This is a genomic window from Leptospira mtsangambouensis (assembly GCF_004770475.1).
Lineage (GTDB): Bacteria > Spirochaetota > Leptospiria > Leptospirales > Leptospiraceae > Leptospira_A > Leptospira_A mtsangambouensis.
Genome location: NZ_RQHK01000017.1, coordinates 634,387 through 865,072, shown reverse-complemented (window position 1 = coordinate 865,072; position 230,686 = coordinate 634,387). Strand labels below are relative to the sequence as shown.

Sequence of the window (230,686 nt, the reverse complement as noted above, 5' to 3'; positions counted from 1 at the left end):
TTGCTGTTTCGGAAACAGAAAGAAACAAAGGGATCGCAAAAAAACTAATCGAGTTTATGATCACGAACAATCAAAAATATAAAACCATATCTTTGGACGTCTCAGCAGAAAACAAACCTGCAATTTCCTTGTATCAAAACTTAGGTTTTGAAACCAAAGAAACAAGACATCCGTTGGGTTGGGAAGGAATCATTCCTTCTCATCATTATATGGAAAAACAAATTTAAGTTTTTACCAATGAACAATATTGATGCAAAGGCAAAAAGCCAATTGGAATCTTTGGGTTATCATTTGTTTCCCAATTACTTTCCAATGGATCAGATTAGATTATTAAAAGATATCCTGCTTCGTTCCAATGCAGAATGGTCGAAAGAACTGAATCATCCGAAAAATGTAAACAGTGCTTATCTTACTTCCACAAAATTTACAAAAGACAAAAAGGATAGAGAGACACTTTTTCAATTCATTGCATCTGATGCCTTATTAGAAATTGGTAAGATAGTTTTCGATGGCCCAATGTATTTTCTCAACACTCAAATCTTTTTTAATCCGGAAGATCCAAAGAAACTTCCTTATTGGCATAGGGACATCCAGTACATGGGCATTCCGGAAGAAAAACAATTCGAAAGAATACAAAAGGATTTTGTTTGGCACTTTCGGATTCCCTTAGAAAAAGATCCTGGAATTTGGATGGTTCCAGGAACACAGAAACGTTGGGACAACGAAGAAGAACGAAACACTCGTTTGGAATTAGAGGGGAAAAAAAATCACGAAGACCTTTCTAACCAAATCTTAATCCCACATAATCCGGGTGACCTACTTGTGTTTTCTGCTCATCTTATCCACAAAGGAAACTACGATATAAACCGATTTTCCTTTGATATCTTATACACAAATTTTCCAGAAAAAAAAGAAACCGCCGACCACTGGAATCATTTTCCAAACCAAGATGAACTCCTGAACCAAAAAACAGAATCCCTCTTTCAGTTGGTCTAGATATCTTTTCGAACATAAACATTCTTTTACGCCAGCGATTTTAGCGGAAATCCTTCCCCGAAAAAAACCATTCTCAATTGAGAATTCGGAATATCTATTTGACTATCTAATTTCGATATCGTAATCTGATTTTGAATGCGTATTAATGAATTTTTTTCCAGTTTTATTAAAATTCATATTTTACATCACTGTGAAAAGGAAGAAATTTACGGTGTTTGGATGATTAAAGAACTAAACGAACATGGATATAAAATTAGCCCAGGTTCTCTGTATCCAATGCTAAAAAATTTAGAAGAAAAAAAACTTATCCGTTCTCGAGTCGAACAAATAGGAAAAGTAAAACGCAAATTTTACCGCATCACTCCCAAAGGGAAAAATGAACTGTCCTCAGCAAAAGTAAAATTAAAGGAATTAATTGGTGAGATACTTTATCAATAATACAATTCGATAAACGAAAAAAACGTTTTAACCAGGAGAAACAAAATTGAAAAATCATTTAGAAGTTTTTTTTACTGCACTCAAACTCGGCTGTACTTCGTTTGGTGGTCCGATTGCACACTTAAGTTATTTTCATGACGAGTATGTTACCAAAAAAAAATGGATCAGTTCCCATGCCTATGCTGACTTAGTGGCCCTTTGCCAATTTTTACCTGGTCCTGCCAGTAGCCAAGTGGGGATGGCCATTGGACTTTCCCGAGCTGGGATTTTTGGTGCCATTCTTTCCTGGATTGGATTTACTTTACCATCTGCCATCATCCTTATATTCTTTGGACTTGGAATCACAACGATGGATGTTACAACTCACAACCATTGGCTACATGGATTAAAAGTGGTGGCTGTGGCTGTGGTAGCACAAGCCATCCTCGGTATGGGTAAAAAACTTTGCCCAGATAAAGAACGAATCACAATTGCCGTACTCACAAGCGTTATTCTTCTTTTTCTTAACTCTGCTTTCCTACAAGTAGCGATTTTAGTTTTTTCAGGAATTTTTGGGATTTTTTTTCTAAAATCTGCATCCGACCTTCCTCATGAACCTTTTCACAAAGGAAATAAAACACTCGGCTCTGTTTTTATATTTTTATTTTTTGGATTGTTAATCTTCCTTCCATTCCTAAGAGAACTGTATCAAAACCAAACAATCAAACTATTTGATAGTTTTTATCGCGCAGGTGCACTCGTGTTTGGTGGTGGACATGTTGTTCTTCCATTGTTACAAGCAGAAGTGGTTCCCTCCGGTTGGGTCAGTAATGATCTATTCCTTGCAGGTTATGGAATCTCGAATGCAATCCCAGGTCCTTTGTTTGCATTTAGTAGTTATTTAGGCGCTGTTTCTAGTGTAGAACCAAATGGCTGGGAGGGAGCTATCATTTGTTTGGTGGCTGCCTTTTTACCTTCTTTTCTTTTGGTGATTGGAGTTTTGCCATTCTGGGAAAAACTAAGAAAGAATCCAAACATTCGTAAGTCTATGTTAGGAATCAATGCCTCTGTTGTGGGAATACTACTTGCTGCACTTTACCAACCAGTTTGGACGAACGCAATTTTTTCCGGTAAAGATTTTGCCTTGGCAATAACAGGATTTTTATTTTTGGAATTCTGGAAACTTCCTTCTTGGATCGTTGTCGTTGCGACTGTTTTAATTAGTTTTTATATTTATTAAAAAATCTATAGAACAAAAGGTAAAAGAGTAGATTCTAAATTAGTCATTGATTTCTCAGATCATTCGGAAAAATCTTTCTCTATGAAAGATTTTTTCCTTAGAAACAATGCTTATCATATTTGGGCCACAAATCTTTTGTATGACTCGATAGGTACTTTATCAGATGAAGATTACAAAAAAGACGTAGGTTTATTTTTTAAATCCATTCATGGGACCCTCAACCATTTGTTGCTTGTCGAAAAAGTATGGTATTCACGACTGATAGGTGAAGTCTACATCCCATCTTCTTTAGCAGAAGAACTTGAGTCCAATCGCCAAACATTAAAAATTCGAATGAGCGAAAGTTTAGAATTATGGAATTCTTGGCTCAGAGGCCTTGACAATTCAATTTGGGAAACTCTCTTTCGTTATAAAACAATGAGAGGGTTTGAAGCAGAACTTATTTTTTGTGATGTGGTCCAACATAATTTTAACCACAGGACACACCACCGAGGACAAATCACTGCCGCCATCACCCAGCTAGGTGGCAAATCTCCAGAAATTGATTATGTATTTTATCTCCAAACGAAAGGAAAATAGTATGTGGAATCCATCAAAAAAAACAAGGACCTTAACAAGCAGAATCTTAATCGTTTTATTTTCAATGACAATGGTCTTTCATATCTTGGCTCTTTTGCAAGTGATTCCGTTCCAATACCTTTGGGGAGGAAGACTCAGCAGTGTAGAAGAAATGTATGTCATGGAATCGGTTTCTCTTTTGGTAAATACTTTCTTTTTATGGTCAAGTTTTCAGTATGTTCGTTACTTAAACCAAGGTTTGGTGCCGATCTGGATCAGAATTGTTTTTGGATTCATTGGAACAATATTTTTACTGAATACTTTAGGGAATCTAGTTGCCGTCACCGATTTAGAAACTTTACTGGCAACACCGGTCACAGCATTTTTATCGGTAATTTGTTTCTCATTGGTACCAAAATATGAAAATCAGACAAGCGAACTATAAAGACGTATCCAAAATTTCCCCTGTTTTCGATGAATACAGACAATTCTATGGACAACCAACTAACATAACTGGTGCAAATCGATTTTTGCAAGACAGAATGGAACATGCACAATCCATTATCTTTCTAGCAGAAGATCCAGATAGTGGAGAGATCGCAGGATTTACACAACTTTATCCAGTATTCTCTTCTATTTCCATGCAAAGATCTTATCTCTTAAATGACCTCTTTGTAAAAAATAAATTCCGTAAACAAGGAATCGCCAAACAACTGATTGCGGAAGCCAAATCTTTTACCAAATCAAATTCAGGAAAAGGATTGGAACTTTCCACTTCTACCCACAACAAAGAAGCTCGAGCATTGTATACAAAAGAAGGTTTTGAACAAGAAACAGAATTTTTGACATATTTCTGGAAGTCTGTTTAATTTTTTAGGAGATCGTCACTATGTACATTCCCGAACATTTTCAAATGGAAACCGAATTCATTTACCAATCCATTGAGGAAAACCCTTTTTCGGTATTAGTATCTGATTCAGAGAATGGGCTGGTGGCGACACATTTACCTCTCCTACTTTCGGACGACAAACAAAAATTAGTTGGTCATTTTGCAAAACCAAACCCACAGAAAGGAAGTGTTGGCAAAGAAGTTCTTTGTATTTTTTCTGGCCCACATTGTTACATCTCCCCTTCTTGGTATGAAACTGAAAGAGCAGTTCCCACATGGAATTTCACCGCTGTCCATGTGAAAGGAATCTTAAATATCGTGGATGATCCAGAAAAAATCCAAAAAAGTTTGTTTGCTATTGTCCAACGTTTCGAACCAAAAGATTCTAAATACCAGATCGAATCAGTAGATACCAATTACATCGAAGGATTAAAAAAAGGAATTGTTCCTTTTGAAATCCAAATCACTCATATTGAAGGCAAACAAAAACTCAGCCAAAATCATTCGGTAGAACGCCGGAATCTGGTGATATCAAATTTAGATTTGTTGCCCGGAGAAAATGAAAAAGCGATTGCATCTTTAATGAGAAAAAACCTAATTCAATAATCTTACAGTCCATTCATTGTAAGTTGTCGCCTCATTTTCTATTGTTGTTTTAATTTAGAAATTTAGATTACGAATTTAACCTTGAAACTAGAATTAAATGTAAGAGTCACACCTGAGATTGCATCCAATCCAGACCATTTGTTGCAGTTTGTATCCAAACAAAACAAAATTCCAAAATCCGATATCAAACATATTGAATGTACTTCTCGTTCCATAGATGCCAGACAAAAAAATGTAGTTTTCCAATTAAGATTGGATGTATATATAAATGAAGACTTCATTCCTCTCGAATATCCAACTCCTCACTTTCCTAACGTAAGTTTAGAAGAACCCGTGATTATCATTGGCGCAGGACCTGCTGGACTCTTTGCCGCCTTACGTGTCTTAGAGTTAGGAAAAAAACCAATCATCTTAGAACGTGGGAAAAATGTGAAAGAACGAGTGGAAGACCTGAGAGGGATCAACGTACATCACATTGTCAACGAAGATTCCAATTATTGTTTTGGAGAAGGAGGAGCCGGAACCTATTCGGATGGTAAACTCTATACACGATCGAAAAAACGTGGGAACATCCGAAAAGTTTTAGAATATCTAGTCACCTTCGGTGCCACAAAACAAATATTAGTTGACGCACATCCTCATATCGGGACAAACAAACTCCCTCGTATCATCCAAAACATCAGAGAGTGCATTCTAGCAGCTGGTGGAGAAATTCATTTTAAAACTCGGATTACAGATTTAATTCTCTCAGGAAGTTTTATTACTGGAGTAAAATCTAACTCTGGAGAAAAGTGGATGGCCAAAAACGTAATCATCGCCACTGGCCATTCTGGTAGAGAGATGTTCCAACTTCTTTATGAAAAAGGAATACAAATCCAAACAAAACCACTTGCCATTGGAGTAAGAGTCGAACATCCACAAAGTTTAATTGATTCCATCCAATACCATTGTGATGTCAAAAATCCACTTCTTCCCGCTTCCGAGTATTCTCTTGTCAAACAAATCAATGGTAGAGGTGTATATAGCTTTTGTATGTGTCCTGGCGGTGTGATTGCCCCTTGTGCCACAAAACCAGGCGAAGTAGTCACCAATGGTTGGTCAAGTGCTGAACGTTCTAGGCCCACAGCAAACTCTGGAATCGTCGTAGAACTTCGATTTGACGATTTTAAACCATTCGAATCCTATGGAGTATTTTCAGCACTGCAGTACCAAGCCTCAATCGAACAAAGAGCTTTTGTTATGAATGGGGGAACACAAAAAGCACCTGCACAAAGAATGGTTGATTTTACACAAAACAAAATATCAAGCGACCTTCCCAAAACATCTTATACACCGGGACTCGTTTCTGTTTCCTTATCAGAATTACTTCCTCCACTCATTGCAGATTCCTTAAAAAAAGGATTTCAAGAATTTGAATCATCAATGAAAGGATACTTCACAAATGAAGCCATTATTCATGCGCCAGAAACTCGAACATCATCACCCATTCAAGTTCCAAGAAATCCCGATACATTAGAACACATACAAATCAAGGGTTTGTTTCCTTGCGGAGAAGGCGCAGGATATGCAGGAGGAATTGTCTCAGCAGCCATTGATGGAATGAAATGTGCTGAAGCTGCAATTACCGGTAGTTTTACAAAATAAAAATGAAATTCATACGTCACCACCTGCCTTCATTGATTTTATGGTTGGTGGTATTTTATTTTTTATCGGAAAGATCCATCTTTCGTTACCGACATATGGGTGCGGGTGTGGATATCGGACTTTTTGAAAATTTATTCTACAATATCATTCATCACGCAAAGGCTGTTACTTCCCTCGGTGTTGATGGCAAAATTCACCATTACTTTGCAGACCATATCAATTGGTACATTTACCCTTTATCATTGTTATATTTATTTTTTCCCTTTGTTGAAAGTTTACTCATATTCCAAGCCTTTGTTTTGAGTGTTCCGATATTAATTCTTCCCTTTTTTAAGGGAGAAGGTATATTTCAATGGATTTATCCTTTGTTATATGCCTTATTCCTTCCGATTTATTGGATTCAAATTTTTGACTTTCATCCCGAAGTGATATGGATTCCTCTCTTCTTTTTATTTTACTATTTTTGGAAACAAAAATCAAAATATTGGGTTCTATTTTTTGTATTAAGTCTTCTTGTAAAAGAAGAATGCGCCTTGGTTTGGATTGTGTTTGCTTTAACAGAATGGCGCTCCAATCAAAAACAAAGTTTAAAGATTGGAATTTTATCCTTAGTTTATTTTGTAATTGCTATCGTCCTTCTAAGCGGTATACAAAACTCCACAACAAACATTCCAATGCCTGCTCATTGGGAACGTTACCAAAATCCAATTTTAGCGTTACAAAATTTACATTTGTTTCCTTATTTATTTTTATTCTTAAACATACCGTTTTTATTTTTACATTTCAAAAACAAACTAATCCTTTGTTTGTTACCTTATCTTTTGTATTCTATTACCTCTTCCTTTGAAGTAAACAAAACCCCATTCACCCATCATAGCTTTATTGCAATTCCCATCATTATGATTGGCTTTATGGAAAGTGTAGAAAATATTCATTCCAAAAACAAACGATTGTTTGTTTATTTATCCTTAACCGTTTCCATTTTTCTGTTCCTTTTCCTCGGACCATTGACTAAGTCCTATTCGTACAGAAAGGAATTTATGAACCCGGATCATTCAGGAACAGACTACAAAACTCTGCGTGGCCTATTTGTCGATAAAACCATTGTTTCCAATATACCCCAATACCTTTCTAACCGAACGACCGTTACTTTATTTTTAGCTAATCAAAAACCTACAGAGGATTATTTTGTATATTACCATTTCCCCGCAGACCCAAAAATCTTCCCAATCCCCTCTGGATACGAATGGAAAGAAACAATAACAGACCGAATACAAATCTTTAAACGTAAGAAAATTGATTGATTCATCGAACAAAACAATTATTCTAAATACCTGAAAAATGAAATCAATCGCTTCCATTATTTTATTCTTTATCTTCATCAATTGTTCCGTTGACTTACGACAGGTCCCACCCCCATCACCAAATGGAAATACAAATCGATTACAAACCAACTTACCCTTAGTCATCGGCAAATTTGAAATCCTTTCTGCAGATCGTGGCGTATATACCGATGCATGGAGAATGGCTTGGAAAGGTCACTTAACATCTTCAGGTTTGTTCCCAAATGTAGTCACAGACCTTGGCACCGAAACGATAACCGAATATTATACGATTGATGTGGAAATGAAATCCAACTTTCAAGATAAATACAATTGGTGGTATAGTTGGCCTGTTTTGTGGCCCTTTACAGGAATATGGCCTATCCAATTTCGAGAAGGAGAATATACTGTAGAATTCAAATACAAATTATTCAAAAACAAATCCATCATCAAAGAAGAAACAATTACAAAGAATGGAAATACTTCTCAATTTTTATTTGGACTTTATAAAGTCAGAAACTTCCACCGTATGATTGAGGAAACAAACTTAGAAGCTGTTAGAACATGTATCCAAAATTTATCCGAATCATTATAGTTTTAAATCTTTTTAGCTTTGTAGGATGTGTAAGTATTCCATTCAATCCTGCAAATCATACTGAAGAATGTTTGGCATATTATTACCAAACCAAACGGCAGGTCACAGAAGTGTTTGATGAAAACACTTTATCGCTAGGGCTTGTAATCACCTTATCCCTACTCAACTCTGCATTTTCACCTATCTTTCTTCTACCAATACTTAGCACACCTTACATTCATTATAAAAACAAAGTGAAATCAGATGAAATACTGACCCAATGGAAAACAGAAAGGTGCGGAATTCGAACAATGAATTCAGAAGGTAATAAACCTCGACCAACGGATCTTTAAAAATTCAAAAATTTCATTGTATCACCCAATAGAAGACCAATCTGTAATCTAAGTTGGATCAAATCATAACGATTTTGAATTTCATTTCGCATAACATCTCGAAGACGTCTATCTACCGTTTGTAGTTCAATGATGGAAGCAGATCCAGTTTTATATGCCTTTTCCATAATCTGATAGTTTTCCTCCGCAATTCGTTTACTTTCACGGGAAATATCATATAACTCAACTAGATTGTTATGTTGTTGTATTAGCTCAAAGAGATACAAACCAGTATTCTCTTTTAAAAATTGAGATTGAGACTTTGCTAACTTGATTTCAACTTTTGATTTATCAAATTCATTTTTTGATAACCAGCGATTGAATAAAGGAAATCTAAAACCAAAATTTCCGCCTACGTTAAAATCCGCATCTGAAGACCTAGCATAACGGCTAAAATCGTTCCTACTATAATCGTAAACTTCCATAGAATTTGCCCAGGTCCCACTCAAACCTGAAAAGGATTCACGACTGGATTGATTATAAACGTTTACAAAAAAATCAGGGACCCATAGTTCATTAAACCGAACCAATTTCTGTATCTCTAAAATTTTTACCTGATTGATAGTTAAAATAATATCAAAGTTTAATTCAGAAAGATTCTTTTCGTATTCCGAAAGAGTTTCTTCCAAAGGTAGAATTTTATATTCACGTTCAGGAATTTGTTTTAAAGCAACGTCTTTTAATAAAAACTTTCTTCGAAAAATTGACTGACTTTTTTGTTGGTCTAATCTAGATTTAATAGCATTGTATTTGTAAAAGAAATAATCCACCTTCGAGTTTTGTGTGACTAAATAAGATTCAATTCCTTGTTTATAGAGTTTTTGAACCGTCTGGAATTGTTTGTCTGCATCCGTTTCATTAGAAAAATCATAATTATAAAAAGCCAATAGTTTTAACGTTTCTGCATATTGGAAAGCCTGGTCGAATAATTCTTTTTGGTATAAGGCTCGGTATTCCAATAAAAGACGTTCATATTCCAATTCCAAGATCATATTGGTTAAAACCGTATTTCCTTGGTCCTGAAAATTCCAATTTAAATTTAAGGTTGTGCTCCAACCTTTTCGATTGTATCCATCGCCCCTCAAAGCTTCGTAAAAAGGAGAATGTTCTAAATTAACAGAAGGTAAATAGCGTAAATTTTTTGAATCGATATCGACTTTTTTACGTTCGATTTCCATTTCCTTTAATTTTAATTCATAGGATTTTTCACCAACTAACTTTGGTAAGTCATAAAAATCTACGGTCTCGGACCATAAATAAATCCCAGGAGCAAAAAAAAGAAAAAATAAAAAGATATGTCGATTGATACGAAGCACTATCTCAATTATCGGATGGCTTCCTGTTTGGAATGAAGTAATTGGTAAATTCCACTCTTAGAAAGTAACTCTTTGTGTGTCCCTTTTCCTTCTAATTTTCCACGTTCTAAGACAAAAATTTGGTCATAATTGCGGATTGTATCCAATCGATGGGCAACAGTAATAATGGTAGAATCGGTGAAGACAGAATTGATATGAGACAGAATTCTTGCTTCTGTTTCTTTATCCAACGAAGAGGTTGGTTCATCCAATAATAATAAACTGGGTTTTTGTAAAAACAATCGAGCAAGCGAAACTCTTTGTTTTTGACCACCGGAAAAAATAAAACCTCGTTCCGAAATTTCCGTATCATAACCAAGCGGTAGTTTGACGATATCATCATGTATGCAAGCAAGTTTCGCCGCATCCACTACTTCGCTGAGAGTTGCCTCTGGTTTTGTGATTGAAATGTTTTCTCGAACTGTACCTGCAATCAGAGGATTTTCCTGAAATAAAACACCTATCTTTGTTCGCAAACTAGGCAACCAAACTTCATCCAAAGAAACATCATCAATGATGATCTCACCTTCTTGTGGTTTGTATAACCCAAGAATCAATTTTAGTATAGTCGATTTTCCACTACCACTTCGTCCCACAAAGGCGACTTTTTTACCAGCTTGGATTTTGATATTTAAATTTCGAATTCCAGATTCAGGTTTCAGGGTATCATACGAAAAACTTAGATTATTAAATTCGATATTACCTTTCACTTCGGGTAAATCAACTTTAAACAAATTATCACGATCTGTAATTTCGCTATCCAAAGATTCAAAACTGCGCAACCTGTTCCAAGACACGTTGGCTTTTTGAAATTTCAAAAAATCGCTATATAAGGATACAAGAGGATTTCGAATATAGGCAACTAGTCCAATGATTGCATAAAGAGTTCCCAATGTCAATTTGTCATTTAGAATGAGAATACTACCAACTAACATAACAATAACTACTGTGATTTGTTTAAAAAATTCAGTATTTGTAAAAAGTAAGTTAGAGTAAAACAATTTCTTACCTTCCGAATTTAATTGAGCCGTCAGCCGCTTTTCAAAGTCCCAACGATGAGAATAAGTAGCACCCAAATTTTTAATTGTCTCAAATCCGTTGATTGTTTCGATGAAGTAACTTAGGGTTTCTGATTTTTTCAATGATTCTTTTTTAGTTTCTTCAATGACTTTCGGTGTCAGCGCACGAAGAATTAACATCTCTGGTAAAATCAAAAATCCAATGATAATCAATAACACCGGTGAAAGGAAAAGAAAAATAAAAAATACAAGTGAGCTGAAAATCAAATCAAAAAATTTCATTGCTCCTTGATCTGAAAAAAACAAAATTACCGATTCAATTTCTTCCCAACGATTTAAAATTTCTCCCTTACGATTTCTTTCAAAAAATGAAATAGGTAATGAAATCAATTTAACCAAAAACCGAATTGCAATTGTTTGATTAACACGATTGCTAGTAAAAAAAATTACATTTGATCTAAAATACGAAAGAAAGGATTGAGAAAAACTAAGTAAAACAACTGCGATGATGACAGGAAAAAAAAACTCTTTATTCTCTTGTAACAAAACTGCATCTATCAAATACAAATTGACCAATGGAATAAAAACTTCTAAACCCTTAATCACAAAACTAGCAACAATTCCTGCTTTTAAATATTTAATTGCCGGCAAAAAGTATTCTGCCAACCCAGAAAAAAATTTATTCTTCCATTCCCACTTTTGATCTGGTTTTTGTTTAGGGATAAAATAGATAACTACATTAGAAGACTTCTGCTCCCAATCTTCCCTTGAAAGGTTTACTTCCCCAAACTCAGGATCCAAAATCTGAACTCTTTTTTTCTCAATCGCTTTTACGATAACATATTTAGAATTTTCGATAAATCCAATCGTTGGAATATTCGTTAATTCTAATTCATGTTCTTTCCAATTTACAAAATAACAATCCCCCTTCTCTTCCCCAAAACTATTTTTCCAATGGTTTGGCCTGATGTCAGGATCAAAGTCAGGAAATGTAGGATCAGCATCATAATCTGCAAATGAAAATCCCCAATAACGGAAAATCATTTTTCGACATGCATCGCCTGATTGTGACTTTCCATCTTGTAATATAAAAGGAAAACTGATTTGGTTTCTGAGTGGTGGCGAAAATTTTAACTTTGGTAAAAAATGAAATTTGTCTTCTTCATAAATGTTCGAAGCTTCATAGATATCCTCTTCCGAACCGTCACCTAAGTTTAATTTTCTTTCGCTCATAATGGAGCGAATTGTAATTAATAAACTTTCTGATTTTTTAAAAAACTGACTCGCATCTTTTGATGAAAGTTCATAAACAAAACTATCCTCTACTGCAGTAACGGTTGCATTCCGTGCTTTTTTTTCCAAAACCCCCATTTCACCTAACACAGAACCTGCTTCGACAAATGAAAAATAATCTTTCTGCCAAGTGGATTTAGTAACTTTGAATCGACCCGATCGAATAAAAAACAAGGAAGAACTTTTACTTCCCTCTTTGATTAAAATTTGCCCAGAACTAACTTTTCGTTTAATCAGTACTTTGGCCAAATCTTGAATTTCAAGATTTGATAATTTTCTAAAATATGGATGTATTCTTAGTTCATCTCGAAGTTGAATGTTTTCTTTATATTCAACCCATAACTGTTTTCTCTTTTTGTCGGATTCAATAAATTTTAAAAACTGAATTGGGGATAATGCTCTAACCTTTGAATTTTCTTCTATTTGAAAAAGTTGTTTTTTCAATGAATCAGAAGTGAATTCTGCAATGCCATAAAAAGAACCTTCCGTTAAGGTTTTTATTAATAGTTCTTTTTCATTGATTTTTAATTTAACCTGAATTCTTCCTGTTTCTACGATGAGCATAGGAGTTAGTTCATATTCACTTCCCCCTACTCGGTCATTTGCTACGAAAGACCTAAATTCAAATAATCCAAGAAACTTTTTAAAATCCTCCGCAGATAGTTTGGATAAAAACTCATCCTCAGCAACTAACTTAGAAATTTCTTTTGTATTTTTCTTCAAAATTAATTCCTAGGATCCGCATAACGAAATAAAATTTGATAAATACTCTTCCGATCAATGATAATGTCGGCCATAACTTTCAAACCAGGAAACAATTGAAATTCTTTACCATCTTGGTTCAAATCTTGTGTTCCCAAAATCAATACTACTGAAAATGAATCCTTTTCTTTTGTATTGGGGATAATTTGAGAAACAGTCCCTTCCACTACACCAAAATCATTCTGATGAAAGGCTTTAACTTTAATTACAGATGATAAACCAATCCGAACTGCTCCAATATCTTTGCTACTGACCTCAACAATGGCCTCTAATGGTTGACCTTCTTCCATTAACGAAGCGACCGTTTGACCTCTGATTATATTCTGCCCAACGTTATTTACAGAAAGTTCGCCAATAATTCCAGAAAAAGGCATTCGAATAATAGCATTAGCTACTCGTTCTCTTTTTAACTTTGTGTCCCCTCTAAGACTTGAAATAATATTCTCTTCTCTTTGGATCTCATCTTTTAAATTTCCAAATTCCTCATTAAACTCTAACAAACTTTGATCATAAATAAATTTTGCTCCAACACCATTCTGAAAATCCATATGAGCTTTTTTTAAGCTTACAAATTTATTTAAAACTCCACCAGATAAAGCAGAACCGGAATTGTTTTCCAAATTATAGGCTAAGTTTTTTAAAATTTTCTCTGCTTCTCGTTTGTTTCGTACAAGCCTTTGTAATTTTTTTTCTTCATAGTCTAAGTTATTGGCATCTTTCGATAATTCAATTTGTTGTTCGGAAAATTCTAACTCCATAATGGGATCTCCTTTTTTAAGAAAGTCCCCTGATTTTACATATAAATTTGTAAGAGTTCCAGTTTCTAAAGCTTCCACTACATGGTAGTTCCCTTTTGGCCGAATCGACCCTGATGCTTGAACAATAACATCTACTTTCCCAAATACTAAGAACAAAACAAAACATAGAAAAAATATTGTGAGTAGATAAATTCCTTTTCTTTCCCAATTTGGTGCAGGGTGTTTTAATAACTCATCATAATAGGATGCAGAATGTCTTGATTCCCAATTAGAATCAGTTTCTTTTATGTTTTTAAATTTTTTAAACATCATTATCCCCTTCGCTTAATGTTGGGAACAAATGATAATAAAATCCTTTTGTTGTAATTAACTCCGCATGAGTTCCCATCTCAACAATACGCCCTTCATCTAACACAATGATCTTATCAGCACTTACCGTACTATGGAGTCTATGCGAAATTTGAATGACAGTTCTATCTTGGAATACAGTTTCCCATTGTGATTGGATATGCGATTCTGTTTCGGAATCTAAAGCAGAAGTGGGCTCATCCAAAAACAAAATACTCGGATTTGTAACAAGTGCCCTTGCGATTGCCAATCGTTGCCTTTGTCCACCTGAGAGTCCAATTCCCGATTCTCCAATTTTTGTTTCATACTTCATTGGAAATCGATCTACAAAGTGATCTACCGAAGCTAACTTTGCACCAGCGAGTAATGATTCTTGATTCAATGATGGATTTTTTTTAGATAAATTCTCGGCAATTGTACCCGAAAATAATATGGGATTCTGTTCGACGGCACCAAATTGTATTCTTACTTCTTCCGGATCTAGGGTGGAAAGATCAAAGGAATCAACAAAAACCTTTCCTTTCGTGGGCGATAATGTACCCATCATGATTCGCATTAAAGTTGATTTTCCACAACCACTCCTCCCTACGATCGCAATCTTTTCACCTGCTTCAATTTCCAAATTGATATCAGAAAGTATATTAGGGCTTGTTTCCGTATAACGAAAACTAATATGGTCTAAGGTAATTTTTCCTGTCAATCTTGGTAATTCACCAAACGGACGTTGGCTGACGATTTCTCCAGGTAACGAATAAATCTCCGTAAGGCGCATTCTCGACTCTCTCAGTTCACTTAAATCTTCATATACATGACAAAGCCGAACAATAGGCTCCATAAGAAGGGAATACAAAACAAGGAAAGCTAAAAAACTTCCCAGTGTAAGTGTTTCAGCTAACACATCACTGACACCAAAGGCAATCACAGAAATTAAACCAATTTGTTCAAAAAACTTACTCATCAACTCCAATATATGTACTCGTTTTCCAACTCGTAGGTTGGTGAGAATGGTTCTTGCAATTTCATTTAACCCCTTAGAAAGATACCGACTTTCCATAGCAGCTGCTTTGATCAATGGCATCCCAGCAAATAAGGAAAGAAAAAAGGAAGTTGTTTTCTTTTTGGATTCAAAACTATGTTTTTGTAATTTTTTAATTTTTGCACTCGATCGAACTACAAATAAGGAATAAATGACTAAAAAGAAAAGACCAACAAAAGTAAGACTTATATCTAATCGAAATAAAATAAAAAGATAAATTGGTAATGTCACCAAATCCAATATCAAAAATAATCCAGATCTTTGAGTAATCTCGAGTATTCTTTGATTTTCTTTTAACCTTTGAGTAAAGTCTCCAGTTTCAAATTTTCTAAATTCAGGTAAGGTTAAATTCAATATATGTTGAAAAAATCGAACAAAATAATTGTATTCCAAACTTTGCATAAGACCAATTGCGATCAAATTGCGGAATAGAGAAAATAATGTTTGGAAAAATATTGCAAGTGCAACACCAAATACTATGGTAAACAAAAAGTTTCTGTCTGAAAAAACCAATACCTGATCTACCACCTGACGGATCAAATACGGTAATGATAAAGTCAATAAAGCTGAAAAAACAGTTGCTACCAAAATCCAACGGATTTCTCTTTTTTGAGGGCTGAACAACAATCTAAGTTCTTTGAAAAAACTAATCAAACTCACATCGGCTGACATAGCCGCAGGTGCTGGAGAAAACTGAAGAACCACCCCATCCCAGATATTCAAAAATTGAGAAATAGAAAGTTCATACACACCTTTGATAGGATGAGAGATCAGAACTGCATCTAAATCTTTATCATATAAATACAAAAGACAAGGTACACTTTCATCATCAGTAATAAAAACTGGATTTTCTAATTCAGAAAGTTGATCTGTGATTAGGTGTTGTTGTTTTGTTAAAAAACCTAATTTTTCTAATTCGATTGCTAATTCAAAAATACCGGGAACAATATTTCTGCTTAATTCGTTTTTAATTCTGATTTTCCAGTTGGCCGGCAAAGGTTTATCAAAGGTTCTTAATGCCAATTCTGAACAAACCAAACCTGCTAAAGTCATTTGGTCTGTTGTAACCTGTTCTATAAAAATCTTTTTGGTGGCCTTTCTAAATTCAAAACGTTTTGAAACAAAAGGCCGTATCGTGTTTTCTTCTTTTTCTTTTGCCTTGTATGTCGAATAACGAAGTAAACGCGATTGAACAATTTCTTCTAACTTGTTTCCTTTTTCAACTCCAATGACCTTACGAAAAATAGATCCAGGAATTTTATATAAATCGGAATCTTCTGAAGCAACGGCACTCGCCAATCGTTTCTGTTGTTTGAAGATAGCAATTTCACCTAAGATATCTCCTGAACGCATAATCGAGATAATTTTCCTTGGATTTTCTGTCCGAATCTGAATTTTTCCTGATCGAACAATGTATGCGGCATCTCCGTCTTCGCCTTCGGCAAAAATAAAATCCCCTTGCCCAACTTTTACCAACTGGATGGACTTTAGAATGAGTTTGATCTCTTCTGGAGATAATTCATCAAAGAAACTAAGTTTACGTACGTAATGAAATTTTTCTTGTTCTTCTTCTCTGTGTTTTGCTTTCTCAGCAATTTCAGGATGCGATTCAACTAACTTTAAAAAACGAGATGTAGGTAGGAGTAAAACAATCGAAGGTTCTAAAGCATAATAATCATGTTTTGATGGGGTTTTAGTCAGCGTGATTCTTTCCCCTATCGACTCACCAACTTCGACAAAAGCATATCTTCCTAAACTTAGATCCTGTTTGTTTTGTTTCATTCCAAATCTGCCTGTTAAGACAAAATGGATGTGATCGGGCATTTGGTTGGCTTTGATTAAATGTTGCCCTAAGCGAACAAAACGTACTTCGATATAAGGGAGCAGGTTTTCCCGTTCGACTTCGTCGAGCTCCGCAAGTAAATAATTACTGCGAAACACAGTGCGGATTTTTTCAAGATTTCGCCTAACTTCCGATTGCATTTAATGATCCGCTAAATGTGGATTTGAGGCTCTAGGAAACACCATTCCAAAGAGGATTCCAAATCCATGCATTACTACTAACATCGACGAAAATCGACTGAGTCCTAAGCAGATATTGGTATTTTACATCCGAGAAGTCCTCCTTCCACCTGGCAGAAATCACTGCCGGGGAAAGGTCCAAGCTGACAACTCGGAAGTTTTCTAAACTAGAAGGTTATGCTTTGGGATTTTCTAAAACGATGGCAATCCCTTGTCCACCACCAATACAAAGTGAGGCAACTCCGTATTTGACTCCTCGTCTTTGCATCTCTAATGCCAATGTCAAAGTCACACGGTTTCCAGAAGCTCCGAGTGGATGTCCAATCGCAACGGCACCACCATTCACATTGGTAATTTTAGGATCAAGTCCTAGTTCTTTTTGGACTGCTAAGTACTGTGCGGCAAACGCTTCGTTTACTTCTACAAGACCAACATCCTTCAAACTAATTCCGGCTTTTTGTAAAGCAGCAGGGATGGCAACAGCAGGACCAATTCCCATCTTAGCGGGATCACAACCAGCATGTCCCCATGACTTCACAATGGCCAAAGGTTCTTTACCTAATTTTTTTGCTTGGGAAGCAGAAGCCACAATCAATGCGGATGCTCCATCATTGATTCCGGATGCGTTTCCAGCAGTGACGGTTCCATCTTTTTTGAAAGCAGGTTTCAATGTTGCTAATTTTGTAGCACCGGCTTTTCCTTTGATGAACTCATCTTTATCAAACACAATTGGATTTTTTCCATTAATCGTAATGGGATGAATTTCTTCTTTTAAGATACCTTTGTTTGTTGCTTCTTCTGCTCTTTCTTGTGAAGTCGCAGCCCAAAGATCTTGTTCTTCTCTAGAGATTTTATATTGGTCAGATAAATTTTCTGCAGTCATTCCCATCGGAAGTTCAACATAAATATCTGTTAAACCAGTTGCCAATGAATCTTCAAATTCAGAATTTCCATAACGAACTCCAAATCTTGCATTACGTACCACATAAGGTGCGTTACTCATGGATTCAACACCGCCAGCAAGAACTGTATGTGCCTCACCTAACATAATTTTTTTTGCCGCTTGGATGACTGCTTCCATTCCCGAACCACAAAGTCTGTTGAGGGTGAGTGCAGGGCTTGCAATCGGAACACCAGATTTCAAACCAATGTGTCGTGCTAAATAGATTCCGTCTTTTCCTGTGGGAATGACATTCCCAAAAATACTTTCTTCAATGAGAGAAGGATCCACACCGGTTTTTTGAAGTGCGGCTTTGGAGACTTCCACTCCAAGGTCTACGGCACTCATATCTTTGAGAGTTCCGCCAAAACTACCGAATGCGGATCTGAGTCCGCCCAAAATATAAACTTGTTCCATAGATACCAGGAATGGTCAAATTTAGTCACCTGTCAGCTAAGAATTGAAATTTCACTTGAAAGGGAACCGGAGATGGATAGACTTCCTGCATGAATCGAGAACCCATGTTCGGCCTGGAAACCGGCTTTTTATCCAAACAAACCGCAGGTCTGATTCGCGGAATCCTCCAAAAACGTTATTCAATCGGCAATACGACTGTTCCTTTGTTCTCTTCCCCTTCTCCGCTCTATCCGGGTTTGGACCTTATCTCAGACAAGGGAAACCAAACTCTCCAAAAACGATTGGTTGTGGGAAGCATTCGTATGGGTTACGGCCACCACCGCATGGCGCTCTCTGTTTATTCTCATTCTTTAAAAAAACAAATTCCCACATACTTACATGACCTTCTTGCCATCCAATCCCCAGAAGCCACTGCGATCGCCGACATCGATTCCGGTTATAGTTATTTTTCAAGATTGAGTGCAGAGATTGGGGGACCGGTGGAATGGCTTTGGGGTGGGCTTATGTCCCAAGGAAATCTCACTTCTCTGGAACTTTCATGCCAACTGGCAGAATTATATAAGGGGCTTATGAATGGTATTCCGACAGACTCGCCAGTCATCACCACATATCCGTTAAATGGTCAAATTGCAGCTGCCTCTGGATTTCAAAAAATAATCCATCTCGTTTGTGATAACTTTCCGCAGTATTATTTATTGGTACCGAAAGCACTCAACCTAGTCCAATCTCCTTCCTCCTATTCCAAGTTTATCCAGATGGGTGTTCCCAAAGAAAACATAGCTGTGGCTGGACATTGGGTTTCTGAAGAGATTGTATCAAACGCAGTGACTGATAGTGAAAATCGAGTTCGTAGGATTGATGCGAATAAATGTCGAAGGTTTCTCATCCCCATTGGAGGAGCCGGTGCCCAAAAAGGTTATGTATTAGATTTAATACGACTCTCAAAAAAACACCTACTGAACAAAAAGGCTGTTTTTTGGATCAATACAGGAGATCATACAAAAGTTTTAAAAGCGATTGAAGAATTTCTGATTGTCCAAAAGATTCCTTATCTTTCGATCAATGTTTGGGAAGATTTGATTCAGTTTATTGGACGACATCCATTACGTTCTGAAGATAACGAAAACAATCCACCGGTTGTATTATTTCATTTTCCTTCACATACAGAAGCTTTTTCTGCCACTGACAGATTGATTCGTGTTTCTGATGTTCTTGTGACAAAACCATCGGAACTTGCCTTTTATCCAGTTCCCAAACTTTTTATTCGCAGAGTGGGTGATCATGAAGCTGCCTCAGTGGTTCGTTCCTTAGAACTTGGGGAAGGTACTGTGGAATGTAGAGAGGCCAGTCATGCAAAAGAACTCATTCACATATTTACCGAATCGGATGATTTGTTACTGCGGATGAACGAGTCTGTAATCAGAAATACTTTGGAAGGAATCTATAACGGAAGCAAGGCGGCTGTCGAAATGGCAACCGCAAATTAAGTTAGTTTAAGTAGAAAACTTTTTTTCTAGTTCTTGTCTGGTTGATTCCCATATCGCCGCAATTTTTTTTCCTTCTTCCACAGAGGCGTCAATCTCACCGGTTTTTGCAAAGGCTTCTGCTTTGACCACAACCTCTGAAAGAGCTGCCAAACCAAAATTGGCTGCAACACCTTTGATTTGGTGTAACTCTGCTTGTAAGTCCTTCGGTTCTTTGGAGACCAAAAGACGGTTTAGATTTTCTATCCGAGTTGCCATGTTTTCCAAAAGAGAGGTGATCATCTCTTTTAACCAGGCCCGGTCCTCAGGATCATTCATGTCCACTAAAGATTCTATACGCAACCAATCGATTAGCAAGTTACACCACCCTACCAAAAGAAAACAGACGCACAAAAGCGTGTAAATTACATTTTAAAAAATCATTTGCATGCCTTCCGAATCGGTTTTTTTTGTAAAACACTATGAAAATTCACCCCACTGCCATCATCGATCCAAAGGCGGAACTCCATGAGTCCGTAGAAGTTGGACCGTTTTGTATCATTGAGAAAGATGTCAAAATCGGAGAAGGAACCGTCATCGAATCCCATGTCAAAATCCTATCAGGAACAAGGATCGGTAAGTTCAACAAACTATCTTCGGGGGGAAGTTACGGCGGATTGCCTCAAGATTTAGCCTTCAAACCGGAAACAAAGACCTATTTGGAAATTGGAGACCATAATCATTTTCGGGAAAATGTCATTTTGCACCGAGGAACCGTAGAAGGAAAAGCTACAACCATTGGAAATCATAACTATCTTATGGGAAATGTCCACCTTGCTCACGATGTGATCGTTGGTGACCATAACATTATGGTCCAAAACACAATGCTTGCAGGCCATGTTGTCATTGGTCATAAAGTTTTTATATCTGGTTCCGTTGGTGTCCACCAATTTGTGCGAGTATCTGATTATGCAATGTTAGCTGGTCTAACAAAGGTAGTAAAAGATGTTCCTCCTTATGCAACAGTAGATGGACACCCTGGTTCCGTTGTGAGTTTAAATGTTGTCGGTATGAAACGTGCCGGTATTTCTGCAGATGTTCGTTTGGCAATCAAACGTGTTTACAAAGTAATTTATCACAGTGGCCTTAATACCAAACAAGCTCTTACAGAACTCAAAAAAGATACAAACCCAGCACCTGAAGTTCAAAAGATCATTGAATTCTTTGAAACAAGCAAACGTGGAGTAGTCGATCACCGTTTTGTATCTGGTGGATCTGACGAAGAATGAGAGTGCTCGTTACCGGGGGAGCCGGTTACATTGGAAGCCATATTGTTTTAGAACTGATGGAACTTGGCCATGAAATCCTCGTTGTGGACGATATGGAGAAAGGTAACGAAGCAAATTTGTTTCCTGGAAATGAGTTCATTAAAGGGGAAATCCAAAACCCCGAAATTTTAAAACAAACTTTCGCAAAAAAGATTGATGCTGTGTTTCACTTTGCGGCATGGAAGGCCGCCGGTGAATCCATGACAGATCCACTTAAGTATACAATGAACAACTTAAATGGAACCTTCACCTTGTTAGATGCAATGGTAAAGTATGGATGTAAGTATTTTGTTTTTTCTTCTTCTGCAGCTGTTTATGGAGCACCAAAATATCTTCCGATCGATGAAAAACATCCTTTGAATCCAGAAAATTACTATGGATATACAAAGTTATGTATCGAAGAAAACTTAGAGTGGTTTGATAAATTAAAAGGTTTAAAATCGGCTCGATTGCGTTATTTCAATGCTGCTGGTTACGATCCAAAAGGTAGAATCAAAGGAATCGAAAAAACTCCTGCTAATTTATTACCCATCATCATGGAAGCTGCCTCCGGAATTCGCAACGGTTATGAAATTTTTGGAACCGATTATGATACTGAGGATGGAACCTGTGTTCGTGACTACATCCATGTTTCTGATTTAGCAAAGGCCCATGTTTTGGCACTAAACTACATCATGTCGAAAAACGAAAGTTTAACGGTTAATTTAGGTTCGGAATCTGGATATTCGGTGAAAGAAATGGCTGACCTTTCGGAAAAAGTAGTAGGAAAAACCATTTCTCACAAAACAGGCCCTAGGCGAGCAGGAGACCCTGCAAAACTTTTAGCATCTTCTGCAAAAGCAAGAGAACTCCTCAATTGGAAACCAGAACACAGCGATGCTAAAACTCTGCTTTCTAGTATGTGGAATCTTTATAAAAACTTATAAAGAAGGACTCTGAATTTTTTCACAATCCGGGTTTATGGAACGAACATAATCCAAAGCCCGGTCTCCAAGAACTTCAGCCCCTAAAAAACTTCCGTTCAATTGAATCTCACCTGAAGAGAATCCCTTAATCCATTCTTTTGCTAATTGATTGGAGATAGGAGCATAAGACCAATGCCATTTTTCTTCTTGGTATCCTTTATTGTTCCTTGTCGATAAACTACTGTAAGGTTGGCAAAACCCATATTTGGATGCATTTTGTTTTAGCCAATCATAAAGGATTTTTCCTTTTCCCTTATCTTCAAAATAAGCATTATCTAATGCATTGATATCAAAATCGGTTCCCCAGTGATGACGAGAAGTTCCTGGAGCACTGGAAAATTCCAAAATCAAACCGATGATCTCTTCTTGCGATTTTCCATTGATGGGAAGACGCATTGCCTTTTTACCAGTGAACTTTGATTCCCAAATTCCTTTTTGGTGGCTAAAATTGCGAAACGAAGATACCAAAAAGATATGTTGTTTGTAAGAAGTTGGTTTAGAATCTTCAAAATCATTTACCATTTGATGGAGAGCTTTTTTGACTTCTGGACGAAGGAAATGTTCTTTTTCATTTTCCTCTAAGATAACGGGTGCTAGTGGGCCTGGTGAATTAAACTTACCTGTCAGATAAACTGTTTTTTCAATTCCTAAATACAAATCTGTTTTGGAAGGTTTGACAGGTTTTTCTCCGCAGACCAAAAAGAAAGAAACAAACAAAAGGGAAATATACTTAGTTCGCAACATAGTTAAGTTCATTAAAAATTTTAGGATTAATTCGCAAATAAAAATTTGCCTTCACTGAATCTTGTACTCAATTCAGTCAGTTCAGTAGGATCATCCAATGGAAAAGAAGAAGCATCCTCTTTGGCTTCATCGAGTAAACTCCGATCTGTCACTAAATCGGCAATTTTAAATTCAGGTAACCCACTTTGTTTGACACCAAGAAGTTCTCCCGGCCCCCGGATCGCCAAATCCTTTTCAGCCAAAAAATATCCATCATTGGAAGTAACAAGTGCTTCTAAACGATCTTTTCCTTCATCACTGATAAAATCACCCGTCATCAAAATACAAAAACTTTCGATATCACTTCGACCAACACGACCACGTAACTGGTGTAATTGGGAGATTCCAAACCGGTCAGCATGTTCTACAACCAAAATGGTTGCATTGGGTACATCAACCCCCACTTCTACCACAGTGGTAGTGACAAGGATTTGGATTTCTCCCGATTTGAATTTTTCCATCACTGATTCTTTTTCGGCACTTTTCATTTTCCCATGTAACAAACCAATTTTTAGATCAGGGAAAACATTTGTTCTTAAGTTTTCATAAGCGACTGTACAGGATTCTAAATCTACCTTTTCCGATTCTTCCACTAAAGGATAAACAATATAACATTGTCTACCTGAACCAACATATTTACGAATCGAATTATAAACTCCTGTCCTTCGATCTTCCTTGTACCAACGAGTGTCAATGGGTTTACGGCCTTTGGGTTTTGTTTTGATATTAACTAAAGTTAAATCACCATATAAAGTTAGGCAAAGAGTTCGAGGAATCGGTGTGGCCGTCATTGCCAAAATATCGGGATTTTTTCCTTTGGAACGTATGGTTTCTCTTTGGTCCACACCAAACTTATGTTGTTCATCAATCACAACAAGCCCAAGGTCAGAAAAAACTACATCTTCTTGCAGTAGGGAATGTGTTCCTATGATGATATTGGATTCACCAGTTTTGATCCTTGCCAATTTTTCCAAACGTGTTTTTTTATTTTCACCACCAAGCAGAAGTTCAATGCCAAGAAAAGGCATGTTTCCCATAAATTTATAAATGGTTTGGTAATGTTGGCGTGCCAAAATTTCTGTAGGTGCTAAAAAAACCACTTGGATATGATTATCGATATAATGAAGACCAATGAGTAAGGCTGTTATGGTTTTTCCAGAGCCCACATCCCCTTGGAGTAAAAAGGCTGCCGGGGAATCGGAACCTGTCTGTGACAAAATCGTATTGACTGCTATTTTTTGGTCTTCCGTCAACTCGAAGGGAAGATTTTTTTCCAAATTTTCCCTGGAAGGAGATTTGGGAAGTGGCCAAAGCATACGTTTTACTTTTTGCCTTTCTCTTTGTTTATAAAGAAGGAGTCTTTGAAAATAAAAAAATTCTTCGTAAGCAAATCTTTTCCGTGCAATTTGTACGGCTTCCATCGTTTCCGGAAAATGGATTTCATGAAAAGCTTTATCACGACCAAGTAACTCTCGTTTTTTGACAAGTTTCTGTGGAAGATTTTCAGCGATACTTCCTCCTTCCAAAACTTGAAACATCAATTTTCGTAGCCCCTTAGAATCAAGACCTTCTTCTTTGAGCGCTTCTGTCGACGGATAAAGAGGAATGATGCGACCTGCATGGATGGAATCTTCTGGATCATCTTTGTCAGATAAAAATTCATATTCAGGATGTAGAATCTGATAACCTTTGAAATATTCTAGTTTTCCAGAAACCACAACCTTTCTATCCACGGTAAAGATCTTATGAAAAAAATTCACACCACGAAAAAAAACCAAATTGATACGTTCATTGTTTAGGGTTCTAAATCCAACGAGTAACCTACTTTTTTTTCCATGAACAATATAACTATCAGCGATGGTTCCAAGGAGAGTGACCACATCCCCTTGTTTTAAAATAATATCTTTTGTAAAGTTACGATCCAAATAACGACGTGGAAAATACGTAAGCAGTTCAAAATAAGTTGAGATTCCATGTTCTAAAAGAACTGACTTTCGTTTTGGTCCTATTCCTTTTAGCGAAGATAAACTTTGTGATAAATCAAGTCCCTGTTTCATAGTTCATCCGTAGGTTTAGGAGGTCCAAATCCATTGTCACTTGTTTCAGAAGAATTCGTTGTATTCTTTTCGGAATCCAAAATCAAATAACAGTATTTACATCCGTAAATTTGGGCCTGTTTTTTCCCTTCACTGTTTGTATAAGCAGAAATGGCAGCATATAAAAATTCGTTTTTGTTTAATACCGTCCCACAAACAGGGCATAGGCGAAGCCTGGGAAGATTCGGATCTTTTTCTTTTCCGTATACTTTTCTTGGATCCCCAACTCGTAAGTTGCCTTCCTTTGCGAGTCGTTCCTTTTCTTTTTTGTCTAAACTTTGGTTGTCAACGGCTGACAGTGCATACAGAAAGAAAGCCACTGTAAATAGGACACCACAAATCGTTAGAAAGGTGACCATCTAATTGCCTCGGATATAATCTTCGGAACTCACTGTGGAAATCGGGTTTTGTGAAATTAACTTCAATTCTTTTTCTGAACAATCCACTTCAATCAAAGTATGCCAATCCTCTCCTCGCAATTGGCAAAGATTAGATTGAACTACTTTTTTCCCTTCCATAAGAATTTCGGCATAATATCCGCCTTCTTGAAATCCATGTAAAGAGTCCACAGCACCAAAGTTAGATGGATTGATAAAAACAGTATTTCTAGTTTTTTTGATTCCCTGGTCTTCGTGTACATGACCAGAAACCACAAGAGAAGGAGATTCATCATCTAAATAACGACGAATTCCTTGGCTTCCACATTTTCCAACTCCGGGGATATTGTCAAAATAACCATAGGCTGGATTATGAATCCAACAAATGTCGGGGAGTTCTTCTCGGAAAAAATCTTCTGGTTCACTATAGTTTTTTCCGTTCTTTGTGTACTCATGGAAAACAACCGTTAGTTTCTCAGGGATTCCAGAAGTCCAGATGGGTGCGCCGCCATATCCAGAAACTTTTAAGTTATTAAAATCAAAACTTTTTCTATGAACTTCGCGTTGGTATAATTCGGTATACTGTAAATCCAAATCATAATTTCCCGGCAAACAATAAACAGGTGATTTTGCATATTTGATAATTAGCTTTTCGATGATCTCATATTTTTCTTTCATCGTTTTGGCAGCAAGTTTATACAAGTCACGATATTTTTGTGATTTTTCTACAATGGCAGTAGAATATTTTTCTGGAAAACGAATGGCATGAGTTGTAAAATCAAAAGGAGTGGAATCATCTTTTCTTTCCGTTAACAAATAATATAACTCTTCTTGGACTCCACAAAAATCGATGATACGATCAAATGAAAAAAAAGCCTTATATATAATATCTCCGGAAAACAAATATAAATCTGCAGCAGTGGATTGCAGAATTCGTTTTAGACCATGAAGTCCATCATGGATATCCGTTAGATAAATGATTTTCATTTATTCATTTTCCCATAGTAACATCTGAATGTCTCGATCTTCTTCGATATAATCGATCTTTAAATATTCAGGTCCAAAAAAATCAACAAGAGGTTTTAGAATGGTGGATGATCTTACAAATATATACAATTCGTTGTTGTCACCAATGATGTATTGGATATCAATTTTTCCCGCAATGGAAGGAACTAAATTAAGAAAATAATTCAAATCAAAAAGAATTTCCCATTGTAGGCCTGTGATTGATAAAATATGAGGGGCAGCATTTAAGATGGATTCAAATACCTTTTTTTTGTGAAAAGGATCTACCTTACCAAACCACCTAACAAAGTCAAAACGTCTTGGTTTCGTATCCCAAACCCGATACCCAACAATCTTTAACCGTGCTTTGTTGTCTTTGACCGATACCGGTTTCAAACGTACCCGGTAGTGAATGGATTCTACGTTCAAAAAACGGGCAATCCAGAGCCATCCCATTCGGTAAACTCCGGTCAATATGACTTCACCCTTGGCAGAAGAGACATCCAAACTCTCTAAATCAGGATCTTCGGCAATGATCTCAGTTGCTATGACCTTTCGTAAGCTACCTAAAAGTAAGGTAACTTTATAATTACTCTTTGGGACCACTTTGGGTGGTAAAAAGAGATTTAGAGGATTGAAACGGAGAAGATCCGTTAAAAGCATATTTTAATTTTTATTTTCTATTGCCTTTTTGGAAAGCAGATTTAGAATACTGAACTCATGAAGATTGGTATCATTGGCGCCGGAAGTTTTGGCACTGCACTAGGTAGTATTTTAGCGGACAAGGGTTACGACGTGACCCTTTGGACTCGAAGTGAGGATCAGGCAAGGTCCATCAACGAAAAACATATGAATACCAAACATATGCCTGATTTGGTACTCCCTGAAAAATTAAAAGCGGATACCAATCTCATCCATGTCGTCAAAGACAAAGATATGATTGTTTCGGCTCCCCCAAGCCACGCCCTTTCGGGGATTTTAAAAGAAATTAAAGACCATATTCCATCCAAAGTGCCCATTGTTTCTGCATCCAAAGGGATCGAAAACGAAAGCCTTCGGCTTGTTTCCGAAATTTTTGAATCCGAACTTCCGGGACAATTTCATTCGCAGCTTTCTTATCTCTCTGGACCTAGTTTTGCCAAAGAAATGGTGAGGCGAGTTCCAACCATTGTTTCCATCGCTTCCAAAAATGAAGCCACCGCCAAACGAGTGCAAGAGATCTTTAGTTTTACTTACTTCCGAACTTATTGGACTCCCGATGTGGTTGGGGTCGAAGTGGGTGGTGCTTTAAAAAACGTCATCGCGATTGCAGCAGGTGTTGCCGACGGTCTTGGTTTTGGCCAAAATACAAGAGCTGCTCTCATTACACGCGGGTTAAACGAGATCACAAGGATGGGAATCAAAATGGGAGCTGATCCCATGACCTTCCTTGGGCCATCGGGAATGGGAGATTTGGTTCTTACCTGTTGTGGGGAAGGATCAAGAAATCGAACGGTTGGCTTTCGTTTGGGTAAAGGTGAAAAACTAAAAGATATTTTAGCTTCTATGAACGAAGTTGCGGAAGGTGTCAAAACCACACTTTCTGCAAAAAATCTTTCTGACAAACTGGGTGTGGAAATGGCCATCACCCAAGAAGTCTATCGAATGTTATACGAAGATAAAGATCCGAAAGAAGTAGTCAAAGCTTTAATGAGCCGAGATTTAAAACGAGAAGGTGTCTAAACAAGACGGACCAAAAGAACAATATAGGTTACAATTTGAATCATATAAAATGTAAACCGAATGTTCACCGCCAGGACATTAGTAGATGTTAGATGAGTGAGGGATTGTAAAACCCTTGCTCCTAAAATCACAAGGCCTGCTTGGTTCACAAAATGATCAATCATACCTAAATTGGAGGTTAAAAAAACCACTGTCATAAATAAGGGAAGGTTTTCCAAACTGTTGAGATGGGCACGGTTCAATCTCCAATTAAAATCCGAACCATGTTGGATCCCGGCAGGGAATTCATTCGATTTCTTTTTTCCAAGTAACACTAAAATACTTCGATACGTAGTCAAAAAGACACCAAGTCCCAAAGTCCAAAGTGTAAATCCAATGAGTGTCAGATAAATAGTTTCCACAAATCCTCCTTTTGTATCAGAACCAAATCATTTAAGCTCTGAAGATACAGGTGGAGATTCTAAATGACTCTAATTCATTTGTAAACGAATTAAATGAATTTCTTGGTTGGATCTGAATGCTTTCTTTTAAAAACCAATCTTTTGGATTTGTTTCCAGACGGTAAGCCAGGAAGTAGAAAAAAAATGGTCGGGAGCTTCTGGAATTTCGAAACAGTTTAGTTCGTTCTCTTTTGCAAAACGAGTTGTGTATTCTTTGGGGAACCACTTGTCCTCTCTTGGTAAGAAGATATTGTAGTTAGTTCGTTTTTGGAGAAGGGTTGGATCTACCACAAATCCAGGTAAAAAAAGATTCTTTAAAAATAGAGATAAATCATCTAATCGGATTCGAGAGTTTTGAATGGGAACTTTCAGATGGCCTACCTTTCCCGTATCTAACCAATTTGAGTTCGATAGAGTCTCTAAGATTTGTTTGTTGGGAGGCAAATCATCCGCTAGTTCAGGCAAAAGAAGGAGACGACTAAACTCTTCGATAGAACCTGATTCATACAAATACCGAAGGCTAAGAACACTATCCAAAATGGGAGATAGTAAAAATAATTTTCGAAAGGAAACTTCTTTGGCATACATCATCAGGGCTGCCCCTCCCCCACTATGCCCAATCCCATATAATTCTTTGTTTTTGTATTCAGATTTTGTTAAATAGGCATCTAACAATTGTATGGCTGTTTTGGGATCATAATTCCCTTTGGAATTTCCATGTGAAGGAGGATTGAACTTGATCAGTCTAAGGCCCAATATCTCCAATTCGCCATCACGAATCCGAAAGGATCTTGCATTACCGCCAGTACTCGGCCAAAGGACAATGACACCTCTAATATTTTCCTCAGAGGCACCTGATTCGATGATTTCTAAAGTCAAAGTGTGGCGATGATGGGTTTTCCATTTTGGACAATGACTGTATGTTCACATTGTGCCACATAACTGAGTTCCCCGCGACGGTTACTTGCCACGAGTGTCCAACCATCTTCTTCTTCGTAAGCGGTTTGGCTTCCTGTAGATATAAAAGATTCGATGGCAAGGACAAGGCCGTTTCCCAATTTTCTTTGGTCACGTTTTTCTTCATAAACCAACACCTGTGGTTCTTCATGAAGCTTTTTTCCTGTACCGTGACCTGCTAAATTTTTAATGACAGTAAATCCGTTTTCCACAGCGGTAGAATGAATTTCTCTTCCAATGTTTCGCAAATAATTTCCAGTAAACGCTTGTTTTGTGGCTCTCATCGTACCTTCAATAGCTGTTTCACACAACTTATGAAGTGTTTCGTTTGCATTACCTACAACAAAAGAAATTCCTGTGTCTGCATAATAACCATCAAGTTTTGCAGAAACGTCAATATTGACTAAATCTCCATTTTTTAAGATGGTATCTTTTTTAGGAATTCCATGTGCAATTTCAAAATTGGTACTGATACAGGTAAATCCGGGAAATTTGTAATCAAACTTGGGAGCCGAAAAAGCACCGGCTTTTTCAAATTCCAGTTTGGCAACGTTGTCTAGTTCCAAAGTGGAGACTCCTGGTTTAGCAAGTAGTTTTAAAAGTTCACGAACCTTTGCCACAAACTTTCCTGCTTTTAAAATTCCCTGAAGGTCTTTTTCATTTTGAATCGACATCTAAACAATCTCCCCACCACAACTAGATCCTGCACCAGCAGTACATCCGTAACAATGATTTGCTACTACGATTTCTCGACTCAGGTAAGTTGGCAAATCGAAATCCTTGATATGTTTTACTTCTCTCGATTTCAAATCCAACATTTGATTGAAGTCACAATCATAAACAGAACCATCATATCCTACTGATATTTGGTCCAAACACATAAGCCCTGCCACCGTGGCTGGATTGTATGCATTGACTAGAGTTTCCATATACATTTCAAATTTTCCGGCTCTTACCAAAGAAGAAAGAAATCGATTGATGGGAAGATTATTGATACAAAACAGCTGGTTAAAAACAATTCCGTATTTTTTGAAAAGAGTATCCTTATATTCTTTTTCCAACTGCACTTGTCCCGAACTTAAGAAAAGGCCATTGGGATTGTAAACTAAGTTGATTGGAAGTGTAGTTCCATAACCAAGTGCATTTAACTTCTTTAAGGCAGTGATAGACTTTTGAAATACACCTTTTCCTCTTTGGTTGTCAGTGGTACTTTCCATAACAGAAGGAAGAGAGGAGACAATTTCTACTTTATGAGCCACTAAAAAATCATACAACCATTCATAACCAGGCTCTTCTAAAATCGTTAAATTACAACGATCCATCACCCGTTTTCCTAACTTACTAACCTCTTCGACTAGGTACTTAAAATTAGGATTTCCTTCGGGAGCACCACCGGTAATATCAACCGTTTCTATTTCTGGAATTTTGGATATTAAATCCAAACAAAGATCTACTGTGGCCCGGTCCATCACCTCGGTTCGGATGGGAGAAGCATCCACGTGGCAATGCCGACAGGCCTGGTTACACCAACGTCCTAGATTGATTTGGAAAACCTTTAGGGACCTTGCGGGAATGGTTTTCCCAATTGTTTCTTGAAATGATTTCCCACTGAATGAACGTAAGGTGGAATGTTGTTCGGATACATTCATAAATTAAAAAGAAAGTTCATCAATTTTGTTTTGCATTTGGACACTATGAACCAAATTGATTCCAGCAGCCATCGCAGCGGCTACATGAACGGCTTCGTTCATTTGTGCTTCATCCGCACCTTTTTGAAGTGAGGTGGTCGTATAGGCATCAATACAATACGGGCATTTTAATGCATGAGCAACTGCCAAAGCAATCAGGGCTTTTTCTCTTTCAGAGAGAGCACCTTCCGCCATCACGGCGTTGTAATATCCGAAAAATTTATCAGCGAGAGCGGGATTAGTTCTTCCAATTTCTCCAAACTTTCCTAGATCTTTTGCGTTGTAATAATGATTTTCTGCCATAAATGACTCCTTATCGTTAGACTTTTAAAAGTGACGGCGGAGTCAATGGGCTAGTCTTAGGAAACTTACATCCAACACAGAATTTTACTCAAAATGTCGAAACAATCGGACAATGTGAGGACCTAAATTCAAGTACTGAACTTAGGTCTACGTTTCTCAATTAATGATAAAAATCCTTCCTGTCCATCAGGAGACAAAATGACTTTTGTGAATAGGTCAGCATCAATTTGGAATAAGGATTCCATCTTTTTTCTGTACGGTTCGCGTAAGGCAGTTTTCATCCCACGGCTGGAATTGTTTGTGAGTTTGGAAAGGGATTCAGCAAATTTTAATGATTCACCAAACAAAGAATCAGCACTGAATAATTCATCCACAAGCCCGATTTCTTTGGCTTCAGGACCTTTGATTTGTTTTCCGGTGAATAAAAGATCACGTGTGACTTTGACACCCACCAAGTCTTGTAAAACAATCGTAGGAATGGATGGAAAGTTAAGGCCAACGATGGCTTCGGAAAATCCAATCCTTGCCCCTTTGTCCACCATGTACCGGTAATCTGAGAACAATGCAAACACTGCTCCCGCTGCCATACAATGTCCATTCACAACTGCAATGGTGGGAACTGGAAATTGGAAATATGTTTGTGCAGTTCGTAACAACTGTTCAACGGATTTTCGAACATCAGATTCTGTTTTTCCATACATAAGAGTGGGTTCTATCCCATTGGAAAAAAACTGTGTTTGTGCGGATGTAAAAAGTAAAACACGCAAATTTGGATTGTTTGCGTGTTTGTTTAAGATTTGTTCGAATAATACAAAAGCTTCGAAATCGAAAGTATTCTTTTCATTGGATTGCATCTTGATTTCCAAGATGCGTTCTCCATGAAAGATCTCTGCAAAAGGAGTCATATTAACTGTTTTTGTAGAGTTCCAAAATTCTGTCTTTGTATTTTTCTGTAATCACGTGTCGTTTCATCTTCATTAAGTTAGTAAGTTCATCACCCACTTCAAATGGTTTTGTGATGAGTGTTACATACTGTACTTGTTCAAAGTTTTTGAATCCAGTTTTAACACTGTTAAAATTACGAACTTCCTTTTTATAGAAATCGACAACCTTTGGATTGGTGATTAGTTTTTCAGGATTTTTTTCTGAAATTCCATTTTCTTCCGCCCAGGGGATGAGTGCATCAAAGTCGGGAACAATGATGGCACCGAGAACCTTTTGGTCTTGGCCCACAATCATCGACTGTTTGATGTAAGTTGATTCATCAATTTTATTTTCGATAGGAACCGGCTCTACGTTTTCTCCACCAAGTAGAACGATTGTATCCTTCGCACGACCTGTAAGAGTCAGTGTTTTTTTGAAGTTGATCATACCGATATCACCGGTATTCATCCAATTGTCTACGATGGTTTTTTTGGTAGTTTCTGGATTTTTGTAATAGCCTTTCATTACCTGTGGTCCTTTGATATGAACCACACCTTTCACACCTAACTTACCGAAGATGATATTTTTTTTATCGTCAATATGGCAAAGGACATTTCCTGCATCATCGCGAATTTGCACTTGGCTAAGCGGAACAATGTCACCCACAGATCCCATAATGGGACGATCAAAAGTTCGTGCAGAAATGACCGGTCCCGTTTCTGTCATACCGTATCCTTCAAGAACGGTAATCCCAATGTCCATAAAGAAAGCATCCACATGTTTTTGGAGTGCTCCACCACCAGAAAGAGTAGCACGTAAATGTCCACCTGTTGCTTGGCGAATTTTTGCGAGTACAATGCGATCCAATGTAAAGGAATTAAATAAAACCCCTAATCCAGCAATCACATACAATGGAGTTTTCAGAGGACTTTCCTCTGGTAATCCAAACTGTGCCGCAAGGATGGTAAGGATCGTTACCGTAAATGGACCCGTTAACAAAAGCTTTATGATGGAAACCACAGACAAAGCTAGGGATTGAATGATGTTTCTTCCTTCATAATCCACTTCCCAACCTTTTAGAAAACGAATTGCCGCATGGTAATGTTTGGAAAAAAAGTATGCAACCTTAAACAATAATCTTCTCACAGGAGGAGTTTGTTTTGGATCATTGATACGAGTATAAATCCCGTTATATATACTTTCCCAAACACGTGGGGCAGAAGCCATAAAGGTAGGTCTTGCTTTTTGGATGTCGTTACGAAGTTCGGTTACTTTTGTATAGTAAGTAGATCCACCATTGATGATGGCAAAGTATTCCACAACTCGTTCAAAGATATGCCATACTGGAAGGATGGACAACATACGATCGTCAGGTGAAACCTTAGCAACTCGAGGAACTACATAATGCATTTGGTGAATCATATTGGAATGCATGAGCATCACACCTTTTGGCATTCCCGTGGTTCCTGATGTGTAAATAAGAGTGTACAAATCGTCCGGTTTGATTCCGGCCATTCGTTTTTCGGCTTCCCGTTTCCCTTTGGCACGCATATCTCTCCCTTGTTCCAGGAGATCGTAAAAATGTAGGATTCCAGCACCTGACTTCAATTTGGTGTCTTTGTCCATTATGATAACGGTTTTCACCGACTTTACTTGGGATTTGTTGTTTTTATATTTTTCATAAACTTTATCATTTTCTACGAAAACAACTTTCGCTTCAGAATGATTTAAAATATAAACGATTTCCGAATCAGTAATATCAGAACCCCGTGGAACGTTGGCAGCACCAGCAGTTAACACTGCACAATCGGCAATGATCCATTCCATACGGTTGTCAGCAAGAACTCCGACGTGTTCTCTTGCCTTAACCCCTAATTCAATGAGGGCTTCTGCCAGTGCGAGCCCGTCTTCGTAAAGTTCCTTGTAAGTGAGGGCTTGGTAATCCTTTTGGGCATTCTTATACCAGAATGCGGGTCTTGGACCGAATTTTTCTGCGGATTCCTTATAAACTTCTGCTAGGTTATTTGCCATATCTCTCCATCTAAAAGCGGTCTTTATGATAGGCCCTACTTTCAGATGGTCAAGAGAAATTTAGGCATTAATCCCAGTGGAATCCTTCGCGTTGGTGTCCTTTTTTCAAATGGCGTTTGCGAATTTCGCGGAGTTTGGTCATTTGTTCGAGATTGAGTAGGTTACGAGCCGCAAGCCCCATTTGGGGAAGTAGGGTTTCGTCTTGTGTGTTGGCTAAAAACTGGTTGGTCTTCACAAAGGAGCTTTTAAACTCCAAATTCATATCGGGATAGAAATCCATACAAGCCTCCGTGCTTTCCGGTTTCCGGGGTATTTATCTTTTAAGGGTCCCAACCATCCGTGGTAAGTAGCCTTTCCCCAATATATGTATCGCCGGAAAATGAATATCCTTAAGCAAAAAATTTTGCTTGTACTATTTTTTTTTATCTGATTATTGGTATTCGTTCATGACGATTCGATTGGAAAATTCTACTGGCAGACGAAACGGGCGTTTCGTTGCTTACGAGTACGGGGAAGACCTATTTGGCACTCTGTATTTGAATAAGTTTTCCGGTCGCGAAAGAGGTCGTCTCATCGACAAATGGAGATTAAATGATTTAGGAAGTCTCATCCGTGTTCTCGACACTGAGATTTCTCGTAGGGAAGAAGAAAATTACGAACGACCCATTTTCCACTAATCCAACCTATCTGTTCCTTACCAAAAGGAACAAACGTTACCAAAACAAAATCCATTTCCTTTCTAAAAAACTAAAAAGGGTTTCTGTATTTAGATTTATTACGTTTTCTCTTTTTTTCGTTGCCCTTCTTTTTTCTTATCTAGGCAAAACATCTTGGAAAGAATATTTATATTCTCTACTTTTCCTTTTTCCCTTTGTGTATTTGGTACGACTGTATTCCAAACGAAAGATACAAATCCAGTATGCCAAAAGAACAGAAAACTTTCTTCAGGAAGAAATTTATAGGCTAACAGGTGAATTTAAAAAAATCAAAACAAGAGAAGTTTGGGAATATCCTGAAAATGTACGAAACCACCCTCTTTCAATCGATTTAGATCTTTGCACCAAACAAGGGTTTTTGGGGATTTATGATACTACGATCACAGAGATTGGATTTGAGGCCTATCTCAAACGTTTTTTACAGGAACCAATAGAAGATAGAAATCTCCATTCAGATCCCTTAGAAATTCAAAATACTCTGAAAAAAAATTCCTCTTATGCCTATCATCTCCTCCGTAAGTTTTTAGTCCCAGATGCGGAAACAAATGAAAAGTTTTCTTTACCACAAGTAAATGCGGAAGACTCCTTTTGGAAAAAAAGAAGGTTTTTAAAGGGTTTTTATCCTATTTGGGGATTTTTTTCTCCTGTTTATATTGTTTTAGGGTTGTTATTTGACCTTCCGCTCATTCCTCTACTTCTTCTTTTGAACGGCTTATTATTTGTGAGTTATCGTCGTGACTCTATAAAACAATGGAAAGAGATCAAAACTTTATCCTCCGGTGCTTCACGATTTCAAAAGACATTTGTGTATTTGGCAAAAGAAAGAAAGACCACCAAACAAATGATTGGTCAAATTTCTTCTCTCGGTGATTCCTCTGAATTGCTCATATCTCCCTTACCCCATCTTATATTGAATCTTTTATGTTTATGGGATCTTTGGAAAATTAAATCCCTCGAAAATTGGAAACGTAAGTTTGGAAACCTATGGAATGAACTCCAAATTCAAATTTTAAAAACAGATTCTTTACTTCCTTTTGCGAATTTTGGTTTTTTATTTCCTGAATCAAATTTTGCTCATCTCTCTCCATCAGGATCTCTCAGTGCCGAAAGTTTAGTCCACCCTCTCCTTCCTAAATCCAGTCGTGTGTTTAATCCTCTCACCAAAATGGAGCCCGGGGATTTAATGATTGTGACTGGGTCCAATATGAGTGGGAAAACGACATACCTCAGATCTATTGCTATGTCTCTCTTACTTGCTGGATCTGGTGCTCCCATCTTAGGTAAAAATTTTGAATATCCAGAGTTTCAAATCCACACTCTCATCCGATCTCAAGATTCGATGGAAGATGGAGTTTCCTTTTTTTATAGTGAAGTGAGGAGGCTCTCTGCAATCATACAAAATGCTGATAGTTCTATAAAAATTCCGATCTTGTTTTTAGATGAAATTCTAAAAGGAACCAATTCAAAAGAACGTTTTATCGCAACACGAGAGATTCTTTCTGTCCTTAGAGAAAAACGGACCATCGTATTTCTGACAACGCACGATTTGAAACTAGCAGAAATTCCTTGGGCCAAACGATTCCATTTCACTGAATTAGAAAAAGATGGCCAAATGGATTTTGATTATACAATCCGAGATGGAGTTTCCGGTTCTACGAATGCATTAAAGATTCTAAAGAAAGAAGGGATTCCAATTCGTAACGAAGAGGAATGAAGGTTTAGGTTTAAGAACCATTGTCCAATCAATCAAATAGGTTTATTCGCCCGTTTTTTCTTCCTCTTCCTTTCCACCAAACAACGACTTAATTCCTTTCCAACCTTTTTGTACTCCGCCGGTCACATTGTCTACGGCTTTGTTTACATACTCAGACATGGCTGATCCGGCAATTCCACCAACAGCAGCACCCGCTGGACTTGCTAAAAAAATTGTTCCTGCATATACAGAACCAAGCCAAATCGGATCAATGAATGGGGCGGAGATTCCATAGGTTCCGCGATAGATAATGGGGAGTTTTAAGGCTCTCCCAGCTACACCCGGAAAGGCGATCGTAAATCGCATATCGATGTTTTTATTAAATCCAATTTTGCCACCACCGGAACCAACAATGCCATCCGCTTTTAATGCAAAGTTTCGTACTTCAATGGATTCTTTTGCATATTGAAAATCAAACTTTAACTCACGGTAGGGAGTGGCCCTACTAAAGTCCACCTTCTTCAAATTGATAACACTACCAATCGAACTAATTGGTTTTAAGATATTTGTATAACTTAACAATTCACCGTTATTGGCATTGATATTTCCAATGATATGTAAATTTGAAAGTAAACCTTCTTCTGTATCAGATGGAGAACCTAAAACAAATTCAGAATCTAATTTTCCGGTAATTGGAGAAATTTTAAAAAGATCAGAAAGGATTGGCGTTATGTTTAAATTTTTTATATTTCCTTTGACCACAAGCCCAGGGTTGTTTCCCCAAACATAATGGCCTGTTCCATCAACTGTTCCTTCGTAGGCTCTCATTTGATATTTAGTGATATTCAATTTACGTTTTGCATAATGAAGATTTAATTTTAAGACATCAGCGTGAAAATCGCCTGCATTGAGATTCCTTAAATTAAAATTTAAATAGACATTCATCCGATTTACATAACCGGTACTAGGAATGCCCCTTGTTAAAATTGATTTTTCAAAATCAGGATCAATCCAAATCTTAATTACTTTGATGATACTTGGTACATCTAAATAATCTGACGTACCTTCAAATGAGATGGTTGGTGATAGAGGTGGCTTTAAAAAGTTTACATAGCCTGATCCATTTAATTTGGATTTACCTTTCCAATCGACGAGAATGTTTGCAAAAGACAATTTGTCTTCTTGTATATCATAATTGATGATGGTTGAGACATGTCCATCAGCAAAAGTTTTACCATCCCTTAGTGCCAAGTCACGAATATGCAAACGATCGACAACGGCATAAATTTTTGTTTCGTCTCGTTTATAAAATGGAATGTTCCCTGTTGTTTTTAAAAATCTCAAATCTCCATACGTAAAAATGATTAAAATGTCATGTAGGTCGATCCCTTTTAGATTTTGAAAAGAAAAATCACCTTCGAACCTAGCCGATTCGTAATTCATTTCATCTTTTACAAATACAAAATTTGAACTTAATGAAATTGGTTCATCATTTAACTTACCATATATATAAACATCCAGGTCTCGCAGATCACGGTCTAATTGGAAAGTGGTCTCCCAAAGATATAATTTTATATTTCGTGAATATAGTTTATCTTCAAAGAGAATGGTGATGTTTTTAATTTCGATTTGATTGACAAAGTTAGCAAAAACTTTTGAAAAATAATATTTTTTTTCTGCAGCAACAGTAGGTTCAGTTTCTTTTGTTAATTCATTCGTATTGGATTCTGATTTAGATAGGATTCTTTCAAACATAGGGAAGGATTCATTTTTTTCTCGAGTGATTTCCACGGTTCCCGTATTCAAATATATTTTTCTAATTTCTAATGGTTGCCCAACAAAAACTCCATAATACACTTCGATTCTAAGTTTATGTAACTGAATCAACTCATCATCATTTTTTGAAACCGATACCTCAGCCAACTCAATTCCAGGAAAGGGAAAAAACACAGGTTCGGAAACTTGATAGTTCACCTCTAGTCCTGTTAGCTGGTATGTAGTATCGAGGATTAGTTTTTTATAATAGTCCGGATCTGCAAGAAGAGGATACAGAATAAAAAACATAGTCATGGAAACGACAAAAATCCCTGTGAGTAGAATCTTCCCGACAACTCCTTTGATTTTATCTCGGATACTCAGCTTCATATGTTTTTACTTTAATGGAAAATGACATTTCACTCGGTGTGTCGCCGAAGGAAAACTTTCCATGGGTTCTTCTGTTTTACAGATTTCTTTTGCTATAGGACATCTTGTATGAAATCTACATCCGAGCGGTTTGTTCATCAAACTGGGAATTTCCCCTGTTAATGGTTGAGATACCTTCGTGCGATCCTTTAAATCGAAACTCGCAGAAAATAATGCTTTTGTATAGGGGTGGAATGGAGAGTTACTGATCTCATCCCTACTACCTTCTTCAACAATTTGTCCTAAATACATGACAGCAATTCGATCGGATACGTGTTTTACAATGTTCAAGTCATGAGATATAAACAAATAAGATAAGCTATATTTCTCACGTAATAACAAAATATTATTAATTACTTGTGCTTGTGTGGAAATATCCAAAGCAGAAACGGCTTCGTCACAAACAACAAGGTTTGGTTCCAAAATTAAAGCTCGGGCAATCGCAATTCTTTGTCTTTGCCCCCCACTAAATTCATGTGGATACCGATGTAAAATATCTGAAGGTAAATTTACTTCTGCAAGTGCCTTTATTGCTTTTTCTTTTTTTTCAGAGGAACTCAAATTAGGAAAATGGATTTGTAGTCCTTCGGTAATAATTTCTTCAATTGTAAAACGTGGGTTTAATGAAGAATATGGATCTTGGAATACAACTTGGATTTTACGTCGAAGGGCTTTTTGTTCTTCTTTGGGAATATCTTTAATTTCTTTATTTTCGAATTGAATTGATCCAGAATCAAACGGTAATAAGGACAATATGGCTCGGCCAATGGTTGATTTACCACAACCGGACTCACCTACAAGACCTAAAATTTTTCCTTGGGGAATTGAAAAACTAACTCCTTCAACGGCCACAAGTCGTTTGGAAGAGAAAGATAATGTTTGTGATTGTTTATAAGAAACAACTAAATCTTTTACATTAAGCACTTTCTTTTCCTCCGTATAAAAAACATTCTACAGATTGGTATTCAGTAATTGGAATCAATTTGGGAACGGACTTGTCACAAAGATCGATTTTTTCGCTACAACGAGTGTGAAAACGACAACCTTTTGGATAAGATTTTGGTGATGGTACAATTCCTTCGATTGTCACTAATTTTTTACCAATGTTTTCGTGTGTCGGATAGGCAGCGATTAAAGCTTGAGTATAAGGATGTTTAGGTGTATCAATGATCTCGCCAACTGTTCCTTGTTCAATGATCTTTCCCGCATACATGACTGCAATTCGATCTGCAATATGGCTCACAAGTCCGATATCATGAGAAATAAATAACACTGACATTCCATTTTCTTTTCGAAGTTCTTTCAAAAGTTCGATCAATTGCAATTGAATCGTGACATCAATGGCACTGGTTGGTTCGTCTGCGATTAGAATCTTAGGATCGCACATCAAAGCCATAGCAATACAAACTCTTTGTAACATACCACCTGAAAACTGATTTGGATATTGATTTAATCGTAGTTTGGCGTCAGTTATCCCAACACGTTCTAGTAAATAGATAGCCTTTTCTTCTGCTTCTTCTTTAGATCCGAGCCCATGTAACAAAAATCCTTCTGTCAATTGGTTGCCGATTTTATGGAGTGGGTTCAAAGCAGAAAAAGGTTCTTGAAAAACGTAAGATATTTCTCTTCCACGAACTGATCTTAGGTGGTTTGGATCCGATTTTAATAAATCATTTTCTCCAAACAAAATCGATCCAGTAGGATACACTGTTGTGTTGGAAGGAAGAAGTTTGGTCAATGCTAAACTGGTGATTGACTTTCCACAACCTGACTCTCCAACAAGAGCCAAAGTTTCCCCAGAAACCAAATCAAAATTAACATGATCCACAATGGACAAAATTCCATCGTCAGTTTTGATTTGAATGGAAAGATCTTTGACTTGGATGGCTTTTTTGATATTTGTCATTCGTAAACCACCTTGTCTTTCGGATCGAATGCATCCCGCAATCCTTCACCCACAAAAGCAGAAAACAAAATAGTAAGGAACAAGGCAACTGATGGGAAAGTGATGAGCCACCATGCTGTGAGCCTTTCTCTTCCCTGCCCAATCAACTCTCCCCATGAAGGATTGGGAGCAGGAATTCCATATCCTAAAAAGTCAAGTGCAGATAACACGGAAATTGCGGAGATTAAAATAAAAGGTAAAAAAGTAACCAGAGGAGTTAATGAGTTTGGCAACAAATGACGCATGATGATGGAAAAAGAAGATGCACCTAAAGTTTTTGCTGCATCAACAAACTGTTGTTTGCGGAGCTTCAAAAATTCCCCACGCATATAATAACTTAACCCAATCCAACTAAGAGAGCCATAGGTAACAATCAAAACAAGAAATCCCCTTCCAAAAAAAGAACCCATAATCAAAATTAAATATAAAAATGGAATGGCTGAAAGAATTTCTATGATTCGTTGCAAAAACAAATCGAGCCGCCCTACAAAATAACCTTGGATCCCTCCAATAAAAGATGCCAAAAAAATCTCAACAATGATGAGGATTAAACTGAAGGTCATCGCCAAACGATAACCGTAAATAATACGAGTAAATACATCGCGTCCCCTGTCATCAGTTCCCATCCAGTGGCGAACGTTTGGTTTAGAAGGAGGGTTGGTTCCTTCTTCCAAACTGTCTAGGTTGTCTTCATTGACTCCAAAAGGAATTGGAGGAAACAACATATAATTTGATGAGTTGGTGAATCTTTCTTCTCTGCTCAACTTTTTGTAATTAGGTTCTGTTAAATTATTTCCCCCAAATGTTGTTTCTGGATAAAAACTAAAAATAGGAAAGGAAACACTTCCTTCATAAAAAACAATAAGTGGTTTGTTATTAATTAACAGAGGGGAAAACAAAGACAATACATAAGTATATAACAAAATCAATAAAGAGTAGTAAGCTCTTTTGTTTTTTTTAAACTTTTCCCACTTACGTATGTTTGCCGGGTTTGAAATAAAATTCATTCGAAATCAATCCTCGGGTCAATGAGAATATAACAAAAATCAGAGACAATTTTTCCGATTAGTCCTAAAAAACTCTGCGCAAGGAGTAGTCCCATCATTAGATCAGTATCTCTTTCTCTTACTGCTTCAAAACTTAAAAGCCCCATTCCATCAATATTAAATACTAGTTCAATAAACAAAGAACCGGAGAAAATCAGAGTTAGATTACTTCCAAAACCAGTCGCTATGGGAATGAGAGAGTTTCGAAAAGCATGATGAAAAATCGAATCAGAAAAACTAAGTCCTTTTGAAACAGCAGTTCGAACAGATTCCTTTGCAATTTGATCGAGTAGACTGTTTTTCATTAACAAAGTAAGAACAGCAAAACTACCTACCACATAACAGATGACAGGTAGGAACATATGAGCAAGGCGATCGTTCACCTTTCCCCAAAAACTCAAATCTTCATAAAAGTCTGAGACTTCGTGTCCCAAAGGAAAAAAGGAAAATACTTCGCCAGAAGCAAACAAATACAAAAGTAACATTGCAAAGGCAAATACCGGAAGTGAATAAGTAAAAAAGATAATGAAACTAGAAATAAAATCAAATCTGCTTCCTTCTTTTAATGCCTTCTGGATTCCCAAAGGAATACAGATCAAATAAGTTAAGAAAAAACCAGAGAGTCCAAAAAAAAGCGATACAGGAAGTTTTTCAACAATGAGGTCTGAAACTTTTCTGGAATGCAAACGAGATTCTCCCAAATCAAACTGTACAATTTGTTTCAACCAAAGTAAATAAGCAACAGGTGCCGGTTTGTCTAAGTGGAGTCTTTGTTTGATTAATTCAATTTCTTCCTGCGAAATTTGTTTGGTGGAAGCACCTGCTAAGTTTCCCGCACCTTTTATTTTTGCAATCTCGCTATTGAGTGGTCCACCGGGGGCAAAATGAGAAATCAAAAAAACAAGAAAAGTGATTCCAAGTAGGGTTGGAAAAATGAGTAAAAAACGTTTTAAAAAATATTTCCACATATCCTAGAACTCCCACCACTCTTTCGGTTTTTTATAACCTTTCAATTCTAAATATCCTTTAGCAGACTTTTTTTGAATTGGGTCTTTGGCTTCTACGCCACCTTCCCAATAAATTGTTGCCGTTGTCTTTGTTCCATCAAACTCTTGTTCATTGAAAATGGGAGAAACCAACCATTCCCCATCCGGGTATCGGATTTTCCAGTGGAGTGGGTATTCAATTTTTGTATTTGGACTTTTCCAAATAGACCCGGTGCTCTCCATCTGGATTTGGCCTGGTTTCATCCAAGAGGTCACTTTTCCTTTAGGATCACGATAGGTTCCAAAAACTTCTGGAGACATTGTGGGAGATTCGCGAAACCGAAAGAACACATAATCACCACCTGAAATATCTGACAAACAAATCCAATCCCAACCTGTTTCTCCCGTGGCCAAACTTGGAATTGATTTTGCGTTCCGTTCACTCCATTCATGATCCATCCAAGAATCTCCCGAAATGATGGTTTCTATTTTTTCATCAAATTTTAGAGTTCCTTTTGTGTAAAGCCTCGGATAACTATAGTAATACGAAAATATACTAGGGTTTCGATTGGATTTAATCGATAGGCCATCTTTTCCATGTACTAGAATCTTTCCATTTCCTTCTAAGTCCAAATCCAAACTCAAATTTTTGGATTTGGAACTTGCTTTGATATGAAATTTATCTTTAGAAATAATTTCCAGATGATAATCGCCACTATAAATGGTTTTATCAGAATATCCGGAAAGATCACCTATTGTTCGTTTCATGGTCTGAGATGTTTTGTGTTTTTTACCCGTAAAATCAGAAATTGCAAAATGGACTGGAAAAACTTCTGGGTTCCAATCTTGATCGTTTGAAATTTTTAAACGAAAAAAAGACAATTCATATCCATATCGATTTCCGGATGCGGATTCCAGATGCCCAACAAAATAACACCATTCCAATCCAAAATCAGAATGAAAAGAATGATCCTTTGGAAAACTAAAATGAAAAAAACAAAACGATAGAATTAAGATTTTTATTTTATTCATCAGGTAAAGACTCCCACTTTTTTTCAAGTGGAAGGATATGAAGGTAGGATTCCTCAATTCGTTTCATCTTCTCAATCACATCTTTCATTTTTTTCTTTTGGTTTATTTTACGATACAATTGTGCTAAGTTATATAAATTGGATAGGTTCGAATCGTTAATGGAATGAGCTTTTTTCCATTCGATTTCCGCTTTATCAAACATTTCCATTTGGTAATAACAATAACCTAAAACGGAATGGGACTTGTAATGATTTGTTTTAAATTTATTATAAGACTCTAATAATGAAATTGCTTCTTCATAATTTCCATTATAAGCAAGTGCCTTCCCGTAAAAAAGTTGAGTATCAAGTTCACGTGGTAATATTTGATGGGCTTGTTCGTAAAAAAACAAAGCATCTTTATATTCTTTTTTTCGATAAACCTCATCTGCCTTTGCTTTAATGATATTAAACTCAGCAAGTCTTGGAGATAATTGAAGACCCAAAAGAGTGATGTCATCCATTGGGTCTGTCCCCATCGTAAACTCTTTGTGGTTTGATAAAATGAATTCCACTGTTTCCTGGATTGATTTTTCAGCACATGATTCAATGATTTGGATTAATTTTGTTTCCCCATATTGAACCCCTTTGTCGTTTTCTGCTTCCGTGAGTCCATCGGTGTACAAAAATAATTTATCACCCGGCTCCAATTGAATTTGAAAGTCCTGGAAAGTATCGCCTGCGTCAGGAAACATTCCAAGGAAAGTTCCATCCCCTTCACAAATTTCAGCCCGTTTGGTATTAGCACGATAAAGTATAGGTCTTGGATGTCCAGCCACAGAATAAATGACTTTATAATCGTCATGAATCAAAACATAAACACAGGTTGTGTATCCTTGTTGTTTTACTAAATCCAATAATTCTCTGTTAATCAGTTTGAAAGTTTCAGAAGGTTTTGTTTTTTTAAAATTAGAAAATAATAACTTCGATAAGGCGGTAATAAAAGCAGCCGGAACACCATGGCCGGATACATCACAAACAGCCACTCCTAACTTATTCGTATGATATGGAAAATAATCGTAATAATCCCCACTGACTTCCTGCATCGGAGTAAATCCTGTCCAAAATTGGATACCGTTCCAATCGGGGATGATTTCTGGAATTAAACCTTTCTGGATGTTTTTTGCAAGCCGTAAGTCTTTTGCCATGGAGAGTTGTTTTTTTTCCAACTCTTGTTTGAAAGATTTTAATACTTCAACAGCCGCTTCCAAATCCCTGTTTTCAATGGCTAGTTCTCTTGACCTTCGAACCACATCTTTGACATCCACAATTGATATTTCTTCTAACTGTGAATCGATTCGAGAAGTGACCATCACTCGATGCCTGTTACTGACATCATCTTTTGTTAAACGAGATCGCGACAAAAATAAATTATCTTCCGACCACTCCAATTCATATTCATTGGAATCTGCGCCAAACTGAATGTCCTCACCCAACTCCTTATGAGAAACATGGATTCCAAAAAGTTTGGTTTTTGTCATTCGAATCGCAAAGGTTTTTAGTTCAAAAAGTACGGCAAGGCCATTGAGCATTCCTTGAAAAAAGACGGCATCATACCACTTCTCTTGGTACTCAGGCAAATATTTAAATACAAACAAAACCTTTTGATCGGAAATTGTTTTTACATTCAAATATACGACTCGTGTTAGTCGACCAATCAAAATGGGGAGGCGACAAATCATCTCTTCTAAATCAATCCGAGAATCGTCTAGGGGCAATAAATCATATGCATTTGTAATGAGACTTTCAGTTCCTAGATGGTATAAAATTCCTGAAATATCTAGAGATTGAGAAACAATTTGGATGATTTTATCTTCCAGGTCTTGTGAAATCCAATAGTTAGGATCTTTTAAAATTCGATTATAGACAATATCATCTAAAATTTCAGGAAACGGATTGGCGTGGCGGGATAGGTGATTTTCACGTTGGTACACCTGCACCAGTCCCGAGACACGTTTTGATGATATTTCTCTTCCAGCGTGCAGTGGCAAAACCCTCACCTCAAGTTTCCCTTCGGTAGGAGAAAAATAAATTTCAATCGATCCCTAGGCAATAGATTTTTCAATGGAGATATGATTTGGTATCTTCGTGTCTTTGGTGTTTTTGTTTTGGTTTTTGCGGTAGCTGTATTTCGACAAAGTACAACAAAAGTAGAAAGAACCTGGGAAGTTACAAACAAACCAGAACAAGTGCAAAAAGTACTTTATGACTCGTTTCAGCCCAAATCCTTTCGTGCACCTGTGGTCGGAGAAACTTGGGAATCCAAGGTCATGGGAGAGGTTGTCAAATGTACAACAACCGTTGCAAATTCACAAGGAAATTCCGAATTCCAAATCGCAACTGAAGGTTTTAAACATTACCAAGTACTAAAAGAAACCTACCGTTTGGAATCCACCCAGAACGGCGTTCGCATTCATGGAACCTGGGATGTAGAAACCAAACCAAACACGATATCAAAACTTCTTTTTTTATTTTTTAGCGATGCAGACCTAAACTACATCGCTGACGGAAAACAAAAACTATTCTAAGATTTTGCCTTTGTACTTTCGAGTAAAACAGTAGCCATTACCATCACACCTTCGCTACGACCGAGTGATCCCATTCCTTCAGAGGTAGTGGCTTTAATCGAAACGCAGTCTAACGGCAATTTGGTGATGCTTGCCAAAGAAGCATTAAGTTCTGCACGAATCGGATTGATCTTTGGATGGTCACCAACATATGTACAATCAATATTCACTAGTTTAAACTTTTTCTCAATCATCAAATCCAAACACTTTTCAATGATCCGAGAAGATTTCATATTTTTATACTGAGGGTCTGTATCCGGAAAATGAACTCCAATATCTCCTAAAGCCAAAGCTCCCAAAATGGCATCTGCCACTGCATGCAAAATCACGTCGGCATCACTATGACCAAGAAATGCAAATTCTGATTTTACCTCAACACCGGCAAGCACCAGTGGACGAAAGGGTTCATGGATTAATTTATGAAAATCGATTCCGTTTCCAACTCTAAACATAGATCCTACTTTTTATAACTCAATTCTAACATACGATTGACTGACTTTTGGGCAAGGCGAATGACTTCTTCATCTAAAAAGATTTCAAACTGTTCTTTCAAAAGAGCATCTCTTACTTTTTCCAGAGTAATTTTTTTCATATGAGGACAAGTCTGGCAAGTGGATACAAATTCCTTTTCAGGAAATTCAGCACGCAGATTATCACCCATAGAACATTCTGTTACTAACATAATTTTGTTTGTTTTGCTTTGGCGAATGAAATCAACCATCTGTGATGTAGATCCTGAAAAATCCGCTTCTTTCACAACATCTTCATGACACTCTGGATGAGTGATGACAGTCAAGTTACCAGAAAACAATCGTTTTGCGGAACGGATATCTTCTGGAGTGTATATTTCGTGCACCATACAACGACCTGGATGAGAAATAATGGTTTTGGAAGTTTGGTTTCTGACATTCCCAGCTAAATATTCATCTGGAAGAAAAATGACAGTATCCCCTTCAATTGCATTTACGATTTGTAAAGCATTTGCCGAAGTACAACAAACATCTGTTTCTGCTTTTACCTCCGCCGAACAGTTGACATACGTAACTACAGGAACACCTGGATATTTTGCTTTGAGTGCCTTAACATCATCTCTTGTAATGGCTTCCGCTAGAGAACATCCTGCTTTCATATCAGCGATGAGAACTTTTTTTTCTGGAGATAAAATTTTGGCAGTTTCTGCCATAAAATGAACCCCATTAAAAAGAATCATAGAGGCAGTGGTTTCCTTTGCCATTTTAGAAAGGTATAAAGAATCTCCAATGATATCGGACACTCCCCAAAAAACATCAGGAGTCATATAATTATGACCGAGGATCACTGCATTTTTTTCTTTTTTGAGACGGTTGATTTCTTCCGCTAAGGGAAGAATTCGTTCTTCAATTTCATGCGGAAGATAAATCGGATTTAGTTTTTGGACCAGTTGGTCTTTTGTGACAAGTGACATATAACACTCCTTATGTGGATATTAAAACGGATCGGAACGGAGAACCGTGTCGGTTTCTCGAAGTCCAGAGTCAGCAGGAGGAACTGCGTTCTCTAGTGAAGCACATTGGTTAAAAGCCTCTCGAAAAGAAAGTTCCGCTTGAGAGGTCCCTGTTCTTTGGACTCTTCGATAATCGGAATTGGAATTAAAAGAATTTTGATTGCATGCTTTGGCTAGATTATAAGCCAAATTGACTCTAGTAAAACAATCGAAATATAAAATGGCAACAGCATCTGTACTTAATTCTTGCGGGAGAATTTCTCCTTTTAATCGAGAAGAAAGATTGGAACAAACTGACAAACTAGAATCTGCTGCTGCCACACAATTTGCTTCTGACAAAATAAATCTTTGACAAGCCGAATTAATGGCGTTCCCCTGCGAAAGGATCGAACTTAGAAGTTCTGTATCAGATTCTTCGTCCGATTGTTTTTTACAACCATTCGCCAAAAAGACAATGCCTGTTAATAAAAAGAAAACTATCATCTTCCTTTTCATACTGATTCTACTTTCCCTCCTTTTGGGTGGTCTTGTCTATTTCCTTTTTCAGAAAAAAGCGAACTCGGATCCTAAACAGTCCTCCTTCGATTCTCGTTCTGAGGTCTATTGGCAGAGGTTACAAAATCGACCAGAGGTTCTACAAGGACCTGGTTATCCTTCCGATTTACGCGATTTTTTAGAAACCCTTCGAGGAAAAGAATCCTATCTCTGGAAAGGGGACCGGGATAAAACGTATGTTTATTTGTTGGAGAACTTTCCAGACGAAAGAGGCCATGTTCTTTATGCCGTGTACGTTGCCTTTATGAATTGGAAAGAAAAAGTAAAGGAAGTCGAAGAAAGGGAAGGAATTTCTACATATGAAAAACTAACAGCCGTGAATCGTTTGTCAGAAGAAATTTTTCCTCTTATGATTCGCAATCTCATTTTTCCCAATCACCCCACCACTCCTCCTGTTTGGCTTCTGTTCTATCTGGAAGATTATGTTCAGAAAAATCCCTACAGTTATGCCAGGGAACGCAAACGTATCTTCCTTAAAAAAAAGCAGGAACTCTACAAAACAGAAAAATGGGAAATCCAATCCTGGGAAAGTCCTATGTTTTTCCAGAAGGTAGTCGACCTAATCTACGCAAGAGAATTATTAGAAATGTCCGAAGAGGAAAGAACTTCTTACCGCAGTGCAAAACAAGAAGAACTGAAAGTCGATTTTTGGAATTGACAAGTCCCTTGTTAACCCCCATATAAATGGGGTTATGAAACAAATTCTTTTCTCCTTTCTCTTAGTAGGATTCTTATTCCAATGCAGTAGCAGTCCCAAACGACTCGACAACGCTGATGATTATATCTCCGACTCAGGTGGGCTTACCAGCCAGGAATTGGTGAAAGCTGCCGATAAACTCGCAGGCCAAATCGGGGAATACTTCAAAGAAAACCCACATGAAGAAGGCGTATTTGTTGCCCATTTCCCTACCCGTAACGATACTTCAGAACAAATCCAAACAGAACTTTTTGACAATGCCTTTGTTTCTAAACTCATCAAAAGCAAAATTTATACAGTTCGTACAAAAACCAGAGAACAATCACTCAATGAAATTCAGTTCAGTTTGTCCGGTCTTACTTCCAATCGTCTTTCCATTGGAAAATTAAAATCTCCCAATTTCTTTGTTCGTTGTGATATCAATGAAAATATGTTCACATCTAACGGTGAAAAAATTGTAGAGCAGTCCATCAACATTGAACTTGTGGAAGTAGAAACTACGATTGCTGTTTGGTCTGAAAAAGTTTCCTATCGAAAATTAGCAGTTCGAGGAAATAAAGGGGTTAGCTGGTAATCTCTACCCATCAATCCATGAAAAAAACGATTCTCTTTCTTTCTCTTTTCATTCTCGGTTGCGCAAGTGATTACAACAAAATCATCCAAGCAACTGAATCGGCGTACTACGGACAGAACTATGACTCTGCCATTCCAAAAATTAGAGAACTTTACGAAGGTTCCTCTAATAAAGATAAACTTCTTTTTTTAATGGAAGCAGGTATGATTTTTCATACCAAAGGGGATTACGTTACCTCTAACAAAGTTTTCAAAGAAGCAGAAGATTTAGCAGACAATATCAAAGTCAGTATGACAAGGTCTGGACTTTCGTTTGTTCTTTCCGACAACGAATCCAACTATACCGGGGAAGATTTTGAAAGGGTAATGATTAAGTTCTATATTGCGAACAATTATCTACTCCAAGGTGATACCAATAACGCAAAAATTTATTTCCGAAGACTCGACTTTGAATTAAAGGAAATGCGTTTTTTGGCTCCCGATTACAGGCAAAACAATGCGGCTCGCCTCATTGATGCCTATGTTTCGGAAAAGTTGGGCCGCTACAATGATGCAAGGGTCCAATACAAAAACATGGAACAACTCATCGGGAAAAGCCAAAACCTAGTAGCCGACAGATATCTGTTAGCTGTTAGGGAAGGAGATTCCGGTGACCAGGCAAAATATGCAGCAGGTCGTTCTAGTTTACAAGCTTACAATCGTTCGATGCAAAGAACATCTCCAGAAAATGAAAAACTTTCTGAGGTCATCATCATTCACGAGGCCGGAAAGTCGGCGATCAAAATGTCCAGGGGAAAACTCATGGACGATGAGTATTTTGCTGTGGCACTTCGAGGCGCTGTGGAAATTGGCTTACGTGCCAAAGGTGCTGGTGCTTCTCTCGCAGGAGCCGTTGCGGCACTATCGGTAGCCGAAAATCCAATCCCTATTTACAAAGAAAGAGATCCTAAGGGTTCTCTACCCAAAAAGTATTACATTAACGGAGTGGATGTTGGATATTCCGATATCATGAACAACTATTCCGAAACCGCAATGAACAACTTCAATGAAAATTACAAAACAATGATCACAAAGAATTTAACTTCTTTGTCGTTGAAGGTTGTGGCAGCAGTGATCGCATCGGAGGCCATGGCCCGCGCCATCGAATCAGGCGGTAGAAACAAAAACAATGACTTGGTTTCATCTTTGATTCGGGTAGCCGCTGGTGCTGCGGCAGGACTTGCTGTTTCACAAACCATTGCCCCTGATTTACGTTGTTGGAGGACCATTCCTGCCAACTTCCAAGTGAAACGTATCCTTCTCGCACCTGGAGAATACGATTTCAAAGTTGAATCACCAGGATCGGTAGTGACTGCTGCACCGAAAAAACTTCTCGTTGAAGCAGACAAACCTTTGTTTGTTTCCGTTCGTTCTTATTCCAACTAATAACCAATTTGACTGATTCACTCACAAAAATCGAGTGAGTCAGTCGAACCGTTTACTTCTAATCGTTCTTTCGTCTTAAAAAAGCAGGGATGTCGTAATCCTCTCCGTAATTTTGAAACGGGGAAGATTGTTTCTGAGAAGAAAATCCTCGATTGGATTGGCGGATACTTCGAACTGAATCTTGTTCCTTTCCAAATCCAGAATCCTTTTCTTCCGACTTTCTAATATAAACCATAGGAGAAACAGATTCTTCCGAACCCACAACCTTTTGTTCTCTTTGGTATTGTTTTCCTTTTTTGTTAAATCCAGTTGCAATCACTGTGACTCGAATCTGCTCATTCAGTGAAGAGTCTTCATTGAGTCCAATGATGATATTGGCATCGGGGTCTGCTTGTGCTGTGATGATTTGTGAAACTTCATTCCATTCATGGATGGTCAAATCATTTCCACCAGTGACGTTGATGAGGAGAGACTTTGCTCCTTGAATGCTCGAGTCTTCTAACAATGTGTTGTTGATGGCTTGTTCTACCGCTTCACTCACACGTGTTTCTCCCCGACCTTCTCCAACACCTAAAATTGCATCCCCTGTGTCTTTCATGATGGTTTTTACATCAGCAAAGTCTACGTTAATGATTCCCGGATGGTTGATGATATCACTGATCCCACGAACACCATTTAACAGAATATCGTCGATCACTCGAAATGCCATATCCACAGGAGTATTTTTATCTACTACCTGAAAGATAGAGTCGTTACGAATGGTAATGAGTGTGTCTACATTGGCACGGAGTTGGTCAATACCAAGTTTCGCAAGTTCAGCTCTGCGTTTCCCTTCAAAAGAAAAAGGAACCGTTACCACACCTACTACCAAACATTTTAATTCTTTGGCAATGGCTGCAATGATAGGCGCTGCCCCAGTTCCTGTTCCTCCACCCATTCCCGCTGTAACAAAAACCATATCAGCACCTTTTAATGCAGATATAATTCGTTCTTTGTCTTCGAGTGCGGCCTTTTCACCTAGTTCCGGATCTCCACCGGCTCCCATTCCACGAGTGACTTTGTTACCCAATTGGATTTTTACTTCGACAGGAGATTTTAATAATACTTGTTCGTCGGTGTTCATAACAATGAAGTCAACACCTGTCATTTTAGAGTGAACCATTCTTGTGACGGCATTCATTCCGCCTCCACCTACTCCAATGACTTTGATAATAGCAGGGCTTGTTTTTTCTTCTTCTAGGTACAACATTCACTTATCCTTAGAGATTATTCTCCATCCAACGACGAACCTTCTTCATCCATCCATCGGAATCAGATCCGGAATGCATATTTCTTTGTTCTAAATTTTGTATTTTGGAACTGTATTTAATCAGACCAACAGCAGTGGCATATTCAGGGCTAGAAATTTTATCCACAAGACCGCTGAGCCCTGCCGGTTTTGCACGACCCACTGACAAACGTAATACTTCCTCGGCAGTGGCTTCAATCCCTTGTAATAATGATGTCCCACCTGTAAGGATCACACCGCCCGCCAAACTCGACTTAAATCCTGAACGAACAAGCTCATGATCAATCATTTCTAAAATTTCACGAACCCTTGGTTCTAAAATCTCAACGAGTTCTTGGCGAAAAACGGAACGAGCTGGTCTTCCCGATATGGATGGGATTTCAAATTTCTCTGTAGGGTCCACCATATCAATTCTTGTATGGCCGTATCTTTTTTTAATGACTTCTGCCGTTTCCACAGTGGTTTTTAAACCAATAGATATATCGCTTGTGATATGGAATCCACCGAAAGGGACAACTGAAGAAAACGCAATTCCCCCATCCACATAGATAATGATGTCACAGATTCCTGCACCAATGTCGATGACAGCAGTTCCCAAATCTTTTTCGCCTGAAGTAAGGATGGCTTCAGAAGAAGCAAGGCTTGATAACACTCGGTCCATCTGCAAAAGGCCAGCCTGTTCTACACAACGATCAATGTTGTTAAGTGCAGTATTTCCACACGATACAATATGTACTTCCGCTTCTAAACGAACCCCAGTCATCCCAATCGGATCTTTGATATTGACTTGGTCATCTACTTTGAATTCTTTTGTGAGAACATGGATGACTTGTTGGTCACCTGGAACATGTACTGCTTGTGCAGCTTCTACAACTCGCATTATATCCGTTTCAGATACAATCCGTTCTCTGTTTGTAACAGCGATGATTCCTTTTTCATTGAACCCATGTACGGACTTTCCTGATACATTGACTACAACCGTATTCACTTCTTGCCCAGCCATTAGTTCTGCATCACCAAATGCTTCTATGATGGACTTTGTTGTTGTTTCTATATTGACAATGGAACCATTTTTGATACCGGCAGAAGGATAAACTCCAGTTCCAATAATTTCGATTTCATGTTCCCCTATTAGTCGCCCAATGACAACTTTAACAAGAGAGGATCCCAAATCCAAGGCCGTTATGATAGGTGCATCATCATAAGTCATATCAGTGATAAACGGCGTCTTCTCCCCTCAAATCGATAGAAACGGCTTTAACAGATTCAGCTTCCATATAAGCCAAAGATGCATATAATTTACGAAATACATTGAGTTCTAATTTATCACCTAAATATACTTTCATAGAATTTGGTGACTTTAAATACATAGTATAATTTCCGTCACGTTCAGAGACGAGTTCGGAGATTCTGGATTTTAGTGCAGGATAAGAGGAAAGAGCGTGTCGCATTTCTTTTGTGATATCAAAAATTTGTCTGCCTTCTAGTTTTTTTTCCCCAACAGTGAATTGCCCACTAATCACAATTAGGTGATTAGCTAACACCCGATCTCTGGAAAGTATCTCCAGATCCTCATCCACCTCATACAAGGAACTTCCTACATGTATGACAAATTCGGCGACTTTCTCCTGTACATTGATCTTCAAAAATCCATCAGGGTCTCTCGTGATCCGAACCTTCCGAATCCTTGGATGGCCAGAAAGTAGTTTCTCCCAATCCTTCCAATCCCCAATCTTTGGGTTTTCCGGATCCACTCCCAAATAGCGAAATACCTCGGGAGGGCTGAGAGCCACAAGTCCTTCCCATTCCACACGGGCCACAGGTTTCACGTGTCTTCCCCAACGGAAGACAAGCCCTAAGGCCAAGAGACCCAAAACAACCAATAGGATGGGAACCACGCGCCCAAATCGTTTTTCTTTGATTTCTTGGGGGGTGTCAACCATATATTGATTATGTCACATAGTTAGGCTGTTTGGAAAGCATTTATCAAGAGGGCACAAAAAAAGGCCAGGCGAACCTGACCTTTCTCGCAATTCTCAAACGTGAGGTTTGAGGTGCTTAGTTTTGTGCTACCTGCATGGACGCTGCATGAAGGTCCATAGAGACAGTTTGGTATTTTTTGGCTTCTTTTTCAAGAGCTTCTGCACGGCGAAGAAGTTCTTTCTTCTCGTTCATTTGGCTAAGAGCCTTACCACCGCGAGTAGATCCTGCTCTGTCACGAAGTGCTTGAGCCATTTCTACTTTTTCTTTTGCAACATTCGCAAGATACTCAGAAACGGCAGATTTTTGCGCTGGAGTTGTTGCTTGTTCAATCATAGCAGACTCCAAAAGCTCCAATCTTTCGTTTGTATCTAAAGCTTGGAGATTTGCTGTTGCAAGCCCCATTGCCAAGATCCCTGTTGCGATAATCTTTGTTGTTTTCATGTGATCCTCTCTAGAGTGGGAACCTCTTTTTCCGATTCCCTATTTGTATTCTATGACTCTAAGAATCTTCTCATAAGGATTAAATTCAATCGGAAATTACGAAGAATTTCCCCTCTTGAAGCTCAAAATGGGAAAAAATGAAAAATCTGGATTAATATTAATCAAAACCGGATTAAATTTAATCATTCCGAATGATAATAGGACCCAAAACCTAAAGGAAGAGTTCTCGACCCGATAAAAAAAGCCCTCCGAAGAGGGCTTTCATCAAAACCTAACAAACCTTGTAGAGGTCAGATCAGTATTTTGTCTTTGTATAGCTCAATTTTTTATTGAGGATGATGTCCACATTGGTCACTTCCCCTGGTTGTACATGGATCTCGGAGTTTTCGAGTTTCATTTCTTCCATAAAGCTAGCTCGGATTTCATATTTTCCCGGTTTTAGGTTGGTGAACCAAAAGTATCCATCTTTGTCAGTGGTGACCTTGAAGATCTGGTTTGTCGAAACCACTGTTGGCATATAGATTGGGTGCTTTTCAATCGGATTGTCCAAGGTTTTATAGAACACTCGTCCTCGAATGGCACCAAATCCATCCATGGAGTTGATTGCATCCACAGTCACAGTTTGTTTCGGAAGGACAGCGGTTGCCGTTTTGTAAATCGGATATTTGTCCGCACGGATCTCGATTTGGTGAACCCCAGCAGGAAGGTTATCAATTTTTACATTGTAAATATCTCCCTGGATCAGAGTTCCATTTTTGGTGACAGATCCCCAAATTTTTGATTTCTCTGTTGTAATTTGAGAAGTGTATTCCTGGTCATCCACAAGGACTTTGATAGACCTTACTTTGTCTTCCGCAGGAGACGATTTTAGTTTTCCCTGTTTATTGAGAAGGTCATAAGGCGATTTTGTAGCCGCTCCCCCATAGGATTTGTCTTTGATGATGGAAGTGCGAATGAGGATACTTCCTGTGGTGACTGAAGGTGGTGCTGGTGGTTCCACCTCAACAATCGGCGGGATGACCACTGTTGTATCATTGGCAGGAGTTGGTTCCGGCTCTGGTGCAACAGGAGGAGTTGTTGTGTTATTGTTTGGTGATGTAGTTGTTTCTACTGGAGTGATGGGAACGTTGATCACAACATTCGGTGGTTTTGGTGGAGGGGTTTGTGGTTTCGGGGAACCCGATAAAAAGATCCCAGCGGCATTTCCAGAAACTTGCGGAGTTTGTTCATGGTTGAACTGGCGTGCCATTTTTACAGTTTCTTCTTTGGCAACAAAGAAGGCTTCGAGGGCAGTGACCACACTGTCTTTGTTTAAATCCCCTTTTTCCAAAGCATTTCCAAAGTTGTAAGTAAAGATCCCATGGTTGATGGTTCCTCCCACTTCAATAGAAGTTTGGTCATCGTCTGAAGAAGAAATGACTGCTTTGTCTTGGAAAAAGTAATCCTCTGCGTTTTGTCGGACCACCCCATCATTCCCTTGTGCAATCGGGATTTCTGCAGCACCACGGGTGTTTTTTCCTTTTTTGGCAATCCCACCTGAATAACAACAGTCCATCACAAGAACCGTTTTTTGGGATTTGATTTCCGTTAAAAATTCGTTTAGTTCTTCATCCGAAATATGCGGGCGATCGTAACAAATGAGATAGTTACGCATTCCATTTTTTGCTTTCGCATCTTTCATATACATTCCATGGCCGGAGAAGTATAAAAAAACAGAATCCTCTTTGCCGACAACTTTCCCCAATTGGGTGATGGCATTTTTTACATTGTCTCGAGTGACCATGGAACCTAACAGGACTTTGATATCCTTAAAGTTCCCTTTCTTTTGGATTTTTTCTTTTAAGAATGTTGCGTCTGCTTCACAGAGATTCAACTCAGGGATTTTTGCTGTGTTCCCTTTGTAGTTAGTTCCAATGAACAACGCATAACGGTTCTGGCCAAACACCGGTAATCCGATGAGATAGGCTGATAGAATGCAAACAAATATGTTTCGAAACGAAAACATGATTGGGTTTCCTCTTATCCGGATGGAGTGCTTCATTCTCCAACACCGGAAATCGGAAATCAATTGGATTTTTGTTTGGAATTTAAAAAACGAAACACTTGAGGAAGAACAAAATTACGGAATTCTTCGTTTACCCGTTTTTCTCCTCGGCAATCGTAATGGATATTATCTACAAATCTCTCACTTGGGTATGAAGAATCGGGAAAGAAAAAGAGTCCGACATCTGGATTCTCTCTAAAAAAAACTTTTAGATCGGCAAGAAGGTCTTTGGACTCCCTAGATTCTTGTTTTTCCTGAATCCACGGCATGTAGATCATTCCAAATTGGATCCCTTGGGAACGAGTGTATTCGATCAGTTCTTTTAAAACAATGAAGTCAGGTTTGCGGTATACATAAGGAATTGGATTTTTTAGTTCTGCATCCAATTCCTTGCGAATCAACTCTTTCGAAAACAAAACAAGTTCTGGTTTCAATCGGTTAGAAATATTATACTTTCCGAAATGGCGTGTGATTTGGTCTTCGATGGTGCGATTGTCTTCTAATTGGGAAGAGGCAGGTTTACAAAGTCCAGCTTCTACATTTTCACAAGCTTCACAAAAAAGAGATCGTTCTTTATAATTTTTGTCCACTTTCCAATTGGTTCCACTAAGTGCATTGCGAATGGCACCATGGAACCGATATGATTCATATAAAAGCGGCATGGCTTTTGATAGAATGTACAAACGTTCTACACCAGAATACTGATTGGATAATTCGGAAAATGTAAATTGGTGAAGATAACGATGCCCAAAAAACTCCCAAAGGATTTGGTTTGCATCTTCTTGTTTTCCGCTGTAACTGATGATATTTGTAGGAGTGGCAGTTCGAAAAAAATTCTTTTTTATGCCTTCATTCCATCTTCGATTGAGATATTCAGGAACTGATTCATTTTCTTTGACGGCCTTTGCATCTGGATCGTAAAGTGGCGGGCCATATCCCGTCGAATAGAGTTTAGGTGATGCAGCAAACAAAATCATTTTTGGTTTGGCATTTCCCTTTTTTACGTACTTATCCAAAAAGAAACGATAGTATTTGGGTCCCATGGCCGGTAAACTATGATTATAAACCGAATACTCGATGCCTGGTTCTTTTGAGTATCCCGCAAGTGCCATTGAGCGAGAATCACCTAACACAATAATGTCGGCGTCACCTTTGCCGGATTCTACAAAGTTTTTCTTTAAATTGACAAAGAAAATTTCCGGTTGTTCCAAATAGTGGATTCCAGTAAATCGAACCACAATTTCCAATACCAAAAAAAATAAGAGGGTAATCCCAATTCCTAAAAATTTAGAACGCAAAATAAATTACCTCCTTTCCAAAAACTCCCCGAGTGAGAATGAGAAATCCCATAAAAGATAAAACAAATGCTTGTACGATTGGATGAGTCAAAAACACCCAATATCTTTCTTTTTTAAAATAGGAGATTCCGTCGATGATGAGAAGTGGCAAAAAGATTTTAAAATATTCTCCAAAGAGGCCAACCATGTCTTTGATATTATTATTTGGATTTAAGTCCCAATCCCAAACAAACAAAATCTTTTTCATATATAAAAACATCATGTGAGCATCATAGGAACGAAAACCTACTCCACTAAAAGCAACGAGAGAATAAATTAATACTCTGGAAAAAGTTCCAGAAAGTATACTTTGGATTTTTTCAAATAACGAAGGTTTTGTGATTTCTGCAACATCGGTTTTTTCATCTTTCTTTTTTGCAAAAGCCACAAGGTAAATGATCGTATATACACCTTGCAAACAACCCCAAGTGATAAAAGTCCAATTTGCCCCATGCCAAAGCCCTGATAAAAAGAAAATGATGAATAAGTTTCTGTATTGAGCAAACTTTCCATATTTACTTCCACCGAGTGAAATATAAATATAATCGCGAAACCACCTGTTCAGCGTTACATGCCAACGATTCCAGAACTCAGTTGGTGTTTTGGAAAATTCTGGAGTTTCAAAATTAACGGTAAGAGTAACTCCGAGAAGTCTTGATACACCGAGAGCAATAAAAGAATAACCAGCAAAGTCACAATAAATTTGTGTTAAAAATAAAAACCCACCAGCAAACACTTGGGATCCATCCATGGCTTGGATGATGTCTGGATTTTGAGTATAAAGAGATTTTCCGGCAAGGAAAACTTGGTCGACGTAAGTGGCTAAGTTATCGGCCACATAGACCTTCATAAAATAACCAAGAAGGATATCATACAAGCCCTTCTGCACTCCATCCCAAGTTGGGAATTTTGGTTTTTTCAATTGGGGAAGAAGGTCTTGGGCACGTTCGATGGGACCTGCCACAAGTTGTGGAAAATAATTCACAAACAAAGCAAAATCAAAAAAATCACGTTCCGCTTTGATTTGTTTTCGGAACACATCGATTGTATAAGACATGGTTTGGAAGGTATAAAAACTAATCCCCACAGGAAGGATGATGTTTCTTAACAAATAAGTATGGGAATCAGTTGCCGCAGTAGAACCCATCCACAATGCCAATTGGTTCCAGGAATCGATAAGATTCACTGCGAAAAAATCATAGTACTTCATTGTAAAAAGAAGGCCCAAGTTGGCAAAAATGGAAACTGATAGGTAAAGGCGACGACGGATTTGGTTTTCCGTACCTTCAATCAATAGGGCAGCGCAATAGTCAATGATGGTACTGACAAGGATGAGAGTGAGAAAAAACCACTCCCACCACCCGTAAAAAAAGTAAGATGCAAGGAGTAACCAAAGGTTTTGTGCGCGGTAGGCCCATTTTTGTTTTCCGGCAAACCAACCGAATCCCAAAAAGACCGCATACACGATAAGAAAGAATAACAAAAAGACAAAGGTATTAAAAAGCATCGGTCTTCGTTACAATTTCCGGGTCACTCGATTCTGTAAAATTGAAAAAATGAGGACAAAATGGAGAATCTTATCGTTGACCCTTTCGGATTTGCAGAAATCTTGAGAGTTACCTTGGATCTACGTTCGGAACTCAAAACCAAATTCGGTTTTTCGGAATTTCGCCCGGGCCAAGAAGAGGCCATTCGTTCTGTGTTAACAGGACAAGATACCTTAGCCATTTTACCAACTGGTGCGGGAAAGTCCCTCATCTACCAACTCCCGGCAGCCATCCAGAAAGATAAACTAACCCTTGTTATCTCCCCTCTCATTGCGCTGATGAAAGACCAAACCGAGAGTTTACTTGCCAAAGGAATTTCTGCTGCTTTTTGTAATTCCACACAAGATGAAGTCGAACAAATGACCATCCTTGCCAAATCCGTAAAAGGAGAAATTCGAGTCCTTTTGGTTTCACCAGAAAGAGCACTCTCCAATGGATTCCTTCGTATCTTTCGGGAACTCGACTTATTTGCACTTGTTGTAGATGAAGCGCATTGTGTATCCCAATGGGGACATGACTTTCGTCCCGAATACCGCCAAATCCATATTTTGCGGGAACGCCACCCTCGTCCCAATTTTCCGATTCTTGCCCTGACGGCAACTGCTACGACAAAAGTCCAAACAGATGTCCAAGACGCACTGGGAATGAAATCACCAAAAGTGGTTCTTTCCACTTTTTATAGACCTAATTTAAAATTCAGTGTAGAATATCCGGCTGCCGAAAGGGACAAAGTCGACAGACTCATTGAACTTTTGGAACCTTGGAAAGATGGAAGAAAATTTCCGGGTCGGGCCATTGTTTACTGTGCCACAAGAAAAAAAACCGACGAAGTGTATGATCTTTTAAAAGACTTTGGATTCTCTGTGGGAAAATACCATGCCGGCAGAACCGATGGAATCCGCGAACGAACTCAGAATGCTTATACTTCCGGAAAAGTTCCTATTCTTGTGGCTACCAATGCTTTTGGAATGGGCATGGACCAACCTGATGTTCGTTTGGTGGTGCATTACCAAGTGCCAGCTTCTCTCGAAGCTTATTACCAAGAAGCAGGCCGTGCGGGACGAGATGGGCATGGTTCGGAATGTGTTTTGTTTTTTAAAGCAGGTGATGTGGCAACACAAGCTTTTATGTTATCGAAAGAAACCAACTTCAAAGGTGGTGACACTCTTCTCAAATACATTAAAGAGTATGCAGGCAAAGAGGAATGTAGGCAAGTCCAACTTTGTTCTTATTTTGGTGAAACCATTTCTCCTTGTGGAAATTGCGATATTTGTACTGAAGTTGGCTCCAACCTCCATCGATCCCATTTTTTAAAAACAGAAGCCGCCAAAGTCCAAAAGAAAAATGAAAAAAGGGAATACCCACTTTCGGAATGGGAAGAAGAAACCATTCAAAATTTTTTAAAAGAACATCCTGCTGTATTTGGAAAAACCATCATTGCCAAAACTCTTGTTGGCAAACGCACAAAAGATGTGCTTCGGTATCGAATGGAACGCAATCCTTTCCATGGAAAATTGGATGGAATTCCGGAAGAAGCAGTTGTTGCAAAACTCGAAACCTGGGTGGAAGAAAAAAAAGTTTTAGTAGCAGGGGCCAAATACCCAAAACTTTATTTACCCAATTTTGTTAAAACAAAATCAAGAACCTCACCATCTAACTCTGACAATACGAATTCTTCTCAGTCAAAACTAAAAAAACCACCCACTCTCAATTCACAAATTTTAAAAGAACTGATGAATTACCGCGATCGGAAAGCAAGACAACTCAAGTGGAAAAAGTTTATGGTATTTCAAAATCCTGTTCTCAAACGAATTGCGGAAAGAAAACCAAAAAACCTTTCGGAGCTCGAAGCCACAAAGGGTGTGGGCCCGGCCAAGGTGGAACGATTTGGAAATGATATCATTGAAATCCTTTCCAAATGGGACTAAGTCAAATTTTTTTTTCCTTTCATTTGGGAACTGTTTGGGAGTTGGGAACAGGGTTCTAGACTCTCCGATTCAAAGTAAATTCCCTTGAAACTTTCCATGTCTCTTAGAATCTGCAGATTCATAGGGGCAAAATGGAAAAAATTGCAGGGAAGATCGTAACTCACGAAAGAGAATGGGAAGGTACAATTGAATTCGATTCAAATACCGGACTCATCACAAAAGTGAAAGATGGAATTGATCCAGAAGCTCGCCAATTTCCCGAAGGTACAGTGATTTTTCCTGGTTTTGGAGATATCCACATTCATGCGAGAGAAGATGTTAGTGGAAAACATACTTACAAAGAAGATTTTATTTCTGCGGGGAATGCAGCCATCAATGGTGGAGTGATCCATGTGGCAGATATGCCAAACAATCCAGTTCCTCCCATTGACGATGAATCTTATACCGCCAAACAAGCGCTCACCAAAAAAGCACCCATTCAGATCACATTGTATGCAGGGATTGGACCTCATACCAAACCTCTAACAAAAAAAGTTCCCTATAAAGTGTTTATGGGACCATCCATTGGCGAATTGTTTTTTCATGACAATGCTTCATTAGAAGAAGTGATCAAACATTACGTAGGCCAAGACATTAGTTTTCACTGTGAAGACCCAGAGATTCTAGTAGCCAACCAATCACAACCGACACACGAAAAAAGACGTCCCAAGGAAGCAGAAACAGTCGCGACGGATTTTGCTTTGTATTTAATCGAAAAATACAATCTCAAAGGAAAACTCTGTCACTATTCCACAAAAGATGGTCTTTCAAAAATCATCGCAGCCAAAAAAAGAGGAGTGAACGTGACTTGTGAAGTCACTCCGACACATTTGATGTTTGATACGGATATGTTAACAGAAACCAATCACAAATGGTTTCAAATGAACCCACCTCTTCGTGGCAAAGAAGACCGCGAAGCGATGGTCAAAGGGATTTTAGATGGACATATCGATTATTTAGCGACAGACCACGCACCCCACTCCATAGAAGAAAAACAAAAAGGGACAAGTGGGATCTCACAACTGGATACTTATGGGTTATTTGTCACCTATATGATACTCAAACTAAACATTCCAATGACTACCATTGCAAAAATCTGCTCTAAAAACCCTGGAGAGTTTGTAGCACCCTATTTACCGGAAGCATTTGGAAAAGGGGTTGGAATTCTTAATCAAGGTTATGCGGCAAATTTTTCTGTCTTAAATTTAAAAAAACCAGTTGAATTTAAAAAATCAATGGTTAAAAGTAAGTCCGGCTGGTCACCCTTTGAGGGATTCCAATTTCCTGGATCCATCGAAGCAGTTTACTTTTTAGGCAAAGAAATACATGCAAAATGAGCCATTAGGCAGTAAAATTCTCTCTGGTCTCACCGTTAAGTCACTCCTTGCGGAATATCCGAATAGTTTTCAAGTTTTAGATTGGGAAGGAAATTTTATTTCTGTTACCGAACGATTTGCTAGGTTTTTAGAATTTGAACCGAAAGAGATTGTTGGTAAATCCATTGTTGATTTTGCCCACGAAGACGACAAAGAGAACACAAAGTACACCTTTGATAGTTTAGGTGAAAATCCAAATATTGTAAATTTCGAAAACCGCTTAGTCACCCACTCAAACGAAGAAGTGTGGATCATTTGGTTACTCATTCCTTTACGTGAATCAAAAATTATTCTTGGATTCGATAGAGACGTTACCATCCAAAAGGACATTTCGTTCGAATTCCTCCTCCAACAACAGAAGTATAAATCTATTTTTGACAACCTTCCCATGGGAATTGCCATCACCGATGAAAAAGGGAAAATTGTTGAGACAAATAAAACAGCAAGAACCTATTTCAATATCCAAGATGGTGAACTTTTAAATCGTACTTTAAACATACGTAAATACACTCTCATTCAGCCGAATGGAAATAAAATTTATCCAAGAAATTCCAGTTTGATGCGTGCGTTGCGACACAAAGAAGTGATTCGTAATATGGAGATTGGTCTAATCAAAGAAGAAAAAATTACTTGGTTTGATATTTTAGCAACACCGATTCCTCTCGAAAACTTTGGCCTTGCCGTTGCATTTCTTGACATCACCCAAAGAAGACATGCAGAAGAAAAAATTGCATACTTAGCTTTTTTTGACCAACTCACCAATCTTCCCAACAGAAACTCTTTGATTGATAAACTTTTTCCAATCTTTGAAGAAGCAAGAAGGCATGGAAATCTTGTAGGTATCCTTGCCATTGATTTAGATAATTTTAAAATCATCAATGATTCTCGTGGCCATGAATTTGGTGATAAAATTATAAAACTCGTTGCGTATCGAATCAGAGAAAGTATCAGAGTATATGATTTGATCAGTAGACAAGGTGGCGATGAATTCACAGTTGTCTTGCCCGACTTATCTAACGAAAGAGATGCAGCAGTTATTTCCGAATCCATTTTAGATGCTATGACTCATCCTTTTGTCATCGATGGGGAAAGAATTTTTGTAAACATATCGATTGGGATCGCACTTTATCCTACAGATGGAAAAGATTCCAACACACTTCTAAAAAATGCAGACAGTGCTCTCAACCTAGCAAAATCCCAAGGGAAAAACTGTTATGTATTTTTTACAGAAGAACTACAAACTGTTGTGGCAGAAAGATTGGAAATCGAAAACAGGATGCGGATTGCCATCATCGAAAATCAATTCACTTTGATGTACCAACCCAAAATCGATCTTTATACAAAAAAACCTGTGGGTGTTGAAGCCCTCATCCGTTGGCGTCATCCTGAACGTGGCCTTATTTCTCCCAATGTATTCATTCCCATCTCTGAAGAAACAGGAATGATTTTTGCGATTGGCGAATGGGTCATTAAATCAGCAATCCAAACCATGAGATATTGGAAAGACCAAGGGATTAATGATGTTTCGATGGCGGTCAATATTTCCACCAAACAGTTCAAACACGAAAGATTAATTTCTACCATTGCCGAAAACCTAAAACTATTCAAAGTGGATCCGCATGATTTGGAAGTGGAACTCACGGAAAGTTCAGTTATGGAAAATGCAGATGCTGCCGTCCGTACCATGCAAGAGATTCGAAAACTAGGGGCAAAAATTGCCATTGATGATTTTGGAACCGGATATAGTAGTTTGGGATATTTGAAAAAACTTCCAATCTCCTCTTTAAAAATTGATCGTTCTTTTGTATCTGAAATCACATCTGACAAAGATTCCAAAACTATCATCCATGCAGTTTCCAATCTAGCACATAACCTTGGTTTGAGTGTTGTGGCAGAAGGAGCAGAAACCGAGGAACAAGTCAGGTTACTTGCCGAAAGTGGAGTTGATCTCATCCAAGGTTTTTATTTCGCCAAACCGCTGAGTTCTGAGGAATGCCTTCATTTTCTGAAGACAGAACTTGGAATTTCGGATTGACCCGGTCGCTTTCCCGCCGTTTTTATCAATTAAGGATTTCACTTGAAACTTTCAGTTGATTGGTTAAACGAATTTACCCCTCTCTCCCAAATCCCTTTCGAAAAGGTTTTGGAAAAAATTAATACATCCATTTGCGAAATTGATGATGTGGAGGAATTTAAAGTTCACCTATCATCGGTTATCACTGTCAAAATCAAATCACTTGAAAAACATCCCAACGCGGAAAAACTATCCACTACTGTCGCCACAGACGGTTCCAAAGATTACCAGATTGTGACTGCCGCCACCAATGTAAAGGTAGGTGATATTGTTCCATTGGCCCTTCCTGGAACCAAACTGGATGGAAAAGAAATTTTAGATTCGGAACTTCGGGGTGTTCGTTCCCAAGGGATGTATTGTTCCGAAAAAGAACTAGGACTTGCTTTAGAATCTTCTGGAGTATTGATTTTTCCAAACGACATTCCACTTGGAATTTCGGTTCGTAAATTTTATTTATGGGAAGATACGATTCTCACAATTGATAACAAATCCATCACACATAGACCTGACCTTTGGAATCATTTTGGATTTGCACGTGAACTTGCAAGCCAACTCCAGTTGCCTTTGAATGAATTCCCTTTCCAAACAGATACAAAATGGGAATCAGGAAATGAGGGACTGGTTGTGGAAAAAACAGAACATGCACATGCTTACTATGTTTGTTCCATCAAAGATGTAAACATAGCCCCTTCAAATACCAAAATCAAATCTCGGCTTGAAAAATGTGGAATTCGTTCCATCAACAATGTTGTAGATGTTTCCAACTATCTTTTGTTAGAACTTGGTCAGCCTACACATTTTTTTGATAGAGAAAGATTAAATTCCACAACCTTCTCTGTCTCAAAGTCAAAAGAGGGTGACTCCTTCCCTTTGTTAGATGACACAAGTCCTAAATTACAAAAAGATCTGCTTCTCATTCAAAATGGAAAAGATCCAGTTGCCCTCGCAGGTGTGATGGGAGGAAAAGATTCAGCAGTCATCGATTCCACAAAAAATATTGTGATGGAATCAGCAGTTTTTAAAAGAGAGGATGTTCGTTATACAATTCGTAAAACCAATATCCGTACCGAGTCTGCAGTTCGATACGAAAAAGGTTTAGATAGTTACACTTGTTTGCCGGTAATTCGCAGAGCCGTTCAATTACTAAAAGAAAATGGAAACCCAAAGATAAAAGTTTATGAACCGCAAGGATTCAATCATACAGAACCTAAGTCTGTGACCATTCAAACGAATCTTTCTTTCCTTCGCCATAAATTAGGTAAAAATATTTCGCAAAATGAAGTCACAGAAATATTAAACCGACTTGGTTTCAAAGTTACAAACCAAGGGGAAGAATTATCTGTTTTAGTTCCTAAATTCAGACAAAATTACGATGTTACCATTCCCGAAGACCTTGTGGAAGAAATTGGAAGGACCATTGGTTATGCCTCCATCAAAACAGAAGCACTTTCTATGGCAGTGGAAACTCCAATTCGTAACCCATTACGCGAACTGGAAAGAAGAGTCAAAAACTTCCTCGCATTAGAAGTCGGATTTAATGAAGTTTATAATTACTCCTTTGCATCACAAGCAGATTCCAAATTAGAAGCAAAAGAAGAACATTCTTCATTAAAAATTGCAAACGAAATGCCCGACGAACATTCGTTATTACGGAATAGTTTATTTCCTGGTATCATCAAACAAGCCAAACTCAACCAAGACCGATTTGAATCTGTAAATTTATTTGAACTTGGAAGAACCTATCATAAAGAAGGGAATGGATCGGAACTAGCAGAAGAAAGACGTTGGATGGCCATCCTTTCTCTTTCGAAAAATAAACCGAATGACCTAACGGCTGTTGAATTAGAATTTTTACAAGTTAGAGAAACAATCTCCGATCTTTTCCAATATTTGAACCTACCAAATTACAAATGGGAAAAAACAAATCGAAACTACTTCCATCCCAATGCTGGACTTGTTCTTTCTTATGATGGAATTGAGATTGCCGAATTGGGAATCCTCCACACACGTTTTGCGGATGATTATGACTTAAAACGAAGAGCCATTCTTTCTAAAATCAATATGGAAAAGTTAGTGGATGTTTGGGAGAAACAAGGAAGAAACTCACATTTTGTTCCTCCATCCAATTTCCCTCAAGGCCAATTAGATCTTTCTTTGCTGATGAACGAAAAAGATACAACAGAATCTTTTGTAGGTCTAGTACAAGAAATGAAAATTCCTGAACTAGAATCTGTGTTTGTTCAAACCATCTTCAAAGGGGAAACAGTCGGTGAAGGAAAAAAATCTGTGACGTATCGATTTAGACTTATGTCCTATGATAAAACGTTTACACAGGAAAGGTTCAAAGAACTTTCTGATTCTCTTGTAGATATCGCAAAGAAGAACGGATATAACTTACGATAAATTTGCTTTGACAAATCCCGATTTTTATCGGGAAATCATCCGAGTTTATGCGGACACTCCTAACAGTCATTTTGTCGGGTTTAGTATTCTCATGTTCCCGATTGGAAATCCAAAAATCCATCACAGATGATAGTTTTGTTCCGCAAAAAATCGATTATGCGATCTCTTCGGGTTCCGATGTCAATTTCCAAAAACTTCGATGGACTCCTATCTTTAAAAATAACTTAAGTTTGGGTTTTCAATCGGATCATGTTTTCCTTAGATTGAAAGCAACCAACCAAACTTCTGCAAACAAACTAATTTTAGATTTAGGAAATCCACATTTAGATTTTGTTCGAGTTTATGAAGAAGGAAATCCGGAACCTATCAAAGAAGGTGGAGATTTTATTGCACACTCTCATTGGGATGCATTTTCAAAATCCATTGCTTTTGAATTGGATTGGAAAGAAAACGAAGCCAAAACTTTAATTTTAGAAACCAAATCTTCATCAAACGTCAGTTACCTGATTCGGTTCTACTCCAAAGACACATTTTATTTAAAAGAAAATTTAGAAAATACCATTCTCGGTTTCTTTTACGGAACCATATTGATCATGGTAATTTACAATTTATTTATATATTTTATCTTAAAAGAAAAAGCATATATTACTTATTCCATATCCATTTTTTTTAACCTAGCCCTTCAAATGTATTTGAATGGAATATTAAACCAAGTCATTACACTTGACCATCCAGAAATTCACAACCGAATCGGAAGTATTATCGTCACCTGCTCCGCAGTTTCCGGTTGGACATTTTCCCAACAAACTTTGAATTTGCGAGAATTAAACCCTTGGTCACACAGACTCATCCAATCTTTAAAATTTGTAGTTCTATTTTATATTTTAATTCCATATTCTTACCTACCAATTGCCATTGCAGTTCGATTGGGAAATCTAATTGCTCAAGTTTTTGTAGTTTCTGTTCTTCTTGTTGCTTTGGTTAATTATAGCACCGGAAATAAACAAGCAAGGTTGTTTCTATTTGGATGGAGTACCTTACTTTTTGGGATTTTGATGTACACTTTGATGCAAAACGGAGTTTTGCCTGTAAATCTATTAACTATTTATGGAAACCAAATTGGTTCCACTTTAGAAGCGGGAATTTTATCACTTGCTCTGGCCAATAAAATCAACGAACTAAAAGAAGAAAAAGCAAACACCCAAGCCTTAGCACTTGTCACTCTTGAAGAAAAGGTAAGAGAACGTACAAAAACTTTGGATGAATCGTTAAACTTAATCAAAAAGGATTTGAATGTTGCTAAAAAAATTCAAAAAACTTTGTTCTCAGATATTAAAACTAGTGATCCAAGAATCCACTTTCACTCCTACTATCAGTCGATGTCCGAAGTAGGAGGTGATTTTTACGACCTAACACAGGTAAAACCAGATTACTATCGAATTTTTGTAGCGGATGCTACAGGCCATGGAATTCAAGCCGCACTCATCACAATGGCGATCAAAGCGGAATACGAATCACTCAAAATGATTTACGATCATCCCGATGATTTGGTATTTCATATGAACCAAATCTTTATTAACAAATATAGCAATATTCAAACAATATTTACCTGCTCTGTTTGCGATATTGACTTAAAAAACAAATTACTCTTCTATTCTTCAGCAGGTCACCCTGATCAAATTCACCAAAGAATTGATGATATAAAACTTTTACCAAGAACTGGGAAAATCATAGGACTTATGGATCATACCCAGTACCGAATCATCGAACACCAAATCGAAGAAGGCGATCGTATTTTTCTCTTTACCGATGGAATTTTTGAACAGTTCAATCCTGAAAAAGAACTATTCGGTGAAGAACGTTTGTATGATATTTTAAAAGAGAACATGAAGATGAGTTTGGATCATACGATGGCAAAGGTACTCAGTGAACTATCTTCTTTTACTGAAGGTGATGTAAAACAAGACGATATTACATTTATCGGTTGCGAAATTCAAAGTCTAAGTTGATTTTGATATCCATGTCCTATTCAGAAATTCCCGTTTTTACCAATCCCTTCATCCACCCATCCGCAACTGCCTTTGGTATGATCGAATATGGAACTTCCGTTTCATTATGGCCCGGTGCCGTGGTGCGAGCTGATATGAACTCCATCAAATTAGGAAATTATGTGAACATCCAAGATAATTCCACTTTACATACTGACAGCACAAGCCCCATTAGTATCGGCGAATGGACATTAGTTGGTCATAATGTAATGATCCACGGCTGTAAAATTGGAAGAGGAGTTCTTGTTGGTATCGGTTCTATTGTTCTGGATAATGCTGAAATTGGTGATGGCTCTCAAATTGCTGCCGGTTGTATGATTCGAGGAGGAAAAAAAATTCCACCTAGATCTCTTGTCGTACCTGACGGTTCAGATATCAAAGTATTTGCAGGAAAAGCTAAGCCAGAACTGACAGTTGCGGGATGTATTGAATACGCCCATCTTTCTGTTCGGTTTCAACAAAACATCTTTGTTCCTTTTCAAAAAGAAGAAGAAGTACATTTTGTAAACCAAGCAAAAGAAATCATTGGAAAGTTAGGCATCTAACCAACAAAATAAGAATTCTTTCTGTCTAAACCATATCTCTTTTATGAAAAAAATTATAGATAAACTGCAAATCCTGGGAATTTTTTCTATCACACAGACTGTATTTCAAATTGGGACTGTCATGATTATGGCAGTTTCTGCACTTGCTGGACAAAGCATTGCTCCATCGCCTGAATCAGCTTCACTTCCAATTTCATTTGTGATTTTAGGAACTCTTCTTGGTTTGGTTCCTGCCTCAAGGTTTATGAAATGGAAAGGTAGCAAAGTGGGTTTACTCACAGGAACAGTGATTGGTATCGTTGGTGCGATCCTTGCATCTTATTCCATGTATGAGAAGAATTTTATCTTATTTTCCATATCACACTTGTTATATGGTTTTCATCAATCATTTGTACAGTATTTACGATTTGTTGCAATGGAATCAGTACCAACACATGATAGATCCAGTGCCCTTTCTTGGATTTTAATCGCAGGAATTCCAGCAGCCTTTCTTGGCCCATTGGCTGGACTCCAAGGGAAAGAACTTTTTCCAAACTCATTATATTTGGGATGTTATTTAATTTTAATTTCCAGTTTGTGTTTACAATTTTTCTTTATTTTATTTTTACCAAAACCAAATAAAGAATTATCTAATACTCCTTCACAATCCAATGATCCTTCCCCAAGATCAACGATTCGCCCACTTTCTTATCATATAAAAAATTTAGGGTTATGGGTTTCGATTTTGGCAACAGCATTTAGTTTTGGACTGATGGCAATGCTGATGTCTGCAGTGCCAGTGGCAATGAAATCCCATGGACACGAAATGCATGCATCCACTTTGGTACTACAATGGCATGTATTAGGAATGTACATTCCTTCTTTTTTCTCAGGACAATTGGTACGGAAAATGACAGCACCGTATCTGATACTTTTAGGAATTTTTGTGATGGGGCTTGAAAGTTTTGCTGCTCTGCAAGGTACAGAATTTTTGCCATTTGCTGTGGCACTCATACTACTTGGCATTGGTTGGAATTTTATGTATGTCGGTGGCACCAACTTACTTGTCGAACAATACCATCCTTCAGAAAAAAACTCGATTCAAGCTACAAATGATACAATTGTATACTCTTTTGCAATTCTATCTACATATAGCGCTGGTTACCTCGAAAATAAAATTGGCTGGCTTAACCTAAATTTAGTCAGCATTCCATTTTTGTTATTTGTGAGTATCTTCACAATGTATTATATTCATTCACAACGAAGGAAGGTATAGTCAAATGGAAAATCTATCTCATTGGGAAACTATCGTTGGTCTCCAAGTAAAAGATGATGAACTGTATACACAGTATAGAGCAGAAATGAAAGAACTCTTAGAAAAATACGAAGGGGGATTTCGATATGATTTCAAAATTAAAGAAACATTAAAGTCGGAAACAAAAAATCCAATCAATCGTGTGTTTTTAATCTATTTTAAAAACAAAGAAAGGAAACTCAGCTTTTTCGCAGATCCAGATTACAAAAAAGTCAGAGAAAAATATTTTGTCCCTTCTGTCGAAAGCACAACCCAAATCGCAGAATACGAAAGATTTTTCGAATCATAATTATGAATTATAATTGCCAAATCATCACCTAACTATAAATAATTATTTGTATGTTTAAAAACAAAATTCTCCCCATATTTTCCGCTACAATTGTGATCAGTTTGTCGGAATTCTTTAGAAACGAAATACTTTTTAAATCAATTTGGTTAAATCATTACAACCAATTAGGAATTACATTTCCATCTGAACCAATCAATGGCGCAGTGTGGGGAATATGGTCTCTTGGATTAGCGTTTGCAATTTTCTATTTATCTAACCATTTAAAATTCAAACAAACGTTTCTTTTTAGTTGGTTTATAGGTTTTGTATTGATGTGGATCGTAATTTGGAACTTATCAATTCTACCGATTGGAATTCTTTTATACGCAATCCCACTCAGTATCTTAGAAACTTTTTTAGCTACTTGGGTTGTATATAAATTGAAATAATAAAAACCAATCAACTATTTGTTAAATGGTTTTTCTTCCAGCTTTAATTTTGGCAGAAAACTCTTTTGCCATTTCAATTCGAAGTTTTCCTTCAGCAAAACGCCGTTTTTCTAGATCTGTTTCTAAACGCAAGGGAGGAACAGCACAGGGCTTCTTGTTCTCATCCAAAGCAACAAACGATAGATAGGCGGTTGTTGCTCGAACCATCTCTCCCGTATAGGGATTTTCACGGTTTACTTGAACCCCCACTTCCATCGAAGTAGTTCCAACATAATTCACCATAGCCTTTAAATTTACATGATCTCCAATTTGAATTGGAGTTATAAAATTAATTCGGTCGATACTAACAGTTACTGCCTCATGACCGGAGTGCCTTTGGGCAGACATAGCAGCAATCAAATCGATCCAACTCATAATGGCTCCACCAAATGCAGTTCCATAATGGTTGGCATCATTTGGTAGAACAATATGCCTTGTTTCTACTGCAGATTCTTGGGGTGACTTGGCAGGTAAATCGTTAGGATTCGTCACAATGAGGATAACTTCCTCTTGACCAATCCCAAAGGAAAGGCTTTTTTAAGAATTCATCCAATCAGTTTCATTCGTCCAATGAGAATCATATGCTAAAAGATAAAAATAAATATGTCTATTGGACCAAATTTCAAAAGGATACAAGTCCGCTGCTTCGTCGTTTCCTTTTGGCCGCATCCGGTTTGTTTCTCATCGCTGCAGGCTTACACATTGTTCCTTTTTTTACAAAACAAGGTGAAGTAGATTATTTATTTTTTACGGTTGATTTCAGTTTTGCGATCATTCTATTTTTAGAATTTTTATTAAAGAACAAAGTACCTTTAATAGTTCGTGTTTTAAGTTTAATTTGTACAACCATTTTTATCTCTGTCTTATCGTATGTCCGAAGTGGTTTGTTGGGTAGTGCAGAAATATCATTAACATTTATGATTGTTTCTTTTTATGTTTTCCTTCCACCTATCATAAGTTTAATTTCTTCAATCATCATATCTTTATTACCAGCATTATTTGGTGGTTTAATTTACTTTTCCTGGGTTCGGTTTCCTGAATCCTTAGGACTCAGAAATAATAATCCAAGAGAATGGATTTTTAATTCTGTAAGTTTAATTTTATTTTCTGTTTTAACTGGATTTTTAATCCAAAGATTGAGAGGGAAACTGATAAAAAATATTGTTTATCTTAAGGAATCAAGAAGCAAAATATTAAAATCTCAAAAACACATCGACAAACTTGCATTTTATGATTCACTAACACACCTCCCGAATCGATATTTGTTTGAAAAATTAATCCAAAATAGAATCAGTTCAGGAGTATCAGAATCTTTTCTACTTTTAATCAATCTAAAAGGTTTAAAAGTAATTAACGCGCTACACGGCATTGGATTTGGAGACCAAATTTTAACCTTAACTGGATGTGTATTAAAATTATATACAGACGAAAGACCCGACGTCCTTGTTGCCAGTTTAGGCGGTGATGAATTTATATTTTGGATAGAAAATTCTACAAAATCTAAAATCGAAGAAGCAATCGTAAACTTTGACTTCAATAATAATGAGTTACTTTCTCCTGACCAATTAGGACATAGACTTCAATACCGAGTTTCAGGCGTTCAATACCCTCAGGATACAAATCATTTGGATGAAGCGATCCGGAAACTTTCCATCGCCATGAATGTAGCAAAAGAAGGTGTCCTAACAAAGTTAGTATGGTTCCAAACTGGTATGGAATCTAAAATAGAAAGGGAACAAAAACTAAAAAATTATTTAGAGAAAGCAATCAATCAAAAAAATTTCAAAATAGCATACCAGGAAAAAGTTGATATTAGTTCTAAACAAACCGTAGGTTTGGAAGCACTTGCACGTTGGAGTTTGCCAGAATTCGGGAATATTTCTCCTGAAGAGTTTATACCGATTATCACCAAATCAGAGTTAATTGTACCATTCGGAAAATGCATATTTGAAAAAGCCATTTCCCATATTCCCAAACTACTGGAGTTGTACGGAAAAGAGATACAAATTTCTATCAACATCTCTCCAATTTTCTTTTTATATCCGAATTTTAACGACTATATTATTCAATATTTAACTTACCATAAAATTAATCCAAAAAACATAATATTTGAAATTACAGAAGATGTTTTTATAGATGAAATCGAAACCATCCAAAAGATTGTTTCAGATCTTAGATCCAATGGAATTTCAGTTTCATTGGATGATTTTGGAAAAGGATATTCATCACTTCATTATATGCAAAAAATTCAATTTGATGAATTAAAAATCGATAAATCATTTTTAGAGGATATTGCAAACTCAGATCGAAACTTTTTACTTTTGGAATCTATTTGTCATTTAGCCGATTCTTTAGGGCTTAAAACCATTGCAGAAGGGATTGAAAACGAAGAACAACTCCATCGTTTAAAACAAACATCCTGCCATGTAGTCCAAGGTTACCTTTATTCAAGACCTCAAATACTTTTTGATTAGTTAAGAATAAACAAAAGGAATCTCTAATTATTTTTCCTCTCATTCTTTAGTTGCAGAGAAAAAACGAATCTGAAATTCTATCCTCTATGGGACAAGGTCATAATCATTCTAAACAAGACCACCACTCACACAATCATAGCCACCACCATACCTCAACTTCTACAAAAAATTTGGCATGGGCCTTTGTTCTTAACTTAAGTTTTTCTTTGTTAGAGCTAATCGGTGGTATTTTTTCCAATAGCATTGCCATTATTTCTGACGCTTTCCATGACTTTGGAGATGCCTTGTCTCTTGCCCTTGTCTGGTATTTACAAAAAATTTCCACAAAACCAAAAGACAATTATTTTGATTATGGTTATAAACGATTTTCCATACTTGGAGCACTTATCATTTCAGTTATTTTATCAGTTGGTTCCATCTTTATGATCATTGAATCTATCAAAAGATTCATCACTCCCGAAGAAACTAAAGCTGATGTTATGTTTGCGCTTGCTATCATTGGAGTCATAGTCAATGGAGCAGCAATGATACGACTCAACCATGGTAAATCATTAACCGAAAAAGCAGTGTTTCTCCATTTTTTAGAAGATATACTTGGGTGGATCGCAGTCCTTATCGGTAGTGTTGTCATGATGTATTTCTCAGTTCCTTGGTTTGATCCATTACTATCACTGGCGATTGCATTATGGATTTTATGGAATGCATATGGCAATATCAAACAGGTGATGATCGTTATGTTGCAGGCAGTGCCTGAATCAGTTGATCGTCATGAACTAATTGAACATTGGGAAAAAATCAAAGGAATCCATTCGGTCCATGATATCAAAATTTGGAGTTTAGACGGGAACCACCATGTTGCTTCCTTACATGTGCTGATAGACAAAACTGTTAAACTAAATGAATTTCAAAAGATTAAAGAAAAAATTAGGAAGGTTGCATTAGAATTTGAAATCATCCATACAACCATTGAACTAGAAACTGACGCCGAACAATGCAAACTTCACTCAGATTGATTTCATTGGTTTAAATCTATCCAATGATTCAATTCGTTTGATCCATTCTAGAACTTTTGGATATGATGATAAATCAAATCCACCTTCATGTGCCACATGTGTGTAAGCAAACAAAGATATATCTGCTGTAGTTAAAGAATCACCAACCAAAAATTTATTCTTTGTTAGCTGGGTTTCCATAACTCGTAAAGCTTTATGCCCACCTTCTTGTTTAGATTCGTATTCTGCTCGTCTCTCCTCGGGAATCCCCAAATAATGCTTAATAAATCTTGCTACTGCAATATAAGGTTCATGACTGTATTGTTCAAAAAACTGCCACTGTAAGACCTTGGCTTTTTCAAAATGGTCTTTTGGAATCAGATCACTCCCCTCCGCCAAAAAATTCAAAATAGCATTGGACTCTGATAAAATTCTGCCATCATCCAAAATTAAAATAGGAATTTTCCCATTCGGATTCATTTTCAGAAATGAATCTGTTTTGGTTTCTCCTTTTTTTATATCAATATCTTGCCATTCGTATGGAATCTCTAGAAAGGAAGTTACGAGTAATAGTTTATAACTATTTCCTGATTGTCTGTCACCGTAAATTTTCATTTTCCTTCCTATAAAGATCTGGTAAAAAACTTTCGAACTGACCCACCTCTTCAATGTTATGTTTAATCCAATAAAAACCATGTTGATTGTCAAAAAACAAAAACTCAAAGATGGGTCGTAACAACTTAAAACTAAATCCTTTCCATCCGACAATCAAACAATTTTCATAACGAGTTCCCTCTGCACTTTCCTTAAAACTATATTCCATTCTTGCAATCGGTAAAAATCCATACAGTTTTGGATTATGAATAAAACCTTCCTCATCTAATTTTTCGATGGGACTGACAACATTCACTAAATAATTCTTTTTCCTACCAAGGTATTCTACAATTCTTAAAACTGCTCCAGGCCCAACACTACCATCTGGTTTTCTTTTTTCATAACTAACATGAACATGGTCTTCGGGATGCCAAACATGATAACGATTATAGATCTTTCCTTCATATTCGATATCACCTTCTAAATGTTGGAACCACCAAACCAACATTTTTGGAAAAACTCCTTTGATTGTATCATGCCGAATCCAATATTTAACTCGTCCATCGGCAAGCACTTCTCTTCCGGATTCTGCCGATTTCACAGACTTCCTGTTCCAACGTATATCCAACTTTGCTAACAACCCTAATTGAACCTTTTTCATTACAATTCTCCAAAGTATAGTAAACGCTATACTCTCACAAATTCATTGTAAAGTAAATACTATACAAAAAATCAATCGAAAAATTCTGGTACAATTAAAAAATGATACAAAACGGAGACTGGTAAACTCATGAAACTAACCCTAAAGTCACTACAAAACGAATTTAATGCTTACCAAAATCCCGAGTCAGAAAAGGAAAAAGACATCGTAAAGGCTGCTGAGGATGTTTTTGCTGAGTTAGGATTTTCAGGTGCAACAACTGCAGAATTAGCAAAAAGGGCTGGTGTAACAGAACGTACGCTCTTTAAATATTTTCCCTCTAAGATTGATTTATATAGACGGGTTCTTTCAGGTTTACTTCTTTCAACGATTTTACCCGGCCATATGTCTGACCTCAAAGAAAGATTACAATCGTTGAAACCAAATTTCAAAGAATGGTATGTTACTATTTTAAAGGCAAGATATACTGCCGTAGCAAAAGAACCTCAAAAACTAAAACTACTTCTCGGTGCCCTACTGTTCTCAAAAGAATTTGCAGAGATCTTTGGGAATCTTTGGAAAATAAATTTGTATGATACTTCCGTAGAAGCTATCAAGTATTTTCAGCAAATAGGTGAGATCAGAAAGGATTTAGATCCGAATCAAATTGTAAGAGCTTCTTTTAGTTTGGCCGCTAGTTTTTTAATTACAAAATTTGTATTAGCACCCAAATATCCAATTGATCCAGAAAAAGAAATGGAAACTATTTTTATCATTTTTTACCAAGGAATCAAAAACGAAATGTAAATGTGAGGGACCTTTCAAAGAACATTGAAATTTCGAATCTCGAACTAATTTAAACTTATATAAATTAGCATATATTTATCTAATTTTTTTTTCTTTCCTTGGGAGTAACAAAACTACTTTTCCTTTTGTTAACAAATTGTTTGCTTCCTCTTCCACTCCGTTCTCACTCCCTAAAAAATAATCCAACCTACCAAGACCGGTGATAGCATTTCCCCTATCATGAACAAAAACCAAACGGTTATTCACCAATTCTTTATTTGATTGAAAAGAAAGAAGGACAGGAAGTCCTAAAGGAATTTTTATATCCATTGCCACCGATCGGTAAGCTACCAATCGAATGCCACCGCTACCTTTTGGACCCAAATGATATTGGCTCATGTCACCATCTAACAATGATTCTTTGTGAAAGAATATATATCTAGGATTCTTTAAAATTGCTTCAGTTACTTCCTTAGGTTTAGATTGGATACAATTTGATAAATGATATGGTTTAAGACTTGGACAAATACCATGTAGATGAACAGAAGGACTAATATAATCTTTCCCATTGTCTTCAGCATAATTGATCCGAAATCTCTCATTGGTTTCCATTTCAACTAGGGCCGACCCTTCTAACTGTGCTAAATGTAAGTCCGTCAATCTTAAGAAAACAATAGGTTTCGAATATTTTTCCCAAATTGATTTTTGAATCCATTTATCTCGATGAAAGTGTTTAGGATTCTCCGAAAAACTTGAGTCAGAGATAGGAGGAGTTAATGCAGGATACTGAAATTCTCCTTCTTGTTTGTTTTTTCCACGAATTCGTACTTCATAATATCCTGTAATCGTTGGTAAATCAGTGGAAGGTCTCAACTCAATATATTGAAAATATTTTTCGATTTCACTTTTTATCTGATCATCGGGTGTATTGTGGATGATTGACTGAAGATTTGAAAATGACCGAAGGATTTCTTCATTTGTGAATTCTTCCTCCCCAAAACGAAATTTATTATCTTTAGGCAATCTTTTATAGTGTTGTATCGATTCTCTTAACGCGGATTCCAAATTTGAATCTCGCACAAAATCCATCTGATTGAATGGTTTTACTGTTTCAGGGATATGAAATGCGGAGGACTGGTTTTTGCTATTTTGATTGTGTCGACGGTTGTGGATCTTATTTGACTCTGCAAATAAATCAACAATCGAAAGTAAACCAATCAATAAAGAAACTGAGATCATTTGGTTCGTGAGACGAAAAGGAAAGTGACTTTCTTTTTCCAGCGGATTCCCATTTCCCATCATGATCTTGTTTCATCTGGCATTGGAATTCTGAAAACCATTAAAACAGTTGGTTGGAAGCTAGTTGAAAACTGGGAAGGAATTCATAGGAGAAAAGGTTGCTAAGTTTCCAAGGAAAGAGATACAAAAAAGAAACTCACTTTCTAAAGTGAACAATGCGAAAATGTAACCCACTTTCTAAAGTGAACAATGCGAAAATGTAACCCACTTTCTAAAGTAAACGATGCGAAAAAGAAACTCACTTTCCAAAGTGACCCATACACAAAAACCACTCGTTTTCTTGGTCCTTCTCTGAAACAAATTCAGCCGATCACCAACGATAGGGAGTAGAAAAGGAAAGTCACTCACCCGCACCTCGCAGAGTCCTGATCCTGATTCAAATTTTACCTTATGTCTCATAAGAAAGGCACTGTCCAATCATTTTTCCCAATTCCCCTTGACTTCCATGGGGGTACCAAAAACCTTTCAAAAGACCTCATATTTTTGCGATCATATATAGATTAATTAGGTGTTTCATGAAACGTACATTCCAACCGAGTAAAATTAAACGCGTGAGAACTCACGGATTCCGAGCCAGAATGGCTACCCCAGGCGGACGAAATGTGATAGCCAACAGAAGAAGAAAAGGCCGTGCTAAATTGACTGTTTCCGACGAAAAAATCGGGAGAAAGTTCTAATTTAGGAGCTTCCTTCGGAGACCCTTCGCGACCAAACCAGGATCCAGGAACTCTTTCGTCAGAATCGTAAAATGGGCAGGCCACCGATGCGATGGCTTGTTCGAAAAAACGGCCTTCCGTTTGCCAGTTTTTTATTTTGCCCCGATAAAACTCACAAAACAGCCGTTGAACGCAACCGTTCCAAACGAATTCTCCGAGAACTGGTTAGGAAACATATTTCTTTGTTACCTGTTGGATACGATTGTGCCCTACTCGTTCAAAAAGAATTTGCGAAGTTATCCAAGGAAGACCGAGAGGTTTTGTTCCTTTCGGTTCTAAAACAATTCCCATGAATCGGCTGTTTTTGGTTCTCATTTTTCTCTACAAAAAACTGCTGTCCCCTCTATTGCCACCGGCTTGCCGGTTTTCCCCCAGTTGTTCTGAATATGCCAAACAAGCGTTTGAAACTTATCCTTGGTATAAGGCGCTTGTTCTTAGTGTAGTTAGAATTTCAAAATGCCATCCTTACCACGAAGGCGGGCATGATCCTTTACCGAAATCCTTTAACAAGAGTTAACTTATGCAAAATGATTCCACCAACAGACAAGGTCGTTTATTCCTCGCGCTATTCCTCAGTTTAGCGGTATGGATGGGGATTAACTATTTCTTCTTTCCACCACAACCACCGAAACCAAAAACCGCGGACGAAGTTTCCAAAAAAAATGATTCTGAAAAAGAGAAACCTAACGGAAATGCAACGGATTCAAAATCAGAAATTAAAAAGCCAACAGCAGAAACAACTAAGTTAAATCCAGTAAAACCAGAAGACGTAAAAACCTTTTCTTTAAAGACAGATTCATTTTTAGTTCATTTTTCTAGTTTAGGCGGAAGAATCACAGAATACTATATTAAAGATCATAAAGAACCAGATGGTTCTGAATTTGCGATTGCAAAAGATCCTAAATTCGAAATTGAATTTGATGGGAAAAAAGAAAAAGCTGTAGAACTCACTAGAGGACAAGGTTTTGACTTCAACATCATTGAAGACAAAGACACCATTCCTTTTTCTGCATACAACTTAGTAAACTTTAGTTCCAGTTACAATGCCGAAACAAAAACAGTAATCTTCGAAGCACCTTCGTTAGATGGAAAATATACGATCCAAAAGAAATTTCAGTTTTTCCCATCTGAAAACTATTTCAAATTTCATTTAACACTTAAAAACAGATCCACAGAAACCATCAATATCTCCCCTTCAAAATCTGATGTTTACTTTAGATCTTTTAGTTCCCTTGGACCAGTACTTAAGAAAAAAGAAGACTTTAATGATCGTGATAACGCTCACTACTTTCGTTATTACTACTTAGATGGAAGTTTTAAAGACCACGTAGATGGAACCAGCACACAAGGTTTTTTTGATAACCTATTTGGTTCAAATGATGGAAAAGACACACGTTACGAAATCAAAAAAGGTTCGAACGAAAAAGTAGACTTCGTGGGAACAGGAAGCCGTTACTTCATCGGCGTCATCGACCCATTGGATGATAAACCAGCTGGAGTCCTCCTTGATAACCGCAAAGGGAACGAAACAGGTGTTCTTTTAGTTTATGACAATTTGAAACTTGGACCAGGTGAAGAAGTAAACTTAGATTATGCGGCTTATGTCGGTGTTAGAGAACTTGACGGAACTGCTTTCCGCGATAGCAACCTTGATCCAAAAATCAACAAAGACTCCGTGTTTGCAGGCCTTAGTGAATCTCTCGACAAATCCTTTAACCAAGGGATAACAACACCTCTTCGCAATGGAATTGTTTGGATCTTAAAAAAGATCTATCTCGTCATTCCTAACTACGGTTGGGCAATCGTGATTTTTGCGATCCTCTTTAAATTAGCATTCTATCCGCTGAACAAAAAACAGGCGGAATCGATGAAAAAGATGCAGGAGTTATCTCCACAAATCAAACTCATCAATGAAAAATATGCGGATGATCCAAAACTCAAACAAGAAAAGACAGTAGAGTTATATAAAAAGAACGGAACCAATCCAATGGCAGGTTGCCTTCCGATGCTCATCCAAATTCCTATCTTTATCGCATTGTATACTGCATTTTCCGATACAGTTGATCTTTGGAATTCTCCATTTTTATGGATCAAAGATTTAAGTGAACCAGATACTGTTTATACTACTCCAAAGTTAGCGTTTATTGGAGCCCTTGCGATCAACATCCTTCCACTCATCATGGTAGCAACGCAAGTAGTTCAGTCTAGAATGACAACGGTTTCCACTGATCCAAACCAAAAGATGATGATGTACATGATGCCAGTCATCATGTTATATTTTTTCTGGTCAATGCCTGCTGGTGTGACAATGTATTGGACAATGCAAAATATTCTATCGATCGCACAACAAGTGTATACGAACAAATTTGGTAAATCAGAAGATAAAAAACCAACAAATAATGGGCCAGAGCCAGCAAACAAAGCTTCTGCGGTTGCAAGACCTGGGTTTAGAAACCAAAACAAAAAGAAAAAATGAAATCATTGTTTAACAAGGAAGATCACAGATGAATAATTACATTTTCGAAGCCGAAGGAAAAACGAAAAGTGAGGCAGAAGAATACTCTCTCGAAACACTTCGTCTCCAACCAGGCGATTTACGATTCGAAGTAGTTGATTCCGGAAAATCCGGATTTTTAGGAATCACACAAAAAAAACCAGCCGTTGTACGCGCGTTTGTTGCAAACAACGACATCCCATCCGAAAAAATCATTCATGGAGTGATCATCACCATTTTGAAAAAAATGGGAATTCCTGCTGAAGTGGTAGGAATGGGTGATGTAGATGGAAAAATCTATGTCGAACTTACAAGTAAAGAATCAGGACTCATTATTGGTAAAAGAGGAGGAACTTTAGATTCTCTTCAATTCCTTCTCAACCTAATGGTTGATCCAAAAATTCGTCACAACCGAAAAATAGTTTTGGATATCGAATCTTATCGCGACAAACGCGAGTTATCTCTTATTCGATTGGCAAAATCCGTTGCCGCATCCGTAATTAAATCTGGAAGATCCAAACTACTCGATCCAATGAATCCTTTCGAAAGAAGAATTGTTCATATGGCAATTCAAGAAGATGAAAGAGTTTTCACAAGATCAGAAGGAAACGGAACTTTTAAAAGAGTTCGTGTCATCTCGGCAAAAGAAAAACATAAATACAAAGATTTGGAAGATCCATCTAAAAAAGGACTTCCTGTTGAAGATTTTGCTGATGGAGTAGATCAAGAAGATCTTGATTGATACCATTGCGGCATTGTCCACTGCCCAAGGACCCGGAGCGATTGGCATCCTTCGGGTATCGGGCACTGCCGTATTGCCCATTGCACTTGCCGTTTTACATAAAAACGGATCTCCCCTCGCTGAAGAATTCATTTTAAACCAAAAACGCACTGCTATTTTTTGTGATTTTGTCGATGCACAAAAACCGTTAGACCAGATTGTATTTTTTTATTTTCCCGCACCTAACTCATACACAGGTGAAGATTTAGCCGAGTTCCATTTACATGGAAATCCAATTCTACTCAAACGTGCCTTACAAATTCTTTTTGATAAAGGGGCAAGGCCTGCACAAAAGGGTGAATTTACAAAACGAGCTTACTTAAATGGAAAAATCAATTTATCGGGAGCGGAAGCCATCGGGCGACTCATTGAAGCACGCTCTCGCTATGAACTAGAATTAGCTCAAAAAAACGTATTTGGTGAGATCACAAAACTAAGTTCGAAAATCAGAAGTGATTTGATTTCACTAAAAGCAGAATGTGAAGCAGAAATTGATTTTTCAACCGAAGACTTAACCTTCGAAAGTTTAGAAGAAAGAAAAAATCGAATGATTTCTCTAAAAAATCTTTGTTCCAAATTAATCAAAGATTCTGAACGAGCAGAAACATTAATTTTACAATCCACTGTTGTTTTATTTGGAGAGCCAAACACGGGTAAGTCGAGCCTAATGAACTTACTGATTGGAAAAGATCGCTCGATTATATCGGACATTCCCGGTACCACCAGAGATTATATCGCTGAGGAATTGAGTTTGGATGGAATTCCAATTCGATTGGTAGACACTGCTGGAATTCGTGAAACTTCTGATAACATAGAACAAATGGGGATTGAAAGAAGCAAACGAGAGGCCGATAGTGCCAACGTAAAACTACTTTTGATTGATACCTCAGTACCATTCGACAAAAGTTCGTTTTTATCAAAACATAAAGAAAGACTTCATGGCTCTATCCTTGTTGCCAATAAAATTGATGAAAAACATAAAGATTGGAACCGAAACCAATTGGATGAAATGCAAAATGAATTCGAATTGGAAATTACTGAAATCTCTTGTAAAACAAAAATTGGAATTCCTCATTTATTAGAACTTTTAAAAACAAAAATCACCTCAAAAGATAATTCAGAAGATGTGGTTTTATTAGAAGACAGACAAAGATATCATATTCAAAAAATTGAATCTAATTTATCAGAAGCGATTCGATTGATGGAAGAAGAAACACCTGCTGAAATTTATATCCAGGAAATCAATTCCTCACTCAAAGAAATTGGTGAAGTCAATGGTCATGTGGAAAACGAAGAGATCCTTGGTAGGATTTTTAGTAAATTTTGTGTGGGTAAATAATTCACAAAAATTCCAAAATTTACGATTGTCTATTCGTCGAAATAGTATCTAATTGGTGCACATTCCATACGAGGTAAAAAATGAAAAAATTTCTTGTGATTCTCTCTATTTTCTCTTTCAGTACTTTCGGCGTTTTTGCTCAAACAGAAGCAGACGAAGAACCTACTATGCAAGCTGACGAAGCTTCCGAAACCGTTAAACCTAAAAAAGAAAAAATGAACAACAAAGACGGTGAGAAGAAAGAGAAAAAGAATAATAAAAATGGCGAGAAAAAGGCTAAAAAAGCTAAGAAAGCCAAAAAAGAGAAAAAAGCAAAGAAAGACGCTGAGTAATCTTAGCCCTTTTGATTTGAAAAACCCCTGGATTCAGGGGTTTTTTTATGCCCCAACAAACCAAATGAAACCTATTAATAAAACCTCCACCTACCTCTCGTTAGCTGTATTTATACTTTCTGTTACTTCCTGTTCTAGTTCGAATGGAAAAGAACTGGAAATTACAAATATAAATCCAATTCCCATTCGTTTCCAATTCAAACTCAATTCAATTCCCAAGGAACTAAAAGGAGAAAGAATTTCTTACACTCTCCAATTTTATTTTTGTCCTGATACAAAAGCAAAAGACTGTTATACTCCGGTTTCCACTAAAACTCAAAAAAGTGCAAAACCACTTCAATCATCCATAGACCAAATCACATTCCAGGAAGTGATTCCAAACCAATGGACTCATCTTTCCATTCGTTTAGAGGGAATCGAAAAAATCCAAGGGAAATATTCACCAGGGCACAATCCTTTTTGGATTCAAAATACAGATTCAGTTTTAAAAAAACAAAACATCACTCATGATTTTACTTTTGTAAGCCAAGAGAACCTGATCCCCAATCGCAAACAAGAAGAGTTGGCTGCAAAATTTGCACCCATCCTTGTCTTTCACAAAGATAAAAAATATTTACCAACCAATATGGAAAAGTATGTAAACTTCTTTCATCCGAAAGAATACACACTTCCGAATAAAGACATTCGTCGCAAATCTCTCGGCCAAACCACTTGGAACTATGTGGAATTTCCAGACCTACGAGATAGAGAAACACAAACTCATCTGTACTATCATGTGCGTTATGCCAAAACGACTGTATCGGGAACAACAAAAGAGACTCTCCCTGGATTTCGAGACGATGGCAACTATTGGTATGAAGTGGGGAATGGAGATATGGTCGTCTCTTATTGGATTTGGTATGATTGGAACGAAGGTCCAACCAAATTCGGGAATATCCACCAAGGCGATTTAGAATCTTATGCCCTACTCGTTTCAAGAGATGGAAAACCAAAACGGATTTTACTCACGGGACATGATCATATCCTACTTGATACCGATTTTCGAAATATCAATTCCTTAAAAAACCACCCGATTCTTTATGTGGCGAAAGGGAATATGGGTTCAGATGGTGGAAACCCAACATCAGCGTATGGTGGTTATACGGTCAAACTACATGCAGGAAATGCTCTCTTTAATTATATTTCTGATCCTTGGGATGTGTTCCCAAGTTTCGATCCAGAAAAATCAATTCTCATCGTTCCCAAAGATTTATCTGAAAAAGATTTAACGAGTGTTAAAATTGGTTCAGGGATCAAAGATAAATCTATCCAAACGAAGGAAGATTCGGAATCTGACAACTTACCCGAATCCACTCGTTACATCGATGCGAGTAAGATGATCAAACAAAAAATCGAAAGATTAGTCGCTTGGGAAGAACCGGGTTGGGTGGATCAAACAGCTGACAAAGATCCCGACGGCCATCACAAAGTAGATCCGAAGTTATCATCCTTTTTCAAGTTTCGAGGAAGACTTGGTAAACATCCAAGATCTGATTTAAGGATTCGAGAGTTACACCAATACGGCGAATCTCCGGAGAACGCTCCATTCAAAACCAATATCGAACAACATTATACTTTTGAAAGTCCCAAGTCAGAAAGGTCTTATACGGATAGGGAAGGAAACTATGGGCCTAAATTTTTAGGAGACGATTCTACTCCGCAAAAGTAATTCGATCCAACTGAACCTAATCAGATCAGATCAGATCAACTAACTTTGCTTTGGCTAACTCTTCTGGTTTGAAAGGTTTTTCTTTTCGAAGAAATTCGATCATTTCCTCTCGGCGTACATACCCTGCGCCGAGGATTGCTTTTTGGATTACAAAATCTTTCCATGTTTTGAATGAATGACCAAATTTTTCGCGGTCGAGTAATCTTGTGATCGATTCCTCATTTTCACCCCAAACAAAAGGATTGGCACCAACATGAAGAAGGTCAGTCAAACATTCAACGGCATCAGCGGAAGCAGATAAAAACAAAGCAGTGTTTCCCAATTCGTCTCTTGCTTCTAATGAAACATTTCCTTCTTCTAAAAGATAAGAACCTATCTCATGTAAATTTCTCTCGGAAACCAAATGGAGGGCTGTTTTCCCTTCTCGGTCCTTGTGATGGATCACTTCCGGAAACTTTGACAGAAGCTTTGCCACAATCTCCATCCGGTCTTCTACTATTGCTTCTAAAAAAATCGATCTCCCTTCTTCATTTCGTAGAGAAACTATCTCTTCGGTTAATGAATCAAAAAGAACTTCCCAAAGTGATTCAGCAGACTCAAGGACTGCCAAATGAAAGAGGGTATTTCCATTTTTATCCCTAGTGAGAAGATGGTTTGAGTGTTTCCAAACAGAAACGGTATCCACTAAAATTTGTAAAAAGGATTCTTTATTTTGGCTCAACACATCAAAGATGACATTGCCTGGAATGGAATAAGGAGATAAAGGATCGGCTCCTTTAAGGATGGCATGGCGAAAGAGTTCTGCACTCTCCATCTTTAACATCCAGGAGAGGGCATTGGTTCCATAAGAATCTAATTCATTCGGATCAGCTCCGGCACTGACCTCTGTTTCCCAGTCTTCAATACTTCCTGATTTGGCTACGTCTATCAAACTCATTTAGGTTATGATACACGTGTCCTCACAGAAGTCGATTTTTTAACGGCCGATTTTTTCGGATGGGAACTAAGGATTTTATCAAAACCTTTTTTGATTTCAAAAGATAAAAATTGGGTAGCAGTTTTATCTTTGGTGGGAACAAAACTCATGGCTCTTTCGGAAAGAGCAGTGATGGTCAAACTCGGATTCACACCTAAGTTTACTGTAAGCATGGAGGCATCACAGACACGAAGATTCTCATACCCAAATACTTTGTTTTCCATATCGATCACACCACGTTCTGCTGAGTCAGCGACAATACAACCACCCATAATATGACCTGTCAAAGGAGCGCTGAGGAGAGTGTCATTGAAGGAACTGCGAGGAATTCCGCCCACGATCTCAGCCAATTTTCTTGTGAAGGCATTGGCAATTGGAATATAAGTTGGAGTGGGTTCACCTGTTGACAGAGCTGAGGTGATGGTTCTTTGGAAAGGCCAAATGATTCGTCTTTTTCGTACAAGTCGTACGCTATTATCAACAGTTTGCATCACAAGTAAGATGATAGAATTTTTTGCAAACCCAACTGGATTGTGAGCTTTTAAAAAATAGATGGGATGGCGTAACATTGTCCAAAAGAATTTGAGTGGTCTTGGAAACTTTCCACCTCCATCAGTCATCACACTGGCAAGGAGAGCAAAAAAATCAGAACCTTTGGAGTACCGAACCGGTTCAATATGTGTGTTTTCATCAGGGTGAACTGAGGAAGTAATCGCAATCCCACGAGAATAATCCACATTTTTACTGGCAGGAACTGTTACAGGTAGTACGGTTTCACTATTGGTTCGAACAGTATCACCTAACTTTTCTGACAAACGAATCATTTTGTTTTCAAATTGCATTTTGAGTAAAAGGCCGACAGTGCCCATCACTCCAGCAGAAAGAACAACTTGTTTCGAACGAAATTTTCTTTTCGGATAACCAAACCAACCTGTTGTACTATTGGATTCTAATTCATATCCAAATTCTCCACTGGCTTCTGGATCAGGTATTCCTTTTTCATTCAGTGGAACAAGGGAAGTGACTTTGGTTTCAGGAAGAATTTCAGCTCCGAGTTTCTCTGCTAAATATAAATAGTTTTTATCGAGAGTGTTTTTTGCGTTATGACGACAACCGACCATACAACCACCACAAAAATTACAAGGGTCTCGATCGGGACCATCTCCGCCAAAAAAAGGATCCTTGGGATCTTTTTTGTTTCCAAAATAAATTCCCACAGGAGTTCTTCGGAATGTATCTTCTTTACCAAAGGTTTTAGCAGTTTCTAATAAAATTTGATCTGGTTCCCAGAGTTGTGGGTTCTCTGTAACTCCAAGCATATGTTTAGCAACATCATAATATGGTAATAAACTTTTTTCCCCACCCATTTTGGAATACAAAGGAGAATTTAATACTTTAGAAGAAGGGACATATAATGTACAAGCATACACTAAAGATCCCCCTCCCACACCGGCCCCACTCACTAATAAAAAATCATTGAGTAAGTTGATTCTTTGGATTCCATAAAAACCTAACTTTGGCATCCATAAGTATTTACGAAGGCTCCAATTTGTTTTTGGAAAGTCGGTTGATTTCCATCTTTTACCTGATTCAATCACTAAAACTTTATAACCTTTTTGGGATAATCGGTAAGCAGAAACGGAACCTCCAAAACCAGATCCTACAATAATAAAGTCATAATCATAATTTTGTTCTTTTGGAATGGATTGACTCATGGTTCGTTTTTCCTTGTTTGTGGTGCGTGAGCGAAACCGAGTCTGCAAAGGAATTCGATTCCTGTCAATTCGCTCTTATCGAATCTAACAAAAACTTCTCGCCTAAAGTTATAAATCCTTTTAAATCGGTTCATGCCTGAGATTAAAAAACAAATTCCTCTACTCAAAAATGACGGAACCCTGACAGAAGAAGGTTGGGCCAGGTCACCTTTTTGGACTTACAACAGAGAAAGTATCGCTGCCTCTGCATTGAAAATTAAAGAATGGGATTATTACTCCATTTTATCCCCGACAAAAGATTTTGGAATTACTATCACGGCATCTGATTTAGGTTATGCGGGACTATTTGCGATTTGTTTTTTGGACTTCAAACGAGGAATATTCAAACAAATTGATACACTTTCCGTTTTGCCTTTAGGTAAAACTGGATTTCCAAGAGTGAATAACAGTGGAGTCGTTCAGTTTGAGGATAAAAAACTAAAAATCCGATTTGAAGTCAAAAGCGGAAAACGAATTTTAGAATTTGAATCAAAATCATTTGAAGCCCCCGATGGAGGCAAAGGGGTCCAAGGAAAAATCGAACTTTCCGAACCAAAAATGGATTCGATGAATATCGCAACCTCTTGGAAAGAAAATAGAAAAGCATTCTACTATAATACCAAAATCAATTGTATGCCGGCAGCAGGCCAAGTGCAAGTAGGGAATACTAGTTATCAATTCGATTCTCAAAAAGATTTTGGTGCTTTGGATTGGGGACGCGGAGTTTGGACTTACAAAAATAGATGGTATTGGGGTTCCGTCTCATCATGGATAGGTGGAAAACCATTTGGTCTCAATTTAGGATACGGATTTACCGATAGAACTCCCGCATCTGAAAATGTTATTTTTTATGATGGAAAAATTCATAAACTGGATGAAGTGAATTTCATCATCGATACCAAAAATTATATGGCGCCTTGGAAGTTTACTTCAAATAACAACCGTTTGGATTTGGATTTTACACCGATTGTAGATAGAAATTCTTATATGAATTTTTTAGTCATCAAAACTGTGCAACACCAAGTATTTGGAATGTTCAATGGGACAGTAGTTTTGGATGACGGAAAAACTCTAAAACTTCAGAACATCCTCGGTTTTGCCGAAGACGTTCTAAATCATTATTAAAACGAATTCTTATTTTCGTTTTTTTAATTTGTAATAAGCGGAAAAACTAGCGGGGATAAAGATAAGGGATCCAAAAGTTCCAAATCCAAGTCCCCAGGCCAATGAAAGTGTCATTGGTATGAGAAGTGGATCCGAACCACCAATGGCATACGCTGTGGGAATCATTCCGGCCATCGTTGTGAGTGTTGTCACCAAAATCGGACGAAATCTTTCAGAAGATGCAGTGATGAGAGATTCATACAACCCATGACCTTTTGCTTGGAATTCTTGGATGGTATCCACAAGAACGATGGATGCGTTCACAATCACCCCTGCAAGACCAATGATACCTATCATTGCAAGAAAACTTAAAGCCTTTCCTGAAATTAAAAATCCAAACACCACTCCCACAAAACCTAATGGAATGGAAAGTAAGATGAGAATTGGTTTTTTAATGCTATTGAAGATGATCGCAAGGATAGCGAAAATTCCAAAGAAGGCAAGAACACCAGCGGTGAGAAGTGACACCATCGACTTGGCAGTTTCTTCTTGTTCTCCTCTAAACTTAATTTTATAACCGGGATACTTTTTACCAATATTTCCAAACTCATCCACGATTTTACCATTTACTATCGAAGAACTAGTGATCGCTTCGTTTACATCTGCAAGGACAGTAATTGCTTTTTCATAATCGTTATGGTACAAAGCCTCGATCCCTTGAACGGTGGTTTTTGTAGTGACCGCAGTAATGGGCGTTAGGAGACCAAATTTATTCGAAATTTGAATGGAATCCAAATCTTCCATTCCATCCCGGAATTTATCATCGTTTTGAATGACAATTTTTACTTCATCTTTACCTTTACGTAAGTTAGATGCTTCTAATCCTTCCATCGCAGTTCGAACATAATAAGCAGTAATTTCCGTATCAATTCCGGTAATGGCAGAAGCAGTATCTTTCATTCGAATCTGAATTTCTTCTCTACCAGGTTTGTAATCATCATTGATATTGATGACACCTTCTTGTTTCTTTAAAAAACTTTGCATTTCATTTGAAATTTGTTTTAAAATTTTATAGTCACGACCTTCAATCGCAACCGTGACCGCAGCACCGATAGGAGGACCATTAACTACTAAATCCACCATCACAGAAACTGCACCTGGAAGTTTTTTTAGATCAGGTTCTAGTTCACCAAAGATTTCTTGTGCTGTTCGTTTTCGTTCTGTTTCTGGAACAAGAATGATCTGTGCCATTCCAAGTTGTTCCCCAATCCGAGTGAGTGGATCGGTTGGATCTGTTTGTTGGATTCCAATTTTTAAAATGATACTTTGAACTTCTTCTTTTGGAATTTTGTTCAAAATTGGTTGGAAATATTGCAACTGTTTGGTGGTTTCTTGAGCAGAGAAGTCAGGTGGAAATTCTGCACGAACCATAACATAATCAATTCCTTCCTTAGGAAATAAATTGAAGTTCATGAGTCCGACAAGTCCACAGGAAGATAAAAAAACAATGAGAATGGATCCAAGTGCTAGGAAAGGGCGGTTCACCACCTTGGTAATAAAATTTGTAAATCCAGATTTTAAAGACTCAAATCCGTTTTCTAGAACAGAACGAAATTTTTCTCTATGTTTCGAACGTTTTTTTATTTCATGAGATGTGAACTGAGCATACCGAACGGGAAGTAACAAAAAGGATTCAAACAAGGATAAAGTCAAAGCAACAATCACCATAAATGGAATCTGCCAAATGAATTTACCCATAATTCCGGACATAAAAGCCATTGGCAAAAATGCAGCAACAGTGGTGAGATAAGAACCAATGATAGGAACAAACAATTCACTCGCACCAAGAACCGCAGCTTCTCTCGAATCGATTTTTCTAGATCTATGTTTGTAAATATTTTCGGAAATGATGATACTATTATCTACAAGCATCCCCAAAGAAATGATGATCCCGAGCATAGAAACTAAGTTGAAGGATACATCAAAAATAGGGAATGCTATGGTTGTTGCAAATAAGGTTAGTGGCAAAGAAAGACTTGTGAGCAGTGAATCTTTAAAACTAAAAAAGAGAATGAGAACCACCACAACCAAAAACAAACCTTGCAATGAATTGGTAATCACCACATCCAAACGTTTGATGGCACGCGCCCCTTCATTATTCAATTCCGTAAACTGAATGTTAGCTGGAAGTTGTTTCTTTAATTCATCAATTCGTTCTTGAACCGCTTGCACCGTACGAATGATATCCGCGCTGTCTTTTTTAATGATCTGAAGAACGTAAGCTGGTTCTCCATTGACAACGGCGATCACACGTGGTCTTTCATAAGTATCTTTTACATTCGCAACTTGTGATAAAAGAATTGTATTTCCTGTTTCATTGGAACGAACCGGAATATTTTTTATATCGTTGATTTCGTTAATTTCACCGGTTACTCGGATGTCTTGGGTGATGGGTCGTAAAAAAGATCCAGCTGGAACACTGATATTACGTTTCGAAATTGCATTGATGATATCGGAAAAACCAAGTGTATACCTTTTCTTTAATTCTGGATCAACACGAATGCGCCATTCTTCTTTTCGTTTACCAAATGCATCCACACGAGAAACACCAGAAACTTTTCGCATTTCATCTTCGATGAATCGACCCATTTCTTGAAGTTCCATTTCATCCATAGCGCCATGAATGGCTAACTCTAATACGGGGAAGTTGGAACTTTTTTGTTCAGTGACGATGGGACGATCTTTTACCTGTGTTGGTAAATTGGTGACACGATCTACTGCGCGCCTGATGTCATTCACAACACCATCTGGATTTGCATGTTCTAAATCAATTTTGATACTGATATCTGATTCGGAGTTACGAGAAATAGAACGAACAGAATCCAAACCTTCTACTTCACGTAACTTTTCTTCAATGGGAATGGTTACTTTTTTTTCCACATCCACTGGGCTTGCACCAGGATAGACAGTCAGAACTCGCACCTGGCGAAAATTCACCCGAGGGAATGCTTCTCGTTTCATAGAAAGGACAGAGATCATTCCCGCAAGGAACAAAAAGATAAAAACCAAATTGGCAACTAATGGTTTATAGACGAAGAAATGTATGATTTTTTTCATAAATATAGTACGTTTAGAATCAATCTAAAAATATTGAATGTTGGGTCAAGGTGAAACGAAATTTATTGACTTTGTTTTTCTGATTTGCGTTCTTTTAAAACAGTCTCAATCACTTCCACAAATACAGAGGGATCTTGTGCCCCACTCACTGCATACTTTCCACCAATTATAAAATAAGGAACACCGCTAATTCCATTTTGATGGTAATATAAAATTTCTTGTCGTATGTTTTCTTTGAGTTCTGGATCTGAAAAAATGGCATCAAACTTATCACGATCTTTGTACAAAGGTTCTGCTACTTTCCAAATGGTTTCTTTGTCGGTGAGATCTTTTCCCTCGGTAAAGTTAGCAGAAAAAAACAGATCCACAAGTTTTGCTTGTTCTTCTAAAGTAGAAAGTCCAGCTACAAGAGCATGTAAGACCAATGTGTTCGTAGCTTTGGGTATGTCTTCAAATCGAAAAGGTATTCCAACCGATTTTCCGATATCTGTCAACCGTTGCCAAGCTCCATCCAATCGATCCAAACTACCAAATTTTTGTGTTAGGTGCTCTTTGTAATCGATTCCTTCTTCTGGAATTTCTGGAGAAAGTTGGAATGGTCTCCATCGAACCTGGGGGAGAATTTGATCGCCGACTGTTTGGAGTGCCAACTCCAGTTTCTTTTTTCCTACATAACACCAGGGACAAGCTACATCGGACACGATATCAATAGAAAAAGGTTCAGAGTTGGTTGACATTTTATGTTAGACTCCTATTCAATTAAGGTCTAGAACCATAAACGGAAAAATAATGAAGCTCACAAGAAAAAGTTTTCTAATGAATAGTTTTGCCACCGGTGCCTTGGTTTCGCTCTCTACACTGCAAAAAAACTTATATGCATACAGTGGAAACGATTCGAATTTTCACAGAAAGGATCCCTTAGGATTTGCAGAATCTTTAGGGTTTACCAAACCACTGGACCAAATCCTTATAACAGCTCTCCTAGCCCCGAATTCCCACAATTCCCAACCTTGGAAAATTAGGAGGGTGTCCGATTCTGAATTTTTACTTTTTGGTGACAAAGAAAAACAACTTCCAGAAATCGATTCCCTCAATCGGCAATTTTTCCATACACATGGTTGTTTTCTGGAACTTGCTCATTTAACAGCCGATAAACTAATGTTTGATACAAAAATCTCATACTTCCCCAAAGGAAAACCTGGACCAAAAACCTTTTCTAATTTGCCAGTTGCAAAATTCGAAATTTTCCCAAAAACAAAATGTGTTCATGATTTTTTATTTGCTGGTGTCCCCAATCGAAGAATGAACCGTTCCGTTTATTCTGGAGATATCATTACAAAAGAAGAAATGAATGACTTACAAATGTTAATGGGCCCGACTAAACATAAACTCCTCTTTGTGAATGACCCAAAACAATTAGAATCTATCTTACCCATTCTAGATGCAGCTTTTACTATGGAAACCAATCGTACGGAATCCAACGAACTGAATCGGAAATGGTTTCGTGTTTCGAAAGAAGATATTTATACAAAACGAGATGGGCTCACTTTAGAAGGGAATGGACTTTCAGGAATCAAACTTTGGTTTGCCAAAACCTTCTTTGTGGATTTATCAAAAGAAACATGGCATTCCACATCATCCAAAGAAGCAGGAATCCAAATGTTCCAAAAACAAGTGTATTCTTCTAAGGCTCTTGTTTTATTCGTCACAGAAAGTTCTGATGAGGAACGAAGTTGGTTGGAAACAGGTAGGGATTTTATGCGTTTCACCTTGGCTTGTGCAGTCAGAGGAATTGCCTTTCACACCATGAACCAAGCAGTCGAAGATTACCCAGAAAGTCGCGAGTTCACCAAACAACTGAAAACGATCCTTGGCTTAAAACCAAAAGAACAAATCCAACTAATCGCAAGGATGGGAAGGAGTTCTTATGAATTTGATTCTCCAAGAAGAGAATTGAGTAGTTTTCTAATTTAAAGAGTGGGAAAGATCACTTCACCAGCAGATTCAAATGCTGGTTTGGAAAACAAATATCCTTGGTAGAAAGAGATTCCCATATCCACCAAAACTTTTAATTCCTCATTTGTCTCTACACCTTCAGCAATCACTGCAATTCCTATTTCCTGACAAACATTCGCAATGGCTTTTGTTAATTTTTGAGCCACAGAATTCAGATGAATGTTTCGGATGAGTTCCATATCTAACTTAATCAAATCAGGTTGGAATTTGGCGAGTAAATTGAGTCCAGAGTATCCCGAACCGAAATCATCAATCGCAGTCAAAAATCCATATTGTTGGTAAGTTTTAAAAATATTAATGATATGATCATGATCCTGAACTTCTTCTCCTTCCGTTAACTCAAATACCAATCGATCCAAAGGAAACCGATACTCTTTACTAGCTTCAAGAGTTGCACGAATACAAGTCTCCGGTTGGTAAACCGCATTTGGCAAAAAGTTAATATTCAAATAAGAAGGAATACGAATCTGACTTGCAAGTTGGATCGCCTTGATCCGGCACGATTGATCAAACTGGTACCTGTTGTTGGAATTTACTTTGGAAAGAATGGAATAGGCAGACTCCCCTTTGGTTCCACGGACAAGAGCTTCATGGGAATAGATGGTTTTTTTGTTCCAATCAACAATGGGTTGGAACGCCATTGTAAATGAAAAATCCAATCCAGCACCGTTGCGGCACTCTGCACAACTGTATAATTTGGGAACTTTTCCTTCCTTCGTTGTCACTAGTTGGTCTTCGGGAAATTCTAATTTCATAACGCCGTTATATGACTTAGACGAATTCTAAATTTGGAAACAAAAAATGGCAATTAGAATTTGGGAAGTTTTCCCAGCACATACCATACCACTACCAAAAATTGAAAGATAGCAGTAACAAGAAGAATGCTATATGGTTTTGCATTCACAGCTTTTAAAGAACCAATCCTTGCCCCAAAAATCCCACCGAAACTTCCAATGAGAGCAAGTTCCAAATGTAATTTCCCTTGGAAAAAGAACATAAGACTTGTTCCAAAAGATGTGAGAAAAATTCCGAGAAAAGAAGTGGCCACGGCTTCTACAGGACTCATACGAAAGTAATACACAAATAAAGGAACTGCAAGAAAACCACCTCCAATCCCAAATAAAGAGGAAAACAAACCAAAAAAAATCCCAGTAAATAGAACAATCAAAATCGATTTTGGTGAATAGAAAAAAGAATCAGCATCACTTTTGTTAGTCGAATTATTTTTGGTAAGATTTGTATCTAGATTTGATTTTGTACCAGAAGAAAAAGAACTAGAAGATGGCACAGGATTGAATGTTTGTGACTGAACCTCTAGAGACTGATAGTATTTTTTTCTCCTCTTCAGAGCCGTGATCAAATTGTAAATTGCTAAGATTCCTAAAAAAAATGTAAATACAATGAGATAAATAAACTCTGACAATGGAACCCCATAGTACAACTGTTTGCCGAGTTCTGTATCTTCAAACCTTCCAAATTTATAGGCAGTATACTGAGCCGAAGGAATCGATGTACAAAGTAAAAGTAGGCCCTGTTTCCAACGAATTTTATTGTTTTGGTAGTATACGAATAGCCCAGAAAGAGAGGATACAGGCATCTGTGCGAGAGAAACGGCAACTGCCTGAACGGCAGTGAGGTGAAAAAAACTATGGAAGAAGGGAGTGTAAATAAATCCACCCCCAAGTCCTAAAAAGGAAGCTAAGTATCCAACAAAGAACCCAACTCCAAAAACAACAATGATTCCGGGCCAAAAACCCCAGACAAAATCATTGTATATTTGAAAGTTAAAATCCAATGGTATTAGAAATGTTCCTTTGCATCCTCAAAAAATTTCAGAGTGGTTCTTTCGAACACTTCTCGTTCTGTTGCCGTTTCAAAATTGTACCATGAAATCGGGATGAAGAGAAGCCACTGCGCATAATTTCGAAAGATATGATACTCATAGGTTCCCACTTTTTTTCCATCTTTGTAAAGAAGGTATTGTACATCATATCCATCTTGTGTGGACCAAGCAGGAAGGAGTGTTGCAGTCAAAGTGGAAATTCCAAGAAATACTGTGGCTTCTGGAGACGGTGAACGGTAGTTAACCTTTACATTCACTAAAAAACCAGATTTAGGAACATCCACTCCTTCCACTGTGTTTTTAAAACGAGTTTTGTTTTGAAAATAGTTTTTTAAAGCTTCTCTTCCCCCTAAATTCATTTGGGGAAATGTTGGCAGAGCATAAACAAAGTTGGCATCGTTCGATTTTTCTTCTGCAGGCAAAGGAAGAATTTTGGGATGATCTTTATAGCTGATCAAACAATTGGTGAATATAAAAAATATTGAGATAAAAAATCCAAATTTAAAAATTTTAGTTCTGGCTGTGGTCATGTAACCCTTCCTCATCGTGTCTTCTTTCTAATTCTTCGTACAATTCTTCTTGGTCTTCACTAAAAAATAATTCAAATCCAATGCGCAAACAAACAGGATCATCTTCTATGGAAACATTACTTGGTAAAATTAAATTCATTACATAAAATGTATTGGATTCTGCTTCTTCTAAAAACAATTCTGTAGCATCCCACTCATCAAATTCTTCTACATCGGGTTTACGAAATTCTTTTAAAATTTCATCAAAAGGTTCTGTGATGTAGTTGAATTCGCCAGATTCGCTATCGATGATAAACTGAATGTGGTGGCAACCGGGCCCTTCTTCTTCCAATGGACTAAGAACAAGACTTCCGCAAGCAGGGCAATGGATGACGGGATCGATGGCACCGCTTGGCCAATTGATATTGATGGTTTCGATCATGTTGAAAACCTCAGGTCCCCATCCTAATGGAACTCCTTCATAGGGAAACCGGAATTTGTTTTTCTTTTTCAAAAAAACATTTTAAATCTTTCGTAGAAAAAACGAGATAAAATTTGCCTTAAAACCAGGGTTCTATTTCTATCAAAAAAGAAATGGGGATCACTGCCGAATACCAATCTGCTTTTACATCCAGCTTTCAAGAGTTTTTTGGAAATGCCAAAGATGAAGGTTGGGAACTCTACCACTTGAGTTCAGAACCAGAAAATGATTTCCCCACATGGCTTACCTTCACCATCAGAAATCCGTTAGGTGGAAGAGCATTGGTATTTCGTTATCATAGTCTAGAAAATAAATTTTATGCCCATCTCAAAGTCCAAGTGATTCCTGGAGAAGAGAATTGGAGTTTGGACCAATTGTTTCACAAAAAAGGATACACCGATCTAGATGCGGATGATATCCTTTCTTCTGGTGGGGAGTGGCTCTTTTTTTCTCTCGCGCGCCACTACTTCGGAATCATCATTTCTTTTTGCCCAAGGATTTTAGAACCAGATTATCTTTTGGATTGAGACTTCTTGTTACGATCATCCGCAAGGACTTGGTTCCATAAAAATCCCCAAATAAAAAACGTTGAGTTGATATATGTATACAACATCAAAACTACCATTTTAGAAATCAAATCATAAGCTAAGGAATAATTTACACCTACGTTTTTCATTTTTAAATAAAACTGAAATCCAAAACTCATTGTTAAAACGAGTAAGGAAGCAAAAATGGCACCCGGTAAATTCTCTTTTAAAGTGGTTTTTGCTTTGGTAATATAAGCATAATAGAATGTAAAAAGCCCAATGCAATATGGCAAAATGATCAGAGAGACCGAAAGATAAGGATTTGTTCGAAAAAATCCAAATCGAAACTTTTGAAATATAAACCGTTCTGTTTGCACCATTCCATAAGTTAAATAAAAATACAAAACTAGTAGAACAAGAGAGATCACAAGCAAACGAAAGTTGATCCACTGAGAGGCGATAAAACCAACCTTAGTCTCATCCCGAGAGATAAACCGAAGGGCTTTGGATATAGTTCCAAAAATCGTTAAACTCGAAAAAAAGGAAATCGCAATGCTAAGTGCGATTACATTATAGCTTTTAACTCTCGTTAGGTTTTCCACACTTTTGTCTATGGGTTGGAAAATAGGGGCTGGTAAAAATTTTCCCATTTGGTCTGTCATCAAATTGATAGTCCTTGGATCTTGCAAAAGCCCAAGAAGAGTCACAAAAACTACCAAAAGGGGAAAGAGAGTGAGGAGGAAAGTAAACGAAAGTTCCGAAGCCAGACCATGGACATCGTACAAGTACACTTCACTGAAAAATCGTCGGAGTCGTTTCATCCGGCCAGTTTGCAACTTGTCAGTATTTTTGTCTTATTTTTCTTGCAGTCTCGATTCGTGAGGAAACCCTGGAAGAATCTCAGTGACGTACCTAAAAGGGGAAAACTTCCATGTCAGAAGAAAAAGAAAAGAAGAACAAAAAAATCGCGAAAATGACTGTAGCCGAAATTGATGCGGCCATCAAAAAGTCTGTCGAAACCATGAATGGCGAATCTAGCCTTTATGTGAAACACCTTCGCGAAAGAAAAGAGGAACTTCTAGCCAAAAAATAAGGTTAGTCCCTCCTAAATCCCCCGCCTCATCGGCGGGTTTTCCCAAAGCGCTTTGATCCAATTCATCCAAATCCACCAACACTTCGGCCCCAAGGTTCTCTTTGAGGGTTTTAGCTGGCATATCAAACCTGGTTGCCGGGTTGCCATCGTCGGGCCCAACGGTTCGGGCAAAACCACTCTTTTCCAAATGGCGGCCGGAAAGATGAAACCCGAATCTGGGGAAGTCATTCGCTCCAAAAATACCGTCCTTTCCCTTTTCCAACAGATTCCCGAATTTAGTCCCGAGACTTCTGTCATCGACACTGTCCTTGATGAAAACAAACTCTATGCCGAGTATGATGGAAAACGAAAAATCATAGAATCCAAATTCGAAACGATTGATCATGAAGACCCGGCTTTTGAGGAACTCCTTCATGAACAAAGTGATTTAGAAGAATTTGCCCACTTACACGACTTACACGGTCTCGAAGCTCGCGCAAAAAAAATTCTTTCTGGCCTTGGATTTTCAACGGCCGACTTCATTCGAAAAACCAAAGAATTTTCTCCGGGTTACCACCACCGCATTGGTCTAGCCATAGCTCTACTCAACCCACATAATTTATTACTTCTCGATGAGCCGACAAACCATTTGGATGACAAAACCAAATCTTGGTTAGCTGACTTTCTTGTCTCACAGAACCAGGCCTTTGTTCTCGTGACTCACGATCCTGAATTTTTAAACCAAACGGTTGATACCATCATTGAAATCAATCCTCATGGAACTTTTGAATTCCAAGGAAGTTTGGAAGAATTTTTTGAAGCCAAAAATGAAATCCAAGAACAACTAAGAGCCCAATTCGAAAAAGAAGAAACCTATCTAAAGAGCCGAATGGAATGGGTGGAACGATTTCGTGCCCAAGCGACGAAAGCTAGGCAAGTCCAATCGGTCATCAAACGATTGGAAAAAAGAGACAAACTAGAAAATCCAGAAGAATCTTTTTGGAACCAAAAACCAGACTACCAATTCCAATTTGTTCCTTCGAGTAATATCATCCTTCGATTGGAACATGCTTCTTTTTCTTATCCTGATAAAAACACAGGTGTGAAAAAAACGATTTTTGAAAATGCCGAAATCGAAATTTCCGCAGGCGATAAAGTAGCACTCGTTGGCCCGAATGGGGCCGGAAAATCAACACTCATGCGTTGTCTTTTAGAAAGGCATAAGTTGGATTCTGGATCTCTCTATTATGGACCTAAAACCAAACTTGGATACTTTTCCCAAACTCACGGGGAAGACTTGGACGAAAGCCTGAACCTCGTTGAAACCGTAATCAAAAAATACCCAGAACTCAGTGAAGAAAGAGCAAGAACCCTACTCGGACATTTTGCCTTTCCAGGGGATGGAGTTTTTAAATCCGTAAAACACTTATCAGGTGGAGAACAGAGTAGACTTCGGTTGGCCCTTCTTGTGAACCATCCGACCAATTGCCTATTTTTGGATGAACCCACAAACCACTTGGACATTGTGATCCGGGAAGCGGTCAAAAGGGCCCTCATTGATTTTCCAGGAAGCCTCCTTATCATCAGCCACGATCCCGACTTTATGAAGGGACTCTGTAACCGCACCTTCCAACTTTCCGGAGGTGTCTTACAAAATCTAAATTGTAGTTTTGATGATTACCTCAAGTTCCATAAGGAAGATGAAACGGAATCTCCGGCCCAAAATACTTCTGGCAAATCTAAATTTGAAGAAAAAAAGGCCAATCCGCAAGCCAGTAAAAACAAACGAAAAAAATTAGAGAAAGAAATTTCAGATTTGGAAGTCCAAATAGAGAGACTGGAAAAAAATAAAAAGGACAAAGAGGAACTTTTACAGGATCCAGAGTTCTTTAAAAACAGAAGTTTTCAGTTGGAAATGGACACTTATAACGATATTAAAAGAGAGATAAGCCTCCTCACGAAACGTTGGGAGGATGTAACGATAGAACTAGAGGAAATGGGCGGAGTCACATAATGGTACCGGAAATCGATGTAGTTAGTTTTAAAAAACGTCTGGATGCACGTGCAGAAGGAAAAGATGATTTTTTTGTATTGGATGTAAGAAACCCAAATGAACAACAAATTGCTCTGGTTCCTGGCACAGACAAACTCATCCCCGTGAGCGAACTCGCTGCGAGAATTGAGGAAATCAAAAACCAAATCGATAAAGAAATTTTAGTGTACTGTCGTTCTGGTGGAAGGTCTGGAATGGCATGTGGAATTTTAGCCCAAGCAGGATTTAAGTCCTATAAAAACGTAGCCGGAGGAACCTTAGCCTATTCCGATTTAGTCGATCCTTCTATGCAAAAGTATTAATTATGAAACCTACAGCCAATTTAAGAATTTTAGAACAACATAGTCTTATCCCACCTTCGGTCATCATGGAAGAACTTCCATTAACGGATGCAGCTTCCGATGTAGTTCTCCGTACTAGAAGTGAAATTTCCGATATCATCCACGGAAAAGACAACAAGCGTATGTTAGTTGTCGTTGGTCCATGTTCTGTCCACGACATTGGTGCCGTAATGGAATATGCATCCAAACTCAAACCAAAAATTGAAGAGTTCAAAAATGAACTCCTCATTGTAATGAGAGTGTATTTTGAAAAACCGAGAACCACTGTCGGTTGGAAAGGACTCATCAATGATCCCGATTTAGATGGATCGTTTCATATCAACAAAGGACTCCAACTAGCTCGTAAACTTCTGTTAGATCTTAATAACATGGGAATCCCCTGCGGAACCGAATTTTTAGATGTCATCTCTCCCCAGTACATTGCTGACTTAGTGGCATGGGGTGCCATTGGTGCAAGAACCACAGAAAGCCAAGTCCACCGGGAACTAGCATCTGGTCTTTCGGCACCGATTGGTTTCAAAAATGGTACTGATGGCAATGTACAAATCGCAGTGGATGCCATTCGTTCCGCAAGTTCCAGCCATCATTTTTTATCAGTCACTAACCAAGGAAGTAGTGCCATCTTTCGCACAGCCGGGAACAAAGACACTCACGTGATTTTACGCGGTGGAAACAAAGGACCTAACTTTGATGAGGCGTCAGTCAATGAAGTGGGTGCACAAATTGAAAAAGCCGGCCTTCCTCCGAAAGTCATGGTCGATTGTTCTCATGGCAATAGCCAAAAGGATTTTCGCAAACAACCAGCAGTGATTGATGTTGTAGCAGAACAATTTGCCAAAGGCAGCAAACATATCTTAGGTGTGATGATTGAAAGCCATCTCAAAGAAGGAAACCAGTCCATTGATGCGAAACCTCTGACCTATGGCCAGTCCATCACAGATGCTTGTGTCTCTTGGGAAACAACAGTTCCGATGTTAGAAAGATTGGCAGAAGCCGCTAGAAAGAGAAAATAAAGTTTACGTATCTAAAAACGCGTGGGCTTCCGAAGGATACTCACGTTTCGAAACTTCGCGGTGGTATAAATTCACCGCATCCTTTACAGACCCCGCAAGATTCCCAAACTTCTTTAAAAACTTAGGATGAAAGTCTTCATTGAGGCCGAGTAAATCCTGCATCACAAGTACTTGGCCTGATGTGTATTTACCGGCTCCAATCCCAATGGTAGGAATGCGAATGGATTCCGTGATTTCTTTTCCGAGAGATTCAGGAACCATCTCGAGTAACAAAGCAAAGGCGCCTGCTTCGGCTAGTTCTCTAGCTTTACGAACCATTTTGGAGCGGGCAGCTTCGGTTTTTCCTTGGACACGGTGTCCTCCGAGGGTATGGACCGATTGTGGTGTGAGACCTAAATGGGCAAAAACAGGAATTCCTGATTCCGTCATTCTTTTTGTCAGTTCGATGATAAATTCAGAATCCCCTTCTAGTTTCACACAAGATGCATTTGTCTCTTTTAAGACACGTCCTGCAGAACGAATTCCTTCTTCGATCGATGTTTGGTAAGATAAAAATGGTAAGTCGGCAACAATGGTTTTGTCGGGAGCGCCTTTACAAACTGCCTTTGTATGATAGATGATTTCATCTAAAGTCACAGGAAGTGTAGACTGGTTTCCTTGGATCACCATTCCCAGAGAATCTCCGACAAGGATACAATCTACTTCCGTTCGGTTGAATAGAGTCGCAAAGGTATAATCGTAGCAGGTGATGACAGAGATTGGTTCTCCCGCATCGTATTTTTTTTTATACTGTAGAATAATGTTTTTCATGGTTTAGTTCCAAAAAGAGTGCATACACTCCGATTTCTCCCATATCGGTTAACAGTTGTTTTATGAATGGTCTTGAATAAAGCGAATGGTGAGGCAGGTGTAAAAAATCTGTTTTCATCACGACTGCTTCGTAAGTTAGGATATCGATATCAATTTCTCTTGGGCCTTTCCAAGACCTACGTTTCCTCCCCAATTTATCTTCAATGGCTTGGAGAGAATCCAACAAACATGGTAGAGTAAAAGCAGAAGAAACCATCACCTTCAAAATTTGATTGAGAAAGTAAGGTTGGTTTGTGTTTTCGAGTGGGGCAGTTTCCAATCGTTCGGATTGTTTTAAAATTTGAACTTCTGGTAAGGTTGAAATTTCCCAAATTGCCTGGTCCATAAAATGGTGTCTGTCACCGATGTTGGAACCCAGAGACAAAAAGGCAATATTGGAATATTTCATAATCTTACCTCTTTACAAACTTAGTGCGGTAATCCGGACACTTAAGTTCAATCTCCTTTGTCATTTCCATAAGACGGGAATAAATGCGGCCTTGGCCTCGGTCTCTCCATTCGATGAGTGAATGGTTCGAAGTAAGAAGGGTCAGTTTTTCTTGTTCATAACGACTATCAATGAGATCGTATAACTTTCGATTGTTGAATTCTGATTCTTTTTGGACTCCAAAATCATCAATCACGAGGACATCCACGTTTGCAAATTCCTTTTCAATGGAACGTTCTTGCCCATGAGTTTCGCTATCGGATTGGTAAGTATCGCGAATGGCAGATAAAAAGTCTTTATTCACCTTAGCATACTTACATGTAATCCCATAACGAAAGATCAGTTCATTCAAAATGACGCAGGCGAGTAAGGTTTTCCCAGATCCAGTCCCACCCCAAAGGTAAAATCCTTGTGGGGAAAAATCAGGGTTCTTAAACTTATGAACAAGTTCATTGGCCCAGTCATGAGCAATGATAAAGGACATATCAGGGTCGTTTGCGGTATCTCCAATGTCGATGTTGGACAAAAATTGGAAACGATACCTCGCGGGAACGTTGGCCTTTTCGACTAAATTCTCTAGGTTGCGAAGGGAAAACCTTGCATTATGGCAAACACAAGGGAGCATTTTGTCCAACTTCCTGTCAAAAGTCATAAAAGGGGCCTGCCCCTTCGACTCACAAGTGTTACAGTCGCTACCGATACAATGGCAAAGGACTAGGGCACCAGAACGAGAGCCGCGAACATGTTCGGCTAAGGTAATTCCGACCCCACCACAGGTTTTGCACTGTGGATTTCCGTCCCGGATGGCAGTAATTTCGGATAAATTCATCTCCAAGGAGCAATCTTCTCGAATTCTCTAAGCTGTCAAGGAATGAGATTTTTTAGGTGTTTCAGGACTTATGTCCCTTTAAATCAAAGAGAATCGGAAGAAAAAGTTCATGATTAGGTTTTTTTCCTCATTAATTCGTTATTATTGACTCTTGCCATTCCGATACTTTCATTGAAGAAATAGATAAACCTATTCCTTCAAAATATTGAAAGAGACAAAAGGGTCACACGACTATGAAGATTATTAAGTATCTCCTTATTCTCCAACTGGTGTCCGGCTTCAGTGTGCTTTTCGCACAAACTCAGCCTGCGAACGCTCAAGATAGCCAAGCGGCTAAAGACCAAGTCGACGAACTTCTCAAAGGCGAACTCGTTCCTGAGAATGACGATGCGGAACTTACCGAAGACCAAAAAAAGAGAAAGAAAGAAATTATGGAACAGGAATCTCTTTGGAAGAATCCTGATTTTAAAGGGTATAACAAAACTTTCCAAGAGTTACACCAACTTTCTAAAACTTTCGCAAACAACCAATTCCGATTGGCTCTTTCCAACTACCAATCCGGTGTTAACACCATTATGAAAAATAGAGATTGGGTAGAACAATTCCGCAAAGAAGAAGCGGAAAAGAAACGCTTAGATGAAAAATGGTACTGGCAAAAAGTAGATCGTAAATCTAGAGAAGAACGTATTGTTTACCGTGAAAAAATGAAAGCGAAACAAGATGCGCTCAACTACTTCTCTAAAGCGATCAATCACCTTGACGAAATTAAAAACCCTGATTTAAGAGAAAGACCTGAGTTCAAAAGACTTCTTTCTGATGTTTATCGTTCTTGGGTAATGGCTGAGTATGACCTACAAAATCTTCCTCAAACCATCCCAATTCTTGAACTTTACATCGAAATTGATGATAACGAGAAAGAATATCCTGCTCACAAGTATCTTGCTAGCGCATATAGCTTCGAAGAAAACATGATCAAAAAGACAAAAGGTCCAGATGATATGCTCTTCAAGTATCGTTACAAAAAGAACGTTCACTTATTACGTGCCACTGAGTTAAAATATGGAAAAGATTCTCCTGAATACAAACATATTGTTAACGTAATCAACCGAGATGAGGTTATTTCGGTAGCACAATAATCCCGAAAACATCTCTTTCAATGAGAAAGCCCGGCAAACAAACCGGGCTTTTTTGTTTTTAACGAGATAGAAATAACTTTCTTAATTTAAATTCTCATCTTTGTATTACAAAAGAACTCATACAAATAAGATCTGATTCATACACCGAATCTTCTCTTTATTTAATTTCCTTAAGAACCGTCTTCGTTGGCATGCGAAAGAAACTAAATAGTCCTAACGTATACAAACTCACCGTAACAAAACAAATTCCTAAAAACACAAACACCAATTGTCCGTAAGGATAGACACTTCTTAGTTGTAATACCGAACGGTTTAAAACCTCGTTGGAAACAATGGAATAAACAAGTCCCAGTAGAAAGGAAATTATAGAAACCAGCAATGCTTCTCGTAGAAAATGTTTTACCATAAAGCGGCTGTTCGCACCAATCACTCGTAACAAAGCAAATTCCCGTTTTCTTTCCGATTGGCTCGCATATAAGGTTGTAAATACGAGAACAAAGGATGCTGCTAAGATAAAAGCAGTCATAAGAGCCATCATCTGTGTCACCTTTTCCAAAATTCCCATAAAGGCTTGGATTGTTTTTTCCGTATCAATCACGGTGATATTGGGAAATCGGTTCACTATGACCTTCTGCAATTGGTATCTGTTTTCACTAGAATCAATGAGTAAGGAAACGATATAAAACCGAGGAGCCTTCTCCAAAATCCCTTTGGAAAATAGAACCACAAAGTTTGGTTTCATATCGGCCCAGTTCACTGAACGAAGGTTAGAAATTTTTCCCGAAACTTCACGGCCTTGGACATTGAAAGTAAGTTCATCCCCCACTCCCGCCTGCAAATACCCAGCAAAATCTCGTTCTACGGAGATTTCATTGCGCCCCGATTCGTCCCACCACGATCCTTTGGTCACCTCTTCGGTATCATACAAATCATCCCGGTAAGATAAAAAATATTCCCGGGTTCTTGCAGTAGCCCGCCAGTTGCGATCCATTGCGTTTTTGATGGTATCTTCTTTTTTGATGGGTTCCCCATTCACTTTGGAAAGTCTTGCTCCAATCACAGGAGCCAAATATTGTTTTTCTACAGGAAAGATTTTAATGGCCGTTAGAAGATCATCTTTCTGAGTTTCTCGGATGTCCAATAGAAACATATTGGGTCTACGTTCGATCTCGCGGGCCCCACTCAGTTCGAGTAAACTCTCTTGTAAGATGAGTGATAAGGTGAGGATGAAGAGTGCCGATCCAAGTCCAATGATGGAAAGCCGTAAAGCTCCCGATTTACGAGTGACTTTTTTTGTCACAAGGCTCCATTCTTTGGATAACCATCCCAATTTAGAAATTTTTGTGATGAGTAGCCCAAACAAAATGTACAATCCGTACACAAGAATAGGTAAGGTTAATAAAACCAATGTAAACAAAATTCCTTTAAAGATACTTTCTGTTTCGAGCACGGCAAGACTGGTAAACAAAAGATAAATCAAAAGGAAAGATCCAAATTGCCATTTGGATGTGGAAAGTTTTCCACTGGTTTGTGATTCCACTTCTTTTAATGCTGCCAAAGGTTTGACAGATCTTGTTTCTAATACAAGGGGAATAGAGATAAGAAGTGGTAACACCACACCAAGCACCATACTCCATAAAAGAGAAGAAAAAGAAAGGCCAAAGGCAATGCCAGTTTCTACTGACATCAGACCACTGATATCAGGTAATACCGATTGGATCCCATACCCAAGGACAAGACCAAGAGTGGTTCCTAGTATTGATAAAATGAATATTTCAGCAAAAACCAAAAGTAAAATTACATTCGGTTTGGCACCAAGACACATTAAGATCGCAATTTCATTTCGTTTTTCGAGTAACCGAGTGCGAACGGCTGTATAAACAGAAATGGCTCCTAAAAAAAAGCCCGCAAGAGCTAGGAGTGCCATATAATCAAAAGTGTTTTTGATAAACTGTTGGGATCCCGAATTGACTTCTGTATTGTGATAGATGGTTAAATCTTCTTTGATGAGAGCTTCAAACTCTTTGTCCTTCCAACCCAAACTATCAACAGTTTCCGGAAATTTTGCATAAATGGTATAACGAATGCGACTTCCTCGTTGGACAAGCCCTGTCCTGTTTGCCGTATCTCTCAAAATGATAGAACCTGGAGCCGATCCCACAAAGGAACCCACAGCACCCGGTTCTTTTACCACAACACCAGCTAACACGAGTAAACTATCACCCAAACGAACACGGTCCCCCAGTTTCAGCTTGAGATTTTCCACGAGAGATTTATCGAGTAGAACTTGGTTTGGTTTTAAATTGCGATACGCTGATTCCGGTTCGGTTTTCATTTCCCCATAGAAAGGGTAATTGGTTTCGACCGCTTTGATGAAACTAAGGGAGTTTTCTTCCCCCGATTCATTGGAAATCATGGATAAAAACTGGATGGAAGCACTGGTTTCTGAGCCCTTGGGTAGGCTTGTTTCGACCAATTTTTCTGCTGTTTTTGTGATTTCTTGGGGGGATTGCAGGGCGATATCGGCCCCCATTATCGATTTTGCCTCTTTTTTAATGGCATTTGCCGTATTGTCTTTGTAGGAATGGATTCCAATTACAGAACCCACACCAAGGGTGATAGACACAACAATGAGTAAAGAATACCGAAACCGAGAGAAAAGCTCACGTTTTAAGTAAAAACGAAAAAGGGAAACTTTCATCTACTAACCTTCTTAACAAGGCCTGTCGTTTTCTTTTGTTTGGTGGTCTTTTTTGCGATCAATTTTTGGGAAGAACTCTTCTTTGAATTATTTTTATTGCGAGAATCCGAAATAATTTCCCCATCTTTCATCTCCAAAACACGGTCTGCCAGCTTTGCCACATCGGGATCATGAGTGACCACAACAAGAGTGGTTCCTTGTTCTTTGTTTCTATATAGCAAAAGATCTAAAACAGTTTTACTATTTTTAAAATCTAAATTGGCAGTTGGTTCATCTGCAAAAATTACTTTTGGATCGTTTACAAAACTTCTTGCAATGGCAATTCTTTGTTCTTCACCACCTGACAACTGTTTTGGGAAATGTGTCGCTCTGTGAGACATAGCAACTGATTCTAAAATTTTTTCTGATTTTTTTAAAATCTCTGCTTCAGTCAGTGAAGATTTTAAGTACAACGGAATCCCTACATTCTCAATGGCATTGAGACCAGGGAGTAATTGGAAGTTTTGAAAGATAAAACCAATTTTGTCTGCACGTAAATCAGCAAGATTTGATTCATTTTCCTTTGTGAGATCGGTTCCATCTAGTGCCACAACCCCTGTATCTGGTTTATCTAGACCGGCCGCTACACCAAGAAGAGTTGATTTACCAGATCCTGATGGGCCTATAATCGCTACAAATTCACCCGTTTCAATGCGAAATGAAATATTTTTCAACACATCAATCGTTTCCGATTCATTGTGAAATGATTTGAACACATTTTTAAATTCCAACACTAGGTTTTTCCCCCAAAGATTTTATCGCCTAACACATAAGACATGACTAATAACGGGCATTTATCAGAAAAAATACCGCCTAACAACGATTTTTTAATTTTTTCCGTAACAGTTATAATTTTTTTAATTTTCATTTTCGTTCCAACTATATTGCACCGATTCGAAAAAATTCTGACAAATTTTTACTTATCTTTTTGAGCGTACATCCTAATTTTTTTTGACCCCAAAGGGCGGGTTTCATATAAAGTAACTTCATCGTAGTGTTTCCCCGACCCCTATTTTTAGGAATTTTGGGAAGTTATGAACAGCACTGTCGATAAGCGGACTCATACAGGTAAATATAGAATGCTCGAATGCAATACAAAGATAAATACTGCAGACTTTATGAATGTGAAAATCAACAATCTTAAACCTTGTGCGGAATGTGGATCCGTCACGAACCTTTATCAATACAATCTCTGTAAAGTTTGTCTGTCCAAGAGTTTCAAAAAGCTTGTAAAAATCATCGACTCCGTGAGAAAGTAGAATTACTACACTTTCTCTACGTTAGTCGATGAATTATCCATTCCAAGATATTGAACAAAAATGGCAAAAACACTGGGACGACCACCAGACCTTTCGCACAAACGCACACTCAACCAAACCTAAATACTATTGTTTAGACATGTTTCCCTACCCAAGTGGTGCTGGCCTTCACGTAGGCCACCCTGAGGGATACACAGCCACCGACATCATTTCTAGACTCAAACGAATGGAAGGATTTGAAGTCCTCCATCCGATGGGTTGGGACGCCTTTGGTCTACCCGCAGAACGATATGCGATGACGACTGGTGTCCACCCTCGCACCACTACAAAGAACAATATTGATACTTTCCGCCGCCAAATCAAAAGCCTTGGGCTTTCGTATGACTGGGAAAGAGAAATCTCCACCACTCATCCCGACTATTACCGTTGGACCCAGTGGATTTTCTTGCAAATCTACAATTCCTACTTTGACAGAAAGTTAAACAAAGCCGTCCCCATTGTTGAACTGATCCAAACCTTCGAAAGAGAAGGATCTAGTTTTTTTGAAGGAAAAGAACTCCCGAAAGGAGTGCAGTTTTCTGCTTCTGATTGGAAATCAAAGTCCCGCAAAGAAAAAGAAGACATTCTATCTCACTTCCGATTGGTGTATGAAGCCAATATCCCTGTCAACTGGTGTGAGGCACTTGGAACCGTTCTTGCCAATGAAGAAGTGGAAGAATGGACCTCCAAAGGGTATTCTGTGGAAAGAAAACCCATGCGCCAATACATGATGCGCATCACAGCTTACGCCGAACGCCTATTAAACGATCTTTCTCTTTGTGAATGGCCGACTTCTACTTTGGAAATGCAAAGAAACTGGATTGGAAAATCCGAAGGATTGGAACTGAGTTTCCCTGTTCCTCACTTATCCAAAGACATCACCGTTTATACAACAAGACCTGATACCATTTTTGGTGCTACTTACCTTGTCCTTGCTCCAGAACATCCTTTGGTAAAAGAACTCACCACGGCAGAGCAAAAATCAGCAGTCGAAAAATACCAAAAAGATTGTTCTTTAAAAAGTGATTTGGAAAGAACTGAACTGAATAAAGATAAAACCGGAGTTTTTACAGGATCTTATGCAAGTTTGCCTACGGATCCATCTATAAAAGTTCCTATTTATATTTCCGATTATGTTTTAATCTCTTATGGAACTGGTGCCATTATGGCCGTTCCTGCTCACGACCAAAGAGACTATGACTTTGCCGTGAAGTTCCAACTTCCGATCAAACAAGTCATCGATGGAAAAATGGAACCAAACCTTGCTTTTGATTCGAAAGACTCTGTTTGTATCAACTCTTCTTCCGCAGAAGTTAAGTTAGATGGTAAATCTTACAAAGATGCCTTCCAAACAATGACGACTTGGGCCGAAGGAAAAGGAATTGGTCGCAAAAAAATCCAATTCAAACTCAGAGATTGGTTATTTGCCAGACAAAGGTATTGGGGTGAACCCATTCCTCTTGTTCACTTTGCCGATGGAACTCCGAAAGCTCTTTCTGATTCTGAACTTCCTTTAGTTTTGCCAGACCTAGAAGAATTCAAACCTTCGGGAACTGGTGAATCTCCTCTTGCCTTAGCAAAAGATTGGCTTGTGTATACTGATCCAGTCACAGGCGAAGTGGGAAAAAGAGAAACCAATACCATGCCGCAGTGGGCAGGCTCTTGTTATTATTATCTTCGTTATATCGATCCAAGAAACAACGAGAAACTCATTGATCCAGAACTCGAAAAAGCTTGGATGCCAGTCGAAGTGTATGTGGGTGGGGCAGAACATGCCGTACTACACTTGTTATACTCTAGATTCTGGCATAAAATTCTTTTTGATTTGGGTCACGTTTCTTCTCCAGAACCTTTCCAAAAATTGGTCCACCAAGGCCTCATTCTTGGAGAAGACAAAGGGAAAATGTCCAAGTCGCGTGGAAACGTAGTCAATCCGGATGATGTGGTTTCTGAATTTGGTGCCGACACACTTCGCCTTTTTGAAATGTTTATGGGTCCGTTTGAGATGTCCAAACCTTGGAGTAAAAACGGAGTGGATGGGGTCTTTCGATTCTTAAATCGAGTTTGGAGACTCTTTCATTCTGGTGAAAACGAATCCTTCTTTGTAGAAGATATCGAACCAAACGAAGCAGAACTCAAAACCCTTCATCGTACAATCAAAAAAGTAAAAGACGATATCGATCACTTCTCATTCAACACAGCTGTATCGCAAATGATGATCTTCATCAATGAGTTCACAAGTAATCCAAGAAAACCAAAAAAAGTATTGGAACCTTTTGTTCTCGCACTCTCCCCTTTTGCACCTCATTTAGCAGAGGAACTTTGGGCCAAACTTGGTTATAAAGAATCCCTAGCTTACCATCCATATCCAAAATGGGATGATAAGTATTTGGTGGATGCCAATATTACGATTGTAGTGCAGGTGAATGGAAAGATGCGAGGAGAGTTTCTTGCCCCTCGTGACATAGAGGAAAAAGAAGTTTTGACTCTTGCCAAAGCCGTGGAAAAAGCAAAACCATTCTGGGAAGGCAAAGAAATCAAAAAAGAAATCTATGTAAAAGGAAAACTCGTCAATATCGTTGTGGCTGGGTGATCTTTTACAAGATCACCATCACAAAAATCAACACTCCAAAAAGAACAATCGTTACAAAAGCCCCCATTAACATAAACAAGTTGGCCCCAGAAGACTTTGAATCTTGGGCTGGGGCATTTCCTGTTTTTTTCTTAGCACCTTGTGCCGCCGATCCTTTGTTAGCTCCACTGGTCATACCGGCTGGTTTTGGAATGGCAACTTTTACAGGATGTTCCTCCACAGAATGAAGCAAATATTGGTTTGGACCTTCCGCAAATATATGGTATTCTGTTTTACTCCCTGCAATTCCTAAAAACCTTCCAACCACTGGTTCCTTCGAAATTTTTCCTTCTTCATCAATGAGTCCAAGGATTTGGGCATTGGTTAATCCTTCTGGTGTTTCTGTGGGAACTCGAAATAAAATTTCCATACCTTCAACCAAGTTATCAAACTCCACACCGTTGATAGGAGATATCACCGTCTTCATATTCAATTCTTTAGGAAAAGATGATCTGTATTGTGCAATCTGGCGTTCAAGGGAAGAAAGTTCACCTTTCGCTGGTTCGGTGGAGACACCAGGAATAGAAGCATCTTTAGCAGCTGCGGCTTCATCATCAGGTTTTGGAATTGGTAAAATCACACCCTTCATTGGGTTTTCATATCGAAACTTTGCGGTGGATAGTTTGTCCACTTCTGCCTGGAGTTTTATATTTCTCCCTTTGGTTGCCATAAGAATTGGATTTTCCAAAATTTCAGAAATATGAGAAGGATCTTTTTTTTGCCAAAGTGGTAGCAGTTCTTCTAACTTCTCTTTGGTGAACGCTCGGTGAACGGCACGACCAATGTTTTCAGAAATTGCAGGATCGTAACCACCCGTTTTTCCAATATCACCCAAGTCGGTTGAAATTTGTACGTGATCGGCAAAAGTTCGAATCCTTCGAAACGTTGGAGAGGTTCCTACAACGGCATATAGTTCCATGATATGTTTTCGAATGGAGGACACTAGAATGAGAACCATTCCGTTCAAACTGTCCAAGTCGATTTTTACTTTTACAAGATAACCATCTGTAATTTTACCTTGTAAAACTTCTTTGGCTTGTTCATCCGTAAACACGGCTTCTCTGGTCAGGCCAATAAGGTCTGCTTGTCGTTTGAGTTGGTCTGCTTTTGAGTTTAATTCGGACATTATTCTACAAACAATTGTTCATGTGTATCGGCAGATTTTGGCAATCCACTTAAATGTACTTCCACACGCGCTACTGTTTCCTTTTTCCTTTCTGATGAATATATAGAGAGCAATCGACGATCAAAACCAGACTGAGACAACAGTATTTCTACCATCGTGATTCCCATTCCCGCTCCTTCCGTACTATCACCGTGTTCCATAAAGAACTCGAATAGATTATCATACTTTTTCGCATTAATAAACTTTTCTTTTACGCGTTCGGCCTCAATGGGCAATAATGGGAAATTATTTCTAATTTCTAAATCAATTTTATCCTTTCGGTAGATACAAGTGATCTTTACAAAGAGTCCAGATTCCCTCATTTTCTTTTTATAAGTGGGAAACTTTCTTTCATTCAGACTAGATTTAAAGAGTTTCATTCCTTCTTCATAGTCTTGTAAGTTTTGAATGTTGAGTTTGAGTTCTTCGAAGATGATTCGTTTGATTGCTGCTTTGGTTGAATTGACAATGAGTTCCTTTGCAGCAGTATAAAAGAGTTCCATCAAGTCTTCACGACCAACAGAACCCAAAATACGAAACAGAATGTACTTCAGTTTGGTCTCACCGACATCCCCCATCACATAAGTAATCATGGAGATTTTTTTTCCAAGTTCCACGGCACGATCCACAGAGGTGCAAAACTGGGAAGTTAGTTGGATCTCTTGGGACATACCGGTAAACTGAAAAAATTTGCCAACATGTAGGGGATTTGTCTAGCGAATTATCATTTCTTCAGTTGTTTACCTAAGATTTCCATCACTCCATTTAGATTCGGTTTGCATGTTTGGATTCTGTTTTTGAGCCTCTCATCTATGTTAGGGATTTTCCCTTCATGAAATGCAAGTTTGAATTCAGTGAACTTGAGTCCATTCGCTGTGGAGATCACAACCACCGACTCACCTTTCCCCACCACACCTGATTCTACCGATTTCAAAAGTGCTGCAAGTGCCACACCTGTGTGTGGATCATTATACAATCCGTACAAATCACCACGCGCGGCTGCATTGGCTAATTCTTCTTCCGTAGCAACTTCCACAACTCCATTGAATTTCTTTAAAATACGAATGGCTTTTTTCACTGAAACAGGATCTCCGATTTGGATTGCAGAGGCTAAGGTTTTTTCAGCTGTTACCGGAGAAAAGTCCGCAAAACCTTTCTTAAACGATTCATACAGTGGACTCGCATTTTTTGCTTGGGCTAAAATGATTCTCGGTAATTTATTGATGAGTCCAAGTTCCAACATCATCTCAAATCCCATTCCAAGAGCCGAAACATTTCCTAAATTTCCACCGGGGATCACAATCCAATCCGGAACCGTCCAACCTAACTGTTGTGTGATCTCAATCGAAATGGTTTTTTGCCCTTCGATTCGCAGTGAATTCATTGAGTTTGCAAGATAAATAGATTTTTCTTTGGTGAGTTCTTTCACTACCGCCATACAACCATCAAAGTCAGTTTCGAGTGCCAATACAAGAGCCCCATTCGAAACGGGTTGGATGAGCTGTGCCGTTGATACTTTGTTAGCTGGAAGTAAAATAATAGAAGGAATTCCTGCTTTGGCCGCATAAGATGCAAGGGCTGCTGAGGTATCTCCTGTGGATGCGCAGGCGACCGCTTGGATGGGAACTCCGTCCGCAATCATTTGTTTGACCTGGCTTACAAGAACCGTCATTCCTAAATCTTTAAAAGAGCCGGTATGCGAAACTCCGCATTGTTTGACGTGAAGGCTTTTTAGTCCCAAATCTTTGGCAAACCGGGATGCGTCATACAAATGAGTGGTTCCTTCTCCCGATGTGATGATGTTTTCGTCCTGAATTCCTGGAAGGACCCATTCCTTTTTCCCCCAAACTCCCGAAGCATTCGGGAATTGGCTAGAACGGAACCGAGTTTCAAATTTCGACTTCCATTCTTTTGCCGAAACTTGTTTGAGGCTGTCTATATCATGTTCGACATTCAAAAGTTCCCCGCAAGACTCGCAGGAATAAATCACTTGGTGGAGAGGATAGGTTTTGCGACAAGATTCGTTGGTGCATCGAAACTGTGCTCGGAATTGATATTTTGTAAGTGACATAGACTTCTCTAGGCTTCAGATTTACGGAAAGTTCCTTTTCCATTCTGGAGAAAGGGGAAAAATGCACGAATGATTTTTATCGTTTTTTGATGGATATGGAAACAGAAACACATTCTCCCCGCTGGTGGGTCAAATTCAAACGTTACGCCCGTCGCAGCATTCTCATCTTTTTCTTCCTCTGTTTCCTCTTATTTGTGCGCATCTTTTTATTCCAAATTTATTCCATCCAAGGAAATTCCATGTATCCAACCTTAGAACATGGGTCCGTGGTTTTTGTTTGGAAAGGTGGATTTGCCATTTCTGCCAAATTTTTTGGAACACCACTCCTTTATACAGATCCAAAAATTGAAAAGTTGGATTTGGTATTATTTGTAAGCCAAGAGGATGAACTTGTCGTCAAACGAGTGATAGGTTTGCCTGGAGAATTTTATTCCATCGAATCTGGACGAGTTCTCATCGACTCAACGGAGTTATTGGAAAATTATCTTCCGCAAGGGACCTACACAAGCGAACCGAGTACATCTATATTTCTCAATCGTCACAACTCACCTTTTCTTGCTATGGAAAAACAAGGAAGGATTCCTCCTGGTTATTATCTACTTTTGGGTGACAACAGACAATATTCAACAGACTCCCGTTCGTTTGGGCTTGTCCCTGTCGAAAAAATCAAAGGCAAAGTAATTTTTTATTTCTAACGATGACAGAATACAAACAACGTTTTAAGTATATTATTCTTTTTATCCTCTCCCTTTTTGTGATTTTACTCTTTCGGGTAATTTATCTTACTTATTTTAACGATAATATCATCAATTTAAAATCGAGTAAGTATGTCCAACGAGGAACCATTTACGACAGACGAGGGATTGAACTTGCAATTTCTCGCGAGTCGGCAACTGTTGGAATTGATCCAACCAACATTTATGATCCTGACCTCACCGCACAAGAGTTAGGTCCTATTCTTGGAATTCCTCCAAACAAACTCATCGAAACCATAAGGGAAAAACAAAATTATTTTTTATTAAAAAGAGAAATTGAACTCTCAAAAGCAGAAAAAATCAAAGCCTTGTCTCTTCCCGGTGTTCGAGTCGAAAAAGAATACAAACGCATTTATCCACAAGGAAGTTTAGCCGCAAGTTTACTTGGCTTCACTGGTTATGATGATGACAAAGCACTTTCAGGCCTTGAGATGTTATTCAATTTGGAATTATTATCCACCCCCGATGCAGAATCGAGTAAGGGAAACAATGTCCATCTAACAATCGATAGTATCATTCAATATCGATTAGAAAAATCATTACAAAAAGCTTTTCTCCAAACTGCATCCAAACGTGGAATTGGTATGATTATGGATACGGAAACGGGAAAAATTCTTGCGATGGCCTCTTATCCTAATTTTGATCCCAACCACTTCCAAGATTTTCCTTTGGAATCTCATACCAATTGGTCCATCCGCCATGTGTATGAACCTGGATCGACGATGAAAATTTTCATTGCCCTTATGTTACTCAATGAAGGAAAAATCCTCACCAATGAAAGATTTCATTGTCCCGGTTATATTGAAATTGGAAAAACCACCATCCGTTGCACTGACAATCATGGTCATGTCAATTTGGATGAAATTCTACAATACTCTTGTAACGTAGGTATCATCAAAGCTGCGCAAAAAATTGATGAAGCAACTTACTACAATTATATGGAAAAATTTAAGTTTGGAAAACGAACTAACTTTTCCATCCACGAAGCCAAAGGATATTTACCTCCCCTAAACAAATGGAACAAAAGTACACCTTACTTTTTATCCATAGGCCAAGGACTTTCTGTGACACCCATCCAACTCATCACGGCAGCCGCAGCCGTTGTGAATGGTGGGATTTTATATGAACCATCTGTTGTGTCTCAAATTACCAATTCTTATGGGGAACTGGTACATGAATTTTCAATTAAAAATGAACTACTCGGTATCAAAGAAGGGGCTGCCAAAAAAACTTTAAACGCAATGGGGAAAGCAGTTTCGCAAGGAACAGGGAAAAAAGCTTATTTAGAAAACTACTTTATCGCAGGAAAGACAGGAACTTCACAAAAAGCAAAAGCAGGTGCGGGATACCAAGCCGGACTTTTTACTGCGAGTTTCCTTGGTTTTTTTCCCGCAGAGAAACCTAAGTATGTGGGTCTCATTGTTTTTGATGAACCCGGTGGAGAAACCCATACGGGTGGAGGGATCGCAGCACCTGTCTTTCGTGAGGTGGTGGAAAGTATCATTCCTATTGTTGAAAAAAGTGAGAAAGCACTTGTGTATCGGTTGAAGGGCGAAAAAAATAAAATCTATAAACTTGATCCTAAAGTAATGCCTGACCTTACTGGATTCACAGCTTCTGAAACCATTCAAATTGTAAAACAACTGCAAGTAGAATATAAAATGGAAGGTTCTGGATTTGTGAAAACACAAGAACCGAAAGCTGGGACTTCTTTAAAACCTGATTCTTCCATCAAAATAATTTTGGAACCTTAAGTGAACAAAATTTATCTGGATAAAAATCTTGCTGCTTTACCTTCCCAGTTAGCGGAACTCATTCAAAATTCAGATACAAAATCTGATGTGAGCAAATCTTTAGATTCAGAATCCAATTTATCTTATCAACTAACAAAGTCCAAAACCGGAGATCCCACTTTAGAATTAGAAGGAGTTTGGATCCATAGCCGGTTTGATCCCAAAAAAGAGGCGGAACGATTTGCCACAGAACTTCCTCATGATGGAAGTGAACGCATTTATTTATTGTTTGGTGCTGGCCTTGGATATATTCTTCCTTACCTCATAGAAAGAGAAAAAGTAACCATCATTTGGATGGAACCACATCATTTCTTTATTAAAGAAGCATTTCAAATTTTTGATTTTTCCAAACCATTGTTAGAAGGAAAACTAATCCTCATCACAGGAGAAGGATTAGAAGACCAACTCTCCGATGCTGTCAAAGGAAAAGGAACACATCCTATTAGTTTTGTTCCTCACCGTGGCTCTTGGCAATGGAGAGAATCCGATTATTTAAAACTCCGACATACCGCCGAACAGATGTTTCACAAAAAAGATGTGAACCTTGCTACCCTCACCAGATTTGAAAAAATTTGGGCCAAAAATATTTGTTACAACCTGCCTGAATTGTCGAAGTTCCGTCCGGTTTCCGATCTGTTTGGAATTGCAGAAGGAATCTCTATTGTTGTTTGTGGTGCAGGTCCAAGCCTTTCCGAATCCATACATGATTTAACTAAGTATAGAAACCAGTTTCTTCTCCTTGCAGTAGACACTGCTCTTCCCATCCTCACCTCTTTTGGTGTTGATCCTGATTTGATTTTTTCAGTCGACCCGCAGGCCTTAAATAGTCAATACCTGGAAGATTATTCTGGAGATGGGATTCTCATTTTTGATCCCACATCCACTTATTTGAGTTTGAGGTTAGACAAAGGACCAAACAAAGGTTTTGTGACCTCTTCTCCCTTTCCTCTGATTGGACTACTGGAAAGAACGGGCGATGGTGAAATTGGTTCTGTACCTTTTGGTGGTTCTGTTTCCACCAATGCTGCAAGTCTCGCCACTCTTATGGGGGCACGATCTGTTTTTTTGGTGGGCCAAGATTTGAGTTTTACCAAAGGTCTTGCTCATTCCAAAGGAGCAGTCCTCGAAGAACGGTTGAACTATTTAGAATCCAGAAAGTTCCGTCGGGAAAAACATAACTACAAACAGCTGTTTGCCTTACCTCAAAAAAAAGTAACAGGAAACTTAGGTGAGACGTATATCACCAATGAAAAAATGTTAATCTTTAAAAAATGGTTCGAAGACCATTCAAAAGAAAATCCTTGGACCAATCTCACTAAGTTTGGTGCCAAACTAGAAGGAATCCTCCATTCCGAATTTTCTAAAGTATTTCCTGATGGTAAGGAAGAAGTAGAAAAAGAAAAAATTTTGGTCGATGCGGTTCGTCAAAAAATCCAATCCAAACTAAAAGAAGATTCTTCTTTTTTTCAAAAGAACCAATTGGTTTCAGAAATAAAGTCCACAACGGAAGCCTTATTAGAATTTGCATCCACTGTGAAACGAGGACTTAATGTTTCACAAAGAATTTACAACCAAATCAAATTAAACCAAATCAATCCGAAAACTTTTACAGAAGACATCAAACAAATGGACCTAATCGATGAACAAGTATCTGGAAAAAAAGGTTTAAATGAAATTTTAAGTTTAGGAATCCAAAGAGTGATTTTAACCATCACCGAAGGTTATGACGACCAATTGACTTTGGAAGAAAAAGAAAATGCAAGGCTAGCTGTGGCAAAAAAATCTTTGTTATTGTATGAAGGACTATATACATCCGTTCAGTCTACCAAACGGATGCTAACAAAATCACTCTATCGAATGTTGTAACTAGTTCGGTTATTCTGTTACCGATAGAACAGTAAAATCAACCCGTCTATTTTTGATTCGACCGGCTTCTGTAGAATTGGATTCAATTTCTGCTGTTTCACCAAACCCGCGATAGTCGAGTTGAGTCGCACTGACGCCATTTTTTACTAGTTCATCAAAAATAAACTTAGCACGTTCATCAGATAGGATTTTGTTTTCATCCATCTCACCAATAAAACAAGTATGTCCTTTCACTCGAACACGAATCCCTGGATATGACTTTAATGCTTCCGCTAGGGTTGCGATTTTATCACTCGCACTGTCTTCTGTTTGCATACTTTGTTTGATGAAACGAATTTGTAAGTCATTGATATAACGAATGGCAGAAGCTCTGGATTCAAACTGATCCGAAACTTTTCCTTGTGATAACTCCACGCGTTCCAAAGAACGAGTGCCCAGATCGGAGGAACCATTCAAACTTTGACCTGAGGTTGTGGTTTGCGATTTCGAACTACGATTGCAACTACGGATTCCAAAAATAATTAGAACAATAAAAAATACGAGAACCAGTCCCAGTAAGATCAATCTTCCGATACGATTTTGTCTTGGTGTGATTTGAAATTTATTCAAAGCAACTAGTTCATTGTATTCCGGTGTTGGCGCTACTTCGTCATGAGAAGTTTCCCCAAATTCATAACTTTCAGTGTAAGGAGTGAATCCTTCATCGGAAGCCTTAAGAGCACGAGCAGAGCTTCGTTTTGTTGTGTTTTCTTTTTTCGCAGATGCTTTAGTAGAAGATTTTTTCTTAGCAGCAGGAACTGAGATTTTAGCGGCCCATTTACGAATTTCGGAACGAAGGTATTCATCTGCTTCCGGTGAAAATTTAAAATTATCTCGAATGTATTTTACAGTACGTTTTTCAACATCTGTATAATCACCACCATCTTTGATGGCATCAAATAAGGTTTTTGCAATATTTTTGCCAATGGGAGCTTTGCTACGTTTGGTGGCTTTTTCAGCAATTTCTAACAATTCATTATCATAATGTTTACCACTGATGGTACGGTAATAACTATCTGCCACGTGAAAGCTCCTTAGTAATCATATCGACAGGTAAGGCCAATCTATCCATTCTTTTCTGGACTTTAGGTGTTGAATCCGTCCAGAAATTGGTTATTTTTGATCTTATACTGCAAAGAACCTCGGCTAATTCCCAAAAGTTTGGCTGCTTCTTCCTGTGTGGAGACTCGTTGGAAGGCCTCTTTGATCCAAATTGCCTCCAACCTTTCAATGGCAATGTTGAGAGATAAATTTTCCGAAGGAGATAAAATTTCTGTTCCCAGACTAAAACTCTGGACCTTCGCCGGAACCTCAGTTTCTCGTTTCCCATCTTGCAGAAATGAATGAGGTTCCAAAACCGATTCCGGTGGGACAAGAACTGCATATTGAATCACACTTTGTAATTGTCTCACATTCCCACTCCAAGGCATTCCTGTGAGTGCTTTGAGCGCATCAGTGGAGAAGGTTTTGTTCCTTCCATATTGTTTGTTGTATTGGTATAAAAAATGATGTGCAAGTAGAGGAACATCCCCTCTTCTTTCTCGTAATGGGGGCATCCGTAATGGAACCTCCGCTAGGCGGTAATACAAATCCATCGAAAAAGTTTCTTTCTGGATATCTTCTAATAAATCCCTTTTACTACCTGTAAAAATTCGAATGTTTAAAACCTCATCCTTCTTTTTGGTCGAAGGAATCGGAATCGTTTTGTCTCTAATTGTATGAAAGAGTTTTGTTTGTAGATTGGTTGGTAAATCACCAATGGATTCAATGTACAACGAACCCCCATTGGCTTGTTCTAATTTTCCTGGATTAAAAATTTTTCCACTTTGGGAACCAAATAACTCAGCTTCCAATAATTCATAACTAAGTCCCGAACAATCTACAGTAAGGAAAGGACCATTTTTTCTTTGAGAGATATAATGTAAGGCTTTGGCGACAAGTTTTTTACCAGCCCCTTCTTCTCCAATGATCATCACCGAAGTATCGGAGGGACCCACTTGGCGAATTCTATGTTTTAAAAATAAAATACTCGGGTCATAACCAAGAATTTCTTCAACAGGATCCTCTTCTCTTTTCGATTTTTCAAATGCTTCTTTTGCTATTCGTTCTTCCAAAATAACAATTGTTAATTGAGAGGCAAATAATGTAGCTTGGTTGATGATATCGGATGAGAAAAAATTAACCTTATCCGATTCTAAGTTTAAAACTCCAACTGTCGAATCTCTTGTTAACAGAGGGATAGCAAGTTCCGAACGAACCGTTTCAATAAGTTTTACATAATCTTTATCTAAAGTTACATCGGGAACATAGATAATTTCTCTGGTGGAGGCCGCGCGCCCAGTCACACCCAAGTTGAATGGAAGTTTGGCAGCAATTTTTTTCTCCCAATCCATCCCTTTTGCGGCCACAATGGTAAGGACTTTTTCTTCCTGGTCCATAATGGAAATACTACCGGTAGAGGCTCCAAACAAAGTCAGAGTCATATCCAAAATGAAATTCAATCGATCCGTAATATTCGGAAGTTGTTGAATTTCTTTTTGGATTTTCCTTAGAGCACCGGAAATATCCTGTTTTACAGACATTTGGTTATACTTTTGCGTTTGCCTTTTGGTTTGTCAGGTATTTTAAGTAAGCAATGATAAAATCTTCCAAGTCTCCGTCCATCACTGCGTGGACGTTCCCAGTTTCAAAATCGGTTCTATGGTCTTTTACCAAATTGTATGGATGGAACACATAACTTCGAATTTGCGAACCCCAAGAGATATCACGTTTTTCACCCGCTTTTTTAGCGTTTTCTTCTTCAGCTTTTTGTTTTTCCATTTCATACAAACGAGCACGAAGCATCTTCATCGCTGTATCACGGTTTTTGATTTGTGATCTTTCCATTTGGCAAGAGACCACAACACCAGTAGGAATATGTGTGATTCGCACAGCAGAGTCTGTTGTGTTGACGTGCTGTCCCCCAGCACCAGAAGAACGATACACATCCACACGTAGGTCTTTTTCTTCGATGTTTACTTGGATGTCGTCATCCACTTCCGGCGTTACATAGACAGAAGCAAAAGAAGTATGTCTTCTTTTATTAGAATCAAAAGGAGAGATCCGAACAAGTCTATGGACTCCGGATTCACATTTTAGATAACCAAAGGGATGATCCCCTTGGATGTAAAGCGTAGCGTTTTTGATTCCCGCAGTTTCACCCGGTTGGTAGTCTACAAGTTCCGCACGATACCCTTTTTGTTCACAAAACCTTGTGTACATTCGCAGTAACATATCAGCCCAGTCTTGAGATTCCGTTCCACCAGCACCAGGATGGATATTGATAAAAGCAGCTTTACCATCATCTTTACCAGCAAGGGCATCTAACATTTGCAAGTTTTCAAATGTTTCAAACATTCGATCAAAGTCATCGTTTAATGATTTTAATCCCGCCTCACCCATTTCTTCGGATGTAAGTTCAATCAAATCAGGAAAATCAATCAGTTCCTTTTTTAAATCCAACCAAGGATCTAACTTTAGTTGTAACTCGTTTCGTTTTTGAGTGACTGTTTTTGCTTGGTCTGGTGAGTCCCATAATTTGGGATCGTTTGCTTTTTCAATGAGTGAAGATAAACGGTCGTAGTCTTCTTGGAAATTTTGTGCAGTCCAATAGGATTGGAAAGTCTCAATCATTTCTGATGTTTGTTTTTTTAAGTCTTTTAGTGATCTATCCATAATGCGTAAATCCGAAGTGGAAGTTTTAAAACAAAGAATCTTTGCGGAGACGTTCCACTTCCCATTGGAATGTTGTTTCTCTGAGCTGCGGAGTATTTCCCTCTACAGTTCCCACAAGAGAATAACTTGATTCTTTTCCGTATGTATCAGGCAAACGTTTGAGTATGAATTTACCTGACTTAATGAGTTCAATGACATGGAGTAAAAAAGGATCTTTTTCTTTTCTGCTCATTTCTTCCATAGAATAATAAAAAGTAGAAAGACCTTTATAAAACCAATCGATGTATTCGTTTTTGCCGCGTGGCCAAATTTGTTCCAAACGAATTTCCGATTCTTGGACTAGCGACTTACCAAGGAAAGGTTTTTGCAAAACACGACACTGAGAATAAATTTCAAAGTTTAAATCCCGGTCTCCACCCTTTTCAAAATCCACACCAATCCAACGAATCCAAGATTTTTTTTCTTTGATGGATAAAGCTGGAATCAGTGCAAACAAATAACCTTGGTCTTTGAATATCCTTTCATGAGCAAGATGTTCTAAAATTTCCATCGGGATCATATAATGGCCTTTGGCCCATTCAATCACATAAGGGATGGATTCTAATTGAAGGTACTCAGGTGGAGTTTCCGAACGAATGATATCACCAAACTGCGTGAGGATAAAAATAAACGATAACAACTCTTGACGACTAAGACCCGAAAGCACACTTACCGATCCACTTAAGTTTTGAAGGGCACGGCGAATCATAAGATGTTGTTGGAGTTGGGTTTGGTTTTCAGACAAAATGATCCCTAGATGTTTTTCAAAATTGCGAAGGCTAACACGTTCACAATTTTTAAAATTTCCAGAGATACTAAATGGCATTAGAGAGCACGCCTTCCTATGTCTTTTCTATAAAATGTATCTGGAGCTTTGATTTTTCCTAGAAACGCATAACAATCATTAATTGCATCTTTTAGAGAATTTCCAAAAGAAGTGATTCCGAGAATTCGTCCACCATTTGCCAAAATTTGGTTTTCTTGGCTTTTCGTTCCTGCATGGTAAACCACCACATTCCCCTCGTTTGGCGGAATCTCTAAAGGCATTCCTTTCTGTGGGGCGTCCGGATATCCTTTCGCTGCAAGCACCACAATGGCAGAGGATCCCTCTTTTAGTTTTAGATTTCTCTCCGGGAGGTTGCCCATGGCAGAGGCATAAAAAATAGGTAAAATATCTTCATCCAACAAACGAAGTACACACTGAGTTTCTGGATCTCCAAAACGACAGTTAAATTCCACTACATTGGGATTTCCTTCTTTGGTAATCATAAGACCAACATAAAGAAGTCCTTTATAAGGATGGCCTGCCGATCTAAAATCAGCTAACATCGGTTCGATGACGAGTTCCTTTACTTTTGTAAGAACAGAATCTGTGACAATCGGTGCCGGGGCATAAGCACCCATCCCACCTGTGTTTGGACCAATGTCGCCATCATAAGCTCGTTTGTGGTCTTGGGCCGCAGGAAGGCACATATACCTTTCCCCATCGGTAATGACAAAAAGAGATGCTTCTTCTCCTTCTAAAAAGGATTCCAAAACTACTTTATTACCACTTTCCCCAAACTTTGATTCTAAAAAGATTTCATCTAACGCCTGTTTCACTTCCTTCATTTCGAAAGCAACAGTGACACCCTTTCCAGCTGCAAGGCCATCCGCTTTGACAACCAAAGGTAAAATTTCTTTTTGGGCATAACTCCAAGCAGACTCATGATCTGTAAACACAGCAAAAGAAGCCGTAGGAACTTTGGCCCGTTTCATCATTTCTTTGGCAAAATGTTTACTTCCTTCCACTTGCGCACAATAAGCAGAAGGTCCAAAACAAGGGATACCTATTTCAGCACACCAATCAGAAAGTCCGTTCACAAGAGGATCTTCTGGGCCAACCACAACAAGATTTGTTCCCGAAGATTTTATATAATCAAAAAATTTGGATTTATCCGTGATGGATATGTCCTTTGGATCCAATAAGATTTCTTTTGAAAAACCACCGTTCCCTGGAAACACTTTAAGCGATTCCAAAGATTTTGATTTAGAGATGGCATCCGCTAACGCATGTTCTCTTCCGCCACTCCCAATGAGTAAAACTTTAAATTTATGTTCCAATTTTTTCTAAAGCCCTTACCGTACTATCTAGTTTTTCTTTCCAAGTATTATACTTTTCTCTTTCTTTTTCGACCACATCCGGTTTTGCTTTTTCTAAGAAAGATGGATTGTTGATTTTGTTTTCCAACTTTTCCATTTCCAATTGGATTTGTTTTTTCTCTTTTTCCAATCGTTGTTTTTCTTTTTCAAAATCAAAAATACCTTCCAAAGGAAGAAAAATTTCTCCGATGGAAAAAGCACCTACGGAATCTGTATTTTTTGCTTCATAAGAATCTAAAAATTCCAAACTTTCTGCTTTGGAAAGTTGGAGGATGGATTTGATTTCTCTTTCCATCATTTCTTTTAATTCTTTATGGCTACACTTGATGATGACCTTACATTTTTTCTCAGGTTTGACTCCGAGTTCTGCGCGCATGTTACGAATCTTTGTGATGATCTCTCGCACAAGTTCCATACGAACTACAGCCGGTGCGGAATCAGAAACTCCATATGGTTTTGGAAATTCTGTTTTTGCAAGTTCTGTTGGATCAAGCAAGGAATGAATTTCTTCCGTGATGAATGGCATAAACGGATGTAAAAGCCCGAGCGATTTTTTCAAAACACTCACAAGCACAAACCGCGCTTTTTCTTGTGATTCGGGGGTTACATTCCCATACACACGAGCTTTGGTTAATTCCAAATACCAATCACAGAACGATCCCCAAACAAAATCATAAACAGCATTTGCCATTTCAAAAAAAAGATAACCAGAATAGGCTTTTTCATACTTACTAAGCATCCGATCAAATTCATTCAAAACCCAAAGGTCAGTATCTTCTAAAGAATTAATATCTGGTTCTTTGGTCGTGAACTCTTCCGGTAGGTTCATAAATATAAACCGGCTTGAGTTCCAAATTTTATTACAGAAAGACCTATAGCCGTCTAACCGTGATTCGTCGAAAAGAATGTCCTTTCCTTCCGGCAAAACGGCTGCGAGAAAAAATCGAAACGAATCGGTTCCGTATTTAGTCATCATATCCAAAGGATCTACTACGTTTCCAAGGGACTTACTAAACTTCTTACCATCTTTATCACGAACAAGGCCATGGATGAGAACCTTTTGGAAAGGAACATCCCCCATAAATTTAAGACCATTCATTATCATCCGAGCGACCCAGAAGAAGATGATATCAAATCCCGTCACGAGAACGGAGGTAGGATAGTATTGTTTGAGTTCTTCCGAATTTTCAGGCCAACCAAATACAGTGAAAGGCCAAAGTCCGGAAGAGAACCAAGTATCTAAAACGTCTTCATCTTGTTTGATGGTCTCTTTTGTGACATTCACACCTTTTTTAGAAAATAGAGATACTGCTTCTTCGATGGATTCAGCAACCACCATCTCACCATTTGGTGCATAATAAGCAGGAATTCTATGACCCCACCAAAGTTGGCGAGAAATACACCAATCACGGATATTTTCCATCCACTCAAAGTATGTTTTTTCCCACATCTTTGGTTGGAATTGAACCTTTCCAGATTTCACAACTTCAATGGCAGGTTTAGCAAGGGATTCAATTTTTACAAACCACTGAGTCGATAACAACGGTTCGATGACCGCTCCCCCTCTTTGGTTGTGACCTACACTATGGATATGAGTTTCTATTTTTTCAATATAACCATTCGTTTCGAGTTCTTCCACAACTCGTTTGCGAGCTTCGAACCGGTCGAGTCCATTGTATTTACCTGTATGTTCGTTTAAAGTCCCATCCAAGTTCATAATGTTGAGTGGAGTGAGTTTCAAACGAAGTCCCGCTTCATAGTCATTGATGTCATGGGCCGGAGTGATCTTCACAAGCCCCGATCCAAATTCTTTATCTACAAAGGAATCGAACAAAACGGGAATCTCTTTTCCCGCAATTGGTAAAAATACAAACTTACCCTTTAAATCCGTATAACGTGCGTCATCTGGATGGGCACAAACAGCCACGTCACCAAACATGGTTTCGGGTCTTGTGGTTGCGACAACGATGTATTCGCCCTTGTTAAGAGTTTTTGGATCTTTGGATTGAAACTCTGCTTTTGGATATTTGATATGATAGAGTTTGCCCTGTTTTTCTTTATACTCTACTTCAATGTCTGAGATAGCAGTTTTTGTAACCGGACACCAGTTGATGATTCGTTCGCCACGGTAAATCAATCCTTCATCATACAAACTACGAAATACTTTAATGACTGCTTTGGAAAGTCCTTCATCAAAGGTAAACCGTTCGCGCGACCAATCGACTGATTCACCGAGTAACCGTTGTTGCTTGGCTATCATTCCACCAGAGTGTGCCTTCCATTCCCAAACTTTTTCGATAAATCCTTCGCGAGTAAAATCGGTTCTAGACTTTCCTTCTTTTCCTAACTCACGTTCCACAACCACTTGTGTGGCAATGCCAGCGTGGTCCATTCCGGGAACCCAAACTACATTTTTACCTTTTTTACGTTCGATACGAATGATGATGTCTTGGATGGTATGATTGAGTGCATGACCAATGTGTAAATTCCCTGTAACGTTTGGTGGAGGGATGACGATCGAAAATGTTTCTTTGCGAGAAGTGTCAGGCGCGAAGGTTTTTTTTTCTTCCCAGGTTTTTATCCATTTGGGCTCTACAGATTCGGGATCGTAACGGTCAGGTAGCTGTGATTTCATAGGGTCTTTGGATTTCTTGCACTTTACTATGTTTCGTAAAGAGTTTAGGGGTCAAGGATGAAACAGCAACCAAGGTTCGCATTGACAGAAAGGAGAGGCAAAAGAATCTGGTTGGCATGAACGCAAAAACAGCAAAAATCCTCGGCAAATATGCAACCTTCAAAGGTGTTTCAGAAAAACAATTGAAACGCGATTGGTTGTCTCTTTCCCATATCGATAAAGATAAAAAAAGACAAGAAATCCTTAAAGAAATCGCTAAGAAATAAAACATGCGGAAGAATCCTTCCGCTTTTTTTTATGGAACGTAAGTTTCAAATTCTTCTCTCTCTTCTAATTTTTGGATCCTCTCTCTCCGATCTTTTTTATTGTTCCAAACAAAGTGACATAATATTTTCCCAGTATGAAGAAAGTTTGGCTTTGGCAAAAAACTCCAACCGTAAGCTCATCGTACTTTTCGGAGCCGATTGGTGTCCCGACTGTAGAGCATTAGATGGGATTTTTGGGGAACCAGAACCAAAGGCTGTCCTCAAAGAAAATTTTGTCCTCTTCAAAGTAGATGTCGGCCGCTTCGACAAAAATTTAAGTCTAAATGAAAAACTAGGAAACCCCATTCAAAATGGAATCCCTGCTCTTGTCATCATAAGCCCAGAAGGAAACATTCTCACCTCAACAAAAGGTGGTGAATTCTCTAACGCAAGTAAGATGACAAAAGAACAAGTTTTAGAATTTTTATATCATCTTTAGGAGAAGTTTGTTTTAAACAAACTGTTCAATTTTATGAACCGAACCAAAAACCAATTCACAAAAAATTTGTTTTCATACAAATTCAAATCAACGATTCAATTCTTAAAAAACTCAAGTTTATATCTTATTTTGCTTTTGACTTTTTCTCTATCTGCAGAAGAACCAACTGCCCCGACACTTGCTCTTGGCAACTCCCTTCCTGAAATCAATTATACAAACCAGTGGGAAGAACCAAGTCCGATCCCTATAGATACGACAAAGGTAATTTTTATTGCTGATATGGATGCCAGTAAAATCATCCATCCCATTTTAGAAAAAGAAGGAAAAGGATATTTGGAAGGAAGGCATGCAGTGCTTATTTCCGATATTCATAAAATGCCGTCCCTTATTTCAAAGTTTGTAGCACTTCCAAAAATGAAATCCTATCCATATACTCTTCGTTTGGTGAGAGAGGAAAAAATTGCAGATCCTTTTCCAAGAACAAAAGGTTCTCTCACTCTCATCCAACTAAAAGCGGGAAAGATTACGAAGATCCAGATTTCCAATGGAGAAACAGAGATTCGTTCTTTTTTGGAAACCCAAGAAAAACCTTCTAAATCTGATCGTTAAACATTGAATATATGTCAAAATAACTCTTTTTTTACTTAGAAAAGTAAAATCTTCTTGATAACGACATTCTGTATTCTGAAAATCTCTCCCTAAGTCTATCTTTAGTTGCGAGAGAATTACTATGCCACTTCCTAAAGTTTGTGTGATCGGGGCCGGTTCCTCCGGTATAACAGTCATTAAATCTCTAAAGGAAAATGGAATTCCTTTTGATTGTTACGAAAAAGGAAGTGATGTGGGAGGTAACTGGCGTTACAAAAACGACAATGGCCTCAGCAATATTTACAAATCCCTTCATATCAATACTCACAGGGATCGAATGGAATACCGTGACTACCCGATGCCCACAAATTATGCGGATTATCCAAACCATGAGCCCATTCAAAAATACTTTTTATCCTATGTGGATCACTTTGGACTTCGCAAACACATCCAATTTAAAAACGGAGTCAAAAAAGCAGAACGCACCGAAGATGGAATTTGGAAAATCACTCCCGAAAAAGGTCCAGTCAAATACTATGACGTGTTAGTTGTTGCTAATGGACACCATTGGAGTGAACGTTGGCCCGACCCCGCCTTTCCTGGAAAATTTTCGGGCCAAATCATGCATTCCCATTCCTATGTAGATCCAAAAACGCCCGTTAAATGTGAAGGAAAAAACGTAGTCGTTCTTGGTATGGGAAATAGTGCGATGGATATCTCCGTGGAACTTTCTAGGCCTGGTGTTGCAAAAAAAGTATTTTTATCAGCAAGACGTGGTGCCTACGTCATTCCCAACTATCTATTTGGAAAACCATTAGATAAATTAACAGAATACACTCCGCATTGGGTTCCTTTTTTTATCCAACAAACACTCGCTCACCTTCTCATTCGTTTTGGTGTCGGAAAGATGGAAGACTTTGGTTTACCAAAACCAGATCATAAGTTTGGTTCAGCACACCCCACCATCTCTCAAGATTTACTTGTTAGGCTAGGACGAGGGGATATCAAACCAAAACCTGTCATTACAGAACTCAAAGGGAAAAAAATTGCTTTTGCAGATGGAACAGAAGAAGAAGCGGATGTTCTCATTTACTGTACAGGTTACAATATCAAGTTTCCATTCTTTGATGAGGATTTTATTTCCGCTCCCAATAATTACCTCCCTCTTTTTTACAAAATGATCAAACCAGGAATCAATGATTTGTTTTTTGTGGGGCTTATGCAACCGTTAGGTGCCATTATGCCACTCGCAGAATGCCAAGGAAAATGGATCTCTCAATATCTTACTGGAAATTATGTATTACCTTCTAAAGAGGATATGGAAAAAGCCATCGAACATGACCAAGTCAAAATGCAAAAAAGGTATGTGAGTAGTACACGCCACACCATCCAAGTGGATTACGATTCTTTTCTATATGAGATGAAAGAAGAGATGGCAACAGGTAAAAAAAGATCGGCAAAACTCGGAAACCATTTGCCAATCGAAGCACGAGCGGAATTCCTTTCGGAAGGACGTCATGATTCTTCTAAATCTTCGAGAACTTCTAAAAAGAAATTGGTTCGTAGCAGATAACCATTTTTTTCCTTTCTTTTTCACAATCTGTCTTGCGCTCCTCGGGACAGGTTGTGCCTCCAAAGGATATTCATACCAAGGAAACCCTCTCTTTGGATGGATGGAATCATCGGGGGAAGTTCGCACCACAGACCCGTATCCCATTCTAAAACGATATCCCTCTTTCCAAGCCACTGACTTTGAATTTCCTGTTGGTGGAAAATATGCGGAAGGATATTATTTGGCTCAAAAGTTTGGAGCCGAAAATGGAAAGTTTGGAGGGAGAAAACATTTAGGCGAAGATTGGAATGCAATCACCGGTGGTGATAGTGATTATGCAGCCCCAGTCTATGCGTTCGGGAATGGAGTGGTTTCTGAAATTGCCGATTATGGTGGTGGTTGGGGTAAAGTGGTTAGGATTGTTCATTACCATAATGTGGGGAATGGAGATTTTTGGTTTTTAGAAACAGTTTATGCCCACCTTCATACCATTGATGTAGAACCTGGACAATTGGTGAAAAAAACAGAATGGATTGGAACGATTGGAGATGCTAATGGAAACTATCCCGCGCATCTACATTTCGAACTTCGTTCAATCATCGGTGGACCGTTAGGTGGGGGTTATGCACTAAAAACAGAAGGTTTTTTGCCACCAACAAGGTGGCTCATGCAATATGGACCAAAGGAAAAATCTTTTTCAGAAGAAAGTTTTCAGTTTCTGATGGAAAAGGGTGGGACCCTTTAATGCAATTTTGTAATATACGAAATCAGTAACTACTAATAAAACCCAACACTTCGTCTTCTTTTTCAGCATTTGTGTCATAAAAATTACAATGGATTTCGTATAAAGGTTCGTTTCCAAGTTTTTCACATTTCAAAGTTTTTACAAGAAAGTCAACAGAACCTGTCATAGAAATCATTTTTAAAGACACTTTTAAAATAGATGGTACTTCTATGTCATAAGGATGGAGAAACATAATCCCTCTAGCACTAATGTGTTTTTTAGAATCATAATCCTTTAGCTGTTCCAATTGAACTTCGAATGTGGCTGGAATTTCTGTATAATGATTTGGTTTCATGGTCTTGGTATATACTGCAACAAACATAGAATGATTAATACCCTCATTCAATTACTATTTTATTACGTACGTATAAATCTTTATGCAAAAATGATATTAAACCCGGCAAGAAAGACAATCAGTCCAACGCCCCAAGCTAAAATTCTTGGATCCCAAAATGGATTTGTTTTGTCCCTATCCGAATAAATTAACCCATGAAGATCCTTTCCTGGAACTTCCGTTTCAATCAAACTTACGATAACCATAGTTAGAAAACAAACCAATCCGGAATAGATAGCACCATAAAAATTAGAAACCATATCCGATTTGTAATATATAATCTCTAGTGAATATAGTATAAAATGAACCAATCCACTTCCTGTTCCGAATAACATTCCATAAAAGGCACTCCATCCAGACGCTCGTTTCCAAAACATCCCTAACAAAAATATAGAAATGAGTGGTGCATTAAAAAAGGAGAATAACAGCTGTATGTAGTTCATAATGTTTTCAAATTGCATTGCAATATACGATGCGAAAATTGCAAAAAAGACTGCAAACATTGTACAAAGTTTTCCAATTTTTAAATAATCTTTATCTTCTTTGTTTTGATCGATATATGTTTGGTAAATATCATAAGTAAAAATAGTATTCATTGCCGTAATGGAGCTAGACATACCTGCCATAAATGCTGCAAGTAAAGCAGTGGTACCAAGACCTAACATTCCTGCTGGATAAAAGTTTTTTAGTAATATTAAAAAACTTTTATTATACTCTCCATTCATCTCTTTTGAAAATTCAGTTAATGCAATTAACCCAGGGATGACTGTTAAAAATGGCAAAAACAATTTAAACACAGCACCAATGAGTGGAGTTCTTCTTGCTGCTCTGTAATCTTTTGCAGCCATTGCCCTTTGCACTTCCGTAAACCCACAAGTCCAATATGAAAAAGACAATACAAAACCTAAACCAACAGTGACACTTAACAAGTCCCAACCCAGTTCATTTTTTCCATTGGCGAGCCCCAACCACATATGTTTATGTGAATTTGGAATTTTTTGCATAAGTCCATCCCAACCGCCTAACCGAATCAATCCGATAATCACAAGGGGAAACAAACCGAGAACCGTTAAAAAAAATTGCATCACCTCTGTATAAATAGAGGAACTGAGTCCACCAAAGTATGTATAAATCAAAACAATAAAGGCACTAAATAAAATGGATAGATGAGGATTCCAACCAAACATTGTTTCAAAGACCAAAGACAAAGAATAAAGATAAATCCCTGAACCAAGAGCTAACGATAACAATGTGATGGATGCGTTTAAAAGATGTGCAGGTCGGTTGAACCTGTAACGTAGGTATTCAGGTACACTTCGTATTTTGGAAGAATAATAAAATGGCATCATAAAGATCCCAAGAAAAATCATCCCTGGAATGGCACCTAAGTAGTAGAAATGGAAGGTCAAAAAGCCATATTCCGCACCACTGGCACTCATCCCGAGTAATTCCAATGCGGAAATATTAGCAGAAATAAAAGCGATCCCCGTGATCCAACTGGGGATCTTTCGCCCCGCCAGGAGAAAATCACTCGATTGGTTCATGGATTTCTTCAAGAGAACCCCAATCACAATCATGAACCCCACAAAAACCAAAAGGATTAAATAGTCAATGGGTCCAAGGGAAACGAACATACGCTCGTAAGTGATGCGAAAATTAAACTTTGTAAAGAGGAAATCCCGAATGACAGTGCTTAGAGATTATTTTCCTACAAAAATTTCCAGACTGGCCGACACTCAAGGTAACTCTTTGAATGAAAAAGACTTTCCGAATTATGTCACATTGCTAGATTCGGAACCACCAGGAGGATCTATGTTCTATCTTCTTTTAGCCCTTCTCCATGAAGACTATTCGTCAGGAAGGATCGACTTTTCTACCTATTTTGAAAATATCGTTCTTCTCGCCTTGGACCACGAACGCATTAAATCCAATCTCGAACAAAGTAAAGCGGCATAATTCGACAACTGGTGGGAAAGGAAAAGTAAAGTCACTTACCTTTTTCACCGGGTTTCCTTTGAAAGTCACTGAAAACGGTAACTGACTTTCGTTTTCCACTCAGTTTACAAGTCCACCCGATCGAAAATGAAACCCACTCACTCTTTTCACTCAGTATTTTTTAATACTGACGCTCCAAAGTAACTCGCTTTCCCTCTCAATCCACTCACCTAAGCCTGTGAGTGTAAAATTCCTGTCCCTTTCTTAGGTTCCTCCCTTGAATTTTCTCCTTGTTCTAGGAAGTCCGATCTGTACGGTAACAGAAAAATCATATCTCAGGAAGATAAAATGACATCGGCCAAACTCCTTACGGGTACCCTCCAAAATTCACAAAAATTTTTCCTTCAATTTGGGGGACAGGGTTCACCTTATCTAAAAGAACTCGTAAAATTATACGCAGAACCAGAACTCAAAGAATTTTTCGAAACAAGTTTCAAAACCATTGCTGAAATTGCCGCTCGTGATGGCAAAAGTCCACTCCTCAATGAAGGATTTGATTTCAAATCTTGGATCGAAAATCCAGATGCTGCTCCTTCTGAAGATTATCTAGCTCGCGCACCGATTTCTGTTCCGGGAATCTTTATGACCCAAATTGCCAATTACGTTTTGGTTTCAAAACGTGGTTACCCAACAGCTGAACTCATCAAAGCAACTGGTGCTGTCAGCGGACATAGCCAAGGGGTCATTGCTTCTGCACTTGTTGGTCTTGGAAAAGATGGAGCCGATTTTTTAAAGGCATATTCTGACTTCTTAAAGTTTGTGTTTTATCTTGGATTCAACGGTCAAAAAGTTTATCCTAACTTTGTTGTTCCGGAAGAAGTTGTGAAAGAAAACGAAGCCAACGGAGATAAAAATCCAGCGCCTATGGTTGCAGTGATTGGTTATTCAAAAGATGAATTAGAAGAAAGAGTGAAAAAAACAAATGACTCTCTTGGACTCAAAGGACAAGACACAGTTTTCATTTCTCTTTACAACACTCCAGATTCTATGATTCTTTCTGCACTTCCTTCTTCACTTCTTGCATTCCGTAAACAATGGAAAGCAGAAATGGACGAAAAGAAATTTAAGTTTGTTTATTTGAAAACAACTGCACCTTTCCATTGCCCATTTATGGAAACATCACTTGATAAATTCAATGCAGAAGATGCATCTGTGGTTCCATTCCCATATACTGGCGCTGATTTAAAAGTTCCTGTATATAGTATCTATGATGGTCACAACTTACAAAAAGATGGAAACCTACGTGACATCCTTTTTAAGATGGTCCTCATTGAGCCACTTTACTGGGATTTGGCGATTGCTCCTATTTTTAATGACAGTGCCATTAACACAATCATTGACTTTGGGCCAAGTGTTGTAAGCCAAAGATTAACTGGTGGACACTTAAAGGCAAAAAACATCGAAAAACAATCATTATGTGCATCTAATGCAAAGGAATTAAAAGTAATTCTAGAAGCATAATGAATCCATCCACTGCTCGAGCCGCTTCAAAATTAAATTTAATCCGCCTTCTGGCTTCACATCCAGAAGGTCTTGGGTTAGAAGAAATCCAAAGCGTAACGGGTCACAAATCAATCGCGACTCTCAAAAAAGATTTAGGTGAGTTGTATATGATTGAAATGTATCCGTATTCACCAACCGATGCTGTGGAATTAGATTTTGATGGGGAGAAAGTAAAAATCCGACTCCCCATTGCCGTTGATTCTGCACTTCCACTTTCGCCTAAAGAATGGTCTCTCCTTCGTTCTCTTTTAACCAACGATTTAAAATCCGAAGATTCTAAAGTTAAAAAATCAATTTTATCTAAAATTGATGCAGTCATTCCTGCTGGTGACTGGTCTCCTTACCAAAAAACCAAAGAAACCATCATTGAAGCCATTGACGCAAAAAAAACACTAACAATTGTTTATTGGAAAAGAGATACAAAGGAAAAAGAAACAAGGACTTTGGCTCCCTGGATTCTCTGGGAAGAAAATGATTCTTATCTTTTGGCATATGATTTAAAAAAAGAAGGATTCAGATCCTTTCGATTGGATTATATTTTAGACCTTAACATTTCTGAATCAAAATATCCAAACTTACCAGATACAGCAGGTGAGTTTCTCGAAGGGTTCAAACAATTGTTTGGTGCCGAGACGGAAAACAAAGAAATTGCAAAACTTTGGATCACCGATGGAGCGTCCTATCACTTGGGAATGAAATTGAACCTAACACCAACTGGAAATCAAAAACAAATTGGTGATTCTGTATATCGAGAATTCCAAACACCAATCCGAGACCAAAACTGGTTTATCCAAACGATTCTTGGTTACGGCAATTCAATTCTTGTCTCGGAACCGAATGAAATCAAAACCTCCATTCTACTACATTTGCAGTCGTTAGCACCATCCAGACAAAATCTCCATCCGCAAACATAGGAAACTTTTCTTGAAATCTATCTCACCAGGAAAGATTAACATTGGTTTGTTTGTTCCTTACAAAAGAGAGGATGGGCTCCACGAAATTCGAAGTGTTTTTGTTCCCATCAGTTTAGGAGATCCAATGGAAGTAGAGATAAACCCTCTACCTGATGGTTCAAACTCTGTGCTTCATCTCGTTTCCGAAAATCACCTAAAGGGTTATCGTCATTCGAAATTCGAAGAAGTTTCCGAAAGAGGAGATTTTACAAAAAACATCCTCTACAAGGCCTTTCAAAAGTTAGTCACTTACCTTTCTCACCCAGTTTCCGTCTCCATCCACTTACAAAAATATCTCCCTCCAGAAGGGGGAATTGGCGGGGGGAGTAGCAATGCCGGGTTTTTCTTAAAGGAACTCTACCCTTTTACAAAACTTTCCAAGGAAGAGCAGATTTCTCTGGCAAAGTCCATAGGGGCCGATGTCCCTTTTTTCCTACAATCCTCTGCTTGTTTTGTGAGTGGGATCGGCGAGGTGCTCGAACCTATTTCTGTAGCCAAAGGAACAGGGATTTTGGCCATCCCTCCCTTCGGACTTTCTACTGCATCTATGTACGCAGGCCTTCAAAAAAGTTTACAAAAACCCTATGGTTCCCAAGTATGGAAATCTCTGGCAGAGGATTTAATTCGAAGTCTTCAAGTCGGGGATTGGGCATACCTGCAAAACAGGCTTGAGAACGAGTTTGAAAAAATCGCTTTTCAGACCCAACCCTTACTAAAGGAATTGAGATTAGGGTTTTTTGAGTCGGGAGCAGTCTATGCTTCTTTATCGGGTTCGGGTTCTTGCTTTTACGGCATTTATCCTTCAGATAGAGAAAGAGACGAAGCCCTTCGCATTGTCTCCAATCGATTTCCCGATATGGAATTTCGAACGTTCTCTTTTTAGAAACTGGCCTGTAGCCAAGCGGTAAGGCAGCGGTTTTTGGTATCGCCATTCCCTAGGTTCGAATCCTAGCAGGCCAGCCAGTTTTAAAAGATCCGATAGAACGAACGATGAACCTACATAATACTGTAACTGCTGTTATTTTGGCGGCGGGGAAAGGAACTCGAATGAAGAGTGAACTTCCCAAGGTTGCGGTTGTACTGAACGAATCACCACTTTTACTTCACGTTCTTCGTAATATCGAATCCGCCGGCATCGAACGAAAAGTCGTCGTTGTTGGTTACCGCAAAGATATCGTTACCGATATTGCAAAATCATTTCCCGGTGTAGAATTTGCTGAACAGACCGAACAATTAGGAACAGGTCATGCTGTAATTTCTGCTGAGACAAAACTAGCACCTTATGCTGGATATACGATAGTCGCATGCGGAGACGCCCCACTTATTTCTGCAAAATCATTTTCCGAACTCATAGAACTTCATAAAGCCAATGGATATTCGGCGACTGTTCTTTCTGCAAAGATGGAAAACCCAACAGGTTACGGTCGTATCATTCGGTCTTCTGATGACGGTAGTCTTCTACGCATTGTAGAAGAAAAAGACGCAAGTCCCGAAGAAAAAGCGGTAAACGAAGTGAATACAGGAACTTATTGTTTCAATACTGAGGAATTGTTTGGTGCCTTAAAACAAATCGGCAATGACAATGCTCAGAAAGAGTATTACCTCACAGACGTGATCAAAATTTTTAGATCGTTGGGAAAAAAAGTCGGAGCAAAAACCTTGGCGAATGCTTTAGAAAGCCATGGAATTAATTCTCCTGATGATTTGGCTCTCGCAAAACAATATATAGACAAAGGGTTGGTTGGAGTATGAATCCCAGCGAAGTAGTTGTATTTTCTGGAAATGCAAATAGACCTCTTGCAGAGGAAATCTGTAAACACTTGGGAATTCCGAACGGCCAAATTTCGGTCAAAAGATTTTCTGACGGAGAAAGTTCTGTAAAAATTGAAGAAAACGTTCGTGGCCGAGATGTGTTTGTGGTTCAATCCATCAGCTATCCAGCTAACGACAGTTTAATGGAACTTTTACTCATAATTGATGCAGCAAGAAGAGCATCTGCACGTCGCATCACAGCAGTCATTCCTTATTATGGTTATGGACGCCAAGACAGAAAGGTAGAACCAAGGGTTCCGATTTCTGCACGTATGGTTGCCGATTTAATCGAAACTGTTGGTCCAGATCGTGTTCTCACAATGGACTTACATGCTGACCAAATCCAAGGATTCTTTCGTATTCCTGTTGATCATTTGTATTTTTCACCAGTTCTTGCTGAGTATATTAACTCACTTGGTATGGAAGACCTTGTGATTGTTTCGCCAGACTCTGGTGGTGCCGAACGAGCACGTAACTTTGGTAAAAAAGTAAACGGATCACTTGCCATCATTGACAAACGTAGACCAAAAGCTAACGAGTCTGTGGTGATGCATGTCATTGGTGAAATCAAAGATAAAAACTGTTTATTACTCGATGATATGATTGATACTGGTGGAACCATTGCCAAAGCAGCAACCGCATTGTATCAAAATGGAGCAAAATCGGTATTATGTTGTGCATCTCATGGAGTTCTTTCCGGTGAAGCACCAGCAAAATTGAATGAAGGAAACTTCACACAAATTGTGCTCTCAAATTCTATCAGCATTCCGGAGACCAAAAAAATAAATCACTTGAAAACGCTCTCCATCGCCCCACTCTTTGCTAAAGCCATCGAGCGGATTCATAACGAAGAATCAATCTCTAGTCTGTTTTCATAACTTTAAGGAACATAATCATGGAAAAAATCAGTATCAAAGCACAAACAAGAACTTCTAAAGGAAAAGGTCCTGCAAGAAGAATGCGTGTGGAAGGTTTAGTACCGGCGAACATCATCGGAAACGGTGAAGCAAGATCGGCAAGTGTTGTCGAAAAAGAAATTCAAAGACTCATCGACTCTGGAATCCGTAAGGCAACTCTCATCGACCTCGAACTCGATGGTAAAACTGAAAGAGTTTTCGTAAAAGAAATTCAAAGATTTCCACACACAGGTCAAATCCGTCATATCGACTTCTTTAAAGTAACTCCTGGCAAAAAGATTCTTACAACAGTTGCAATCAAAACATCTGGTGTGGCAAAAGGTTCTAAGGCTGGTGGTCAGTTCGAACACCTAGTTCACGAAATCAAAGTGAAGTCTACTCCAGAAGATTTAACTGACGTAATCACAATTGATGTAAGTGGTTTGGATATCGGAGGCATGATCAAAGTTTCCGAACTTCCTCACCCAGCATCTTGGGAAATCCTCGTAAATGGTGATCCGATTGTTGCTTCTTGTAGCAAAACAAAAGCGATCCTTGCTGCTGAACGTGCTGAAAAAGCGGAAGCAGATAGCAAAGGCAAACCAGCAGCGAAAAAAGCTGGAAAGAAATAAGATCCTCTTTTAAGAACCAATGAAGTTAATTGTAGGGCTAGGAAATCCTGGCGATAAATATAACAACAATCGATCTAACATTGGTTTTAAGATTCTCGATGTCATTGCCAACAACATTGGCATCGAAATCAAAACAAAGAAAAAGAAATCTCTCATCGGTCGTGGTGACTTTGAAGGGGATGAAGTGGTTTTACTCAAACCACAAACCTTCAGTGACCTTTCCGGTGAGTCGGTTCTCTACATTGCCTCCTTTTTAAAAATCCAGGTAAAAGACATTGTTGTCATCCACGAAGACGTAGGCCTTGAACTCGGCCAAATCGTAGTCACCAAAGGTGGAGAAAACGATGGAAACCCTGGGGTCAACTCGGTTTCTGTCTCATTACGATCCCCGAATTTTATACGAATTCGGATCGGCGTTCTTAATTCGAGCTTCAATCCTAAAAAAAGAGAAGAATTTTTACGTGAAGATTTTGAGCCATTAGAGAACCTGAGCTTGATACAGATCATCAATGACGCCGAAGCGGCGATTCGTTCCATATCCATGGGGGATATTGACGAAGTGATTCAGAAATATCACCTTTGATTTCAGTCTAATCATCGAGAAGTCTTTACATGAATAAAAACATCAAAACCGTATTTCTATTTTTGCTCGTATTCCTTGTCATTTTGGCAACGGTTTATAAAGGTCAGGACTTCGCCGGTAAACCCGACGAAATCAGTTATTCCGATTTTTTGAATATGGTGGAACCCATCGAAGGGAAAAAACCAATTGGAAAAATTACCTCCAAAGACGGAAAGGAAACTTCCGCAAAACAACAAATCATCATTGATAAAGAGCTCATTGAAGGTTGGTACATTCCTGAAAATAGTAAGGACAACAAACCAAAACTTTTCAAAACCAATGTAGCACAAGTAAACGATGATTTGGTGACAAAACTTCGTAAGTCACGCCTTAGTTTTACTGCGAAATCCACTGAAGAAAATAAGTTTTGGAGTGTTGTTTCTGGCATCATTCCTTGGTTATTTGCTCTCGGTATCATTTGGTTCATTATGATGCGCCAACTCCAAGCATCAGGCAACAAAGCATTTACCTTTGGTAAGTCTCGTGCCAAAATGAATGTGGATCCAAAAGTCAAAGTTACATTTAACGATGTGGCTGGATGTGAAGAAGCAAAAGTTGAGTTACTTGAAATCATTGAATTCTTAAAAGACCCAAAAAAATTCCAAGCCATTGGTGCAAGAATTCCTAAAGGAGTTCTTCTTGTAGGTCCTCCGGGAACTGGTAAAACTTTACTTGCGAAAGCGGTTGCTGGTGAAGCGGGTGTTCCTTTCTTCTCTATTTCTGGATCTGACTTTGTCGAAATGTTTGTGGGTGTGGGAGCTTCTCGTGTCCGCGATCTATTTGACCAAGGAAAAAAGAATGCCCCTTGCATCATCTTTATCGATGAGATTGATGCTGTCGGTCGCCTTCGTGGTGCCGGTCTCGGTGGTGGACATGATGAAAGAGAACAAACCCTCAATCAGATGTTAGTCGAGATGGACGGATTTGAAATGAACGAAGGTGTCATCGTGATGGCGGCAACAAACCGCGCAGATGTCCTTGACCCAGCCCTCCTTCGTCCAGGTCGTTTTGACAGACAAGTGATTGTAGACCTTCCTGATCTCAAAGGCCGTGAAGAAATTTTAGCAGTCCATGCTAAAAAAGTTCCTTTAGTATCTGATATTTCTTTGAACTCAATTGCACGTGGAACACCTGGATTTACAGGAGCGGATCTTGCTAACCTCATCAACGAAGCAGCCCTACTTGCGGCACGTCGTAACAAAAAACGTGTGACTCAAGAAGAATTAGAAGAAGCTCGTGATAAAGTGATGATGGGACCAGAACGTAAGTCTATGTTTATCTCTGACAAAGAGAAAGAGATGACGGCTTATCATGAAGCAGGACATGCCCTTCTTGGCACCTTACTGCCGTATACCGAACCGGTTCACAAAGTCACTATCATTCCGCGTGGAAGAGCCCTTGGCCTTACTCAATCTCTTCCTGTGGAAGACAGACATTCCTATCGTAAAAACTATTGTTTGGATCGAATTGTGATGTCTATGGGCGGATACATTGCCGAAGAACTGATCTTTGGTGATCCTTCCAATGGATCTTCTAACGACATCCAACAAGCAACAAACATTGCTCGTCGTATGGTTTGTGAATGGGGTATGTCTGAAAAACTCGGAACCATCCACTACGGTTCTGGAGAAACTTCTCCTTTTATGGGAAGAGATTACGGGCATACAAGCAAACCTTACTCCGAAGAATTTGCAGCCATGATTGACCAAGAAGTCAAACGCATCATCCAAACTTGTCTCGACAAAGGTCGCGACTTGGTGAAAAAGAACCAAAAAAAATTGGATGCGATTGCCAAAGCACTTCTTGCCAAAGAAACCATTGATGCAGAAGAACTGACAAATATTGTCCAACCTTCCTTTGATAAATTCGCTGATTCCAAATCGGGAATAGGATCAAAAAAAGGAAAAGGTAGTTCGGCAACAAAACCAGCTTACTCTGCATAAAAGCATTAATGAAGTATTGGCTCTTTAAAACAGAACCAGATGTATTTTCTATCGATGACCTGATACGAGAAAAACTCTCGTATTGGGAAGGTGTCAGAAACTACCAAGCACGCAATTACCTACGCGATGAAGTGAAGTTAGGTGACTTAGTTTTATTTTATCATAGTAGACTCGATCCACCAGGGATTGTAGGAATCGCAGAAGTTGCGAAAGAAGCAAGCCCTGACCCCTACCAATTTGATCCAAACCATAAATACTTTGATCCAAAATTAAAAGGAACAGAACCAAGATGGTACGGAGTGCACTTAAAACCTCATACCAAATTTAAAGAGTTAATTCCTTTGGATACACTTCGTAACATGAAGGGACTTGAAAAAATGGTGGTGACTCAAAAAGGATCAAGGTTATCGATCCAACCTGTGACAAAGAAAGAATTTGATATTATTGTCAAAATGTCTTCGAAGTAAGAATCAGTTCATCGCGTAAATGATTTCTTTAAGTTTCTCTAAGGTAATGGGTTTAACGATATAATTATTGCTGAGATTGTATTTTTCTGCTCTTCTTAAGTCCTCCTCATCTGAAGAACTTGTGACGATATATATGGTTATTTTTTGATCCAGCGAAAGAGCAGAGATTTCATCTAAAAACTGCCAGCCATCCCAAATCGGCATATTCAAATCTAATAAAATCAAATCAGGCAAAGATTCTGAACCAGAAATTCGAGAGACAAGCATGTCATATGCATCTTTCCCATTTTGGCAAACTACAGTCTGTTTGACCATACCGGAAAGTGTGATGACTTGTTTTGTCAAAAAAAGATGAACAGGATCATCCTCCACAACGCAGGCTAAATTGATTTCATTCATAGGGTAAAAATACAGTGAATTTTGTACCAAGTCCTACAGTACTTTCAACCTCTATTTTTCCTCCCATGGTCTCTATTTGATTTTTTGAAATAAATAATCCAACTCCCCTTGCCTCTTTGTTTTCATGGAATGTTTTGTACATTCCAAATAATTTATCACCATGTCTCTTTAGATCGATCCCTTGGCCATTGTCCTCAAACTGAATCGCTATCATTTTTTCTTTGATGAAACTTGATATTTTCAAATAACTATTTCGATCGTTCGATTTGTACTTGATCGCATTGGTAATCAAATTTAGCACAATGCTATCTAAATAAGCAGGAATTCCTCGAACCAACAATTGATTCGGAAAATTGATTTCAATTTTTAACTTTGATTCTAAAATTTGTAAGGCCAAACTTTCGATATTTTTTTGGACCATGATACCGATATCGACAAACTCATAATTTTCTTGGGCTAAGTTTACCTTGATCACAGCTGTAAGATCTTCTATGGTACGTTTTAAATTTTCGGTGGCTCCAAATAATAACTGCATCATTTCATTTTGAAAGTAGTCAGGAAAGGAATTTTGTAGAATCTCCATCATACCACTAATTCCAAAACTATGAGATCGCAAGTTATGAGAAACGATGCTCGTAAAATTTTTCAATCGATGGTTCTGTTCATTTGTGATATCGAGTAATGATTGAATTTCTGCTTCGGCTTTTTTGAGTTCGGAAATATCAACAGCGACACCAAGATAACCGGATATTCTCTCATTTTGTTTTACAGCGGTAATTGATAAAAGTACAGTAAATGTGGATCCATCTTTTCTTTTATGCGTCCATTCTAATGTATTTGGTTTTCCAATTTTTGCATTATAAGTAAGTATCTCAAATCCATCAAAGGTTCGATTGTATTCCTTGGAAAGTTGTTTGGCTCTTTCTTCGATTTCGCTTTCAATATGAAAAATTTTTGGAGTAAACTTTCCAATTAATTCTTCCGAGGTGTAACCCAACATTTTTTCAGCACCGTGATTAAATTCTGTGATTGTTCCTTTTGTATCAGTGCTAATAATTGCAACCAAGGTACTTGAATCTAAAATGGCTTGATTTTTTGCTAAAGCCAACTTCAATTCCTTTTCGACTAACTTTTGCTCAGTGATATCTATGATTTGAGAAATAAAATAAAGAACTTTTCCTTCTTCATTTTTCACCATGGAAACAGCCAAAATAGCATACACTATGTTACCACTTTTCTGAAAGTATCGTTTCTCCATTTGATAAAACTTTCTTTTGTCAGCGATGAGTTCTTCTAGATATTTTAAATCTGCGTTTAAATCTTCGGGATGAGTGATGTCTTGAAATGTAAGGTTCATAAATTCTAACTCAGAATATCCCAAGATATCACAAACCCTCTTATTCACTTTCAGCCATCTTCCTGTTTCATCAAGTAACGCCATTCCAATGGCTGCGTTGTCAAAATTTTCTCGAAATGCATCCTCACTCACACGAAGTGCTTTTTCTATTTTTTTAACTTCATTAATCGCTTGTTCTGTTCCAAACAATGATATTGGACTTTCATCTGAACTATGTCCGAACAATATTAATTCATTTGATTGTAAAGATTCTGATTCAATTTTTTCTTTGAGTATTTTTTCCACTCTTTTGGATACTTCTCGAAAAAACTCAATTTGTTTGGTATCTATTTGTTTTACACGATCATCAAATAGGGAAATAAAACCAAATAGATACCCATCTTCATGAAATAAGGGAATCCCAACAAAAAAAACTAAGTTGAACTCTAAGTTGCGAAGCGGAATTGGATTTTGTTTTTGTTGGTAATCTTCAATCACAAGAATGTCTTTTGAAGATCTCAAAATTTCGGAAGAAAAGGTAATTAAGTCGCGTGATTGGTCTGGTGAAACTCCAAAACTTGTGTTGATATGAATCTCATTTTTGTCAAAAGAGACAATCAGCGAAATTTTAGATTCAAATTGTTGGGCCAGGAGTTTGGCCAAAAAATCAATTTCGCTTAGATCCAAAAAGACTTCTTCCTTATTTTGAACCCACGGAATTGTAGGTTCATTTTCTGTAATCTATTGGATGTCTTTTTTTTGTAAGTTAAGTTTTTAATATAAATGAATAAAGTGTATTCTAAGGTTTTGCCGTAAACACTTGGACAGCCTTTACCTTATCTATATCATAGAACTTTTTGTCTTTGTAAAAGGAAGTTCCCGCACCCATATAAGTAAATTCTGGATTAAGGATGTTTTTTCTATGTCCAGGCGAGTTAAACCAAATTTCAACCACTGCTTTTGCCAAACTCAAATACGTATGGTTGGGAATTGGTGATCCAGCTTTTGTATAACTAAAGAATGGACCTCCATTTTGAGCTGGAGTAAACACCGCTCTTCCCCCTTGGTATTGGATTCCAAATGCGTTGATAATGTTTTCAGCAGAATAAGTATCTGTAATTCCCACCAAATCCAAACGATCGCGAAGAGTTTCCTTTCCGTTTACTGTGCTTGTATGAGAATAAAAATCATAGGTAACCATATCTTGCGCGTGTCCAAAAGCAGCTTGTTCACATTTTTCCGAATATTTAAAAGGACGTAAGCCCAGAGATTTCCTTTCTTTAGAACTTACATAAAAGATAGCAGCATTTAACAATGGATAATCGATTTTCGCAAAATCGATATTAGCATTTGCAGGTGCATAGGAAGGAAAAGTGTCTTCTGTAAAAACATCATACTGTTCTACTTTCCATTTGTCCGAATCTGGCAATTCTCTACCATCTTCGATACTCTCTAAAAAAGCTAAATTGGGATCTTGCGCTTCTACAACTTTTTCCACTGGTTCTGGCTTTTTCACTTCAACAACTGGAGCTTTTTTGACTTCTGGAGTTTTGCAAACAAAAACAAATGTGCTGAGTATCACCAAAATGGTTAAGGTTTTAATGCGCGTTGTTGGAAGGTTTGAGTTTGTAATAAAGTTCATAAAATCTCCTATAAGTAACGATTATAATCTTGCACCACATTATGGATCAGATTCTTTTCTTTGCTAAAATGAATTGTTTTCGCTTCTTTGATTCCAGTTTCCCATATAAATACAAAAGGAATTCCAAACAACGTAGAATGTTTTTGTCGGTATTTCTCACGACCTATGAGTTTATCATTTAGATAAAAATCTGCATGAAGAACTCTTTCCTTTGAATAAATGGAAGGTAAAAGCCCAACAGTACCTAACATAAACAAGGTGGAGATAGATGAAACCCAAAAATGTTCATATTCATTCACTTCACTAGTGTACAAATCAATATGATGGTTTGCCCTAACGCCGTCAGATATAACACGTCCAAAGTATCCAGTTTCCATCAAATACTTAGTATATATAGACGTAATTTCTCGTTTGGTTTTATCGTTTTCAGGGGTAGAAACTTTGATGGTAAGGATCGCAATTTGTTGTTTGAAATCTGGCCTAACGATGATGGGAACGTCTTCGCTCATATAATTGTAGCAAGAGGTTAGAAAAAATGTGACAAAAAGAGAAATTAGAATCTGGAACCTAAACTTTCGCATAATTCGAAAGTAGAGTAATGGAAGTTGGGGAGAGGAAAAGTCTTTTTTTTAAAACTTAGAAAAATCGACAATCCCAAGTGAATGTAAAATAAACCCACCAACTGTGACAAATAAGGTCCAGGCTATCACAGATATGATTCCCCCCACCTTTAACATCTCTAAACTTCTGATTCCACCATAACTAAAAGCCAGGGCATTGGGAGGAGTCGAAACTGGAAGTGGCATGGCAAGAGAAGCTCCGATGGTAGCACCAATGGCCGCTGGCAAAATGAGGTCTGTGGGTAATCCCATCGTAATGGGTAGGATGAGATTGGCAACACTGGTGTTACTTAAAAAACAAGAAAGACCAAGGGAAAGGAGAGAAAAAATCAAGAATAACCCCAACTGATTTGAGTCACCTAACATAAACAATTCGACAAAATGTTTTGCGAGGCCTGTTTCTTCGAATGCTTTCCCAAGAGCAATTCCACCTCCCATCAAAATTAAAACGTCCCAAGAAAGGTTACGGAATTCTTTTAAATCCAAAAGTCGAAATCCAAAAAAGATAATCACAGGAAATAAGGCCACTGTTCCGTTAGAAATTCCGTGCCAGTCAGAAGTAACCCAACCCAAAATGGTAATCGAAATGATTCCCAAAGCAATGGATCGATCTCGTTTGGAAAGGGAGTGATCTGGATCGGAAACTTGAATGGAAAAAACAGAACTTCCCAAATTGTCTTTTTTTAGGTACACAATGTACAAAAGAATTGTTAAGGCCAATACAGAAAGAATGAATACAGGAAAAGCAAATCCCATCCAGTTCAAAAATCCAATTTCCAATCCTCTTTCCTGTAAATACCCAATTCCAATTACATTCGGAAGTGTTCCCACAGGTGTTCCAATCCCTCCCAAGTTTGCGGAAAAAGGAACAATGAAAAGGAGAGATTTTCGTAAAGGATTGTTTTCATCCAATGATTTCATCATAGAAGAAACAAGTCCAAGCATCATGGCCGCTGTCGCGGTATTGTTCATAAAGCAAGATAAAGAAGCAGTGGCAAAACCTAAGGAGAGAACGAGTAAAAATGCAGAACCTTTTGTTTTTTGGATCACAAATCTTGCAATGGCAGAATCCAAACCGTAAGATGTGATGGCCGAAGAAATCACAAATCCACCTAAGAAGAGTAAAATGGTCTCTGAAAAATAACAAGATAGGAAAGTAATCGTTTTTGGTGCCCCTGGACCCCATGTGGGAAGTAACCAAACTAATTCTAAAAATAGAACTAAAAAACCCGTAACATAGAGTGGAAAAAGTTCTGTCACCCAAAGAAAGGATACAACGAGAGCAATGGCCAAATTAATCTCTTGGGGGCCAGAGAGACCGAGCCAAATTTGATACCATCCAAATAGGGCCGGGATGACGGCAAGACTTGAAAATACAATACCAGCTCGAATCATTGTGACTTGACGATTTACACTCTCCTGATACTTTTTCGATAGACTCGAATCGTTTCAAGCAAACAAATAAAGTGAGATTTCCCCACGATTCGTATTGTTAATTTTTTATGCAAATAGCCTATAACGACTTAAAACAAGCAGTTCTGGGAAGTGGCCCAATGGGTATTATCATCGCTTCCGTACTAGCACAGAAATTCGATCCCATCACTCTCTGGATTCCCGACAAAGAATTGGTAGAGGTTCTTAAGAAACGCCGCCAAACAGAAATTATGGGAAAAACTATAGATCTCCCTGATCATATTGACATTGTTTCCAGTTTGGATTCTTTTGGGCGAGATGATTGGGTTTTTCATGTGGCCGTTCCTTCCCGATCATTTTTGGACAGTGTCCATGCTCTTTTGGATGTTTTAGAACCTACCAACAGTTATGTTTTTTCTTTTTTAACAAAAGGAATTTTGGATTCTAAAAACAGAAAAAAAACTGGATTCATCACTTACTCGCAATACTTACAAAATTATTTAAAAGAAAGAATTTTTTCTAACTCATCGGTTGCGGTAGTCAACGGTCCTTCCCTACTCGGGGAAATTTTAGATGAGAAATTTAGTTTTTTTAACATTGGATCTTATGAAAAAGAAACTTCTGAGTTTCTTTCTGAAGTTCTTTCTTCTAATTTTATCAATACATCTGTCACCGACGATGTTGTGGGAATGGAAATTGTAGGTGTGGCAAAAAATCCAATGGCCATCGCTAGTGGAATTGTTTCTCTACTTCCTCGTTATGGTGCAAACTTACTTGGAGAAATTTTATCTGTAGGTTTTCAAGAAGTGAGAGACCTTGCCATGCGTTATGGTGCAAGACCAGATACCGTGATGGGAAGATCGGGACTTGCCGACTTTATCACTACTGCCACAAGCAACAAAAGTAGAAATAGAGGATTTGGTCAAAAAATTGTCGGCGAACTTTTGTCAGGCGGAGAAAAATTAAGTATCAAAGATCGAATTGAGATTTTTTTTGCACCGCGATCCTTTATCGAAAGAGAGTCCACCAAGTGGCATGATAACGTAGAAGGAACTTACGCTCTCAGTATTCTGATCGAACTTGCCAATGAAATCCGTCTTCCTTTTACCTTACACAGAACTTTGTTTGATGTCCTTACCAGAAAACAACCACCAGATGCCTTAATTGATTTGATTTGTGGTAAAAAAACAGAATCAAAAAACATCCCACTGGTGGTTCAAAAGAAAGTAGGACTCAATTTAACATCAGGAATTGATTTTCAAAATTTGCTTGTGGATCGGATCATCAAACATATCAGCAATGTTCCAGGAACAGTCACTCGAGTGAAAAAACAATCCTCAGCTGTGATTGAATCCACTCAGAAAAGACTCACCAAAGCCACTCGTAAAAAACAAAAGTTGGATGAAGTTAAGTTTGCATCTGAACTTGAAATTTGGCAACGGTTCCAAAATTGCCAAAAAGATGAAGAGAATGCACTTGTAAAAGAGTTGGTTCGTTTCTATGTCACAGAAATTGCCGACAACTATAGCCCTACCGTCAGAGAATCTGTCCTTCGATTTGTAGCTCCCATTCGACTATTTTCTGGTGGGTTTCTCAAAGGATCGATGATCCCTCATGTGGGCGGAAAAACAGAAGTGGTGAAGGCATTATCTTCTAAATACAATTTATTGTATGCTCCCACCCATAGATCTCACTTAGATTCTGTAGAAGTTGCCTATTCTTTATTTCATTTGGGACTTCCTGTTCCTCGTTATGCGGCCGGAATCAATTTAATGTCGAATCCATTTTGGGAATGGATGTTAAAATCACTTGGTGCCTATGCGGTCGATCGTGAAAGAACACGCAACAGTTTGTATTTGGAATGTCTAACTTTGTATTCACAAGTAATGTTAGAACAAGGGATTCCTTCCCTTGTTTATCCAGAAGGTACTCGTTCGAGAACCGGAGGAATTGTTCCAGTCAAAACGGGCCTACTCACAACTGCCGTGAATGCATTCCGAAGTTCAGGAACAGAGATTGTGATTGTTCCCATTTCTGTATCTTACGAAACCGTTCCAGAAGATAACCAGTTCTGCAATATGCCAGAAGAGTTAGGAATGGCAGGTTTTCTTGCAAAACGTTCCAATGTATACGTAGAGTTTTGTGATCCAATTCCTATCTCGGAATATGCGCACACGGAAGATCCAACTTTGGAACTCAGTTATCGCATCACCAAAGGTTGGAAACAATATCATAAAATTTTGCCAAATCAGATTGTTGCTAAAATTTTAGCTGAGAATGATTTTTCCGTCGAAGTTTCGCAGAGTACGATGTTAGTTGAAGATTTTATTTCCTGTCATGATGGAAACTATCTCATCAAAGATCCTGAAGAAGTTTGGGAAAAAGGAAAAAAGATTCTAGAAAAACGGAAAATGATCGAAGAATCAAATCGAGTGGTGCATTCCAAAAATGATGCATTACTTTTGTATTATGCGAATATGATTCCTGAAGACGAAGATAAAAAATACTAATCAGTTCTTAATAAACAAAGAATAAAGGTAAGAAAGTTTTTTTCTTATCTTTATCCGTTCTGAATGGGGAGTTTTCCCCGTTTGCGGATATACACTGTTTTTTCCAGCTTTGCGATCACTTCACCATCCTCGTTTTTGACATCCGTTGTAAAAAGATAATCCCCTTTTTTCTTCACTTCGATTTCGTCTTTGATCCTTTGGATCTCTGTTTCTGGGATTCGAAATTCGGCAATCACCTTCCCCATTCCCGGTTTGACAAAAATCATATTACCAGCTTTGTCCCAAACAATATAATCAGAACCCAATCTTTCTAAAAGAATTAACATAAAAAATGGATCACACATGGAATACAAAGATCCACCAAAATGAACTCCCACATAATTCTTATTATAGAACCGTAACTTCATTTCCGAACGAAAATAGGAAAAATCGGGAGCAATTTCTTTGATTCGGATTCCTGCTCCCACATACGGTGGATAAAAGTTATATAACCAAATTTTGAATCTTTTTTTCCAAGATCTAATGTTCTTCAAAGATTTGGTTCCTTTCTCTTCTGTTTCGAATTGATTAAATACACAGCAAGGATTGCCAAACATCCGCCAATGATCACAGGAATTTGTACCACTTCATTCAAAATCAAAAAACTACTCAAATAGGCAGAGAGTGGGACAATGAAGATGAAACTACTCGCAATTTCAGATCCAAGCCTTGTGGCAGCATAAAAATAAACAGTGGTTCCAAAGGTAGTCGAGATCACTGTTAAGTAAAAGATGGAAGCCCAGAAGGAAAAACCCATATCCCAAACTTTCCAAAAACTTGGATCATTAAAACAAAATAGAAATTCAATGATAGAACCCACAGCATATACATAAAAACTATATGTTACGGGCGACATCGACTTACCTGTCTTTTGGCTATTGAGAGAAAGAATTGCCCAAACAAAAGAACATAACAAAAAGAATAAGTTACCAGATAACAATAAATAATCGATACTGATCTTCCATACTTGTAAAATCACAAGACCACCGATAAATCCAAAAAACAATCCTATCACTTGGCGTTTGGAAATTCGTTTTTTTTGTATAAGCACTACTATAAAAAATGTAACGATGGGATTGAGGGTTGTGACAAGGACACCCCCAGCTCCCGGTAGCCCATTCTTTAAACCCATAAAGAAGAATTGATTGTAGAAAGTATATATGATTCCACCGAGGAGAACATTCCAATAATCCTTTCCCGTTTTGAGTAAAAAAGGAATCCGCATCACAAGAAGCAGTGGAATCACGGAAAGAAAAGTGGCTAAAAATCGCCAGAAAACTAAGACTGAAACAGGAACAGTCCCTGCGATCATTTTTCCAATGGGCCAAGAAATCCCCCAAGAGACCATTGCAAGTATCAGTAAGAGTAAAAATTTTAGGTTCAAATATAGTTTCCTTTCAACAAAAAGTTGAGAACGTATGTGGTGCCAAAGGAAATAGGAATTCCAATTCCCAACATAAGGCTTGCTAAATGGGGAGAAATGTTTTTTTCAATTGTGATGACTGTGGAAGTGACCATAGGAGCCATTGCCGATTCCAAAACAATGGTTTGGAAAAGTAAGGAATCTTCTTTTAACGGAGAATACATCCAATACACAAAGATTGGTGCGAGGACGAGTTTAAACCCTAGGCCCAAAGCCAAAACCTTTCCATGACCTGCGATGGTTCTCATGTCCAACATATACCCAACAGAAACCAAAGCGAGCGGAGTGAGAGTGTCTCCCAAACGAAGTAGGACTAGTTTGAATGCTTCTGGATACGGAAATTGCCTTGTGACAATGGCAACAAACAGAGCGTAGATGGGAGCAAATCCCAGCACTCGTTTTACAAGAGTGGAAAAGTCCCATTTCCCATCCATAGCAATGGACGCCAAAATGATTCCTGGAAAACTTAAAACCATAAAGGTTCCTAGTTGGTCTGCCAAAATTCCATAACCAAGGGAAGTTTTTCCTAAGTAAGTTTCAAGTAAGGGAAATCCAACGAAGGAAGTGTTCCCAAGACCTGCAGTTAACACCAAACAGACGGCAGTATGAAATTTTAAAAACTTTAGTTTGTACAATCCAAGGAAGAATACAAGTGCGATCCCAAAAACTACCCAAGGCATAGACGAAGGCAAAAGTGAAGTCGTATCTACTTTTAATTCATGGACATGATACAAAACAAGAGAGGGCAACGAAATGAAAAGAATAAACCCATTTAACACCTTAGGAGTGGTTTCCGGAAACTGAGGTAATCTTCGAAAAAATAACCCCAACCCAAAACAAATTCCCAAAAGTAAAAAATTTTCCATATTAATTAAAAAGAAAGAAAGGTCTCAATTGCTTTCGAATCAAAGAAAACTCCTTCCTTTTGTCTTGGTGCTTCGAGTCCATCCCGCACCATCTCGGCATACCCATTGGCAAAATATAAATACTTAGTAGGTAATTTGTTTGCAATGTCATAAGCTGCTTGTTCTAAAAACTCAGCTAGCAGGAAAACTTGATAGGTTACATCGGCAATATAAACCCGATTCATATCCTTCCAATCTTTGGATTCATTTTTAATACAGTGTTCCAATTCCTTTCGTTTGGTTTGGAATACTTCAAATGCATTTTTTAATTCCTGATGGTTCAAAGCAGACTTTGTTAGTTCATCCAACAAAGATTGGAAAGCTGTATAAACCTTTGGTTTTTGCAAAGCATGCAAACAATGATCGGTAATAATGAGATGGGTTCCTTCCCAAGTTTCATTGATGATGGAATCATTGTGTAGACGAGGGAGAGGAGAAAAGTCACCAATGATTCCGTTTCCACCCAAAGTAAGGATTGCTTTTTGAGTGATATAACTTGCTTGGGAAGATGATTTATATTTCATAAGCGGAACTGTAATCTCAGCCGCATCATGATCTTTTTCAGATAGATTCGCGGAACGAAAGTTCACAAAACAATTTCCTGTTTGTAAAATTTGCATTTCTGCTAAGGTTTTTGTAAAAGAAGGAAATTCTAAAATCTTTTTACCGTAAGCGGTTCTAAACTTTGCATACTCAGAAGCTTCCATCACAGACCTTCTTGCATTCCCACTGGAACCAAGACCCACATGCAATCGAGAGGTTTTGATGATGTAACGAATGAGATTCACAAGTCCATGACCTGGACGACCAAACTCTTCGGCTTCTACCTTGTCATAAATAATTTCTACAGTGAGTTTTCCACGAGATCCAATGATATCTTTTTTACGCAAAATATGGTGTCCATTGAGTTCCCCATTTTCTTTGATCCTAGGAACAAGGAACATACCAACGGTATTCGTTCCCTCCATCTTTGCCGTTGTGACCCAAAGATCACCAGGGTTCGAACAAAACCATTTTTCACCAGTTAACTCCCATTTGCCGTTCGGAAGTTTTTTTGCAATGGTTCGATTGGCAGAAACATTACTCCCACCCACTCTTTCCGTTACATATTGTCCGGCCATAAAATGAGAAGAACTTCCTTTTCCAGCAACCAGAGGGAGGTATTTTTTCTTTTGTTCTTCTGTTCCAATTTTTTTGAGAGCAAGGATGATTCCATCGGTCATGGCCAAAGGACAGGCAACACCACCTTCTCCATTCATATTCATTAAATAAGTGAGCGCATAACGATGAATATGTGTGAAATCATATTTCCACTCAGGATGAAAATCTAAATTCACCACACCGTGATCATAAGAAATCTTTCGTGCTAATTTTTGTTCTTCCGAATATTTGATAAAATCGATTCGTTTTCCCGTTCGATCAAATTTAACAACCTCACCATACTTTCCTTCTTTGTGGCACTCTTCTGTGAGTTCATCCAAAATCCCACCGACGAGTTCCCCATACTTTCGGATATGTTCTTCCATTGCTTTTTTATGATCCGGTGCAAAAGATTCAGAATAACGGTGAACCACTCGTTGTAAGGCGGGATCGATGTCGTAAAAGTTTTTACCTCGAACTCCCTTGTATTCGGAAATATCGAACGGTTGTAAGGAAGGATGTTCTGAAATATGGTGGCTCATTCTTCCAGTTCAAAAAAAGGAATAGGATTCACTAGCAAAAAAGTCGCCCCGGTTTGAAATTGGTTCTAGAGTCGATTCTGTATGGTCCAAAGAGTAGAAGCGAAAAAATCCAAACAAATTCTGCACGATGTGATCTTCGAACTCCAGAACATTTCTGAGTCCATGTTGTGGTTTTTGTCGTACGACCGACTTTCTGAACTTTTAGAAATCAGAAAGGAAGATTGCCTTCGCAAAGTTTATCAATTCAAATCGGCAAAACCGCAAATGACACTTTCCGGAGGATTCCATGAAGTGGATGGAGACCTCCTCATTGATTTTCTCGCCTGGAGTTTGGAATTGGACGAAGTCGCAGAAGAGTTTCTGAGAGGTGGAATTTTTTTTAGTGAACGTCCGTTATATGAACTTCGCGAATCCTATAAAACCCTCGTCCAAAAAACAATCGCCAATCATAAATTAGACAGAGAACTATTATTACTTCTGACAGCTGCCACCGTTGATTATGATGATGCCGTTGATTCTTATCTCATGGATAAATTCGAAATTGATTTTTTTGTGAGGCGTTCCATCCATCAATTTTTAGAAAAATTCGAAATTCATCCAGAGTATGGAGCAGAAGAATTTTTATATGAATATTTAAAAAGCCTGATCCCTACAAAGATTCTCAACTTCCGTGACATCACTCGTGAATTTAGAGATAGAACCTATTACGAGTTATATGGTAGATTTCGAGAAACCAAAAAGAAAAAAAAGAAAATCGTAAAAACAGTTTCTGATGAAGTCAAAGACTTACTTGCTTTTTTTGATTTAGAACCGGGTGCGGGTATTACCGACGTTAAAAAGAAATTCAAAGAACTTTTAAAAAAATATCATCCCGATATCAATAAAAAAGGGGAAGAGATGACCAAACGAATTATCTTAAAATACAATCGTTTGGTAGAATTGATCGGAAATTAACACTAACTTTCTTTAGACGAATTGATTAAAATAAAATCTTTTACCTATTTCAAATGAATCTGAAAATAATATTTCACACGTATCTCATCTTTAGCTTTCATAAAAAGAAGAGATGGATTTTCTAATTCGAATTCCGAAAACTTAACCATAACAGATCCATCAATCTGAATGGATGTGTTATTTTCCTGTTTTACAATTGCATCAGAGGAAAAATCTTTATTATTTCCATTAATGGTTAATTTGCCTTTGATTGTATAGATTTGATCTTTTCCAGGCTGGACCGATTCGATTTTTACTAGAATGTTTGTTGCATCTGGATATCCCAAAATTTCCTGAATATGAGAGTCTCTATTTGTATCTCCAGAAGTAATTTTCAAAAGGGGAATTCTGATTTCAAAAGGAGATTTTAAAATGTAATGATTTCCCGAAACTTGGATGTTTGGAGTATCCATCTGAATTTCGTTACAAATACCGGTTACGTTCTTTGTAGTATGTTCCACAAAGAACTCAATATTCTTCTTTGCGACTTCCGCTGCAAAAACATTTGTCTTTAAAAACAAAACTAACAAAGTAACAATTATTTTTTTCATAAAATCGAACCTATCCTTAAATTTAAAAAGTAATAACGAGTAGTGCGATCGACATTGCCCCAAATCCTGTCCAACCCACTTGTTCCATTTGATGAGCAGCTCTAGGACCCTCTTTTTCAATTCGCGCACCTAACCCAGGTAACAATAGCATCGAAGCCAAATGAATAGGAATCATTGCTTTGTGGGCTAAAATAGGACTATATATTCTTGGTCCATCATCTTCATTCTCAGACTCTGACTCGATTTTAGACGGCGAAAAAAAAGCTAGGCTCGCCGTAATTGCGTACATACTAAAAGTCGCCATTGCTAAATTTTTATGCATGGCAGCTGAGTGTTTAGTTTCCCATTCCTCATTTGCCTTTAATGCCAAATACAAACCCGCATTATTGGTTGGGTCCTTAAGTAGAAAATAATCGGCAGCGATGCTATGTCGATTTAAGGGACTCATCGCAACCAAATACATCGGGTCATTTGAAGCGTACTGTGGATTTGCTAGTAAAAGGGTTTGAGCATATTGGTCAGACTTTCTATATAAAGTTTCAGAAGCTTTGTCACCTTCTAAGTTGGTAGCTAACCAAAGCGCTAGAGTTGTTAATCCCGCAATTTGATGCCATTCCAATAGGTTCCTTCTTTTTTTAAGAGATTCTTTAGTGGCCCGCGGTTTGTCGTTTTGTTGGAGCAAGGGAATCGATTGAGCAAAGATTGTTGAAAAGGAAAAAATACCCACAAACAAGATAACTCTTATTCTCATATCCTAAAGATTAGCACGAGATATTCTAATGTAAATAAATAATCCGACCATCCCATTTATAAAACAGAGGATATAAAGTTGCGACCACTGGAGAAATTACAGCCAAACTGATCCATAAATACCGTTCCCAAAACTTAGAAACCTTCCAAAACTCTACGGAATACAAAATCAAAACAGGAGTCGAAAGAATTGCAAACACACGATTTGTATCATATGTTAACATAGAAATGATATAACAAATGATAAATGTGAAAATTGAAATTGGTCTTTTATACATTAAGTATAAAATAAGCGGCCATAATCCATGAAATAATCCCAGTGTTCCCAAAATTGGTTCTGAAACATTCATACGAATGAATTCTTTTCCAATCATATTGGAAAAAACAGAAACCCGAGTTTGGTTCCAACTAATCTCCGTATTGGAAAAAATATACACTAGCAAAAAAACATATAAAAAACCTGACAAAACAAAGGAGACAGAAATAATTTTCCATCTAGAACGATCATCCAAAAACAAAACGAAATTAACGATCCAAATCAAAACGATAAACTGAAAACAATGATTTGAAAATCCTAAAAACAAAATGAAAGTTAAAATTCCCCGTTTCCATTTTGAAGAAATTTCGCTTATGAGTGTAATGATATAAATACAAATTAGTAAAAAAGTAATAGGATCTGAAAATCCAATCCAAGTTTTAAAGATTAAATACAGTGGGCTAGAGGCAATGAGTATGGCCAAACCAAATCCAAAAGTCCAATGGTATCGAAAAGAAACAAAACCAACAATGAATACACCAGAAAGAATATTAATAAAATCCAATATGGAAACAATATCCTGCGGCATCACCACAAGGCCAGTGGCCCAAAGAAACCAAGGAGTCAAAAATTGATCCCAAGGAGTTGCCGAACTAATCGGGTTTAAACTCAAAGGATAAAATCCTGAATTAAAAACCTTGGCTTCAAAAGAAGAATAAAACAACTTCCCCGGTAACCACTTAAAAATAAAAAACGAAAGCAAAACGGTAAAAAAAGAAAAAACTTTCGATTTAAATTTTGAATCAGTTAACTTCATTTAGGTGAAGAAATTGGAATCGAACCTTTCCAGGTAGAAACACCACTTCCTTCTATAGGATAGGGTTTACCTAAATATTTTGGTGGAGTGTCCCATTGGATGTCCCACCATGCAAGAACCCTTGCAGAAAACTCTCTAAACGAATAATAGGTTTCTTTTTTATAAGTTCTTAAATTGCATTCAAAACCGTATAACTCAAGTTCTAACTCTTTTCCTAAATAAATGGCTCTTGGCAAAAAGAAAGATTGGCTGACGAAGATGGCTTTTTTCACAAGAAAAACTTCTTTCGCACGAATGAGAGTATCAAGTGTTCGAAAACCAGCATGATCCACAAAAATATCCTCTGGTTTTACTTTGTGGTTCAACATAAATTCTAACATAGGCCGAAGTTCGTTATAATCCGATTTACCGTTGTCTCCAGAAAGTAAGATTTTTTTCACGCGGCCAGTGTTATACAAATCCAAACCGCAAGCCAAACGATCCATCAGAATCGGAGAGGGAGTTTTTCCATAAACAGCGGCACCGGGAACTATCGCCACTTCTGCTTCAGGGATTTCCATTGGCAAATCAGAATGAACCGAAGTTTGGTATACGTACCAAAACCTGAGATTGGTTGCCAATGCGACAAAACTCAAGAATCCAAAAACAAGAATCATTCCAAGAAATAGGGATTTCCACTTGACCCTTGAGAGGAATCGGAGCGTCTTATTTATGTAGGCCAAACGGTTCGTCATGAAGAAAAAAATTAAAGAAATTACGTCTGTTTTTTCACAGGACAATCCGAAAATCAAGAAACAGATTGATAAGGTGAAAGAAAAAGGTCACCAACGGATGACCATTCTTGTCATTCCTCATGGATATGATAGTTCTTTCCACTTCCAAATTTCGCATTTTACCATTCTATTTTTTTTGGCCTTAACGGTAGGTCTACTCAGTCTTGCTATCTTTGGGATTGTTGGTTCGAGTACGACCCAAAGCCAAATCAAACAACTCTCCAAAATTTACGGAACTTATTTTGATACATACATCACTCATGCCAATCAATTGGAAGAAATGAAAGAAGAGTATTCGAGACTAAATGAAAGTATGTTGGAGCTCTTTACTCTCATAGATGGACAAGATGATGAACTTTTAAAAATTCCCGCTGAAGATTTCATCGAAACCGCAGCTGTCGAATCTCTCCAAAAAGAGGAAAAAGAAGACAAACAACTGGATGTGGGTCGTAAGTACTTAAGCGAAATTTATGAACTCCGCCAATTAAAACACCGAATGGACAATTACCAACGTTTGGTGGAAGCAAACTACCAATTTTTATACCAACGTTCTGACATTTTATCCAGGTCTCCTCTCTTTAATCCCATGTATTCTTACAACTTAACATCTCCTTTTGGAATGAGAAAGTCACCTACAACTGGTTATTGGGAATATCATGATGGTTTGGACATGGCAAATGCAACAGGCACTCCTATTTATGCTTCAGCACCAGGACGAGTTGTAAGAGTTACATATTCCAACGTAGGATATGGACACCATGTCATCATCCAACATGACTTCGGCTTTAGCACGTTATATGGACACTGCTCAAGAATTTATGTCAGAACAGGACAAGAAGTCAAAGCTGGCGAACAAATTGCCGAAGTGGGTGCAACAGGGAATGTGACCGGACCCCATTTACATTACGAAATATTTATTTCCGAAGAAGGAAAAACAGATCCAGAGCAATACATGCAAGCCGGAGTTTACTGATTGCCTAAGAAAGAAAATCCTGCCAAACAAATTGCAGAACTTCGCAAAGAGATCCAAAAACATAACGATCTCTACTATAAAAAGAACACACCTAAAATTTCAGACAAAGAGTTTGATCTTTTAGTCAAAGAACTACAATCATTAGAAAAAGCTAACCCGAATTTGGTGGTAGAATCTTCCCCTACTTTACAAGTTGGATCAGACCTTTCTCCGCAATTTAGCAAATTCAAACACAAAGTTCCCGTTTTATCTTTAGAAAACACATACAATGAGACAGAACTCTCTGAATGGTTAGTAAAAACTGGAATCGATGAGTTTTATTCCCTCGAATGGAAAATTGATGGCGCCTCCATCTTGTTATACTATGAAAACGGAAAACTCGCACATTGTGTGACAAGGGGATCTGGCGGGATCGGAGACATTGTCACTGAAAACGTCAAAACCATAGAATCCATTCCACAAACACTTTCTGAACCCTTGAACCTATCGGTACGAGGAGAAATCTTTATGACCTTCGCTGATTTCGAAGAATTCAACGAAGAATATGGTGGTAAGTTTGCCAATCCAAGGAACTTGGCTGCGGGTTCTATCAAACAAAAAGATCCACTTGAAGTCGCCAAACGCCCATTAAGAATTTTTGTTTACGATGTATATTTTTCTTCTTCAAGAAAAGGAACTAACAAACATAAAGATATTGTTGCCTTACTAAAAAAGGAAAAGTTCCCTCTAGCTCCCGACTCCTCCATCATCCAAGGAAAAAACCTTCTCAAAGAAATTGAATCCTTTCGCAAGAAAAAAGACAAAATGCAATTCCCTGTGGATGGACTTGTGATCAAACTGGATGACCTAAACCTTCGCGAAAGTTTAGGAGAAACAAGCCAATCACCTCGTTGGGCTCGGGCTTTTAAATTTGATGCCTTACTCAAAGAAACCACAATTGAAGAGATTGACTTTGCGATTGGACGAACTGGTAAAATCACACCGAGGGCAAAGGTGACACCTATTTCTCTTGCCGGAACCACAGTCACTTACGCCACCTTACACAACCAAGACTATATTGACCAACTCGGTGCAGGGATTGGAGCAAAAGTATTAATTTCCAAACGCGGAGAAATCATACCCGCTGTTGAGAAAGTAACAGTTCCTCCAAAATCTGTTTTTGTATTACCCAAAGAATGTCCTGCTTGTAAAACCAAACTAACAAAAGTAGACGACTCCGTTGATTTTTTCTGCACCAACCGCAATTGTCCAGAACGTAAACTAAACCAACTCATATTCTTTTGTTCCAAAAAACAAATGAACATCGAAGGACTCGGCGAAAGACAAATTCAAATTTTCTTTGAAAAAGGTTGGGTCAAAGACATTCCAGATTTATACACATTAAACAAATACAAAGACACCATATTAGAGTTAGATGGTTTCGGAGAAAAATCAGTCAAAATCATTTTTGATGCGATCGAAAAATCGAAAGAAAAAGATTTTCGTTTCACTTTACCTTCGATTGGACTGAATGAAGTAGGACCCAAAGTCACAGAAATTCTCATTGAACATGGATTTGACTCTTGGGAAAAACTTGTTACTCTTTCCAAATCCAAAAATGCCGAAGAAGAATTAACCTCCATTCACGGCATCGGACCAAGAACAGTTGTTGCCTTACTTGCCCATCTAAAAGACAAAGAAACACTAAAACTCGTTAACACTCTTATCAAACTCGGCCTTAAATTCCAAGCAGACGAAACAGAAAAAAGCGACATACAACCGTTTGTTGGTCAAAGTTGGTGTGTTACAGGAAGTTTCGAAAACTTCCAACCTAGAGATATCGCAATGGACCTCATCACCAAACATGGTGGTAAAAAAGTTTCTGGCGTCTCTTCCAAAACCACTCATCTACTTTATGGCCCCGGTGCTGGTTCGAAACTCGAAAAAGCAACTGAACTCGGTGTGACTTTGGTATCAGAACCGGAGTTTTTAAAGTTATTGAAAAAAGAAGGGATTCCACTTCCATAAAAGGATTCCTGCTCTGACTCGCGAGTTTGTGTCATCCATACCCATACATGACGACTTCAGTACTTTAATAAAAACAATTATCCACGATGAGTGGGCGCCTCGAATCCGTTAGTTGATTGATACCGAATGCAATAACGACCGCGCTATTCGCTCCAATCTTTCCGATCTGTTTCTAGATAAAAATAATTTACTTCATGGAAAGGATTTCCGCTACTATCGCTGGCGCGGATGTAAGATTCTAAAAATTAGACACTATATTTCAGATGTTTTTTTATGTATTGTGATTAATCACTACAAACATTTTCCCATTGCAAACCAGTCGTCTGAAATTCTGTATCTAAAGGAAATGTAAGATTAAATTTTTCTTTAAGAATTTTTATTAATTCTTTAGGTGATTTGATAATCGATTTATTGGCTAAACCATACTTATCCCTTTCAGATAATTCTCTATTGACGAGTGTGTGTCTTTTTCCGTCCTCTCCAGCTTGTGCCACTATCAAACGATCTTTAAAATGTGATTTTGGGTGATTACTGGTGTACCAATTTGCTAGTACACGATCAATTTCAGGCATTTCCTCTAATGTAAATTCACATACATCGACCCAGCCATTTGGAAATAGAATTTGATGGAAATATTTATTATTTTCATATACAATTCTTCTTGTTTCGTGTTTGGTTTTCTGTTCAGTATCTTTAATTAATTGTATTGCTGATGTTAATGATACTCCACCAACTCCAACATCAGTGAACCATGTATTTCCGGATAGCTCGACTCTTAGAAAAACATGAGTTCGAGGAGGAATAAAATCCCTAGGTTTATCTAAACGAACTCTAGCACTAATAGGAGTTACTTCAAATCCTAATTTGCTCAGAACACTCAAAAGAAGTCCATTTTGTTCAAAACAATAACCGCCGCGTTTCTGAATTATTAATTTCTCAAAAACTGCATCCAAACTAATATCAATATTTTTTCCTAACAAAATATCCAAGTTTTCGAAAGGGATATTACGAACGTGTGCCAAAGTAATATTGTTAAGCAAATCCAGTGAGGGAACACGTGAACCCCTATATCCAATGCGATCAAAATACGCATCTAGAAATTTTTTTATCATTCAAAAGTCAATTCCTAAATTTTTTTCATTATGTTTATGTATTACTTTCAAAAGTAAATTACTTTTCTAGGCAATGCAGATAAGGTAATAGCAAATACAACTTATCTCGTCACTGAGTGGAGCGGCAGAATGATTTGTTACTATTATGCAACGTTTTCATTAATTAGTTTTGGCCTTATTAAGATTTTCGCAAGAAATATAATTCCTCCAAAAGGATATGAGATTTCCTCTACCTGACTTTCGGTTCATTTTTTTCAAACATGTTCAATTATAAAAAACTGCGGGCGAATATATGCAATGCGTTTAGCCCCCACATTGTGAATTATCCGACTTGCAATTAGCCACCGCCTGTACGCTATCCGAATAGCAAATAGCTCCTTGCCATCTCCAATCTTACGTAAACCGTGAGAGAGAAAATGTCATATATTATCCATTCCCGTATTAGGCGGTTAAACGAAATACAAATACATATCTTTTTTGATTGTATAGGATATTCGAATTTCACGTATACTTCTTTGATTTATCGGAACTACAGATACATAACTCGCAAATTAAAACGATTGACTGTATAATTAGGTAGCATCCTCAAAATCGATTCTGTCTGCATTCAGCGTCTAAATTGACTAACATTATCTTCCTTACTATAATATTAATGAGAATTAGGCTCGTACCATCGATCACATTTAAATTCGTCAGAGCGAACGTAATTTTCACGATCAGATCTTTGTAACCAATAGCACTCGGCATCTTCTCGGCTACCTGGCCATATGTCATTTTCCCAATGGCCAGACTGCATATGGTGAAATTTGCCAATTACCTGTTCTCCATTATCGGATCGAACGAGGTGATCAATGATGTAATCCTGGACAATACCATCGTCCAAAAAAACAACTAACACGATTTTTTCCTTTCTTAAGTAACTCTTTCTATTACCTTCTTCTTCAAGTTCATACACAGTGTTTAAATATTCGTATATTTTCCCAATGGGAAAACTTTTTCCAAAGATCTTTTTTTTGATTTTCCTTTTAAAAGTTTCAATTCTAGAAGGTCCTTCTGGAAACATTTCAAGTAGATTACTCTCCGTAGTGATTCCAGGAATCGGAAGTTTAGTTCCGTCAAAAAGAAATTTATTATGTTTATATTTATGCTCATCTGTCTCAGTATAGACTACCGGCTCAGGCTTACATAAGAGAATCATAATAAAAAACAAAACTAAATAAATAATTTTAAATCTCAACTACTAGTCAGTCCTAAAAACTCTACAAACATCAATGATATATTCTTAATATGGCTAAAAAATATAACATCCATTTTTCATAATCTACTTTATTTCCACTTCCATTGATCGAATGAATGCCAGTTGCATCTAACCACCTAAACGCAATCACGATAGAACCCACATGTGAACACTAAAAACAAGGTATAAGGATTCAAATTCCATAATGTTTGCAGACAGATGTACCAACGAATTGAAAACAAATGCTTGAACCTATGGGAGAAGACCAAAAATGTCGGTATGATATTTATAGAGATGTATATGGTCATTAAAATATGACCAACTTCTATAAAATAGAGTTTGTTAGGATACAAGTATATAAAAGAATAAAAAACGATTCTACAAAAATATAACGATAAAGAAACGGAAGAGGTCAAAACAAAAATCGTGAATCCAAAAACCTTCATTCAACCTATCCCCTTGCCCATTGAAACGAATCAGGATCTTAATCGTTTAATTATTACTTTAATTAAACCCCATTGAGCTGGAATTAAAAATGGCCAAATGTAATATACCATACATATTACTAGCCCCATTCCCCAATAAATTTCTAGATAAAAAGAAATCTTAAATAAAAATAAAATTAACAAATAACATGCAAAGCATATGCTTTGAATCAATAAAATACCTAACCAAAATGCTATAAAATTAGTTTCAAGAAATTTCTCTTCATCATTAGGAATAACAATTTTATTCTTATTATAGTGATTAAACATAAATTTAACTATAATTCAACTTAACTCAACGGATAGGTAAAATGCACCACTTCCTCTGGTAATCCGCCCGTTGCTCTATAAAAATCTAGAGCATAATCATCCACCAAATCTGCTTGGACAAATACTTCTTCGGCTCCCATTTTTTTACAGTAGGAGTTGATTCCTTGGATAAGTGATTTGCCAATTCCTTGGCGTTGGTATTTGGTAAGGACAGCTAAGTCAAAAATATAAACTAAAGGTTTTTCAGAATAATATTGGCGAAGTGTATAAGCAGTCAAACCACCAATCACTTGACTCTGAAAGATTGAAACAAAAACAAAAAAATCATCACGTGCCAACAAGGATTGCAAATAATCTTCGTTCGGCATTTGAAAGTTTTTCATTTCAAAGACATCTTCAAAGACTCGAATGAGTTCAATAAAATGATTTAATTCATTAGAGGACAGTTTTTTAATTTCTATATTATCCATATTCACTCTTTCAATTAAATGTTTATATCCGAATTACATATAGCCGCAGACTTAATCGATCTTTGAATCTTCCAATAGAATGCTTATATACGAATAGCGCATATTCGCAGTAGGGGGTTTAGACTTTTATATATCAATTTTACTTTTCATTCACATTCTTATATACGTAATGCGTATATATGCGCCTGTTATTGGTAATTACTTCAAACGCTCCAACACACCTTTTCGTTTTACAATATTTTTATAGTCCCATTGGATCTTTTTTGCCTGGCTGAGCCAAAGTTTCAGGTCTTTTTTCTTGATTTGACTAACATCTGTATAACGGACTTCGGCGGCCATAAAACTTCCTTCCGGCGTGAGTCCATCCACTTCAAAACTTTGGCCACTCCAGAAAAGAAGGCGAATACAAGTTTTTAATTTGCTATAACCAACAATAGGATTCCCATCTAAAAACCAAACGGGATGAGCATGCCATATTTTTTTCAGAGCTTTTGGGAGATGTAGATTAATTTCTCCATAAAGAAGATTACAAATCTCTTTATCTGTCGGGGACTGTGATTGATTATATATTTCGATTTCTTGACTCATAGAGAAACTCGCTTCTAAAATCAATTCTGAAAATTGAAACGATCAAAAATAACTTTTATTCGATTCATAGCAGACAATAAAAAAAATTTCCGACCAAGGACCCACTACCAATCGAATGAATTCAATTCATAGTGGGTAAAGTTCAATTGTTTGGTTTCAACTCATCCGGAATCTTACATTATTTACAAATTTTCTTTACGGTTGAGACAACTTTAACATCTACAGTTGGCCAAAGTTTACTCACACCATCGGATCCTTTATGTAAGTCATTACACTCGGCATTTAATTTACTAAGCCCAGATTGAAGACCAAGACCAACAACATCTACTGTTCCGATTACCTCAACCACTTCCCCTTTCCATACAAAAGAAACTGGTACTGTTGTTTTAGCATTTCCGAATCTCAGATTCAGTTTCGCGGAACCAGTTTCACCTTCTGAAATATCAGAGAACGTACCCGAAATTTTTTTATTTCCTTTCACAGATCCAAAAAAGAATTTTTTGATTTTTCCATCACGGTCAGGCACACCTGAATTAACTGAAGAAGAATCAATCTGAAACTGGATAGATTTTACAGCACCAAACTTTGATTTATCTTTTTGTTTCCCAACGACTTTGATAGAATCAAACTTTCCTTTAACACCTGTTTTCTCAGTAAACTTGAACGCTGTCCACTCTAAAGAGGTTTGGGCCGGGTCGTATTCATATATACAATTCTCTTGTGCAACCAACTGAGAGATGGCGCTGAGTGCGATTAGTACCAAAATGGAATTAAAAATTTTCATGGAAACCTCTACTGGAAAATAGAAAATGTAGAACAACGTTTTGTCAAGTGGAGTCTAAGACTCGAATCACAATTCGCATGTTAAAATTTCTACACACGTTGGTATTTCACTTCAAGAACCAACTCTTCAAAAAAAAAGAAGAAAGTCTCTCCGTCAGGCTCACTTCCATGAAAGATTTGGCAAAATCTGTTTTGGATTTTTTCTCAGAATCACTCAATATTCAATCGTTTCCAAGCCAAATCATCGAAGGTTTCCGGTCTTTACGTAGCAAGTACAGACAAGTTACAAATCAAAATTTTTATGATTTCCTATTCGCCGCTTCACACCAGTATAAGGTTCGCCTAAACATTGTTCAAAAAACATTACAAGACATAAGACCTTATATTACCGATGGTTCCCCTTTCGTGTTCCAAGTGACGAATGAAACAAACCTCATACCAGAATTTTATGCAATCTTACGTTATAAAACATCTTCCTATCGAATCAAAGTCCTCAATCAAATTGATTCTGACGAAGAATGGTATTCAGAAAAAGAACTACTAAAACTCATCGGAATCAAATCAAACAAAGAATATGTAGATTGGGTAATTGCTGAACCAACATTTCCATTTTCAACAAATAGAGATATGTCGAAAGATGATTCTCCAGTTAAAAATGCTCTTAAACAAATTTCCCATTTGATTCGAATGGAATCCCAAGATGTTTGGATCGTTTTTATTTATGGGATTGGAATTGGAATTTTATCTTTGGTCGTTCCTGTTGCAACGTCTTCATTAGTTAACATAGTAGCTTTCGGAGTTTTGCTCCAACCTGTCATCATATTAACATTGTTAGTTGTCTTTTTTCTTGGATTTGCAGGTGCCATGCAAACCATTCAAATCTATGTAGTGGAAATTTTACAAAGACGTGTGTTTGTTAGGATAGCTACAGAGTTTGCTGTCAAATTTCCAAAAATCCGCCAAGATTCCTTAGATAAACACCATAGCCCAGAACTCGTGAACCGTTTTTTTGATACCATGACCATTCAAAAATCCATACATTCCTTGTTAGTTGATGGTTTATCGGTTATTTTGACAACCGTCATTGGTTTTATTTTGATTTCGTTTTATCATCCTATTTTTATCGTATTTTCTTTTCTCATTTTGTTCATTGGTGGTTATTGGGTTACTTATCGATTGGGCAAACCAGCTGCCGAAAACTATATCAAAATTTCAAAAGAAAAATATAAAGTAGCAGCTTGGTTAGAAGAAATATCAAGACACTCTGCTCTTTTTCATTCTACATTTGGTTCAAATTTTGCTTTGGACAGAGCCGATTCGTTTATCAGGGATTATTTGTATGCAAGGAAAAAATACTTTTTTAACTACATACGCCAAATCATAGGTCTTGTCGGAATCCAGGCCTTAGCAAGCGCCATTGTACTAGGATTAGGTGGTTATTTAGTCATCCATAGACAACTTACAATCGGTCAATTGGTTGCAGCAGAACTTGTGATTGCAAAGGTTCTCAGCGATATATCTAAATTTGGAAAACAATTGGATAGTTTTTACAGTTTGATTGCGGCTGTGGATAAGATTAATTCGGTTTTCAATCTACCCACAATTCCAGTGAAAACAGTGGAATTTGAAATTCCCGAAGGACCAATCCAAGTGCAACTCTCTGGAGTCCATTATTCCCTTACGAATGGTCACAAAATTTTTAATCAATTTAATTTAAAAGTATCACCAGGTAAATCTATTGGTATATCGTCTAATACTCCTTATGATGCACATATCCTATTAGATTTGATAAGTGGGGTAAGAACTCCAACATCTGGAATCGTAGAATACAATCACCAAAACATTCATGAAGTTTCTAAAGAACAGATTCATTCTTTCACCTTTCTCATCCGAGGAAATGAAATTTTTGAAGGAAGCATTTTGGAAAACATTCGAGTGGGAAGAGAAGAAATATCCTTAATTGAAATTCGTGAACTTTTAGAAACGTTAGGAATTTGGGAAACAATTCAAATCCTACCAAATGGAATTCATACTCCACTCTTAACTTTTGGTCATCCTTTTGATTCAATACAAACAACGATTATTTCTCTCGCAAGAGCAATGATTGGAAAACCAAAACTATTGTTAATCGATGGAAACTTGGATCTATTACCTCCATCTCTCCTCAATTCTGCACTCAAAATTCTTTTACAAAAAAACAAAGAATGGACTCTATTTATCGTTTCCAAATCACCTACTGTTCTTTCTCAGATGGACCAAATATTAAGATTAGAAAATGATTCACATTCCATAAAGGTAAATTCTTAAAGTTGGCTTATGAAAACTGATATGTCACAAAAATGGAAACTACATAAAAATCTACCTTCATATCGATTGGTGCAAACAGCTTTACCCGCACAAAGTCTAGCTTATCTTCTCACCATCATATTCTTTTTAAGTTTTCTCATCTTATTGTACGTACCTTGGCAACAAACAACGATGGGATTTGGTAGAGTTGTTGCATATGCTCCCCTAGACCGTCAACAAGTCATTGAATCTCCCATTAGTGGACGCGTTGTGAAATGGCATGTACATGAAGGGACTCGTGTGAGAAAAGGTGATCCTATCATTGATATCTCTGATAACGATCCCAACTTTATCAATCGAATTCGTGAGGAAAGAAATGCACTCTTACAACGGTTAGAAGCAGCAAGATCCAGAGAAGACAACATTCGATCACGAATCATTAGTTTACGTTCTTCTCGTGGCAGTGCTGTGGATGCCGCAGATTCCAGAAGGATGATGGCAAAAGATCGAGTCCGTGCCAGCGAACAAGCAGTAGATGCCGCAAAAGCTGCGTTAAAAACAGCAAACCTCAATCTTGATCGTCAAAAACAATTATGGGAAAAAGGCCTTACCTCCAAACGAACATTGGAACTGGCAGAACTAGAACATACCAATGCCGAGACGGGTCTTGATCGTGCAAAAGCAACTTATGATGCAGCCATTAAAGAAGAAAGGGCCTTATACAGTGATACAGGAAAAGTAGCACAAGATGCAGAAGCGTCGATCAATGATGCCAAGGCTTCCTTAGCTTCTGCGCAATCGGAAGTAGCACGTGTTTTGGAAGACTTACCAAAGTTAGAGGCTCGGTTATCAAGACAAGAAAACCAAGAAATATTTGCACCGAGGGATGGAACCATTATGCGAATTTTGGTAAATCCTGACACACAACAAGTCAAAGAAGGAGATGGAGTAGCGATCCTTGTTCCCGATGCAGAAGACAAAGCAGTGGAACTTTTTATCTCCGGCAACGATATTCCGCTCGTAGGTGAAGGAAGAAAGGTTCGTTTACAATTCCAAGGATACCCAGTTTTACAAATCAGCGGTTGGCCGGAAACTGCCGTAGGAACTTTTGGAGGAACGGTCAAACTTGTTGATATCACAGACAATGGATCTGGAAATTTCCGAGTCCTTGTCATCCCAGATCGAGATGATCGTAAGTGGCCGTCCAGTCGTTATCTCAGGCAAGGTGTGAGAGCCAAAGGTTGGATTTTTCTTAATCGTGTCAGTGTTGGTTATGAACTTTGGAGAAGGTTTAATGACTTCCCACCAAACTTACCAATGGATGATCCAGAGATGAAATCATTGTTAGATGAAACTGGAAGTGGGGATAAGGTCAAATGAAATCAAAATTCAAACAATCTTTACTTGCAATCCTTTGTCCATTTGGAATGTTTTTTTCCTTTGTCTTAGAAGCTGATCCAACACGAGATCCCTTTGAATCTTTACATGGTCCCAATATTTATTCTCAAGACTATATCAACCAACAACCAGGAGTTCTTACTTTAGAAGAACTTTTAAAGTCTGTTGAAAAATCTTATCCACTAGTTCTTGCCGCAGAAAAACTTTTATCAGAAGCCGAATACAACTATCTAGCAGCTGAAGGTGCATTTGATTTACAATTTAAATCCATGGGAACCACAAAACCAATGGGTTATTATACAAACAATTCAGCTGATGCAATGTTTGAAAAACCAACTCCACTTGGCGGAACTTCTTTTTTTGCTGGTTATCGCATTGGTCGGGGAACCTTTCCGGTTTATGATGGAAAAAGAGAAACGAATGATCATGGTGAAATTCGGGCGGGTGCCATCTTTCCCCTGATGCGCAATCGTGAGATTGATAAAAACAGAGCCGATATCAAAAAAGCGGACCTAGACCGTAGACTCGCAGAACTCTCCATTCAAAAATTAAAAATCGAAGTCATTAAAGAAGCAACAAAACGTTATTGGAAATGGGTCGCCAGTGGCCAAGAATATTTAGTCAACAAAGACTTGTTAGCAATCGCAAAGAACAGGCAAAATCAAATTACCGAAAGAATCAAGTTAGGTGACATTCCGAAAATGGAAGGAACAGAAAATGACCGAGCAATTTTGCAAAGAGAATCTCAATTTGTTTCTGCAGAACGAGAGATGCAAAAAGCGGCCATCGATTTGTCTTTATTCCTACGTGCACCTGATGGGAATTTAATCCTTCCTACAACAAACAGATTGCCCATAGGATTTCCAAAACCTATTGATTATAAAAAAGTGGAATTGGAAAAAAGTATCAAACTGGCTTGGAAGTATCGACCGGAATTACAAGACTTTGAATTCAAACGAGATAAAGTTCGCGTAGACCAAGATATGGGTTATAACTCGTTAAAACCACAAGTGGATTTAGTGGTTGCTGGATCACAAGACTTTGGTCCAGGTTCTGTCACAAGAGCAAAACCAGAACTAGAAGCCTCTCTCATCCTCAACCTCCCCATCCAAACCAAAAGACCGAGAGGGATGATTGGAGCAGCTGAAGCAAAGATTGCCCAACTCGACCAAGAACTACAATTTTCAAAAGATAAAATCAAAACAGAAGTACAAGATTCCATTTCAGAGGTGATTGCCTCGGCAAAACGTGTAACTGTTACTCAAAATGAAGTGGAACTAGCAAGAAAGTTAGAAGAGATGGAACGTGAACGGTTTGCCCTTGGTGATTCTACTCTTCTATTCGTGAATATTAGAGAACAGACAAGTGCCGAAGCCGCTGTTCGAGAAATTAAGGCATTGTACGATCATCATGTGGCCATTGCCCATTTCCAAGCCTCTACGGCTTCCATTTTGCAAATTTCTCCCTTTCCGTAGTTTGTTTTATTGTTCAGAAAAAAAAACGACTTTCACTACTCCGTGAATCTCTAAACTTTTCCCTAAAGAAGGTATCTATGCACGGGGAAGAGTCACTATTACAAGACATTGGTCTCAGTATTATTTTCGCAACAGTCTTAAGTCACATCGCAAGAGTACTCAAACAACCGTTAATTTTAGGTTATATCATCGGTGGGGCCATGCTCGGTAAAGAGATGGGGTTTGAACTTGTCACGAACGAAGCAAGTATCGAACTCATTTCAGAAATCGGACTCATCTTACTTCTCTTCATCATCGGATTGGAAATCAATTTGGCCGAACTCGCAAAAATGGGTAAGGCTATGTTTACTTTGGGAATCCTTCAGTTCACTCTTTCCGTTGCTTTTGTGTATTCTGTGTTTCCTTTTTTTGGTCTTCCTATTGGATCTGAAAAGTTTGACCTTCTTTACATAGCCGTTGCACTTTCTCTTAGTTCTACGTTAATCGTTGTTAAATTACTACAAGATAAAGTTGAAATCAACACCCTCTCAGGAAAATTGACGGTTGGGGTTTTGGTATTCCAAGACATCTGGGCCATTTTGTTTATGGGGGTCCAACCCAACTTAAACAATCCAGAAATACTAAAAATTCTATCTTCTGTTGGGATCATTGTTTTACTTATTGCCTTTAGTTTTAGTGTCAGCCGTTATGTTTTGGCCAAGTTATACAAAGCCTGTGCTAGTAGCCCGGAACTTATCCTTTTAACCTCTATTATGTGGTGTTTTCTTGTCTGCGGGATCGCAGGAGAAGCAGGACTTTCCAAAGAAATGGGTGCACTCGTTGCTGGTATGAGTATCGCTGCTTTCCCTTATGGAGCAGATGTAATTTCCAAACTGATTGGAATTCGCGACTTCTTTGTGACTCTATTTTTTGTGGCCCTGGGACTAAAAGTACCTCTTCCAAGTTTGGAAGTGATTGGGCTTTCTGCAGCCATCATTGCTCTTATGTTATTTGTAAGAATGATTACCATTGCCCCTGTCATCATCAAACTCAACAAAGGGGTTCGAAATGGTTTCTTAACTGCACTCAACCTAGCACAGATTTCAGAGTTTTCGCTCGTTATTTTAGCGTTAGGTGCTGGATTTGAACATATCACTCCAAAATTGCAAGCAGTGATTTTAACTTCGACCATCATTGCATCAGTTCTCTCCACTTACATCATTATGTTTAACCATAATATCGCTGCGACATTCGAAAGATTACTCGCTCGTGTTGGTATCACTGACCAAGCGGAAGAATCTGGAAAAGAAGATAAAGCAGGTCACGGGGGGCATGGCGACGGAATGGTGCGAGACATCATCGTCCTTGGATATTTCCGAATTGCACGTGCCTTTGTGGAATACTTAGAAGACTTATCCCCTTCACTCATCAAACGGATCATCATTGCTGACTACAACCCAGCCTTCAAAGACGAACTCACAAACAAAGGATTCCAATGGGCCTATGCCGACCTGGCCCATCCAGATTCTTTATCCCATATTGGCCTTCACGATGCATCGATGGTCATCTGCACCATTTCTGATTCCTTCTTAAAAGGAACCAATAACAACCGTTTGCTCTCTACACTCAGTAAACTTGCACCCAACGCAAAAATCATCCTTACCAGTGATGAACCTGGTGAAGCCAAAAAGTTAGTAGCGGATGGAGCACAAAAAGTCATCATCCCTGGTGTGATCACTGGAGAGTTTTTGTATGATTATATCTCTCGGGGGATGAGAAATAACGAATAAGAAAAATTTAAAATAGATTAATATTGGAACCTTATTTGATTTTGCTTCGGATTTCGTTTAAAATCTCGATCTGAATCGCCTGGATCTTCATCATTTTTGACCATTGGTCGAGTAAAAGATGATCCACTTTTTCATGTAAGGTTCTAATTTCAATCTCAGATTTTAGATTCACTTTGTAATCATTCTCTGCGCGAATTCTATCCTTTACCTCTTGTCTATTTTGACTCATCATAATGATAGGTGCTTGTATTGCGGCAACGCAAGATAAGATTAAATTCAATAATATAAATGGATATGGATCAAATGGCTTGAGATACAGATAAAAACTATTTCCAAATATCCATAGAATTAATACAGAAAAGAAAGCGATAATAAATTTCCAACTGCCCCCAAAGGATGCAACTTTGTCCGAAATTCTATCTCCAAATGTAAGTGAATCTGTTTTTAAGGAAGTATCAATTGTTAAAATTTCATTTTCATTGATACTTTTGATAACTTCTCTCTCTAAATTTTCAATGTTTCCTTTTTCTTCTTCAACTAACTGAGTAATATACTTCATTCGAAAAATATTAAAATCATTTTTACAAATCTTACTTTGGTCATTCCAACCTGGATATTTTTCATTAATGAGTTCTACAATTTCGTTACCTATACCAAAACCACTTATTAACTGATGTTCACGAAATGATTTTTTACAAACAAAACAAATGTTATTTACCATACAATCCTTTGAGTTGATCCAATTTGATATAATCTTTTTGTCTTTTAATCTAAAGATAAGATTATGGAAGATAAAAACTTATGAGCAATGATTAATTGGTTCCTAACTTGATTTCCTCTCAAATATTTGATTCATTTGGAAATAAGCATCGATTGAGAAAGGAAAAATCGTTAAATCAAACCCTTCGCTTTAAAATCCCGAATTACCACTTCTAAATCTGCTGGTGAATCCACACCCAAGTTGGCTTTATCAGAAAGATAAACTCCAATGGTAGATCCATTTTGCAAAGCACGAAGTTGTTCTAATGATTCTACCGTTTCCCAATCAGAAGCTGGCAATTGGTTGTACTGCATTAAAAATTCTCTTTCATAGGCATAAATTCCTAAATGCCGATGGTAAGTTGCCTCTCCCTTAAAAGAAGCGGGGATCGGAGAACGTGAAAAATAATTGGCACGTCCGTTTCTGTCAAAGACCACCTTTACTTTGTTAGGATCTTTTGGATCTTCTGAGGAAGTAAAAGGAACCGCCGCTGTGGTCATTTCCCAATTTCTATGTTTGGTTTTTAAATCCAAAACCCCATCCATGAGGTTTGGTTCCATCCCGGGTTCGTCCCCTTGGATGTTCAGAATGATTCCGTAATCTGGAAATTTTTCTGCGACTTCGATGATACGATCCGTGCCAGTTGGATGGTCGGGACTTGTGAGAACCGATTCCCCACCAAAAGCAATGACGGCCTCATGAATTCGTTTGTCGTCAGTGGCCACCACCAAACGGTGGATAGATTTGGAAAGAGATGCGTGGTGGTAAGTCCACTGGATCATTGGTTTTGTACCAATGAGGGCCAGTGGTTTTCCGGGGAGTCTTGTGCTCGCGTAGCGCGCAGGGATCACACCGAGGATTTGGTCGGACATAGTCCTAGTTTACCAAGAACTCGGTAAAGTAAACCTCTTTGATTTTTCCATTGGTCAAAATATGATTTAAGTGGGCTTTGATTTCCTCACGTAAATCCAATTGGTTGGTAATGGATTTTAAATCGTCTTTTGTTTTACGTGCAATGACAAGGTTAATGATGTTTTGCATTTGTGCCACACGTGCAGCAAGTTCCGCAGAAAGTGCAGGTTGACCCGATTCAAATCCAAGAGACATCTTTAACTTCACAAAGTGTGACTCACCAACATCAGAAGTATTCACTCTAAATTCTTCTTGAAATGTGTAAACTTCCAAAGGAGGGGGAGCTTTCACAAGAGAGATATTCTTTTGTTGTTTAAACACACTTGTTGCAGTTTTTTGAGCAACAAACATCGATATTACGGTTACAATGATAATCCCAAAAATGGCAGCAGCAATGTACAATAACCATTTTACAATGGGGGACATCCCTGTGGAGGCGGTACTACCTTCGGCTAACCCACCTTCTTCTTCATCTACTTCACGGTCACCCATGTTAAAATTCTCCTTCTACATTTGTTTCAGTGTTCGGTAAACGAGTGTCAGGTAGTCCGTATTTACTTTCCCCTGGTGCTCGTTTGGTAGACTTCTCTGTCAGAATGATGATATCCACTCTACGATTGAAAGCTTTTGCTTCCGGTGTGCCTTCATTCTCCAATACAAGAGGTCTATAGGATCCAAAACTAACCGCTTGGAACCAACTTGGTTCAATTTCTTCTGAATTGATCATAAAAACAGTAGCATTCACAGCTCTTGCTCCCGCCAAATCCCAGTTATTGATATATTCTCTTTCTTCACGGCCAGGACGGTTTACAGGATTGACAGCATCGTCATCACTATGTCCTTCTACTCGAACAAATCGTTCGAGCCCTTTGATAAGCCCAGCTGCTTTTCGTAATGTTTCTCGGATTGCAGGTGTTAGGATGGCCGAACCAGGATAAAAATAATCAGCTCCCACAAGGGAAATCACAAGTCCTCTTTCGTTTTCCGAAATTCGAACTTTTCCTGCTTCTACTTCAGGTTTAAAAACTTCTTGGGCATCTTTTTTGGATTTAGAAAGGTTACGCCCTACCACTTGGGAAGGAAGAGACTCAATTTGCATTCCCATCTCTTCCAAAGAACCTTTGGATAGTGTTTGTCCCCCAGTGAAAAATCCTGTAGTGGATTTGAATGCAGATAAAATGATCTGCATCTCCTTTGCATCTGTTTTCCCTGTTGTATACAAAAGGATAAAGAAACAAAGGAGAAGTGTCACCATGTCCCCATAAGTTGCCATGAACTCGGGAACCTTTTGGATGCACTCAGGACATTTTTCTTTTTTAGACGCCATAGTTTAGATATTAATCTCCGTCGTCTTTGAGTGCTGTTCTTTCAGCAGGAGTTAAGAAACTCGCAAGTTTCTCTTTTACAATCCTTGGGTTGTCCCCGGATTGAATCGATAAAGTTCCTTCCACCATAACTTGTTTGATCACAAGTTCATCTTCCGATCGTCTCGTAAGTTTTCTCACAATCGGTGCGGCAAATAAGTTCTGAGCAAGTGATCCGTACAATGTGGTAATGAGGGCTGTCGCCATACCTTGTCCGATGGCACTTGCATCCCCACCACCTAAGTTCTTTAACATCCCCACAAGACCCACAAGGGTCCCAAGCATCCCGAACCCTGGCGCAAAACCAGCGTAAGCATCCCACCAAGAGCGACCATAAGCATGCCTTGTGGCCGTGTTCCCAATTTCGGTTTCCATAATATTTCGAACGAGTTCCGGATCCGTTCCATCCACTACGAGTTGGATTCCCTTCTTTAAAAATTCTTCTGGTAGTTCATTGATATCATCTTCTAAGGCAAGTAAACCTTCACGACGAGCTTTTTCAGAAAAACTAACGAGTGTCGTAATGAGACCTGGTAAGTCTGAGGGAGGATTTTGGAAGGCTTTTTTGGTAACGGCTCCCACTCCAATGGTAGAGGTCCAAGGAAAAGAAATGATCGTGGCGGCGGCGGCCCCACCAAATGTAATCATCACTGAGGGAATATCGATAAGGTCTGTTAATGCAAGACCACCCGAAACCACCCCAAGTAACATCAAGGCCGCTCCAAGGGCCAAACCAATGACTGTAGCTATATCCATTTCTTATGTTTCCTCAGGCCTTCTTTCAGTGACTCGAGGGAGGTTGTGGATTCTCGTTTGGTAAACAATTACCTTTTCCACAACTTCCGCGACAGGCTCTTGTACAATGAACTTTTTCTCATTCACAAGAGTGATGATCGTATCCGGATTTGCTTCAATGGTCTCAATCAAATCTGCATTGAGAACAAATTCAGCACCTTTGAGTCGATGTAAAATGACCAAGAGATCCCCCTTCAGAGATTTCTATTTATGTCTATCGACTACCTTTCGAATTTCGCTTACGAATTTTTCTTCCGTAAATCGATTGATGGAATTTTGGAAATCTCCGCGTTTGAAATGGATCTTCTCAGCCCTTTGGATGGCCTCATTTAAGGATTTTACGGTCTGTTCTTTGAAAAATACCCCAGTTCTGTCTTCTTTGACCGATTCCAACGCACCCCCCTTCCCGTAGGCGATGACAGGTGTGGCATAGGCTTGCGACTCAACAGGAGTGATTCCGAAGTCTTCCATTCCAGGAAAAATAAACCCTCGTGCTTTTTTGTATAGCTCTACCACCTCTGTACGAGGGAGTCCCTTTTTCCAGAGGATGTTTTTCGGTAAATTTTTGACGAGTTTCCCCTCTTCTTGGCCCCCACCCACAAGGATGAGTGGTTTTCCGTTTTCGCGGAAGGCTTCAATGGCTAGGTCAATTTTTTTATAAGGGGCAAAGGCCGAGACCATCAAGTAATAGTCATCTTTTGAAACATCATGAACTCGGAAGTCTTGGGGTAAACAGGGAGGATACACAATTTTATAATCACGTCGATAATACTTTTGGATCCGTCTTCCCACAAAATGCGAGTTACATGTAAAATAATCCACGCGATTGGCAGATGCGGCATCCCAAGTACGTAGGTAATTGGCAATGGTTTGTAAAAGAAAAAATTTAATACCTTTCCGACCAGGAAAATAATCATAATACATATCCCAAACGTACCGCATGGGGCTATGGATATAACTCAAATGGAAGGTATCAGGATGAGGAATGACTCCTTTGGCCACACAGTGCGAAGAACTAATCACCACATCATATCCTTTTAAATCCAATGATTCGATGGCAGTGGGGAAAACAGGTAAATAGTAACGATAGTATTTTTCTTTGAATGGAAGATTGTTTGTGAAAGCCGTTGTGATCTTTCTATTTTCAATCCTTTCGTTTAATTTTCCTTTGGAATAAAAAAGAGTAAATAAATCCGCTTCTGGAAATGCTTTTAATAAACTATCGAGTACGATTTCGCCACCGCGCATACCGGTGAGCCAATCATGTATAATTGCAACTTTCATTATTCTTGTGGTCCAATCCTTCTTCCCGTAATTGGCGTTGTACGTCCGTAATACGATGCTGTAATTAAAAAAGGAATCGGCATGGTGTTTTCTAAATTTCTAGAACTTTCCATATAACGCCTTCCTTCTTTTCCAATGGTTTCTGCGTCCTTCACAGTCGCAAGAAGTTCATCATACATTTCTGTACTCCCGATTAATTTGGGAATTGTTCCTTCTGTATGATTTAATTTATCGGAGATGGAACGAAAATCCAATGTGATTTGTCTGAGGTCTGCCCGATTTTCTTCCATCGTCACGGAAGTGGCTTTGAAAAAATCATCAAAATAACGAGCCGAAGGCAAATAGTCGGGACTTTTTTCACCCTCACGAAACGTGGGTTTAAAAAAAGGACGTTTTCCATCAGAACTTCCTGGGTTGATATTGATGATCCTTCCTGAAAACAATGTTATGGTTTGAAAATCCACTTCATAGTTATCCCAAAGGGTCAATGGATCTTCCAAAGCAATATGTAATTCTATCGCATGATCTATGTTATGGTCGAGAAACCGGCGATCGGGTACATCAATCAGTGGCCTAGAATCGATATGGGCTACATACCCTTTTTGGATTCCTAAAATTCGAACCTCGGTCCCTTCCTTAATTCCATCAATGCGAGAGTAAAATAAAGATAACCGGTAAGGGTATTTTTTGGCAGGTCGATCTGGCTCAATGACTGTAGTGAAAAAAGCAAAGACCAAAATAGAAAAAAAAACGATCCCAGTCAGGGATTCCTTTGATAACTTTTTTGATTTCACGGCAGACTTAAAATTCTTCCTTCCAAAGAAAGAGTTGGCAAGCAGATTTTAAATGACTGAATGGGAGAAGATGAAAGCAGTCACCATCCTCAAATACGACGAATCCGAACCTCAATTGGAACTCCGTGAAAAAGAAGTTCCAACACCGAAAGAGAACGAAGTCAGGATCAAAATCCATCTTTCTCCGATCAATCCTTCTGATCTAATGTTCATCCGTGGACTGTATGGATTCAAAAAAAAAGCTCCTGTCTCTGCAGGGTTTGAAGCCAGTGGAATCGTCGATGCCGTAGGCAGTGCCATCAAAACTTTAAAAGTAGGAATGAATGTGTCTTGTGTGGCTCCGCAAAATGATGGGTCCTGGGCAGAATATATGATCACTACAGAAGACAACTGTTTGCCGTTAGTGGATGGAGTGAGCCTTGACGAAGGGTCTAGTTTTTTTGTAAACCCTATGACTGCTTGGGCTATGGTTTCCAAAGGTTCCAAAGAAGGCCATCCTGCTATGATCCAAACGGCAGCTGCCAGTGCCTTGGGTAAAATGGTGGTTCGACTTTGTAAAGAACGTGGAATCCCTTTAATCAATGTTGTGCGAAAAAAAGAACAAGAAGATAGTCTTTTAGAAATTGGTGCAGAAAACATTTTAAACTCCACTTCTCCCAACTACCAAAAAGATTTATTCAAAATCTCTAAAAAACTAAATGCAACTTATGCGATTGATGCAGTGGCAGGGGAAACAGCGCAGTCCCTCGTAGAATGTATGCCATATGGATCAAAAGTAGTTTGTTATGGAGCTCTTTCCGAAAAACCATTTGCCGTAAATTCAGGGATTATCCTTTTTCAAAACAAAAAGATCGAAGGGTTTTGGTTGTCTTCCTGGATTTATGAAATTGGTTTAGAAGAATTTCAGAAACAAGCAAAAGAAGCACAAAAGTATTTAAAAACTGTTTTCCAAACCAAAATCAACAAACGATTTAAATTTGAAGAATACAAAGAAGGTTTGGAATTTTACAAACAACATATGACCGAAGGGAAGGTAGTATTTGGTCCGTAGATATTTATTTTTATCTTTAGTTCTTTTTTCATTCGTTTTTGTCCATTGTCTAAGTGATACAAAAAAGAACTTAGAAAGTTTAAAGGCCTGTCAGTTTGATTTGGTGGATGTTCGTGTGGACCTCAAACCAAATCCAAATTTTCCATTAATTCCCTTAGTGGATTTGTATCCGCAAGTTTCAGTGGTCAATCCAAACAACACCAAAGTCTCCATCTATCAATTTGATTTGGAGATAGAACTTGTGACTCCTAAAGGAAAAGAATACATAGGAAAACTCCAAAACGAAACGCCTCTCGAAGTAGAACCAAACTCTGAGGCATTGGTGGTTTTGAAACTTGTTCCTGAACAAAAAGGTTCAATTCTACCCAAACTTCTTATGTTAGCAAAACAACTATCAGATGCAGCTAGACGAGGGGAAGATGCAGAATTCGAAATTTATGGAACGGTTCAAGTAGATAGTGCTTTTGGGAAACTTCCCATTCCCGTGAAAGAAGTTTCTCGGATCAAACTTAAAAAATGAAATTTTTCTACCTCGGGATTATCGCCCTTCTTTTTAGCATTGGAATCAACTTTCAATGCATTCAAAATCGAGATGATTTGTTTTATTCTGCAAGTGAAGGAAACCAAAAGATTTTTGAAACTTATGCTTTAAAAAACTCTTCCTGCGGTGCAAACAAACTTCCTGGTGCACTGGTGCTTGGTAGAGTTAAAATTGACGAATTAAAACTTTGTTTTAAGGCAATTGAACTGACAGATTGTAACACATGGAATACGGAAGGATATCTTCCTGACTCCTGTAAAGCAATTAGTACGAGTTTTAGATAGTTATGTGGCGGTATTTATTTGATTTATCAACTGCGGAAGTTTTTTTATTCGCATCACTAGCATTAGCCGGTCTTTTTCTACTCGTATTCGGAAAACTTAGAAAAAAAGAAACCGCCACAGGTTTAAAATCAAAACAAAACAGTAACCAGGAAGACCTTTCCAACCAGTCTTCCAACAAATCGAAAAAGGATTCCAAACAATCAAAAGATACCAATCTGAAGGTGATGGAAGTTTTTGATTACAATGGGACAAAAATCCTCCACCAAGATGGTGCTTATACAGTGAATGACCAAGGTGTGGTTACCAATTATATGAATTGGAATCTCCTTCCCGCCAAATACCAAAAAATGGTAAAGGAACTGGACAATCGGTCCTTAGGAGAAAAAGGAGAAGACTACTTTTTAGAAATGATCAATGGATTTTATTATGTTTCTCTGCCAGGCGGAAAGAAAAAAAAATATGATTCCATCCAAAGTATCCCAGCAGATATAAGAAAACGATTAGGGGTATAACAACCTCAATTTAAATAGACAATACCTCTGTTTTGTTTTTGATCTTAGAAGATTGTTTCGATTCACGTAGGAATCGTTTTGTTGCCTTTTGTTCGCGGTCTCGAAGAAGTCCTTCCTCAATCACTTTTTTAGGTGGTTTTTTTAAATCCCAAACAATCCCAAACCAACTAAGAACTTTTAAAATATAATAAGAAACATCCACTTCATACCAATAGAACCCTTGGTTTACCGATGAACAGTAATAGTGGTGGTTGTTATGCCAACCTTCACCCATCGTAAGAAGTGCCAGCCAAAAATTATTTTTACTCGTATCGCGTGAATCATACCGCACTGAACCGTAAACATGAGAAAGAGAATTAATCGTCCACGTGGCATGGCCTAAAAAGAAAGTAGAAACAGCATATCCATACACAAGCCAAGCCCAACCACCCACTAAATAGAGTAAGATGGCATACGATAACGGTGCAATCCAATGGTGACGGTCGATAAAACGTAACTCGGGATATTTATAAAAATCAGGAATGAGTTTGGCTTCATAATCATTGTAATCGTTTCTTAAAAACCAAAACATATGCGAATACCAAAATCCCTTTCGGCTGGGAGAATGGATGTCCTTTTCGGTATCTGAATACTTATGGTGGTTTCTATGGTGAGCCGCCCACCAGAGTGGACCTTTCTGCATAGCCATGGCCCCGATCCATGCCAAAACAAATTGAAACACGCGGGATGTTTTGAAGGAAGCATGTGAAAAATAACGATGGTAAGCAGCAGTGATTCCAAACATCCGAAGGAAATAGGATCCAAGGGCCAGCCCCACCAGAGACCAGGAAAAGGGAACGGTAAAAACGGTAAGGACAGTGGCTTGGACCAAAAAAAACAAAATTAGAAAAAGTAAAGGAGCCTTTTCTTTGACAATCGGCTCGACGGTTGAGGAGGAAGAATTCATTCAGGGAAACCTATATCTATTGGAGTCCTCTCATTACGTTTGGTTGCAAAAAAATTCATTCTACTTGATTCCCGATTTGCCTGTAGCACCCTGTCCATATACCCATGTCATCGAAAATCGTTGTCCAAAAATACGGTGGAACCTCCGTTGGTGACACCACTAAAATCCAAAATGTGGCCAAACGCATCAAACGTTACCACGACGAAGGCCAAAAAGTTGCCGTTGTAGTTTCTGCAATGGGACATACTACCGACGAACTTGTCGACCTTGCTGACCAAATTTCTAAAAATCCTCCCAAACGAGAAATGGATATGTTGCTCTCGACAGGTGAACAAGTCTCGATTGCTCTTCTTGCCATTGCTCTGAATGAAATTGGAGTCCCGGCACAATCCTTTACTGGTTCTCAATTAAAAATCTTAACTGATGGAAACTTCTCCAATGGAAAAATCGAAATGATCGATCGTTCTCGCATTGATGAAGCATTTAACAAAGGGAAGGTGGTGATAGTTGCCGGTTTCCAAGGAATTGATAAAGACGAAAATATTGTCACCCTTGGTCGCGGAGGAAGTGACACTTCTGCTGTAGCACTTGCTGCTGCCCTTGGTGCAGATGAGTGTGAAATTTATACTGACGTTGATGGTGTTTACACTGCCGATCCAAGAAAAATTCCTACAGCAAAGATGCATAAACAAATCACTTACGAAGAAATGTTAGAACTCGCTAGCCTTGGTGCGGGAGTCCTTCATTCTCGAAGTGTTGAATTAGGTATGAACTATAACGTGGTCATCCACGTACGATCCAGTTTCCACGACAAACCGGGAACTTTAGTGATGAGTGAGGACAAAATTATGGAAAAAATGAAAGTGAGCGGAGTAACTGCTAAAGGTGACCAAGCTCGAGTTACCATTGCCGATGTAAAAGACAAACCAGGGATTGCCGCAGAGTTATTCACTCAATTAGCAAACAAAGATGTGATTGTGGATGTCATCGTTCAATCGTCTCCAAGAGACGGAATCAATACCATTTCTTTTACCATTGCCAAAAAAGACATTTCCGCAGCAAAACCAATCATTGATGCCTATGCAAAAGATCATGGAAATGGAAAAGCAGAAATAGACGAAAACATTTCGATTGTTTCTGCTGTTGGTGTGGGGATGAAATCCCATGTAGGTGTGGCCGCTAAGATGTTCCAATCACTCGCTGAAAAAAACATCAATATTGAAATGATCTCCACCTCAGAGATTAAAATTTCCTGCGTCATCAAACAAAACCAAGCGGAAGATGCAGTAAAGGCTTTACATACTACGTTCATCGGGTAAATTTACGACCGTATGCAAAAAGGACTTCGAATGCCTCGACTTTTGATTTTATTTTTTGCATCGGTTTTTGTTTTTAGCCTCTTTTTTGCTCCCATTATCAGTTTAAGTTCTTACGAATCTTTAAATTCCGTTTTAGTGATCGTTGGACCCAAATCCATCTCAAGTTTGGATTATGAAGAAGGTGTGGAACGTTACAAAAACCTATCTCGCTTTTTTCCCAATTATCGTAAAAAAGGATCTCTTCATTCCCAAGTGGTGGATTTTCTAATCGATCGAGCTGTGGTGGACAATGCTGCCGAAGAAGAATCCATCCAGGTCAATGAAAAACGAATCGAAGCAGAAATCCAAAAACGGATGGAAGCACAAGGAATTAGTGATCTGGAACAATTCAAAAAGGCCGTCCAAACCCAATTCAATTTACCTTATGATGTTTGGTTGGAAGATCTACCTTACCAAATCAAAAAAGGCCAACTTCTACAAATCAAAGTAAGTCCGCCTTTACCTTCAGAACAAGAAGTACAAGCTTGGTATAACAAAAACAAGGCGAAGGTGGGTTCTGAATTTAGATTTAGAGAAATTGTTTTTTCACCAGCCAATTCATCTATTGATGAAGAAACAAGAGTGTTTAATGAACTCACTGAAATTCGAAACAAATCTTTAAAAGATCCTTCTTTCTTTAAACTTGTTGCTTCTGGCCCAAGAAACGAATCTCGATATCGCTTGAACGGTGGACTCGTCAACTGGGTTCCAACCTTCGAACTATACAAATCCCAACCCACAACTGCTTCTGTATTAACACAAGTAGGTGGAGCTGGAAAAATTTCAGAAGTATTCCGTGATGATCGCAAACGTTATTGTTTAGTTTTCATTGAAGGAATGCGTCCCACTCCATTAGATGCAGTCAGAAAAGGGATCCAAGGATTTTTATTTCGAGAAAAGGAACAAACTTCTTTTGAAGACTGGGTTTCCAATACACGAAAAAATTCCTCCATCTCCATCTTTGATCCTATTTATATCAAAGAATACAATATCAGCAATCCGGAAGAAAAATACAATATAGACTAATGATGAACCGGAAAGACTATAACCCAAGTTTTGCGGTTGTCTATTTGGACTCCCAATCCATTCAATTTTTAAACCAAAATTTTAAACCTGAATTATGGGAAGAATTTGTACATCGCCTCTCCAAAACATTTCCCAAAATTCAAATTCATATCAATACAAACGAATCTCTTTCACAAAAAATAAATTCCAGTGCTTTAAAAAACCAAATTTTACTCCATGACGATGTATCCAAGGAATATGAATTTCTCCTCAAATTAGGAAAAATTTTGCCAGAGTCAAAGTTTAAAGATCCAGATTGGGATGAAGTTTGTTTTTTATATTTCACTGGAATATCTCCACTTTTAGATTCTAGACTAACAGAAACAGCATGGGATCGTCATAAAAACTTTTTTAGCCAGTATTCTTATTCGGAAAATTTACCGCCAGGGCTCACACCCACGATCATCACTCGTGAATTTCTTACTTCTTTACCGGATACACTGACCACTGACATCCATTCGTTTTTTCTAAAAAACATCAACCAATATGATGTAGATATTTTTTATAAGGCACCGGACCTTCGCCAACTTCGTTTGGACTTTCGACTTTCCTCTTTTCGTTCGCTAATTCTCATCCAAGGGTTATTGCCTTTGGGTAAAGATTTAACGTATGAAAATCTCCTTTCTAAATTAAAAGAAAATCCAAATTTATTTCGAAGTGCTCCTTCTTATTTGGAATGGGAAATTTATAAAGGTTGTGAGCTTAAATGTACATTTTGTCCGCGTGAGTTCGCAAATTTAAGTAATGATGGAAGTTTTGTTTCTTTAGAAGATGTAAAATCCACCATCACCAAACTGGGCAATGAACTTTCTTCTCCGATTACCATCAGTCTAACAGGAAATGGAGAACCCCTCCTCCACCCAAATTTTAAAAATATAGTTTTAGAAATTTTAAAATTAAATTCTTTATCGGAACTCATCGTCGAAACAGCTCTCTACACAAATACAGACTCATTGTTGTCTCTGATAGAAAGTTTAACTCCTTCGGATAAAGAAAAACTTTGTGTCATCGTAAATGTAACCACTTTAAATCCAGATGTTTACAAATCATTATATGGAAAACCAAAACTGGAAAAAGTGCTAGGTACGATTGATTTACTTTCGCAAAACCTTCCCAACAAATCATTACATGTGCAGATGATCAAAATGAAAGAAGTAGAAGAAGAGATTGATCCTTATTTTACTTTTTTTGAGAAAAAAGGAATCAATGTGATTCTACAAAAATTCAATACGTTTGCACACAAGCTCCCTGAACGTCGAGTGAGTGATCTCACTCCGATTCATAGAGATTTTTGTTGGCATTTGGTGCGAGATTTGTCTCTTTCCGTAGATGGAACTGTTTCCATTTGCAAACAAAAACAAACGGAAGTGATCGGAAATTTATATACAGAAACTCTCGGCGATGTTTGGCAAAAAGGATTGGATTTTTTTAAACATAGCTTTAATGGTGAACACGATAAAATTCCTGCCCCTTGTTTGAATTGTGATGAGTGGTATACTTTCAACGCGTGATTGTTTTGCCTTCATCCAGGCAAGACTAGGTTCCACAAGATTCCCTAAAAAAATTTTAAAGTCCATCCCAGAAGAATCCAATACTTCTGTCCTTTGTCATATCCATAATCGACTTTCTACCATCTTCCCCAAAGAACAGATTGTTTTTTTGGTTCCCGAAGGGGATACAGAACTCATTGCATTTCTAAATAAAAAACATTACCAATACTTTGTTGGATCGGAATCTGATGTTCGAGATAGATTTCGCAAAGCTTGTCTTCATTTTAATTCCAAACATATATTCCGCCTAACTGGAGATAATCCTTTTGTTGATTTAGAATCCATACGTTATTTGTATGAAGCAATTACGTATATTTCTGATCCTTATTATAGTCTATCTATGGTTGGATTGCCCTTGGGAATGGGAGTAGAATGTTTTTCTGCAGATTCTCTTTTGTTTGATTTAGAAGGCAAAGCACCGGAACGACATACAGAACATGTTTCCCTTCATATCAAAGAACATCCAGAAATCCATAAACAATATCGATTGTCTGCCCCACATCTCAATCAGTTCGTTGATTTAAATCCAAGTTCTCTTCGAATCACTGTTGATGAATCCAAAGATTTTGAACTTGTTTGTTCCTTGTGGGAAAAATTAGGAACGAGAGACCCACTGTTTGGTGCCAAAGAAGTGATCCAACTTGCAAAAGACCAACCGGAAGTTTTTTTGGTTAACGCTTCTGTGGAACAAGTAACGTTTCCTTTGCCAAAAACAAATGGCGAATCCAAACCAGTGCGGATTGTCTATGCAGAACCTTCTCTCTATGGAAGTGGACATTGGGAACGATGCAAATCTTTGTCTGTATTTTTGGAGATGAACGGATACCATCCCATAGTTTCAGACAAACCAGATCTCCAATCTAAACATCTACCACAGATATTAGATATCAGAGAAAATGAATTTCCCTTAAACCATTTGTTTTATATCGATAATCTCCATCATTTGCCAAACAAATCCAATTCTAGTTTTTTTCTCCCAAATCCAGTGGCAGCACTTACCCCGGGCGATCTTATATCATATTTTAGTTCCCCGCTTTCCGAATTGGATTGGAATCAATCCACCATCCCTGGGCAAATTCTAATCTATGCAGGCAATTTAGGAAAAGAAGAATCAGAACAAATTGATAGCTATGTATTACAATTTCTAAATACCAATGCTTCTCTTGGGAAAACTAACATAAATTCAGCGGTTCGCATTGGGGGAACACCTCCCATAACAAAGGAAGTGCAGTATATCCAAAGAGTTTCTTATATTGAATTTTTAAAACATATTCAAACATCTGAAGTTGTTCTTACTTACTTTGGTCAAACGATGATGGAATCTCTATCCTATGGTAAAAAAGTTTGTTTGTTAGGAATTACACCTATACATGAATCTTTGGGTAAATTTGCTGAAAAAGAATTAGGAATTCCCTACTTAGGATCTTTTTCTGAATTAAATGAAAACAATCAGTTTCCGAAAGTTTTTCCTCATTTAAAAATAAAATTAGTTCGCGATGCTCACTTAAAAATTTTGAAATGGTTAGAATCAATTTATGAAAGCTAAAATACAAATTCTATTTTTCGGTTTTCTTCTTTTACTTTTTACAAATTCTATTTTTGCTCAAACCGAAGACAAAGAAACCATAGAAATCAATGCAAAGATCGAATTGGAAAAAGTCAGTCGCAATATCATCAATGCACTTCGTTATGGAAGATTTCTTTTAGCGGATACTGAATGGAGAAAAATCCAATCCGATGTTTATAAATCCTATCCTGAGTATGATTATTTAAACGGAAGTTTGTTATACTCAAGAATGGAATGGCAAGAGGCAAAAGAAAGTTTAAACAAAGCTCTTAAAAAAGAACCAAACCATGAAGCAGCAAGTTTTTTACTCGGTATGATTTATGCTCAGGAAGATAGTTGGGCCGAGGCAAAAGATACTTGGATGGAAACCAATCAAATTTCCCCATACAATCCATTTTATCATTACAACTTAGGTCTTGCCTACTTTATACTAAAAGATTACAACAATGCAATTGTTTCCTTAAACAAATCTTTAGAATACAAAGCAAACTACAATGAAGCAAAACTCATTTTAGCAAAAACTTATTTAGAACTAAATGAAACGGAAAAAGCTAAAGTGGAACTTTCCACCATTTTGGAACAAGATCCCAAACACATCCAAGCATCCCATTTAATGGGCCGCGTTGTATATTTACTCGAAAAAGATCCGAAAAAATCTCTCACTTATTTAAAAAACCAAAGAGTCCTTGGATGGAGAGAAAAAAAGATATATGCACGATGTTACTTTGAAATTCGTAAATGGAGAGATGCGGAAAACCTACTTCGACCAATCGCCTACTCACCGTTTGCCGATGAATATGACCAAAGTTTTTATTTAAATCTACTTTTGAATTTAGGATACGATGAAAGAGCAAATGACTTCTTTCATTTCATCCAAAAACAATCACAAAACGAATCTAAAATTGCAGAAGCTTACAGAATGTTACTCTCTTCCCGCGAGGGAAAAGACTTACTGTATCACTATTTTAAACTTAGATATTGATTAAGAAACGACGATATCCGTTTTAGCTTGCGTGTATTTCCATTCCACAGCCACACGAATTAGTTTTTCGTTTTCAGTGATGCTGAGTTTGGATTTTATACGTGAACGTAAAGTTTCAATAGTGGAAGGGGCAAGACCCATATTGGCAGCAATTTCTTTGACCGGCATCCCTTCTCCTATCATGAGAAACACTTCCAATTCACGATTGGACAATCTGTCGATAGGATCTTTTTCGTCTTTTTGGGAAGCTCTGTACAAATGTCCGAGCAGACGAGTGGCTTGGGAAGAACTCACAAAATAATCTCCCTTCAGCACAGTGTGGATGGCTTCTACGATTTGTGTGGTAGTGTCTTCTTTGAAAACATAACCCATAGCACCGAGTTTAAAAGCACGATCCACAAAGGTATCATCCGTCAACATACTGATGATGATGACGGCAATATTAGGAAAAGTTGTTCTAAGACGTTTGAGTAACTGCAAACCATTCTGGTTTTGTTTGAGTTGAATATCAATTAACACCAAACTTGGTTGCAGTTTTTCTATATCATTAAATGATTTTTCAATGTTATCCGCACTCCCGATGCACTCTAAATCTTCCGATTTAGCAATTAGGTTTTGTAGTGCATCTACTACAAGAGGGTGGTCATCAACGATATAGACTTGTTTCTTCATATTTTCCGGCTCTAAGATTCTTTTAAAGCTGTGATCATCTCTTGTGTTGCTTTTTTACCATCACCAAACAACATCAAACAGTTGTCAGCAATGAAGAGTGGGTTAGGCACTCCTGCAAATCCAGGACTTAAGGAACGTTTGATCACAACAACTGTCTTAGCATTTCCAACATCCAAAATCGGCATACCAGCAATTGGTGATTTTGGATCTGTTTTTGCAAGAGGGTTTGTTACGTCATTTGCCCCATTGACTATCACAACATCAACATTTTCGAAAGTACTATTGATCTCGTCCATCTCTTTCAATCGATCATAAGGAATATCTGCTTCCGCAAGTAAAACGTTCATGTGACCAGGCATACGACCTGCTACTGGATGGATTGCAAATGTAACATCGATACCACGTGCAGTTAAAAGTTGGTATAAATCGCGGACAGTATGTTGCGCTTGCGCTACAGCCATACCATATCCAGGGACAATCACTACACTTCGTGCGACATCTAACAACATTGCGACTTCTTCAGCACTTGTAGATTTCACTTTACCTGAGTAAAAATCGCCATCATCTTTCATTTCTGTAGCGACAGCCCCGAAGCCACCGAAGAGCACATTCGTCAAACTACGATTCATCGCTTTACACATGATTTGCGTTAGAATAATTCCAGAAGCTCCAACAAGTGATCCTGAAATGATCAGCACGTTATTGTTAAGAACAAATCCTGTTGCTGATGCTGCAATCCCTGAATAAGAGTTCAGAAGAGAGATCACAACCGGCATGTCAGCCCCACCAATCGGGATCACAAGGAACACCCCAAGTAGTAAACTCACACCACTTAATATCCAATAAATGGATTCATCTGTTGGCTCTAAACATCCATACACACCAAGACCGACTGCTGTAAGACCAACTAAGATTTTAACAAGTTGGTCACCGGGATAACGAACTGCTTTTTCTGTAATAAAACCTTGTAACTTACCGAAGGCGATAAAACTTCCAGAGAAAGTAATTCCACCAACAATTGCAGAGAATACGATGGATACGATTTCTTGGTAGTTCACAGCAAAAGCATATTTAGGAATAGAAAGTTGAAGCGCAGCGCCAGCAACAAACACAGATGCGATTCCACCAAATCCGTTGAGAACGGCAACAAGTTGTGGCATTGCAGTCATCTGGATTTTGATCGCTAAAATAATTCCTATGAGTGATCCAATCAGAACCCCAACAAGGATCCAATCGTAAGTTAAGATGGCTTGGTCGAAGAGAGTTGCGACAACCGCAATGAGCATACCTAAGGCACCGAGTAAATTTCCTCGAGATGCAGTTTTAGGATGTGCTAGCTGTTTGATTCCAACGATAAAAAGAATGGAAGCAACAAGGTAAGATAGGTTAAGAATACTGACTAATTCCATTATTTAGGTGCGTCCTTTTTCTTAAACATTCCGAGCATTCTATGAGTCACAAGAAACCCACCTACTACGTTGATCGTAGCAAAAATAACAGAGAGTAAGCCCAAAATTTTTGTGATATTGCTCTCTTGGATTCCGGCTGCATAAAGCGCACCAATCAAGGTAATGCCGGAAATGGCGTTGGAACCCGACATAAGAGGGGTGTGGAGGATGGGGGGGATTTTTGTGATGATTTCAAATCCCACGAAGATCGCGAGGACGAAAATCGTGACGGCTGTAACAAATATTTCCATAAACTAGTAGTAGTTATGGAAAAAATGGCCATTTTGGAAACAAAATTTTCAGGAATTTTACCCAAACTGGGGCCTGATCCTAGCTTTCGGACCTAATTTCCAGAGAAATGAATCCAATTCTTAAATCGAAAATAGGATCAAAACCGCAGTTTCAGTAGCACAACACCGTATTTTGTCACAACTGGAAACTGTAAAATATTTATCGCAACTCCAACTGCTCCTATCAATGCAGGTAATTCCGGCTTTGATACGCACTGTAACAATTCGACAAATATACCATCAAGTACGACTGTCTACAAAGCATTAGTATCGGATGGAACCAAAAGAAGGGTATGTTCTAACGCGAATTGCTCTGGGGAAACTTCAGAACATATCCATTGGAGCCACTGATTGTATATTGGTTCCAATGGTAATATGACAAATTGATTTTTTTATCTTACCAATATTTAAATAATCATTCATACAAATCTTGATGGCTTTTATACTTTTAAAAATGTTTCCTATAACATTGATTTGTTGAATTTGTCATCAATTTGTATCAGTATTCTCTAATTCAAAAATTCATTCAAAAACAATCGTTCATATTGTACTTTTTTATTCATTTGCCAAAAAAGAAAAATAATCTTAGCATTTCCCTAAAATAAATTGACTCGCTTTCCAAAAAAGTCGACTCTAACCGAGCAACTTTGGGTATTACCCTTATATTGGAGAATTTTTTTTTGCAAAAACTGAAATACTTATCAAATTCCTTTTTTACAGTTAATTTAATCATTATTAGCCTAACCTGTTTAACACTCATCTCTTGTGAAGAAAATAAGACCGACAATACGGCTGCAGTCAGTGCTCTTGCACTCGTGTCAAATAACAGCAGTTCTACTTCTTCTACTACAAGTGCAACAAATACTTCTGTTGGCCCTTGCTCCACAACTGGTCCATGCAAAATATTTGTCACAGCCAATACTTTTCCTGCCTTGAATACGAATTTAGGAATCAGTGGATTAGATAATTATTGTAATAACGCCTCTGATAAACCTTCTGGTGGTGGGACTTACAAAGCTCTTGTCACAGATGGAGCCAATCGAATTGCTTGTACAACTGCAAATTGCTCTGGGGGACCTTCCGAACATACTGGATGGGTGTTAAAGGCAAATAAAGAATATAGGCGATCCAATGGAACCACGGTGATTGGCACAACCAATGCCAATGGCATCTTTACCTTTCCTTTGACAAATTCAATTAGCAATGCAATTCCTTTTACAAATATGACAGCAACAGGACTGAATGCAAATTGGACTAGTAATGGTAATCATTGTTCACAATGGACGGGGACTGGTAGTTTCGCAATGGCAACATATGACAGTACATCATCTGATGCAATCTATGCTGCTGGAACCGCTGGATGTACGAATACTGCGGCTATCATCTGTGTAGAACAATAACAATCGGGAACAATGGTTTTGTGAAGAGTCAATCGCAAAACCATTGTTTTGTTTTTAAAATCCGATTAAGAACCTTTTTACCAAACCATTTGGTAAAAATTTAAAATGAAACAACAACTAAAGTTACATTGAAGTTACAAACTGTACGTTTTTTGTCATTCATCGAATCACTTTCTGATTTCACCAAAATAAATTGACTCTATTCCCAAGAACGTTGATCTTGGCTGAGTTACTATTTGGGTATTACCTTTTTTATGGAGTTTTTTCTGCAACCTTTTAGAATCTTTCAAAAACATTCACTTACAATCAATTTAATCGTAGTTAGTTTCATATGTTTCACTCTTAGTTCTTGTGAACCAGAAAATAATAACAATATAGAAGCAGTCAGTGCTCTTGCACTAATGGCTAACAATCGTTCCACTGGATCAACCTCCGACAATTCTTGCGCAAGCACAGCATATTGCAAAATATTTGTCTCTACAGCTTCTTATCCCGCCTTAAATACAAATTTAGGAATCAGTGGATTAGATAGTTATTGCAATAAAGCCACAGACAAACCTTCTGGCGGTGGCACTTACAAAGCACTTGTCACAGATGAAACCACCCGAATTGCTTGTACAACTGCAAATTGCTCTGGCGGACCTTCCGAACATGCAGACTGGGTTTTAAAGGCAAATAAACAATATAGACAATCCGATGGAACTACCGTTATAGGAACTACGAATGCCAATGGACTCTTTACCTTTCCTTTGACAAATCCTCCACGAACTAATTGGACTGGCACAATGAATACGGCAACAGGGTTGCGTCCAAATTGGACAAGTAGTCCTAATCACTGTACGGGTTGGAGGGCAGGCGGTACCTTTATGGCGGCACAACATAATCAAACGGATTATCTTGCGATCAGTAATTCTGGAACCATGTCTTGCACGGACGATGCAAGAATCATCTGTGTCGAACAATAGAAACCATTTGATTTCCGAATCACCAACAATTGGTTAGCTTTTTGTTTTGACAAAGCCTAGGGAACCACTAACCTCTTCGGTGGTTCCCGAAATGAAATTCTATTTTATTTTTCTCTTCTTTCTTTTCCATTGCCAGGTCAGTTGGTATCATACTCGAGTTTCTTCAAACCAATCTGGTGATATCCCAATTGCGGAAGGGGGAAACGTCTTAGGAGAGACGGGAACAACCTGTTTTTTTTCTATTTTAAAATTCCAAGAATCTGGTTCTTCCAATGAACTCACTCAATCAAATCTTCCACTCATCGACACCCAGTTCATTGAAAATATACGAACCAATTTAAAACTCAAAAATACAAACACTAGACATATCAAACAAATTCACGGAATTCCTAAGTCTTGGCCTTATACTAAAGAGCTAGAATCCTTTCGCACAAACAAGTCATTTGAAAGGTTCCACCAAATTGAGAAAATGACAATTGACCCAAAAGATAAAAAAACATTATTTAAATATGCTGAAATCATCGATGCAGATACTTTTTTATACACAGGAGATAATCCTAATCTTTTTGATGATATAGAGAATTGTGACACTTACTATAACTTCTACTATGTAAGAAGAGAAAAAGATAACTATAACCTTATTTTATTTTTAATCTCTATTGGAATTATTCCTACCGTGAATTATGAAAATCATTATTTCATTGTATTCAAAAGAAAGTCCATGGAAACAGTACCAACTCTAACAACGTATAAATTTGGATATAGAAGAGTTCTCACATGGCTTCTTTTACCAACATTCAATTTTTTTAACGAAGTTGAAAATTATAACAAAGATTACAGATTCATAGATCATTCAAAAGATCAATTTTTGGCAGCTTTAGAAAACAAAAATAGCCAACCATTGCCAATCAAACGATTAAATCCAGTGTATGGTGATGTCCTTGGCGGAACATACACATCCGATTCAAATCTTTTTACAACACAAATTCCCGTGGATACACGATTTGCTGTTATTCGCGATGGCAAACGGAACGTTAGCTTTTTTGATCCCATTCATGGGCTTTTTAAAATTCAAGCCATCAATGTGAACCAAAAAATACAATCTGATATTATCACTGAAGGGATTGAAAAAACTTTAAAAACTTTTATTACGACAAACCTCATTGATAAAATTAAGAAGAACTATCCAAAATCTGGAATCATTCATGAAACCTATTCGCCTGATTATCGGGACGGAACATATACTTTTACATTAGAAATTGCGAAACCGGATGTTGAGAAAGATCAGTTTAAAAAAGAATACTTTGTGTTTTCTTGTTTTAAATCGCAAAGTCAAATTTTTATTTTATCTAGAAGTATACAGGACGACACGAACCTAGAAAACTTACCAAAGTTAGCCGAATCTAACATTTTAGATTTTTATTCCCAGGTAAATTTCCAATCTAGATACATAGAACCAAAACCAATTGATTTAGATGTGTCCTCTGCCAATCAAATGAAAAAGAATGATAATGGAGAAGATGACGATGACGACGATGATCTTGAAGAAGAAGGCGAGGAAGAATTAGCTGGCGGTGGGGGCGGAGGTGGTGGTGTTTACGGAGAAATTGATTTAGGCGGATTGTTTTCGATTCTAAAAGAAAGGACTTACATTCCAAGAGGGAAAATGGATATCAAACCTGGTCGTTTTAAATTCAATAATGCTCGATTCAATGCTCCAAAATTCAATACAGGATCGCGGTTTCATGTCAAACCGGGTCGTACCAAAAACTTTTCGAGTCCAAGCAAATGGAGAAAGTAGAAAATTTAAGACTTGCCAGAATATCCACCTGTAACAATTGTGATTACAAGTAGTCTTTATGTCCATCCCTAGCCGATATTCTGTTGCCATCCATATTTTAACCATTTTGGAAATGGATGGAGAAGTATCTTCAGAGGAGATTGCGGGATCTGTGGGCACTAATCCCGCAATCATTCGTTTGTTACTCGGAAAACTAAAAAAAGCAGGCATCATCAATGCGCGCAGGGGAATCAAAGGTTCTTCTTTGTCGAAACCTGCCAGGGAGATCAACCTACTTGAAATTTATAAAGCAACAGAAAAAGAAGAAAACTTGTTCCTTTTGCATGAACATCCCAATCCGAATTGCCCTATTGGAAAAAATATTCAGTTTGCACTAACTGGAATTTTAGACGAAGCGCAAAAAGCCATGGAAGATAAACTTTCAAAATACAATTTATCGGATGTTAGTTCGGAAATACGCCAAAGGACACTATCCAAAAAAACAGGATCTTATAAAAAACGAGCGTAGAGATTAAAATTTTTTTAACATAAGATGTAATAATGTAAGTTACAACAAAACAACAAAGGAGATAAAAATGAAAATTACATTAATTGGAGCAACAGGTTTTATTGGAAGTAAAACTCTAGAAGAAACTTTAAACAAAGGATATCAGGTTACGGCTGTCTTGCGAGATCCTTCTAAATTAAAAGTGGAACATCCAAACTTAAAAAAAATCCAAGGAGATATTTTTGACACGGATGGATTGGCAAAAATCATTTCCGGTTCAGATGCTGTTTTGGATTCTTATAACCCTGGTTGGACAGACCCCAATATTCGAGAAAATATGATCAATGGATCTTTATCCATTCTAGGTGCCACAAAAAAAGCAGGCGTCAAACGGATCATTGTTATGGGTGGAGCAGGATCTTTGGAAGTGCAACCTGGAGTGCAGCTGATTGACACACCAGAGTTTCCAAAAGAATATTTTGCGGGTGCTGATGGTGCAAGGCAGATACTAAACCACTTACGATCAGAAAACGAATTGGAATGGACCTTCCTTTCTCCTTCTGCTGTTATCGAACCAGAAGGAACAAAAACAGGTAAGTATCGTTTTTCAAAAGAATCCCTTCTTGTTGATGCTAATGGACATAGCCATATCTCACTGGCTGACTTAGTAAAAGCCTTTGTAGATGAACTCGAAGAAAGAAAATATGTAAAACAAAGATTTACTGTTGGTTATTAACTAAATTTGTAAAAGATACATTGTGTAAACCTAAGGCTTTCTGGTTACACAATGTACTTACAAAATTTCCCGATCATTTTTTATATTGTATCTGGAAACATTCAGTATATTTGAAATGATCTATATTATTTAGATAAATTCAATAAAACAGCATTTACTTCAGGCATACAACGTCCAGATAGGTGTGCTGCATCTTGAAAATAATCACAACGAATTTTGCCTTCTTCATTTAAATCAACAAATCTCGTAGATGTTTTATCAGCAAGTGATTGGATTTTTGATTTCCAAGATGGATAAAATGTAGATGCAGCATAAAAGTTTGTTAGATTTTTATGAACTTTTGGAATCCATAAGACCACAGGAATTTGGTTTTTTTTACATCGTTCGATTATTTTTTCCAAAAAGACTAAATTATCTTCATTAAATGAATAGTTTCCATAAAATTCATTTTTTAGAACATCAACTAACATAACCGTTTTTAAATATGTGTCTGTATCGTTTGTCGGTTTTAAGTAAAAATCATTAAAACCATCAGGTGAATATGGTAATTCTTCTCTATTTGTTTTTGTATCAAACGCATTAGCAAATGGATCAACAGACATTTGGTTCGAAGGCATAAAATTCTTTAACAATTCTGCATTTTTATCTTTGGTACCAAATAAATTTGTCGAAATAGCCTTTGTGGAAATTTTATATCGGCTCAAACCAAATAAACGAGAGAAAAAATATTCTTTTGCGAAGTCAGATGGTAAATCATTAAAATATTGGATCGCAAATTCAAGAGGCATACCCTCTAACAAAGTAATATGAAAAAAACGATTTCGTTTATTGAAAGAAAACGCAGATACTTCTAAAAAAACTGCATCTGGTTTGTATTGTTTGTCCATCAACTGATTGAAACGAGTATAATAAATTAACGGATTTGAACCTGGTGCAGCAAATCCAAAAAATTTATAATCTTCTAAACTCTTTTTCTGATTTTCATTGATAAGATCTGAATGGCGGTTATAATCCGCGGTTGCATACTGATAAAATATGAAGGATCTTGAAGTTCCAAAAGCCCAGACCTTTTTTTTGTCCTTATATTTTGTATCTTCAAGATAGGAAGCCGAAATGTTTTTAAAAGACTCAACATAAGGATTTCCAATACTTTCTTCTGTTAGGAAACTTCGAACAGAAGGGATTAAAATTATTTTATCTAAACAAAAAAAGATGAGAAATAATATCAGTATTCTAAATTTTTTAAATTTCATAGAAGTATTCCTAAAATTGAAAATAAATGAACTGTGCTGAATTGGATGCTAAAGTTAAAACCAATACACCGCACAATAGTGCCAGACCAGGTAATAATAACTTTCTATATTCAAATTTTAAACTAAAACGAGTTTGAAAGTATTCGTATGTATGTAACAGAAATCCAACTGCAATTAGCCTAAATAACTTTGGAGTTTCAGGTAATTTAGTTCCAGACTGAGAAAACAAGTTTTCATAGATTGATTGAATGTCTCGAATGTGTTCGATTCTAAAAAACACCCATGCTAAACAAACAAGATGGAAAACAACTAACCCTTTGAAAACTTGAATCACAACATTTTGTGTATCTGGTTTATTGTTGGTAATCACTCTTTCCACAATTAAATAAAGTCCATGTAAGGCGCCCCAAACTAGGAAGGTATAATTTGCACCATGCCATAGACCACCAAGAATCATCGTAATAAGTAAATTAGAATAAGTTCTAAAGTTTCCAAATCGATTTCCACCTAATGCAATGTATAAATAATCTCGCAACCATTGAGAAAGTGTGATATGCCATCTTTGCCAAAATTCTTTTAAAGAGGTTGAGAAATAAGGTGCGTTGAAGTTTACAGGAATGTCATATCCTAATAACAATGCCAAACCTCTAGCGATGTCACAATAACCAGAAAAGTCACAATAAATTTGAATGGCAAAACCATAAGTAGATACTAATGCACTAAATGTATCAAAATTTTCCGGATGACTAAAAAAGGGTTCAATGATCGGAGAAATATTATCTGCAATGATAACTTTTTTGAGAACTCCTAATAAAATTAGATATGCACCTGCATTATAGGGCAATTCAAGAAATCTTTTTTTACTATGTAACTGTTTGAAGAAATCTGTATGTCTCATAATTGGTCCCGCAATCAATTGCGGGAAAAACATGATAAAGATTGTAAAATCTTCTAAGGATACTTTGGATAAAATTTTTCCTCTATAAACATCGATTTGAAATGCCAAAATTTGAAATGTGTAAAAACTAATGGCAAGTGGAAGGATGATGTTGGGAAGTTTTGTTGTTACTTCTGCAATTTGTTGGAATCCAAAAATATCGGTTACTATGTTGATTAGGAAATAGAAGTATTTAAAAAACACTAAATTCAACATATTAAAAACTACAACGAGTGTTATTTTTGTTTTGTTAAACTGGTAGTTAGAGAAATGATAAAATAAAAAGTTTATGAAAACGATAAGCAGGAAGTGAACTAAAAAGAATACATCCCAGTATCCGTAAAATATCAAAGAACCCAGAAGAATTGTTAGTTTCTGAAATCTGGAATTTAGCTGCCAATAAACAGTGTATAAAACAACAAAAAAGAGAACGAATACTAATGAATTAAATAACACTTCGAATATCCCAATGATTGGTTAATTGTTTCCATCCCTTTCGTTAGTGTAAATACATTTTATCACTTAGGCAAGAGACCCATCCAAGGAATTTTTGTCCCAAAATGCTCCAGTGTAAATTTAGCCAATTTATTATATCCTATATCTGTTAGATGGCCTCCGTCCAAAAGATCCGATTTGTGAATCAAACTTTCTGAATCAAGTCGAGGAACAGTTAATATGTTTTCTTTCATCGCTTTGTTTAATCGTGAAACAGCTTCTGAAGGCCAAGGAAATTCTACATACCAGGTGTTCAGTACCAATATGTGCTCACATCGATTCTGCAGTATCGCGATTGTTTGTAATTGTAAATTAATTGTATTTTGTATCTGAAAGTCTTCTGGTGCATAATTTCCTAAAAAATCATTTACCCCAGAATTGTACAAACACGCTGTATAATGTAACTGATCTTTTTTTGCGACTTCTAATATATCCGAAGAGGAACGAATTGGAAATGCATTTTTGATGATAACAAATGGTTTTAATTGCTCCTCCGCCGGCCAAAATGCCATGATACTATCGCCAAACATTCCTAAGGATGGTTTCAACAAAACAAATAGAATTTCATTATTTTGATTTTGTTTGTGATCACAATTTACAATCAAAAAGGAAAGTAAAATGCAAAAGAATCTTTTAAATCGGAAATCGGAATCCATATATTATTTGTATTGGGTTAGAAATGCATCGTTTGTACCTAGTTTCGTTTGGTTGTCAATGCTTCCGTCTGTAAAACCAGAAACATATATTGTCCCAAATCTATCAGAAGATATTCCCCTTCCGTATAAAGTTGATCCACTGCTTCCTGTATTTCTAGTCCAAATCAAATTTCCATTTCCATCATATTTTGCTAAGTATGCATCTTGGACACCAATACGTGTGTTTCCATTTAGACTACCAGTTGTATAACCTGTAGTATAAACATGAAATGCATTGTCAGCATAAACTTGAATACCATTAGTATTAGATGTTCCACCGCCATTCAACAGTCGTGTCCAAATTTTCTCACCTAATATGCTAAACTTTACGAGAACTTGCACAGTATTTCCATCTTTTGTTTGGCCATCTAAATTACCGCTAGTATCTCCAGTAAGATATACGGAACCTTTTTTATCCACGGACATTCCCTTTATGGTAGTCGTGGCTCCAGACAAGCCTAAATACTGGGACCATTTCATCACACCATTCGTATCTAAAGAAAATAAAAAAGAATCTGATGTACCGCCTGGTAATGTTGTACCTAAAAATGAACCTGATCCCCCCACAATCCCTGTTACCAAAATGCGATTAGAGACCGGATCAAATTGTATTTGGTGCCCATAAGCTGTAAAACCCAATTGACCAATCAATCGTGTCCAAACTAAATCACCATTTCTGTTATATTTTAAGATGATGATATTACGAGAATTACCTGCTGTTTCACCGTTAACGACTTGAGTTTCGGTATTACCAGTGATATAAACATTTCCTTCATTATCGGAAGTAACACCTGATCCTAAAGTTTCATCTCCTGTTGGAAAGATTCTTGTCCACAAAACCATTCCAGTTGGATTAATTTTTATGAGTAAACTACCACCACCAATAGTTGGAAGTTCATTGAATGGACCATTTGAACTTCCGACTGCATACAGATCTCCAAAAACATCTATATGTATCTGCTCTGCATATGTTGAAGATACTACGGGACTGCCCATCTGTTTCAATCTTTGTATGTTTCCATCTCGATCATATTGTGTTAAAAAAACATCACTATAACCAGGACCAGGTGATATTTTTTGCTGATTCATTAACGAGCCATCAGTTGTTCCCAAAGAATAAATAAATCCATTTCTTTCTGCTACCGCTGATTGTGAATAGGTATTGGTTCCACCGGTCTGGCCCAAAAGCTTTGTCCACTGTTTGGTCCCTTCGTTGTTTTGTGGGATTTCCCAACATTCCCATTGCTCAAAAATACAACGAATTAATTGTGTTTCTTTAAAGGCATCTGTGCGAACATCAGAAGGATTATTTAATGACAATGGGTTACATTGGTATAAAAATAAAATAAATATTATTAAAATATAACGCATTGGTATCAAACACTCTGTTTGTGAATCTTATTTATACTGAATGACAAAGGCATCCTTTGTCCCTGTTTTTGTTTGCGCATCCAAATTTCCTGTGGTCCCACCAGTAAGGTAAATGGTTCCCAATCGATCCGCAGACAATGCCATACCATCTAACGTTACCAAGCTGGTTCCGGACAATCTTGTCCATTCTAGATTCCCGTTAAAATGATATTTCGATAAATACGCATCTTGAGTTCCATTCAAACTTATTCCAGAAAGATTCCCAGTTGTCCATCCAACAGTATAAACATTGCCTGAATTGTCTGCATAGACACCACGAGCATTCGTCGAAGTGCCAGAACCAGCACCTCTTAGGATTGTCCATTCCCGAAAACCAGTCACATTGAATTTAATGAGTAACTCAGCCATTGTACCAGAAAAAGTTTGTCCATCTATCGGCATTCCACTCAAATCACCCGTTAAGTAAATCGATCCTTTTTTATCAGAAGCAACACCTCGCGCAAAAACACTTGTTCCTGTTTGGCCTATGACTTTTGCCCAAGTATTCATACCATTATCGCGAAATGCAGCGATAAAACTTTCCTGCGTGTTTCCGATGGTTTGGCCTAAAATGGTGCCAGGTCCAGTGGCATGGCCAACAACAAAAACTTGATTGGAATAACTATCGTAGGTAATTTTGTATCCGTAAATTAAACTTCCCGAAGTCTCTGCTAATATCCGAGTCCATAACAAATTCCCCGTTCGATCATACTTAAATAAAATTAAATTATAAATTCCATATGCGATTTCCCCGTTAATATTTGTTAATTCGGTATGCCCAGTAACATAAATATTCCCTTGTAAATCAGAAGTGACTCCCACGCCAGCAGTCACTAATCCCGAATTACCATAAAATATTTTTGTCCAAAGTTTTTCTCCTGATGAAGAATACTTTAATAAAACTAAACCATATTCTGTTGAAGTATATTCCCCAAAAGAACCCTGGGTTAGTCCTGTCACAATAATATCACCAAAGGAATCTACATGAATCGACTGCGCATCTGAATTATAATTGCTTAAAGAGCCCAATTGTCGAACCCACAGTAGGACTCCCATGGAGTTGTATTTTGCGAGAAATAAATCCGTATTAAAACCAGATGATACTTTAGTTAATCCCGGAAGTGCTCCGTCCACTTTACCAGCAATATAGTTATTTCCTTCGAAATCTGTTGCAGAGGCAAAAGAATTTGTTGCAACAGACGAAGTGCCACCTAACAACCTAGTCCATTGTTTTGTACCTTGGTTTTGTTGTTTAATTTCGTAACATGGAACTGTGGTGATCATACAGTTCCAGATTGCTGTTTCAAAGTAAGCATCGGATTGGGAGTCGGAAGAATTGTTTAGTTGGCTTTTTCTGCATTGATAGATCGTTGTCAGAATCAAAAAAAACAAAACGAATCGAATTTTCATAGAACCCTTTCAAACTTTATCGAAGAGAGATAGCTGGATCTAAAATTCCAGCTTCCAAAAATCCTTTGGCTCTTAAAATGCAAGAATCACATTTGCCACAAGGTTTCCCACGTACGGGATCATAACAAGAATGCGTTAGGTGGAGAGGCGCGTCTACTTGGATTCCGAGTTCAATAATTTCTTTTTTACCCAGATGTAAAAGTGGAGTTTTGATTTGGATGGAATCACCATCCCCACTCACCCCTTTTTTTGTCCCAAGATTTGCCATCTTTTGAAAGGATTCAATAAACTCTGGCCGGCAATCCGGATACCCTGAATAATCAAGTGCATTCACTCCAATATAAATGGAATCATATCCATGGCCTTCTGCGAGTGACAAAGCAAAGGATAAAAATAGAATATTGCGACCAGGGACATAAGTATTCGGAATTTCTTCTTCGATCCCACTAAACAAGGATTTTGCGTTCTTTCTCACCTTGATTTTTTTTTCGGTAAGGGAACTTCCCAAAAAAAATCCGGGATCCAATTTTTGGATCACATGTTTGATTCCGAGAGTTTTTGCGATTTTTTTACTTTTGATCAGTTCAATTTTATGTTTTTGAGAATAATCGAAAGAGAGTGCAAGGAGCGGTAATTTTTTGTTTTTAGGATAACCAAATTCTTTGGCAGCATAATACAAACATGTGGTTGAGTCGAGTCCACCTGACAGAAGTACAACGGCACCTTTTTTTTCAGATTTGGATTTGAGTGAGGAATCCTTTACGGAGACCATTTATTTTTTCGGCCCTCTGTAAACACAGGAGCTAGTGCAAGTTTCGTAGAGAGTAATTTTATCGAGCAGCGGCAATTTTGGTTTTAATTGGTTCCAGAGCCATACCGCAATATTTTCACTCGTTGGGTTTTCAAGGCCAGGAACATTGTTTAATACATAATGGTCCAAATGTTCGTCTAAAATTGGTTTTACGATAGATTTTAGTTCCCCAAAGTCCATAATCCAACCTGTATGTGGATCAATTTCACCCTTTAGATATACAGCAAAACGAAAGCTATGGCCATGCATTCTTTTGCACTTATGGCCTTCGGGAACATTTGGTAAAAAATGTGCGGCTTCAAAACCAAAGGTTTTGGAAAGTTCAAGCTCTTCCATCACTCTTCCGTCGCGTATTCCGTAAAGAGTGACTTTTGGTTTCCGGCATGGTCTTGGAATTCCACTGGGTAATTGGAAGTGAAACAAGCATCACAAAACCCACCACCCTTATGACCTTCCACTGCTTTGTGCATTGTATCTAATGTTAAATAAGCAAGAGAATCCACACGAAGATACTTTTGAATCTCATCAATACTATGCGTGGAGGCAATCAGCTCTTTATGCGTAGGAATATCGATACCATAGTAACAAGGAGAAACTGTTGGTGGTGCAGACACTCGGAAATGAATTTCTTTAGCACCGGCATTACGAATCATCTTGATGATTTTGCGGCTTGTGGTTCCTCGCATCACCGAGTCATCGATAATGACAACACGTTTTCCGTTCACCACTTCTTTCACCACATTGTATTTGATTTTGGCTCCAAAGTCCCGAATCTTTTGGTCTGGTTCAATGAAGGTTCGACCAATATAATGAGAACGTACTAGTCCACTTTGGTAAGGAATCCCAGACTCTTCACTGTAACCAAGTGCCGCAATGTTTGCAGAATCTGGAACAGGAATGATGACATCAGCTTCCACTGGCATAACACGTGCTAGCTGGCGGCCGAGAGATTTTCTTACTTTGTAAACTGACTCTTCAAAAATATAAGAATCAGGTCTTGCAAAGTAGATATATTCAAAAATACAAAGGCTTGGTTTTGCTTTTGGGAATGGATAAAGAGAACGCATTCCTGTATGATCGATGACAACCATCTCTCCCGGTTCTACATCTCTTACATATTCCGTTTCTGTGATATCAAAAGCGCAGGTTTCCGAAGCAAATACAATGGCTCCATCGGAACGTTTCCCCATCACGAGTGGTCGGAAACCATTTGGATCCCGAACAGCAATTAGGTATCTTGGAGTTAAAACTAACAGAGAGTAGGCACCACGAACTTGGCCTAAGGATTCACAGAGAGCTTCGAGAAGGTCTGTTTTATGACTTTTGGCCATCAAGTGGACGATGACTTCAGAATCGATGGTGGTTTGGAAGATCGATCCGTCTCTTTCGAGGCGATTTCGAATGTCCCAAGAGTTGACTAGGTTACCATTGTGGGCCAGAGCCACAGGACCTAAGTGGGATTCCACGCGGATGGGCTGAGCATTCCTTAGAAAACTGGCTCCCGTTGTGGAATACCGGTTGTGGCCAATGGCCGAATCCCCTATGAGCTCTTTGATCTTCGGTTGGGTGAAGATATTTGCCACGAGGCCCATATTGGCATACCGGTATAAGTGAGATCCATCAGTTGTGACGATCCCACTGGACTCCTGGCCACGGTGTTGCATCGAGTACAAACCTAGGTAGGTAAAATTAGCAGCTTCCTTGCTATTGTAGATGCCGAAAATGGCACATTCTTCTTTTGGTTTGTCAGATTGGAGAATCATTGTTAGAATGACAATTGCAGTATTTCCAAAATCCCAATTAGATGCAAATCAATTCCAACTATATTCTCGTTGATACAGCAAAAGCTTTGGATTTAGCTCTGATCAATCTCAGACAGTCCAAAATCATGTCGATCGACACCGAGTCCTCCGGTTATTACACGTACTACCCCAAAGTTTGCCTCATCCAGATCAATTCTAATGGCAAAAATTACCTGATTGACCCACTAAAAATCACAAATTTGTCAGCTTTGGGTCCTTTGTTCAAGGATGAGAACATTCTCAAAATCTTCCATTCGGCACAAGACGATATCAAAGCCTTAAAACGAGACTTTGGGTTTGAGTTTGTGAACACGGCAGATACAATGATCAGTTCTCGATTGTTGTCATTAGAACAAAGTTCTTTATCTCATGTAGTAGAACATTACCATAAAGTAACACTTTCCAAAGTGGAACAAAAGTCTAACTGGGAAATCCGTCCTCTTCAAAAACAACAGCTCAAATACGCAGCACTCGATACTGCTTATTTAGAATCCATTTGGTTAAAAATGGAAGAGGAACTCAAACGTAGGTCTCTCTACGAAGAAGCCAAATCAGAATTTGAATTCATAGCCTCTGAGGAATACGTAACCAAAGAAGGAGAAGGATTCTCCCTTGGAAAATTTCCTGACATTCTTAATTTCACTCCGCTCGAAAGAAGAAAGGTTTTAGAACTCCTTCGTTACCGTGACGAAAAAGCAAAACGGATCAACAAAGCAAGTTTTCGTGTGTTTAATAACGATAGATTGTCACAAGCAGTCAAAGGACAACCTAACGAAGAAAAATGCATTGAATGGTTTGGAAAAAAAGATGGATCAGAAATCTACAAACTACTCATCGCAGAATACAGTGATCCTATCGACACCTCAGAACTATCCAAACGTCATGGCGAAGACCTAAACGAAGATGAAAATCATAAATTTCAAAACGCAAAAAAATGGCGACTTCGTATTATGCGCGCTAGACGGATGGAACATTCCCTTCTTCCTTCTAACAAACAACTCATCGTTATTTTACGTGCAGCACCAAAAAACTTAGAGGAACTAAAAGCCCTTCACGTATTTTCTGACTGGAAAGTACAGAACTACGGACCAAGTTTACTTGCTGCCATCCAAGGACTTCCTTTTGATTCGATGATCAATCGTTTGGTGGCCATTCGTTCCAAAGAAGCATTCGTTGCCAAACGCAGGAAAAAACAAAACCAAAACTCGAAAGACGAGGGTTGATGTTACCCTACCAGTCCTTTGTAGAAAAACTTTCAAGGGACTTCGACGAGATTCCTGACACAACGGAAGTGAAGTCAGGAGTGATTTTTCCTTTATTTGGATCCAAAGAAATTGCAGAAGGAATCATCCTTACGGAACGTTCCAAAAATCTAAAATCTCATCCCGGCCAAATTTCTTTTCCTGGTGGGGTCAAAGAAAAAGAAGATCCGAATCTCCTCATCACTGCCCTTCGGGAATGGGAAGAGGAAATGGGTGTCCACCGTTCTACCTTAAATGTTCTGGGAAAACTAGAAGGTCTCAATACAAAAACTGGTTTTCATATCACCCCATTTTTAGCCACTTACGAAGGAGATTTTTCCTTTCAGCATAACACAGATGAGGTGGACCGGATCATCCTCCTTCCTTTTTCTGACCTTTGGACCAAACCATTTTATGCGATCCAAATCCCTGGCAGAGATCATTTTGCTTATTATTTTGATTTAGGGGATGGCCTGCTTTGGGGTGCCACTTGCGAAATGATTTTGCGATTCCTAAGAGAGTTTTCCTCTTTTAACAGAACCCCCCTTCTCGTGAAACCAAACCTAGTCAAACCGCCTTATTTGGACCCTAAATCCCTCTAAGGTCTCTTTGGATTTTCGCCGATGGTGTACAGGTGCGAGAAAAAAATAAAATCCAAAAAACAGCATTGAACCGATCTTCTGTCTTTGTTGGTTTTATTTTATTTTTTCTTTCCCACCTTCCCCTTTCCACACAAACACAACCTAACAAAAGATATGTGTTTATTCTTGATGCCAGTGGTTCCATGTCAGAAAAATGGGATGGCAAAACAAGAATGGCTGTTGCCAAAGAAAAATTATTACAAGTTCTTGGGGGATTGCCAAAGGATGTGAGTGTGGGGCTTGTTGCTTACGGAAACCGAATCGCAGGTTGTTCTTCTGCCAGGTTGTATCATCCCATCCAACGCGGTGCCGCTTCTATCGTGAGCCAAAAAATTTCTTCTATTGTCCCAGCAGGATCCACGCCCATCGCCCAAACCTTAAACGTGGTTGGTGAATTCCTTTTGAATGATGTACAAGAAACAGAAATTATTTTTATTTCGGATGGAGTGGAAAGTTGCGACGGAGATCCCAAAGCCGTTTTGTACCAATGGAAACAATCTGGAAAAAAATTTCGGATGCAAATTCTAGGAATTGATATTGATCCCAAAGGAGAAGAAGACCTCAAACGACTTTCGATCCTAGGAGATGGGCATTATTATTCTTTGAAGGGACCTGAAGATTATGATTCTTCTTTCAAACGAATCTTTTTTTCCCAAGAACAGGAACCAAACCCTGTTTCGGAAACAACCAACACAAACCAACCCACTTCATACCCAAACCAAATCAAAATCCTGAACATTCTTCCTTATGAAGATGGCTCCGAATCAGGTTATATTCTCAATTACGAATACACAGCCAAAGCCAACTCTTCCTATATGGTTCAGTTGTATCTTTTTCCATATGAGGAAAAACAAAGAAGTTTCCCCATTCCTCCACTCCGTGAGCGAAGGATGGGCGACCTGACCAAACTCCAAATTGAGCTTAAGTCGGGTCCAGAAGGAAAAGGACGATTTGTTTTCCCACTGCCCAAAGGAAAACGAATGAAAGCTTCCGCCGAACTTTGGGATTTGACGGGAGTTCCGAAAATTCTTGCTCTTTCGGAAGAAAAACCCATTCACGAGAATCCAAGTTCTAGCCGAAACTGAAGGTAATGAGACAGAATTCTACAGTCTGGATGAGTTGCCTCCGAGCCATTTTTACCTTAGGAATCCTAATTTCTATGGGGGTTTTTCCTCTCTTGGCAGACCGTTCCGTCAGCCAAATTTTTGCAGACGAACGAAACAAACAAGGGGAACTTCTCTACAAAAAGGCCAAAGAATTTTTAGAAGATCGGAACCACTACCAATCAGTGGAAACCTGCAAAAGCTTTCTATTACTCTATCCAGGGCATTCCAAAACACGTGAAGTGCGAAAAACCTTAAGTTCCAACTACCGAATGACAGGTGATGTTTTGGCTCTTGCTGAAAACGAACTGAAAATTTATAAAGAATTTCCCAATACAGAAGAAGGACTCGAATCCTACTTAATTTCAGGCAAAGCCTATGTCCGTATGGGCCGGGAAGACAAAGCCTATCAGATTTTTCAGGACATTATCAAAAATACGTATTCCAGCAAAATTGCACAAGAAGCGGAATTAGAACTGACTCAGATGGAAATTTTAGGAGAGAGTAAAAATAAGTAATTTTTACGAAAATATTGCCCTAGGGATCTCCGATAATAAACTAGGCAAGTTGAGCAAAAAGGGTTCAGAGATTTAAGAATGTCGTTTTTTCAAATGGTTACTTTCCCAGCGAACTCCTACATCATTGTAGAGGGGAAAAAGGATGCGAACAATTTCTATATCATCCGTGAGGGGAAGGTACGTGTCACTCGTGAGACTGCTGTTGTGGGAGAAGATCCAAACCAAGTTTTAGGACCTGGTGACTTCTTCGGTGTGGTTGCTGCTATGAGCCAACACCCTCAAATTGAATCTGCCACATCCCTTACCAATGTATCTTTAATCTCTGTTAGTTACGACCAATTTGGAACCCTAATCCAAAAGTCTACAGCTGTTGCGATGAATATCATTCGTTTCTTCTCTATGAAGTTACGCCAATTTGATACCACCATTACTCGATTATCCTTTCGAAATGCAGTCGAAGAAGATCCAAACGAACTTTTTAAAATCGGTGAATACTACTTTCAACAGCAAAACACATCACATGCAACTTTTGCTTACCAAAGTTATTTAAAACACCTTCCGAATGGTCAGTTTGTGCCACAGGCAAAACTACGTTTGCAAACAAGCAACCAACCATTCCAAGCACCTCCTATCGATTACAATAAATTCAATCGAAACTATAAAGATAGTGAGATGATCTTTTGTGAACACGAACCGGGTAAGGAATTATTCATTTTACAAAGTGGAAAGGTTAAAATTTCCAAAATTGTAAACCAAAACGAAGTGATGCTCGCCGTTCTCCAAGCGGGAGACATTTTTGGAGAGATGGCCATCCTTGACAACAAACCACGTTCTGCATCCGCAGTGGCTGCAGGAGATGTGGAACTTCTTGCCATCAACAAAGCCAACTTTGAAGGGATGGTAAAAGCCCAACCGCAATTGGCAACTAGGCTTATCACACTTCTATCGGAACGAATTTGGATTGCTTATAAACAACTTGCGAACCTACTTCTCAAAGACCCACAAGGTCGCATCGTAGATACACTAATGACTTTGGCCGAAAAAAATCGAATCAAAGTGGCTCCCAAACAAGCTTACAATTTTGAAATTGGGACCAAAGACCTTCTGAAAATGGTGGGTTTAACGGATCCAAAGGATGAACTCCTGATCTCCGATATCATGAAGAATAATAAATTTATTCGTATGGACATGGGAAAAATTGTTTGTACGGACATGGCAGAGCTGGAAAAACTCGTCCAATTCTATCATAAAAAGGCTAACATGGAGAATAAGCTAAAGAAGCTGAAATAACTTCTTGCCAGCTTTCCTCTCCTGACTTATGTTAGAGGCCAACAAAATATGAGTGATAAGATACTAGTGGAAGAAAAGGGAAACACGATCCGCGTTCGTTTTATGGATCAAATTCTCGATGGAAACGCACCAGAGCTAAGAGAAATTTTAGCAGAGATTCTGGAGAAGAACGTTCAGGAAATCTTTTTGGATTTAGAAAAAGTGGTGATTGTGAGCTCTCTCGGGATCTCTCGTTTACTTTCCTTCAAAAACAAAGCCGATGAAAAGAAAATGACAGTGAAGATTGTCAATATCCAAGAAAAACTAAAAGAAACTTTGAAGAAATTGATGTTGGATCAGTTTTTTGGTCTTTAAATCAATTTAAGTTTTTAGTTTTAAAATCCCAAATCCAATGCGAATACAGGGGAGAAATCCCCGCAAAACACAAATGAAATACTAGAACGTATTTTGTATAAGGACTCCTTCCCGAATTACAAAGGGAAGGACATCCTAAAATTCCTATTTAAAAACCTTGGTTTTTTAAGTCTGCTTCCATCATGATTTGAACCAATTCTTTGAATTTAACCTTTGGTTCCCAGCCTAACTGACGTTTTGCTTTTTCAGGATTTCCGATGAGAAGTTCAACTTCCGTTGGTCTGTAGTATTTTGGATCGATTTTGACAAGAACTTGGCCGGTCTTTTTGTCTTTACCAACTTCTTTCTCAGCTTTTCCTTCCCAAACCACTTCGAATCCAGCAATTTTATATGCCTCTTCGATAAACTCACGGACGGTATGTGTTTCATTTGTAGCAACAACGTAATCATCTGGAGTGTCTTTTTGTAACATCATCCACATCATTTCTACGTAGTCTGGAGCATATCCCCAGTCACGTTTGGAATCAATATTCCCCATAGTGATGTGAGGGAGTTTTCCTGCTTTTACTTCAGAGACTCCGATGGTCACTTTTCTGGTCACAAATGCCTCACCACGGCGAGGAGATTCGTGGTTGAATAAAATTCCGTTAGATGCGTGCAAATTGTACGCTTCACGATAGTTAACAACGGCCCAATATGCATAAAGTTTTGCGACTGCATAAGGAGATCGTGGGTAAAAAGGAGTTTTTTCTGTTTGTGGAACTTCTTGGACAAGTCCGTAAAGTTCTGAAGTTGATGCTTGGTAAAAACGAGTATTAATACCTGTTTGTTTAATGGCATCTAATATCCGTAAGGTTCCAACAGCATCCACTTCTGCAGTGTATTCTGGAACTTCGAAGGAAACCTGAACATGGGACTGAGCCGCCAAGTTATAGATTTCCGAAGGTTGGATTTTTTCTAAAATACGGTTTAGGTTGGAGGAATCCGTCATATCTCCGTAGTGGAGGTGGAGGTTTGGGTTTCCGTGCAGATGTTCAATGCGATTGCGATTGAAAAGACTCGTTCTACGAACGATCCCGTGGACTTCGTATCCCTTTTGGAGGAGGAGTTCTGCCAGGTAGGAACCGTCTTGGCCTGTGATTCCGGTAATAAGTGCTTTTTTCATAGATCAGGGATCAGTATTTTAAATTTCTTTCGTAAGAAAAGGAAAAATGAACCTGAAAAGGTAAATATTCTCAAAAAGTAGCACCTATTTCCTGCGAAATCCCCCTTCCCAAATCCATTCTATGGATTACCGCCTCGAAAGCCAGACCCTAAAACAAACCTTCATAGACTTTGGCTTTCTTCGTGGTCAAAAGAAACGGACGGCCAAAGGAGTTGGTGAGTACACCATCGGGGTTGACTCCCGCCGCCTGGTAAATAGTGGCAATGAGATCTCTCAGATGGAGGGTTTCTTTGGGATTTACTGGTTTGGATCCGGTCTCATCTGTTTCTCCTAATACAAATCCTTTGGAAAAGGGACCTCCTCCGAGTAAAGTAGACCAAACTTTAGGGTGGTGGTCACGACCATCTCTAGATCCCACATCAGGAGTTCTACCAAATTCACTGGTAAGAACAAATAACGTTTGTTTGATGAGTCCAGAATTTGTTAGGTCTTCTAATAAAGAAGCAATTCCCATATCAGTTTCTTTCATAATTTTTGTGACTTGTGCTTTGTTGCCTGTATGTGTGTCCCATCCTCCAATGGAAATATGAATGAAAGGAACTTCCTGCAGCGCAAGACGTTTGGCAAGTAACATCGCCTTTCCTTGCCAAGTGGTTCCGTACCGAGTCCTTGTTTTTTCATCTTCCAAACTGATGCGAAAACTATCGATGTTTTTGGAATTTCGAAACTCTTCAGCTGCCATGAGCATATTTTTCCAATGTTTGGATTCTTTTGTCGGATAAGTTTTAGAAAACTCCTCATTCATAAAAGAAACCAAATCTTTTCTTCTAAGAATTCGATCTTCTGCAAATTTTCCATAGGATGGGTTTAGGTGTTGGATGGGTTCATCCACATTTCCAACATGATAACCAGAATAATCGATTCCGAGGAACCCAGAGTTCCCATTTTTTCCACCACGACCACCTATTGTCACATAACTTGGAAAATACGATGATTTGACTTTTGATTTTTTAGCATAAGCAATCACGGCACCAAAATGAGGAATGTCAGGAAACCCCATCGCTTCTGTCATTCGATATCCCGTACCCAGTAACATTTGTGCAAAGCCATGATCCCCTTCTTCACTCCATGTAGACCTAACGATTCCGATCGAATGTAATTGTTTGGCGGTGAGAGAAAACGGTTCTAAAACTGATAACCCTGAGATACTAGAACTTACTTTTCCAAATGCACTATTCGGTTTAGGATCTAATGTATCTACATGGCTCATCCCTCCCATCATTTCAATAAAGATGACTGACTTTACTTTAGAAGGAAGGGCAATGGATTCCTCTTCTTCTTCTGCTGCATGTAGACTTCCAAAGGGATTTGCAGAAAACAAAAAGGGACTGAGTCCCAAACTGAGGATTGATTTTTTTAAAAATTCTTTGCGATCCATGAAAATTCCTTAATTGATATGTTGGAACTCTTGGCTATTGATCAGAGCCCAGAGAAGGTCTTGGAGTAAGTCTTTGTCAAAAACGGTATCTGGTTTTAACATCAGTGTTTTTATTTTTTCTTTTTCTAAAGGACTTGGCTCACGACCTAAAAGTCGAAAGTAAAGATTAGAAATAACTGCATTCATAGATTTTGTTTGGTCAAACTCTTGTTTCACCAAAGACTCTTTATTCCCAAAATCCCAAACCAGTTTTCCCACCACACGTCCATTCATTAGTGTTAACATTTGTTCAATGGTTAGTTCAGAGATATCATCAGAAATATCCACTCGTGGACCAGATCCAAAAACAGATAAAATGGTATGGTAAGGTGCAGGTCTTTCCACCTCAGAAGCATTTGAGAATTCTTTCAAGTTGTCTTGGGGAATACGAAGAGAACCTTTACCAGTCAAATCATAAGGTTTTTTATCCATAATGCCAGAGAGCCAAGATAAATTCCTTTCTCGAATGTTACTGATTTTTTGGGAATCAGAGACGCGAATGAGAGAGTTGAGGAGTTGGTCACTATCCAATCTTTGTGGTGAAAAATACCGAATGGGATCTTGGTCGTTTTGATTCTTTGTCAACGAACGATTGTAAACATTCGAAGTGACAATGTATAAAATGAGTTCTTTTAGTTTTAAGTTGTTTGTTAAAAAATAAGAATCGAGATGGTTTAGGATCTCTTCCCCTGTGACCACAGTGTCTTCATTCCAGTCATCGAGTGGTGTGAAAAAACTCCAACCCATAAGTTCGGTCCACACCCGATTGATCAAAACTTTGCGAAACCTGTCATTGGCCTTACTGGTTAACCAATCAGCAAAGGCTTTTCTACGATCCTCACCAGGTTTTAGTTTGGCTTCCTTTCCATCCAAATACTTGGGCCGAACCAAATCTCCACCTGGGGCGTCATCCGTATGAGGAAAACGAAGGCCCAGTTTCGGTTGGTAATAAAGGGTGGCGTATTCCACTTCATGTTTCTTTTGGTAGTCTTTTCGTTGTTCGTCGGTCCATTTGTTCCAATTGTCTCGATTCCATTCATTGTTTTTGTCTTGGAGATTTTTTTGGTCTTCCATGGGAAGATGGACTTCTAATTCTCTTGGTACATAACTGAATGTTTTTCCATAACGATCGACTTCCCATGATCCATCGCGAAAGAACTGTTGGCTAAAAAAAGCAGCAAGTGCATAATAATCCCTTCTCGTGAAATCGGAAATATACGGATGGTCATGACATCTAGCACAAGCCACTCGTTTTGCATAAAATAACCTTCCAACAAACTCAGCTGTTTGTAATGGATCGGCCCCATCTCGGATGTAAAACATGGTAGCAGGAGATTCTTTTACATTGCCGGTCGATGTTAACATCTCTTGGACCAATTGGTCATAGGGTTTGTTTTTATGAAGAGAACCCGCTATGTATTCAAAAAACGAACCTGTTGGAATTTTACGACCTTTGGATTTGTCCCGCAGCATAGAAGTAAACTTAGTCCCCCAGTATTCGGCAAACTCAGGTTGTTTTAAAAAACTAACAGCGAATGATTCTAAACTTTGGTCGGCAGGTAGAGCCTCAAGTTCTTTCCATTCGGCGACACTGGGAATCACTCCTCGCAAATGAAGGGAAAGTCTTCGAAAGGTGATTTTCCTATCCGCCTTAACCACATTAGGTGATAGTTTCAAATACAAACTATCTAATGGATGAACTGCATTCTGTTTTGATCGAGACTGAAGGTATCCAAGAGAGATAATCAGAACAACAAAAGAAAAAAGGATATAGCGAAACTTAAGAACTAGATTTAGTACCAATCTCATGTTGGAAAGATTCTATGTGGGTTTTTACGAATTGGAAATATTTTTCTTGCAAAAGTCAATTTTTTGCAGATAAACCTTGGTTGCGATGGCAGAAGAAAGAATCTATGAAATGCTTTGGGACTGCGAATTTTGCGGATCAAAAAAATTACTCGGTAAAACACATAGGCATTGTCCCAATTGTGGAGCCACTCAAGACCCAAGCCGTCGATACTTTCCAAACGATGCAGACAAAGTTGCTGTCCAAGACCATATCTATTACGGAGTCGATAAGGTTTGTCCTTTCTGCCAAACTCCGAATGGAGCCAAAGCCACGTTCTGTGGAAACTGTGGAGGTTCTTTAGATGGTGCACAGAATGTCAAACTCAGATCCGATCATGATGGAATCACAGAAGACTCTGTCCAAAAAGCCAAAGAAGATTTAGCCTTCCCCAATTCCGAATATATCAAACCTCATCCCAAAACTCCCAAATGGGTTTTGTGGTTACTGGGAACCATTGTGATTGGTGGGATTGGATTTGTTTGTCTAGGTGTTTTATGGACTGAAAAAGTAGAATTACAAATCACTCACCATGAATGGTCTCGCACAATCGCCATTGATCAGTTCAAACCAGTTTCCGAATCCGAATGGTGTGACTCTATGCCTTTGGGTGCGTACAGTGTGTCCCGCAGTCGCCAAATCAGAAGTTATAACAGCATTCCTGATGGAGAAGATTGTCATACAGTTCGTTCGGATCGTGGAGATGGAACCTTCTCTGAAAGTGAAAGTTGTACTACCAAATACAGACAAGAACCAGTGTATGATGACCATTGTAGTTACCGCATCGACAAATGGGCCTTTGACAGAAATGCTGTGGCCAAAGGATTTGGAACCACACAAGAACCCTATTGGCCCACTCCTCAAATTCGCGAATGTGCGAGCACAAGTATTGGTTGTGAACGTTTAGGACCCAAGGAAGAAAAATATATAGTTCATTTCACAGAGTCTAGCGGAGAAACCAAAGGAGAAAAACATGACTGTGATTTTGATATGGCTAAATGGAAATCATTACCAGCCAAAGGGCTCTACCAAACTGAAAAAAGTGTCATCTTTAACTACATCACTTGTAACACCATACAGACGTTAGAAGGAAACGTAACAGAGGAATAAAATGGACCAAACTTGGTTAAAAACTACATTAGAACGTTTTAAGAACGAACAAGATCCCATACGTAAGTTTTTAAAAGAAACCAAACTTTTTGAAGAAGCTCTTGCTAACCAAGAGTATGAAAAAACCGATCTTCTCATCCGAAAAGAACTCGGAGGAATTCTTACTTCATTTAAAGAAAGTTTTCGTAAACTAGAAGAAGGTTTTGTGGCAAAAGCGCAAATCCAAAACATCGGAAAAACAAATCCTGCTACGACACTCCTCGATCGAATCATTATGAAAGTAGGTTCTGCTGGGTATGGACTGAATGGACTCGGCGCGGGAGTCAAAGCCACTGCAGAAGAAATGGAAAAACTACTCAACCATGACTTTACGATGTTGGAAAAAGTGGGGAACATACAAAAAGAAATTTTGGATTCCCTTCCCAGTGCTTTTGTGACTAACCCAGAGGCCGCCATCGAATCCATCAACAAATTACTGTTAGATTTTGAAACACAATTTGAATCAAGAAACTCAATCTTTTTAAAATAATAAAATAAGGAAATAAACCATGGCACTAATCGATAGAATTAAATTTGAAGGCAGTCCCAACGAAATCGTTTGGAAGTATCCATCTGATGAAATCAGTACCGCAGGACAACTGGTGGTGGATGAAAGTCAAGAAGCCATCTTTTTTAAAGAAGGAAAGGCATTGGATACTTTTGGTCCCGGAACTCATACTTTAAAAACGGGAAACATTCCCATCCTTGAAGCTCTCGTCAATCTTCCGTTTGGTGGGAAAACTCCTTTCACTGCGGAAGTATATTATGTAAACAAAGCCATCTTTGCGATGAAATGGGGAACCAATACTCCAATCCCTTTGGAAGATCCAAAATACAAAATTGTATTAAACATCCGTGCTTTTGGTGATTATAAATTTAGAATCAAAGATGCAAGATCCTTTTTACTGAATGTAGTGAAAGGTGGAAATCGAACTACCAACGAATCCATTGATGAATTTTTAAAACCAAATATAGTACGTGGGATCGGTGATTTTATTTCGGAAGTCATTTTAAATAACAACACATCTGTAGTGGAGATTAATAAATTCAGAGATGAAAGTTCCACCGCAGGAAAAGTCAAACTAGCACCTGAATTTGAAAAATATGGAATCGACTTAACAGAGTTTAATGTATCATCGGTGAACTTTGACCAAAACGATCCCAACTACCAAAGAATCCAAAAAATTATTACCGATAAATTCGAAATCGATATGCTCGGCGATAAATACCAACAAAAGAAAATGTTCGATATTGGACAAGCCGCTGCAGAAAACGAAGGCCAAGGTGGTGGTGCGATGGGTGCCGGGATGGGGATGGGAATGGGGATGAATATGGGCCAAATGATGGGCAATATGATGAACCAAGGGGGAGGCCAAAGTGGTGCAGCTCCAGCTGCCAATGACCCAGCCGCACGGATTGCCAAACTAAAAGGATTACTCGACCAAGGACTCATCAACGCAGAAGAGTTTGAAGCCAAAAAAAAGGAAATCCTTTCTTCTTTGTAAAAACAAAGAAAACTTTAAAACATCCAAACCACTTACCGGAAATTTTAATTTTCGTTAGGTGGGAAATCCAAAGCAAAAAATCTTATGAATCAATTCATTTCGAATCAAAACGATTCAAAAAACGAATCCATTCACAGAATCATTTGAAAATAGTTTTTTTGTCTATCGGTGCTTAAGAAAACAATTGTTTGATCTCTGCTAAGTTTGCTTCTGCTTCCTGTTCCCCTTTATCAATGATTTCTTGGTAACGAGCAAAATCAAATAACTGGAATTCTTCCAAATGAAAATGTACAAAAAGATCCATTTTAGGTCGTTTGAGACGAGTGATCTCTCTTCCTTCCAAGGTAATGGTTCTTGTCATAATCTGTAAGATAGGTGGGTATTTTAAAGTATCCCAAATATAACGAAAGAATCCTTTTTCTGTTGTGTTTCTGTCTTCAAAGAGTTTGACCGGAACAATTTCTTGCAAAGGAGAAACGTTGATTCCCATCACCACATCTGCACCTTTAGAACGAATGAGATTTTCGGGAACGTTATTGATCATTCCCCCATCCACTAATAATTTTTCACCGAGTCTATAAGGAGGAAAAGCACCAGGCAAACTCATCGCACTGGTGAGAGCTTCTGTAATGGGACCTTGGTCAAAGATATGTTCTTTTCCTGTTTGCAAATCTACAGCGGAAGTGGCAAAAGGGAGAGGTAATTCTTCAATTCTTTGGTCACCAAACCCTTTCTTTAACATACGTTTCATTCGTTTTCCTTTAAAAAAGGCAACGACCGGGATTGTTGGATCAAATGCACTTTCCAATCCACCAAAGAAGTTTTTAATCATCTCTTCAATTTCTTCAGGTGAATTTTTTCTCGCATACAAGGCCGCAATCACAGCTCCCATCGATGCACCAGAAACAAAATCAAAATGAATTCCTTCTCTATGTAACACTTTTAACAAACCAACATGTGCGAGGGCTCTTGCACCACCACCACCTAACGCCAAACCTCTCGTTTTTGCCACAAGGTATCTAGCTAACGTATCTTTTTGATAAAAGGTTTTGAGTGATTGGTCTTGGGGAAGGTAACTTTTACGAACGCCACTTTCCATCATACGAATGGCACGGCCTTCAAAGTTTCTGATTCTTGTTTTCCAAAAATTGATGATCTCTTCTTTTTCTTTATAAAACTTTTCTGGTTCATCTTCCCAAAACACAATGAAGTCAGATTGTACTACAAGATAATGTAAATCCACTCTGGAAGTGGATTCATCAAAATAAATATGAAGTAAGGGGGTTTTACTTCTCAGGTTGGTTAGATACTCAGAAATTTTTGTTGGGTCCATTCCCTTAAAAGTAGAAATGGGAATGGCAGATGATAATTTTTTGGTTACCTCACCATACTCGTCTAAGAAGGATTTTACTTTTTCACCAAAATGATATTCAGGTTCTAAAGGAACATGAACACATAACCTTCGCAAGCCGGGAAATGTATCTTTATGGCTAGAACGGTCTAAATTTTCTCGCATCCGCGAGCCCATCATTTGAATGATGTTTTGTGCAAAAACCTTCTCTTGGGATGCTAATTGTAAAAAAAGTTTTCCATTCAAAACATAAACAAGGGAATCGATGACAGCAATGGCAGACGTAGAGTGGTTAGAACTAGAGATGAGTGAGTTCTCTGCCAATACTTGGCCAGAACCTACATAAACATGACTTTGGCCAGCAACATTCTCAAGAAGGATTTCACCGTATCTGACAATGTAAATCGATTCCGAAGACTCTCCTTTATAATAGAGAGCCTCGTGGCTTCGGATTAATTTTTCTTGGACATTGTTTGCCAGTCTTAAGAGAACTGCAGGGGGAAGTTTTTTGAACAAATCCACAGACTTTAAAAAATTTTGTATGGCCTGTCGTTCTACTTCTGTTCGTTTCATTTTCCCCTCGTTCTATTAAATTCGTATGTTCACCCACTCCTTCTTACGAAATTTTCTGACAAAAATCACTGCCATGAGTAAAATCCAAATAAAAAACGCAGTCCAGATTCCGAAATTTCCCCACGCTAGGACAATCCCGAATAAATAAGCCAAGGGCAACATGATGATGAAAGATACAATAAGATAAACAAACATTACATAGTACATCATCCCTGCACTGCGAAGTGCAGAACCAATCACCATATGATAGGCATCTCCCACTTGGATGAGGGCCACAATACAAAGTGCAGGATAAGCAACTTTCGCAACGGCAGGAACATCGGTAAAAAGTCCAATGAGCCAAGGCCCTCCAATGATAAAAAAGAGTCCCATACTTCCCATCACAATGGCTGAGAAAGTTGCAGAACGCATGGTTCCTTCATAAGCCAATCGCAGTTTTCCTTGTCCCATTGATTGGCCGAGAATGGTAGTGGCCGCAATCCCAAAAGAAAACCCAGGCATAAAAGACAAACTAAGACATGTTAATACAACGCTAGCCGAGGCAAGGGTGGTTGTGCTAATCATGCCTGCAATTTTATAAAATCCTGAAAAGGCAAAGTTAACGAGTGTTCCTTCCACAGCAGGAGCAAATCCAACCATACAAAGTTCTTTGATGATTTCAAAACTAGGAGCAAAGATTTGATACTGAAAGAACTTGATAACATCTTTACGGAAAAAATAAAACACCACAATCAGAAGTGCAGGAACAGAAGATAAACTGGAAGCAATGGCTGCACCCTTCACTCCCCAAGCTGGGAAACCCCAGTTTCCAAAAATTAGTAACCAGTTAAAAAAGATATTGGTGACAGCAGCTAAAATGGAAGAGATCATCCCCACTTGTACAATTCCAATTCCGTCAAAAAATCCACGTAAGGCAAACCCAACAAAAAAGAGAACCGTACCAATAAAACGATAGGAAAGATAAACTCCTGCCACTTCGATCACTTCCGGATCATCTCCAATCCAACCCATAAATTGTGGAGCATAAAGGAATCCAAAATAGGACAAAAGAGATCCTAAAACTAAGGACAAATATACGGAGTTAACTAAAGTGATTCCGACACCTTTGTCATTTTTTTCGCCAAATCGACGTGCTACGATGATTTGTACGGCCATGGATCCACCCATCAGAAAGGCGAAGATGGAAAAATAAACCATTCCACCAAATCCCACTGCGGCAAGAGGAACTTCACCTAATTTCCCTACCATAGCAGTGTCTGCCACCATAATGGCTGTATAACTGATCATTCCAAAAAAAACAGGGATTGCTAATCCAAGAATTTTCTGATTCAATCGAGTTGGCTTCAAGATGCGTCTAATTTTGTGAAGCATAGTTTTGTCATTCTTATATGTATTGCGATCTACACAACCACCTTTATGGATGTTTACCCCCTGAAACTTTGTATCGAATTGGAAAAAGTAACCCAGAACCTAGATGGCATCTCTATTTAGATTCTTATGAAAAAGCATATGGGTTAAAAATTCGGCCTTCTACTTTTTTTGAAGATTATGCTGACATAAAAGATTTTTCCAAACTCTATCACTTTCGAGAAAAGGCTCCTTTTTTACATTTCCAAGCAAAGTTTAATCTCATCATCGCACTTGTAAAGTTTGATGAAAGAGAAATTACAGAAGTAACACATGATGTTGTCTTATCCAATAGTTTGGATGATATCAGTTATGCCGAATATCGTTTGATGTTTGGTAAAGAAGAACCAAAAGAAAGTTTTTATAGCAAACTAATGGCTTGTTTGGAAGGGCTTTCCAAAGGCGAAAACTCTGCGAAAAAAGAAGGAAAACCCATCCAATCAAAACTTGTGATGTCTCTACATAGAGATATCAATTTTGAAAGGCATTATGATTGGATGAAAAATTGGATGGAGAAAGAATCTATCATTCGAGAAGGGCTTGTGGGAATTGATTTCTGTCATATCGAAGAAGGTCATCCCCCGAAAGATAAAAAAACTTTTTTCCAATCGATAATCAAAGACAACAAAGCAGAACCAAACACTGCCTTATCGATCCTTTATCATGTGGGAGAAAGTTTTCGAGACAAAACTCCCTTCTCAGCAGCCCGTTGGGTTTTGGAATCTGCGTTGAATGGTGCCCATCGGTTGGGACATGCATTGGCACTGGGAATTGATTCCGATTATTTTTTAGGAGATGAAAGGACAGAACTTGTATCAGAAGCCAAAGACCAAATCGAATGTGAATTGGAATCTTATGATGAAATTTCTTCCTTTGGAACTTTTTATCCCAAAGAAGAACTCGAACTCAAACGAAAGGAATTAAAAAGCAAACCTGATTCCGAACTATTAAAAATCCAGTTTGATGCAAAACAGTCCCAATACCTCCATACCTTTCAAAACTATGTTATGTCTAAGATAGCGCAAACAGAGGCTGTGATTGAATGTTGTCCCTCTTCTAATTTATACATTGGGATGTTGGAGTCGCACATCGATCACCCGATCACAAGGTTTCTGCAAAACGATGTCAAACTCACCATCGGATCCGATGACCCAGGTTTATTTGGGACCACCATGCCAGAGGAATATGGCCATGCCCATACAGCGGGTGTCTCTGAAAAAGATTTAGAAACCATCCGAGAGAAGTCTTTTTCCTACAGATCCACCAAACTTTCAGGCCGTGAATTGGATTGACCCTGACAGAGATTAGTTAAACTGGAAAGTATGCGGATTTTTTCCCAAGTTTTTGTGCCCATGATTGTCTTTTCTTTGGCAATGGGACCTCTTTTTGGACAAACCAAAGAAGGTTTTTATGACACAAATAACTACGATCTAAGAAATCTCCCAAAATCCGATCCTGAATCCAATGTACTGCAGGATGTAACCATTCCACCTAAGTTTGAAACTCCTGCTCTGGCCACTCCCAAAAATGTAAAAACCCAATACAGTGGGATTGAGTCCATTCCCGGTGCTGGTGCTTTAATGAATTCCAGAACGACTTCCAATTCGAGCCAATCAGCAGCCAATCCCTACAATCTAACTGGTTCACAAAATTTACCAATCAACCCACTCACTGGGGAAATCAACGAACAAGCCCTACAAAACCAATTACAAAAAAGTAGAATCAAACAAGAGTTAAAGAAAAAACAAAAAGAAGAGTTTGATGAGGATGCGGTCTACGAAGAAACTAAATTCAGAAGGGCCTATATCATTTTCTTTTTGACCTTACCGTTTGCTCTCATTGTTTCAGCAGGTGGTGTGGCCCTCCTGGCACCAGCTTTACAAAAATCTGCCATAGCAAGTGGGATTCTCATTACAGGAACCACTGGTCTTTCTGGAACCAATGTTTATCTAGACAGACAAAGATTAGAAGAACACCGAGAAAAGAAAAAACAATTGGCTGAAGTTTTCCCTTGAAACTCAAACGATTCATCGTTTTCCTATCACGTTATTTTCTTTATTTACAAGTCCAAAGATACGAAATTCGAAAATTCTATGTAGAACACTTCCGTTGGCTGGGAAGAACGTTTTATATATTCTTTGGTTTTTTGTCCGTTACCATATTAATTTTAGATTTTGGATTTTATTATCCGGAAATTTGGAAAGAGTATGTAACACTTTCAATTCGAACTCTCGTTTCCTTTTTTATTTTCTATGAATCCATCCATTTATTTTTTACGAACAAACGTTGGAAAGAATATGTATCCATTCACAAAATAGAACTCATCATCTTACTGATGTTAGGACTCGAGTTTATTTATGAAAAAAATATAGTCTCGATTCTGAAGTCCTATCATATTTCGGGAGATGATACCACACTGATCTTTTTATCAGCCAACCAAGTTTTGTTTTTGTTTTCTAACTTAGCCCATTTTTATCGACTTTCTAGAAATCATGATTCCAAAAAACTAAACCCTTCCATTGTATTTGTATTATCATTTGCTTTTATCATACTACTAGGTGTTTGTTTTTTACATTTTCCAAAATCAACCAATGGAACTGTTCCTTCGATTGACATTGTATTCACAACGATTAGCGCCACTTGTGTGACTGGACTTTCCACAGTCGATATCAGTTCGAGTTTCACATTGACCGGACAATTGATTGTTTTACTTCTCATCCAGGTGGGTGGGCTCGGGCTTATGACCTTAACCAGTTTTTTTTCGATCTTCCTTGCAGGAAAAGTATCGGTAAGTGATACAATGATGATCAAAGACCTTCTTTCTGAAGAAACAATGGGTAGAGCCAAAGAAATTTTAAAACAAATCACACTCCAAACCCTTGTCATTGAATCCATTGGAGCGATATTATTATTTTATAGTTTTCCAGAGAACTTTCCGATCGCCCTCTCTGAAAAAATTTATTATTCTATCTTCCATTCTATATCTGCATTTTGTAATGCTGGTTTTAGTTTGTTACCGAATGGACTCGCAACAGAAGCCTTCCAAAGATCAGAAGGTTTTTTATCTGTGATTATGTTTCTGATAGTTCTTGGTGGGCTTGGATTTCCTGTTTTATTCCAAATTCGTACAAGGTTTGCCAATCCTTTTGATTTTAAGTTTCGTTGGTCTGTGACATCTAAATTAGTGTTTTGGACGACCAGCTGTCTTTTGTTATTTGGTTGGGTCTCTTATTATTTTTTAGAACAGAATTCAAGTTTAAAAGGTTTAACCACATCCGAACAAATCTTTCATTCTTTGTTTTATTCGGTCACCACAAGAACCGCTGGATTTAATACTTTGGATCTAAGCCAAATGGGATTTCCCATCACCTTCATTTCTTTCTTTTTAATGTGGGTGGGAGCCTCTCCTGTTTCCACCGGAGGTGGAATCAAAACCACAACCTTTGCCATCTCTTTATTAAACATAACCAATGAAATTCGCGGAAAAGATAGAATGGAAATCGACCACCGAACAATTGCTAATTCATCAATTGCAAGAGCCAGTGCTACGATTGTTCTTTCTTTATTTGTGATATTTGTTGCCATTTTTTGTTTGTTACTCACTGAAAATGCTAACTTTATCGATTTGTGTTATGAAGTGGTTTCTGCTTTTGGGACAGTCGGTCTCACTCGTAGTCTCACTCCTCATTTGAGTGATTCTGGTAAAATTATCATTTGTACCGTAATGTTTGTGGGTAGAGTTGGAATTTTAACACTACTTGTAGCACTCTCTAAAAAAGTAGATCGTATCTCGTATGAATATCCGAAAGAATATGTGGTTGTAGGTTGAACTTCGTATGCAAAGAAAAAAAATAGCAGTCATCGGAATTGGAAGTTTTGGAAAGTTGTTTGTTCGTTATCTATTTGATGACGGACATGAAGTCATTGCGATCGACAAAGATCCAACCATCATCGATTCCATAAAAGATTATGTTACCATTGCTGTTACCTTGGATGCAACCGACGAACATGCATTACAATCCCAAGGAATATCTGAAGTGGATTATGCAGTCATTGCCCTTGCCGATGATTTTGAAACCTCTATCATTTGTGCCGAAAGTTTAAAAAAATGTGGTGTCAAAAACATTTACGCTCGTTACCAAACAGAATTGCAAATGAAGGTTTTGGCACTTCTGGGAATCAAAGATTTGTTTAATCCTGAAGAAAAAGCTGCAAGGAGTATGGCCGAAACCTTATCCTTTTCTGGAATGCGTTCTAGTTTTTTACTCTCGGATGAATACAGTGTGGTAGAAGTCACGGTTCCCAAACGTTATATCAACCAAACCATCGCCGATGCAGATCTTCGTCATAAATACAATATCAATGTCATCACCATCAAACGCCCCACGATCAACAAAGATACCAAACGTGTTTCCGATTCAAAATCTGAAAAGATCTTAGGAATCCCACATGGAAACACCATCCTCAAAGAAGATGATATCATTGTTCTCTTTGGATCCCAAACGGACCTGGCACGTTTTCTGGAAACATAAAATATGGGTCCAGAACGAATCATTTGTCTTACAGAAGAACCTACAGAGATGTTGTATCTTTTGGGTGAAGAAAAACGGATTGTAGGAATCTCGGTTTATACAGAACGACCGACTCGTGCTAAGCAAGAAAAAACCAAAGTCTCTGCCTTTATCAGTGGGAACTTAAAAAAAATAACGGCTCTCGAACCCGATCTTGTCATTGGATTTTCTGACATCCAATCCCAACTTGCCAAAGACCTCATTGAACGAGGATTAAATGTTATCATCTTTAATCAAAGATCCATCACAGAAATCTTAGCCAATATGCAAATCTTAGGGAACCTTGTGGGCCAGGCCGAAAAAGCAAAAAACCTCATCTTAGAATGGCAAAACGCAATAGAGTTTTGGAAACAAGAGAACGAATCCAAAACATACAAACCGAAAGTTTTTTTTCAAGAATGGGATGAACCCATCATCACAGGAATCCAATGGGTGAGCGAAGCCATCACACTGGCAGGTGGCGAAGATTGTTTTTCGCACTTAAAAGACCGTAAACTTGCCAAAGACAGAATCATCACAGCCGAGGATGTGAAGGATGCCAATCCCGATGTCTATGTTGGTTCTTGGTGTGGAAAGGCGATGGACTGGGACTGGGTGCGGAACAAACCAGAATGGTTATCTACAAACTTTATCAAATCCAACAAAATCTTTGAACTAGACCCAAGCATTATATTACAACCAGGGCCTGCTTTGTTTTTAGAAGGAATTCCTAAACTAAAAGAGATCTTCTCCTCCCTTTAATTCCCTACTTTGTCATTCCGCTGTCATATAAATGTAACAGAGATATTCTAGATTTGAAACATATCAATTAGATATGGAGACATTCATGAACTTTTCATGTAACCTGACAAAGAAAAAAATCGCTTTGTCTTTTGTGACCCTACTCATCACAATCTTTACTCTTGCAGAAAAAATCGAAGCACAGGCAACCCCTGCTGCACCAACGACTGAATCCACACAAACCACAGAAGCACCAGCAGAAACTCCGGCTCCTGTAGCAGAAGCTCCTGCGGAAGCACCACAACAAGAATCTGAAATCGGACTCGTTAAATTGTTTGTGACTGGTGGATGGTCAATGTGGCCACTACTCCTTTCTTCTATCGTTGGATTTGGTGTGATCTTAGAAAGAATGTATTTTTTCTTCACAGCAAAACTAATCAGAAAAGGATACAACCAAGATTTACAAGATGCCATTGATGCTTCTGGAATGAATGGAATTGAAGAATTCTTAAAAGCAAACGAAGGCCAAAAAATCACTGATGTATTAAAAAATGGTATGGAAGTTTCTCAAAACGATCCAGAGATTTTTGCAGCTGGTATCGAAAGAGAAGCTGGTGAAGTGATGACTCTTCTTGAAAAAGGTCTTACTGTTCTTTCTGCAGTTTCAACGATTGCTCCACTCGTAGGATTTCTTGGAACTGTATCAGGTATGATCAACGCATTCGATGCGATTGCAAATGCTGACCAAGTCAACGCGAAAGTGGTTGCTGGTGGTATCAAAGAAGCACTTATCACAACGGCTGCTGGTCTTATCGTTGCGATTCCTGCAATGACATTCTACCAATACTTACAAGGCCGAGTTGCATTCTTTACTTCTGAAGTAGAAGAAGCTGCAAACAAAATCTACAAAGAATACTTAAAACTCAAAGCCGGAAAAAGAGCGTAAGTAACGGAAAGTAACTAACCATGATTAAGTTAAAGAAAAAACAAGAACTAGAGGAGATATCGGCAGCATCCATGTCGGATATTGCCTTTCTACTCTTGGTATTTTTTATGGTAACTGCTGTATTCTTTGTAAAGGAAGGACTTAACATTTCTCTTCCTCGCAAACAATCCGAACCTCAGCCTTTTTTACGTAAAAATGTATATGAAATTTTGGTAACACAAGACAGATACAAAATGCGTAACCCAGCATTCGGAACCAAAGAATATTCTAGTTTAAAAGAATTTCGTGATGATCTAAACCAAATGGAAATCCCGGATCTTAAAAACAAACTAGCACTCATTGTTACAACCGGTGATACCAAATATGCAAAGATGTTGGATGCCTTATCCGCAGTTCAACTTCGTGGATTTGAAAAAATCTCAGTGAGAAAGAAGAAATAATATGTTACGAAGAAAGAGAGTCGCACCTTCAGTTCCCGTAAGTTCAATGGCAGACATTGCCTTCTTACTGCTCGTGTTCTTTATGGTAACCTCAGTATTAGATTCGGATCCAGACCTTCCCATCAATCTACCAGATGTTCCTGGTGGAGAACAGTTAAACAAAAAGATTGCCAATCTTTATCTAACTGCTGATGAAAAGAGAACTGTCTATTTCAACTCAGTGAAGATGGAACTTAACGAAGCAATGAGTGAAATCAGAGCTAAAATTTCCACTACACCTGACTTAAAAGTTTTGATCCACGCAGATCAAGATTTGACTTATGAAGAGTTGGACAATGTATTCGAAACTCTCCGAGAGATTGGAGCCTTAAAGGTTTCTCTCGTTACCAAGACCACTCAA

General features: G+C 38.1%; 217 protein-coding genes, 1 tRNA gene and 1 pseudogene (2 of these 219 running past the window's edge). 110 read left to right on the top strand and 109 right to left on the bottom strand.

The genetic code is table 11. The features are described from left to right. The 12 genes from EHR01_RS16565 to EHR01_RS16510 form a co-directional block, all read left to right on the top strand. On the top strand, positions 1 to 227 hold the end of the coding sequence (locus EHR01_RS16565) for a GNAT family N-acetyltransferase (protein WP_135696346.1). Its footprint begins 385 nt before the window's first position; only the last 227 of its 612 coding nucleotides appear in the window; the start codon falls outside the window, past its left edge; its stop codon occupies positions 225 to 227. Positions 228 to 237: 10 nt separating this feature from the next. Continuing rightward, a complete protein-coding gene (locus EHR01_RS16560) occupies positions 238 to 996 on the top strand; it encodes a phytanoyl-CoA dioxygenase family protein (RefSeq protein WP_135696343.1) in 759 nt (252 codons plus the stop codon). A gap of 135 nt (positions 997 to 1,131) precedes the next feature. Continuing rightward, on the top strand, positions 1,132 to 1,434 hold the full coding sequence (locus EHR01_RS16555) for a PadR family transcriptional regulator (RefSeq protein ID WP_135696339.1): 303 nt from the start codon (positions 1,132 to 1,134) through the stop codon (positions 1,432 to 1,434). Between the two features lie 46 nt (positions 1,435 to 1,480). Next, positions 1,481 to 2,653, top strand: a complete 1,173-nt coding sequence (chrA, locus tag EHR01_RS16550) for a chromate efflux transporter (protein WP_135696336.1) — start codon at positions 1,481 to 1,483, stop codon at positions 2,651 to 2,653. An 81-nt stretch (positions 2,654 to 2,734) separates the two neighbouring features. After that, the gene (locus EHR01_RS16545; RefSeq protein WP_135696333.1) at positions 2,735 to 3,232 is read left to right on the top strand and encodes a DinB family protein; all 498 of its coding nucleotides are present in this window, start codon (positions 2,735 to 2,737) and stop codon (positions 3,230 to 3,232) included. A 1-nt stretch (position 3,233) separates the two neighbouring features. After that, on the top strand, positions 3,234 to 3,656 hold the full coding sequence (locus tag EHR01_RS16540) for a hypothetical protein (protein ID WP_135696330.1): 423 nt from the start codon (positions 3,234 to 3,236) through the stop codon (positions 3,654 to 3,656). Further along, complete coding sequence (locus EHR01_RS16535; RefSeq protein ID WP_135696326.1) at positions 3,631 to 4,080, top strand: GNAT family N-acetyltransferase; 450 nt, start codon at positions 3,631 to 3,633, stop codon at positions 4,078 to 4,080. The genes EHR01_RS16540 and EHR01_RS16535 overlap by 26 nt, the downstream gene beginning before the upstream one ends. A gap of 20 nt (positions 4,081 to 4,100) precedes the next feature. Then, complete coding sequence (locus tag EHR01_RS16530) at positions 4,101 to 4,706, top strand: FMN-binding negative transcriptional regulator (RefSeq protein ID WP_135696323.1); 606 nt, start codon at positions 4,101 to 4,103, stop codon at positions 4,704 to 4,706. A gap of 81 nt (positions 4,707 to 4,787) precedes the next feature. Next, positions 4,788 to 6,350, top strand: coding sequence for an NAD(P)/FAD-dependent oxidoreductase (locus EHR01_RS16525; RefSeq protein WP_135696320.1), 1,563 nt, complete (start codon positions 4,788 to 4,790; stop codon positions 6,348 to 6,350). Positions 6,351 to 6,352: 2 nt separating this feature from the next. Beyond that, positions 6,353 to 7,654, top strand: a complete 1,302-nt coding sequence (locus EHR01_RS16520) for a DUF2079 domain-containing protein (protein WP_135696317.1) — start codon at positions 6,353 to 6,355, stop codon at positions 7,652 to 7,654. A gap of 37 nt (positions 7,655 to 7,691) precedes the next feature. After that, positions 7,692 to 8,267, top strand: coding sequence for an LBF_2127 family putative lipoprotein (locus EHR01_RS16515; protein WP_135696314.1), 576 nt, complete (start codon positions 7,692 to 7,694; stop codon positions 8,265 to 8,267). After that, positions 8,237 to 8,599, top strand: a complete 363-nt coding sequence (locus EHR01_RS16510; RefSeq protein WP_135696311.1) for a hypothetical protein — start codon at positions 8,237 to 8,239, stop codon at positions 8,597 to 8,599. The genes EHR01_RS16515 and EHR01_RS16510 overlap by 31 nt, the downstream gene beginning before the upstream one ends. Here the strand turns inward: EHR01_RS16510 and EHR01_RS16505 are convergent. From EHR01_RS16505 to EHR01_RS16485, 5 genes are all read right to left on the bottom strand, one after another. Continuing rightward, positions 8,596 to 9,954, bottom strand: a complete 1,359-nt coding sequence (locus tag EHR01_RS16505; RefSeq protein ID WP_135696308.1) for a TolC family protein — start codon at positions 9,952 to 9,954, stop codon at positions 8,596 to 8,598. The genes EHR01_RS16510 and EHR01_RS16505 overlap by 4 nt on opposite strands. 8 nt (positions 9,955 to 9,962) lie before the next feature. After that, on the bottom strand, positions 9,963 to 13,028 hold the full coding sequence (locus tag EHR01_RS16500) for an ATP-binding cassette domain-containing protein (protein WP_135696305.1): 3,066 nt from the start codon (positions 13,026 to 13,028) through the stop codon (positions 9,963 to 9,965). A 2-nt stretch (positions 13,029 to 13,030) separates the two neighbouring features. After that, a complete protein-coding gene (locus EHR01_RS16495) occupies positions 13,031 to 14,137 on the bottom strand; it encodes a beta-barrel domain-containing protein (protein WP_244310158.1) in 1,107 nt (368 codons plus the stop codon). Further along, positions 14,127 to 17,192: a peptidase domain-containing ABC transporter gene (locus EHR01_RS16490; RefSeq protein ID WP_135696302.1), complete on the bottom strand. Its 3,066-nt coding sequence runs from the start codon at positions 17,190 to 17,192 to the stop codon at positions 14,127 to 14,129. The genes EHR01_RS16495 and EHR01_RS16490 overlap by 11 nt, the downstream gene beginning before the upstream one ends. 214 nt (positions 17,193 to 17,406) lie before the next feature. Beyond that, entirely contained in the window at positions 17,407 to 18,588 is a 1,182-nt protein-coding gene (locus EHR01_RS16485) for an acetyl-CoA C-acetyltransferase (protein ID WP_135696299.1), read from the bottom strand. Positions 18,589 to 18,677: 89 nt separating this feature from the next. Between EHR01_RS16485 and EHR01_RS16480 the strand changes: the two genes are divergently transcribed. Further along, positions 18,678 to 20,075, top strand: a complete 1,398-nt coding sequence (locus EHR01_RS16480; RefSeq protein ID WP_135696296.1) for a DUF6938 domain-containing protein — start codon at positions 18,678 to 18,680, stop codon at positions 20,073 to 20,075. 6 nt (positions 20,076 to 20,081) lie between these two features. Here the strand turns inward: EHR01_RS16480 and EHR01_RS16475 are convergent, their stop codons facing one another. Then, a complete protein-coding gene (locus EHR01_RS16475; protein WP_100719194.1) occupies positions 20,082 to 20,390 on the bottom strand; it encodes an Hpt domain-containing protein in 309 nt (102 codons plus the stop codon). Positions 20,391 to 20,533: 143 nt separating this feature from the next. Between EHR01_RS16475 and lpxA the strand changes: the two genes are divergently transcribed. Together lpxA and galE are read left to right on the top strand one after the other, a co-directional pair. Beyond that, positions 20,534 to 21,340, top strand: a complete 807-nt coding sequence (gene lpxA / locus EHR01_RS16470; RefSeq protein ID WP_135696294.1) for an acyl-ACP--UDP-N-acetylglucosamine O-acyltransferase — start codon at positions 20,534 to 20,536, stop codon at positions 21,338 to 21,340. Then, positions 21,337 to 22,305 carry a UDP-glucose 4-epimerase GalE gene (gene galE, locus EHR01_RS16465; protein ID WP_135696291.1) on the top strand — a complete coding sequence of 323 codons (969 nt, stop codon included), beginning with the start codon at positions 21,337 to 21,339 and terminating at the stop codon, positions 22,303 to 22,305. Before lpxA ends, galE begins: the two co-directional genes overlap by 4 nt. On the opposite strand, the gene EHR01_RS16460 is transcribed toward galE, so the two are convergent. Genes EHR01_RS16460 through EHR01_RS16440 form a run of 5 tightly spaced genes read right to left on the bottom strand, consistent with a single transcriptional unit; the run spans position 22,300 to position 27,268 of the window. Beyond that, the gene (locus EHR01_RS16460) at positions 22,300 to 23,088 is read right to left on the bottom strand and encodes a M15 family metallopeptidase (RefSeq protein ID WP_135697415.1); all 789 of its coding nucleotides are present in this window, start codon (positions 23,086 to 23,088) and stop codon (positions 22,300 to 22,302) included. The genes galE and EHR01_RS16460 overlap by 6 nt on opposite strands. A gap of 26 nt (positions 23,089 to 23,114) precedes the next feature. Next, complete coding sequence (gene recG, locus EHR01_RS16455; protein ID WP_135696288.1) at positions 23,115 to 25,184, bottom strand: ATP-dependent DNA helicase RecG; 2,070 nt, start codon at positions 25,182 to 25,184, stop codon at positions 23,115 to 23,117. Next, a complete protein-coding gene (locus EHR01_RS16450; RefSeq protein ID WP_135696286.1) occupies positions 25,181 to 25,582 on the bottom strand; it encodes a hypothetical protein in 402 nt (133 codons plus the stop codon). Before EHR01_RS16450 ends, recG begins: the two co-directional genes overlap by 4 nt. After that, on the bottom strand, positions 25,583 to 26,587 hold the full coding sequence (locus EHR01_RS16445) for a metallophosphoesterase family protein (RefSeq protein WP_135696283.1): 1,005 nt from the start codon (positions 26,585 to 26,587) through the stop codon (positions 25,583 to 25,585). Next, positions 26,588 to 27,268: a hypothetical protein gene (locus EHR01_RS16440; RefSeq protein ID WP_135696280.1), complete on the bottom strand. Its 681-nt coding sequence runs from the start codon at positions 27,266 to 27,268 to the stop codon at positions 26,588 to 26,590. A gap of 57 nt (positions 27,269 to 27,325) precedes the next feature. On the opposite strand from EHR01_RS16440, the gene EHR01_RS16435 reads away from it, so the two are divergent. Beyond that, on the top strand, positions 27,326 to 28,327 hold the full coding sequence (locus EHR01_RS16435) for an NAD(P)H-dependent glycerol-3-phosphate dehydrogenase (protein ID WP_135696277.1): 1,002 nt from the start codon (positions 27,326 to 27,328) through the stop codon (positions 28,325 to 28,327). Here the strand turns inward: EHR01_RS16435 and EHR01_RS16430 are convergent. The 8 genes from EHR01_RS16430 to EHR01_RS16395 form a co-directional block, all read right to left on the bottom strand. Continuing rightward, complete coding sequence (locus EHR01_RS16430; protein WP_135696274.1) at positions 28,324 to 28,728, bottom strand: MAPEG family protein; 405 nt, start codon at positions 28,726 to 28,728, stop codon at positions 28,324 to 28,326. The two genes, EHR01_RS16435 and EHR01_RS16430, sit on opposite strands and share 4 nt — an antisense overlap. A 126-nt stretch (positions 28,729 to 28,854) precedes the next feature. Next, the gene (locus EHR01_RS16425) at positions 28,855 to 29,646 is read right to left on the bottom strand and encodes an alpha/beta hydrolase (protein WP_135696271.1); all 792 of its coding nucleotides are present in this window, start codon (positions 29,644 to 29,646) and stop codon (positions 28,855 to 28,857) included. Beyond that, on the bottom strand, positions 29,643 to 30,398 hold the full coding sequence (gene map / locus EHR01_RS16420; RefSeq protein ID WP_135696268.1) for a type I methionyl aminopeptidase: 756 nt from the start codon (positions 30,396 to 30,398) through the stop codon (positions 29,643 to 29,645). Before map ends, EHR01_RS16425 begins: the two co-directional genes overlap by 4 nt. Continuing rightward, positions 30,399 to 31,373 (bottom strand): arsenosugar biosynthesis radical SAM (seleno)protein ArsS, encoded by a 975-nt coding sequence (gene arsS / locus EHR01_RS16415; RefSeq protein ID WP_135696265.1) that lies wholly within the window; start codon positions 31,371 to 31,373, stop codon positions 30,399 to 30,401. 3 nt (positions 31,374 to 31,376) lie between these two features. Further along, on the bottom strand, positions 31,377 to 31,715 hold the full coding sequence (locus EHR01_RS16410; protein ID WP_012387371.1) for an arsenosugar biosynthesis-associated peroxidase-like protein: 339 nt from the start codon (positions 31,713 to 31,715) through the stop codon (positions 31,377 to 31,379). A gap of 128 nt (positions 31,716 to 31,843) precedes the next feature. Next, complete coding sequence (locus tag EHR01_RS16405; protein WP_135696262.1) at positions 31,844 to 32,620, bottom strand: enoyl-CoA hydratase/isomerase family protein; 777 nt, start codon at positions 32,618 to 32,620, stop codon at positions 31,844 to 31,846. Position 32,621: 1 nt separating this feature from the next. Further along, the gene (locus EHR01_RS16400; RefSeq protein ID WP_135696259.1) at positions 32,622 to 34,670 is read right to left on the bottom strand and encodes an AMP-dependent synthetase/ligase; all 2,049 of its coding nucleotides are present in this window, start codon (positions 34,668 to 34,670) and stop codon (positions 32,622 to 32,624) included. A 67-nt stretch (positions 34,671 to 34,737) separates the two neighbouring features. Next, the gene (locus EHR01_RS16395; RefSeq protein WP_231292475.1) at positions 34,738 to 34,950 is read right to left on the bottom strand and encodes a hypothetical protein; all 213 of its coding nucleotides are present in this window, start codon (positions 34,948 to 34,950) and stop codon (positions 34,738 to 34,740) included. Between the two features lie 166 nt (positions 34,951 to 35,116). Here EHR01_RS16395 and EHR01_RS19380 point away from each other — a divergent pair, with 166 nt between their 5' ends. Beyond that, the gene (locus tag EHR01_RS19380) at positions 35,117 to 35,347 is read left to right on the top strand and encodes a hypothetical protein (protein ID WP_135696256.1); all 231 of its coding nucleotides are present in this window, start codon (positions 35,117 to 35,119) and stop codon (positions 35,345 to 35,347) included. A 229-nt stretch (positions 35,348 to 35,576) separates the two neighbouring features. Beyond that, complete coding sequence (locus EHR01_RS16385) at positions 35,577 to 37,100, top strand: MutS-related protein (RefSeq protein ID WP_135697413.1); 1,524 nt, start codon at positions 35,577 to 35,579, stop codon at positions 37,098 to 37,100. A 42-nt stretch (positions 37,101 to 37,142) separates the two neighbouring features. On the opposite strand, the gene EHR01_RS16380 is transcribed toward EHR01_RS16385, so the two are convergent. From EHR01_RS16380 to EHR01_RS16350, 7 genes are read right to left on the bottom strand one after another with little or no spacing between them, the layout of a single operon-like run. Continuing rightward, on the bottom strand, positions 37,143 to 39,224 hold the full coding sequence (locus tag EHR01_RS16380) for an AsmA family protein (protein WP_135696253.1): 2,082 nt from the start codon (positions 39,222 to 39,224) through the stop codon (positions 37,143 to 37,145). A 6-nt stretch (positions 39,225 to 39,230) separates the two neighbouring features. Continuing rightward, a complete protein-coding gene (locus tag EHR01_RS16375) occupies positions 39,231 to 40,187 on the bottom strand; it encodes an ABC transporter ATP-binding protein (protein ID WP_135696250.1) in 957 nt (318 codons plus the stop codon). Further along, complete coding sequence (locus EHR01_RS16370; RefSeq protein ID WP_135696248.1) at positions 40,180 to 41,169, bottom strand: ABC transporter ATP-binding protein; 990 nt, start codon at positions 41,167 to 41,169, stop codon at positions 40,180 to 40,182. Before EHR01_RS16370 ends, EHR01_RS16375 begins: the two co-directional genes overlap by 8 nt. Further along, positions 41,166 to 42,215 carry an ABC transporter permease gene (locus EHR01_RS16365; protein WP_135696246.1) on the bottom strand — a complete coding sequence of 350 codons (1,050 nt, stop codon included), beginning with the start codon at positions 42,213 to 42,215 and terminating at the stop codon, positions 41,166 to 41,168. The genes EHR01_RS16370 and EHR01_RS16365 overlap by 4 nt, the downstream gene beginning before the upstream one ends. Next, a complete protein-coding gene (locus tag EHR01_RS16360) occupies positions 42,212 to 43,222 on the bottom strand; it encodes an ABC transporter permease subunit (RefSeq protein ID WP_135696244.1) in 1,011 nt (336 codons plus the stop codon). Before EHR01_RS16360 ends, EHR01_RS16365 begins: the two co-directional genes overlap by 4 nt. A 3-nt stretch (positions 43,223 to 43,225) precedes the next feature. After that, entirely contained in the window at positions 43,226 to 44,272 is a 1,047-nt protein-coding gene (locus EHR01_RS16355) for a carotenoid 1,2-hydratase (RefSeq protein WP_135696242.1), read from the bottom strand. After that, positions 44,265 to 46,244: a SpoIIE family protein phosphatase gene (locus tag EHR01_RS16350; protein ID WP_135697411.1), complete on the bottom strand. Its 1,980-nt coding sequence runs from the start codon at positions 46,242 to 46,244 to the stop codon at positions 44,265 to 44,267. The genes EHR01_RS16355 and EHR01_RS16350 overlap by 8 nt, the downstream gene beginning before the upstream one ends. A gap of 138 nt (positions 46,245 to 46,382) precedes the next feature. On the opposite strand from EHR01_RS16350, the gene EHR01_RS16345 reads away from it, so the two are divergent. Further along, the gene (locus EHR01_RS16345) at positions 46,383 to 46,838 is read left to right on the top strand and encodes a hypothetical protein (RefSeq protein ID WP_135696240.1); all 456 of its coding nucleotides are present in this window, start codon (positions 46,383 to 46,385) and stop codon (positions 46,836 to 46,838) included. Here EHR01_RS16345 and ispF read toward each other — a convergent pair. Genes ispF through EHR01_RS16330 form a run of 3 tightly spaced genes read right to left on the bottom strand, consistent with a single transcriptional unit; the run spans position 46,835 to position 48,855 of the window. Continuing rightward, positions 46,835 to 47,329 (bottom strand): 2-C-methyl-D-erythritol 2,4-cyclodiphosphate synthase, encoded by a 495-nt coding sequence (ispF, locus tag EHR01_RS16340; RefSeq protein ID WP_135696238.1) that lies wholly within the window; start codon positions 47,327 to 47,329, stop codon positions 46,835 to 46,837. The two genes, EHR01_RS16345 and ispF, sit on opposite strands and share 4 nt — an antisense overlap. A 5-nt stretch (positions 47,330 to 47,334) precedes the next feature. Then, positions 47,335 to 48,321: a quinolinate synthase NadA gene (gene nadA, locus EHR01_RS16335; protein WP_135696236.1), complete on the bottom strand. Its 987-nt coding sequence runs from the start codon at positions 48,319 to 48,321 to the stop codon at positions 47,335 to 47,337. 21 nt (positions 48,322 to 48,342) lie between these two features. Then, complete coding sequence (locus EHR01_RS16330; protein WP_135696235.1) at positions 48,343 to 48,855, bottom strand: hypothetical protein; 513 nt, start codon at positions 48,853 to 48,855, stop codon at positions 48,343 to 48,345. On the opposite strand from EHR01_RS16330, the gene EHR01_RS16325 reads away from it, so the two are divergent. Genes EHR01_RS16325 through EHR01_RS16315 form a run of 3 tightly spaced genes read left to right on the top strand, consistent with a single transcriptional unit; the run spans position 48,815 to position 51,610 of the window. Beyond that, on the top strand, positions 48,815 to 49,573 hold the full coding sequence (locus EHR01_RS16325; protein ID WP_135696233.1) for a hypothetical protein: 759 nt from the start codon (positions 48,815 to 48,817) through the stop codon (positions 49,571 to 49,573). The genes EHR01_RS16330 and EHR01_RS16325 overlap by 41 nt on opposite strands. Before the next feature lie 34 nt (positions 49,574 to 49,607). Beyond that, a complete protein-coding gene (locus EHR01_RS16320) occupies positions 49,608 to 50,186 on the top strand; it encodes a penicillin-binding protein activator LpoB (RefSeq protein ID WP_100741693.1) in 579 nt (192 codons plus the stop codon). Positions 50,187 to 50,203: 17 nt separating this feature from the next. Beyond that, on the top strand, positions 50,204 to 51,610 hold the full coding sequence (locus tag EHR01_RS16315) for a COG3014 family protein (protein WP_135696231.1): 1,407 nt from the start codon (positions 50,204 to 50,206) through the stop codon (positions 51,608 to 51,610). Positions 51,611 to 51,668: 58 nt separating this feature from the next. On the opposite strand, the gene ftsZ is transcribed toward EHR01_RS16315, so the two are convergent. The 7 genes from ftsZ to EHR01_RS16280 all read right to left on the bottom strand — a co-directional run bounded on the left by ftsZ (position 51,669) and on the right by EHR01_RS16280 (position 60,210). Then, positions 51,669 to 52,859 (bottom strand): cell division protein FtsZ, encoded by a 1,191-nt coding sequence (gene ftsZ / locus EHR01_RS16310; RefSeq protein ID WP_135696229.1) that lies wholly within the window; start codon positions 52,857 to 52,859, stop codon positions 51,669 to 51,671. Between the two features lie 10 nt (positions 52,860 to 52,869). Then, positions 52,870 to 54,108: a cell division protein FtsA gene (gene ftsA, locus EHR01_RS16305; RefSeq protein WP_100719849.1), complete on the bottom strand. Its 1,239-nt coding sequence runs from the start codon at positions 54,106 to 54,108 to the stop codon at positions 52,870 to 52,872. 1 nt (position 54,109) lies between these two features. Beyond that, positions 54,110 to 54,841 carry a cell division protein FtsQ/DivIB gene (locus EHR01_RS16300; protein ID WP_135696227.1) on the bottom strand — a complete coding sequence of 244 codons (732 nt, stop codon included), beginning with the start codon at positions 54,839 to 54,841 and terminating at the stop codon, positions 54,110 to 54,112. Between the two features lie 115 nt (positions 54,842 to 54,956). Then, positions 54,957 to 55,322 carry an LIC_10421 family protein gene (locus tag EHR01_RS16295; protein WP_135696225.1) on the bottom strand — a complete coding sequence of 122 codons (366 nt, stop codon included), beginning with the start codon at positions 55,320 to 55,322 and terminating at the stop codon, positions 54,957 to 54,959. A gap of 295 nt (positions 55,323 to 55,617) precedes the next feature. After that, complete coding sequence (locus tag EHR01_RS16290; protein WP_135696223.1) at positions 55,618 to 57,327, bottom strand: caspase family protein; 1,710 nt, start codon at positions 57,325 to 57,327, stop codon at positions 55,618 to 55,620. Between the two features lie 59 nt (positions 57,328 to 57,386). Further along, positions 57,387 to 58,664, bottom strand: a complete 1,278-nt coding sequence (locus EHR01_RS16285; protein ID WP_135696221.1) for a DUF1574 domain-containing protein — start codon at positions 58,662 to 58,664, stop codon at positions 57,387 to 57,389. Continuing rightward, positions 58,654 to 60,210, bottom strand: a complete 1,557-nt coding sequence (locus EHR01_RS16280; RefSeq protein ID WP_135696219.1) for an MBOAT family O-acyltransferase — start codon at positions 60,208 to 60,210, stop codon at positions 58,654 to 58,656. The genes EHR01_RS16285 and EHR01_RS16280 overlap by 11 nt, the downstream gene beginning before the upstream one ends. Positions 60,211 to 60,270: 60 nt before the next feature. On the opposite strand from EHR01_RS16280, the gene EHR01_RS16275 reads away from it, so the two are divergent. The 9 genes from EHR01_RS16275 (at position 60,271) to EHR01_RS16235 (ending at position 72,674) form a co-directional block, all read left to right on the top strand. After that, positions 60,271 to 62,178, top strand: coding sequence for a RecQ family ATP-dependent DNA helicase (locus tag EHR01_RS16275; protein ID WP_135696217.1), 1,908 nt, complete (start codon positions 60,271 to 60,273; stop codon positions 62,176 to 62,178). A gap of 131 nt (positions 62,179 to 62,309) precedes the next feature. Beyond that, entirely contained in the window at positions 62,310 to 63,554 is a 1,245-nt protein-coding gene (locus EHR01_RS16270; protein WP_135696215.1) for an amidohydrolase family protein, read from the top strand. Continuing rightward, positions 63,544 to 65,628 (top strand): sensor domain-containing protein, encoded by a 2,085-nt coding sequence (locus tag EHR01_RS16265; RefSeq protein WP_135696213.1) that lies wholly within the window; start codon positions 63,544 to 63,546, stop codon positions 65,626 to 65,628. Before EHR01_RS16270 ends, EHR01_RS16265 begins: the two co-directional genes overlap by 11 nt. Before the next feature lie 42 nt (positions 65,629 to 65,670). Next, the gene (pheT, locus tag EHR01_RS16260) at positions 65,671 to 68,070 is read left to right on the top strand and encodes a phenylalanine--tRNA ligase subunit beta (protein ID WP_135696211.1); all 2,400 of its coding nucleotides are present in this window, start codon (positions 65,671 to 65,673) and stop codon (positions 68,068 to 68,070) included. A gap of 47 nt (positions 68,071 to 68,117) precedes the next feature. After that, positions 68,118 to 70,079, top strand: coding sequence for a 7TM diverse intracellular signaling domain-containing protein (locus EHR01_RS16255; RefSeq protein ID WP_135696209.1), 1,962 nt, complete (start codon positions 68,118 to 68,120; stop codon positions 70,077 to 70,079). A gap of 26 nt (positions 70,080 to 70,105) precedes the next feature. Beyond that, complete coding sequence (locus tag EHR01_RS16250; protein WP_414467770.1) at positions 70,106 to 70,663, top strand: gamma carbonic anhydrase family protein; 558 nt, start codon at positions 70,106 to 70,108, stop codon at positions 70,661 to 70,663. A gap of 43 nt (positions 70,664 to 70,706) precedes the next feature. Continuing rightward, positions 70,707 to 71,918: an MFS transporter gene (locus EHR01_RS16245; protein ID WP_135696205.1), complete on the top strand. Its 1,212-nt coding sequence runs from the start codon at positions 70,707 to 70,709 to the stop codon at positions 71,916 to 71,918. 4 nt (positions 71,919 to 71,922) lie between these two features. Further along, positions 71,923 to 72,246 carry a DUF1330 domain-containing protein gene (locus tag EHR01_RS16240; protein WP_135696203.1) on the top strand — a complete coding sequence of 108 codons (324 nt, stop codon included), beginning with the start codon at positions 71,923 to 71,925 and terminating at the stop codon, positions 72,244 to 72,246. Positions 72,247 to 72,296: 50 nt separating this feature from the next. Continuing rightward, positions 72,297 to 72,674, top strand: coding sequence for a hypothetical protein (locus EHR01_RS16235; protein ID WP_135696201.1), 378 nt, complete (start codon positions 72,297 to 72,299; stop codon positions 72,672 to 72,674). A gap of 21 nt (positions 72,675 to 72,695) precedes the next feature. Here the strand turns inward: EHR01_RS16235 and EHR01_RS16230 are convergent, their stop codons facing one another. Further along, positions 72,696 to 73,205, bottom strand: coding sequence for an acyl-CoA thioesterase (locus EHR01_RS16230; RefSeq protein WP_135696199.1), 510 nt, complete (start codon positions 73,203 to 73,205; stop codon positions 72,696 to 72,698). An 89-nt stretch (positions 73,206 to 73,294) separates the two neighbouring features. On the opposite strand from EHR01_RS16230, the gene EHR01_RS16225 reads away from it, so the two are divergent. Both EHR01_RS16225 and EHR01_RS16220 read left to right on the top strand, forming a co-directional pair. Next, positions 73,295 to 75,187 (top strand): putative bifunctional diguanylate cyclase/phosphodiesterase, encoded by a 1,893-nt coding sequence (locus EHR01_RS16225; protein WP_135696197.1) that lies wholly within the window; start codon positions 73,295 to 73,297, stop codon positions 75,185 to 75,187. An 86-nt stretch (positions 75,188 to 75,273) separates the two neighbouring features. Further along, positions 75,274 to 76,200, top strand: coding sequence for a cation diffusion facilitator family transporter (locus EHR01_RS16220; protein WP_135696186.1), 927 nt, complete (start codon positions 75,274 to 75,276; stop codon positions 76,198 to 76,200). Here EHR01_RS16220 and EHR01_RS16215 read toward each other — a convergent pair. Continuing rightward, positions 76,192 to 76,794, bottom strand: a complete 603-nt coding sequence (locus EHR01_RS16215) for a glutathione S-transferase family protein (RefSeq protein ID WP_135696185.1) — start codon at positions 76,792 to 76,794, stop codon at positions 76,192 to 76,194. The genes EHR01_RS16220 and EHR01_RS16215 overlap by 9 nt on opposite strands. After that, complete coding sequence (locus EHR01_RS16210; protein WP_135696183.1) at positions 76,778 to 77,434, bottom strand: DAPG hydrolase family protein; 657 nt, start codon at positions 77,432 to 77,434, stop codon at positions 76,778 to 76,780. Before EHR01_RS16210 ends, EHR01_RS16215 begins: the two co-directional genes overlap by 17 nt. 129 nt (positions 77,435 to 77,563) lie before the next feature. Here EHR01_RS16210 and EHR01_RS16205 point away from each other — a divergent pair, with 129 nt between their 5' ends. Continuing rightward, positions 77,564 to 78,220, top strand: coding sequence for a TetR/AcrR family transcriptional regulator (locus EHR01_RS16205; protein WP_135696181.1), 657 nt, complete (start codon positions 77,564 to 77,566; stop codon positions 78,218 to 78,220). A 75-nt stretch (positions 78,221 to 78,295) separates the two neighbouring features. Here the strand turns inward: EHR01_RS16205 and EHR01_RS16200 are convergent, their stop codons facing one another. Next, entirely contained in the window at positions 78,296 to 79,438 is a 1,143-nt protein-coding gene (locus EHR01_RS16200) for an MltA domain-containing protein (protein ID WP_244310156.1), read from the bottom strand. A gap of 575 nt (positions 79,439 to 80,013) precedes the next feature. Here EHR01_RS16200 and rpmH point away from each other — a divergent pair. From rpmH to EHR01_RS16160, 8 genes and pseudogenes are all read left to right on the top strand, one after another. Next, positions 80,014 to 80,175, top strand: coding sequence for a 50S ribosomal protein L34 (gene rpmH / locus EHR01_RS16195; protein WP_081431642.1), 162 nt, complete (start codon positions 80,014 to 80,016; stop codon positions 80,173 to 80,175). A 26-nt stretch (positions 80,176 to 80,201) separates the two neighbouring features. Further along, a pseudogene (rnpA, locus tag EHR01_RS16190) lies at positions 80,202 to 80,507 on the top strand (ribonuclease P protein component); the annotation flags it as partial. Next, a complete protein-coding gene (gene yidD / locus EHR01_RS16185) occupies positions 80,504 to 80,731 on the top strand; it encodes a membrane protein insertion efficiency factor YidD (RefSeq protein WP_135696177.1) in 228 nt (75 codons plus the stop codon). The pseudogene rnpA and the gene yidD, both read left to right, overlap by 4 nt. Positions 80,732 to 80,734: 3 nt before the next feature. Then, entirely contained in the window at positions 80,735 to 82,690 is a 1,956-nt protein-coding gene (gene yidC, locus EHR01_RS16180) for a membrane protein insertase YidC (protein WP_208721801.1), read from the top strand. Positions 82,691 to 82,718: 28 nt separating this feature from the next. Then, positions 82,719 to 83,450 (top strand): RNA-binding cell elongation regulator Jag/EloR, encoded by a 732-nt coding sequence (gene jag / locus EHR01_RS16175; protein WP_004784914.1) that lies wholly within the window; start codon positions 82,719 to 82,721, stop codon positions 83,448 to 83,450. Continuing rightward, entirely contained in the window at positions 83,443 to 84,828 is a 1,386-nt protein-coding gene (mnmE, locus tag EHR01_RS16170; protein ID WP_135696175.1) for a tRNA uridine-5-carboxymethylaminomethyl(34) synthesis GTPase MnmE, read from the top strand. The genes jag and mnmE overlap by 8 nt, the downstream gene beginning before the upstream one ends. An 80-nt stretch (positions 84,829 to 84,908) precedes the next feature. Beyond that, positions 84,909 to 85,160, top strand: a complete 252-nt coding sequence (locus tag EHR01_RS16165; RefSeq protein ID WP_100741666.1) for a hypothetical protein — start codon at positions 84,909 to 84,911, stop codon at positions 85,158 to 85,160. Positions 85,161 to 85,224: 64 nt separating this feature from the next. Next, positions 85,225 to 86,868, top strand: a complete 1,644-nt coding sequence (locus EHR01_RS16160) for a hypothetical protein (RefSeq protein ID WP_135696173.1) — start codon at positions 85,225 to 85,227, stop codon at positions 86,866 to 86,868. Positions 86,869 to 86,893: 25 nt separating this feature from the next. On the opposite strand, the gene EHR01_RS16155 is transcribed toward EHR01_RS16160, so the two are convergent. Next, the gene (locus EHR01_RS16155) at positions 86,894 to 87,805 is read right to left on the bottom strand and encodes an ankyrin repeat domain-containing protein (RefSeq protein WP_135696171.1); all 912 of its coding nucleotides are present in this window, start codon (positions 87,803 to 87,805) and stop codon (positions 86,894 to 86,896) included. A gap of 5 nt (positions 87,806 to 87,810) precedes the next feature. After that, entirely contained in the window at positions 87,811 to 89,559 is a 1,749-nt protein-coding gene (locus EHR01_RS16150) for a GMC oxidoreductase (RefSeq protein ID WP_135696169.1), read from the bottom strand. A gap of 132 nt (positions 89,560 to 89,691) precedes the next feature. Between EHR01_RS16150 and EHR01_RS16145 the strand changes: the two genes are divergently transcribed. After that, positions 89,692 to 90,723 (top strand): DUF2804 domain-containing protein, encoded by a 1,032-nt coding sequence (locus tag EHR01_RS16145; RefSeq protein ID WP_135696167.1) that lies wholly within the window; start codon positions 89,692 to 89,694, stop codon positions 90,721 to 90,723. A 9-nt stretch (positions 90,724 to 90,732) separates the two neighbouring features. Here EHR01_RS16145 and EHR01_RS16140 read toward each other — a convergent pair whose 3' ends face one another. Both EHR01_RS16140 and EHR01_RS16135 read right to left on the bottom strand, forming a co-directional pair. Then, positions 90,733 to 93,819 carry an efflux RND transporter permease subunit gene (locus EHR01_RS16140; RefSeq protein WP_135696165.1) on the bottom strand — a complete coding sequence of 1,029 codons (3,087 nt, stop codon included), beginning with the start codon at positions 93,817 to 93,819 and terminating at the stop codon, positions 90,733 to 90,735. Between the two features lie 62 nt (positions 93,820 to 93,881). Further along, entirely contained in the window at positions 93,882 to 94,556 is a 675-nt protein-coding gene (locus tag EHR01_RS16135; protein ID WP_135696163.1) for a DsbA family oxidoreductase, read from the bottom strand. Positions 94,557 to 94,608: 52 nt separating this feature from the next. On the opposite strand from EHR01_RS16135, the gene EHR01_RS16130 reads away from it, so the two are divergent. After that, on the top strand, positions 94,609 to 95,793 hold the full coding sequence (locus EHR01_RS16130; RefSeq protein WP_135696161.1) for an Acg family FMN-binding oxidoreductase: 1,185 nt from the start codon (positions 94,609 to 94,611) through the stop codon (positions 95,791 to 95,793). Here EHR01_RS16130 and EHR01_RS16125 read toward each other — a convergent pair. From EHR01_RS16125 to EHR01_RS16110, 4 genes are read right to left on the bottom strand one after another with little or no spacing between them, the layout of a single operon-like run. Beyond that, positions 95,790 to 96,590, bottom strand: coding sequence for an EAL domain-containing protein (locus EHR01_RS16125; RefSeq protein ID WP_208721800.1), 801 nt, complete (start codon positions 96,588 to 96,590; stop codon positions 95,790 to 95,792). The two genes, EHR01_RS16130 and EHR01_RS16125, sit on opposite strands and share 4 nt — an antisense overlap. A 53-nt stretch (positions 96,591 to 96,643) precedes the next feature. Further along, complete coding sequence (locus EHR01_RS16120; protein WP_135696160.1) at positions 96,644 to 97,630, bottom strand: sulfite exporter TauE/SafE family protein; 987 nt, start codon at positions 97,628 to 97,630, stop codon at positions 96,644 to 96,646. A gap of 5 nt (positions 97,631 to 97,635) precedes the next feature. Beyond that, a complete protein-coding gene (locus EHR01_RS16115) occupies positions 97,636 to 98,208 on the bottom strand; it encodes an LIC12231 family lipoprotein (RefSeq protein ID WP_135696158.1) in 573 nt (190 codons plus the stop codon). Next, positions 98,189 to 98,629, bottom strand: a complete 441-nt coding sequence (locus EHR01_RS16110) for a hypothetical protein (protein WP_135696156.1) — start codon at positions 98,627 to 98,629, stop codon at positions 98,189 to 98,191. Before EHR01_RS16110 ends, EHR01_RS16115 begins: the two co-directional genes overlap by 20 nt. Before the next feature lie 152 nt (positions 98,630 to 98,781). Between EHR01_RS16110 and EHR01_RS16105 the strand changes: the two genes are divergently transcribed. After that, positions 98,782 to 99,195: a hypothetical protein gene (locus EHR01_RS16105; protein WP_135696155.1), complete on the top strand. Its 414-nt coding sequence runs from the start codon at positions 98,782 to 98,784 to the stop codon at positions 99,193 to 99,195. Here the strand turns inward: EHR01_RS16105 and EHR01_RS16100 are convergent. After that, positions 99,180 to 100,016, bottom strand: a complete 837-nt coding sequence (locus EHR01_RS16100) for a YihY/virulence factor BrkB family protein (protein WP_135696153.1) — start codon at positions 100,014 to 100,016, stop codon at positions 99,180 to 99,182. The genes EHR01_RS16105 and EHR01_RS16100 overlap by 16 nt on opposite strands. 110 nt (positions 100,017 to 100,126) lie before the next feature. Here EHR01_RS16100 and EHR01_RS19235 point away from each other — a divergent pair, with 110 nt between their 5' ends. Genes EHR01_RS19235 through EHR01_RS16085 form a run of 4 tightly spaced genes read left to right on the top strand, consistent with a single transcriptional unit; the run spans position 100,127 to position 103,674 of the window. After that, complete coding sequence (locus EHR01_RS19235; RefSeq protein WP_004786402.1) at positions 100,127 to 100,288, top strand: hypothetical protein; 162 nt, start codon at positions 100,127 to 100,129, stop codon at positions 100,286 to 100,288. Between the two features lie 52 nt (positions 100,289 to 100,340). Next, positions 100,341 to 102,281, top strand: a complete 1,941-nt coding sequence (locus EHR01_RS16095; RefSeq protein WP_135696151.1) for an ABC-F family ATP-binding cassette domain-containing protein — start codon at positions 100,341 to 100,343, stop codon at positions 102,279 to 102,281. Then, positions 102,281 to 102,622: a rhodanese-like domain-containing protein gene (locus EHR01_RS16090; protein WP_020776119.1), complete on the top strand. Its 342-nt coding sequence runs from the start codon at positions 102,281 to 102,283 to the stop codon at positions 102,620 to 102,622. Before EHR01_RS16095 ends, EHR01_RS16090 begins: the two co-directional genes overlap by 1 nt. A 2-nt stretch (positions 102,623 to 102,624) precedes the next feature. Further along, positions 102,625 to 103,674, top strand: a complete 1,050-nt coding sequence (locus EHR01_RS16085; protein WP_135696149.1) for a 3-deoxy-7-phosphoheptulonate synthase — start codon at positions 102,625 to 102,627, stop codon at positions 103,672 to 103,674. A 3-nt stretch (positions 103,675 to 103,677) separates the two neighbouring features. Here the strand turns inward: EHR01_RS16085 and panB are convergent, their stop codons facing one another. From panB to EHR01_RS16070, 3 genes are read right to left on the bottom strand one after another with little or no spacing between them, the layout of a single operon-like run. Then, positions 103,678 to 104,484: a 3-methyl-2-oxobutanoate hydroxymethyltransferase gene (gene panB / locus EHR01_RS16080; RefSeq protein WP_135696147.1), complete on the bottom strand. Its 807-nt coding sequence runs from the start codon at positions 104,482 to 104,484 to the stop codon at positions 103,678 to 103,680. Then, complete coding sequence (gene folK, locus EHR01_RS16075) at positions 104,459 to 104,932, bottom strand: 2-amino-4-hydroxy-6-hydroxymethyldihydropteridine diphosphokinase (RefSeq protein WP_020776805.1); 474 nt, start codon at positions 104,930 to 104,932, stop codon at positions 104,459 to 104,461. The genes panB and folK overlap by 26 nt, the downstream gene beginning before the upstream one ends. A 4-nt stretch (positions 104,933 to 104,936) precedes the next feature. Beyond that, positions 104,937 to 105,800 (bottom strand): ATP-binding protein, encoded by an 864-nt coding sequence (locus EHR01_RS16070; RefSeq protein WP_167482956.1) that lies wholly within the window; start codon positions 105,798 to 105,800, stop codon positions 104,937 to 104,939. A gap of 233 nt (positions 105,801 to 106,033) precedes the next feature. On the opposite strand from EHR01_RS16070, the gene fcpA reads away from it, so the two are divergent. Beyond that, positions 106,034 to 106,936, top strand: a complete 903-nt coding sequence (gene fcpA, locus EHR01_RS16065) for a flagellar coiling protein FcpA (protein ID WP_135696143.1) — start codon at positions 106,034 to 106,036, stop codon at positions 106,934 to 106,936. Positions 106,937 to 107,093: 157 nt separating this feature from the next. On the opposite strand, the gene EHR01_RS16060 is transcribed toward fcpA, so the two are convergent. Genes EHR01_RS16060 through EHR01_RS19400 form a run of 3 tightly spaced genes read right to left on the bottom strand, consistent with a single transcriptional unit; the run spans position 107,094 to position 110,544 of the window. Next, a complete protein-coding gene (locus tag EHR01_RS16060) occupies positions 107,094 to 109,637 on the bottom strand; it encodes an ABC transporter permease (RefSeq protein WP_135696142.1) in 2,544 nt (847 codons plus the stop codon). Next, the gene (locus EHR01_RS16055) at positions 109,634 to 110,410 is read right to left on the bottom strand and encodes an ABC transporter ATP-binding protein (protein WP_135696141.1); all 777 of its coding nucleotides are present in this window, start codon (positions 110,408 to 110,410) and stop codon (positions 109,634 to 109,636) included. The genes EHR01_RS16060 and EHR01_RS16055 overlap by 4 nt, the downstream gene beginning before the upstream one ends. After that, the gene (locus EHR01_RS19400) at positions 110,410 to 110,544 is read right to left on the bottom strand and encodes a hypothetical protein (RefSeq protein ID WP_269155326.1); all 135 of its coding nucleotides are present in this window, start codon (positions 110,542 to 110,544) and stop codon (positions 110,410 to 110,412) included. Before EHR01_RS19400 ends, EHR01_RS16055 begins: the two co-directional genes overlap by 1 nt. A 419-nt stretch (positions 110,545 to 110,963) precedes the next feature. On the opposite strand from EHR01_RS19400, the gene leuS reads away from it, so the two are divergent. Further along, positions 110,964 to 113,567: a leucine--tRNA ligase gene (gene leuS, locus EHR01_RS16045; protein ID WP_135696139.1), complete on the top strand. Its 2,604-nt coding sequence runs from the start codon at positions 110,964 to 110,966 to the stop codon at positions 113,565 to 113,567. A gap of 4 nt (positions 113,568 to 113,571) precedes the next feature. On the opposite strand, the gene EHR01_RS16040 is transcribed toward leuS, so the two are convergent. Genes EHR01_RS16040 through thrC form a run of 3 tightly spaced genes read right to left on the bottom strand, consistent with a single transcriptional unit; the run spans position 113,572 to position 116,842 of the window. Next, complete coding sequence (locus tag EHR01_RS16040) at positions 113,572 to 114,732, bottom strand: LIC10486 family protein (protein ID WP_135696137.1); 1,161 nt, start codon at positions 114,730 to 114,732, stop codon at positions 113,572 to 113,574. After that, positions 114,732 to 115,442 carry a hypothetical protein gene (locus EHR01_RS16035; RefSeq protein WP_135696134.1) on the bottom strand — a complete coding sequence of 237 codons (711 nt, stop codon included), beginning with the start codon at positions 115,440 to 115,442 and terminating at the stop codon, positions 114,732 to 114,734. Before EHR01_RS16035 ends, EHR01_RS16040 begins: the two co-directional genes overlap by 1 nt. A gap of 53 nt (positions 115,443 to 115,495) precedes the next feature. After that, positions 115,496 to 116,842, bottom strand: coding sequence for a threonine synthase (thrC, locus tag EHR01_RS16030; RefSeq protein WP_135696132.1), 1,347 nt, complete (start codon positions 116,840 to 116,842; stop codon positions 115,496 to 115,498). A gap of 95 nt (positions 116,843 to 116,937) precedes the next feature. Here thrC and lepB point away from each other — a divergent pair, with 95 nt between their 5' ends. Genes lepB through EHR01_RS16015 form a run of 3 tightly spaced genes read left to right on the top strand, consistent with a single transcriptional unit; the run spans position 116,938 to position 121,256 of the window. Further along, positions 116,938 to 117,537, top strand: coding sequence for a signal peptidase I (gene lepB, locus EHR01_RS16025; RefSeq protein ID WP_238836568.1), 600 nt, complete (start codon positions 116,938 to 116,940; stop codon positions 117,535 to 117,537). 2 nt (positions 117,538 to 117,539) lie between these two features. Beyond that, complete coding sequence (locus EHR01_RS16020; RefSeq protein WP_135696130.1) at positions 117,540 to 119,351, top strand: penicillin-binding protein; 1,812 nt, start codon at positions 117,540 to 117,542, stop codon at positions 119,349 to 119,351. Beyond that, positions 119,352 to 121,256, top strand: coding sequence for a motility associated factor glycosyltransferase family protein (locus EHR01_RS16015; RefSeq protein ID WP_135696128.1), 1,905 nt, complete (start codon positions 119,352 to 119,354; stop codon positions 121,254 to 121,256). A 9-nt stretch (positions 121,257 to 121,265) separates the two neighbouring features. Here the strand turns inward: EHR01_RS16015 and EHR01_RS16010 are convergent, their stop codons facing one another. The 6 genes from EHR01_RS16010 to EHR01_RS15985 all read right to left on the bottom strand — a co-directional run bounded on the left by EHR01_RS16010 (position 121,266) and on the right by EHR01_RS15985 (position 129,825). Next, complete coding sequence (locus EHR01_RS16010; protein ID WP_135696127.1) at positions 121,266 to 122,318, bottom strand: OmpA family protein; 1,053 nt, start codon at positions 122,316 to 122,318, stop codon at positions 121,266 to 121,268. 62 nt (positions 122,319 to 122,380) lie between these two features. Further along, positions 122,381 to 123,877 carry a sigma 54-interacting transcriptional regulator gene (locus tag EHR01_RS16005; protein WP_135696125.1) on the bottom strand — a complete coding sequence of 499 codons (1,497 nt, stop codon included), beginning with the start codon at positions 123,875 to 123,877 and terminating at the stop codon, positions 122,381 to 122,383. A 4-nt stretch (positions 123,878 to 123,881) separates the two neighbouring features. Beyond that, entirely contained in the window at positions 123,882 to 125,009 is a 1,128-nt protein-coding gene (gene prfB / locus EHR01_RS16000) for a peptide chain release factor 2 (protein WP_100720986.1), read from the bottom strand. 25 nt (positions 125,010 to 125,034) lie between these two features. Further along, a complete protein-coding gene (locus EHR01_RS15995; protein WP_135696123.1) occupies positions 125,035 to 125,874 on the bottom strand; it encodes a hypothetical protein in 840 nt (279 codons plus the stop codon). Next, positions 125,874 to 127,151: a phosphoribosylamine--glycine ligase gene (gene purD, locus EHR01_RS15990; RefSeq protein ID WP_135696121.1), complete on the bottom strand. Its 1,278-nt coding sequence runs from the start codon at positions 127,149 to 127,151 to the stop codon at positions 125,874 to 125,876. Before purD ends, EHR01_RS15995 begins: the two co-directional genes overlap by 1 nt. After that, positions 127,141 to 129,825 (bottom strand): valine--tRNA ligase, encoded by a 2,685-nt coding sequence (locus tag EHR01_RS15985; RefSeq protein ID WP_135696119.1) that lies wholly within the window; start codon positions 129,823 to 129,825, stop codon positions 127,141 to 127,143. The genes purD and EHR01_RS15985 overlap by 11 nt, the downstream gene beginning before the upstream one ends. Positions 129,826 to 129,941: 116 nt before the next feature. Here EHR01_RS15985 and EHR01_RS19230 point away from each other — a divergent pair, with 116 nt between their 5' ends. From EHR01_RS19230 to EHR01_RS15965, 5 genes are all read left to right on the top strand, one after another. Further along, on the top strand, positions 129,942 to 130,091 hold the full coding sequence (locus tag EHR01_RS19230; protein ID WP_002972862.1) for a hypothetical protein: 150 nt from the start codon (positions 129,942 to 129,944) through the stop codon (positions 130,089 to 130,091). A gap of 31 nt (positions 130,092 to 130,122) precedes the next feature. Next, a complete protein-coding gene (locus EHR01_RS15980; protein WP_135696117.1) occupies positions 130,123 to 130,569 on the top strand; it encodes a thioredoxin family protein in 447 nt (148 codons plus the stop codon). 33 nt (positions 130,570 to 130,602) lie between these two features. Continuing rightward, a complete protein-coding gene (locus EHR01_RS15975) occupies positions 130,603 to 131,178 on the top strand; it encodes a hypothetical protein (protein ID WP_135696116.1) in 576 nt (191 codons plus the stop codon). A 121-nt stretch (positions 131,179 to 131,299) separates the two neighbouring features. Then, positions 131,300 to 132,730, top strand: a complete 1,431-nt coding sequence (locus EHR01_RS15970) for a flavin-containing monooxygenase (protein ID WP_135696114.1) — start codon at positions 131,300 to 131,302, stop codon at positions 132,728 to 132,730. Next, on the top strand, positions 132,675 to 133,454 hold the full coding sequence (locus EHR01_RS15965; RefSeq protein ID WP_238836558.1) for a M23 family metallopeptidase: 780 nt from the start codon (positions 132,675 to 132,677) through the stop codon (positions 133,452 to 133,454). The genes EHR01_RS15970 and EHR01_RS15965 overlap by 56 nt, the downstream gene beginning before the upstream one ends. 22 nt (positions 133,455 to 133,476) lie before the next feature. On the opposite strand, the gene EHR01_RS15960 is transcribed toward EHR01_RS15965, so the two are convergent. Both EHR01_RS15960 and EHR01_RS15955 read right to left on the bottom strand, forming a co-directional pair. Beyond that, positions 133,477 to 133,788: a hypothetical protein gene (locus EHR01_RS15960; protein ID WP_020776078.1), complete on the bottom strand. Its 312-nt coding sequence runs from the start codon at positions 133,786 to 133,788 to the stop codon at positions 133,477 to 133,479. Between the two features lie 80 nt (positions 133,789 to 133,868). Continuing rightward, positions 133,869 to 135,371 carry a sodium:solute symporter family protein gene (locus tag EHR01_RS15955; protein WP_244310155.1) on the bottom strand — a complete coding sequence of 501 codons (1,503 nt, stop codon included), beginning with the start codon at positions 135,369 to 135,371 and terminating at the stop codon, positions 133,869 to 133,871. A 139-nt stretch (positions 135,372 to 135,510) separates the two neighbouring features. On the opposite strand from EHR01_RS15955, the gene EHR01_RS15950 reads away from it, so the two are divergent. The 11 genes from EHR01_RS15950 (at position 135,511) to EHR01_RS15900 (ending at position 144,650) form a co-directional block, all read left to right on the top strand. Next, complete coding sequence (locus EHR01_RS15950) at positions 135,511 to 135,783, top strand: hypothetical protein (protein ID WP_135696110.1); 273 nt, start codon at positions 135,511 to 135,513, stop codon at positions 135,781 to 135,783. 327 nt (positions 135,784 to 136,110) lie between these two features. Then, on the top strand, positions 136,111 to 137,283 hold the full coding sequence (locus EHR01_RS15945) for an ACP S-malonyltransferase (protein ID WP_135696108.1): 1,173 nt from the start codon (positions 136,111 to 136,113) through the stop codon (positions 137,281 to 137,283). Then, a complete protein-coding gene (locus tag EHR01_RS15940; RefSeq protein ID WP_135696106.1) occupies positions 137,283 to 138,239 on the top strand; it encodes a helix-turn-helix transcriptional regulator in 957 nt (318 codons plus the stop codon). The genes EHR01_RS15945 and EHR01_RS15940 overlap by 1 nt, the downstream gene beginning before the upstream one ends. 10 nt (positions 138,240 to 138,249) lie before the next feature. Then, positions 138,250 to 139,161 carry a 4-(cytidine 5'-diphospho)-2-C-methyl-D-erythritol kinase gene (locus EHR01_RS15935; RefSeq protein WP_135696104.1) on the top strand — a complete coding sequence of 304 codons (912 nt, stop codon included), beginning with the start codon at positions 138,250 to 138,252 and terminating at the stop codon, positions 139,159 to 139,161. A 4-nt stretch (positions 139,162 to 139,165) separates the two neighbouring features. After that, positions 139,166 to 139,241: transfer RNA gene (locus EHR01_RS15930), tRNA-Gln, on the top strand. Positions 139,242 to 139,268: 27 nt separating this feature from the next. Continuing rightward, the gene (locus EHR01_RS15925) at positions 139,269 to 140,030 is read left to right on the top strand and encodes a sugar phosphate nucleotidyltransferase (RefSeq protein ID WP_135696102.1); all 762 of its coding nucleotides are present in this window, start codon (positions 139,269 to 139,271) and stop codon (positions 140,028 to 140,030) included. After that, positions 140,027 to 140,968 (top strand): ribose-phosphate pyrophosphokinase, encoded by a 942-nt coding sequence (locus EHR01_RS15920; RefSeq protein ID WP_135696101.1) that lies wholly within the window; start codon positions 140,027 to 140,029, stop codon positions 140,966 to 140,968. Before EHR01_RS15925 ends, EHR01_RS15920 begins: the two co-directional genes overlap by 4 nt. Before the next feature lie 17 nt (positions 140,969 to 140,985). After that, positions 140,986 to 141,618, top strand: a complete 633-nt coding sequence (locus EHR01_RS15915; protein ID WP_135601949.1) for a 50S ribosomal protein L25/general stress protein Ctc — start codon at positions 140,986 to 140,988, stop codon at positions 141,616 to 141,618. Between the two features lie 19 nt (positions 141,619 to 141,637). After that, a complete protein-coding gene (gene pth, locus EHR01_RS15910) occupies positions 141,638 to 142,201 on the top strand; it encodes an aminoacyl-tRNA hydrolase (protein ID WP_135696099.1) in 564 nt (187 codons plus the stop codon). Positions 142,202 to 142,230: 29 nt separating this feature from the next. Further along, positions 142,231 to 144,183, top strand: coding sequence for an ATP-dependent zinc metalloprotease FtsH (ftsH, locus tag EHR01_RS15905; RefSeq protein ID WP_135696097.1), 1,953 nt, complete (start codon positions 142,231 to 142,233; stop codon positions 144,181 to 144,183). Positions 144,184 to 144,191: 8 nt separating this feature from the next. Further along, positions 144,192 to 144,650 carry an EVE domain-containing protein gene (locus tag EHR01_RS15900; protein ID WP_135696095.1) on the top strand — a complete coding sequence of 153 codons (459 nt, stop codon included), beginning with the start codon at positions 144,192 to 144,194 and terminating at the stop codon, positions 144,648 to 144,650. 3 nt (positions 144,651 to 144,653) lie between these two features. On the opposite strand, the gene EHR01_RS15895 is transcribed toward EHR01_RS15900, so the two are convergent. The 5 genes from EHR01_RS15895 to EHR01_RS15875 form a co-directional block, all read right to left on the bottom strand. Continuing rightward, positions 144,654 to 145,049, bottom strand: a complete 396-nt coding sequence (locus EHR01_RS15895; RefSeq protein ID WP_135696093.1) for a response regulator — start codon at positions 145,047 to 145,049, stop codon at positions 144,654 to 144,656. Continuing rightward, entirely contained in the window at positions 145,042 to 147,072 is a 2,031-nt protein-coding gene (locus EHR01_RS15890; protein ID WP_135696091.1) for a PAS domain S-box protein, read from the bottom strand. Before EHR01_RS15890 ends, EHR01_RS15895 begins: the two co-directional genes overlap by 8 nt. Positions 147,073 to 147,184: 112 nt before the next feature. Then, on the bottom strand, positions 147,185 to 148,027 hold the full coding sequence (locus EHR01_RS15885) for a CAP domain-containing protein (protein WP_135696089.1): 843 nt from the start codon (positions 148,025 to 148,027) through the stop codon (positions 147,185 to 147,187). 8 nt (positions 148,028 to 148,035) lie between these two features. Next, a complete protein-coding gene (locus tag EHR01_RS15880; RefSeq protein WP_135696087.1) occupies positions 148,036 to 148,536 on the bottom strand; it encodes a hypothetical protein in 501 nt (166 codons plus the stop codon). 120 nt (positions 148,537 to 148,656) lie between these two features. After that, complete coding sequence (locus EHR01_RS15875; RefSeq protein ID WP_135696085.1) at positions 148,657 to 150,042, bottom strand: SLC13 family permease; 1,386 nt, start codon at positions 150,040 to 150,042, stop codon at positions 148,657 to 148,659. 107 nt (positions 150,043 to 150,149) lie between these two features. Between EHR01_RS15875 and EHR01_RS15870 the strand changes: the two genes are divergently transcribed. Beyond that, complete coding sequence (locus tag EHR01_RS15870) at positions 150,150 to 152,570, top strand: 1-acyl-sn-glycerol-3-phosphate acyltransferase (protein ID WP_135696083.1); 2,421 nt, start codon at positions 150,150 to 150,152, stop codon at positions 152,568 to 152,570. Between the two features lie 50 nt (positions 152,571 to 152,620). Here EHR01_RS15870 and EHR01_RS15865 read toward each other — a convergent pair whose 3' ends face one another. The 4 genes from EHR01_RS15865 to EHR01_RS15850 are packed head-to-tail and all read right to left on the bottom strand — an operon-like array spanning position 152,621 to position 156,619. Next, complete coding sequence (locus tag EHR01_RS15865) at positions 152,621 to 153,103, bottom strand: DUF4442 domain-containing protein (protein ID WP_135696081.1); 483 nt, start codon at positions 153,101 to 153,103, stop codon at positions 152,621 to 152,623. Next, positions 153,100 to 153,993, bottom strand: a complete 894-nt coding sequence (locus EHR01_RS15860) for a DMT family transporter (RefSeq protein ID WP_135696079.1) — start codon at positions 153,991 to 153,993, stop codon at positions 153,100 to 153,102. Before EHR01_RS15860 ends, EHR01_RS15865 begins: the two co-directional genes overlap by 4 nt. Next, positions 153,990 to 154,862, bottom strand: a complete 873-nt coding sequence (locus EHR01_RS15855) for an AEC family transporter (protein WP_244310152.1) — start codon at positions 154,860 to 154,862, stop codon at positions 153,990 to 153,992. The genes EHR01_RS15860 and EHR01_RS15855 overlap by 4 nt, the downstream gene beginning before the upstream one ends. A gap of 41 nt (positions 154,863 to 154,903) precedes the next feature. Then, complete coding sequence (locus EHR01_RS15850; RefSeq protein ID WP_135696076.1) at positions 154,904 to 156,619, bottom strand: acyl-CoA dehydrogenase family protein; 1,716 nt, start codon at positions 156,617 to 156,619, stop codon at positions 154,904 to 154,906. A gap of 81 nt (positions 156,620 to 156,700) precedes the next feature. Between EHR01_RS15850 and EHR01_RS15845 the strand changes: the two genes are divergently transcribed. Further along, a complete protein-coding gene (locus EHR01_RS15845) occupies positions 156,701 to 157,573 on the top strand; it encodes a molecular chaperone DnaJ (protein WP_135696074.1) in 873 nt (290 codons plus the stop codon). A gap of 44 nt (positions 157,574 to 157,617) precedes the next feature. Here EHR01_RS15845 and EHR01_RS15840 read toward each other — a convergent pair whose 3' ends face one another. Genes EHR01_RS15840 through EHR01_RS15825 form a run of 4 tightly spaced genes read right to left on the bottom strand, consistent with a single transcriptional unit; the run spans position 157,618 to position 160,642 of the window. Continuing rightward, complete coding sequence (locus EHR01_RS15840; protein ID WP_135696072.1) at positions 157,618 to 158,163, bottom strand: YceI family protein; 546 nt, start codon at positions 158,161 to 158,163, stop codon at positions 157,618 to 157,620. A gap of 22 nt (positions 158,164 to 158,185) precedes the next feature. Beyond that, positions 158,186 to 158,914 carry a hypothetical protein gene (locus EHR01_RS15835; RefSeq protein ID WP_208721798.1) on the bottom strand — a complete coding sequence of 243 codons (729 nt, stop codon included), beginning with the start codon at positions 158,912 to 158,914 and terminating at the stop codon, positions 158,186 to 158,188. Between the two features lie 25 nt (positions 158,915 to 158,939). Further along, positions 158,940 to 159,986 carry a hypothetical protein gene (locus tag EHR01_RS15830; protein ID WP_135696070.1) on the bottom strand — a complete coding sequence of 349 codons (1,047 nt, stop codon included), beginning with the start codon at positions 159,984 to 159,986 and terminating at the stop codon, positions 158,940 to 158,942. Further along, positions 159,983 to 160,642 (bottom strand): SanA/YdcF family protein, encoded by a 660-nt coding sequence (locus EHR01_RS15825; RefSeq protein WP_208721797.1) that lies wholly within the window; start codon positions 160,640 to 160,642, stop codon positions 159,983 to 159,985. The genes EHR01_RS15830 and EHR01_RS15825 overlap by 4 nt, the downstream gene beginning before the upstream one ends. Positions 160,643 to 160,718: 76 nt before the next feature. Between EHR01_RS15825 and EHR01_RS15820 the strand changes: the two genes are divergently transcribed. After that, positions 160,719 to 161,732 (top strand): M23 family metallopeptidase, encoded by a 1,014-nt coding sequence (locus EHR01_RS15820; RefSeq protein ID WP_135696067.1) that lies wholly within the window; start codon positions 160,719 to 160,721, stop codon positions 161,730 to 161,732. Then, on the top strand, positions 161,733 to 163,739 hold the full coding sequence (gene ligA, locus EHR01_RS15815; protein WP_135696065.1) for an NAD-dependent DNA ligase LigA: 2,007 nt from the start codon (positions 161,733 to 161,735) through the stop codon (positions 163,737 to 163,739). 284 nt (positions 163,740 to 164,023) lie between these two features. Here the strand turns inward: ligA and EHR01_RS15810 are convergent, their stop codons facing one another. The 5 genes from EHR01_RS15810 to EHR01_RS15790 all read right to left on the bottom strand — a co-directional run bounded on the left by EHR01_RS15810 (position 164,024) and on the right by EHR01_RS15790 (position 168,685). Continuing rightward, the gene (locus EHR01_RS15810) at positions 164,024 to 164,851 is read right to left on the bottom strand and encodes an arylamine N-acetyltransferase family protein (protein ID WP_135696063.1); all 828 of its coding nucleotides are present in this window, start codon (positions 164,849 to 164,851) and stop codon (positions 164,024 to 164,026) included. Positions 164,852 to 165,500: 649 nt separating this feature from the next. After that, positions 165,501 to 166,088, bottom strand: coding sequence for a hypothetical protein (locus EHR01_RS15805; RefSeq protein WP_135696061.1), 588 nt, complete (start codon positions 166,086 to 166,088; stop codon positions 165,501 to 165,503). A 775-nt stretch (positions 166,089 to 166,863) separates the two neighbouring features. Further along, positions 166,864 to 167,313, bottom strand: coding sequence for a GNAT family N-acetyltransferase (locus tag EHR01_RS15800; protein WP_135696059.1), 450 nt, complete (start codon positions 167,311 to 167,313; stop codon positions 166,864 to 166,866). A gap of 198 nt (positions 167,314 to 167,511) precedes the next feature. After that, positions 167,512 to 167,901: a DUF1801 domain-containing protein gene (locus tag EHR01_RS15795; RefSeq protein ID WP_135696058.1), complete on the bottom strand. Its 390-nt coding sequence runs from the start codon at positions 167,899 to 167,901 to the stop codon at positions 167,512 to 167,514. 178 nt (positions 167,902 to 168,079) lie between these two features. Beyond that, positions 168,080 to 168,685: a YceI family protein gene (locus EHR01_RS15790; protein WP_135696056.1), complete on the bottom strand. Its 606-nt coding sequence runs from the start codon at positions 168,683 to 168,685 to the stop codon at positions 168,080 to 168,082. Between the two features lie 77 nt (positions 168,686 to 168,762). Here EHR01_RS15790 and EHR01_RS15785 point away from each other — a divergent pair, with 77 nt between their 5' ends. From EHR01_RS15785 to EHR01_RS15770, 4 genes are all read left to right on the top strand, one after another. Beyond that, entirely contained in the window at positions 168,763 to 170,991 is a 2,229-nt protein-coding gene (locus EHR01_RS15785; RefSeq protein WP_135696054.1) for an ABC transporter transmembrane domain-containing protein, read from the top strand. Positions 170,992 to 171,012: 21 nt separating this feature from the next. Next, positions 171,013 to 172,350 (top strand): HlyD family secretion protein, encoded by a 1,338-nt coding sequence (locus tag EHR01_RS15780; RefSeq protein WP_208721796.1) that lies wholly within the window; start codon positions 171,013 to 171,015, stop codon positions 172,348 to 172,350. Beyond that, positions 172,347 to 173,843 carry a TolC family protein gene (locus tag EHR01_RS15775; protein ID WP_135696050.1) on the top strand — a complete coding sequence of 499 codons (1,497 nt, stop codon included), beginning with the start codon at positions 172,347 to 172,349 and terminating at the stop codon, positions 173,841 to 173,843. The genes EHR01_RS15780 and EHR01_RS15775 overlap by 4 nt, the downstream gene beginning before the upstream one ends. 77 nt (positions 173,844 to 173,920) lie before the next feature. Further along, a complete protein-coding gene (locus tag EHR01_RS15770; RefSeq protein ID WP_135696048.1) occupies positions 173,921 to 175,612 on the top strand; it encodes a cation:proton antiporter in 1,692 nt (563 codons plus the stop codon). A 31-nt stretch (positions 175,613 to 175,643) separates the two neighbouring features. Here EHR01_RS15770 and EHR01_RS15765 read toward each other — a convergent pair whose 3' ends face one another. The 8 genes from EHR01_RS15765 to EHR01_RS15730 form a co-directional block, all read right to left on the bottom strand. Next, complete coding sequence (locus EHR01_RS15765) at positions 175,644 to 176,333, bottom strand: DUF1003 domain-containing protein (protein WP_135696046.1); 690 nt, start codon at positions 176,331 to 176,333, stop codon at positions 175,644 to 175,646. Between the two features lie 170 nt (positions 176,334 to 176,503). After that, a complete protein-coding gene (gene kdsB, locus EHR01_RS15760; RefSeq protein WP_135696044.1) occupies positions 176,504 to 177,244 on the bottom strand; it encodes a 3-deoxy-manno-octulosonate cytidylyltransferase in 741 nt (246 codons plus the stop codon). Positions 177,245 to 177,248: 4 nt separating this feature from the next. Then, entirely contained in the window at positions 177,249 to 177,776 is a 528-nt protein-coding gene (locus EHR01_RS15755) for a flagellar basal body-associated FliL family protein (protein ID WP_004786009.1), read from the bottom strand. Between the two features lies 1 nt (position 177,777). Then, positions 177,778 to 178,611: a flagellar motor protein MotB gene (motB, locus tag EHR01_RS15750; RefSeq protein ID WP_040917235.1), complete on the bottom strand. Its 834-nt coding sequence runs from the start codon at positions 178,609 to 178,611 to the stop codon at positions 177,778 to 177,780. Between the two features lie 10 nt (positions 178,612 to 178,621). Next, positions 178,622 to 179,404: a motility protein A gene (locus EHR01_RS15745; protein WP_004784282.1), complete on the bottom strand. Its 783-nt coding sequence runs from the start codon at positions 179,402 to 179,404 to the stop codon at positions 178,622 to 178,624. Between the two features lie 3 nt (positions 179,405 to 179,407). Beyond that, positions 179,408 to 179,626, bottom strand: coding sequence for a flagellar FlbD family protein (locus tag EHR01_RS15740; RefSeq protein WP_135696042.1), 219 nt, complete (start codon positions 179,624 to 179,626; stop codon positions 179,408 to 179,410). Positions 179,627 to 179,647: 21 nt separating this feature from the next. Then, positions 179,648 to 180,727, bottom strand: a complete 1,080-nt coding sequence (locus EHR01_RS15735) for a glycosyltransferase (protein ID WP_135696040.1) — start codon at positions 180,725 to 180,727, stop codon at positions 179,648 to 179,650. Further along, entirely contained in the window at positions 180,727 to 181,521 is a 795-nt protein-coding gene (locus EHR01_RS15730; protein WP_135696038.1) for an MlaD family protein, read from the bottom strand. Before EHR01_RS15730 ends, EHR01_RS15735 begins: the two co-directional genes overlap by 1 nt. Before the next feature lie 70 nt (positions 181,522 to 181,591). On the opposite strand from EHR01_RS15730, the gene EHR01_RS15725 reads away from it, so the two are divergent. Genes EHR01_RS15725 through EHR01_RS15710 form a run of 4 tightly spaced genes read left to right on the top strand, consistent with a single transcriptional unit; the run spans position 181,592 to position 183,909 of the window. Continuing rightward, complete coding sequence (locus tag EHR01_RS15725; protein ID WP_244310151.1) at positions 181,592 to 182,572, top strand: zinc-binding dehydrogenase; 981 nt, start codon at positions 181,592 to 181,594, stop codon at positions 182,570 to 182,572. After that, positions 182,562 to 183,092, top strand: a complete 531-nt coding sequence (locus tag EHR01_RS15720; RefSeq protein ID WP_135696034.1) for a hypothetical protein — start codon at positions 182,562 to 182,564, stop codon at positions 183,090 to 183,092. Before EHR01_RS15725 ends, EHR01_RS15720 begins: the two co-directional genes overlap by 11 nt. Beyond that, positions 183,089 to 183,397, top strand: a complete 309-nt coding sequence (locus EHR01_RS15715) for an LIC13255 family lipoprotein (RefSeq protein WP_135696032.1) — start codon at positions 183,089 to 183,091, stop codon at positions 183,395 to 183,397. Before EHR01_RS15720 ends, EHR01_RS15715 begins: the two co-directional genes overlap by 4 nt. Positions 183,398 to 183,399: 2 nt before the next feature. Further along, on the top strand, positions 183,400 to 183,909 hold the full coding sequence (locus EHR01_RS15710) for a hypothetical protein (RefSeq protein ID WP_135696030.1): 510 nt from the start codon (positions 183,400 to 183,402) through the stop codon (positions 183,907 to 183,909). 10 nt (positions 183,910 to 183,919) lie between these two features. Here the strand turns inward: EHR01_RS15710 and EHR01_RS15705 are convergent, their stop codons facing one another. Further along, the gene (locus EHR01_RS15705; RefSeq protein ID WP_135696028.1) at positions 183,920 to 184,855 is read right to left on the bottom strand and encodes an acyl-CoA desaturase; all 936 of its coding nucleotides are present in this window, start codon (positions 184,853 to 184,855) and stop codon (positions 183,920 to 183,922) included. Between the two features lie 104 nt (positions 184,856 to 184,959). On the opposite strand from EHR01_RS15705, the gene EHR01_RS15700 reads away from it, so the two are divergent. Genes EHR01_RS15700 through EHR01_RS15680 form a run of 5 tightly spaced genes read left to right on the top strand, consistent with a single transcriptional unit; the run spans position 184,960 to position 191,377 of the window. After that, complete coding sequence (locus EHR01_RS15700; protein ID WP_004786328.1) at positions 184,960 to 186,174, top strand: aspartate kinase; 1,215 nt, start codon at positions 184,960 to 184,962, stop codon at positions 186,172 to 186,174. Between the two features lie 12 nt (positions 186,175 to 186,186). Continuing rightward, positions 186,187 to 187,239 carry a putative peptidyl-prolyl cis-trans isomerase gene (locus EHR01_RS15695; protein WP_135696027.1) on the top strand — a complete coding sequence of 351 codons (1,053 nt, stop codon included), beginning with the start codon at positions 186,187 to 186,189 and terminating at the stop codon, positions 187,237 to 187,239. Further along, positions 187,239 to 188,789 (top strand): spiro-SPASM protein, encoded by a 1,551-nt coding sequence (locus EHR01_RS15690; RefSeq protein WP_135696026.1) that lies wholly within the window; start codon positions 187,239 to 187,241, stop codon positions 188,787 to 188,789. Before EHR01_RS15695 ends, EHR01_RS15690 begins: the two co-directional genes overlap by 1 nt. Beyond that, positions 188,764 to 190,374: a cytidylyltransferase domain-containing protein gene (locus tag EHR01_RS15685; RefSeq protein WP_135696025.1), complete on the top strand. Its 1,611-nt coding sequence runs from the start codon at positions 188,764 to 188,766 to the stop codon at positions 190,372 to 190,374. The genes EHR01_RS15690 and EHR01_RS15685 overlap by 26 nt, the downstream gene beginning before the upstream one ends. Continuing rightward, positions 190,364 to 191,377, top strand: a complete 1,014-nt coding sequence (locus EHR01_RS15680; protein ID WP_135696024.1) for a tetratricopeptide repeat protein — start codon at positions 190,364 to 190,366, stop codon at positions 191,375 to 191,377. Before EHR01_RS15685 ends, EHR01_RS15680 begins: the two co-directional genes overlap by 11 nt. Here the strand turns inward: EHR01_RS15680 and EHR01_RS15675 are convergent, their stop codons facing one another. The 3 genes from EHR01_RS15675 to EHR01_RS15665 are packed head-to-tail and all read right to left on the bottom strand — an operon-like array spanning position 191,378 to position 193,748. After that, positions 191,378 to 192,049: a response regulator transcription factor gene (locus tag EHR01_RS15675; RefSeq protein WP_002977218.1), complete on the bottom strand. Its 672-nt coding sequence runs from the start codon at positions 192,047 to 192,049 to the stop codon at positions 191,378 to 191,380. An 11-nt stretch (positions 192,050 to 192,060) separates the two neighbouring features. Continuing rightward, a complete protein-coding gene (locus tag EHR01_RS15670) occupies positions 192,061 to 193,458 on the bottom strand; it encodes an NAD(P)(+) transhydrogenase (Re/Si-specific) subunit beta (RefSeq protein ID WP_135696023.1) in 1,398 nt (465 codons plus the stop codon). After that, positions 193,458 to 193,748, bottom strand: coding sequence for an NAD(P) transhydrogenase subunit alpha part 2 (locus EHR01_RS15665; RefSeq protein WP_035983036.1), 291 nt, complete (start codon positions 193,746 to 193,748; stop codon positions 193,458 to 193,460). Before EHR01_RS15665 ends, EHR01_RS15670 begins: the two co-directional genes overlap by 1 nt. A 195-nt stretch (positions 193,749 to 193,943) precedes the next feature. Here EHR01_RS15665 and EHR01_RS19460 point away from each other — a divergent pair, with 195 nt between their 5' ends. The 6 genes from EHR01_RS19460 to EHR01_RS15635 all read left to right on the top strand — a co-directional run bounded on the left by EHR01_RS19460 (position 193,944) and on the right by EHR01_RS15635 (position 199,176). Next, positions 193,944 to 194,138: a DUF1554 domain-containing protein gene (locus EHR01_RS19460; RefSeq protein WP_135697401.1), complete on the top strand. Its 195-nt coding sequence runs from the start codon at positions 193,944 to 193,946 to the stop codon at positions 194,136 to 194,138. Positions 194,139 to 194,467: 329 nt separating this feature from the next. Further along, positions 194,468 to 195,187: a DUF1554 domain-containing protein gene (locus tag EHR01_RS15655; protein ID WP_244310149.1), complete on the top strand. Its 720-nt coding sequence runs from the start codon at positions 194,468 to 194,470 to the stop codon at positions 195,185 to 195,187. 254 nt (positions 195,188 to 195,441) lie between these two features. After that, complete coding sequence (locus tag EHR01_RS15650) at positions 195,442 to 196,152, top strand: DUF1554 domain-containing protein (protein ID WP_135696021.1); 711 nt, start codon at positions 195,442 to 195,444, stop codon at positions 196,150 to 196,152. Positions 196,153 to 196,243: 91 nt separating this feature from the next. Beyond that, complete coding sequence (locus EHR01_RS15645; RefSeq protein WP_135696020.1) at positions 196,244 to 197,953, top strand: hypothetical protein; 1,710 nt, start codon at positions 196,244 to 196,246, stop codon at positions 197,951 to 197,953. A gap of 58 nt (positions 197,954 to 198,011) precedes the next feature. Next, positions 198,012 to 198,461: an Rrf2 family transcriptional regulator gene (locus EHR01_RS15640; protein WP_135696019.1), complete on the top strand. Its 450-nt coding sequence runs from the start codon at positions 198,012 to 198,014 to the stop codon at positions 198,459 to 198,461. A gap of 67 nt (positions 198,462 to 198,528) precedes the next feature. After that, positions 198,529 to 199,176, top strand: a complete 648-nt coding sequence (locus tag EHR01_RS15635) for an NAD(P)-dependent oxidoreductase (RefSeq protein ID WP_135696018.1) — start codon at positions 198,529 to 198,531, stop codon at positions 199,174 to 199,176. Positions 199,177 to 199,301: 125 nt separating this feature from the next. Here EHR01_RS15635 and EHR01_RS15630 read toward each other — a convergent pair whose 3' ends face one another. The 8 genes from EHR01_RS15630 to purF all read right to left on the bottom strand — a co-directional run bounded on the left by EHR01_RS15630 (position 199,302) and on the right by purF (position 207,950). Next, complete coding sequence (locus EHR01_RS15630) at positions 199,302 to 200,429, bottom strand: DUF1574 family protein (protein WP_135696017.1); 1,128 nt, start codon at positions 200,427 to 200,429, stop codon at positions 199,302 to 199,304. Positions 200,430 to 200,439: 10 nt separating this feature from the next. Further along, complete coding sequence (locus EHR01_RS15625) at positions 200,440 to 201,822, bottom strand: MBOAT family O-acyltransferase (protein WP_135696016.1); 1,383 nt, start codon at positions 201,820 to 201,822, stop codon at positions 200,440 to 200,442. 62 nt (positions 201,823 to 201,884) lie between these two features. Further along, complete coding sequence (locus EHR01_RS15620; protein WP_244310148.1) at positions 201,885 to 202,409, bottom strand: SGNH/GDSL hydrolase family protein; 525 nt, start codon at positions 202,407 to 202,409, stop codon at positions 201,885 to 201,887. Positions 202,410 to 202,520: 111 nt separating this feature from the next. Beyond that, entirely contained in the window at positions 202,521 to 203,927 is a 1,407-nt protein-coding gene (locus EHR01_RS15615; protein WP_135696013.1) for an SBBP repeat-containing protein, read from the bottom strand. 27 nt (positions 203,928 to 203,954) lie between these two features. Then, a complete protein-coding gene (locus EHR01_RS15610; protein WP_244310147.1) occupies positions 203,955 to 205,376 on the bottom strand; it encodes an SBBP repeat-containing protein in 1,422 nt (473 codons plus the stop codon). 16 nt (positions 205,377 to 205,392) lie between these two features. After that, a complete protein-coding gene (gene queC, locus EHR01_RS15605; RefSeq protein WP_135696012.1) occupies positions 205,393 to 206,148 on the bottom strand; it encodes a 7-cyano-7-deazaguanine synthase QueC in 756 nt (251 codons plus the stop codon). Continuing rightward, a complete protein-coding gene (gene queD / locus EHR01_RS15600) occupies positions 206,149 to 206,523 on the bottom strand; it encodes a 6-carboxytetrahydropterin synthase QueD (protein ID WP_135696011.1) in 375 nt (124 codons plus the stop codon). After that, positions 206,523 to 207,950: an amidophosphoribosyltransferase gene (gene purF / locus EHR01_RS15595; RefSeq protein WP_135696009.1), complete on the bottom strand. Its 1,428-nt coding sequence runs from the start codon at positions 207,948 to 207,950 to the stop codon at positions 206,523 to 206,525. The genes queD and purF overlap by 1 nt, the downstream gene beginning before the upstream one ends. 41 nt (positions 207,951 to 207,991) lie before the next feature. On the opposite strand from purF, the gene EHR01_RS15590 reads away from it, so the two are divergent. The 6 genes from EHR01_RS15590 (at position 207,992) to EHR01_RS15565 (ending at position 213,136) form a co-directional block, all read left to right on the top strand. Beyond that, the gene (locus EHR01_RS15590; protein WP_135696008.1) at positions 207,992 to 209,212 is read left to right on the top strand and encodes a ribonuclease D; all 1,221 of its coding nucleotides are present in this window, start codon (positions 207,992 to 207,994) and stop codon (positions 209,210 to 209,212) included. Further along, complete coding sequence (locus EHR01_RS15585) at positions 209,209 to 209,832, top strand: NUDIX hydrolase (RefSeq protein WP_425269993.1); 624 nt, start codon at positions 209,209 to 209,211, stop codon at positions 209,830 to 209,832. Before EHR01_RS15590 ends, EHR01_RS15585 begins: the two co-directional genes overlap by 4 nt. Before the next feature lie 32 nt (positions 209,833 to 209,864). Then, positions 209,865 to 210,956, top strand: coding sequence for a vWA domain-containing protein (locus EHR01_RS15580; RefSeq protein ID WP_135696006.1), 1,092 nt, complete (start codon positions 209,865 to 209,867; stop codon positions 210,954 to 210,956). Positions 210,957 to 210,961: 5 nt separating this feature from the next. Next, positions 210,962 to 211,492 carry a tetratricopeptide repeat protein gene (locus EHR01_RS15575; RefSeq protein ID WP_208721795.1) on the top strand — a complete coding sequence of 177 codons (531 nt, stop codon included), beginning with the start codon at positions 210,962 to 210,964 and terminating at the stop codon, positions 211,490 to 211,492. A gap of 78 nt (positions 211,493 to 211,570) precedes the next feature. Further along, positions 211,571 to 212,782, top strand: coding sequence for a Crp/Fnr family transcriptional regulator (locus EHR01_RS15570; RefSeq protein WP_020776694.1), 1,212 nt, complete (start codon positions 211,571 to 211,573; stop codon positions 212,780 to 212,782). Positions 212,783 to 212,830: 48 nt separating this feature from the next. After that, the gene (locus EHR01_RS15565; protein ID WP_004785107.1) at positions 212,831 to 213,136 is read left to right on the top strand and encodes an STAS domain-containing protein; all 306 of its coding nucleotides are present in this window, start codon (positions 212,831 to 212,833) and stop codon (positions 213,134 to 213,136) included. A gap of 148 nt (positions 213,137 to 213,284) precedes the next feature. On the opposite strand, the gene gmd is transcribed toward EHR01_RS15565, so the two are convergent. From gmd to EHR01_RS15550, 3 genes are all read right to left on the bottom strand, one after another. Then, positions 213,285 to 214,301: a GDP-mannose 4,6-dehydratase gene (gene gmd / locus EHR01_RS15560; RefSeq protein WP_135696004.1), complete on the bottom strand. Its 1,017-nt coding sequence runs from the start codon at positions 214,299 to 214,301 to the stop codon at positions 213,285 to 213,287. 148 nt (positions 214,302 to 214,449) lie between these two features. After that, complete coding sequence (locus EHR01_RS15555) at positions 214,450 to 215,739, bottom strand: DUF1501 domain-containing protein (protein WP_135696003.1); 1,290 nt, start codon at positions 215,737 to 215,739, stop codon at positions 214,450 to 214,452. Positions 215,740 to 215,748: 9 nt separating this feature from the next. Beyond that, positions 215,749 to 217,587 carry a DUF1553 domain-containing protein gene (locus EHR01_RS15550; RefSeq protein ID WP_135696001.1) on the bottom strand — a complete coding sequence of 613 codons (1,839 nt, stop codon included), beginning with the start codon at positions 217,585 to 217,587 and terminating at the stop codon, positions 215,749 to 215,751. A gap of 76 nt (positions 217,588 to 217,663) precedes the next feature. On the opposite strand from EHR01_RS15550, the gene EHR01_RS15545 reads away from it, so the two are divergent. Genes EHR01_RS15545 through EHR01_RS15535 form a run of 3 tightly spaced genes read left to right on the top strand, consistent with a single transcriptional unit; the run spans position 217,664 to position 220,278 of the window. Continuing rightward, positions 217,664 to 218,734, top strand: a complete 1,071-nt coding sequence (locus tag EHR01_RS15545; protein ID WP_135696000.1) for a zinc ribbon domain-containing protein — start codon at positions 217,664 to 217,666, stop codon at positions 218,732 to 218,734. 1 nt (position 218,735) lies between these two features. Then, positions 218,736 to 219,263: an LIMLP_15305 family protein gene (locus EHR01_RS15540; RefSeq protein WP_135695999.1), complete on the top strand. Its 528-nt coding sequence runs from the start codon at positions 218,736 to 218,738 to the stop codon at positions 219,261 to 219,263. Between the two features lie 19 nt (positions 219,264 to 219,282). Next, positions 219,283 to 220,278, top strand: coding sequence for an SPFH domain-containing protein (locus EHR01_RS15535; protein ID WP_135695998.1), 996 nt, complete (start codon positions 219,283 to 219,285; stop codon positions 220,276 to 220,278). Between the two features lie 172 nt (positions 220,279 to 220,450). Here EHR01_RS15535 and EHR01_RS15530 read toward each other — a convergent pair whose 3' ends face one another. Continuing rightward, the gene (locus EHR01_RS15530; protein WP_135695997.1) at positions 220,451 to 222,202 is read right to left on the bottom strand and encodes a patatin-like phospholipase family protein; all 1,752 of its coding nucleotides are present in this window, start codon (positions 222,200 to 222,202) and stop codon (positions 220,451 to 220,453) included. A 15-nt stretch (positions 222,203 to 222,217) separates the two neighbouring features. Next, positions 222,218 to 223,534 (bottom strand): MATE family efflux transporter, encoded by a 1,317-nt coding sequence (locus EHR01_RS15525; protein ID WP_244310145.1) that lies wholly within the window; start codon positions 223,532 to 223,534, stop codon positions 222,218 to 222,220. 56 nt (positions 223,535 to 223,590) lie between these two features. Between EHR01_RS15525 and EHR01_RS15520 the strand changes: the two genes are divergently transcribed. The 8 genes from EHR01_RS15520 to EHR01_RS15485 all read left to right on the top strand — a co-directional run. Continuing rightward, entirely contained in the window at positions 223,591 to 224,901 is a 1,311-nt protein-coding gene (locus EHR01_RS15520) for an amidohydrolase family protein (RefSeq protein ID WP_135695995.1), read from the top strand. Between the two features lie 30 nt (positions 224,902 to 224,931). Then, complete coding sequence (locus EHR01_RS15515) at positions 224,932 to 225,624, top strand: hypothetical protein (RefSeq protein ID WP_135695994.1); 693 nt, start codon at positions 224,932 to 224,934, stop codon at positions 225,622 to 225,624. Next, positions 225,621 to 227,438, top strand: coding sequence for a TrkH family potassium uptake protein (locus tag EHR01_RS15510; protein ID WP_135695992.1), 1,818 nt, complete (start codon positions 225,621 to 225,623; stop codon positions 227,436 to 227,438). Before EHR01_RS15515 ends, EHR01_RS15510 begins: the two co-directional genes overlap by 4 nt. Before the next feature lie 7 nt (positions 227,439 to 227,445). Then, positions 227,446 to 228,141 (top strand): potassium channel family protein, encoded by a 696-nt coding sequence (locus EHR01_RS15505; RefSeq protein ID WP_135695990.1) that lies wholly within the window; start codon positions 227,446 to 227,448, stop codon positions 228,139 to 228,141. 3 nt (positions 228,142 to 228,144) lie between these two features. Beyond that, a complete protein-coding gene (locus tag EHR01_RS15500) occupies positions 228,145 to 228,921 on the top strand; it encodes a cobalamin-binding protein (protein ID WP_135695988.1) in 777 nt (258 codons plus the stop codon). 85 nt (positions 228,922 to 229,006) lie between these two features. Beyond that, positions 229,007 to 229,846 carry a MotA/TolQ/ExbB proton channel family protein gene (locus tag EHR01_RS15495; RefSeq protein ID WP_135695986.1) on the top strand — a complete coding sequence of 280 codons (840 nt, stop codon included), beginning with the start codon at positions 229,007 to 229,009 and terminating at the stop codon, positions 229,844 to 229,846. A 20-nt stretch (positions 229,847 to 229,866) separates the two neighbouring features. After that, entirely contained in the window at positions 229,867 to 230,286 is a 420-nt protein-coding gene (locus EHR01_RS15490) for an ExbD/TolR family protein (RefSeq protein ID WP_004787714.1), read from the top strand. Position 230,287: 1 nt separating this feature from the next. Next, positions 230,288 to 230,686, top strand: partial view of an ExbD/TolR family protein gene (locus EHR01_RS15485; protein ID WP_015677138.1) — the 5' portion only. It continues 24 nt past the right edge of the window; only the first 399 of its 423 coding nucleotides appear in the window; it begins with the start codon at positions 230,288 to 230,290; its stop codon lies off the right edge, out of view.

Bases quoted from the DNA above. Each gene is read 5' to 3' on its own strand.
- EHR01_RS16535 (WP_135696326.1), top strand. From the start codon at position 3,631: ATGAAAATCAGACAAGCGAACTATAAAGACGTATCCAAAATTTCCCCT.
- EHR01_RS16130 (WP_135696161.1), top strand. From the start codon at position 94,609: ATGAAGCTCACAAGAAAAAGTTTTCTAATGAATAGTTTTGCCACCGGT.
- EHR01_RS15940 (WP_135696106.1), top strand. From the start codon at position 137,283: ATGAATCCATCCACTGCTCGAGCCGCTTCAAAATTAAATTTAATCCGC.
- EHR01_RS16345 (WP_135696240.1), top strand. From the start codon at position 46,383: ATGATTTGGTATCTTCGTGTCTTTGGTGTTTTTGTTTTGGTTTTTGCG.
- EHR01_RS16370 (WP_135696248.1), bottom strand. From the start codon at position 41,169: ATGACAAATATCAAAAAAGCCATCCAAGTCAAAGATCTTTCCATTCAA.
- EHR01_RS15735 (WP_135696040.1), bottom strand. From the start codon at position 180,727: ATGAAAGTTGCAATTATACATGATTGGCTCACCGGTATGCGCGGTGGC.
- thrC (WP_135696132.1), bottom strand. From the start codon at position 116,842: ATGTCACTTACAAAATATCAATTCCGAGCACAGTTTCGATGCACCAAC.
- EHR01_RS15875 (WP_135696085.1), bottom strand. From the start codon at position 150,042: ATGATTCGAGCTGGTATTGTATTTTCAAGTCTTGCCGTCATCCCGGCC.
- galE (WP_135696291.1), top strand. From the start codon at position 21,337: ATGAGAGTGCTCGTTACCGGGGGAGCCGGTTACATTGGAAGCCATATT.
- EHR01_RS16070 (WP_167482956.1), bottom strand. From the start codon at position 105,800: ATGAATTTATCCGAAATTACTGCCATCCGGGACGGAAATCCACAGTGC.
- ispF (WP_135696238.1), bottom strand. From the start codon at position 47,329: ATGTTTAGAGTTGGAAACGGAATCGATTTTCATAAATTAATCCATGAA.
- EHR01_RS15970 (WP_135696114.1), top strand. From the start codon at position 131,300: ATGCCACTTCCTAAAGTTTGTGTGATCGGGGCCGGTTCCTCCGGTATA.
- EHR01_RS15960 (WP_020776078.1), bottom strand. From the start codon at position 133,788: ATGAAACCAAATCATTATACAGAAATTCCAGCCACATTCGAAGTTCAA.
- EHR01_RS16295 (WP_135696225.1), bottom strand. From the start codon at position 55,322: ATGAAAACAACAAAGATTATCGCAACAGGGATCTTGGCAATGGGGCTT.
- EHR01_RS16060 (WP_135696142.1), bottom strand. From the start codon at position 109,637: ATGAAAGTTTCCCTTTTTCGTTTTTACTTAAAACGTGAGCTTTTCTCT.
- EHR01_RS16395 (WP_231292475.1), bottom strand. From the start codon at position 34,950: ATGGATTTCTATCCCGATATGAATTTGGAGTTTAAAAGCTCCTTTGTG.
- EHR01_RS15870 (WP_135696083.1), top strand. From the start codon at position 150,150: ATGCAAATAGCCTATAACGACTTAAAACAAGCAGTTCTGGGAAGTGGC.
- EHR01_RS19230 (WP_002972862.1), top strand. From the start codon at position 129,942: ATGAACGCAAAAACAGCAAAAATCCTCGGCAAATATGCAACCTTCAAA.
- EHR01_RS15715 (WP_135696032.1), top strand. From the start codon at position 183,089: ATGAAATTTTTCTACCTCGGGATTATCGCCCTTCTTTTTAGCATTGGA.
- EHR01_RS16155 (WP_135696171.1), bottom strand. From the start codon at position 87,805: ATGAGTTTGATAGACGTAGCCAAATCAGGAAGTATTGAAGACTGGGAA.
- EHR01_RS15490 (WP_004787714.1), top strand. From the start codon at position 229,867: ATGATTAAGTTAAAGAAAAAACAAGAACTAGAGGAGATATCGGCAGCA.
- EHR01_RS16085 (WP_135696149.1), top strand. From the start codon at position 102,625: ATGAAACCTACAGCCAATTTAAGAATTTTAGAACAACATAGTCTTATC.
- EHR01_RS16515 (WP_135696314.1), top strand. From the start codon at position 7,692: ATGAAATCAATCGCTTCCATTATTTTATTCTTTATCTTCATCAATTGT.
- EHR01_RS16445 (WP_135696283.1), bottom strand. From the start codon at position 26,587: ATGAAAATCATTTATCTAACGGATATCCATGATGGACTTCATGGTCTA.
- queC (WP_135696012.1), bottom strand. From the start codon at position 206,148: ATGGTCTCCGTAAAGGATTCCTCACTCAAATCCAAATCTGAAAAAAAA.
- EHR01_RS16255 (WP_135696209.1), top strand. From the start codon at position 68,118: ATGCGGACACTCCTAACAGTCATTTTGTCGGGTTTAGTATTCTCATGT.
- map (WP_135696268.1), bottom strand. From the start codon at position 30,398: ATGTCGATTCAAAATGAAAAAGACCTTCAGGGAATTTTAAAAGCAGGA.
- EHR01_RS15640 (WP_135696019.1), top strand. From the start codon at position 198,012: ATGTCCATCCCTAGCCGATATTCTGTTGCCATCCATATTTTAACCATT.
- EHR01_RS16480 (WP_135696296.1), top strand. From the start codon at position 18,678: ATGAATCGAGAACCCATGTTCGGCCTGGAAACCGGCTTTTTATCCAAA.
- EHR01_RS15570 (WP_020776694.1), top strand. From the start codon at position 211,571: ATGTCGTTTTTTCAAATGGTTACTTTCCCAGCGAACTCCTACATCATT.
- ftsZ (WP_135696229.1), bottom strand. From the start codon at position 52,859: ATGTTGTACCTAGAAGAAGAAAAAACAAGCCCTGCTATTATCAAAGTC.
- EHR01_RS16110 (WP_135696156.1), bottom strand. From the start codon at position 98,629: ATGATCGAAACCATCAATATCAATTGGCCAAGCGGTGCCATCGATCCC.
- EHR01_RS15790 (WP_135696056.1), bottom strand. From the start codon at position 168,685: ATGAAAATTTTTAATTCCATTTTGGTACTAATCGCACTCAGCGCCATC.
- EHR01_RS16220 (WP_135696186.1), top strand. From the start codon at position 75,274: ATGGGACAAGGTCATAATCATTCTAAACAAGACCACCACTCACACAAT.
- EHR01_RS16495 (WP_244310158.1), bottom strand. From the start codon at position 14,137: ATGATGTTTAAAAAATTTAAAAACATAAAAGAAACTGATTCTAATTGG.
- EHR01_RS16330 (WP_135696235.1), bottom strand. From the start codon at position 48,855: ATGAAAAGGAAGATGATAGTTTTCTTTTTATTAACAGGCATTGTCTTT.
- EHR01_RS16135 (WP_135696163.1), bottom strand. From the start codon at position 94,556: ATGTCAACCAACTCTGAACCTTTTTCTATTGATATCGTGTCCGATGTA.
- EHR01_RS16325 (WP_135696233.1), top strand. From the start codon at position 48,815: ATGCCTGTTAATAAAAAGAAAACTATCATCTTCCTTTTCATACTGATT.
- EHR01_RS15500 (WP_135695988.1), top strand. From the start codon at position 228,145: ATGGGTCCAGAACGAATCATTTGTCTTACAGAAGAACCTACAGAGATG.
- EHR01_RS15555 (WP_135696003.1), bottom strand. From the start codon at position 215,739: ATGGATCGCAAAGAATTTTTAAAAAAATCAATCCTCAGTTTGGGACTC.
- EHR01_RS15800 (WP_135696059.1), bottom strand. From the start codon at position 167,313: ATGGATAATATAGAAATTAAAAAACTGTCCTCTAATGAATTAAATCAT.
- EHR01_RS16545 (WP_135696333.1), top strand. From the start codon at position 2,735: ATGAAAGATTTTTTCCTTAGAAACAATGCTTATCATATTTGGGCCACA.
- EHR01_RS15775 (WP_135696050.1), top strand. From the start codon at position 172,347: ATGAAATCAAAATTCAAACAATCTTTACTTGCAATCCTTTGTCCATTT.
- EHR01_RS16540 (WP_135696330.1), top strand. From the start codon at position 3,234: ATGTGGAATCCATCAAAAAAAACAAGGACCTTAACAAGCAGAATCTTA.
- EHR01_RS16440 (WP_135696280.1), bottom strand. From the start codon at position 27,268: ATGCTTTTAACGGATCTTCTCCGTTTCAATCCTCTAAATCTCTTTTTA.
- EHR01_RS15830 (WP_135696070.1), bottom strand. From the start codon at position 159,986: ATGAAGTTAACTGATTCAAAATTTAAATCGAAAGTTTTTTCTTTTTTT.
- EHR01_RS16400 (WP_135696259.1), bottom strand. From the start codon at position 34,670: ATGGCAAATAACCTAGCAGAAGTTTATAAGGAATCCGCAGAAAAATTC.
- EHR01_RS15665 (WP_035983036.1), bottom strand. From the start codon at position 193,748: ATGGAAATATTTGTTACAGCCGTCACGATTTTCGTCCTCGCGATCTTC.
- EHR01_RS15795 (WP_135696058.1), bottom strand. From the start codon at position 167,901: ATGAGTCAAGAAATCGAAATATATAATCAATCACAGTCCCCGACAGAT.
- EHR01_RS16150 (WP_135696169.1), bottom strand. From the start codon at position 89,559: ATGAGTCAATCCATTCCAAAAGAACAAAATTATGATTATGACTTTATT.
- EHR01_RS15985 (WP_135696119.1), bottom strand. From the start codon at position 129,825: ATGAAATCACAGCTACCTGACCGTTACGATCCCGAATCTGTAGAGCCC.
- EHR01_RS15840 (WP_135696072.1), bottom strand. From the start codon at position 158,163: ATGAAAAAAATAATTGTTACTTTGTTAGTTTTGTTTTTAAAGACAAAT.
- EHR01_RS16510 (WP_135696311.1), top strand. From the start codon at position 8,237: ATGTATCCAAAATTTATCCGAATCATTATAGTTTTAAATCTTTTTAGC.
- EHR01_RS15950 (WP_135696110.1), top strand. From the start codon at position 135,511: ATGACAGTGCTTAGAGATTATTTTCCTACAAAAATTTCCAGACTGGCC.
- EHR01_RS15770 (WP_135696048.1), top strand. From the start codon at position 173,921: ATGCACGGGGAAGAGTCACTATTACAAGACATTGGTCTCAGTATTATT.
- EHR01_RS16235 (WP_135696201.1), top strand. From the start codon at position 72,297: ATGTTTAAAAACAAAATTCTCCCCATATTTTCCGCTACAATTGTGATC.
- EHR01_RS16435 (WP_135696277.1), top strand. From the start codon at position 27,326: ATGAAGATTGGTATCATTGGCGCCGGAAGTTTTGGCACTGCACTAGGT.
- EHR01_RS19235 (WP_004786402.1), top strand. From the start codon at position 100,127: ATGTCAGAAGAAAAAGAAAAGAAGAACAAAAAAATCGCGAAAATGACT.
- recG (WP_135696288.1), bottom strand. From the start codon at position 25,184: ATGAAACAGGGACTTGATTTATCACAAAGTTTATCTTCGCTAAAAGGA.
- EHR01_RS15965 (WP_238836558.1), top strand. From the start codon at position 132,675: ATGATTCTTCTAAATCTTCGAGAACTTCTAAAAAGAAATTGGTTCGTA.
- EHR01_RS15590 (WP_135696008.1), top strand. From the start codon at position 207,992: ATGCAAATCAATTCCAACTATATTCTCGTTGATACAGCAAAAGCTTTG.
- leuS (WP_135696139.1), top strand. From the start codon at position 110,964: ATGAATTATCCATTCCAAGATATTGAACAAAAATGGCAAAAACACTGG.
- rpmH (WP_081431642.1), top strand. From the start codon at position 80,014: ATGAAACGTACATTCCAACCGAGTAAAATTAAACGCGTGAGAACTCAC.
- panB (WP_135696147.1), bottom strand. From the start codon at position 104,484: ATGAAAAACATTATTCTACAGTATAAAAAAAAATACGATGCGGGAGAA.
- EHR01_RS16355 (WP_135696242.1), bottom strand. From the start codon at position 44,272: ATGAATAAAATAAAAATCTTAATTCTATCGTTTTGTTTTTTTCATTTT.
- EHR01_RS16555 (WP_135696339.1), top strand. From the start codon at position 1,132: ATGCGTATTAATGAATTTTTTTCCAGTTTTATTAAAATTCATATTTTA.
- EHR01_RS16215 (WP_135696185.1), bottom strand. From the start codon at position 76,794: ATGAAAATTTACGGTGACAGACAATCAGGAAATAGTTATAAACTATTA.
- EHR01_RS15575 (WP_208721795.1), top strand. From the start codon at position 210,962: ATGAGACAGAATTCTACAGTCTGGATGAGTTGCCTCCGAGCCATTTTT.
- EHR01_RS15810 (WP_135696063.1), bottom strand. From the start codon at position 164,851: ATGATAAAAAAATTTCTAGATGCGTATTTTGATCGCATTGGATATAGG.
- EHR01_RS15820 (WP_135696067.1), top strand. From the start codon at position 160,719: ATGAAGAAAAAAATTAAAGAAATTACGTCTGTTTTTTCACAGGACAAT.
- EHR01_RS16090 (WP_020776119.1), top strand. From the start codon at position 102,281: ATGGTACCGGAAATCGATGTAGTTAGTTTTAAAAAACGTCTGGATGCA.
- EHR01_RS16450 (WP_135696286.1), bottom strand. From the start codon at position 25,582: ATGGTCACCTTTCTAACGATTTGTGGTGTCCTATTTACAGTGGCTTTC.
- EHR01_RS15530 (WP_135695997.1), bottom strand. From the start codon at position 222,202: ATGAAACGAACAGAAGTAGAACGACAGGCCATACAAAATTTTTTAAAG.
- lpxA (WP_135696294.1), top strand. From the start codon at position 20,534: ATGAAAATTCACCCCACTGCCATCATCGATCCAAAGGCGGAACTCCAT.
- EHR01_RS16040 (WP_135696137.1), bottom strand. From the start codon at position 114,732: ATGTCCGAATTAAACTCAAAAGCAGACCAACTCAAACGACAAGCAGAC.
- jag (WP_004784914.1), top strand. From the start codon at position 82,719: ATGAATAATTACATTTTCGAAGCCGAAGGAAAAACGAAAAGTGAGGCA.
- EHR01_RS15505 (WP_135695990.1), top strand. From the start codon at position 227,446: ATGCAAAGAAAAAAAATAGCAGTCATCGGAATTGGAAGTTTTGGAAAG.
- EHR01_RS16205 (WP_135696181.1), top strand. From the start codon at position 77,564: ATGAAACTAACCCTAAAGTCACTACAAAACGAATTTAATGCTTACCAA.
- EHR01_RS16485 (WP_135696299.1), bottom strand. From the start codon at position 18,588: ATGGAACAAGTTTATATTTTGGGCGGACTCAGATCCGCATTCGGTAGT.
- EHR01_RS15885 (WP_135696089.1), bottom strand. From the start codon at position 148,027: ATGAACTTTATTACAAACTCAAACCTTCCAACAACGCGCATTAAAACC.
- EHR01_RS16020 (WP_135696130.1), top strand. From the start codon at position 117,540: ATGACAGAATACAAACAACGTTTTAAGTATATTATTCTTTTTATCCTC.
- fcpA (WP_135696143.1), top strand. From the start codon at position 106,034: ATGAAGATTATTAAGTATCTCCTTATTCTCCAACTGGTGTCCGGCTTC.
- EHR01_RS15745 (WP_004784282.1), bottom strand. From the start codon at position 179,404: ATGGATATAGCTACAGTCATTGGTTTGGCCCTTGGAGCGGCCTTGATG.
- EHR01_RS15945 (WP_135696108.1), top strand. From the start codon at position 136,111: ATGACATCGGCCAAACTCCTTACGGGTACCCTCCAAAATTCACAAAAA.
- EHR01_RS16270 (WP_135696215.1), top strand. From the start codon at position 62,310: ATGGAAAAAATTGCAGGGAAGATCGTAACTCACGAAAGAGAATGGGAA.
- pth (WP_135696099.1), top strand. From the start codon at position 141,638: ATGAAGTTAATTGTAGGGCTAGGAAATCCTGGCGATAAATATAACAAC.
- EHR01_RS15780 (WP_208721796.1), top strand. From the start codon at position 171,013: ATGTCACAAAAATGGAAACTACATAAAAATCTACCTTCATATCGATTG.
- EHR01_RS15710 (WP_135696030.1), top strand. From the start codon at position 183,400: ATGTGGCGGTATTTATTTGATTTATCAACTGCGGAAGTTTTTTTATTC.
- EHR01_RS16225 (WP_135696197.1), top strand. From the start codon at position 73,295: ATGCTAAAAGATAAAAATAAATATGTCTATTGGACCAAATTTCAAAAG.
- EHR01_RS16035 (WP_135696134.1), bottom strand. From the start codon at position 115,442: ATGTCCCAAGAGATCCAACTAACTTCCCAGTTTTGCACCTCTGTGGAT.
- EHR01_RS15635 (WP_135696018.1), top strand. From the start codon at position 198,529: ATGAAAATTACATTAATTGGAGCAACAGGTTTTATTGGAAGTAAAACT.
- EHR01_RS19400 (WP_269155326.1), bottom strand. From the start codon at position 110,544: ATGAAAATTAAAAAAATTATAACTGTTACGGAAAAAATTAAAAAATCG.
- EHR01_RS16560 (WP_135696343.1), top strand. From the start codon at position 238: ATGAACAATATTGATGCAAAGGCAAAAAGCCAATTGGAATCTTTGGGT.
- EHR01_RS15690 (WP_135696026.1), top strand. From the start codon at position 187,239: ATGATGAACCGGAAAGACTATAACCCAAGTTTTGCGGTTGTCTATTTG.
- kdsB (WP_135696044.1), bottom strand. From the start codon at position 177,244: ATGTCCGACCAAATCCTCGGTGTGATCCCTGCGCGCTACGCGAGCACA.
- EHR01_RS16240 (WP_135696203.1), top strand. From the start codon at position 71,923: ATGGAAAATCTATCTCATTGGGAAACTATCGTTGGTCTCCAAGTAAAA.
- EHR01_RS15920 (WP_135696101.1), top strand. From the start codon at position 140,027: ATGAATCCCAGCGAAGTAGTTGTATTTTCTGGAAATGCAAATAGACCT.
- EHR01_RS15895 (WP_135696093.1), bottom strand. From the start codon at position 145,049: ATGAATGAAATCAATTTAGCCTGCGTTGTGGAGGATGATCCTGTTCAT.
- EHR01_RS15670 (WP_135696023.1), bottom strand. From the start codon at position 193,458: ATGGAATTAGTCAGTATTCTTAACCTATCTTACCTTGTTGCTTCCATT.
- EHR01_RS15995 (WP_135696123.1), bottom strand. From the start codon at position 125,874: ATGCCATTTAGTATCTCTGGAAATTTTAAAAATTGTGAACGTGTTAGC.
- EHR01_RS15835 (WP_208721798.1), bottom strand. From the start codon at position 158,914: ATGAGAATAAGAGTTATCTTGTTTGTGGGTATTTTTTCCTTTTCAACA.
- EHR01_RS15925 (WP_135696102.1), top strand. From the start codon at position 139,269: ATGAACCTACATAATACTGTAACTGCTGTTATTTTGGCGGCGGGGAAA.
- yidC (WP_208721801.1), top strand. From the start codon at position 80,735: ATGCAAAATGATTCCACCAACAGACAAGGTCGTTTATTCCTCGCGCTA.
- EHR01_RS16405 (WP_135696262.1), bottom strand. From the start codon at position 32,620: ATGACTCCTTTTGCAGAGATCTTTCATGGAGAACGCATCTTGGAAATC.
- EHR01_RS15975 (WP_135696116.1), top strand. From the start codon at position 130,603: ATGAACCGAACCAAAAACCAATTCACAAAAAATTTGTTTTCATACAAA.
- EHR01_RS15615 (WP_135696013.1), bottom strand. From the start codon at position 203,927: ATGCGTTATATTTTAATAATATTTATTTTATTTTTATACCAATGTAAC.
- EHR01_RS15495 (WP_135695986.1), top strand. From the start codon at position 229,007: ATGAACTTTTCATGTAACCTGACAAAGAAAAAAATCGCTTTGTCTTTT.
- EHR01_RS16290 (WP_135696223.1), bottom strand. From the start codon at position 57,327: ATGTTTTCGTTTCGAAACATATTTGTTTGCATTCTATCAGCCTATCTC.
- EHR01_RS15650 (WP_135696021.1), top strand. From the start codon at position 195,442: ATGGAGTTTTTTCTGCAACCTTTTAGAATCTTTCAAAAACATTCACTT.
- EHR01_RS16105 (WP_135696155.1), top strand. From the start codon at position 98,782: ATGGGGATCACTGCCGAATACCAATCTGCTTTTACATCCAGCTTTCAA.
- yidD (WP_135696177.1), top strand. From the start codon at position 80,504: ATGAATCGGCTGTTTTTGGTTCTCATTTTTCTCTACAAAAAACTGCTG.
- EHR01_RS16100 (WP_135696153.1), bottom strand. From the start codon at position 100,016: ATGAAACGACTCCGACGATTTTTCAGTGAAGTGTACTTGTACGATGTC.
- EHR01_RS16380 (WP_135696253.1), bottom strand. From the start codon at position 39,224: ATGAAGCTGAGTATCCGAGATAAAATCAAAGGAGTTGTCGGGAAGATT.
- EHR01_RS16315 (WP_135696231.1), top strand. From the start codon at position 50,204: ATGAAAAAAACGATTCTCTTTCTTTCTCTTTTCATTCTCGGTTGCGCA.
- EHR01_RS15685 (WP_135696025.1), top strand. From the start codon at position 188,764: ATGAGTGGTATACTTTCAACGCGTGATTGTTTTGCCTTCATCCAGGCA.
- EHR01_RS15610 (WP_244310147.1), bottom strand. From the start codon at position 205,376: ATGAAAATTCGATTCGTTTTGTTTTTTTTGATTCTGACAACGATCTAT.
- folK (WP_020776805.1), bottom strand. From the start codon at position 104,932: ATGAAATATTCCAATATTGCCTTTTTGTCTCTGGGTTCCAACATCGGT.
- EHR01_RS16200 (WP_244310156.1), bottom strand. From the start codon at position 79,438: ATGATCTCAGTTTCTTTATTGATTGGTTTACTTTCGATTGTTGATTTA.
- EHR01_RS16360 (WP_135696244.1), bottom strand. From the start codon at position 43,222: ATGTGGAAATATTTTTTAAAACGTTTTTTACTCATTTTTCCAACCCTA.
- EHR01_RS15535 (WP_135695998.1), top strand. From the start codon at position 219,283: ATGGCACTAATCGATAGAATTAAATTTGAAGGCAGTCCCAACGAAATC.
- EHR01_RS15675 (WP_002977218.1), bottom strand. From the start codon at position 192,049: ATGAAGAAACAAGTCTATATCGTTGATGACCACCCTCTTGTAGTAGAT.
- EHR01_RS16475 (WP_100719194.1), bottom strand. From the start codon at position 20,390: ATGAATGATCCTGAGGACCGGGCCTGGTTAAAAGAGATGATCACCTCT.
- EHR01_RS15755 (WP_004786009.1), bottom strand. From the start codon at position 177,776: ATGGGTGACCGTGAAGTAGATGAAGAAGAAGGTGGGTTAGCCGAAGGT.
- nadA (WP_135696236.1), bottom strand. From the start codon at position 48,321: ATGTCACTTGTCACAAAAGACCAACTGGTCCAAAAACTAAATCCGATT.
- EHR01_RS16160 (WP_135696173.1), top strand. From the start codon at position 85,225: ATGAAACCTATTAATAAAACCTCCACCTACCTCTCGTTAGCTGTATTT.
- EHR01_RS16005 (WP_135696125.1), bottom strand. From the start codon at position 123,877: ATGTCTGTAAAACAGGATATTTCCGGTGCTCTAAGGAAAATCCAAAAA.
- EHR01_RS15900 (WP_135696095.1), top strand. From the start codon at position 144,192: ATGAAGTATTGGCTCTTTAAAACAGAACCAGATGTATTTTCTATCGAT.
- EHR01_RS15645 (WP_135696020.1), top strand. From the start codon at position 196,244: ATGAAATTCTATTTTATTTTTCTCTTCTTTCTTTTCCATTGCCAGGTC.
- EHR01_RS15630 (WP_135696017.1), bottom strand. From the start codon at position 200,429: ATGAAATTTAAAAAATTTAGAATACTGATATTATTTCTCATCTTTTTT.
- EHR01_RS15520 (WP_135695995.1), top strand. From the start codon at position 223,591: ATGTATTGCGATCTACACAACCACCTTTATGGATGTTTACCCCCTGAA.
- EHR01_RS15540 (WP_135695999.1), top strand. From the start codon at position 218,736: ATGGACCAAACTTGGTTAAAAACTACATTAGAACGTTTTAAGAACGAA.
- EHR01_RS16275 (WP_135696217.1), top strand. From the start codon at position 60,271: ATGGAGAATCTTATCGTTGACCCTTTCGGATTTGCAGAAATCTTGAGA.
- EHR01_RS15695 (WP_135696027.1), top strand. From the start codon at position 186,187: ATGCAAAAAGGACTTCGAATGCCTCGACTTTTGATTTTATTTTTTGCA.
- EHR01_RS16140 (WP_135696165.1), bottom strand. From the start codon at position 93,819: ATGAAAAAAATCATACATTTCTTCGTCTATAAACCATTAGTTGCCAAT.
- EHR01_RS15565 (WP_004785107.1), top strand. From the start codon at position 212,831: ATGAGTGATAAGATACTAGTGGAAGAAAAGGGAAACACGATCCGCGTT.
- EHR01_RS16245 (WP_135696205.1), top strand. From the start codon at position 70,707: ATGAAAAAAATTATAGATAAACTGCAAATCCTGGGAATTTTTTCTATC.
- EHR01_RS15850 (WP_135696076.1), bottom strand. From the start codon at position 156,619: ATGAGCCACCATATTTCAGAACATCCTTCCTTACAACCGTTCGATATT.
- EHR01_RS16265 (WP_135696213.1), top strand. From the start codon at position 63,544: ATGCAAAATGAGCCATTAGGCAGTAAAATTCTCTCTGGTCTCACCGTT.
- EHR01_RS19380 (WP_135696256.1), top strand. From the start codon at position 35,117: ATGACGATTCGATTGGAAAATTCTACTGGCAGACGAAACGGGCGTTTC.
- EHR01_RS16145 (WP_135696167.1), top strand. From the start codon at position 89,692: ATGCCTGAGATTAAAAAACAAATTCCTCTACTCAAAAATGACGGAACC.
- ftsA (WP_100719849.1), bottom strand. From the start codon at position 54,108: ATGACTTATGATGATGCACCTATCATAACGGCCTTGGATTTGGGATCC.
- EHR01_RS15705 (WP_135696028.1), bottom strand. From the start codon at position 184,855: ATGAATTCTTCCTCCTCAACCGTCGAGCCGATTGTCAAAGAAAAGGCT.
- motB (WP_040917235.1), bottom strand. From the start codon at position 178,611: ATGGCGTCTAAAAAAGAAAAATGTCCTGAGTGCATCCAAAAGGTTCCC.
- EHR01_RS16280 (WP_135696219.1), bottom strand. From the start codon at position 60,210: ATGCTTTTTAATACCTTTGTCTTTTTGTTATTCTTTCTTATCGTGTAT.
- purF (WP_135696009.1), bottom strand. From the start codon at position 207,950: ATGATTCTCCAATCTGACAAACCAAAAGAAGAATGTGCCATTTTCGGC.
- EHR01_RS16115 (WP_135696158.1), bottom strand. From the start codon at position 98,208: ATGACCACAGCCAGAACTAAAATTTTTAAATTTGGATTTTTTATCTCA.
- EHR01_RS16300 (WP_135696227.1), bottom strand. From the start codon at position 54,841: ATGGTTGACACCCCCCAAGAAATCAAAGAAAAACGATTTGGGCGCGTG.
- EHR01_RS16125 (WP_208721800.1), bottom strand. From the start codon at position 96,590: ATGAAATTAGAATTTCCCGAAGACCAACTAGTGACAACGAAGGAAGGA.
- EHR01_RS16210 (WP_135696183.1), bottom strand. From the start codon at position 77,434: ATGAAAAAGGTTCAATTAGGGTTGTTAGCAAAGTTGGATATACGTTGG.
- EHR01_RS15700 (WP_004786328.1), top strand. From the start codon at position 184,960: ATGTCATCGAAAATCGTTGTCCAAAAATACGGTGGAACCTCCGTTGGT.
- EHR01_RS16490 (WP_135696302.1), bottom strand. From the start codon at position 17,192: ATGCAATCGGAAGTTAGGCGAAATCTTGAAAAAATCCGCACTGTGTTT.
- arsS (WP_135696265.1), bottom strand. From the start codon at position 31,373: ATGAATGTATCCGAACAACATTCCACCTTACGTTCATTCAGTGGGAAA.
- EHR01_RS15765 (WP_135696046.1), bottom strand. From the start codon at position 176,333: ATGGTAAATAACATTTGTTTTGTTTGTAAAAAATCATTTCGTGAACAT.
- prfB (WP_100720986.1), bottom strand. From the start codon at position 125,009: ATGGATAGATCACTAAAAGACTTAAAAAAACAAACATCAGAAATGATT.
- EHR01_RS15955 (WP_244310155.1), bottom strand. From the start codon at position 135,371: ATGAACCAATCGAGTGATTTTCTCCTGGCGGGGCGAAAGATCCCCAGT.
- EHR01_RS16320 (WP_100741693.1), top strand. From the start codon at position 49,608: ATGAAACAAATTCTTTTCTCCTTTCTCTTAGTAGGATTCTTATTCCAA.
- EHR01_RS16530 (WP_135696323.1), top strand. From the start codon at position 4,101: ATGTACATTCCCGAACATTTTCAAATGGAAACCGAATTCATTTACCAA.
- EHR01_RS15880 (WP_135696087.1), bottom strand. From the start codon at position 148,536: ATGAGCGAAGACGTTCCCATCATCGTTAGGCCAGATTTCAAACAACAA.
- EHR01_RS16460 (WP_135697415.1), bottom strand. From the start codon at position 23,088: ATGTTGCGAACTAAGTATATTTCCCTTTTGTTTGTTTCTTTCTTTTTG.
- EHR01_RS16520 (WP_135696317.1), top strand. From the start codon at position 6,353: ATGAAATTCATACGTCACCACCTGCCTTCATTGATTTTATGGTTGGTG.
- EHR01_RS15725 (WP_244310151.1), top strand. From the start codon at position 181,592: ATGAAAGCAGTCACCATCCTCAAATACGACGAATCCGAACCTCAATTG.
- EHR01_RS15980 (WP_135696117.1), top strand. From the start codon at position 130,123: ATGGAACGTAAGTTTCAAATTCTTCTCTCTCTTCTAATTTTTGGATCC.
- EHR01_RS15550 (WP_135696001.1), bottom strand. From the start codon at position 217,587: ATGAGATTGGTACTAAATCTAGTTCTTAAGTTTCGCTATATCCTTTTT.
- EHR01_RS15680 (WP_135696024.1), top strand. From the start codon at position 190,364: ATGAAAGCTAAAATACAAATTCTATTTTTCGGTTTTCTTCTTTTACTT.
- ftsH (WP_135696097.1), top strand. From the start codon at position 142,231: ATGAATAAAAACATCAAAACCGTATTTCTATTTTTGCTCGTATTCCTT.
- EHR01_RS16410 (WP_012387371.1), bottom strand. From the start codon at position 31,715: ATGGCAGAAAATCATTATTACAACGCAAAAGATCTAGGAAAGTTTGGA.
- EHR01_RS15515 (WP_135695994.1), top strand. From the start codon at position 224,932: ATGCGGATTTTTTCCCAAGTTTTTGTGCCCATGATTGTCTTTTCTTTG.
- gmd (WP_135696004.1), bottom strand. From the start codon at position 214,301: ATGAAAAAAGCACTTATTACCGGAATCACAGGCCAAGACGGTTCCTAC.
- EHR01_RS15915 (WP_135601949.1), top strand. From the start codon at position 140,986: ATGGAAAAAATCAGTATCAAAGCACAAACAAGAACTTCTAAAGGAAAA.
- lepB (WP_238836568.1), top strand. From the start codon at position 116,938: ATGGAAACAGAAACACATTCTCCCCGCTGGTGGGTCAAATTCAAACGT.
- EHR01_RS15825 (WP_208721797.1), bottom strand. From the start codon at position 160,642: ATGATTCTTGTTTTTGGATTCTTGAGTTTTGTCGCATTGGCAACCAAT.
- EHR01_RS16165 (WP_100741666.1), top strand. From the start codon at position 84,909: ATGAAAAAATTTCTTGTGATTCTCTCTATTTTCTCTTTCAGTACTTTC.
- EHR01_RS15785 (WP_135696054.1), top strand. From the start codon at position 168,763: ATGTTAAAATTTCTACACACGTTGGTATTTCACTTCAAGAACCAACTC.
- EHR01_RS16365 (WP_135696246.1), bottom strand. From the start codon at position 42,215: ATGAATTTTATTTCAAACCCGGCAAACATACGTAAGTGGGAAAAGTTT.
- queD (WP_135696011.1), bottom strand. From the start codon at position 206,523: ATGGAAGAGCTTGAACTTTCCAAAACCTTTGGTTTTGAAGCCGCACAT.
- EHR01_RS15845 (WP_135696074.1), top strand. From the start codon at position 156,701: ATGGTCCAAAGAGTAGAAGCGAAAAAATCCAAACAAATTCTGCACGAT.